Source organism: Dactylosporangium cerinum, from assembly GCF_042653625.1.
GTDB classification, from domain to species: Bacteria; Actinomycetota; Actinomycetes; order Mycobacteriales; family Micromonosporaceae; genus Dactylosporangium; species Dactylosporangium cerinum.
In genome coordinates this window covers 1-225,935 of the sequence record NZ_JBHSIU010000110.1, presented here as the reverse complement: position 1 = coordinate 225,935, position 225,935 = coordinate 1, and the positions used below count along the sequence as shown (strand labels likewise).

Genomic DNA, 225,935 nt, shown 5'->3' with positions numbered 1-225,935 from the left:
GGGCGGTTGCCGATGCCGGGGCCGAGACGGGCGGCGAGCAGGTCGAAGAACGAGCAGGCGAGGAAGCGGTGGCCGCGTTCGCTCGGGTGGAGCCGGTCGACGCTCCACATGCGGCGGTCGTAGGAGTCGGGGTGGCCGGCCGCGTCGAAGTGCACGGTGCGGTGGCGGTCGGCGACGAGGTCGGCGGCGGCGTTGAGGTCGCGCATCCGGCGGGCGAGGGGGCGGGCCAGGGGGCCGGGCAGCCCGAACATGCGGCCCGGGTCAGGCAGCCGGATGGTGAGGACCTCGGCACCGCCGGCACGCAGGGCGGCCACGGTGCGTTCCAGGTTCGCTGCGACCCGGGCCGGGTCGAACGGGCTGCGCAGCGTGTCGTTGGTGCCGACGAGCACGGCGGCGACGTCGGGGCGCAGGTCGAGGGCGCGGGGCAGCTGCGCCGCGACCACGTCGGCCGTCTGCGCGCCGCTGTCGGCGAGGTTGTGCAGGCGGGCGCCGAGTGCGGCGGCGAGGATCTGGGCCCACCCGCGCCAGGAGCCGTCGGGCATCCGGTCGCCGAAGCCGACGGTGGTGGAGTCGCCGAGCGCCGCGAAGACCGTCACGGCACACCTGCCACCACGGAAGCGGTGGCGCCGTGCCCAGCGCCCGCGGTGGCGCCGTGCACAGTGCCGGCGGTGGCACCGTGCACGGTGAGGAAACCAGCGACCGCGGCGGGCCACGAGAATCGCGTGGCACGGTCGCGGGCGGCCCGCCGGCGTTCGTCGGACGGCAGCGCGAGCACCCGCTGTACCCCATCCGCGAAATCCGAGTGCACGGCCGCTCCGGCGTCTCCGACCACCTCGGGAAGGGCCGACTCGGCGGACACCACGACCGGCGTCCCGCAGGCGAGGGCTTCCAGGGCCGCCAGGCCGAACGTCTCGATCGGGCCGGGCGCGAGGACCACGTCGGCGGTCGCCAGGAGGGCGGCGACGGCGGTGCGGTCGGCGACGAACTCGGTGAAGTGCACCGCGTGGCCGGCGGCCTGCTCCTGCAGCCGGGGCCGCAGCGGGCCGTCGCCGGCCACGACGAGGACCGCGTCGACCCCCTTGGCACGCAGCGCGACGAGCGCCTCGACGGAGCGTTCGGGGCGCTTCTCGGTCGAGAGGCGCCCGCAGTGCACCAGCAGCACCTGGTCCGGCGTCGCGTAGCGGGCCCGCAGCGCGGCGGAGGCCCGGGAAGGGTGGAACAGATCAAGATCCACACCAAGTGGTACGCGTACAAGATTGCCCGCGCCGATCCGGTCGAACTCGGCAGCGGCCCAGGCCGTGGTGCACAGGACCTGGTCGTAGGCGCGGTGGCTGCGGGCGTTGAGCAGGTCCGCGCACGCCGCACCGGCCGGCCCGGCGAAGCTCAGCAGGCCGGCGAGGCTCTCGTGGGACACCATGACGGCGGGGATGCCCCGGTCGCGGGCCCACCGGCCGGTCCAGCGCAGCGTGAACCGGTCGGAGACCTCGAGCCGGTCCGGCTGGAGCCGGTCGAGCAGCCGGGCGAGCCGGCGGCGGTGGATGAGCACCCGGTAGCCGCCGGTGCCGGGCACGACCGGGCCGGGCAGCGTGATCACCCGGCCCTGCGCGTCCGACACGTCGGAGTGCCGGTCGCCGGGCACGATCAGGATCGACTCGTGCCCGGCGGCGACGTACCCCTCGCCGAGGGCGCGCAGGGCGGTGCGGAGACCACCGGAGCGGGGCATGACGAAGTTCGCCAGGCGCACGATCCTCACGCGGACACCGCCGGCACGGCCGCCGCCCCGGACAGGGGCAGCACGTCGGTGTAGTGCCGGATCAGCTCGTCGCCGACGGCCGACCAGCTGCGGGCGGCGACGGCGACCCGGGCCGCGAGGCCCATCGCCTGCCGACGCTCGGGTTCGGCGGCCAGCCCCGCGACGGCGTCGCGCAGCGCGAGCGCGTCGCAGGGCGGCACGAGGATCCCGGTGCGGCCGTCGTCGACCAGGTCGAGGGGGCCGCCCTGGGCCGGCGCGACCACCGGCACACCCGATGCGAGGGCCTCCTGAACGGTCTGGCCGAACGTCTCGAACGGTCCGGTGTGCGCGAACACGTCCAGGCTGGCGAAGAGCCTGGCGAGCTGGTCACCCCGGCGTTCGCCCAGGAAGGCCGCGCCGGGCATGGCGCGTTCCAGGGCGGGGCGGGCCGGGCCGTCGCCGACGACCACCACCCGGACGCCGGGGATGCGGCTGACCGGGGCGAGGAGGTCGACGCGCTTCTCCACGGCGAGGCGGCCGACGTATCCGACGAGCACGGTCCGATCGGCACCGAGCAGCGCCCGGCGCAGGGCCTCGCTGCGGCGGCCGGGGTCGAAGCGGGCCGCGTCGACGCCGCGGCGCCACAGCCAGACCCGTTCGATGCCGTGGCTGTGCAGGGCGGTGGCGGCCGCCGTCGACGGTGCAAGGGTCCGGTCGGCGGCGTTGTGGATGCGGCGCAGCCAGCGCCACGCGGCCTGCTCGCCGAGGCCGGAGTGGTAGTACAGGCGGGCGTACGCGGGCACGTCGGTCTGATACACGGCGACGGTCGGCAGCCCGAGCGACGCGGCGACCGTCATGCCGCGGGCGCCGAGCACGAACGGGCTCGCCAGGTGGACCAGGTCGGTGCGGTGGGCGCGCAGGGCGGCGGCCAGGCGGCGGCTGGGCAGCCCCAGGCGGAAGGTCCCGTAGCCGGGGGTGGCGACCGAGGGGACCCGGATGATCTCGTACGGGAAGGCGCCGGTGACCGACCGCGCCCCTGAGGAGGGCTGAGGTGCGATCACGAGCGGCTCGTGGCCACGCGCGACGAGGTGTTCGGCGACCCGGACGACGGAGTGGGCGACGCCGTTCACATCGGGCGGGAACGATTCGGTGACGATCGCGATCCGCATGCCGTCACCATGGGGGCGAAGACCGTGCGGGCGGCCACCATCGACTGACGAATCGGCAAACGCTGCCTAAATGTCGTACCTCGCGCCTGGTCGCACGATGTCGATCGGCCCCTCGAACGCGGCCTGCGCGGCCTCCAGGGTGAGTGCCTCGCTCCCCCACGCCGGCACCAGGTGGGTCAGCAGCAGCCGGCCGACCTCCGCCTTGGTGGCGTGTTCCGCCGCCTCGCGCCCGGTGAGGTGCAGGTCCGGCGGGTTGTCGGCGCCGTCGAGGTAGCTCGCCTCGCACAGGAACAGGTCCGCGCCCTGGGCGAGGCGGATCAGCTGGTCGCAGGCGGCGGTGTCGGCGGAGTACGTGATGACCCGGCCCTCATGCTCGATGCGCACGCCATAGGTCTCGATCGGGTGGTTGACCCGGTCGACGGTGACGTGGAACGGCCCGATCGGGAAGCTGCCCGGCTGCAGCGCGTAGAACGTGTAGACGTCGCTGATCGCCATCGGCTCGTTCTCCCCGCCGTACGCGGCCGAGATGCGCTCGGGCGCGGCGACCGGCGCGTAGACCGGCAGTGGCGGCAGCGGGCCGGACGGCGCGTAGCGCCGGGCCACGATGTAGGAGCACGCGTCGAGCATGTGATCGCAGTGCAGGTGCGTCAGCAGGATGGCATCGACGTTGTACAGACCTGAGAACCGCTGCAGTGTCGACATCGACCCAGGGCCGAAGTCCACCAGGAGCCGGAATCCGTCCGCCTCGACGAGATACGCCGAGCAGGGCGCCTCGGGACCCGGGAAGCTGCCGGCGCAGCCGAGAACGGTGAGCCTCATGCTTCCCCCAACAACAACGCCAAGACGCCGTCTCCCATCGCTCTGGTCACGTCGCCGCGCCAGTGTGGATCACGCCGGTCAGGTGAGGATAGTTCGTGACCCCGAGGCGCCGGATGACGGCACCTGCACAACAACCGGGTGCTGACGGACGCCACCGGCGGGGGTTGCCCGGCCGGTTGCTGCCGATGGGCAAGTCCGTCACGAGGCGCAGCCTACGCCGGACTGGCAGGCAAGGCTGAACGATCGGACGGCAGATGTCGCCAACGTGACAGGGCTGCGTGACGCCTCACGCCCGGGCTCGTTGAGATTCGTAAGCCACCAAACGACCCCCGGAGGAGTGGACGTGCCCGTTGACGTGTCCAGGACGACCAGGCGGCTGCGCCGGCATCTTCCCGACGCCTTCCGGCTGCCGACCGAGCGGGACCCCTCGCCGGAGCCGCGGCACCTGGCCGCCGTGTGCGGCTGGGCGGCGGCGCTCGGCCTGGGCGGGATGGCGGTGGCACTGCGGGCGTTCGTCGGGTTGGTCAGCGCGTCCCGGGCCTGGTACGCGCCGACCGTCACCGTCACCGTCATCGGGCTGATCGGGCTGACGTGCACGATCGCTGCGTTCGCCAGCGTGCACAAGCGCCGGCTCCCCTTCGCCCTGCTGGGAACCGCCTCAGTGAGCCTGGTCCTGGGCTGGATCGTGACGGGTCTCTAGGCCCAGAGCTGGCCGTCGAGGGCACTTTCCGCGTCGGCGAGGGTGCCGCCGTAGGCGCCGGTCGACAGGTACTTCCAGCCGCCGTCGGCGACCAGGAACACCACGTCGGCCCGCTTGCCGGCCTTGAGCGCCTGGTGGGCGACGGCGAGCGCGGCGTGCAGCACCGCACCCGCGGAGAAGCCCACGAACATGCCCTCGACCTCGACCAGCTGCCGGGTGCGCAGCACCGAGTCGCGGGTGCCGACGGAGAAGCGCCGGGTGAGGACCCTCGCGTCGTACAGCTCCGGCACGTAGCCCTCGTCGAGGTTGCGCAGGCCGTAGACCAGTTCGCCATACCGCGGCTCGGCGGCGATGATCTCGATGTCCTCGACCTTCTCGCGCAGGTAGCGCCCGATGCCCATCAGCGTGCCCGTGGTGCCGAGCCCGGCCACGAAGTGCGTGATGGTCGGCAGGTCGCGGAGGATCTCCGGACCGGTCGACTCGTAGTGCGCCCTGGCGTTGGCCTCGTTGCCGTACTGGTAGAGCATCACCCAGTCCGGGTGCTCCGCGGCGATCTCCTTCGCGACCACGACGGCCCGGTTGGACCCGCCGGCGGCCTCCGAGAAGATGATCTCAGCGCCATACATCCGCAGGAGCGTGGTCCGCTCGGCCGACACGTTCTCCGGCATGACGCACACCAGGCGGTAGCCGCGCAGCTTGGCCACCATGGCGAGGGCGATGCCGGTGTTGCCGCTGGTCGGCTCGATGATCGTGTCACCGGGACGGAGGCGGCCCGCTTCCTCGGCCGCCTTCACCATCCACAGTGCGACCCGGTCCTTCACGCTGCCCGTCGGGTTGCGGTCCTCGAGCTTGGCCCACAAGCGGACCTCGGGACTCGGGGACAGTCTGGGCAACCCGACGAGCGGCGTGTTTCCGCACGCCTCGAGCACGGACTCGTAGCGCGCCACGAAGATCAGCCCCGCAGTGCGTGGGCGGCCGCGAACGCGAACGCGCCACCCGCCACGGCGGGCAGGATCGTCACCGAGTCGCCGTCGTTGAGCTTCGCGTCGAGCGCGCCCAGGAAGCGGACGTCCTCGTCGTTGACGTAGACGTTGACGAAGCGGTGCAGGCCGCCCTCCGGCGTCAGCAGGCGGGCCTTGAGGCCCGAGTGCCGGCTGTCCAGGTCGGAGAGCAGGTCGGCGATGGTGTCACCGGCGCCCTCGACGGTCTTGGCACCGCCGGTGTAGCTGCGCAGGATGGTCGGGATGCGAACCTCGATAGCCATGATCATTTCCTCTTGTGTACGAGCTGCGAACGGGACGACTGGACTCGACTGGATGCGGTGCAGCGACAGGCGGCGATCAACTGCCTGCGCGACACTCGTAGTCGACGGTCGTCGGGCTCTGCCCGAAGAGATATGACTGGACGGCGTGTGAGTCCACGACTGCATTAACTACCTGAACCGGCTCTTCGGTGACGGCTCCGTCCACGATGCGGAACGACCTGATCTCGGTCTGCTCCGGATCGCGGGTCGAAACCAGCAGATAGTGGGCATTCGGCTCACCGGCGAACGACACGTCCGTCCGGGACGGATACGCCTCGGTGGCGGTGTGCGAGTGGTAGACGATCACCGGCTCCTCGTCGGCGTCATCCATCTCGCGCCACAGCCGCAACTGCTCCACCGAGTCGAACTCGTAGAACGTCATCGAGCGGGCCGCGTTGGCCATCGGCACGTGCCGGGTCGGGCTGTCCGAACCGGCCGGACCCGCGACGATCCCGCACGCCTCGTCGGGGTGATCCCGCCGGGCGTGCGCAACGATCGCGTCGAGGATCGCGGCGTCGATGGTCAGCACGTCCGACAGCCTACCGAAACCCGAGCGCAACTCGCTCGTGACCGACCTCACCCCGTCTCCGCTGCGCTCCGACAGCGCGAGGTCGGGACCACTGCACCCCTGGTGAGCGTCCCGCTCACCCCATGAGCGCGCCGACAAGGCTCTCCTGCAGATACGTCAGATATTGGTACACCGAGAGCTGCCCGACCCGCGCCGACGTCGGATCCTTCAGGATCGCCTCGTCCAGCTCCTCCTCGACGTCGACGTCGTCGTCGTCGATGCCGAGCCGGGATCCCAGCGTCAGGCGCACGTCGGTCAGGGCGCGCAGCCACGCCTCGGCCTGCTCCTCGTCGAGGGCCACCTCGCCACCCTCGACCGGGAGCACGTCCAGCAGCAGCGCGGCCTGCTCCAGCTTCGCCGAGCGCAGGTCGTCCTCCAGGTAGCGCCGCAGTTCCTCGGATGCGGAGGCGTCGTTGCGGTACATGTCCGGGAAGAGCCGCGTGATCACCGGATCCGTGCGGTCGAACCCCTCCGACAGCAGCGTGATGACCTCGAGCATGACCTCGTTGAGCACGGCCGCCTCGGCCGGTCCGAACCGGGCGATACAGACCGTGCCATTCCGGACGAACATCGTCACGACGTCACCTCCGCTGCGCTCCGGCGCCGGCGTGACGCGTCACACTGTGCCCCCGGTCGCGCCCGGCTCCTCCGCTGCGCTCCGGACCGGTCACGACTTATCCACCGTTGCCCAGAGCCCGTAGGCCTGCAGCCTCGAGGCGTCGTACTCCATCTTCTCTCGTGGGCCGCTGGAGACGATCGCCTTGCCCTTGTGATGCACATCGAGCATGAGGCGCTCAGCCTTCTCCTTGCTGAATCCGAACAGTTTCTGCAGGACCCAGGTCACATAGCTCATGAGGTTGACCGGATCGTTCCAGACCACGGTCACCCACGGACGGTCGGTCTCGGGCACCTCGTCAGCCTCGAGACGGGTCTCTTCGATCGGTACGACCTGCGGCGCCGCCATACCAACATGGTGCCATCAAGCGAGCAGCACGCCATGGTCGACCGCGTCCCCACCGATGATGAGCAGCGCCTGACGCAGTCCGGCGTAGCGCTCGCCCAGCTCGTGACCCACCTCGACCTCGATCTCACGCAGCGCGTGCTGCAACCAGCGGCGGCAGTCCTTCTTGTCGGCGTGCTTGGGCGGGCCGCCCGGGGCGACCTTCGGCTGCCACAGCGCGTAGCAGCTGGCGTTGAGGGCGATGCCCAGCGACGGGAGCACCTGGTCGGCGGGTTCGGCACCGCCGACGGCGGAGAGGTTGTCCACGGCCGTCGCACCGGCCACTGAGGCCACCGCCGACGTGGCGGTGAGCAGCAGCGCGTGGTTGCGGTCGCGGTCGTCGTCGCGCAGGGAGTCCACCGTCCGGCGGGCGGCCGCGGCGACCCTGGCCAGGACCACGCCGTCGGGCACGGTGTCCAGCAGCTCGGTGAAGACCGCGCCGATCGCCTCGCGGGTGTCGGCGTGCAGCTGGCGGGTGGTGCGCACGGACAGCGCGTGCAGCTCCCGGTCGAGCACGTGCGGCAGCTCCGGGCAACCCTTGCCCGAGCCGAGCTCCTGCACGCACCGCACGTGGATCGTCGCCAGGTCGATCGAGACCCGCTGGACGGCAGCGACCCGCCGGTTGGCGATCTCGCGCTCGAGCAGGTCCTGCCACTCGTCGCCGGCGTCGGAGACGGTCGCGGCGGCGACCCCGACCGGCGCGGGCCGCGCCTCGGCCCAGGTCTCCAGCTCGTGACGCAACTCGGCGACGCCGAAGACCGCGTCGGGGTCCAGCGACACCGGGAACCAGGGCGCGGTGGCCAGGACCTGGCCGCGGGAGGCGAGCAGCGCCCGGTTGGCGACCAGCATCTCCGGCCAGGCGTCGTGCTGGTCGATGCGGGTCAGCACGAACGCGACCCGCTCGACCCGCTCCACGGCGGCGGCGAGCAGGTCCAGGTCGGCCCGGTGCAGCGGAGCGGCGGCATCGACGACGAACAGCAGCCCGAGGCCACGCTCGGCCGCGTCGAGGATGATCTCGGCGTTGGCGGCGTCCAGGCCCCCGCTGCCGGGCGTGTCGACCAACGCGACGCGCTTGAGCAGGCTCGCCGGGTGGGTGATCTCGATGCGCCGGGCGGGACGGGTCGGTCCGGGACGCGGGTCGCGCTGGGCGGGGACGAACGCGCCGGCGACCGTGCGCGGCTCCCGGTGCCCGGGGACGAACGCGCGGGTCTCGGGCTTGTCGCCGTGCCGGTAGACCAGCCAGGCGTCACCGGCCGGGACCGGATCGGCGCGCCGGATCAGTGCGTTGAGCAGTGCCGTCTTGCCGCTTCGGGGCGAGCCGGCGATCACCGCGTAGCTGCGGGCACCCGAAGCGGATCGGGGCTCAGCCTGCCGATGACTCCTGCTGCCGCGGACCGGCATGGCGGACACTGCACCCCCGGGCGTCGTGACTGTCAGATCGATCAGCGGCGCCTGCATGATCCCAGACCCCATGTGCGACCTCCTTGTGCACGGGCCGGTAAGCACCGGAACGCTACGTGAACAGCCACTTACGGAGGCAGTGCTCCGGCTACTCAAACGGGTCCGAACGCACTACTCAAGTTCGTGCTTCGGCGGGTACGCGCAGTAATCGAGCTATCGATATGCTGCGACGGTGCCCCCCTGGAGCTTTGTCGGTCGAAACGCTGAACTGGTCCGTCTCTCCGAGGCAGCCACCGGCTCAACCGGTCGCGGCTTGATCCTGGGCGGGCCGCCAGGCATCGGCAAGAGCCGATTGCTGCGCGAGGGCGTCAACGCCCTTGACCAGGACCGGCTCGCAGTCTGGACCGCGACGGCCAACGCCGCCACGGCGGGTCTCCCGCTCGGCGGGCTGGCTCAGGTGCTGCCGCCCGACCAGCCGGCGGGTGGCTCGCCGGCCGGTCTGCTGCGCTGGGCCGTCGACGCGCTGCACCGTCAGGCCGCCGGCCGGCCGATCGTCGTGGCGATCGACGACGCCCACCTGCTCGACCCGCTGTCCGCCGCCCTCGTCTACTACGTCGCCCGGTCCGAGAACGCGACCGTGATCGGCACCGTGCGCACCGGCGAGCCGGTGCACGACCCGATCAGCGCCCTGTGGAAGGACGACCTGGTCGAGCGGATCGAGCTCACCCCACTGACCCTGCAGGAGACCTCCGACCTGCTGCTGCAGGTGCTCGGCGGCCCGGTCGACTCGGCCTCCGTCGACCGGCTCCAGCAGCTGTCGCAGGGCAACGCCCTGCTGCTGCGCGAGCTGGTCATCGCCGCGCACGCCAGCGGCGAGATCATCGAGAGCTACGGGATGCAGCGCTGGACGGGCAAGGTCGACCTCGCCCCGACGCTGACCGAGGTCGTCGACGCCCGCATCGGCAAGCTCACCCCGCAGGAGCGCGCCGTGCTGGAGCTGGTGGCGTTCGGCGAGCCGATCGGCCTGCCGCTGCTGGTCAACGCCACCGACCTGAACACCGTGGAGACCGCCGAGGAGCGGCAACTGATCCGGGTCGTCGTGGAGGACCGGCGCACCACGGTCCGCCTCGCCCATCCCCTGTACGGCGAGGTCGTGCGCCGCCGCTGCCCGGTCACCCGGGTCCGCCGGCTCCTCGCCGACCTGGCCGGTCTCGTGGAGAGCAGCGGCGCGCGGCGCCGCGACGACCTGCTCCGCGTCGCGGTGTGGCGCCTCGACAGCGACACCGCCCGCGACCCGCAGCAGCTGCTGATGGCGTGCCGGCTCGCGTTCGCCACCTACGACATGGCCCTGGCCATGCGGCTGGGCAAGGCCGCCCTCGCCGCCGGCGGCGGATTCGACGCCGCGGAGACCCTCGCGACGATCCTCATGTTCGTCAACATGCCCGAGGAGGCCGTCGCGATCCTCGACGCCAACGAGGAGCAGACCGTCGACGAGTCCCAGCGCAGCCGGTGGCTGGCCATCCGGCACATCACCGCGCAGTGGGGGCTCGGCGACACGGGCACCGTCGAGGACATCAACCGGCAGGCGCACAAGCTCAACGACCTGCGCGAGCGTTCCCTGGTCCTGGCCGTCGAGTCGACGATGCGGCTGCACCGCGGCGACAACGCGCAGGCACTGACCCTGGCCCGCCAGGTCCTCGACAGCGCCGCCAGCGCACCCGGCCCGCGGGCCCTGGCCCGCAGCAACATGGGCCAGCTCCAGGCGATGCGCGGCACCCCGGTGCAGACCGTCAAGGCGATGGCCGCGATCGACGCCGAGGCCGCCCAGTGGCGGGCCGAGGTCCCCTACATCCAGCTCGGCATCGAGCTCGCCCGCGGCACCGCGATGATCCTCGCCGCCGACCTCGGGGCCGTCGACGCGATCGTGGCCGCCGAGTTCGCCGGCATGGCCGACGCCGGCAACTTCAACATGGGCTCGGGCTACCTGCAGATCGTCCGCGCCCAGGCGGCCCGGCTCCGCGGCCGGCTGCCCGAGGCCGCCCGCGCCGCGGCGCAGGCGTGCGCCGCCCTGGCCACCGGGAAGGTCTTCGTCGCCCTCGCGCACGCCGAGCGCGCGCACGTCGCCGCCCTCACCGGGGACGGGCCGGCCGCCGCCGAGGCCTTCGCGATCGCCGAGAGCTCCCACTACCGCTCCATGGAATGCCTGTACCCCTGGCTCGAGGAGGCCCGCGCGTGGGTCGCCGTCGCCTCCGGTGACGTGTCGACCGCCGCCGAGGTGCTCCGGCTGCTCGCGGCGCGCACGCGCAGCGACGGGTTCGCCGCACACGAGATGTTCGCGCTGTACCACCTGGGCCGGCTGGGCTTCGCCGGCGAGGTCTGCGACCGGCTCGACGCGCTGTCGCACAGCGTCGAGGGCCGCACCGCCCCCGCGATGGCCTGGCACATCCGCGCGATCGCCGGCGAGGACGGCGGCAGCCTCCTGGCCGTCGCCGAGGAACTCGCCGATCAGGAGCTCAACCTGTACGCCGCGGAGGCCGCCGCCGGGGCCGTCACCCTGCTGCGGGGCATCCGCTCGCCGCAGACGCCGCGGGCCGCGCAGCGCCTCGCCGAGCTGCGCGTGCTGTGCCCGATCGCGGTCACGCCCGCGCTGGTCGTGCCACAGCCCATGCTCACCGGCCGGGAGCGGCAGATCGCCCGGCTCGCCGCCGCGGGTGTCCCCTCGAAGGAGATCGCGGACCAGCTGTACCTGTCCTCCCGGACCGTCGACAACCACCTCATGCGGGTCTACGCCAAGCTCGGTGTGACCGGTCGCGCAGAACTGGCCGCGGCCCTGCGCTCGCTGCCCCCGGAGGAGTGAATAGTCTTGGTGGCGTGACGAGTAGCGCGCTGCTGACCGACCATTACGAGCTGACGATGCTGTCGGCGGCGCTCCGCGACGGCACCGCGTCGCGCAATTGCGTCTTCGAGGTGTTCGCCCGCCGCCTGCCGACGGGGCGGCGCTACGGCGTCGTGGCCGGCACCGGGCGGCTGCTCTCACACCTGTCCGACTTCCGGTTCAACCCGGCCGAGGTCGATTTCCTGCTCGACCGCGGGATCGTGGACGCCTCGACGGCCGAGTGGCTGGCGGCGTACCGGTTCACCGGCGACATCGACGGCTACGCCGAGGGTGAGCTGTTCTTCCCCGGCTCGCCGATCCTCACCGTCAGCGGCACGTTCGCCGAGTGCGTGGTCCTCGAGACGCTGATCCTCTCGGTCCTCAACCACGACAGCGCCATCGCCGCCGGTGCCGCCCGCATGGTCACCGCCGCCCGCGGCCGCTCCGTGATCGAGATGGGCTCCCGCCGCACCCACGAGGAGGCCGCGGTCGCAGCGGCGCGGGCCGCGTATCTGGCCGGCTTCGCGTACACCTCCAACATGGAGGCGGGCAGGCGCTACAACATCCCGACGACCGGCACCGCGGCGCACGCCTTCACGCTGCTGCACGACACCGAGCAGGCCGCGTTCGCCTCGCAGGTGGCCACGCTCGGCAAGCAGACCACGCTGCTGGTCGACACGTATGACATCGCCCAGGGCATCCGCAACGCGATCGCGGTCGCCGGCCCCGACCTGCGCGCCGTGCGCATCGACTCCGGCGACCTGTCCGTCCTCGCCGCGCATTCCCGGGCCCTGCTCGACTCCCTCGGCGCGACCGAGACCCAGATCATCGTCTCCGGCGACCTCGACGAGTACGCGATCGCCGCCCTGGCCGCCGAGCCCGTCGACGCGTACGGCGCCGGCACCGCCGTCGTGGTCGGCTCCGGCGCCCCGACCGCCGGCCTGGTCTACAAGCTGGTCGAGGTCGACGGCCGCCCGGTGGTCAAGCGCTCCGAGAACAAGGGCACCGTCGGCGGCCGCAAGACCGCCGTCCGCCGGCACAAGCCGACCGGCACCGCCACCGAGGAGGTGGTCGTGTCGATGGGCGCCCCCGCCCCGGAACCCAACGACCGCGCGCTGCAGCGGGCCTTCGTCCGCGGCGGTGCACTGGTGCCCGACCTGCCCGACCTGGCCACCTCCCGCGAGCACCTGCGCCAGTGCCTCATCTCGATCCCCTGGGAGGGGCTGAAGCTGTCCGCCGGTGACCCGGCGGTTCCCGTCCAGATGCTTGGGGGCTCCGTATGACTCGCGCCTTGGTGATCGTCGACGTCCAGAACGACTTCTGCGAGGGCGGCTCCCTGGCCGTCGGCGGCGGCGCCGGCGTCGCGGCCGCGATCTCCGCCGCCGTGGCCGCCGGTTCCTGGGACCACGTGGTGGCCACCCAGGACCACCACATCAACCCCGCCGGGCACTTCGGCGACCCGCCGGACTACGTCAACACCTGGCCCGTGCACTGCGTGGTCGGCACCGGCGGCGTCGATCTCCATCCGTCACTGGACGTGTCCCACGTCGAGGCCGTGTTCACCAAGGGTGAGTACACCGCGGCGTACTCAGGCTTCCAGGGCTCCTCGTCCGGGGTCGACCTCGAGTCCTGGCTCCGCTCCCGATCGGTCACCGCCGTCGACGTGGTGGGCATCGCCACCGACCATTGCGTGCGAGCGACCGCAATCGATGCCCAGCGAGCGGGATTTGTTACATCTGTGCTGCTGGACATGACCGCGGGGGTTGCCCGGCCAACCGTGGACGCCGCCCTTGACGAGCTGCGTGCCGCCGGGGTGACGCTCGTGGGTGAACCGGTCGTGGCACCAAGCTGACCATCCGGTGGATGGCACGTAACTGGACTTGCCGTGTAACAACCGACGTGTACCGTCATCCCGGCAAGCGGTTCCGCACCCGATGTGAGGACTTCTCACGTCACAACGTAAGGACCACCTACACGGAGCGTGGCGAAAAAGGGAAGACTTCGCTACGCTTGCGGGACCTCGAAGGGTCGTCCATGGTGGACGACTCAGCACCAGGAGGGTCACGTGAAGTTGTCGATCGAAAATCGCCCTTCAGATCAGCGGGAAGCACTGCTGAGCCTGAGCGGCGAAATCGACTATGAGACCGCTCAGGAGCTCCGCACAGCGGTGAGTTCAGTGCTCGACGGCAACATCGACACGCTCGTCATCGACCTCGCCGGCGTAACGTTCCTCGATTCCACCGGCATCGGCACCCTCGTGGTCGCCAAGCGCATCTGCCACAGCATGGGCGTCAAGCTGCACATCCGGCGCCCCAACCCGTTCATCGCGCGCCTCTTCGCGGTGGTCGGCGTCAGCGACATCCTCGGGGTCCCGATCCCGCCGGGCACCGTTTCCGGCCGGCTTCCCCAGCCCCGCGAGCGCGGCGTCACCCAGCCCGCCTGACCACGAAGGAAGACACGGTCCGGACCTTGGACCCCGCACGTCCAAGGTCCGCACTGCCACTCTCCGTTCTGGCTCCCGGGGCACCGGACGGCCCGTTGCGGCCCGCAGCGATCCACTGAACGCTTCCTAGGGCCCATCCTGTGCGCCTCCCCCTCCGCGCATCTTTGCCGCCATCTCCGATACGTCCGCACTTGCACCGATTCACCCGCAAGTGTGAATCTGGTCGGCACGGCACCCACTGTGTGACAGGCACCCGCGCCCGATACAACGCGGCAGCCCCGGTCGCGGCCGGGAACACCCATGATCCGGAAGGCCTGCTGCCGTCCGCGCGACACAACGCCTTCCGGATCAACCCAAAGTGATAGCCGCCAATGACTGGACCGGGCAGTACCAGCGCTCAACCGGCGGTCTTCTGCGCCCACCCATGATCGAAGGACGACCCCAGCGACCACGCAGCTCCATCGATCATGAGCGAGGAGCGGTCGATCTCGGCAAGGGCCGCACCCGGACCTGGGCGATGTACTCCAACTCATCTGCACCAGCGATGGTGCGGCACCACCGAGCGATGACCTCGACGGCGCTGGACCCTGCGAGTTCGAGCATCGGGAAACACCACCTCGACCCGGCACGGACCGCGCCCACGCAACCCCGTCGACCGGAGCTTGCGGCGGTCGTGTCCGCTGTCGTGGTGTACGAGCGGCCGGGTGGCGCCTTGGATCACGAACGAGCCACCGCATCCGCCGCCATGTCGGGCGGTCGGGCGTCGGGCGGCCGTGATCCAAGTCGTGCACGGGCTGTGCGAACAGCTGTGCGGACAGCCAGCCCGCGACTTGGATCACCAGGGAGATCCACCCCCGGCGCGGAACACGCGGACGAAGCGGCAGATCCCGACCCCGGCAGCGCCGGACCTGGCGCCGGACCTGGCGCCGGACCTGGCGCCGGACCTGGCGCCGGACCTGGCGCCGGACCTGGCGCCGGACCTGGCGCCGGGCACGCGGGGATCGTGGCCAGATTCCCGACAACCCGAAGGATCCCCGGGCACCTGGAGCCTGTTGCGTTTTGGCGGAAAAACCGACTCGTCGACGGCCGCCGATCGGCCGCGACCGGCCGCACAGCCGTGTTTCTCTCAGCACAGAACGTGAGCCGGCCATTTCGCAACAGGCTCGCGGACAGCCAGCCCGCGACTTGGATCACCAGGAAGATCCACCCGGCGCGGAACACGCGGACGAAGCGGCAGATCCGGACCCCGGCAGCGCCGGACCTGGCGCCGGGCACGCGGGGGGTCGTGGCCAGATTCCCCACAACCCGAAGGATCCCCGGGCACCTGACACCGGAAATCGTTCCGCTTGTCGCACCACCACCACCCACCGGACAAGACCCCCGCACAGACCGAAGTCACGGACCGGCCGCCCGGACGGGCTACGGGACAACTTCGATCCGGCCGCGAGCGAGCATCACGACCGCGTACACGGGCCACAGGACGAAACGGCGGCACGACCGAAGCGAGTCCTTCAGGAAACACAGGTCCGCCAGCACTGCACAACCACGGCTGCCCGAAATGTGCAGGCCAGCACGGCCACCACCGCAGCAGACACAACCACGGCGGCAGCGCCAACCCTCCACGGCCCGAACGGCAGCGGCACTGACCAGGGCACATGCCCGAAGACCACCGAACAGCGGTGGGAGGCACGAGACGTAGCCAACCACGGCCGAAAAGACAGCAGCCCCAGCCGACCACGACCTACACGCAACACGCCAACCCCTCCACGCCCCCGAAAAGCAGCGGCACCGACCAGGGCGCAAGCCCGAAGGAGGCCCGCGGAACGGCGGCGGGAGGCACGGCCGGGAAAGGCGGCAGCCCCGGCCTGCCACGGCCTGAAGGCGGCGGTGGAAGGTCGGGGCTGCGCTGGTCGGGACGGGTTAGCGCTGTTCCTCGTAGGTGGCGCCGCCGTCGGCCTCGTGGCTCAAGGGGCGGGCGCCGCCGGTCGGCGGGGCTTCCAGGGAGTGACCTGGGGCGTGGGCCGGGAAGCGGGCGTCGAAGGCGGGGCGCTCCGATCGGATGCGGGGCATGCTGTCGAAGTTGCGCAGCGGGGGCGGGCAGGAGGTGGCCCACTCCAGGGACATGCCGTGGCCCCAGGGGTCGTTGACCTCGACGACGCGGCCGGTCTTGTAGGACTTCCACACGTTCCAGAGGAAGGGCAGCGTGGAGAGGCCGGTGATGAACGAGCCGATGGTCGAGATCGTGTTCAGCGTGGTGAAGCCGTCGGACGCGAGGTAGTCGGCGTAGCGGCGGGGCATGCCCTGCGTGCCGAGCCAGTGCTGCACCAGGAACGTGGTGTGGAAGCCGATCGTGGTGAGCCAGAAGTGGACCTTGCCGAGCCGGTCGTCGAGCATGCGGCCGGTCATCTTCGGGAACCAGAAGTAGATGCCGGCATACACCGCGAAGACGATCGTGCCGAAGAGCACGTAGTGGAAGTGGGCGACCACGAAATACGTGTCTGAGACGTGGAAGTCGATCGGGGGGCTGGCGAGCAGGACGCCGGAGAGTCCGCCGAAGAGGAAGGTCACCAGGAAGCCGATGGCGAAGAGCATCGGGGTCTCGAAGGTGATCTGGCCGCGCCACATGGTGCCGATCCAGTTGAAGAACTTCATGCCGGTCGGGACGGCGATGACGAAGCTCAGGAACGAGAAGAACGGCATGAGCACCTGACCGGTCGCGAACATGTGGTGGGCCCACACGCTCATCGACAGGGCACCGATCGCGATGGTCGCGCCGACGAGGCCCTTGTAGCCGAAGACGGGCTTGCGGCTGAAGACCGGGATGACCTCCGTGATGATGCCGAAGAACGGCAGCGCCACGATGTAGACCTCGGGGTGGCCGAAGAACCAGAACAGGTGCTGCCAGAGCATCGCGCCGCCGGTCTCCGCGTCGTAGACGTGGGCGCCGAGGCGGCGGTCGGCCTCCAGGGCAAGCAGGGCGGCGGCCAGGATCGGGAAGACCATGATGACCAGGACGCTGGTGACCAGGATGTTCCAGGTGAACATCGGCATCCGGAACATGGTCATGCCGGGCGCCCGGAGGGTCAGCACGGTGGTGATCATGTTGACGGCGCCGAGGATGGTGCCGAGGCCGGAGAGGACCAGGCCGACGATCCACAGGTCGGCGCCGACGCCGGGCGAGTGGATGATGCTGTTGAGCGGGGCATAGGCGAACCAGCCGAAGTCCGCGGCGCCGCCCGGCGTGATGAAGCCGATCAGGGTGATCGAGCCACCGAACGCGTAGAGCCAGTAGGCGAACGCGTTGAGCCGGGGGAACGACACGTCCGGCGCGCCGATCTGCAGCGGCGTGATGTAGTTCGCGAAGGCGAACACGATCGGCGTCGCGAAGAACAGCAGCATGATCGTGCCGTGCATCGTGAACAGCTGGTTGTACTGCTCCGGGGAGAGAAACTGCAGACCCGGCCGGGCCAGCTCGGCGCGCATGAGCAGCGCCATGAAGCCGCCCACCATGAAGAACACGAACGACGTGATGAGATACATCAGGCCGATCTGCTTCGCGTCCGTGGTGCGCAACAGCCGAGCGAACGCCGAGCCCTTGACCGGCTGATGCACCGGCCAAGGCCTGGTGACGATCGGCTTTGGTGCAACGGTGGTCACGAAAGGCCTCCTGAGGCTGTTGAACCCGCTGGCGAGCCAGCTCCGCGAGGTGGCCGCACGATCACCCTCGCGATCAACACGTCACCTCGGAGGCAGAATAGTCTCCCGCTCCGACACAAAATCGCTGGGGGCACAAGACCTACCGGGTAGCAGGCACCGAGCCTCCCGCCGCCCCGAGGTTGAAGGTGATGGCACCGGCGGCGATCGCGGCCAGCACCAGAAGCACGATGCCCCAGAAGATCAACCGGTCGGCCGCGGTCGGCTCTTTCCAGACACTCGCAAGACGGGCCCCCACCGGCACCGGGGCGGGTTCAAAAGCCGGATCGTCCGCGTCCGCGACGGGCGCCGCCGCGACGGGCGCGGGCGATCGGGCCGGAAGGGCACGGAGCAGGATGGGGGTCGCGCCGGCGAGCACCAGCAGGACGCCCAGGACAGTGATGATGACGGCTATCCAGTCACGCATGCCATGCAGGCTAGGAGATCCACGCAGGTCACACCAGAGCCGTCACCGCAGCGACCTCCCCGCGTGACGGCCGGTGAAATTTACAGTCGAAACGCCGGTGGTGAAACCTGGCGGCAATCTCGTGTTGACAGTGCGGAAACCGTGTACGACGCTCCGGTATGGAAGCGCTCCCAAAATCGACGCCTTGCTATCCGAGGAGGTCGCGATGTCGATTACCGCCGCTGCCGAACACCCCACCCTTGCCCACGTCGCCGCGCTCGCCGGTGTTTCTTCCGCCACCGCATCCCGCGTCCTCAACGGCTCCGCCCGAGTCAGCCCCACTGCCCGCCAACAGGTCCGTGACGCCGTCGACCGGCTCGGCTACGTCCGGCAGCGCGCCGCCCGCGCCGTCGACCGTCGCCCCCGCTCGGTCGCCGCCGTGGTCTGCGAGCCCAACGCACGACTGTTCGCCGATCCGTTCTACTCCCGCGTCCTCGCGGGCGCCAGTGCCGCGTTCGCCGAACGCGACATGCCCATGCTGCTCGCCGCCGGGGAACGACCGGCGTCGCTGCAGCGGTACCTCAGCAGCGGCCACATCGACGGGGTGCTGCTGATCTACTGCCGCAGCAGCCACCCGCTGGTCGTGACGCTGCCCGCCCTCGGCGTGCCGGTCACGCTCATCGGCCGGCCGCTGCAGACCAGCACGATGCCGTACGTCGACGCCGACAACCGCGGCGGCGCCCGGCAGGCCGTCGAGCATCTCGCCCGTACCGGACGGAAACGGATCGTCACGATCGCCGGACCGCCGGACGTCTCCGCCGGCGTGGACCGGCTCGCCGGGTTCCGCGAGGGACTGGAGCGGGCCGGACTGGAGCCGGGTCCGATCGCCTACGGCGACTTCACCCGGCCCGCGGGCGTGCACGCCATGACCAGGCTGCTCGACCACCGGCCGACCCTCGACGCGGTGTTCGCCGCGTCGGACCTGATGGCCGTCGGGGCGCTGCACGCGCTGCGGCAGGCGGGCCGGCGGGTGCCGGAGGACGTCGCGGTCATCGGCTTCGACGACCTGCCCCTGGCCGCGTTCACCCAGCCGCCGCTGACCACGATCAAGCAGCCGGTCGAGGAGATCGGCGCCGCCGCGGCCCGCCAGCTGCTCGCGCTCATGAACGGCGACCACGCCGAGCCGTCCCCGGTGCTGCCGACCACCCTTGTAAGGAGGCAGTCGGCATAGCGCATCCAAACAGCGCCCGCCGCACGAACAGAAGGGTATGCAACGGCTACTGGAGGCGGCCCGGTCACTGGACACCGGCACGGTCGCGCGCACCGTCCGGGAGCTGATGGACGAACACGGCGTGATGCAGATCTGGACGGCGGTGTGCGTCCCGGCGCTGCACCAGGTGACCGGGGACGTCGCCGTCGAGCACGCCCTCAGCCAGGGCGTGGCGCATGGTCTCGACCTGGTCAGCGCGCCCCGCCACGACGACATCAGGACCAACCACGTCCTGCTGGCGTGCGCGCCCCGGGAGGCGCACTCGCTGCCGCTGCGCGCCCTGGCCGCGGCCCTGTTCGAGCGGCGGATCGGCACGTTCCTGCTCGGCGCCGAGGTGCCGTGGAGCGCGCTGCGGGCGGCGGTGCGGCGGACCGTGCCCGGCACCGCGATCGTGTGGTCGCAGCAGCCGGGCACCGCCGACCCGGCCGCGCTGCTCGCGCTCGCGGACCGGTTCCCAGGGACCCGGTTCGCGGCGGCCGGACCCGGCTGGGACCCGGCGCCGGCCGGGCTGCCCCACCTGACGTCGATCGAGATCGCAGTTTCCGCGTGTGTACCGGTGGCCGCCGGTCGGGTCCCCGACTCCTAAACGTCACGGGAACCCGCTAGCGTGCCGGGCATGATCGAGGTGGGCCCGCCCGCATACACCGGAAGGCGTAGGGCCGGTCAGCCACGCTACGTGTTCGTCGCGGTGCTCGTCGTCGTCGCACTGGTGGCGCTGCTGCTGCGGACCATCACCGGCGGTGGCGGCACCCCGCACCCCCAGGCGGAGGTGTCGTTCGAGGCGCCGGCGCCGGTCGTGCCACCCGTCGAGAGCGCCGCGGCCGCGACGTCCGCCGCCGCCAACTCCCCCAGCGCCAGGCCCAGCCGCAGCGTCACCAGCGCCCCGGCGTCCAGCAACCCACCACCGGCACAGTCGCCGTCGACGTCGCCGAGCGCCGGCGGTACACCTGCCAAAACGATCGAGGCAGAAGCTCCGGCGAACCGGCGCCCCGGTCAGATGACCGTCCGTGAGGTCTCCACCGCGTCGGGCGGCCGGGCCGTCACGGGAGTCGGCAACAACCGCGTCCTGGAGTTCACCGGCGTCACCGCGGCGCGCCCCGGCGAGGTCACCGTCACCGTCGCCTACCTGTCCACCGAGGAGCGCTCCTGCTGGCTGCGGGCCGGCGGCGGCACCTGGCAGCAGGTCCGGTTCCCCGCCAGCGGCGCCTGGGACCGGGTGGCGACCGTCACACTGACCGTCCGCCTCAATGCGGGGCAGAACACGATCGAGGCCGGAAACACCACCGGCAGATGGTGTCCCGACCTCGATCGCATCACCGTTGCCCCCCGCTGACCACCCCAGCCGCGGCAACATGTTGATGTGGAACGTTTGGCGTGACCGTGCGCCGGGTGGACCATCCAGGGAGGCTTCCGGTTTTGTCCGGCGCCGGTCACACCTCAAATATGCGGGCCGGACCTGAGTCGGACCCGTAATCGCGCTGGGAAGTTCCTGGTAATAGGGTCCCGGCATGGCGCTCTTCGACCTGCCCCTCGCCGACCTGCGACAGCACCGCTGCGCGACGCCCGAGCCCGCGGACTTCGACGCGTTCTGGGCCGGGACCCTCGACGAGGCCCGCCGGCTCGCCGCGCCCGCCGTCCTCAGCCCGGTCGACACCGGCCTGCGCGCCGTCGACACGACCGATGTCACGTTCACCGGCTTCGGCGGCCAGCCCGTGAAGGCGTGGCTCAACCGGCCCGCAGATGTCGAGGGGCCGCTTCCGGTTGTCGTCGAGTTCATCGGGTACGGCGGAGGCCGCGGCTACCCGCACGACTGGCTGCTGTGGTCCGCGGCGGGGTACGCCCACCTCGTCATGGACACCCGCGGCCAGGGCGGCGGCTGGCGGGCCGGCGACACCCCGGACCCGGACGGCTCCGGGCCGCAGACGCCGGGCTTCCTCACCCGAGGTGTGCTCGACCCGCAGACCTACTACTACCGCCGGCTCATCACCGACGCCGTCCGGGCCGTCGAGACCGCCCGGGCGCTGCCGTTCGCGTCGCACGTGCTGGTCAGCGGCATCAGCCAGGGCGGCGGCCTCGCCCTCGCCGCAGCCGGCCTGAGCTCCCCCGGTGACCTCGCGGGCGTCATCGCCGGCGTGCCGTTCCTGTGTGACATCCGCCGCGCGGTGACGATCACCGACCGCGCGCCCTACGCGGAATTCGCCGCCTTCTGCCGGCTGAACCCGTCCCGGGCCGCCCTCGCGCTGTCCACTGTGGATTACGTGGACGGCGCGCACTTCGCGGCCCGGATCACCGCACCGGCGCTGCTGTCCGCGGCGCTGATGGACCTGACGTGCCCGCCGTCGACGGTGTTCGCGGCGTACAACGCGCTGCGCGGGCCCAAGGAGCTGGAGCTGTACGAGTGGGACGGCCACGACGGAGGCCAGGGCCACTTCTCGTCCCGGGCGGTCGCCTTCGCCAACGGCCTGATCTAAGCCACTCTGAACGTCTGGCCGAGGGTGTGCACGACATCACCGCGGTGCAGCTGGCGGCCGCGCCGCCGGTCGACCTCGCCGTTGACGGTGACCTCGCCGTAGGCGATCAGGTCCTTGCCCTCGCCGCCGGTCTCCAGGACGTTGGCGAGTTTCAGGAACTGCCCCAGCCGGATCATGTCGTCACGGATCTGAACGTCGATCATCGGGCACGCTCCAGCAGGGTCAGCATCTCGGGCAGGTCGAAGAAGCGGGCCGTCTCCAGGGCCGACGGCCCACCGGCGGCGGGGTCCGCGCCGGCGTCCAGCAGGGTGCGCACCGAGTCCGCGGACCGGCGGAAGACGGCGGCGGCCAGGGCGGTCTGACCGCGGTCGTTGGCCCGGTCGGGGTCGGCGCCCCGGGCCAGCAGCGCGGCGACCGCCGGCGGGTGGTCGTGGTACGCGGCCAGCATCAGCAGCGTGTCGCCCTTGTCGTTGGTCAGGTTCACCGGCAGCCCGGCGTCGACGTTGGCCGCGAGCTCCTCGGTGGCACCGGCGCGGGCCAGGTCGAACATGCGGTGCGCGAACTCCAGCACGTCCGGGTCGATCGGTTCACTCACGTTCGCAGCGTAGCTGTCGGCCAGCCGACCCCCACCCGCCGAACCGGGGTGAGACACCCGCCGTGTCACTGGGCAACGCTGCGAACAAGGAGACCCGAACATGCGGAAGATCGTCCTGACCCTTGCGGTGGCCGCCGCGGCCGCCCTCTCGTTGAGTGCCTGTGACTCGATCGATCTGACCAAGGGGGACCAGGCAGGCGCTGAGGCCCCGGCCGCCGCCGCCCCCGCCGCTGCGACCACTTCGGCTGCGGCGTCCCCCTCGGCTGCCGCGAACGTCGCCGGCGTGAAGGTGCACGAAGACGCCACGCTCGGCAAGGTGGTGACCGATTGGAAGGGCTGGACCCTGTACCGCTTCGAGAAGGACACCCCGAAGCCGCCGAAGTCCAACTGCGAGGCGGACTGCCTGGCGAAGTGGCCGTACGTCCCGTATGTGGAGAACATGAAGATCGAGGGCGTCGACCAGAAGCTGATCGGCAAGGTCACCCGCAGCGACGGCTCGCTGCAGCTGACCATCAACAGCTGGCCCGCGTACCGGTTCGCCGGGGACACGAAGGTCGGCGAGACCAAGGGACAGGGCGTGGGCGGCGTGTGGTTCGCCTTCACGCCCGAGGGGAAGAAGGCCCAGGCCGTCACCGGGGACAGCGGCAGCGGCGGGTACTGATCTCCCTCACCGCGGCGCCGCGCTCCTACCCCCTTGGGAGCGCGGCGTCGTCGTGTTGTGCAGATCTCGTGACGGGGGCCTCTCCGCTGGGAGACCGCGGCCTACGCTGCGCGCATGACCACCCGGCGGAAGATCCGCATCTGGCTCGTGCTGTTCCTCATCGGCCTGGTCGCCAGCGGGGTGACGGCATTCCCCCTGGAGCACGAGGTGCACTGGCTGAGGTCCGTGCTCGACCGGATCGACCTGGCGCCCGACGCCCTGGTCGACTGGATCGCGCGGGTCGACCAGGGCATCACCGAGACCAACGACCGCTATCCGTTCATCATGTACGGCACCGACTGGCTGGCCTTCGCGCACCTGGTGATCGCGGTCGCGTTCTGGGGGCCGCTGCGCGACCCGGTGCGCAACATCTGGGTGATCGAGTTCGGGATGATCGCCTGCGTCGGGGTGGTGCCCCTCGCGCTGTTCGCCGGTCCGGTCCGCGGGATCCCTGGCTGGTGGACGGTGCTGGACATCTCCTTCGGCGTGTTCGGCATCGTGCCGCTGCTGATCGTCCGGCGCCTGATCAAGCGCCTCGAACTCGAAGACAACCAGCTTGCTCCCGAAAAAGCGTTGCAGCCGCTCGAGGCTCGTGGCTAAGTTGGGTCGTACATGGGAAAGGAGGTGGTCCAACGTTGTGTAGCAATGGGACTCATGAGGTGACTGTCCGCTAGCCGCCGTCCTCTGGACTCGCACTTCGTGCGGCCGCCCGGATGGTGGCAGGCGAATACGAGGCAGTTTCCCAGCCCCCGAGGCTTTCCGGTGTCAGTCCAGCCGGCCCACGCGCAGTCAGCGCGGGAACCTCGGGGGCTGTTCCATATCCTGGTGCACATGATCTCCGCCGACCGTCTCCGCGACCACGTCGCCGCGCTCGTCGCTCACGGGCCGCGCTGCGGCGATCTGCCCGGAGTGCCCGCCGCGCTGCGGTACATCACCGACGAGCTCAGCGGCCTCGGCCTGGTGGTGCGGGTCGAGCGGTACGGCAGCGAGCTGCACGACGTGAACCTCGTCGCCGAGATCGAGGGCGGGACGTCCGACGACGCGGTCGAGCTGGCCGCGCACTGGGACACCGTCGAGGGCACCCCCGGCGCGGACGACAACGCCAGCGGGGTCGCCGGGGTCCTGGAGGCCGCCCGCGCGCTGCGCGACCGGGACCTGCCGGCCCGCACGATCCGATTCTGCCTGTTCGGCGGCGAGGAGGACGGGTTCCAGGGCAGCACCGCCCACGTCCGGCAGATCACCCCCGACACGGAGTCGATCGTGTTCGAGATGATCGGGCGGACGTCCCCGACGCAGTCCGCGCCGTCGTTCCTGCTGGACCCGCCGACGGTCGGCGACTTCATCGCGTTGATCGCCAACCCGGCCTCCGCCGGGCTCGCCGACCTGTTCGCGTCCGCGGCGACGCCGCACCTGCCCACGTTCCCGCTGGTCATGCCGACCGAGGCGATGGAGGTCGTGCTGCGCAGCGACCATGTGCCGTACTGGTCGACGGGCCGCCGCTCGCTGCTGGTCACCGACACCGCCGAGTTCCGCAACCCGGACTACCACGCGGACACCGACACCCTCGACCGCCTCGACCTGGACTTCGCGGCGCGCGTGACGGCCGCCGCGGTCAGAACCGTCATCCGGCTGGCGGGCTGACCCCGCCGGTGATCCCGGCCGGGTGATCGACGTCACGGTCGGAGGTCCCCCAGGCCCGTGTGGCAGCATCCCCTCGTGAGTCCGATACGGCTGTTGATCGCTGACGACCAGGCGCTCGTCCGCGGCGCTCTCGCCGCGCTGCTCGACCTCGAGCCGGACCTCACGGTCGTGGCCGAGGTCGGCCGCGGCGACGAGGTCGTCGCGGCGGCCCGCGAGCACCGCCCCGACGTGGCCCTGCTCGACGTGGAGATGCCCGGGATCGACGGCATCGCCGCGGCCGCCGCGCTGCGCAAGGCCATGCCGGGCTGCAAGGTGCTCATGGTGACCACGTTCGGCCGGCCAGGTTATCTGCGGCGGGCGATGGCGGCCGGGGCGTCCGGGTTCGTGGTCAAGGACACCCCGGCCCGGCAGCTCGCCGACGCGGTGCGGCGCATCGCGTCGGGGCTGCGGGTGGTGGACCCGACCCTGGCCGCGGAGACCCTCGCCAGCGGCGACAGCCCCTTGACCCCGCGGGAGGCCGACGTCCTGCGGGCGGCCCGGGAGGGCGGCACCGCCGCCGATGTCGCCGGGCAGCTCGGCCTGACCGAGGGCACGGTGCGCAACCACCTGTCGTCGGCGATCGGCAAGACCGGCGCCCGGACCCGCGCTGAAGCGGTGAGGCTCGCCGACGAGAACGGTTGGTTGTAAGGAGCAACCGATAGGGTGGGGGGTATGACGGCACTACTGGCGAGCGGTCGCGACGCGGACGTCTACGCCCTCGACGAGCGGCGGGTGCTGCGGCGCTACCGGCTCGGTGGGGACGTGACCGCGGAGGCCGCCGTCATGCGGTATGTCGCCGACCACGGCTATCCGGTCCCCCGGGTCTACGAGGCGACCGGCGCCGACCTGATCCTGGAGCGGCTCGAAGGGCCGACCATGCTGCAGGCCCTCGCCGACGGCTCGCTCGACCTGCGCGACGGCGGGACCGTCCTGGCGGACCTCCTCGAGCGGCTGCACAAGGTGCGCGTGCGGGCGGCGAAGGACCCCGGCACCCGGATCCTGCACCTGGACCTGCACCCGGAGAACGTGGTGATGACCGAGGGCGGCCCGGTCGTCATCGACTGGCGCAACAGCACCGAGGGCCCGCCCGAGCTCGACGTGGCGATGAGCGCCCTGATCGTCGCCCAGGTCGCGATCGAGCCGGGCCACGCGTTCGCGGAGCGGGCCGAGGTGTTCCTGGACGTGTTCCTGTCCTGCACGCGGGACAACCCGTTGTCGCAGCTGGAGGCCGCGGTGCGGCGGCGGGCCGCGGACCCGGCGCTGACAGCGGCGGAGCAGGCGCACCTGCACGAGGCCGCGCTGCTGGTCACGACGATCTCCAGGGCCCATCACTGAGACTCACTCCCGCCAGGCGACGTCCGGGGCCCGCGCGGGCGGCACGCTTCTTGCCATGGAGGAACTCTTCGTCCGGCAGGTCGACATCGGCGTGGCCGAGATGGACATCGCCGTCGGCGACCAGTTGACCACGACGCGCGTCGTGGTGGAGCACGCCACTGCCACTGACGGCCGGGGCGGCCCGGACCGTCAGTTGCTGCTCGTGTACGGCGCCGAGGAGACCCCCGCGGTCGCCGAGGCCCTGCTCCGCGCCGCCGAAACGGCCACGACACCCTAGCCAGGCCGGGACGGCCACGACGCCCGAAAGCGACGCCGGCCACAGTTCCCGCATATTGTTGAGCGCTCAACTAATTGCTACATTCATTCCATGACGACGCTGCCCGAGCTGGACCGACACCTCGCCACCGCGATCCCGGCCAGCCGGGACCAGCGCACCTGGACACCCGACGACGGTGCGCTGCCCAGCATCTACCTCAGCCACGGCGCCCCGCCGCTGCTGGAGGACGGCCCGTGGATGCGGGAGCTGTTCGACTGGGCCGCCGGCCTGCCCAAGCCGAAGGCCGTCCTCATCGTCAGCGCGCACTGGGAGTCCGCGCCGCTCAGCGTCTCCGGCACCGCCGCCGGCACCCCGCTGGTCTACGACTTCGGCGGCTTCGCGCCGCACTTCTACCGGTTGCAATACGCCACGCCCGACGCGGGAGCACTCGCCCGGCGGGTCGCCGCCGCGATGCCCGACTCCGAACCCGTGCACGAGCACCGCAGCCGCGGCCTCGACCACGGCGCCTGGGTCCCGCTGATGGTGATGTACCCGCTCGGCGACGTCCCCGTGCTGCAGCTGAGCCTGCCCACCCACGACCCGGACCGGCTGCTCGAGCTCGGCCGGCGGCTGCGCCCGCTGCGCGAGGAGGGCGTGCTCATCGTCGGCTCCGGCTTCATGACGCACGGGCTGCCGTTCCTCAGCCGCGAGCACTGGCTCGGCGCCGGCGGCCCGCCCGGCTGGTCCAGGGACTTCGACGCCTGGGCGGCGGAGGCCCTGGCCAAGGGCGACGTCGACACCCTGGCTCGGTACGCGAGCCTGGCGCCCGGCATGCCGTTCGCCCACCCGACGGTCGAGCACTACACGCCGCTGTTCGTCACGCTCGGCGCCGCCGACCGGCCCGACGCCCCCACGACGTCGGTGATCGACGGCTACTTCATGGGATTGTCGAAACGGTCCATTCAGGCGGACGCTAGCGTCTAGCGGGTGGCATACCTGATCTCCGTCAACGCCGGCACCCCGGTCCCGACCGACCACTCGAGCACGCCCACCACGGGCATCGACAAGCGGCCCGTGGACGGCCCGGTCCGGGTGACCGTGCCCGGACCGGAGGGCACCGCCCCGACCGGGATCGCCGGTGACGTGGTCTGCGACCTGCGGGTGCACGGCGGCCCGGACAAGGCGGTCTACGCGTACGCGCGGGAGGACCTCGACCGGTGGACCGCCGAACTCGGCAAGGACCTGCCCGGCGGCGTCTTCGGGGAGAACCTGACCACCTCGGGGCTGGACGTCACCGGCGCCCGGATCGGCGAGCGCTGGCGCATCGGGGCCGAGGTGCTCCTGGAGGTCTGCGCGCCGCGGATCCCGTGCCGGACCTTCGCGGGCTGGCTCGACGAACAAGGCTGGATCCGGCGCTTCACCGAGCGCGCCGAGCCCGGCGCCTACCTGCGGGTCCTGCAGGAGGGCACGATCCGGGCCGGGGACCCGATCGAGGTCGTGCACACCCCGGCGCACGACGTCACGATCGGGCTCGCGTTCCGGGCGCTGACCGCCGAGCCGGAGCTGCTGCCCCTGCTCGTGGCCGCCGACGAGCTGCCCGAACGCACCAAGGAGAAGGTCAGAGCACGGGTCAGCCAGTAGGCAGGACCAGCGCGTAGGCCCGCGGGAACCCCAGCCGGGGGATCCGCTGCTGCTGGATCTCCTCGATCGTGACCTCGCGGACCTGGCCCGACCCCGGCTCGAAGCAGCGCAGCACGAACTCCTCCGGGTGCGCGGTGATGAGCACCCAGTGCCGGGGGACGCCCTTGCCGACGAGCATCGCGACCGGCCAGCCGGTGTCGACCGCGGCGGTCACGTCGGCGAGCCGGTCGCGGCGCCCGCGGAAGCGCCGCCAGCCGTACCGGACCCCGAGCTCCGCGGTGTGCCTGGAGATCGTCGCGGCGACACCCCAGGGGGTGGTGCCCAGCTTGCGGGGCCAGATCCGGTTGGCGGCGGAGTGGATGCGGTGCTGTTCGGCGCCGTAGTCCGCGACGCCGTCCGCGTACGCGGGGTCCAGCAGCGCCGACGCCACCATGGCGACGGTGGGTCCACAGGTGAACCCGTCGGTCTGCCGGACCCCGGTCCGTAACTCAGCGGTGGTGAAATCGACACCCCAGGCAAGCATGCCCGCTTTGTATCAGACGGCGCGGGCCACGGCTATCTTCGTCCCGGAGCGCTGGCCGGCCTCGTAGAACATGTACTGCACGCCGCCGTCGGTGCCGAACGACGGCGCCGCGGACCGGTTGTTGTCCGGCGCGCCGGACAGCGCGGCATGGAAGACGCCGAGGTGGATCTCCTTGTCGAAGTTGTTGCCGACCTCGGTGAGGAACATGTCGCCGGAGCTGCCGTGGTAGACGACGTAGGTGGTGTTGTTGCGGTACAGCAGGTGCGGGCCGCTCAGGTCGGTCTGCCCGTCGGCGGCGGGCGACACCAGGGGGTTGGGGTCGAACTGCCACGACTTGCCGTCGTTGGACCAGCCCCAGAAGATCCGCCGGCCGCTCTTGAGTCCCATGAAGACCATGACGTACTTGTTGCCGAGCGCGGCGATGCGGTGCTCGAACACCCGCGCGTAGGTGGCCTCGCTGGTGCCGGGCACCATCGCGGTGGTCAGCACGGTGCCGTAGTAGGTGAAGTTGATGCCGTCGCTGGAGATCGCGAGGCGCGTCGTGGTGTTCTCGCCGTGGTAGTACATGAAGAACTGCCTGGTCGAGGCGTTCCACACGACGTGCGGCGACGAGACGTGACTGACCGAGTAGTGCGGCGACCAGGTCCGGCTGATGATCGGGTTGGCCGGGTACTCGGTGAACGGGCCGGACAGTGAGTTGCCGTAGGCGAGGCAGATCCCGCCGGGCGCGTCGTGCGGGGCGTAGTAGAGGTAGTAGCGGCCGCGGGCGCCGCTGATCTTGTCGTACATCCCGCGGATGCAGGGGAAGATGAGCTCCCCGGTGGGGTTGTAGGCCAGGTTCGCGGGGAGCGGCTGGCCGAGGTACTGGTAGGTGGGGAATCCGGCCGGTGCGGCGGCGTGGGCCGCGGTCGGCGCGAGGCTGGGGATGGCGAGTGCGCCGGCGAATCCGGCGGCACCGGCCAGCACCTGGCGGCGGGTTACAGGTGGCATGTGACCGAGTCTCGGAAAGCCCGACGCTTCGCACAAGAGGGTAATACGTATTATCTTGCAGAGCCCTCAACCGCGGCAGCGCCCCTGCCGATAACCAACGCGTGGAGACTTGGGTCGCCAGGCGGCTGTGGCTCGTCTGGTTGCTGATCGGTGGCCTTGCGGCGGTCACCTATCCACTGCTGCCCAAATCCGGCTACGTCGCGAACGTCGGGTACGAGATCGTCGGCTTCGGCGCGGTCACCATGCTGCTGATCGGCGTGCGGCGCAACCGGCCGCCACGGCGCGCGCTCTGGTACTGGTTCGCCGCCGGGCTCGCCGTCTGGGTCCTCGGCGACGTCACCTACGGCATCTACGTCAACGTGCTGCACGAGACCCCGTTCCCGTCCCTCGCCGACGTGTTCTACCTCGGCGCCTATCCGTCCCTTGCCACCGGGCTGTGGATGATGCTGCGCCGGCACGGCCGCGACCTCGCCGGCCTGATCGACGCGTGCATCTCGGCCGCCGGCGCCAGCCTGCTGTTCTGGGTGTTCGTCATGCGCCCCGTCGCCGAGGCCGCCGGGGTGTCGACCGTGCAGCGGCTGTGCTCGCTGGCCTACCCGACCGCCGACGTGGTCCTGCTCGTGCTGCTCGCCCGGCTCCTCGCCGGCCGCGCCGCGAAGACCGCCAGCTACTGGCTGCTCGTGTCCAGCATGCTGCTGATGTTCAGCACCGACATCACGTTCTCCGTCATGTCCACATACGACGCGACGCCCGGTGGCTACCTCCAGGTCGGCTGGCTCATGTCGTACGTCCTGCTCGCGAGCGCCGCGCTGCACCCGTCGATGTGCGGCATGGACGAACCCGTCGGCAGCACGGACACCGCGCTGTCACTGCGCCGCCTCACCGTCCTCGCCGTCAGCTCGATGATCGCGCCCGGCCTGCTGCTCCTGCAGGGCGCGCTCGGCGCCCGGAACATCGACTGGTTCGCCATCGGCGCCGTCGCGGTCGCGGTCTTCCTGCTCGTGGTCATGCGCATCTTCGGCCTGGTCGGCAAGGTGCAGGACCAGGCCGACCAGCTCAGCGACCTGGTCATGCGCGACGACCTCACCGGCCTGCCCAACCGGCGGTTCCTGGAGGAGCTGATCCGCGACGAGCTCGACGCCGGCACCGTGCCGCAGGTCGCGTTCATCGACCTCGACGACTTCAAACGGATCAACGACGGGCTCGGCCACGCCATCGGCGACCAGCTGCTCACCGCCGTCGGCAAGCGGCTCTGCGGGGTCCTGCGCCCCGGCGACGTCGTGGCCCGCCTCGGCGGCGACGAGTTCGCCGTCCTCATGCCGGACACCGCCGCCGGCGCCGCCGACGCGATGGTCACCGAACTCGCCACCGCCCTGCAGGAGCCGGTCTTCGCCGGCGACCAGCACCTGCTCGTCCAGGCCAGCATCGGCGTCGCCGACGCCGCCGGCACCCGTGACCCGTTCGAACTGCTGCGCCGCGCCGACGTCGCGATGTACGCGGCGAAGGAGGACAAGACCCGCCAGCAGCGCTTCAGACCGGAGTTCGACCAGCGGGCCTCGGCGCACGCCCTGCTCGGCGCCCAGTTGCGCGAGGCCCTCGACCAGGGCCAGTTCCAGCTGGTGTACCAGCCGATCGTGGCGCTGCCGCACGGGCAGATCGTCGGCGTGGAGGCCCTCATCCGGTGGCACCACCCGACGCTCGGGTTCATGAGCCCGGCCGACTTCATCCCCGTCGCCGAGCAGAACGGCCAGATCGTCGAGCTCGGCGCCTGGATCCTGCTCGAGGCGTGCTCACAGGGGGCGACCTGGCTGGCCAGCCTCGGCGACGCGGCGCCCGGCAAGGTCTCCGTCAACGTCTCGGCCCGGCAGCTCGCCGAGCCCGACTTCCCGGAGGTGGTCGCCGCGGTCCTGGCAGCGACGGGCTTCCCGGCCGACCGCCTGGCGATCGAGGTCACCGAGACCGCGGTCTTCGGCGGCGGCCGGGCGATCGAGGCCCTCGACGCCGTGCACGAGCTCGGCGTGCGGATCGCCCTGGACGACTTCGGCACCGGGCACTCGTCGCTGGGCCTGCTGCAGACCTGCCCGGTCGACATCCTGAAGGTCGACAAGTCCTTCGTCGACGACATCACCATGGCCGGCCGGCACTCGGTGATCGCCACCGCGCTCATCAACGTCAGCGACGGGCTCAACCTCGACGCGATCGCCGAGGGCGTCGAGACCGCGGAGCAGGCGCAGGAGCTCTACCGGCTCGGCTACCGCTTCGCGCAGGGCTACCACTTCGGCCGGCCGGTCCCGCAGCCGTCGTTCGCGCTCGCCTCCGCCGCGGCGTGAGGCTGGCTTCCGTCACGGCTCAGACCGCCGCTTCCGGCTGGCGCGGCACCCGCACCAGCCCGGGCAGCACCACGCAGGTGCGGCAGCGGGCCTCATAGGTGTAGGTGCCGTCGTCGGGCAGCGCGGTCGACGGCGCCAGCTCGCGCAGCATCGGCTCGCCGTGCTCGAGCACCTGCGTGTAGACGGCGCTGAACCCGCGGCACACGTCGCACACCGCCCGCCGGTAGGTCACCGACGCCGGGCCCAGCTCCAGCAACGCCCGCACCGGCGCGAACAGCTCACCGCGGTGATCCAGGTCGATGCCGGCGGCGACGACCCTGGTGCCGCGCTCCAGCAGCGTCCGCACGACCGCCATGTCGGACATCGCGAACATGTGCACCTCGTCGATGCCCACCACGTCCACGTCGTCGTCCAGCGCCGAGGCGAGCGAGCTGGCCTTCACGGTCGCGAGCGCGGCACCGCTGCGCGAGACGACCCCCGCGTCGCGCACGTGCCGGGCGCTCTGGAACACCCGGTGCCGCACGTCGGTGAACTGCAGCGGCGACAGCAGGCTCACCAGCTCGAGGGACTTGCCACTCTTCATCGGCCCGAGGATGACGGTCAGATCCACGGCGGCCAGGCTACCGCGTTGACCAGCGTCACTCTCACGTGTGACAGGTCACCCGGCGCCGCCCCCGGGTTGCGACCTTCACCCGGACGGGGCATGTTTGACTCATGTACGTCGTTGCGCCCGCCAGCCGTCTGCGGCGTGGCGTGCGACGGCTCGCGCTCACCCTCTGCGCACTGATCCTCGGCGCCGGCTTCACCCCGGCCCTGCCACCGTCCACAGTGGATCGTCCGGTGCCGCCCGTCGCCGCGTCGGTCGTCACGGCGGTGAGTGCGGCACCGACGGCCGTTCGGCGGCCGTCCGCGAGCGTCCCGGCACGGCTCCGGTCCAGCCCGGTATTTCCGCAGGCCGTCGGGTTTGCTGGTCGTACCATGGCCGCTTCTGCCGTTGTTCTTGACGGTGTCACCGTCGGCGCGATCGCGGGACGCGCCCCACCCAGCACCTCGGCCTGAGACGCATTCCCCCTCTCGCCGCTCGATCCCCCCTCGAGGTGCATTCATGGACGCCGCTCTGCAAGACCTTGCGCACGGGATGCGTGAGGCCCTGGCCATCTGGGCCGCGCTGCTCGCCGCAGTCGTCATCACGTTCGCCATCCTCACGTTCCTGTCCAAACGACAGGGCGCCGCGGCCGGCCCCTCGTGGTGGGCCAGGCTGCGCAAGGCCGTCCGCGACCCGGAGGCCGCCCGGGAGCGCCAGCTCGCGATCGACCGGCGCACCGCCGAGCTTCAGGAGCTGCAGCGATACAGCGACGAGGTGGCCGTCGCCGCTTCGCGGACGTCCGTGATGGCGGGCCGCCGGCGCGAGGAGTGGGAGGCCGCGCAGCGCACGCAGGAGGCCGCGTGGCGGGCCTACGAGGAGGCCGAAGGGGCGGTCCGGCGGCTGGAGCGGGCGCAGGCGTTCCCGCTCACCGAGGACGACCCGGCCGGCCGCCGGCAGCACCTGGTGCGGATGGTCAACGCCGCCCACCAGCGTGGCGAGATCTCCGCGACGAATCTCGCCGACGCCCTCATGCACCGCAACGGCTGGGACCCCGCCGAGCACCCGTTCGCCCAGCAGCTGCGGTTGCGCCGGATCATCCGGGACCGGCTGTTCCGCGCGTACCAGCAGGCGTCCACCCTCGAGCGGGAGACCGCCGCCGCGGCGGACCTGGCCGCGTCCTCGAAGCGCAGCCTCGAGGACGAGACCTTCAGCGCGATCCTGCAGGTGCGCACGGCCACCCCGGCTTCTTCGGTGCGGTTTCAGCGTTCCAGGCCGGCCCTGCCGTAACGGATGGGACGCTTCGTAACTGAGGCGTTACAACCAGGGGGCGGTCATGGGCATCGAGCTGTCGATCATCGCGGGGCTCTGTTACGCCTCGTCCAGCGTCAACGCGACCGGCGCCGACCACCATCCCGTCACCGACGACGAGACGGACCTGTTCGGGCTGTCCGGCGACGCCCTCACCGAGGCCGTCGCGGCCTGCCTGGGCGAGGCGCCGGACCTCGCGCAGCTCGACGGGTTCCTGCACCGCTCGCACGACTGGTCCCCGGTCACCACGACCCTGGTCGTGCAGAGCGCCTCCGTCACCGGCGTCGGCTCCATGCCGGTCAGCCTCCCGCTGACCGGCACCGGCGCCCGCCTCACGTGCACGGCGACCCACCTGTGGTCGCCGGCGGCCGGCGTCAGCCCCACCGCGCCGGTCCGCTACTCGATCACGTTCCCGGCCGGCGGCGCCGCCCTGGACTACACCCACGACTGGGGCGCCGGTCTGTCCGAGTCCGCCGCCGTCGACCTGCCGCCGGGAGACACCGGCGACGAGCTGGTCGCGCTGAGCATGAACCTCGGCGTCCGGGTCGTCTACGACGCCTACCTGTCCGGCGAGATCGCGGTGCACTACCGCGACGGGCACCAGGGCCACCGGTACTGGGCGCTGGACGTCGGCACCGTCATGGCGGCGGGCGGCCTGCTCAACGGGCGCCACTTCGCGGAGAACCTCACCATCCGGTATCACGCCAGCGCCCGCGTCGTGCACGCGGACGCCAACGGGAACCTTTCGACCCTGGCGGGTCCGGGCATCCGTTCCGGCGCGGACCTGGCGCTGACCGGCGCCTGAGCCGCTACCGGCAGGCGGCTCGGAACGCCTCGACCGCCGCGTTGACCGGAGCCTTGTCAGGCTTGGAACTCGCGGCGACGTACTTGTCCGCGATGGCCCCCATGGCGTCGGCGAGGTCGCCCGCCGCGTCCGCCGCCGGTCCGGTCGCCCCGGTGATCAGCGAGTAGATCTGCGCCGCGCCCGCGGACCACTGGGCGCTGACCGCGTGGTGCCCGGCCGGCGGGCCGATCGCCTCCGCCTCGGCGACCTTGGCCAGCGTGTTCTTGATCTCGCCGTCGACGGGAGCGCAGACCGCCTTGGCGTCGGCGGTCGGGCTCGCCACGGCCTGGGCGGTCTTCCCCGCGGCGGCGTTGTCCTTGCCCGCTTCCTTCTCACAACCGGCCGCCCCGCCGAGCAGGACGGCCGCCACAACCAGTCTCAGTACCGTCGCGCGCTTGGTCACGTTCATCCCCGTTCGTGTGCCTGAGCGCCGCAACCTACCAACTTCCTTGATCCCGCGCTGCCCGTCAGTGGCTGATGTCGTACGGGTCCCAGTCCTCGGGCACCGGGTCGACCTGGGGCGCGCGGCTGGTGACGTCGACCGGGGCGCCGGACTCGATCGACGCCGTCACCGCCGCGATCGTCTCCAGCACGTGGAACGCCAGCCGCCCGTCGGCGCGGTGCGGGCGTCCGGAGCGCACGGCCCGGGCGATGTCGAGGGCGCCGAGCCCGCGTCCGGCCACCGGCCCGGTGACCGGCAGCTTGACCCAGTCCGTCGCGCCGCGCGGCAGCAGGCGCAGCGGCCCGGTGAACTCGTTGGGGTCCGGCAGTGACAGCGCCGCCTCGCTGCCGACGATCTCCACGTGGCCGACCCGGCGGTGCGGCGAGTCCCAGCTCACCGTGCTCGACGCCGTCTGCCCACCGGCGAAGCGGCTGACGAACGACACGTGCGTCGAGACCTCCACCTCGTGCTCGACCCCGGCGCCGGGACCGTTGAGCGGGGTCCGGCGCGGCCGGGCGATCCGGCCGACGCCGAAGACCGAAGCGAACGAGCCCAGCGTCTGGGTCAGCGCCGTCAGGTAGTACGGCCCCATGTCCCACAGCGGGCCGGCGCCGCGGGACAGCAGCGTCTTGAGGATCGGATGGTCGTCCTGCGGGCCGGGCACCTCGAAGAGGGTCAGACCGGACAGCGGCTCACCGATGTCGCCGCGCTCGACGGCCCGGCGGGCGCTCTGCAGGCCGGCGCCGAGGAACGTGTCGGGCGCGCAGCCGATCCGCAGGCCCCGCTCGGCGGCGGCCGCCAGCAGCTTCCGGCCGTCCTCGACCGCGAGGGCGAAGGGCTTCTCCGACCAGACGTGCTTGCCGGCCTCGAGCGCGGCGAGCGAGACCGCCGCGTGGGCGGCCGGGATCGTCAGGTTGATGACGAGCTCGATGTCGGGCCGGGCGAGCAGCTCGTCCGGCGTCCCGGACAGCGGCACCCCGTAGGCCGCGGCCTGGGCGGCGGCCCGCTCGGGCAGCAGGTCGGCGATCATGACCACGGACAGGTCGGGGAACCGGGTGAGGTTGTCCAGGTACTGCGCGCTGATCCGCCCGGCCCCGATGACCCCCACGCCCACAGCGTCAGTCATGCCGACACCCCCGCCACCCGCGGGGCGAGAAACGCGTGGCTCGCCGCGATGCCCTCGAAGATGTCGCCGGCGTACTCGTCGAACTCGACCGCCCCGGCCTCGACCTGCGGCGCCGCCGCCAGGATGGCGTCGATCGGCAGCCGGCCCTGCCCGGCGGGGCGCTGCTCGAGGTTGTCCCGGCTGACCGGCCCGTCCTTGAGGTGCAGGAACCGCACCCGGTCGCCGAAGCCGCGCACGACGGCGACGGGGTCCGCGCCGCCGACCGCGACCCAGTAGGCGTCGATCTCCAGGACGACCTCCGGCCGCACCTTCTCGACCGCCGGGGGTTGGCAGGACACCGCCGAGCGTTGGACGATCACCGACTCGTGGACCGGCGCGGACCTCGGGACCGTGTCCGTCGCGACGAAGCAGCACGCCACCGCGGCCGTCGACGCCGCCGCGGCGGCGATGCGCACCGGGCTGGCGCCGCACGCGCGGGCACGGGTGCTGGCCGAGGTCAGCCGGCTCATCGAGACCCATGCCGAGGAACTGGCCGGGCTCATCACGGCCGAGACCGGCAAGCCCATCACCGCGTCGCGCGCCGAGGTGGCGCGGGCCGTCATCACCGCGCGCCTCTCGGCCGAAGAAGCCGGGCGCCTGCCGGGCGAGACCGTGCCGCTCGACGCGGTCGAGGCCGGCGACGGGACGTTCGCCTTCACCATGCCCGGCCCGCTCGGCATCGTCGCCGCCGTCACGCCGTTCAACTTCCCGCTCAACCTGGTCCTGCACAAGGTCGGCCCGGCCCTCGCCGCCGGGTGTGCCGTGGTGCTCAAGCCGTCGGAGCACGCGCCGCTGACCGCGGGCCGGCTGACCGCGCTGTTCGAGCGCGCGGGGCTGCCGGCCGGGTGGCTCAACCTCGTCACCGGCCCGCCGGCCGACATCGTCGACGCATGGCTGGCCGACGACCGGGTCGCCGTGGTCACCTTCACCGGCTCCTCGGCGGTCGGCTGGCGGCTGAAGGCCCGGTCCCCCCGCAAGCGGCACGTGCTGGAGCTCGGCTCGAACACCGCGATGGTGGTGGCGGCCGACGCCGACCTCGACCGGGCCGTGCGCGACGCCACGACGGCGGCACTCAGCGGCTCCGGGCAGGCCTGCGTCTCGCTCCAGCGCGTCTACGTCGAGCGTCCCGTGGCGTCGGCGTTCCAGGCCGCGCTCGCCCGGTCGTTCGCCGCCACCCCGTGCGGCGACCCCCGCGACGAACGCACCGTCGTCGGCCCGCTGATCAGCCGGGACGCCGCCGAGCGCCTGGCGGCCTGGGTGGCCGCCGCCCAACGGGCGGGCGCCCGCGTCGCCGCCGGCGGCAGCGTCGAGGACCGCCTCATGGCGCCCACGGTGCTCGTCGACGTGCCGCGCGACAACCCGCTCGTGTGCGAGGAGGCGTTCGGCCCGGTCGTCAGCGTCATCGTGGTCGACTCCGTCAGCGCCGCGATCGACGAGGTGACCGCGGCCGACTACGGCCTCAACACCGCCCTCTACACCGGGAGCCTGGCGACATCACTGGACTACGCGCGGCGGGCCGAGGCCGGGACGGTCCTCGTGAACGTGGCGCCGTCGTTCCGGACCGACCACATGCCCTACGGCGGCGTCAAAGGCTCCGGCCAGGGCCGCGAGGGCGTGAAATACGCGGTCGCCGAACTGCTGCAGGAAAAGCTGGTCGTGCTCCGGCCGTAGCCTCCGCTCGTCCAGCGGTGGATCGGCCCACCCAGAATCCGAGCGCGAGGACCGCCGCGATGACGCCGATCCCTGGGCCTGGGGACGTGCACGCATGCCCTCCACGTATGAAGCGTATTACCCTTCATACGTGAGCGAGGTCGTCTGGCGCATGCCGACGGCGAGCGAGCGGCCCGAGGCTGACCTGCGGGACGGCCTGACCACTGCCGACCTGGCCGAGGCACTGGTGCGGGCCGACGGCGAGCAGCACCGGGTCGAGCTCAGCGAGTTGCGCCTGGCCGTGACCGCTCCGAGCCGCGGAATGTCGCGGCTCATCCGCGTCCTGCTGATCCGCGACGACGGCTCGTTCGTGTGGCGGATCCGCTTCGCACGGCTGGCGACGCCGGACGAGATCGAACAATGGGCCGAGCAGACGGGAGCAGCGTGATGGAACAGCCTGACCTGAACAGCATGACGGACGACCAGGTCGCCGAATGGTTCGCCGGCAACGACACGAGCGCCCTCGCCGGCACCGGCCGGCCAGCCGAAGGCCAGTTCGTGCAGGCCGACGAGACAGGCGCCCCGGCCGGCAGGATGGTGTCGCTCAAGATGCCCGCCGCCATGGTCGACGCCCTCGACGCCGCCGCCGGCCGCGACCGCGAGGGCCGCTCCGGCATCATCAGAACCGCCGTAGCCGAATGGCTGGCCCGCCACCCCAACACCACCGAAGCCGCCTGACCCACCGACCCCGGAACCGGCCCACCTGCTCAGCCGACATGCTGCTGTCCACGCTCGCCAGCTACCTGGCCGCAGCGGGCGACCGCCCCCGCGTCGTGGTCACGATCGCTGGACTCGACGTCGAGGTAGACCTGACACCATTAATCAGGCACTAAACCCGACACCCGACCGCTCGTTCTTACGACCCGTCTGACATGCGTGGCCGCAACGCTGGCCGCCAACAGAACGCACGCCCATTCCGTACCACCGCCAAAACGAGACAAGAGCACTCAACGCGCCGACTCGGCGCCGGGCACGGTGTTGAGGGGGTGTGGGTGGAGCGAAGCTCCCCCACCGGGGAGCGCGGCGAAGCCGTGCGCGGGAAATGACGGAATCACCAACGCGAATCGGCGCCCCCGCCGATGAGCAGGAAGCGCCGATTGATGGAGTGGAGACGAGGGGACTCGAACCCCTGACCCCCACACTGCCAGGACTGGACTCACGACAGTCGTTGACCTGCGAGGACCCTGACCTGCCCATCCAGCTTCGTCCGACCATCATTCCCCGCTGGTCTCCGCGAACGACCGGGCGATCTGGCACGGATCTGGCACGCCTGCAGCGGCTATCGCACGTGGCTTGACGGGTTGCACCCGGATGCCGTCCGACGCCACGACGAGTGCCCGAACCTACCAGGGACCGGCAAACACCCCAAGCTCAGCCCGGCGAGTCGCGACCCGCGACGCCATCACCGACGACCCCGCAGAAACCGCCAGCACGAAAGCCATCCTCAACGATTGGCCGACAGCCTCACAAGACGTGAATGTTTACCGCGCGGGAGCCGTCAACCTCCATTACAGGAAACCCCGTCAGTCTCGCAAGATTTCGTGAATGACAGGCATACCGCTGGCGATAAGACGACGGGTTAAGTCTCTATGCTCTTCATCGTCAATTTCGATCAGAATTCCGGATTTAGTCGACAGATGGAACAGGGTAGCGTCCTCTACTGGCTGATCATCGTAGTGCACGAGAACCCATTCTGATAGCGGGAAAGGCAATTCATCCGCTAGTCGGTCGATTTCCATCATTAAATCCTTATGGAGTGCGACACCTTCCCTCAGGACGAGGAAAGCCACCATTTCCGTACGAGTCGCCAAATCTAGTAGTACTACCGTCGGGCAGGACAATCATACTCGACCGCTGAGGCGACCCATGGTGCACTGCCATTGTAGAAATCGCAATGGCGAGATGAGATTTGCGCATGCACCCTCCGTATTGAATGCGCACGAATTTGATTGGCGGATCATATCGGCGAATATCGCTTGGTAGTATCCCGTTTTGCGATCTTTCGGAAGGTGCAAGAACGGACATATGTGCGGCCCGTGGTTGGCACCACGGCGATTGCGGCAGGGGCAAGCGGTGGCCGCACGCGAAAGCAATCCGCCAGCGCGACGGCTGGCGGCTGACCGAGGTTGAGATACCCATGTGGTGTGGCTTGGAGCGACCGGACGGCACCTATACCGGCTACTCCAAGTGCTGAGACGGTCTGCGGTCGCGATGGACCGGCAAGCTGAGCCCTCCCGAACCGCCCGCCTCATGACCCTCGGGGACACGACAGGGACAGGTGTCCCCGAGGTGTCCCCGAGATGATGTTGCGTTTCCGCTGTTCAAAGGATGTTCGGGGACACGAGGGACGCCGGGGACACCTTAGGGCTGCGCGTCGGCACGCTCGGCGAGCGCCCTCAGTTCCGGCGACGTCGCGCGTCCAGCGATCAGGATCAGCTCCCTGATGGCGCTCCGCGCCGCCACGTGCGTGTGGATCAGTTCGGGGGCGAGTTCCTCGGCCTGCAGCAGGCAGGCGAGCGCTTCGCCGGTCTGCCTGCGTTGGGCGTAGGCGCGTCCCATGTCCAGGGCCAGGCGGGCGCGCCGTTCGATGGACAGCGCTTCGGCATCTACCTGCTGCCCGATGTCGATCGCTTCGCCAGCGTCCCCGAGTTCGACGGCGATGGAGACGGCCTGGATCTCCACGTTCGTGGGACCGAACTCAAGGTTGAAGTCGTTCCGGTCGCTCCCCAGGCGGAGCGCAACCTGCCGCGCACGGTCGATCTCGCGGCGCGCCTCAGCGCGGTTCCCTGCTCGTGCGTGGACGAGCGCCAGGACGAGATGGAGCGATCCCATCACCGAAAGCGCCTCGGCCGCGGCGGCCTGGTCCGGTGTGTGTTGGTGCAGCGCGTTCACGGCGGTTGTTGCCGCGTGTTCGGCCTGGTCGACGCGCTTGAGGCGGACGAACGCCTGCGCGAGCCGAAACACACCCGCGAACACGTGCAGCGCCTCACCGGACCGCTCGGCAGCGTTGATCGCCCGGTCCGCCGCGATCCATGCCGCGTCCGGCTCGTCCTGCCGCACGAAGGCCGCCGACAGCGCCTGGTAGGTGCGGCTGAGCAGCGACCAGAGCGCCGGCCGTTCGTCGTCCGGTGCCGTACGGGCCGCCCGCTCCAAGCGCGGGACCAGCGGACCGATGGAAGCGCTCAGCTCCGCGAACTGGTTCGCGTGCGTCAGAGCCCAGATCTCGTCAACAGCGGCACGCAACTCGGACAGGCTCACCGGCGCGGCAACGGCCTCCCCTGAGAGCAAGACCTCCGGCACCGGATGTCCGGAGATGACGAGTCGAGCCTGATCTAGGTCGTTGGACGGGAGAACGGCCTCATCACGAACCGGAGTCTCCGGCGCGATGGGCGAGTCCGGTTGCAGCGCCTGGACAGACACGCCGAGGCCGTCGGCCAGGCGGCGGAGCACGTCCAGCCTTGCGACCGGCTGGACTCCCCGCTCCACCTGCGAGAGCCAACTCGACGTACGTCCAAGCTCGGCGGCCAGCTCGCCCTGGGTCATGCCGCGCTGCTTCCGCAGGTCGGCGACCAGCGCTCCGAACGCGCGTTGCTCCTCGGTGATCACAGATGCATCGGCCCCTTTCCGGATTCGGCCTGCATGAACGTGACGTCGACACCGCTCGTGTACTGCACCCGCTCGGCCAGGAAGTGCTTGATGTGTGGCTGCTCCCCGTGGAAGTCGAACGCCGCGCGGTTTGAGTACAGCTCGTAGAACACGCGCGTCAGTGGCTGGTCCGGCACGGTGTGCACCACATACGCCAGCGTGTCCGGTTCGTGCCGCTCGATCTCGGGCGTCGTGCGCGACACCAGGTCATCGAACCCCTCCGCGGCTTTTTCGTCGTGGAGGTGGAAGTGGACGACGAGTGCGAATCCCCTGCTCATTGCTGCCTCTCGTAGTAGTCGCACTCAGCTTGCCAGACTCACAGTCGCACTGCCACTCGCAGAATTTCTTGACTCGCAGAAACACTGCGACTACCTTCGCAGTAGAGCTGCTAGTGAGCGATCGCAGGCAGCTTGACCGGCTGGTACCAGGCACGGCGGGGCGGCTACGGCTGCGCCGTTCGTGGACCTGGCCACCGTGTCCGCGTGCCTTGAGAACTTCACAGCGACACGAACAGCAGCGCGTGCCAGGCCGTGCGCGAGATGCCTGCGGCGACCCCGGTAGGTCCCGGGTGAGCGGGTGAGCAAGACCGGACGGCCGCGCTGAATCGCTTACACCACAACGCTTACCGCCCGCCCGGGATCTCTCGGCCGGGCGGTCATTACCGATCTCATAGGAGAGACCGTGATCTACGAACGTGACGACCCGACCCCCGCCGACCTCGACGCGATCGAGGACGAGTGGCCGTTGATCGAGGCGGAGATGGACCTGCTCGACCTGCAGGTGTCGATCCTGGCCGGTCACGGCCGAGTGGACGACCTGGAGGCACAGCGCCTGCGCAACGCCCGCGCCACGGTCGTCCGCGAATCGCTGGCGTTCTACAAGCGCCGGTTCAACGCGCAGCGTCCGGCCGCATAAGGCCAGGCAGTGGCCCGCATCCGCGCCGCTTACCTTGACCCGCTCGGCGACCGGTACAGCCTGCCGACCTGGTGGTGGCAGGGCGCACCCGACACCTACGCCACTCGCCGCCAACTCCGCGCCCGTGGCCTGCGCCCCGGTGATCAGCCGGTGGCCGGCCAAATCCTGTGGCGTGGCGTCGGCGGCGAACGCGTCGCCTACCTGTACCGGCTCGACCTGGCAAAGCCGCACCGCCCCGCGACCCCCGCGCAGCGCCGCGCGATCGGCCGGGCGCTGCTGGCCCGCCGGACCTGCTCGACCTGCCGCGAAGTGCGGCCGTACTACATCCCGCGCTCGCTCGGCGAGTGCCTCACCTGCGCCTACCCCGAGGAGACCCCGTGACCACCGCAACCGCCCCCAGCGCCTATCCCGCCCCGATCGAGGCGCTCATGGCCGACGCCCGCGCCCTGGCCGACCGGCTCGGCGACATCCCGTCCCGCAACGCGCTCATGAAGGAGTTCAAGATCGGCGCCCCCAAGGCCAACGCGATCCGCGAGGCGCTCACCGACGAGCGCGCCGCACCCGCCGAGGTCCCCGCGCCGCGCGCTCTGCACGTCGTGCCGGACCTGGAGCCGGACACCGACACTCCCGAGCCCGCCGCGCCGGTCGGCGGCGAGCCGGTCGCCGAGGTGATCGAGGCGCCGCCGCTGGCCACGGGTGACGGACACCCGGACACCAGCATCACCGCGCCGGACGTCCCGGTCATGCCGGCCGCGCCGCCTGCCGAGGCGCCCGCCCGGCGCCGCCCGCGTTCGTGGCCGGTGTGGGTGCTGGCGCTGCCCGCGTTCGTGGCCATCTGGTCCGGGTGGGTCGGCCTCGGTGAACTCACCGGGTTCGGCGTGGTCCACCCGCTACCCGGCATCGCCGACGACGTCAGCATCAACACCGCGATCACCCTTCCCATCGGGGTCGAGACCTACGCCGCGTTCGCCCTCGCGGTCTGGCTGTCCGGCCGCGCCCCGGCGAACGCCCGCCGGTTCGCCCGCTGGTCCGCGATCGGCTCACTCATCTTCGGCGCTGCCGGACAGGTCGCCTACCACCTGATGAGCGCGGCCGGAGTCACCGCCGCCCCGTGGTGGATCACCACCGCCGTCGCCTGCCTGCCCGTCGCCGTCCTCGGTATGGGCGCTGCCCTCGCACACCTCATCCACGCCAGCCACGACTAGCGCCGCCCGGTGCGCGGCCCCATGGCCTAGGAACCTCGGCCGCGCACCGGCCCCCATCCCCCGCACTGTCCACAGAGGAGAGACACCATGCCCGGATCGTTGAAGAACAAGGCAATGAGCGTCGTGCTGGCCCTGCTGGCCGCGTACTTCGTCGTCACCAACCCGACCGGCTCGGCGCAAGCGGTCACGACCGTTGCGCGGGGCGTCCTGGCGTTCCTCGCCGCCCTGGCCGGTTAGCTCTGCCCGGTGCGCGGCCCCATGGCCTAGGAACCTCGGCCGCGCACCGGCCCCCATCCCTCCACAAGGAGTCAGGAGACCTACAGCATGACAACCCCGACCAGCGTTGGCACCCCCGCCGACGCGCCCGTCACCCCCGGTGTGCTCCCGGACGGGCCGGTGTACCCCGCGACGTCCGACGGGGTGCTGGCGGCGTTGACCGCCCTCGGCGACACCGCCGACGCCGTCGCCACCGCCCTGCTCGCCCTCGGCTACACCGGCCGTCCCGCGTCCCCGGCGTACTGCCCGATCGCCTGGTACCTCATCGACGCCGTGCCCGAGCTGGACACCGAACACGTCGAGGTCGGCTGCGACGACGCCGGACTGTGGAACGCCCCGCGCGGCCACGCGATCGACGTGGACCTCCCCGACCAGGTCGTTGCGTTCATCACCGCGTTCGACGGCGGCGCCTACCCCGAGCTGGCGTGGTGAGCGGCCAGTGCGGGCAGTGCCCCGCGCTGCACGCGGAGATCGCCCGGCAACGGCAGATCATCCACCAGCTTGAGCGGCGGATCGCGAACCTGCGCGAATGGGTCGCGTTCCTGCTCGCCGGGCTGCGCGGCGCGGTCGCCCTCATCGCCCGCGAGGACGTCGAACCCACCATGCCGCGCCGCAACCTCGTCCCCGCCATCCACCAGCACCTCACGGACCTGATCGAACGCGCCGAAGGGAACCAGCGATGACCGACCTGCACACCACCGTTACCGGCGCGCACGACGACCAGCCCCCGCCCCGGCTGCACCTCGTCAAGCCGCGCACCCTCGACCGTGACGACCTGGGCGACGAACTCGGCGAGGTGGGCGAGGTCGGCGGCGACGCCGAGACGGTCACCGTTGCCGGCACTGACGTCGGCGACCCGGTCGACGCGCTCGACGTCGCTCCCACCCTGTCGTGGAAGGACGTCACCACGACCGGCGCGGCCGGACGCGCGCCGATCGTCCCGACCTGGCTGCACGACCGCACGCAGCGCGCCGCGACCCTCGCGGCGATCGGCGACAACCTGCGGTATTGGGCGCTGTTCCACCTGGCCCGGTCCCCGAAGTACCTGGCCAAGACGACCGTGTACGCGCCGATCGGCGCGGCGCGGGTGATCGGCCGGACGCTGCGGTGGGCGAACGCTGAGGAAGGCAACTGGCAGCTCCGCCAGCACGCGGCGAGCACCAACGACGCCTACACGTTCCAGTCGCTCAAGCGGCTGCGTTCCAAGGAGGCACGCGGCCGCTGGTGGGCGGTCGGTGTCGGGTTCGCCGCGCTGCTGATCGCCCTCGTCACGCTCCGCGCGTCCGGGGTCGTGCCGCCGTACGGCTGGTACGCGGTCGCGGCCGCCGCCGTGCTGCTGCTCGCCCGCGCCGGACGCCCCGCTGACAAGCCGATCACCGACCGGGTGTCCAACGCCCCGCGGTTCACCAAACTGACCGGTGAGATGGTCCGCAACGCCATGGTGTCCCTCGGCCTGTCGGCGATGAAGGAACCCGCCTCGGTGGAGTTCGTGCACCCCGGCATCCACCGCGACGGGCCGGGCTGGCTCGCGCGGGTCAACCTGCCGCAGGGCCTGGAAGCGGTCAAGGTCCTGGAACGGCGCGGCATGCTCTCCTCCGCGCTGCGGCTGCCAGTAGACCAGGTGTGGCCGTCCCCCGGGCCGGAGCACGCCGGACAGGTCGACCTGTGGGTCGGCTACCAGCCCGCCTCGAAGATGGGGCAGCCGAAGTGGTCGATCGCGGCGCCGAACGCCCGCACGAGCGTGTTCGAGGAACACGAGTTCGGCAGCAACGAACGTCAGCAGCCGGTGAAGACCAGCCTGTTCGCCCGGTCGTTCGTCATCGCTGGGCAGCCGGGCTCCGGCAAGTCGTACGCCGCGCGGGCGCTGGTCCTGATGGCGTCGCAGGACCCCACGGTGGAGTTCAAGATCGCCGAGTTCAAGGGCACCGGCGACTTCATCGACCTCGCCCCGATCTGCTCGACCTACGTTGTAGGCGTCGATGACAAGGCCATCGCCGAGGGCGCCGCGATCATCATGTGGGGCCTCGCCGAGGCAGAGCGGCGCGGCAAGCGCGTCCTGGCCGCGAAGCAGCGCGGCGAGGCACCCGAGGGCAAGGTCACCCCGGAGTTGGCGCGGAAGAAGGGGTCCGGGCTGCACCCGGTCGTCATCGTCATCGACGAGGCGCACGAGTTGTTCGGCGCGTCCGCTGACGCCGCCGACGCCGCTGAACGGCTGATCAAGCGGGCGCGGGCGCTGAACATCATCGTCGTCCTCGCCACCCAGATCCCGGACCGCACGAGCCTGCCGCCGAACATCGTCCGGTGCGTCACCAACCGGTGGTGCCTGTCGGTGGCCGGGCAGGTCGAGAACGACATGGTCCTGGGCACCGGCGCCTACAAGCGCGGGATCACCGGCACCGTGTACCGGCCGGTTATCGACGCCGGGTGGGGCTGCATGACCGGCCTCGCCGCCCCTACGGCGGTCCGGTCGCAGTACCCGACGCCGGAGGTCGCGGCCGAGATCGTCGCCCGTGCGGTCGCGATCCGGGGCGGCGCCCCGGTCGGTGGCAACACCGACCTGCCCACCGCCCGGGACCTGCTCGCCGACCTGGCCGAGGTGTCCGCGTCCAACGGGCAGCACTGGGCACCCGCCGCCGACGCCCTCACCGAACGGTGGCCGAACGCCTACCCCGGGCTGACCGCCGACGCCCTGTCCGAACTGGCCCGCGCCGCTGGTGTACAGAGCGTCACCGTCAAGGTCGGCGGCAAGCCGCTCAAGGGGTACCGGCTCGACGGGCTGCGGGAGCTGATCGGCACCCGCGCCGCGACCCCCAGCGAGGGGTAACGGCGAAGGTAACGGCAGAGGTACCGGTAACGCCCGCGTTACCTCTGCCGTTACCCCTCAATCCACACCCCTGCCTGCGACGACTTTGCGCAGGTAGCTGGTAACGCCATGCCAAAAACAGGCCCGAAAACCCCTCAGGGAGCCTTCCGTGACCACCCTGTCCGCCGTTACCGCCGCCGCCTTGGCCGCCTACGCCCTCGCCTGCTGGATCGCCCCGTTCGGCCGCTGCCAGGGCTGCAAAGGCACCGGCACCCGCCAGACGTTCCTCACCCACCGTTACCGGCCGTGCCGGTGGTGCCGAGGCGCCGGCCTCCGCCTGCGCATCGGCCGTCGCCTCTACAACTTCGCCGCCCGCATCCACCACGACGCCACCGCACATCGGGACGCGCGATGAGGCGCCTCACCCGCACGGCGCGGCGCGGCGCCGTCGACACCCAGCGGCACCCGGACTGGTGCGCCGGAGGCCACCGCTGCGGCCTCGGCGAGCACCGCGCCGACCCGCTGACCATCGCCATCCCCGGCTACGGCCGCGCCACCCTCACCCGCGTACGCGCCGCCGACGGCCGCGAGCACGCCGAAGTCCGGCTCACCGTCGCCCTGGCCGACGCCGAACCGTGTGCGCGGGTGCAGCTCCTCGGCGTCGCCACCGACCTGCGAACCCTGCTCGGCCGCGCCGCTCGGCAAGCCACCCACCGGGCTGCGTAATGCACGCCGATACCAACCGGTGCGGGTTCTGGTTCGGCATCGAACAACGGCACTGCGGCGCCGCCGAGGGCGTCCGCCGCTACCTGCCCGGCGAGCGCTGCCCGGCACACACCCCGGCGGCGCTCGCCGGACGCCCGGAAGCACCTTCAACCACCCCGGGAGTAACCATTATGGAGCTTCGCTCTGCCTCTGAGGCGTTGCTACGCAACGCGATCGGCTACGCCGAACACGGCTGGCCGGTGTTCCTGCTCGGCCGTACCAAACGCCCCTTGGCCAACTGCGACGCCTGCAAGGACGCGGGCGCCGAGCATGACCCGGCCTCGTGTGGTTGCCTGACCTGCCACGGGTTCTACGCCGCGACGACCGACCTTGACCGGCTCGCCGCGATGTGTGCGGCGCACCCGCGCGGCATGCTCGCCATCCGCACCGGCGCGGTTGCTGACCTGGCCGTGGTCGACATCGACCCGCGCAACGGCGGCGCCCTGGATCACGCCCTGATGCCGCGCACGGCATGCGTGGCGACCGGCGGGGGCGGGTGGCACCTGTTCTACCGCCACCCCGGCGGGCGCCTCGCCCCGCAGGTCGCCGACCACCCGGGCGTGGACCTCAAGGCCGATGGCGGCTACGTCGTCGCTCCACCGTCGATCCACCCACGCACCGGACAGCCGTACCGGTGGATCGGCAGTCACCCGGTGATTGAGATGGCCCCCGCGCTGGTGGAGCTCTGCCGGCCACGGGACACGCTCACCGTCGCCGCCCCGACCGGCCCGACTCCAACGCGCCGCGCGGGGGCCATCTCAGCACCTGACGCCCTGCTCGCCTCGATCCTCGCCAGCGTCGACCGCGCCCCGAAAGGCGGACACCGCCGCGCCCTGTACGGCGCCGCCCGAGGCGTCGCCCGCATGGTCGCCGCCGGAGCCATCGACCAGGCCGACGCCGTCGCGGCGCTCACCGCGACCGGCCGCCAGGCACACCAGACCGACCGGGAGATCCGCGAAGCCATCAAAGGCGGATTCCGCGCTGAACACATTGCCACGGAAGGAATCGCAGCATGAGCGACACCACCGAGACGCCGGACGGCGCCGCGATCCTCGACCGGCTCCACGCCACGATCACCCGGTACGTGGTCCTGCCCTCACCCGAGGCCGTTGACGCGGTCGTGCTGTGGATCGCCGCCACGCACGCCATGTGCGCGTGGGCGCACGCGCCCCGACTGGTCATCCGCGCGCCGGAGAAGCGCTGCGGCAAGTCCCGGCTGCTCGACGTGGTCGAGGGCATGTGCTGCAACCCGCTCATCACCGTGAACGCCTCACCCGCCGCCGTGTACCGGGCCATCGGCACCGACACGCCGCCGACGCTGCTGGTCGACGAGGCCGACACCATCTTCGGCGGGAAGAACGCCGAGGCCAACGAGGATCTCCGGGGTCTGCTCAACGCTGGTCACCAGCGCAACCGGCCCGCGATCCGCTGGGACAACAACCTGCACCGGCTGGAGAAGATCCCCACGTTCGCGATGGCCGCGCTCGCAGGGATCGGCGCCATGCCCGACACCATCGAGGACCGGGCCGTGGTGGTGCGGATGCGCCGCCGGATGGCCGGAGAGACCGTGGCACCGTACCGGCACCGCCGTGACGGGCCGGTGCTGCGGAAGGTCGCCGTGGAGTTGTCGGCGTGGCTGCGCGGCAACCTCGCCGAGTTGGAGCGCGCCGAACCGGTCATGCCGCTGGAAGACCGGGCCGCCGACACCTGGGAGCCGCTGATCGCGGTTGCCGACCTCGCCGGGGGCATGTGGCCGGCACGCGGGCGGACCGCCGCGACCGTCCTCACTGCCGAGGCCGAGGACAGCGGGCAGGTGTCGACCCGCATCCGGCTCCTGACCGACATCCGCGCCGCGTTCATCACCCTCGGCGACCCGCCCGCGGCGACCACCGCCGACCTGCTCGCCGCCCTGAACGACGACCCCGAGGCGCCGTGGCAGGGGTTCGGTCCGACCGGCCTCACCGGCAAGCGTCTCGGCGACCTGCTGCGGGAGTTCGGCATCAGCTCCGACACCATCCGCTTCCCCGTCGGGCAGGCCAAGGGGTACGTCCGCGACGCGTTCACCGACGCGTGGCAGCGCTACTGCCCGACACCCACGCGGGGGGAATCCGTCCCATCCGTACCAACGTCGTTTTCCCAGGTCAACCCCGGTACGGATTCTTCCCTTGGTACGGATCGATCCGTACCACGACATGTCCCTGGTACGGATCAAAGCGTACCGGCCAACCAATCCGTACCAGCCCTGAGCAGCCAAAACGAGCTTGGTACGGATGGTACGGATACCCCGGGGCGACGTCGGCGCGGCGGTGCCGCATGACCACCCTCCCGCCGCTTCGGACCGGAGCGACTATCCCCTCAGAGCCCCTCAGGCGGATCAACCCTGACAAAGACATCGACGTTCATAAGATCTTGGCTCCAGAGCCCGCACAGCGGTCCGTGAGAGCCATTCCGCCAGGACCGACGACCACCCCTGCACTAGAACGGACTGACCACCGAAAGGCGCTCACCATGCCGCAGAAGTCGCAGCAGACGGCTGCCCGGGACCGGTACCTCTCGGTTGCCGAGGTCGCCGAGATCCTCGGGACGACCGAGCGTTTCCCCCGGCGGCTCATCGAGGAGCGCCGCATCGAGTACAAGCGGTTCGGCCGTCACGTCCGCATCGCGGCCTCCGTTCTCAACGCCTACATCGAGTCGTGCACGGTGGCTCCGGCCCGCCGCCGGCAGGCAGCCTGATGGGCGGCAAGGACACGAGCCGCAAGCGCCGGTTCGGTAACGTGCGGAAACTCCCGTCGGGCAAGTACCAGGCGCGATACACCGGCCCGGACGGCCTGTCACGTACCGCGCCGACGTCCTTCGGCACGGAACGGACAGCAGAGCGCTGGTTGGTGCAGACCGAGGCCGACATCCTGCGTGGCGACTGGCTCGACCCCGACGGCGGCAAGGTCGAGCTGCGCGAGTACATCGCCGACTGGCTACGCGAACGCGACCTGAAGCCGCGCACCCGAGAGGAGTACGAGCGGCACATCCGCCTCCACGCGCTGCCCCACCTCGGCGACCTGGCCATCAGCGCGATCGGCGCGCCGACAATCCGGACCTGGCGAACCAAGCTGCTCAGTGCGGGAGTTGGCAGGCCGACCGTGGCCAAGACGTACCGCATTCTGCACGCCGTCTTCAACACCGCCGTTGACGATGACCTGATCAGGCGCAACCCATGCCGCATCAAGGGTGCGGCAACCGCCAAGGCGGACGAGCGGCCGATGGCGACGCTTGATCAGGTGTTCGCCATCGCCGCAGCGATCCAGCCGCGATACCGCGTGCTCGTCTTCCTGGCCACCTTCGCGCAGCTCCGGTTCGGCGAGCTGGTCGCGCTCCGCCGTCGAAGCGTCGACCTGGTCGCGATGGAGCTGGTGGTGCGGAAGGCAACCGCCGAGATGGAGGACGGCACCCAAGTGGATGACGACCCGAAGTCTGAGGCGGGCAAACGGACGATCAGCCTGCCGCAGGGTCTGCGTGCTGCCCTTGAGCTGCACATCGCCACCTACGCGCAGTCCGGACCACATGGCCGGCTGTTCATCGGTCCGGCCGGAGGTATCCCCCGGCGCCGCAACTTCAACCGAGTGCGGAAGAAGGCGCTCAAGGACGCTGGCATCCCGGTTGATCTGGACCTGCACCTACACGACCTGCGGCATACCGGCAGCACATGGTCAGCGCGGGGCGGCGCGACGCTGAAGGAACTCATGGCCCGCATCGGTCACTCCAGCACCCGCGCCGCCATGATCTACCAGCACGCTACGAGTGACCGGGATCACGCCATCGCCGCCGCTCTCGATGCCCTGATCGAGGAGGCAGGAAGCAAGATCAACGCCTGATCTGGCACGGATCTGGCACGCGGGCCGCTTGAGGTCCTGAAACGATTGACGCCCTGGTATCGCGTGCACCGCGATTACCAGGGCGTTTGTCGTTTCCGAGGATGGGTGGAGACGAGGGGACTCGAACCCCTGACCCCCACACTGCCAGTGTGGTGCGCTACCAGCTGCGCCACGTCCCCATCTGCGTGCCCCGGTCTCGCGGGCACTCACGGAATAGTACACAACCTCGCGGGGGGTCTCACAGCGGGTATCTAGTTCTGGGTCGGGTCTGCCGGGTAATGGGCCACCGCTGCCATGAGGCCGCCCTGGCGGCGCAGGACCATCTGCCAGAGGTCGTCCGGGCGGGGGGCGAAGGCGTCGCTGGGCAGGGCGTCGAAGACGAACCAGGAGCCGCTTTCGATCTCGCGCTCGAGCTGGCCCGGGGACCAGCCCGCGTAGCCGGCGAAGACCCGGACGCCGACGACGCCGGCGACCAGGAGGTCGGGGTCGCCGGAGAGGTCGACGGTGCCGACGGCGCCTGAGACGCGGTTGAAGCCGGCGAGGTCTTCGACGCCGGGGCGGGTGCGGGCGAGGCAGATCGCGGCCTCGGGCTGGACGGGGCCGCCTTCGAAGACGACGGGAGGCTCGCCGGCCAGGGCGCCCCAGCCGCCGAGGACGTCGGCGACCTGGACCTCGGTGGCGCGGTTGAGCACCACGCCGAGGGCGCCGCCTTCCTCGTGGGCGACGACGAGGACGACGGTGCGTTCGAAGTTGGGGTCGCGGAGCGCGGGCGTCGCCACCAGCAGCCGGCCGGTCAACGACTCCATCGCCCTCCCTCGACGCTGTTTCGACGTGCCGCGGCCGGTGCTGGAGCTACCCGGCCGTGGTGATCCCCGGCCGGTCGGTGCCCCGAATATCCCACCGACCGGGTCCGGACCTCCTGATGAGCTCCCGCCAAGATCCCCGTATGAGGACATCAGCCCCACCAGCCGACGTCGAGAACCGCGAGAGTCGCGAGGCGGGGTGCGAGCGTCATGTCTCGCACATTAGCCTGACCCGCCGCTCGCGGTTAGGGTCTGTTGCGTGACCTCACTCGCCGACGTTGCCGTCATCGGTGGTTCAGGGCTGTATTCATTGCTGGAAGACGCCGAGGAACATGTGCTCGACACGCCGTTCGGCGCGCCGTCCGACCCGGTCACGGTGGCGACGGTCGGTGGGCGGCGCACGGCGTTCCTGCCGCGGCACGGCAAGGACCACCGGTTCCCGCCGCACCGGATTCCCTACCGCGCGAATCTCTGGGCGTTGCGGGAGATCGGGGTGCGGCAGATCCTGGCGCCGTGCGCGGTCGGTGGGCTGCGGCCTGAGCTGGGGCCGGGCACGTTCGTGGTGCCGGATCAGCTGATCGACCGGACGTCGGGCCGGATCCAGACGTTCTACGACACGGGCGCGGTGCACGTGAACTTCGCCGACCCGTATTGCGCGACGGGGCGGGCCGCGGTCACGAAAATCGCAGCTGAGCACGGGATCGAGACGCACGACGGCACGATGGTGGTCGTCGAGGGGCCGCGGTTCTCGTCGCGGGCCGAGTCGCGGTGGTTCACCGCGATGGGTGGTGCTGTCGTGAACATGACCGGGCACCCCGAGGCGGTCCTGGCCCGGGAGCTGGCGCTGTGTTACACCTCGATCGCGTTGGTCACGGACCTCGACGCGGGGGTCGAGGGTGATCATGGGGTGACCATGGACGAGGTGTTCGCCGTGTTCGCGGCCAACACCGAGCGGCTGCGGTCGGTGCTGCTGGACGTGGTCCCGGCGCTGCCGGAGCACCCCGACGACCCCTGCCAGCACGCCCTCGACGGGATGCCGGTCTAGAAACCGGTCTAGGCGACAGCGGGCAGGTGCACGACGAAGCGGCAGCCGCTGTTGACGTTGTCGACCGCGACCTCCCCGTGGTGCGCCTCGACGAGCCCGCGGACGATGGCGAGGCCCAGCCCGCCACCGGCGTCGCGGGCCGGGGTGCGGGCGGGCGTGCCGCGGAACGCGACGTCGAACACCCGGGGCAGGTCCGCCTCGGGGATGCCGCCGCAGGTGTCGCTGACGGCGAGCCAGCCACCGGCGGCGTCCTGCCCGCCGGTGATGACGATGGTGCCGTCCGGCGGGGTGTAGCGGATCGCGTTGCGGACGAGGTTGTTGACGACGCGGGAGAGCTCCGGGACGGAGCCCCGGACGGTCGGCCACCCGTCGGAGCCGGCCACGAGCGAGATCCCGGCGGCCTCGGCGAGGGGCGTCGCGGAGGCGATCGCGTCGGAGACCACGTCGCCGAGGGGGACGTCGGACAGGGTGAGGCGCAGCGCGCCGGCGTTGATGCGGGACAGCTCGAAGAGGTCGTCGACGAGGGATGCCATCCGCTCGGTCTCGGCGCTGATGCGGTGGTGGTAGTCGGCGACCGTCGCGGGGTCGGCGACGACGCCGTCCTCGAGGGCCTCGGTCATGGCCCGCAGCCCGGCGAGAGGCGTGCGCAGGTCGTGGGAGACCCAGGCGACGAGCTCCCGGCGCCGGGCCTCGGCCTCCCGCTCGCGCTCGCGTGCCTCGGTGGCCCACATGCTCGCCCTGGCCAGGTGCCGCCCGGCCCACAGGCCCACGGCGAGGCTGACGGTGGCGGCGGTGCCGACAACGATGAGCAACACCTGCAGGTCGTGGTCGGAGATGAACATCGCCATCGAGGCGCCGAGAATGCCGGCGAGCACGCTGACGACGGTGACGAGCAGCAGGACCACGATGTGCGCGGTCACCGAGCGGCCCCGCAGCGGCCCGCGCAGGACCAGCAGCCCGGCGACGGCGACGGCGAGCGAGCCGCCGAGGGCCATCAGGAAGGTGAAGAAGACGTCACGCATATTCGTACCGGTAGCCGACGCCCCACACGGTGAGGATGCGGCGGGGCTGGGCCGGGTCCTCCTCGACCTTCTCCCGGAGGCGTCGCATGTGGACGGTGACGGTCGACTGGTCGCCGAAGGTCCATCCCCAGACCTGCTGGAGCAACTCGGCCCGGCGCAGCACCCGGCCGGGGTTGCGCATCAGGAACGCCAGCAGGTCGAACTCGCGCACGGTGAGAGCCAGCTCGCGGCCGCGCAGGACGACGGTCCGCCGGGCGGCGTCGACCCGCAGGTCACCGTCGACGAAGACGTCCTCCGATACGAGCGGCACCGCCCGGCGCAGCACGGACTGCACGCGCAGCACCAGCTCGCGGGGTGAGAACGGCTTGGTGATGTAGTCGTCGGCGCCGAGCTCCAGGCCGAGGACCCGGTCGGACTCCTCGCCGAGCGCGGTGAGCATGATGATCGGCAGGGCGCGGTCCTGGGCGCGCAGCCGGCGGCAGACCTCCAGCCCGTCGATGCCGGGCAGCATGAGGTCGAGGACGACGAGATCCGGGCGTTCGGCGTCGTACGCATCCAGCGCCTGCTGCCCGTCGCCGGCAAGCTCGACCGTGAAGCCCTCCCGCTCCAGGTATCGCCGCACGACGTCGCTGACGGTCGGGTCGTCATCGACGACCAGTACACGCTGCCCCATCGTCCGAGCGTAGAGCGCTGCTTCTGCCGCAGCCGAATCCGCGCCGGGCCCGTAAGGAGACCGTCAGGTTTCGCCGCCGATGTCGGTGTCGTACGCCTCGTAGAGCAGATCGGCGCCGCGCTGCCGGTGCTGCCACACCTCCCGGATCAGGCGGGCGGCGTCCTGGCAGACCACCTCGTGGCGGTAGCCGAACGACCCCGCTTTCCCGTCGTAGCCATCGATCTCGTCGAGGTGCCCCTCGAGTTCGTCGAGGGCCTCCCAGACGGTCTCGTGGTCGCCGACGAGCCCGTAGAGCCCCTGCGCGAGCCGGGGCGCGTCACCGAGAACGCCTGCGTAGAGCCCGGACGGCCCTTCGGTCTCCCGGACGTGGGCGGCGAAGGCCGCCTTGAGTTGGGCGACGGCCTGTGTGACCGCCGGTCGCCAGGCCGGGTCTCCGGCCGGCGTCTGTATCGCGTGCTCCACCCGTTGAATGCCACCGAGCAGTTCCATGGGACGCACCTCCGCCGCGAGTACGTCAGTCCCTCCATGGTGTGACTCGGAACACAAAATGTCCAGATCAGAGGGTCGAAATCTCCTCATTGATACCGGATGAGGCACCTGCCATGCGGTGCAGCCAGGCGGAAACGACCGCCAGGTCCGATTCGCTGAACCCGGCGGAGAGGCGGTCCTCGACGGCCTGGACGGTCGGCAGGGCGGCCTCCAGCCGTGCCGACCCCGCCGCGGTCAGGAAGATCTGCTGGGAGCGCCGGTCGGTGGGGTGCTGGCGGCGCTCGACCAGGCCGGCCCGCTCCAGGCCACCCAGCATCTCGTTGGCCGACTGGCGGGCGGTGGAGACCTTGCGGGCGACGTCGGCCACCGACATGCCCGGCGACTCCTGCAGCAGGAGCAGGGAGGCGAACTGCGCCACCGAGAGGTCGTGCTCGACGAGCGCCTCGGCGACCACGCCGCGCAGGCTCAGCCACGCATGCCGGACGAGGAACGTGGAGCAGGCTTCTTCGGTACTCACCGGACCATTGTGCGCCGTGCGACTATTGACAGGTACCTGACGTTCTTGCCAGAGTGAAGCCATGACCGTCAGGGACCTGTCAATAAAGCTACCTCAGCAGCGACGCGTGCTGTCGGTGCTCGTCTTCGCCGCGGTGCTGATCTGGATCGACACGACCATCCTCGGCATCGCCCTGGAGCGCATCGCAGACCCGCGGACCGGTCTCGGCGCGACCCCCGGCGAACTGCAGTGGGCCGTCGGGTCGTACGCGCTGCTGTTCGCCACCGCGCTGTTCGCCGCCGGCGCGCTCGGCGACCGATACGGGCACCGCACGATCCTCGTCGCCGGCCTCACGGTCTTCGGCGCCGCCTCGATCTGGGCCGCCTGGGCCGGCGACGCCACCGGCCTGATCCTGGCCCGCGGCCTGATGGGCCTCGGCGGGGCGATGATGATGCCGACCTCGATGGCGATCATCGGCGCGACGTTCCCGGCCGAACGGCGGGCCGGCGCGATCGCGGCCTGGTCCGCGTCCAGCGGCGTCGGCGTCGCGCTCGGCCCCCTGCTCGGCGGGGTGCTGGTCGACCACTTCTGGTGGGGCTCGGTGTTCCTCGTCAACCTCCCGGTCGTCGCGATCGCCCTGGTGGGCGTCCTGCTGGTGGTGCCCAACCCGAAGCTCGTGCAGCGGCGCCGTCCCGACCCCCTCGGCCTGCTGCTGTCCACCGGCGGTCTGGCGCTGCTGGCGTACGGCCTGATCGAGGCCGGCCAGAACACCGACTGGGCCCGCTGGCAGGTATGGGCGCCGGTGCTCGGCGGCCTCGCCGTCCTCACGCTGTTCACGGTCGTGGAGTGGCGCTCGGCCGAGCCGTCGTTCGACCCGCGGCTGTTCCGCAACAGCCGCTTCAGCGCCGGCAACCTCGCCCTCGCCGCACTGTTCTTCGGCATCACCGGCCAGATGTTCTACGGCAACTTCTACCTGCAGGGCGCCCGCGGCATGTCGGCACTGGACACCGGCCTGGCGTTCCTGCCGGGCGCGATCGGGGTCGCGGTGGGCTCCGGCCTCGGCGCACGACTGGCGAAACGCTACAGGGTCGGCCCGGTCAGCGGCGGCGCGCTGCTGGTCGTCGGCGCCGGCTTCCTGGCCAACCTCACCTTCGGCCTCGACACGCCGCTGCTGTGGTTCTGCACCGTCGGGTTCGTCAGCGGGATCGCGATGGGCATGGCGATCGCCCCGACCGTCGCCGCCGTCATCGCGGTGCTGCCGCTGGACCGGATGGGCGCCGGCTCCGCGGTCAACAACACCGTCCGGCAGGTCGGCAGCGTGCTGGGTATCGCGCTGCTCGGCACGATCCTGGCCGCCACCTACCGGGACCGGATCGCGCCGGCCCTGGCCGGGCTGCCACCGTCGGCCCGCGACGCCGCCGCCCCTTCGGCCGAGCACACCCGCGCGGTCGCGGAGCAACTCCACCAGCCCGACCTGGCCACCGCGGCGAACCAGGCATTCATGACCGCCATGCACATCACGGCCACCACCGGTGCTGTCGTCGCATTTGCCGGTGGTGTACTGCTGCTGCTCGCGTTCCGCGCCCGGAAGCCCGCTGTGGAAGGCGACCGGGTCTTGTCACCGACCGGCTGACGCTGGACGATGGCGGGGCATGACGGCGCGCCGGGGGGCGCCAGGTCAGCTTCCCGGCGCGCGGTCCCGACGTCGAGTCCTGGACTGGTGACGAGCGATGACGGCCGATCAGACCATCGACCCGTGGACGCCGGCTGACCCCTGGATCCCCGCCTCCTCACCGCCCGGCCGTGTTCGGCGGCGGGCCGCGCTCACCCTGGTCGTGCTCAGCGTCGCGACGCTCGTGATCGTCACGGTGGGGCTGGCGGTCGTCAGGTACACGTCGTGGCGGTTCGTGGGGTTCATCCCGATGGAACTTCCCGGCCGGTGGGCCCCGACGGTCGCGGCGGCCTTCGCCGGGCTGGCCGCCGCCGCGCTCCTCGGCCTGCGCAACCGCACGGCCGCCAAGGCCGCCGCGGCACTCAGCACGATCGTGCTGTTCTACACCGGCTGCGTCGGTGGGGCCGCGAACATCGTCGCCAAGGTCGACCGCGACGTCGTCCACTCCGGGACGACCGTGGTGGCAACCGCACCCGGCGGCGATCTCCAGCTGGTCCTGCACTACGCCTACGCCCGGCATTACCGGCTGCGCACCACCGGCTGGCTCGGCCGCGAGGGTCAGACCGACGTCGTGTGCGCCTCCGGCAGCGCCACCGTCCGCAAGTCCACCGGTGGATCGGGGCATGAGGACGTGCCGGCGGTCCTGCTGGCGTCGGCCCGGTTCACCGACGCCACCCACCTTTCCCTCGTCGCGACCGACGGCCGCACCTGGACGGTCACCGTCAACGACGTCAACCCGGACCGCACCATCAACCTGTGCGACAGTTCGTTCTGACGACCGCGGTAACGACGGCTCACGGCGTGACGTCCAGCGCGGCCAGCCGCACCGGGTCGGCGACGATGTCGATCTCGGTGATCCGGCCGCCCCGGATCGTGAAGCCCATCACCGACAGGATCCGGCCCTCCGGGGCCGTGACGAGCCCGGCCGCGCCGTTGACCAGGGCCGGCCGGGAGAACTCCGAGAACCTGGAGAACATCAGCGCCTGACGGGCGACCACCTCGGCGCCCCGCAGGCGCCTGGCGGCCGCGGGCCCCTGATCGCCGTGGTCGGCGCGCAGGACCACATCGGGGTCGAGCACCGCGACCAGCGCGTCGAAGTCACCGGACCGCGACGCGGCCATGAACGCCTCGACGACCTCCCGCTGCCGGGGAAGGTCGGTGTCGGGCACCGCGGCGGACCCCTGGACCCGGCGGCGGGCGCGGCTGGCGAGCTGCCGCGCCGCGGCCGGGGTCCGGTTGACGATCGGGGCGATCTCGTCGAACGGCAGGGCGAACATGTCGTGCAGCACGAACGCGAGCCGCTCCGCCGGTTCGAGGGTGTCGAGCACCACCAGCAGCGCCAGGCCGACCGCGTCGGCCACGAGGGCCTCGTGCTCCGGGTCGCCACCGGCCGCCGGGCTGACCACCGGGTCGGGCACGTGCACGTCGAACGGCTCCTCCCGCCGGGTCGCCCGGGACCGCAGCAGGTTGAGCGAGATCCGCCCGACCACCGTGGTCAGCCAGGCGCCCAGGTTGTCGATCTCGCCGGCCTCGCTGTCCCGACCGGCGTGCCGGCTCAGCCGCAGCCACGCCTCCTGCACGGCGTCGTCGGCCTCACTGAGCGAGCCGAGCATCCGGTACGCCACCGCCCGCAACCGCCCGCGATGCTCCTCGAACCGCCGGGCCAGCCACTCGTCCTCGTTCATCGCTTCCTCCGGTGCGTCGTCACCAGCGTGACCCGGCCCGCCCCTCGGATGTGACCGTTCGTCAGCCGCACATCAGGCCCGCGTCAGTGGCGCTGCCCACACTCGTGGCATCAACACAGCCATGAGGAGGCAACACGATGCGTACCCCACTGCGTGCCGGACTGTTCGCGCTGGTCGTCGCCGCGGCGGCCCTGGTCACCGCGCCCGCCGCACACGCCGGCTCCACCGACCCGGCCCCGCCGGGGCTGTACGTCCTCGTCCCCGACGTCGTGGGCGAGCCCCTCGCCGACGCGAAATCGGACCTGGTGAAGTCGGGCCTGCGGGCCGGCGCCGGCAGCATCGGGGTCGAGGACTGCGTGAACCTGGGCCGGGTCATCAAGCAGAACCCCGCGGCGAAGACCCTGGTGCTGCGTGGCTCGGGGGTCGATCTGGTCGTTGGCATCGAGCCCCCCAAGGGCTGCGAGGTCATCCAGTAGAAGGTTCCGGCTCGGGGGGTTGCGACCCCGGGCCGGGTCTTCCATCTGCCGGGTCGGGTTGCGGTCCGCGTGGGTGCTTCGACCAGACCTTCAAATATTCGCCCAACGTTGCGGGGACTTGATGGCACCGCCCGGCCACCCCAAAGTCCCCGCGCCGTTTGGGCGAATATTTGAAGGTCATGATGACCAGAACCGCGGACCGCAACCAGCAGCTGGCCCTGAGCGAGATCGTCAGGCCGCCGTGTCGAAGTGCGCTGCGTCAAAGGGCCGGGGCCGACCGCGCACCTCCAAGTTCAACGGTCCTATCGACGCCGGCGGGACCACAGCAGCCACACCAGGCCGGCCGCGGTGAGGACGCCCGCGGCGGCGGCGAGGCGTAACCACACCGGCCAGGGGCCGCGTTCGGCGGCACCGGCCGGGGCGACCCGCGCGCCGGGGAGGAGGCCGGCGGCGGCCTGCAGGTCGTACGTGCTGCTCGAACCGTCGACGGCGGACAGCCGGCGCAGGTCGAAGGCCTCGACGATCGTGCGGTGACTGGTCGCGCCGCCCTGGGTGATCAGCGGGCGGTCCGGGCCCGCCCAGCCGACCAGCGCGATCTCCTGTGCGGTGGAAACCGGCGCCGGTGGCGGGGTGCGGTCCGCCGGGTCGGTCGGCAGGAAGGTCAGCCGGCCCTCCAGCTTGCCGGCGCCGGCGTTGTCGGCCAGGGCCAGCCAGCGGCCGTCCGGCGACCAGGCGTTGGGCCCGGCGACGAGGACCCCGAACCCGGGCGCGGCGAGCTCGACGGCCTCGCCGCCGGTGAGGTCGATGACGCGGACCGTCCGCTGCGGCTCCACCTCCGTCTCGGGGGTGCCCTGCACGGCGACGCGCCGGCCGTCGGGGGCGAAGGCGGCGGCCAGGGCGGCCGGCCCGAGGGTGGTCGAGGTGCCGGTGGTGAGGTCGAGGAGGGCGGTGTCCGTGTCGCCCGTGGTGTACACGAGCCGGGTCCCGTCCGGCGACCAGGCGAGAGGCCTGACGATGCCGGTCGACGCGGTCGGGTGCGTCCGGGTCCGGCCGGTGCGCAGGTCCACGACGGCGACGTCCCGGGCGGCGCCGACGCTGCCGACCGCCACCCGGGTGCCGTCGGGCGCGAGCAGCGCCGGGGCGTCCTGCCAGGTGCCGGGCTCGGCCGGGCCGCCGCGCCGCTCGGCCTCGTCGAGTCGCCGGTAGGTGTGCCCGTCGACGCCGACGACCACGGTCTGCGTGGTGTGCAGCCAGCGCGGGCCGGCGCCGCCCTGCACGTAGGTGAGCAGCGCCGGGCCGGCGGGCGCCTCGGACACCGGGGCGGTCAGCAGCGACAGGTCCGCGAGGCGGGCGGGCAGGACCGTCCCGTCGGTGGGCGCCGCCGGCTGCGCCAGCAGCCCTGGACCGAGGGCCGCTGCCACCAGTACCCCGAGAACACCGGCGGCGCTGAGCAACGGTCGCCACCGGCTGGCCCGCGCCGGACGGGCCACCCTGGCGAGGAGGATCGCGGGGTCGGGGGTGGCGACGTGGACCTCGTCGGCGATGGACCTGACCGCCGTGCCGATGCGGGCGTGCGGGTCATGCGTCATCGAGGTCCTCCTTGATCGCGGCGAGGGCCCGGTGCAGCAGCGATTTGACCGTGCCGGGCCGGCAGCCCAGCGCGGCGGCGATCTGCGCCTCCGGCAGGTCGAGGTAGAAGCGCATGAAGACCGCCGCGCGCTGCCGGGGGGACAGTTTGTGCAGCGCGGCCCGCACGGCCTCGGTGTCGCCGTCCGGCCGCCAGACCGGCTCGGGGATCTCGGCGGCGTGGCGGCGTTCCAGCCGGCGCCGCCGCACCCAGGACGTGCACCGCGACACCACCGCCCGGCGCAGGAACGGCAGCGGCTCCCGCACCTGGTCGCCACGGCGGAACCACTCGATGAAGGCCTCCTGCGCGACGTCCTCCGCCGCGGCGAGGCTGCCCGTCGTCAGGTACGCCAGCCGGACGAGCGGCGGGTAGTGGGCGGCGTACACCGACCGGAAGGCCTCATGGTCGAGGCCTCCCGGCGCGGGTTCGTCAGTCACCACGGTCACATGGTGCAGGCGCACAGGTGCCCGTGTTGGTTCCTTCTACCGGCCTACCGACCCAGAAGTTTTTCGACGTCGGCCAGCTCGGACCCGCTCAGCGGGCCGTGGGCGAGCGCGCCGGCGTTCTCCTCGACCTGCGCGACGGTGCGGCAGCCGGGGATCGGCACGGTCCGGCCGTTGTACGCCCACAGCCAGGCAAGCGCCCCCTGGGCGAGGGTGCGCCCGCCGGAGGTGAGCACGTCCCGGACCGCGTCGATCCTGTTCAGGAACTCCGCCGTCGGCCGCCCGTCGGTGAAGTACGTCATCCACTCGGGGCTGAGCCCCCGCACGTCGTCCTGCGGCAGCTTCGACTCGGCGGTGTACTTGCCGCCGAGCAGCCCCATGGCCAGGGGCCCCCGGATGATGACGCCCAGGTCGTGCTCGTCGGCGACGGGGATGACCCCGAACGAGCCCCGCAGCACCGACAGGTCCGCCTGGATGGTGGCGCAGTGCACGCCGGCCTCGGCGAACGCGGTCGCCCGCTCCGGGAAGTCGGTGCTCCAGCCGTACGCGCGGATCAGTCCCTGCTCGACCAGGTCCTCCAGCGCCGGGATCAGGTCAAGCGCCTGCGGGATGGGCAGGCCGTTGATGTGCAGCTGATACAGGTCGATGTAGTCCGTGCCGAGCCGCCGCAGCGACTCCCGGACGGCCCGCCCCATCCCCTCGGGCGAGCCGTCGTCGGGTCCGACCTGGCGGGTCTGCTCGTCGAACGTGCTGCCGAACTTCGTCGCGATGACCGTCTCGGCCCGCCGGTCCCCGAGCGCCCGGGCGAGAACCTTCTCGCTGTGCCCGGCCCCGTAGACGTTGGCGGTGTCGAAGAACGTGACGCCGAGGTCGAGCGCCCTGCGGATCGCGCGGATCGACTCGTCGTCGTCGACCTCGCCCCAGCCGAGCGGCTGGTCCCCGGCCCAGAACGGCCCGCCGATCGCCCAGCAGCCGATCCCCAGTGCACTGACCTCGATGCCGCTGCGGCCCAGTTTCCTCGTTTCCGTCATGCGCCTCACGCTGCCAGCTGGAGCGCGCTCCAGGTCAACTCCCGCATTTCCACACGACCGCGATCGGCTGGTCGTCCAGCTTTCCTTGTCGGTCGTTGATGTACCCGGCCACGGTCGTCCCGTCGTCACTGATCGCCTCGGTCGTCACCATCGCGCTCTTCGCGTCCAGTCCGCTGGGCAGCGGCAGCGGCACCGTCGTGCGATCGGGCGCGATCACGGTGAGTTGCCCGGCGATGCGCCCCTGGGCGTTGATGGTGGTGAAGAAGCCGTCGGTCGAGTCGACGGTGCCGGTGCGCAGGTTCCACCGCGGCGCGGCGATCCACCGAGGGCCACGGTTCGGCTCGTCGTACGAGGCCCAGCCGATCACCCAGCCACCCCGGACCGAGCCCGTGCGGTAGGACATGGCGGGCTTGCCCTTCACCGTCGGCTGCGCCAGCTTCGTCAGGGTGCCGTCAGGCCGCCACGCGTACGCCTGGCCCTCCTTGAATTCGCCGTTCTGCAGCGTGCCGACGATCGTGCCGTCGTCGTCGACCCCGCTCGCGCTCCCGGTCCAGCCCTTGCCGGCGGGCAACGGCAGCATCGTCGGCTGCGCGGTCGGCGAGGCCCACATCGCCGGCCGGCCCTGCACCGACCCGACGATCACCTCCCGCTCGTTGATCGCCGACGCGACGGCATCGGTACCGGCAAGCTTCAGGAACCCGCCGTCCTTGTACACCCACGCCGTCAGCTTGTCGGTGCCGGTGTAACTGGAGCCGATGAACACCCCCGTCGACGTGGCGCCGTCCAGCGACGGGTCCTCCCCCTGCATCGGCACCTTGCGCGGCCGCAGGTTCTCCCACACGACGGTCGACGGCCGCCCGCCCGGATACGTCCGGCCGACGAGGTACTTCCCGGTCGGGTCTCCCCCGCTGACGATGGCCCGCACCCCTTCGCCTTCCGGCGTGGCGAGTTGCTGCACCGTGCAGCCCGCCGCGGCGACGGTGGGACTGGTGCTGGGACTCGTGCTGCCTCTGGTGGCCGCCGGTGCCGGCTTCTGCGGGCTGTTCCCGGCGATGGTCCAACCGGCGACGACCACGAGCACGACCGTGGCACCCGCCCCGGCCGACCCGACCAGCCGCACCCGCCGGTGGTGCCGGTCACCGTCCGCCATCGCCCTCGCGATGTCCACGGTCGACCTCCCGTGTGGGTGCCCACCGGCGAGTGGCCGCAGCAGCGTCGCGCCGTCCTGCTCGTCTGATTCCACCGTCATCTTCCCTTCCACGTTTCGGCCAGATCGGTCGCTTCGACGTGCCGGCGCAGGGTCGCCAGCCCGCGGGCGGTCTGGCTCTTCACCGTCCCGGGCGAGCAGTCGAGCATCGTGGCGACCTCGTCCACCGGCAGGTCGCACAGGAACCGCAGCACGAGCACCGCCTGCTGCCGCCGTGGCACCTTGGCCAGGGCGGCCCGCAGGACGATGGCCTCCTCGACGTCGGCGGTCCGCTCCCCCGGATCCGGCGGGTCCGGCGGCGCGGCCATCAGCCCCACCCGGAACCACGACCGCCGCCGCTCGTCGATGAACCCCCGGACCACCATCGTGCGCACGTATTGGTCCAGGTGCTCGACGTCGCGGATCCGCTGCCAGCTCACGTACAACTTGGTGATCGCCTGCTGCACGAGGTCATCGGCCCGGTGCTCGTCCCCGCACAGGATGTACGCCAGTCTGCGCAGTGACGGCATGGCACCGGTCACGTACTCGACGTACTCACGCTGCGCGTCTGCTCGCATCCACGTCTCCCTCTCCCTGCATGTCGCGACTTCAACGCACGCCACGGCCGTCGGGGTTGCACGCCCCGTCGAACTCGCTTCGCCCCCGTGCCGGCGACGCGTGAGCGAACCTCGAAGTCGTGTGCGGGCCGCCCCACAGACGTCGACAGAGACCAAATAAAGGTGCAAAACGACCATCGAAGTGACGCGTGAGCCCGGCAGCGCGGCGCCGCCCGAGAGTGGATCTTCCCGGTGATCAGCGTCGCGTGCTGGTCGTCCGCACAGCCCACCGGCGACATCGATCAACGACGCGACAGCGCTCGCATCGGAACAGATCCGACGAAGAGAACCGGACGACGTCCCGACAGCGTCCGCACCGGACGCGGATCAGGCCACCCGCACGTCCAGGCCCAGCGCGATCGCGATCGTCGTCGCCTGGTCGGCGGTGATGATGGCCTGGCGCAGCTCCGTGGCCTGCGGGTCGAGGCCGGACAGGTCGCTGCCGCGTAAGTCGCACCGGGTGAGGTCGGCCTTCTGCAGCGCCGCGCCGGACAGGTCGACGTCGCGGAAGGAGCCGCCCTCGCAGCGGGCGCCGGTCAGGTCCGCTTCGCGCATCCGCACGCCGGTGAACTCGGCGCTGCCGAGCTTGGCGCCGGGCAGCGCGACGAAGGACCAGTCGCCCTGGTCGACCTTCAGCAGCTCGAACGTGCACCGGTCGAACGTGCTGCCCACGAGCTTGCAGCGGGTGAACGTCGCGTCGAAGAAGTTGCAGCCGACGAACGTGCAGTTGAGGAACGCGACGTCGGTCTGCGTGGAGCAGTTGAACCGCACGTTGGTGAACGTGCACTCGGTGAACACGGACCGCTCGTTGGTGGCCTCGCACATGTCGACCTCGACGAACGCCACCCCGGAGTGCTCCAGGCCGACCGCGTGGTGGTCGGTCCAGTCGTCGTCGTAGATCGTGTGCGTGACAGCCATGCTCACAGCCTCTCACCCGGGTACGACAAAATCTCAGGGGCAGAGGCGGTAGTGGGTGGTGAGGCGGCCGTCCTCGTACAGGTGGAAGGCCAGCGCCGGCGGTGCGTCCCGGTTCAGGCCGCCGTCGCCCTCCCACGGCAGGACCAGCGTGGAGGCGACAGCCGGCGCGGCCAGCAGCGGCACGCCCGCGAAGGTGCTGACCGTCGCGCTGTGGATGTGCCCGCACAGCAGCGCGACGACGTTCGGGTGGCGGGCGAGCACCGCCGCCAGGCGCTCCTCCCCGAACTGGCGCACCCGGTCCGCGGCCGGATGCCCGATCGTCACCGGTGGATGGTGGAAGCACACGAACGACGGGGCGCCCTCGGCCAGGACCGGGTCCAGCCAGGCAAGGGTCTCCTCCGCCAGCCACCCGTCGTCGCGGCCGGGGATCGACGAGTCGCACAGCGCGAAGACCAGGTCGCCGACGCGTGCCACCTGGTCCACCGGCCCGGGATCCGGCGGCAGGCCGAGGAGGGTCTCTCGGAACGCCGGACGCTTGTCGTGATTCCCCGGCAACTGCAGCAGTGGTACGCCCAATCCCCGCAACACCCGCGCGGCCGAGTACTCCGGTGCCAGCCCGTGGTCGGCGATGTCACCGGTGACCAGCACCGCGTCGACCGGGCGGCGCAGGCCCCGCAGGTACCGGATGATCCGCTCGACCCGCTCGGCGCTGCGGCCGCCGTCGTCCTCGTCGAGGTGCGTGTCGCTGATGTGCGCGATGAGGGTCACGGTCCGACGGTACGACCCGCGCCGGCCCCGTTTGAAGCTCCAATCCCGGCCGGGCGGCCCGCGTCGACCGCCTGCGCGGCGAGGAGCGCGACGAAGGCGACAACCGCGACCGCCGTGCGCACCGCGTGCAGGGTGAGCCACCGGTCACGGGCCGCCGTCCAGTCGGCCGGCAGCCGGTCGGCGTCCCAGGCGTCGGCGAGCCGGTTGAGCGGCTCCAGCTGCGTCACCGTCAGCACGATGGTGGCCACCACCAGGAGCAGGACGCCGACGGTGAGCCCGAAGACCAGCCGGCCGCGCCCGAACGAGAGCACGCCCGTCGCCAGCAGCAGGACCACGCAGGCCAGCAGCAACGGCGGCATCGCCCGGCCGTAGTCGGTGCTGAGCGCCTGCCAGTACCGCACGTACGCGGGTCCGGGCAGCCGCCCCAGCGACGGCGCGATGACGGCGAAGAACACGCCACCCGCGTACAGGCCGAGCAGCAGGGTCGACGCGACCCTCACGATCCCCAGCATCAGCGGCCACCTTTCACTAGACGCACATAATTTGATTAGAGAGCACTCTACTCAAACTTCTGGCACGATGGTGTCCGATGGAGGACAGGCCGAAACGGGGATACGTCAGCCGGCTGCGGCAGGACAACGCCGAGGCGACCCGGCTGCGTATCGCCGAGGCCGCACGGGCCCTCATGCTGGAGCGCGGCTACGCCGCCACCACGATGGGTGACGTGGCCGCGGCGGCGGGCGTGGCCGTGCAGACGCTGTACACCGCCTGCCCCGGTGGGAAACCCGGCCTCGCGAAGGTTGTCTATGACGTGACCCTCGCCGGCGACGCGCAGCCCCTTCCGCAGCACGCCCGCCCCGCGGTGCAGGCGATCATCGCCGAGCCGGACCCGGTCCGGAAGCTGGCCAGGTACGCCGAGATGGTCCTCACCGTCATCCAGCGGGTCGGCCCGGTGCACGGCGTCCTGCGCGCCGCGGCGGCGGCCACCCCCGCCGACGGCGCCCTGCACGACCTCCTGGCCGAGACCGAACGGCAGCGGCGCACCGGCGCCCGCGGCCCGGCCGAGCACCTCGCCGCGACCGGGCTACTGCGGGCCGGCCTCACCGTCGACCGGGCCGCCGACCAGGTCTACGCGCTGACCTCGGTCGAGATCTTCGAGCGCCTCACCGGCGTGTGCGGCTGGACCGGCGACGACTACCGGGAGTGGCTGACCCGTACCCTCACCGCCGCACTCCTCGACTGAACTGTTCGAGGCCCGTTCAGGCCGTTTCGTACACGACGCGGACCCGATCGAGCCGGCCGGCCGCCAGGTCCTCCTCGGGCACCACGAACGCGATCCGGACGCACTCCCCCCACGACGTGCCCTGCTCGCCCTCCAGCTGCAGCAACGGCCGGCACCCGGCCGCGTCCGGGTAGTAGCCGTCGCCGAGCCAGCCGAGCACCTGATGCGGGGCGTACGGCACCGCGGACCGCGCCGCTTCGAGCACATCCATCAGCGCCAGGACGTCCTTCGAACTCCATTCGTCGAGTTCGGCCGCCGCGAGCTCGGGCACCGACAGCCGCCGCCACGCGCCCAGCGGCAATGCCGGGATCACCTGCGCCCCGTCGGGCACCTCGATCGCCTGCGCTCCATCCGGTACGTGCAGCACCCGGCACGCCCCGTCCCCCTGCCGATGCCAGTCGTCGTTGAAGAAGAGCAGGCTCCCGTCCGCGGGCAGGGACCACTGGGCGCCGAGCAGTTCGGCGAGGACCTCGCAGCGCAGGCGCGCGACCAGGACGAGCGGCGCACCCTGGAACACGGGCCAGTCGGTGCCGAGCGGCAGCCCACCGTAGTCCCCGACCAGGAGCCCGTCCCCGCCGTCGTCCTCGCTGTCGTCGCCGTCGTCCTCGTCGCCGTCGTATGCGTCGCCGTCACTGGCGTCGTCCTCGTCCTCCACGCCGTAGTCGACGACCGCGAGCTCGACCGCCGGCCGTACCAGCGCCAACACCGCCTCGACCATCTCATCGGCCGACGACGGTGACGCGGCGGCGATCGCCGCCCGCAACGGTCCAAGATCCATGCCGTGAGTCTGCCAGCGACACGCCGGCCACACCGCCCCGCGCGCCCGGCTATTCTCGCCGCGTGCCGGATGAGCATGCCTGGGAACGCGTTCCGGTGGCCTTCCCGAACTGCGTCACGGCCGGCCCGTCGGGCGCGGTCGCGCACGCGGTGTCCCGCGGGGCGACGTTGTGCGGCATCCCCGTCCGCCGCGCGACCACGACCCCCGGCTGCTTCGCTCCCGACGCCGCGTCGGCGTGTCCGCGCTGCGTGCAGCGTGCCGCCGCGACGCCGGGCCGGCCGTCGCCGCAGGAGCTCCTGCACGACAAGATCCTCGCCGCCGACGCCGGGCCGTTGCGCGACGCACTCGTCGAGGCGCTCAAGCAGGGCGCACCGGTCCACCCGTGGATCCGCGGAGCGTCCGCCGGGAACGTCCGGTCATCGGTCCGGCTGTACGGGGCGATGGAGGGCGCCCGGCAGGCCGACGAGGCGCTGCGGACCGAGGGCCCGTTCGGCGCGGCGGAGGTGGTCACGGCGGCGCGGCGGTTCGTCGTGATCATGCCGCGGTACACGCGTCCGGTGATCGCCGCGCGGTCGGTTCGCCCCGTTGCGCAGACCCCCTTCCCGGCCGGCCTCACGCCGTCGCCGAACGCGTCGGCCGGCGGTACAGAACATGCGGTCGACGGCGACGCGACGCTGTGCGGCATCCCCGCGAAGCAGGTCACCGTCGTCCGTCATCTGTTCTCGGCGGAGCACAGGTCCGCGTGTTTCACCTGCGCGGAACGCGCTGCCACATAGCGATTCCGGCCCGGGTCGAGCAATGCGAATACCCGGGTGAATCATCCGCATTCCGGCCGGCCAGGAGCGGCCGCCGCGGGCGCCAATCGTCGCCCCGCCGACCATGAAAACGCTGGTCGGCGCCGAGTTCGCGGCGAAAGTTTCAGGCACTTTTCCGATTGCACACGAGGTAGACGGCATGCCGCGATCGGTTGTCTTGACGGGGTGCTGCGCCAGTGCGGACCGTGATGGCGCACCAACCGTGGTTCATCAATGTAAGGAGACTCGATGAGGCGCAAAATCGCCCTCATATCGGCGGCCGCGCTCGCGGCCACCGGCGGTGTCGTCGTGCTCGCCAACCAGGCCTTCGCGGCGGCCGGATGCTCGGCCAAGTACACGATCACCAACCAGTGGCCCGGCGGTTTCGGGGCCCAGGTCGACGTCACGAACCTCGGCGACCCGCTCACCAGCTGGAACGTCGGCTGGGACTTCGGCAACTCGTCGCAGACGATCACGCAGATCTGGAACGCCAACAAGACGCAGTCGGGCGTGCACGTCAACGCCACAAACCTGAGCTACAACGGCACCGTCGCCACCAACGGGACGATCTCGTTCGGGTTCAACGGTGCCTGGAGCGGCGCCAACCCCGCGGGCGCGAACTTCACGGTGAACGGCACGGCGTGCACCGGCGGCACCACGACGTCCCCGACCCCGTCGGCGTCGCAGTCCACGTCGACGAACCCGACCGCGCCGACCGTGTCCCTGACCAGCCCGTCGTCCGGCTCCTCGTTCACCGCACCCGCCACGGTGGGCCTGGCCGCGACCGCCACCGCCCCCGGCAGCACGGTCAGCAAGGTCGAGTTCTACAACGGCACGACGCTGCTGGGTACTGACACCAGCTCGCCGTACACCTACAGCTGGACGAACGTCGCCGCCGGTTCGTACTCGCTGTCCGCCAAGGTCTTCAACGCCGCGAACGCGACCGCCACCAGCACCTCGGTGCCGATCACGGTCACCACCGGCGGCACCGACCCGACGCACGTCGACAACCCGTACGTCGGCGCCAAGGTCTACGTGAACCCGGACTGGTCGGCCAAGGCCGCCGCCGAGGCCGGCGGCAGCCGGATCGCCAACCAGCCGACCGGCGTCTGGCTGGACACGATCGCCGCGATCACCGCGCCGTCGGGCTCGGGCTACACCACGAGCATGCGCAAGCACCTCGACAACGCCCTCGCCCAGGGCGCGACGCTCGCCCAGTTCGTGATCTACAACCTGCCCGGCCGGGACTGCGCGGCCCTCGCCTCCAACGGTGAGCTCGGGCCGACAGAGATCGACCGGTACAAGACCGAGTACATCGACCCGATCGCCGCGATCGAGGCCGACCCGAAGTACAAGTCGATCCGGATCGTCAACATCGTCGAGATCGACTCGCTGCCGAACATCGTCACCAACGCGGGCGGCGAGGCCGGCGCGACCGCGGCCTGCGCGGTCATGAAGGCCAACGGCAACTACTCGACGGGCATCCAGTACGCCCTGAGCAAGCTGCACGCCGCCGGCACGAACACCTACAACTACATCGACGCCGCGCACCACGGCTGGCTCGGCTGGGACAGCAACTTCGGCCCCGCCGCGACGCTGTTCGCCCAGGTGGCGCAGGGTGCCACCGGCGGCTTCGCCACCGTCGACGGCTTCATCACCAACACCGCGAACTACTCGGCGCTGACCGAGCCGTTCGTCACCATCGGCGCCACCGTCGGCGGCCAGTCGGTCCGCCAGTCCAAGTGGGTCGACTGGAACTTCTACACCGACGAGCTGACCTTCGCGCAGGCCTTCCGCACCAAGCTGGTCTCGCTCGGCTTCAACTCGAACATCGGCATGCTGATCGACACCTCCCGCAACGGCTGGGGCGGCACCGCCCGGCCGACCGCGGCGAGCACCTCGACCGACATGAACACCTGGGTCAACGCCTCCCGCATCGACCGGCGCATCCACGCCGGTAACTGGTGCAACCAGAGCGGCGCCGGCCTCGGCGAGCGTCCCCGGGCCACCCCGGCCACCGGCATCGACGCGTACGTCTGGATCAAGCCCCCGGGCGAGTCCGACGGTTCCAGCTCGCTGATCCCCACCGGCCCGAACAACCCGGGCGGCAAGGGCTTCGACGGGATGTGCGACCCGACGTACACGGGTAACGGCCGCAACGGCAACAGCATGAGCGGCGCCCTGCCCAACGCCCCGGTCTCCGGCGCGTGGTTCTCGGCCCAGTTCCAGCAGCTCATGACCAACGCCTACCCGGCTCTGTAACACCTGTCTCCACAGCGGGCCCCCGACGTCGTCGGGGGCCCGCTGCCGGTCTAGGCGAGCGTCTCGCAGAGGTTCTCCATCGTGCCGAGCTGGACCGGCACCTCCCGGCTGCCGTCGGGATGTCTGATCACGACGAAGTCGCCGCGGGTGATGTAGTCCCCGCCGGGGAAGCCGACGTTGGTCGCCTTGATCGGCAGGGCGTTGTGGCCCTTGAGCTGCGAGACCCTGGTGCCGTCCGGCAGGTAGTACACGCGGATCGAGCCGGTGGCGTCCCGGACGACTGACTTGTGGTTGCTGGTGTTGGTGTACCGGATCACCAGGACACCCTCGAAGTCCTGGACCTTCGGCGAACCGTCCGGGTAGCTGGCCGGGGTGCGCATCCGCTCCCGGTCCCGGACGATGTCGCCCTTGACCTCGAAGGAGCACACGTCCCCCGCCGGGATCACGAACGGCGGCGTGCTCGTGGGCTCCCACCCACCGCCACCCGATCCGGACGCGGCCGCCGGTGCCGCGCCCACCGCCACGATGGCCGCCGTCAGAACGAGCACCTTCACTATGCGCATCTGGCCTCCTCATGTCCGTTGCACTGTCCCGGACATGGTCGGCTCAGCCGATGCGGCGGCTCCACGATTCGGTTCTCACCGAATGCTCTTTTCCTGACGCGGCGCCGAGGAGGTCGGTGCCGAGGGCCGTGCGCTGGTACAGCACCTGCCGCCCCGACCGCCGGGACGTGACCAGCCCCGAGCGGCGCAGCACCGACAGGTGCTCGCTCACCGACGCCGCACTCAGCCCGAGATCCCGCGCGACCTGCGTGGTCGACAGCGGAAGGTCGAGTCGCACCAGCAGCGCCGCCCGGCTGCGGCCGAGCAGGTCGGCGACCGGCGGGGCCGACGACCGGGCCGAGCCGTCCCAGACCTGACCGACACCGCGCGGGCCGTAGATGAGCGTCGGGCCCTGCGGATCGGTGTCCACCAGCAGCGACGGCCACGCGAACACGCACGGCACCAACAGCACCCCGGCGCCGTCGAGCCGGCGCTGCGACCGCCAGGTGGGCCAGAGGATCCGCAACGCGTCGTCCGCGTATTCCAGCTCCGGATGCAGGTTTCCCAGGAGCCGCACGATCCCGCCGGACGTCAGCTGATCCGCACGGTACCCGACCTCGGCGTCGAGCAGTCCCGCCAGCCGCGACCAGACCGGCTCGATCGCGACCCGCCAGTAGGCCTGCACCTCGGCGGCCAGCCGGCCGAGCTCCCGCTCCGGATGCTCGTACAGCGGGCGAAGCGTCTCCGGCAGCGGCGCGTCACCACCGAGCAGCTCCAGCTGCGCCCGGACGGCGTCCTCCGGGGTCGTGCGGACCCGGGCCAGTTCGTCGGCGAACCTCGTGTCCATCCGATCCGGCGACGGCATCAGAAACTCCGGCACGTACCGCGGATCGGCGAGCAGCGGCCGCAGCAGCTCAAGCCGCAGCGCGGAGACAGCCCCTCGCACCGACCGGACCCACGGCTGATGCATCCGAGCCCGCCCGGCGTGATCAGCCACCCGCATGCTGCTCATGACCTCATGCATGGGCGAACGTGCGAAGCGGATCCGAGCCAGGTCCCCCGGCTCGAACAACAGCTCGATCACCCAAACCACGATACCGATGAATCCCACCGGAACGGCCCACCGTGACCAGCGAAAACCCGTCCAGTCATGGACCCGACTCGCCGAACCCCGGCTGCGTGAATCCTCACCCATACGCACCGCGCCCTGTTCTTCCCGCAGGCCGACACCTCCAGGAAGAACAGGGCGCGAGGTCTCCTAGAGCGGAGTCTCCTGATAGGTCGCCTCACGCCAGTTCCCGTTCTGGCGCAGCCAGACCTCGCCGATGAGCACATCGCGGGGCACGGGCCGGCCTGCGTAGGTGCCGTCGAGCGTGCTGCGGAAGCTGACGAGTGCCCCGTCGGGGCCGAGCGGCGTGGTGGTCAGGTCCTCCGTCGGGAGGCTCCGGAAGGCGAAGTCGTCAAAGTGGTCGAGCAGCTGTGTGCGCCCGTCGAAGCGGGCGTAGGACATGATCGAGACATGGTTGTCGGTGACGAGCCCGGCGACCTTGTCCCGGTCGTGCTCGACGAAAGCGGTCCGCAGCTCGGCCACGGCAGCGGCCAACTCGCGATGCAAACGGTCCTCCTGCACGTCCGTACCCCCTCACTGCCATCGTGCAGTCCTACGTCTCCCGACACCGTCGGGACATGACGGGTGCACTCCTACCCATCAGGGCGCCGGGTAACACCGAAGGCTCGGACTAAGGCATTAGCTAACCCTGGTCACCCGCGACGCCCACATCCACAAATACGACGTCGACTTCCTCGCGGTCTGAATCTCATTCAGACAAGGCACAGGGAGGCGATGGGTTGCAGCTTGCCCGACACCGGCCCGGTCCCAGCCGACACCATGTCGACCGATCAACCACCGTCATCTGGCCTGGGCAGCTTCCGCGGCCCGACCCCGATCGCCACCAGCGCCGCGACCATGAGCGCAAGCCACGGCGACGGCGCTGCCGACGCCGTGTAGTTCCATTCGTCATAGGTGTACGGCCCGCCGGACGTCATCAACAGCACGACGAACAGCAGCAGCGCCACCGCCAGCCCGGCGTAGACCGCCGGCCACCATGACCGCTTGAAGACCGGGCTGGAGAACGCGACAACGACCCCGATCCCGACGAGCCAGGGCAGCAGCGCGTTCGGCTGGTAGCCGCTGTCGAATCCCGGGCACGCCGACCACGCCGAACACCCGGTGGCCCTGCCGACCCCCTGACCCTCGGCGTCGAAAAGGTCCGCGAACGAGGTCGCCAGCAACACGGCCCCGCCAACCATGCTCACCACGTAGCCACGCTGCACATCAGCCTCCCAACGCCGATTGAACGCCACTTCCCGGCGAAGAACCAGACCTCTCCGCTGCACGCCGCGGCGCGCCCCAAACGGGTCCAGCGCCACCACCCCAACGCCCGCGAAACTGTCAGACCCCATCGATAGGCTGACCCCAGCATCATCGCAGACGCCGACACCTCCCCGGCCCAGCGATCTGTGGAAAAGGCTGGTCAAGGACACGGACATGAAGAGTCTGGACCAGCCGCAGAGGGTCGGTTGGGAGTGAAAAAGTGACCAGCTTCAACACTCGAGAGCATATGAAGCCTCCGTCAGCACGCGTAGCGAATCCCTGCCAGGCGGCACGCCGGCAGTGCGAGGCCCGGCCGAGCATGGGGGGTGTGGGGTGGCGCAGCCCCCCGCCTGGAGCAGCCGGAGGCCGCGCGGGGAATCCGGACCGGAACGGTGAGGGCAACGATGGCCTACTTGAACCCGCTCACGTGAGCCGGCGGGGCACCCGGCTCAACAGGTCGCTCGGGTCGAGCTCGAATGCGAACGGCTCCTCGACGGAAAGCACCTCGCCGGCTTTCGCTACCGCGTGCTCCATGTAGTGCGCGCCGTCAAGCTGGAACAACCGCAATGTCACGGAACCCGGTGGTTCCTGCTCGACGAGCAGGTACAGCCTGATACCTGCCTTGGCGTACAGGCCCATCTTCACCAGGCGGTCGGTTGCAGCGTTGCCCGGGGAAACGACCTCGACCACCAACATCACATCGGGAGCATCGATCACCACACCGTCCTCGTCGGTGTCCGCCACGACGAGGTCGGGAATCATGATTCGCCCACTTTGCAGGCGGACGTTCACCGCTTCCAACGCAAGCAGTCCAGCATCGAAGGCTGCCCGGTCGAACTCTACGAACAGCAGCGACGAAAAGCCGCTGGTGTCGCTTGCTCGGTGCCGGGCTCACCAGAAGACTCCCGTCCAGGAGCTCGATCCGGTCCGGCGTTTCGCCGAGCGCAAGGTACTCGTCCTCACTCCACGGTCCTTCGTGCTCCAGCACAGCAACGCTCATCAGCTCACACCTCCCGACGACTGCTGCCACAAGCCTGCCATGACGACCGGCCTCTGGCGATGCACGCCATCAAGACAACACCGACACGCTAGCCCAGAAGTTGCCGTATGGCCACTTGATGACCGCATCATTTCTATTGAGCCATACGACGGAAACGACGCCCCCAAGGCGGACAGGCTGGGCAAGGATGCGGACACGAAGAGTCTGGACCAGCCGCAGGGCGGACCCTTGGGAGTGAAAGTGACCAGCTCCAACACTCGAGAGCACACGAAGCCTCCGGCGCACGAGGGCGAAACCAACGCCGACCGCCCCGCGCGGCGAGCCGCACCCCAGCCTGCCCGGCAAGCGCGGCACAGATGCACGCGCAGCGAATCCCTGCCAGGCGGCACGCCGGCAGTGCGAGGCCCCGCCGAGCATGGGGGGTGTGGGGTGGCGCAGCCCCCCGCCTGGAGCAGCCGGAGGCTGCGCGAGGAATCCGAACCGGAACGGTGAACGCCCCCTGCGTGAGCAGGGGGCGTTCACCGGTTCGGTGGAGGTGCCGGGAATCGAACCCGGGTCCTTCGTTGCTTTGCTAGGGCTTCTCCGAGCGCAGCTCGCTGTGCCTCTACTCGGCCCTACCGATCATGCGAGCGAGTCGGTATGACGGGTCCAGTCGCGATTGATCTCGCCGCACGAGCCCCGCGACAGGACTCGGTTGGCCAGCCTTCTAGCTGATGCCGGCGATCGGGTCGAAGGCGAACCCGGACCGACAGATCTGCTACTCCTGCTTAGGCAGCAAGAGCGAGATCGGAGCGCTTAAGATTGGCGCTTATAACTTTCCGACGACTGATTCACGAGACAACGTCGGCTTCCTCGACTCGCTTCCCCTAGCGCGGCGCACAAAGTCGAAACCAGTCACCCCCGCGCGGGTGGTGTTGGCTGCCGCTCCGTAGCGGCTGATCTAGCGTAGCGCGTCCCCACCAGCTTTTCATCCCGATACCTGGGTGCAGGGGCGGCCGTCGATGGTGCAGTCGAGGAGGGTGCTGCGCACGCCCAGGCCCTCGACCTCGAAACGGAAGGTCACGGAGCCGCCGTTGCGGATGGTGCGGGTGCTGTCGACGGGGGTGAAGATCACTTTGAGGCCGGTGCGGGACATGACGGCGCCGTCGACGTCCCGGACGGTGAGGTCGAGCAGGGGCAGGACGATGACGACGGTCCAGTCGGTGCTCGGGGCGGTGCTGGGGTTGGCGATCGTGACGGTGACCCGGTAGGAGGTCAGGGTCAGGTCCTCGGTGCGGGTGCGGGCGGTGAGCTGCGGGCCGGTGGTGGCGGCGCTGGGCGCGGACGTGGCCACCGCCGGGGGTGGGCCGGTGGGTGCCGAGGTCGCCGGGACCACGGCGACGCGTGGGGAGCGTTCCGCGGGTGCTGCCGGGACGGTGGCCTGGGCCGGGCCCTCGACGCCGCCGCCGGTGCGGGGCGGTTTGGCCGGGTGCGGCGCGGTGGCCTTGCCGACGAGCAGCGCGATCATCGCCAGCAGCAGCAGGATCGCGGCCGCCGCGGCGACGGCCTGGCTACGACGATCGGCCGACCAGTCACGCGCGGTGACGATGCGGTGCCAGCTTCGGCGTACCCACGCGGAAAGTGCGGACACACCCCGCCGGTGCGTGGGCTGATGGCTGGGTGTCATGGTGTCGTCGGCACGGGTGGCCGGCACGGCGGCGACACCGGTGGCTCTCGCGCCCAGGACGGCGGCGGCGAAGCCCGGCATCGTGGTCGTCGGGCGGGGTCCGGCGGTGGAGCGCACCTGGGAGCAGAGGCCCGGCGCGGACCGGCTCGGCGAGTTGAGCTGGCGCGGCAGCCGGTTGAAGGGGCCGCCGTCGTTGCGCCGCACGACCGCCGGCGGGTCGGTGACCGTGGGCGCGGCCGGCGGGTCGGCGGCCTGACGGGCCAGCGTCGCCACCATCGGGCCTTCGAAGAGTTGCTGGTACGTCCGGCGCAGCACCCGGCGCCGCATCGTGCCCTGCGGACCGAGGAAGCCGCTCTGGGTGAGGGTGAGCCGGGTGCCGTCGCCGGGCAGCTCGTCGAGGGTGAGGGCGACGACGGTGTGCAGGTTCTCCCCGGACCAGCGCATCACCAGCCGGTGCGGCGCCTCGGTGGTGACGATCTCGCCCTCGATCGGGTCTTCGAGACCGGCCAGGGTGCTCGCCTGGAACGTGAACGTGCCGTCGTCGCGGACCATGAACCGGGTGGTGGGCAGCCAGTCGGTGACGAGGTGCGCCTCGGTGAGCGCACGCCACACCGCGGGGGGTGGGTGCTCGAGGTCGACATCGACCCGAATCTCGGTCACGCACGGACTATAGGGCTTGCACGCATTGCTCGCTTGCCCGTCGTAGACTACTCAGCCACCCGGGACGATTTACTCGTCTCTGCCCTTGTTCCTGCTGCCCATGACGCGAGAGATCTCCCGCTCGGCATCACGTTTCGCCAGGGACTGGCGCTTGTCGTAGGACTTCTTGCCGCGGGCGAGGCCGAGCTCCACCTTGACCCAACCGTTGGAGAAGTACACCGAAAGCGGCACCAGGGTGAGACCACTCTCCCGAACCTTTGTCCCGATGCGGTCGATCTCCTGCCGCTTCAGCAGCAGTTTCCGGACCCGGCGCGGGGGGTGGTTGGTCCAGGTGCCCATCGTGTACTCGGGGATGTGCATCGCATGGAGATACACCTCCCGGTCGGAGATCTGCCCGAAGGCGTCGACGAGCGAGCAGCGGCCGGCCCGCAGCGACTTGACCTCGGTGCCGGTCAGCGCGATGCCGGCCTCGAGCTCCTCGAGGATCTCGTAGTCGTGGCGCGCCTTACGGTTGGACGCGATGAGCTTGCGTCCCTTTTCGCGCGGCATCGACCCCTCCAGAAATCTTGACAGGAGTATCAGCGTAACGCGCGGGGCAAGGCTGTTTCAGCACAGACACCCGGGCAGCCAGCTCAGCGGCTGGATCGGGCTGCCGTTGAGCCGGACCTCGAAGTGCAGGTGGTTGCCGGTGGAAGCGCCGGTGGTGCCGACCCGGCCGATGAGCTCGCCGCGGCGGACGGTCTGGCCGACCTTGACCAGGATCTGGGACTGGTGGCCGTAGCAGGTGGCGAGTCCCTTGCCCTGGTAGATGCCGTGGGAGATGCAGGTGTAGTTGCCGTTGCCACCGGCCCAGCCGGCCCGCACCACCTTGCCGTCGGCGGCGGCGACGATCGGCTGCCCGCCCCCCGCCGCGACGTCGATGCCGGCGTGCAGTTGGTACACCTTGTAGACGGGGTCGAAGCGCATGCCGTAGTTGCTGGATTTCCAGCCGTGCACCGGCATGAGGAAGAACGCGCCGCTGCTCGGTGGGATCGCGGTGGTGAGTTGGGCACCGCTGGCAGCCGGCCGACCGGCAGCCCTGGCCGCCTTCGCCGCCGCCGCGGCCTCCGCCGCCGCCTCGGCCCGCAGCTCGCCGGCGATCCGGTCGCTGTCGACCTTGAGCTGCTGGTAGCGGGCGAGGACGGCGGTGCGTTCGGAGCTGGCGACGGCCTCCGCCTGGGCGCTCTTGTCGATCAGGGTCTTGACGTCGGCGGCGGCCTGTTCGGCGCCGGCCTGCGCGGCCATGCTGTCCTGCAACGCCTGGCGGGTCTGCTCGGCGGCCTGGCGGGCCTTGTCGCGGGCCAGCTCGGCGGCGCCGGAGCGCTGCTTGGCCGACATCCTGGCGATCGTCAGCTCGTCCAGGGCCCGCTGGCTCTCGGCGGCGACCCGGTCCAGGTAGGAGATGCGCAGCGCCAGGTCGTTCGGCGAGCCGGACTCGAGGATCGAGTTGAACATCGCGAACCCGCTGCCCTTGTACGCGGCGGCGACGAACGCGGACACGTCGTCGCGGCCCTGCTCGACCTGGGCCTTGGCGCCGTCGTACTCGGCGTCGGCGGCCTCGACGACGGCGTCGGCGGCGTCCCGGTCGCGCTGCGCCTGGCGCGCCGCCGCCTCGGCGGCGATGACCCGGCCCTTCGCGTCCTCGAGGGCGTCCTGGGCGCCGGGCAGCGCGGCGGTCGCCGCGGCGTGGTCGGCGGCGGCCTGCTGGGCCCGGTCGGTGGCGGCCTCGAGGGTGGCCTGGGTCTCCTGGAGCTGGCGGTCCACACGCGCCTTGTCGTCGCGGGCGTCGGCGTGTCCGGCCGTGCCGCTGCCGAGTAGCACGACGACGGCGCCGATGGCGCAGATGATCCCGATCCGGTTCACATAACCCTCCAGTACCACTTGAGGGTTACCGTACGCAGGAAAAGACCCATAAGTCCGGAATTTTGGCGAAATGCCCCTATCGTGGCGCACTTCGGATATACGAAAGGGGTGGGCCGGAACCGGCCCACCCCTTGACGTTCGTGCAGGTCAGACGCGCACGTAGAACCGCAGCGTGACCCAGGCGGTGATCGCGCTGACCAGGCCGCCGGCGCCGCAGAGGACCGGCAGCATCAGCCAGATGCTGCTCCAGTCGATCGGGAGCAGGACATTGGCCAGCGCCTTGAGCGAGCCGTCGATGAAGAAGAACTTCGCCGCGACCAACCCCCCGAAGGCCAGCAGCGCGCCGAGCAGACCGGCAAATACCGCCTCCAGGACGAAGGGCAACTGGATGAACCAGTTCGAGGCGCCGACGAGCTTCATGACCGCGACCTCGCGGCGCTTGCTGTAGGCGGCCACCTGGATGGTGTTGGCCACCAGGAGCAATGCCGCGGCGCCCTGGATGATGGCGACGGTGAGCGCCAGGGTCTGCAGCGCGCCCAGCAGCTCGAAGACCTTCTTCAGCAACTCCTGCTGGTCGACGATGTCGCTGATGCCCTGCTGGGTGCCGATCTCGGCGGAGAGCTCCTTGACCTTGGTCGGGTCCTTGAGCTTCACCCGGTACGACTCCGGCAGCGACTCCTTCTTCGTCGCGTTCACCAGGTCGGGCGCGTCGCGGAACTGCGTCTTGAACCGCTCCCAGGCCTGGTCGCGGCTCTCGTACGTCACCTCCTTGACCAGGGCGCTGCTCTCGAGCGCGCTCTTGATGCTGCCGCGCTGCTCGTCGGTGACGTCGGCCTTCAGGAAGATGGAGACCTCTACGCGCTGGTAGAAGAAGTCCTCCATCTTGTTGACCTGGAAGAACAGCAGCAGGCTGGCGCCCAGCATGGTCAGCGACACGGTCATCGTGATGATCATCGCGATGGTCATGGTGACGTTTCGCCACAGCCCGGTCAGGACTTCGGACAGGACGTACTTCAAGCGCATCGGGTGGGGTTCCTTCCCAGCGGACCCGGCAAAGTCAGGTGTGGATTACGACTGAGGTCGTCAGCCGTAGACACCACGCGGCTGGTCGCGCACGATCCGGCCGCTCTCGATCTCGACGACCCGCCGGCGCATCTGGTTCACGATGTTGGAGTCGTGGGTGACCATGACGACCGTGGTCCCGGTCCGGTTGATCCGGTCGAGCAGCCGCATGATCTCGATCGACGTGTCCGGGTCCAGGTTTCCGGTCGGCTCGTCGGCGAGCAGGATCAGTGGCCGGTTGACGAACGCGCGGGCCACGGCGACCCGCTGCTGCTCACCACCGGACAGTTCGTGGGGGTAGCGGTGCTCCTTGCCGCCCAGGCCGACGAGCTCCAGCACCTCGGGGACGACGCGACGAGCGACGCCCTTCGACTTGCCGATGACCTCAAGGGCGAAGGCGACGTTCTCATAGGCGGTGCGGTTGGGCAGGAGGCGGAAGTCCTGGAACACGCAGCCGATCTGCCGGCGGAACGCCGGGATGCGCCACGAGCGCATCGAGGTCACGTCGCGTTCGTTCACGACGACCTTGCCCTTGTTGGGCGTGACCTCATGCAGCAGCAGCTTGATGATCGTGGACTTGCCTGAGCCGGAAGGTCCGATGAAGAAGACGAACTCGCCCTTCTCGATGTTGACGGAAACATCGTCGAGTGAGGGGCGGGACGCCTTCGGATACGTCTTCGTCACGTGGTCAAGCCGAATCACGGGACGTGAGTCTACGCGGTGTGACATCCACGCCAAGTACACGAAGTGCGTCGCGCGTCGTTTGCCCTAAATGCGAACCCGAAGAGCTGACCTGAACCGCAGGGCAGCGCGTGATTCCAGCCGCGAGTGTGACGTACGCCTCACTCGCGGCCTTGATCAATCGATTACCCAAGGTGATCGGCGCACTCCAATGCGATGATCATGCCCCGGGCGGGCCTACGCGGGGTTGAGCTCGCGCTGCTTGCGCCACCGGATGCCGGCGTCGATGAAGCCGTCGAGGTCGCCGTCGAAGACCGCCGACGGGTTGCCCGTCTCGTGCTCGGTGCGCAGATCCTTCACCATCTGGTACGGGTGCAGCACATAGGAGCGCATCTGATCGCCCCACGAGCCCTGCACGTCGCCGCGGAGCTCGTTCATGGTCGCCTTCTCCTCGGCCCGCTTCACGGCGAGGAGCTTGGCCTTCAGCACGGTCATGGCGGTCGCCTTGTTCTGGATCTGCGAACGCTCGTTCTGGCAGGAGACCACGATGCCGGTGGGCAGGTGGGTCAGCCGCACCGCTGAGTCGGTCGTGTTGACGCCCTGACCGCCGGGGCCACTGGAGCGGTACACGTCCACGCGCAGCTCGTCGTCCGGGATCTCGACCTCGTCGGTCTGCTCGACCACCGGCACGACCTCGAGCGCGGCGAACGACGTCTGCCGGCGCCCCTGGTTGTCGAACGGGCTGATCCGCACCAGGCGGTGCGTGCCGGACTCGACCGACAGCGTCCCGTACGCATACGGCGCCTTCACCGCGAACGTGGCCGACTTGATCCCGGCCTCCTCCGCATACGAGGTGTCGTAGACGTCGGTGCTGTAGCCGTGCCGCTCCGCCCAGCGCAGGTACATCCGCAGGAGCATGTCGGCGAAGTCCGCGGCGTCGACGCCACCGGCGCCCGCGCGGATCGTGACGAGCGCCTCACGGGCGTCGTACTCGCCCGAGAGCAGGGTGCGGACCTCGAGCTCCTCGATCGACTTGGTCAGCGCGGCGATCTCGTCGGCGACCTCGTTGAGCGAGCCGGCGTCGTCCTCGTCCTGGGAGAGCTCCAGCAGCACCACGGCGTCGTCGAGCTTGGCCCGCAGCCGCTCCAGCTTGCCGATCTCGCCCTGCACGTAGGACAGCCGCGAGGTCACCTTCTGCGCGGCCACCTGGTCGTCCCACAGGTTGGGCACGGCCGCGGCCTCTTCGAGCTCGGCCTTCTCCTTCCGGAGACGGTTGAGGTCGATGACGGCCTCGATGTTGCGCAGGATGCCATCAAGGTGCTTCAGCGATTCGGCGTGGTCGAGAGCGGTCACCCTCAAAGACTACGCCGAAGCGGCGTGCGCATCCGGCGGTGGATGGTGTACGGCGAGCCGACCGGCACCGGTCCCGGCATCCGCGCGGCTATTTGCTGGGCGCGCCCTTGAGCCAGGCGAGCGCCGCCTTGTGATAGCCGACCGCGAACTCCAGCGACGCCGCATAGAACTCGTCACCGGCCTTCTTCGCCTCTTTGGCCAATTCCCGCGCCTCGGTCAGCGCCGCATTGTGGTATTCGGACGCCTGCGCATAGACCTGCTGCAGTTGTGCACCTGACTGCTGCCCGCCGAACGCGACACGCAATGCGACGGGATTGCGCAGCGCCTCACGACCGGCGGGCTCCGACAACCAGCGGGTGAATGCCCGTTTCCCGGCCGGTGTGATCGCATACGGCTGGCTCGAACGCGCACCGGGCTTGCCGAGTTTCACGTAGCCGGCGGCGGCGAGTGCGGGAAGCTCGCGGTAGACCTGGCTACGCGTCATCGACCAGTAGGCCCCGAGGCGTCGCTGCGCGGCGGCCATGAGCTGCCCGCCGGTCATCGGCCCCTCGTGCAGCAGACCGAGCAGGGCCGCCGCCGTCGCGTTGACTCCAGATTCCGCCATGGACCTACGCTGTCATCTTTCTCCGGCCCAGTCCAGGATTTCGACAAATCCACTGTCGACAGTCGCGTCGCGACAGTCGAGTTAGGACGGAAATTTCGGCGGCGGGGGAAAGGACGGCATCGTCGGGAACGGCGGCAGTGGATCACCGATACCGGGCAGCGACCGGGTCGGCGACGGCACCGTCGACGGACGCTTCGTGGGCGTTTTCCCGCCGCCTCCGGGCGCGGTGGAACCGTCCGTGGAAGGCTCCCCGGAAGGCGACGCGTCGCCGGAAGGCCCGGCGCTCGGCGCGGGCGACGCGCCGGAGTCACCCGTGGGCGTGGTCGCGTTCACCGGAGCGGGCCGGCGGCCGTCGCCGTCGAACGCGCCCGAGAGCAGGACCCCGCCGATCCCGAGCAGGATCAGCAGCAGCGCCGCCCCGGCCACGCCGGCGAGGACCCGCCGGTCGGACCGGCCGGCACCATCGGCCGGGGTGTCGGCGGACCGGCCGGTCACGCCGTCACCGGCAGGTTCGGCCGACTCGTCCGAGGCGGCCCGGAGCCAGGACAGCCCGTCCGGGGCGGCCGGCGACTCGTGCCCAGCCGGCAGCTCCTGGCCGACCGGCGGACCGTAACCGGCCTGGGGCGAGGCGGAGGACGCCAGGACCTCGGTCGGCAGCGCGTTCCACGGGTCCTCCGGCGCGTCCAGGCGCGGGCCGGTGGGGGCGTTGGCCCGGTCGGGCAGCACGGGCCAGGCCGCGGGCACGACCACGTCGGTGGACGGCTCCTCCGCCGCGGCGGGAACGGCGGCGTCGGACCGCCGGTCGCCGCCCGGCGCGGCGCCGACCGGGATGGCATCGGCCGGGACAGTGTCGGGAACGGACGGGTGCGCCGCCCGCTGGTGCGGGATGCCGGGCGTGAGCACCGCGGTGAACGCTTCCGCCGCAGGCGGCTCGTCCAGCTCGGCGACCGGCGTGGCGTTCCCATCCTGCTCCGGCGTGTCGCCTCCCCACAGCGGCACGTCCGTCACGAGCGCGGGCCCGCCGGCCTCGTCGGCCGGACCCGGCTCCGCGCCCAGAGCCTCGTCAGCAACCGGGTCCACCTCGACGACGTGACCCAGGTCGGCGGCCGGGGCAACCTCAGCGACCGGACCGGCGGCTTCCAGAACGCCACCCTCCTGGGCGGCCACAGCATCCCCGGCCGGCGGCGCGGCGAGTGCCTTGTTCAGCGCCGCGAGCGCTCCGGCGGGCTGAGCCTCCACCGGCTTGGCCAGCACGACGACGGTCGGCTCCTCAGCGACGGCAGCCGGAGGCTCCTCCGAATCCGGAACAGCAGCGACCGGGGGCTCCTCCGAGACGACGACCACCGTCGGCTCCTCCAGAACCGGGACAGCAGCGACCGGGGGCTCCTCCGAGACGACGACCACCGTCGGCTCCTCCAGAACCGGGACAGCAGCGACCGGGGGCTCCTCCGAGACGACGACCACCGTCGGCTCCTCCGGAACCGGGACAGCGGCGGTCGGCGCCTCGTGCACGACCACCGTCGGATCCTCCGAGTCCGAGTCCGAGTCCGAGTCCGAGTCCGCGGCGGCCGGCGCCTCGTCCGTCGGCTCCCCCGTCGCCGCGAAGGGCTGCTCCTCCGCGGCCGCGGCCGGGGCCACGATGATCTCCGTCGGCGGTTCCACGTCCGCCGCGTCGATCCCGTTCGGCGCGGTCGGCAGGTCGGCGACGTCCTGGCGGACCGACGCAGCGAACGCGCCCGGCCCCTGCGCCTGCGTCGGCATCTCGCCGAGCGGCAGCCCGTTGGGCTCGGTCGGCAGGTCCTTGATCGGCACCGCCATCATCAGGGCCGCCGACGCCGCGGCCGGTGAGGTGGGCGCGGTCGGCAGCGGCACCCAGTCGACCCGACGGACCGGCGCCGACACCGGGGCGGTCTGCTCGGCGGAGCGCACCCAGAACGTGACCGCCTCGGCGGGGAGGCGGGGCAGCGGCTCGAAGCCGTCCAGGGCGCCCTCCGCGACCCGGAGCCGACCCACGATCGAGGCGGCCGCCGGGCGCATGCGCGGGTCGAGCTCCATGCAGGCCTCGATGATCGGCCAGAGCGCGGCCGGCATCCCAGGCGGTGGGACGGGCACGCAGTCGGCGTGCCGGCGCAGGACGTCGTTGGGGGATCCGCCGCGGTACGGGCTCCGGCCGCAGATCAGTTCGAACAGCACGACGCCGAGCGCGTACACGTCGGAGGCGGGGCTGGGCAGCCCACCGGAGACGACCTCGGGCGCCACATACTCGGGGGTGGCGTGGGTCGGGCCGGCCGGCTGGTCGAGGCGGCGGGCGACGCCGAAGTCGGCGAGACGCACCGGGCCGCCGTCGAGCGGGACGAGCAGGTTGCCGGGCTTGACGTCGCCGTGGACGATGCCGGCCGCGTGGACGTAGGCGAGGGCGTCGGCGACCTGCGCGACGACCTCGGCGGCGACCGCGGGCGGCAGCGGCCCGTCGGAGCGCAGCCGGCGGCGCAGGTCAGGGCCGGCGACGAGCTCCATCGCGATGGCCAGCAGGCCCTTGCCGGTGATCAGGTTGTGCACTCTGATCACCGACGGGTGGTCCAGGCCGGCGAGCAGCTCGGCCTCGCCGAGGAACCCGTCGACCAGCTCGGGCACCTCGGCCGCCTCGGACCGCATGACCTTGACCGCGACCCACTGGCCGGTCTGCTCGTCGTACGACCGCCAGACCGCGCCGATGGCACCCCGGGCGACCTCGGTCTCGAGCCGGTACCGGTTGCCAAGCAAGGTCTTCGTTTTCATCGGACCCCTCCCCATCACCTAGGACGGTAGGCCCGCGTCGATGCCCCGCGACGGACCGGGTGGGGCGGTTGGCACAAAGAGAGGAGTAGCGCGGCTACATGTGCGAGCGCAGCTCCCACAGCTCGGGGTAGAAGCGCAGCTCGACCCGCGAGCGCAGGTAGGCGCCGCCGGCACTGCCGCCGGTGCCGGCCTTGGTGCCGATCTGGCGTTCGGCCATGAGGACGTGCCGGGCCCGCCACAGCGACCAGGCCTGGTCGTGGGCGACCATCGTCTCGGCGAGGTCCCAGAACGGGCCGTAGTGCTCCCGGTCGCGGGAGATCGTGAGCAGCGACGCGATGCGGTCCTCGTGGCTCGCCACGGCGAAGCCGGCCTTCTCCAGGGTGACGAGGAACGCCTCCCACACGCTCGGCTCGTCCAGCCGCCGGGTCAACCGGGAGGTTTCGAGATCGGACAGTCCGCGGAAGCGCTGCAGGTACGTCGGGTCCTTCAGGCCGGAGAGGAACTCGATCTCACGGAACTGCGCGGACTGGAACCCCGACGCCGGGGACAGCTTGTTGCGGAAGCGCAGGAAGTCCTGCGGGGTCATCGTGTCGATCACGTCGACCTGCCCGACCAGGACCCGCTGGATCGCCAGGCAGCGCTCGAGACGCACGCGGGGCAGGTAGGTCTCCCCCACCAGCAGCCGGTCCCGGGCGTCGGTCAGTTCGTGGAGGATGAGCTTGAACCACAGCTCGTACACCTGGTGGATGGTGATGAAGAGGAGCTCGTCGTGCGCGGCCGGGTCCGACTCGGGGACCTGCGCGTCCAGCAGGCCGGACAGTTGCAGGTAGTCACCGTACGTGAGGCGCCCGCCCTGCTCGCCGAAATGCGCGTCCTGCCAGTTGCCGGCGACGTTGCCGGCCGATGGGTTGGTCACCTCCTCAACCTATAAGGTCACGAGTCGTGACGAGAGGTGCACTGGTCGGCTGGCTGAGTCGTTTGGCACCGGACGAGTTGAGCGCCGTGCTGCGCCGCCGTCCCGACGCGCTCGGCGCGCCACCCCCCGATGACCTGGTGCAACTGGCCGCGCGGCTGTCCGCCAGGACCGGGATCGACGAGATCATCGCGACGCTGCCGCTGCCCGCCGTCCAGGTCCTCGAGGCACTGTCCGGGCCCGGCCCGGTGCCGCTGCCCGACCTCGCCGACCGGCTCGACGTCGCCGTCGACGACCCCGCCCTCGACGCGACCCTGCAGGTGCTGCTCCAGCGGGCGCTCGTCTGGCCGTCGGAGGACGACGGCGCCCTGTACTCGGCGGCGTATCTGCCGGCGCACGAGCAGGAGCCGTTCCAGCCGGTGCCGCCGTCGCCGCGGCTGCTGCCCGCCGACCGGACCGCGGTGCGCGACGCGGCGGTCCGCGCGGCGACGCTGCTGCTCGAACGGCTCCCGGTGCTGCTGGACGCGGCGGCGGCCCGCCCGCTGGGCCGGCAGCGCGCCGGTGGGGTCGCGGTGCGCGAGCAGCGCCGGCTCGCGCTCGCCTCGGGGCTGGACGAGCCGACGGTGACGCTGCTGGCGGACCTGGCGGTCGCGGCGCGGCTGCTGGGGCCGGACGGGGTCCGGCTGGTGCCGACCCTCGCCTACGACGACTGGGCCGAGCGGGCCCCCGCGGACCGGCTCGCCAGGCTGCTGAAGGAGTGGTGGTCGGGCGCCCCGCTGCGGCAGGTCGTCGTCCGGGCGATGCACGAGCTGCCACCGGACACCGCCGTGGCCGACGTGTCGTCGTTGGCGCCGCTCGTGCGGTGGACGGCCCCGCTCCAGACGCGGACGCAGGAGGATCTCGGGTCGGTCGTGATCGGGATCGTGGCCGAGGCGACCCTGCTGGGCGTGTGCGCCTCGGGCGCGCTCAGCCCGCTCGGCCGGGCCCTGGCCGACGGTCGCGGCGTGTCCGACGTGGCGCAGCGGCTGCTGCCCGCGGCGCCGGCGGCCGACGCGCTGCACGTGCGCGGGGTCGGCAGCGTCATCGTCAGCGACGACACGGCGCTGCTGGACGACGTCGTCGCCGCCGAGGGGCTCGCGCCGCTGAAGCTGCGCCGGATCGCGCCGACCGTCGCCGGGTCCGCGCTGTCGCCGGTGGACACCCTGGCCGCGTTGCGGGCCGCCGGATACCAGCCGGCCCGCGACGCCGGCCCGGGGCCCGTCCGGCTGCACCGTGCCAGGGTCGATCACCAACGCCGCCCGGCGGCGCGGTCCACCGTGGACCCGGGCGAACTGGCGGCGCGATTGCTCGTGCCCCAGCAACGGCGGCCGGACACGCTGGAGCTCATCCGGCAGCGAGCGCCGCAGCTGCGCCCGGAACAGGCCCAGCTGCTGGCGACCGCGGTGGAGGACGGCTCACCGGTGTGGATCCGATACGTCGACGCCGGTGGCCGTGCCTCCGAACGCGTCATCGACAACGCCCAGCTGTCGGGCGGCAACATCGACGCGTGGTGCCGGCTGCGCCGCGACGACCGGGCCTTCACCCTGGACAAGATCGTCGCGGTCGCACCCGCCTAACCCATGTGCGGGTACCGGTGATCGGTCGGCGGCACGAACGTCTCCTTGATCGTGCGCGGTGACGTCCAGCGCAGCAGGTTGTGCCAGGAGCCGGCCTTGTCGTTGGTGCCGGAGGCGCGCCCGCCACCGAACGGCTGCTGGCCGACGACCGCGCCGGTCGGCTTGTCGTTGACGTAGAAGTTGCCGGCGGCGAACCGCAGCGCGTGCGACGCCCGCTCGACCGCCTGCCGGTCGGTGGCGAAGATCGAACCGGTGAGCGCGTACGGCGCGACCGACTCGGCCTGCGTGACCACGGCGTCGTAGTCGGCGTCGGGGTACACGTGCACGCCGAGGATCGGCCCGAAGTACTCGGTGGTGAACACCTCGTGCGCCGGGTCGGTGGCCTCCACGACGGTCGGGCGGACGAAGAAGCCCTCGCTGTCGTCGGTCGTGCCGCCGGCGACGACGGTGCACGACGGCGAGTTCTTGATCCGGTCGAGGGCCTGGGCGTGCCGCTCGAACGCCCGCCGGTCGATCACCGCGCCGCCGAAGTTGCTGAAGTCGGTCACGTCGCCGTAGGTGAGCTCGTCGGCGGTGGTCGTGAGTTGATCCTTGATCTGCGTCCAGAGCGACCGGGGGACATACGCCCGGGACGCCGCGGAGCACTTCTGGCCCTGGTACTCGAACGCGCCGCGGATCAGCGCCGTGGTCAGCGCCGCCGGGTCCGCGGACGGGTGGGCGATCACGAAGTCCTTGCCGCCGGTCTCGCCGACGATCCGCGGGTAGGAGCGGTACTCCCGCTCCGCGACGATCCGGTTCAGCGTGCGGAACACCGCGGTCGAGCCGGTGAAGTGGATGCCGGCCAGGTCGCGGTCGGCCAGCGCGACCTCGGACGTCGCCAGCCCGTCGCCGGTGACCAGGTTGATCACGCCGGCGGGCAGGCCCGCGGCCTCGAACAGCCGCATGGTGAAGTGCGCGGCCAGCTGCTGCGTGGGCGACGGCTTCCACACCACGGTGTTGCCCATTAGGGCCGGCGCCGACGGCAGGTTGCCCGCGATCGCGGTGAAGTTGAACGGCGTGATCGCGTAGACGAACCCCTCCAGGGGCCGGTGGTCGAACCGGTTCCACACTCCCGCCGACGACTTCGGCTGCTCCGCCAGGATCTGCTGGGCGAAGTGCACGTTGAACCGCAGGAAGTCGATCAGCTCGCAGGCCGCGTCGATCTCGGCCTGGATCGCGGTCTTGCTCTGCCCGAGCATCGTGGCGGCGTTGAGCGTGTCTCGCCACGGCCCGGCGAGCAGGTCGGCGGCGCGCAGGAACACCGCGGCCCGCTCACTGAACGGCAGGTCCCGCCAGCCCGGCGCGGCCCGCTTCGCGGCCTCGACCGCGTCGGCGGCGTCGCCGGTCGTCGCGTTGTGGGTGACACCGAGCACGTGCCGGTGATTGTGCGGCTGCACGACGTCGATCGGCTCCCCGGCCGCCATCCGCTGCTTGCCGTCGATCGTCATCGTCAGCTCGAACCGCTCATCGGCCAGCTCCACCAGCCGGCGTTGCAGGCTCTCCCGCTCCGCAGACCCGGGCGCATAGCCGCGGACCGGCTCGTTGGTCGGGTCGGGCACGGCGAACAAGCCATCCATCACTGAACTCCAGATCTCTGCTCGGCAACGTTGACGAGGTTTCCTCTCATCCTCCCACGCTCCCCTGAACATCCCTTCAGGTCGCTCCCGCGTACGCTCCTTGCTCGTGAGTACCGCTACGTCCGAGGTGTCCACGTCGCGCCGGCCGATCACGGTGGTCGTCGTCGCGCTCGTGCTGCTCGCGCTGACGCTCTGGTCGACCTACAGCGTCATCGCCAACGCGGCGAGTGAGTTCCTCATCACCACCCTGGCCGCCCTCGTGCTGCCCAGCATCCTGCTCGCGACGATCCTGGCCGGCGGCGCCGCCGGGATCCTGGCCGTCGGCCTGCTGCCCTGGCGCCCGCTGCTCGCGGGGCCGGCCGGCGGCCTGGTCGTCGGGCTGCTCGCGATGGCCGGGACGCTGGTGGCGTACCACCACGGGCCGGCCGTGCCGTACGTGGCCGCGGTCGTCGCCGTCACCGGCGCGCTGGGCGGTGCGGCCGCCGCATTCCGCCCGCTGGCGGCCGTGACCGCCGGTATCGCCGGTGGGGTCGCCGCGACCGGGCTCGGCCTGGTCGCCGCCTACTTCCAGAACGACCTCGTCGACCTCTTCGGCAACCAGGAGACCGTCGGCACGATGGCCGAGGCCGCCTCCCGCCTGCAGCTGACCACGTCCGTCGTCAGCGGCGTCCTGGCCGGTGCCGTCGCCTTCGCCTACCTGCGCCGGACGGGTCTCGCACTGCCGTGGCCGGTGTACCCGGCAGCCGGCGCCGCCGCGGGAGCGCTGACCCTGGTGTCGACGCTGCTCGGCTGGCTGGGCCGGCTCCCGCTGACCGAGATCGTCGAGGACTACAGCGAGTTCGACGCGCAGATCATCTACAGCCGCCTGCCGGAGCAGATCAACCACGGCATGATCGTGCTCTTCGCCGGCGCCTTCGTCGCCATGATCCTCGTCGGCCGGACCATCCGCCGGCCTTAAGAAATCAGCTGGTCCAGCTCGGACGGGTCGTACCACTCAAGCTCGTGATCCTCGGCGCCGTCGACAGTGAACTGCGCGTCCGGGTCGCCGGCGGCGGCCTCCTCCACGACGTCCGCGGCGGCCGACACCTCCGGCTCGGCGTCGCGGCCGTCGACGTGGATCGCGGCGACCGCCCGCAGCGGCACCTTCCCCGACACCTCGACCTGGCTCGACCCGAGGTCCAGCCCGGCCATCTTCAGCGACTTCTCCGGCAGGTCCACGCACAGCACCACCCGGCGGCGGGGCGCCTTCGGGTCGTGCCGCAGGAGCCGCAGCGCGCTCTGCGCAGCCCGCGTGAACGCGACGTACTCGAGCTCCTCCTCGTCGCCTTCCGCATACCACTCCCGCAGCGCGGGCGTGACGGCGTGCGCCTCTCCCGGCGGGGGCAGCTCGCCGCTCTCCCGCAGGACGGCCAGCTGGGCGATGGTCGCGGGCAGGTACACACGCGTGAGGTCACTCGTCACGACACCTGTCCTACACCTTCGGCCGCGGTTTTGGTTCCGCTTTCGGCGCGTGTCACGGTCCGCGTTTCCTTCGGGGGTGCCGTCGCAACCTGTCGGGGGCGAACGATGGCAAACTGAGCGTCATGGAGCCGCGATTCCTGCTCATGGCCGACGTCGCCGAGCAGTTGAACGTGTCGACCTCGCAGGTCTACCACATGGTCCGCAGCGGCGAACTGCCGGCGATCAAGGTCGGCGGGCGGGGTCAGTGGCGCATCGAGCGCTCCAAACTCGAGGAGTACATCTCGCGCAAGTACGCCGAGACCGCCGAGTGGGTGCGCACCAACCCGCTTGTCGAGCGCGCCGACGACGCCGACGACGCCGGCTCGCTCGCGTAAAGCTCCAAGTCCACTTTTTCCACCATTTTTCACACTCTTTGGCTCTTGTTGATCTTGCGTTTGCCTACGTTTGCCTTGACTGGCTTCCGGGTGGGTCTTAGAAAGAAGGAGGTAAACGAAAGCAAACGCAAGGATCGGGGGAACAGTCATGGCGCCCACCACGACTCCGGCTCGCCCGCGCCGCCGCGCTCCGGGACGGGGCAGCACCCGGGGGCCCGCAGCCTCGACCACCGCCGTCCTGGTGCGACCCGCACCACCGCTGGACCCGCCGTGCGAGGAGACCCTGGTCCGCCGTCCATCCCAGCCGGCGGGCGGCATGGACTTCCTCCCCGGCGACTGGCTGGCGTTCCCAGGCCCCGCGCAGGTCCCGTCCTCCCGCCCCAGACGCGCGACCCCACCCCCCGACGGTCCCGCCCAGCCACCTCCGCACGCCGCCGCCCAACGCTTCGTCGGCATGTGCGTCGAGATCCTCAACGGCTACCGCCCGGCCGCCCACCTGCGCCGCGTCACCCACCCGAAGCACTGCTCCGCCGTCACCGACCAGCTGATCCGCCGCACCGTCCGGGTCCGCATGCCCCCGTCCCACGCCGCTCGCCAGGGCCACCTGGTTCGCGTCCGCCGCATGCTCGTCAACGAGCCATTGCCCGGGGTCGCCGAGCTCGTCGCCGTCCTCGAGCAGGGCCCCGCCGTCTGGGCGATGGCGGTCCGCCTGGAGCGCACCGCCCGCCCCAGCTCCAGCCCCGGTCCGCCCACCTGGCTGTGCACCTTGGTCCAGGTGGTCTGAAGCTCCGGTGCGCCCACCGAGGGAGGGCGGCGGGCGCACCGGTCTCAACCCCACTCCTGAGCCACCGTCCCGATTCGGGGCAGGACGGCGGCTCACCACCATCCAGCCCTTCGTCCGGCTGGCCACCTGACAGCGGGGACCCCCACCGGCAAACCTCGCGGGCCGGAGGGTCCCCGCTGCTCAGCGGCGGCGCCGGCAAGGGCCGACCAAAGCCCCCGGTGCGCCCTCTGGAGGGGCGGCGGGCGTACCGGGCTTCCACTCCCAAACCCGCGGGGTCAGGTGATCGACCGGAGGCCGTGGCCGCCCGTCCTCCGGTCGGCCGCCCAGCGACGCCGCCGCCGACCGGCGTCCGTCCGCCACCGACATACGGGGTGCCCCGTGGGCGACTCCGCGGAGACCTCGGATGGCGGAGCTCGCCATCCGAGGCACGGGTAGTTCCACGGCCAGCGATCAACCCCGACCGCTCGCCCTGATCACGGACCTTCACCAGGCCCGAGGCGCCCCTGACGTCCGTGATCACGAGAGTGCACGGCAGCAAGGGATCAAGGGATGCGGCCGATCATGAGCGCCGGGGCGACTGTCGCCAAGCGCCGGCAACCGTCCGAGGAGGTTGCCGCTCCCCCAGCAGCAACGCCGCCGCTCGGCGACGCGCCCACCCCGGCGTTCCACCACTCCCGCCCGCAACTCGGGGCCAGCTTCGGACCCGTGATCGAAGGCCGCGCCCGGCCACCACCGCGACCCGATCCATCCTTCTGTCCCGCCCGCAAGATCCCCGCCCCCACCACAGATCTCCGCCCCCACCCCGCCGACGCCGGCCACCGATCACGGGCGCCGGTCACCGATCTCCGGTGACGGGTCGCCGGTAACGGGTCACAGGTCGCCGATCACGGTCGCCGCGTCACACTCCCCAGCGCCGCAGCGACGACGCCGTGAACTCATGATCGAAGCCGCCAGGTGGCCGCCCCGGCAGCCAGACTCGACCTTCGATCACGGACACAAGATTCCCTCGCCACCGATCGTGTCCGCTGAGGTGGCGTACGGCCCCGTGCTTCCTGAAGGACTTGCTTCGGTCGCGCCGCCGTCCCGGGCGGCCGCTCCGTGACTTCGATCTGTGCGGGGTCTTGTCCAATGGATGGTGGTGCGTCAAGCGGAAGGATTTCCGGGGTCAGGTGGCCGGGGATCCTTCCGGTTGTGGGGAATCCGGCCACGCCCCGCTTCCCCGACGCGCGTTCCGGCGCTGCCGAGGTCCGGATCAGCCTCCCCGCCCGCGTGTTCCGCGCCGAGAGTGGATCTTCCTGGTGATCGAAGTCGCGGGCTGGCTGTTCGCACAGCCCGTGCACGACTTCGATCACGACCGCCCGCACGACCGCCCAACGCACGACCGCCCGACGCCTGACCGACCGACGCACGACCGCGCGGCAGGCGACGGACGTCGCGAGCGGTTCGTTCATGATCCGAGGCGCCACCCGGCCGCTCGTACACCACGACAGCGAACGCGACCTCGCCGCTTGCCACCCCGCTCGGTCGCCACTCCGCCAGCCGCTGGCTGCTGCGTGACACATGTCGGCGCTGCCGCGACGATGCCGTGAACCGTGATCGACGCCGTCAGGTGGCCGTCCGGGCGGCCAGACTCGGCCTTCGATTGCTCACGGGACGGTCGATAGAGCCCTTCACAGATCGAAGTCGTCCCCGGGGGTGGTCAGGCCGCGACTTCGAACACGGCGGGCGGCGGGCTTGAACGTTGGTCGACGGTCGCCTGCGGCGGGCCGGACGGCAGGGGCGGGGAAAAGCCGGACGCCCAGTCCCCCGGCGGAAAACCGAGAGGCTGGGCGTCCAGGAGTGGAACGGGTCACGCGCCGCCGGGGGCGCCGTGGCAGCGCTTGTACTTCTTGCCGGAGCCGCACGGGCACGGGGCGTTGCGGGACGGGCCGTTGCTGGCGACCGCCTGGCCCGGGGAGGGCTTGCGGGCGGCCGACGGGGCGGCCGGGCCCGAGCGGCGGACGCCGGTGCCCGGGGACGGCGGGGTGGCACGGGTGCCCGTGCCGGTGCCGCCGAGGCCGAGGGCCGGGGCCTCCTCCTGCTGCTCGATGACGACACCGGCCTCACCGTCGATCGTCGGAGCGGAGTACTGCAGGGCGCGGGGCATCCGGTTGCCGCCGAGGCCCTTGGCACGGATCTCGACGTGCGGCTCGGGCAGCGGGACGCTGGCGCCGGTCTCGGCGGCGGAGGCGACGTCCAGCTGCGGCGCGGGGGCCTCCTCGACCTGGACCTCCAGGTTGAAGAGGAAGCCGACGGCCTCTTCCTTGATGCCTTCCTGCATCTGCTGGAACATGTCGAAGCCCTCGCGCTGATACTCGACCACCGGGTCGCGTTGCGCGTAGGCCCGCAGCGTGATGCCTTCCTGCAGGTAGTCCATCTCGTAGAGGTGCTCGCGCCACTTGCGGTCGATGACGTTGAGCAGGACCTGGCGCTCCAGCTCGCGGACGGCCTCGGCGCCGAGCTCCTCCTCGCGGCGGTCGTAGGCGGCGTGGGCGTCGTCGATGAGCTGGTTCTTGAGGAACTCGGGGTCCAGGGAGCCGCCGGCCTCCTCTTCGAGGTCCTCGATGGTGACGCCGACCGGGTAGAGCTGCTTGAGGTTGGTCCACAGCTGCTCGAGGTCCCAGTCCTCGGCGGTCTCGCCGAGGGAGGTGGCGGCCGTGACGTAGTCGCCGACGGTGCCGTCGATCATGTTGCGGACCTGCTCGCTGAGGTCCTCGCCGTCCAGGACGCGCTTGCGCTCGGCGTAGATGACCTTGCGCTGCTTGTTGAGGACCTCGTCGTACTTGAGGACGTTCTTGCGGATCTCGGCGTTCTGGGCCTCGATCTGGGTCTGGGCGCTCTTGATCTGGCGGGTGACCATCTTGGACTCGATGGGCACGTCCTCCGGGATGTTGAAGCGGTCCATGACCGCCTCGACCGCGCTGGCCCGGAAGCGGCGCATCAGCTCGTCCTGCAGGGACAGGTAGAACCGGGACTCGCCCGGGTCACCCTGACGACCGGAGCGGCCGCGGAGCTGGTTGTCGATACGGCGGGACTCGTGCCGCTCGGTGCCCAGGACGTAGAGGCCGCCGGCGTCGGTGACCTCGTCGGACTCGTCCTCGACGAGTTTCTCCCAGCGGGGCAGGGCGTCGGAGAAGGCGGCCTCGTACTCGTCCGGGGTCTCCTCCTCGGACAGTCCGCGCTGGCGCAGCTCGGCGGCGGCGAGGTATTCGGCGTTGCCGCCGAGGAGGATGTCGGTGCCACGACCGGCCATGTTGGTGGCGACGGTGACGGCGCCCTTGCGGCCGGCCTGCGCGATGATCTCGGCCTCTTTGGCGTGGAACTTCGCGTTGAGGACCGCGTGGGCGACGCCGCGCTTGCGCAGCAGCTGCGACAGCAGCTCGGACTTCTCCACGGAGACGGTGCCGACGAGGATCGGCTGGCCGAGGGCGTGCCGCTCGACGATGTCGTCGACGACGGCGTTGTACTTCGCCTTCTCCGACTTGTAGATCACGTCTGGGTGGTCGACCCGGACCATGGAGCGGTGGGTCGGGATGCTGATGACGCCGACGCCGTAGACCTTGTTGAACTCGGCGGCCTCGGTCTGGGCGGTGCCCGTCATGCCCGACAGCTTTGAGTACAGGCGGAAGAAGTTCTGCAGGGTGATCGAGGCGAGGGTCTGGTTCTCCTGCTTGATCTCGACGCCCTCTTTGGCCTCGATGGCCTGGTGCATGCCCTCGTTGTAGCGGCGGCCGTGCAGGATGCGGCCGGTGAACTCGTCGACGATGAGGACCTCGCCGTCGTTGACGACGTAGTCCTTGTCGCGCTTGTAGAGCTCCTTGGCCTTGATGGCGTTGTTCAGGTAGCCGACGAGCGGGGTGTTCACCGACTCATACAGGTTGTCGATGCCCAGCTGGTCCTCGACCTTGCCGACACCACGCTCGGTGACGGAGATGGTGCGCTTGGACTCGTCGACCTCGTAGTCACCCTCGCCGTCCTTGCCGCGCTTCATGCGGCCGACCACGCGGGAGAACTCCTGATACCACCGCGCGGACTGCTCGGCGGGGCCCGCGATGATCAGCGGGGTGCGGGCCTCGTCGATGAGGATCGAGTCGACCTCGTCGACGATCGCGAAGTTGTGGCCCCGCTGCACGAGCTCGTCGCGCGACCACGCCATGTTGTCGCGCAGGTAGTCGAAGCCGAACTCGTTGTTGGTGCCATACGTGATGTCGCAGTCATACGCGGTGCGGTGCGCCGAGGACGGCTGGTTGGGCAGCACCGTGCCGACCGTGAGGCCGAGGAACCGGTGCACGCGGCCCATCCACTCGGCGTCGCGCTGGGCGAGGTAGTCGTTGGTGGTGATGACGTGCACACCCTTGCCCGAGAGCGCATTGAGATAGGCGGGGAGCACGCAGGTGAGCGTCTTGCCCTCACCGGTCTTCATCTCGGCGATGTTGCCGTAGTGCAGGGCGGCGCCGCCCATGACCTGCACGTCGTAGTGGCGCTGTCCGAGCACCCGCGACGCGGCCTCGCGGGCTACCGCGAACGCCTCGGGCAGGATGTCGTCCAGCGTCTGACCGTCGGCGAGCCGTTCCCTGAACTGGTTCGTCATGTCGGCCAGCTCTTCGTCGGACAGGTCGGCGTACTCCTCCTCCAGCGAGTTGACGGCTTCAGCGACAGCCTTCAACCGCCGCACCTGGCGACCTTCGCCGGCGCGGAGGATCTTCTCGAAAATCGACACGGGTCAGCGCTCCCTCAAACGTCTGCGACCCATCGTAGGCGGCTTCTCCGCCGAACTGCCGCCCCCGCCCGCCTACTCTACGGACACCGATAAACAAATGAGTACAAATCGCCCGACGGTACCGAAGAATATCCGCCGACAGCAGACACATTTGGGGCAGGATCGGCGGTCATGGAGCCGATCGAACTGACCACCGGCGACGGGCTCGTCCTGCGCGCCTGGCAGGAGGACGACGCCGAAGACGTCTTCCGCGCCTGCCAGGATCCCCTGATTCAGCGCTGGACCATGGTCCCGGTGCCCTACCTGCGCGAACACGCTGCCGGCTACGTGCGGGAGATGTCGCGGGCCGCGTGGGCCACCCAGACCTCCGCCCCGTTGGGGGTGTTCGACGCCCGCACGGGTGAACTGCTCGCCTCCGCCGGCCTGGTCACCCTCGACCTGCCCAACAAGCAGGCCGAGCTGGGCACCTGGGTGGCGCCGTGGGCCCGCGGCCGGCGGGTCGCCGAGCGGGCCGGGCGGGCCGTCGCGCACTGGGCGTTCGAGGTGCTCGGGCTCACCAAACTGGTCTGGCGCGCCGAGGTCGGCAACCACGCCTCGAAGCTCAGCGCCGAGCGGATCGGTTTCACGTTCGACGGCGTCGTGCGCGCGCTGCTGCAGGCCAAGGAGGGTGGCTTCGTCGACGGCTGGCACGGGGTACTGCTCCCCGGCGAGGTCTGCGACACGCCGCCGCCGTGGGTAGCGCCCGGCGGTCCCGGCTCGCTGCGCGCCCACACGTTCGGCCATCCCCCGACCCGCCTGCCCGCCGGGCCCGGCACCCTGCGGCTGGCCCGCGACGGCGACCTGGACGACCTGGTGGAGACGTTCCGCGACCCGGAGACCGTCCAGTGGACGTCGGTACCGCTGGACTACGGCCCCGAGCAGGCCCTCGATTTCATCCACAACCGGTATCCGAGCGGCTGGCTGCGCGGCACCGGCGTCGGCTTCGTGCTGGCGGACCCCGACGACCGGTTCGCCGGCACCATCGACCTGCGGTTCAACCCTCTCGACCCGGTGAGCGCCGAGCTGGGCTTCTCCTCGGCGCCATGGATCCGGGGCAAGGGGTTCATGACCGAGGCGGCCCGGGCGATCTGTGGCTTCGGGTTCGACCGGCTCGGGCTGGGCCGGATCGTCTGGCGGGCGCACGTGGGCAACATCGGATCGAGACGGGTGGCGGAGAAGGTGGGGTTCGTGGTCGAAGGAGTCCAGCGCGACAGCTGCGAGCAACGCGGCATACGGCTCGACGGCTGGATCGCCACATTGCTGCGGCAGGACCTCAAATGACCGTCGCGCTCAGGCACTGGCGGGACGACGACGCCGACGCGGTCGCCGAGGCGTGCGGCGACCCGGTCATCGCCCGCTACCTGCCGTTCCTGCCGCAGCCGTACACCAGGGACGACGCCCTGGCCTTCTTCCGGGCCAAGCCCGGGGACTTCGCGGTCGTCGACCCGCAGACCGACCGCGTCCTGGGTGCCATCGGCTCGACCCCGCGCGGCGACGGCACCGTCGAGGTCGGCTACTGGGTCGCGCCGCACGCCCGCCGCCAGGGGGTCGCCTCGGCCGCGCTGGAGCGGTTCAGCACCATGCTGTTCGAGTCCGGGCTGCGGCGGGTGTACCTGGTGACGGCGCTGACCAACGGTGCCAGCCAGCGGGTCGCGGTGGCCGGTGGGTTCCTCCGTGAGGGCATCGCGCGCGCCTCGAGCCGGACCCGGGACGGCGGCTGGCAGGACATGGTCGTGTGGGCCCGGACCGCGGGTGATCCACCCGGCCCGAGCGCCAGGGTGCTGCCGGACCTGCCAGGCGGCCGGCTGACCGACGGCGTCGTCACACTCCAGGCGATCGTCGAGGAGGACGGGCTCAACACGTACCAGATGCGCAGCCTCCCGGACGTCAGCGGCAGGTCGGTCGCCAGCGCGCCGATGGACCCCGCGGTCGTCACGCGCCAGTGCGCCGAGTCGGTGTCGAAGTGGCTCGCCGGGCAGCGCGCCGAGATGACCATCCGCGACGCGACCGGCGCCTACCTCGGCGAGATCGCGTTGTTCTACTCGGAGCCGGCCCTGCGCGAGGCGATGATCGGCTACAGCCTCACCCCACCGGCGCGCGGCAAGGGGTACGCGGCCCGCGCCGCGCGACTGGTCACCGGCTGGGGTTTCGAGATCGGCATGGCGAGGATGATCGCGGGCACCGCAACGGACAACATCGCGTCGATGCGGGTCCTCGAGGCGGCCGGCTATCACCGCGAGGGTCTGCAGCTCGCCCGGCTGCCGGGGCCGGACGGCACCCGGATCGACAACGTCCAGTTCGCCAAGCTGCGCCCGGCGGCAACCTAGCCGTCACGTGGCGTTGCCGCGCGCCCGCGACAGTCGGGGCATGCGTCGACGTGCAGTGATCTCCGGTATGGGAGTGGCCGCCGGGGCCGCGGTCCTCCCACAGACCCTCGTCAGCCCGGCAGCGGCCCACACCACCAAGCCCCCGCGCCCGGCCCGGCCGCTCGTCATCGGGCACCGCGGCGCGAGCGGGCACCGGCCCGAACACACCCTGGCCTCGTACCGCCTGGCGATCGCCCTGGGCGCGGACTTCATCGAGCCCGACCTCGTCCCGACGAAGGACGGCCAGCTGGTCGCCCGGCACGAGAACGAGATCTCGGGCACCACCGACGTGGCGTCGAAGCCGCAGTTCGCCGCGCGCCGCACCACGAAGACCATCGACGGGGTCAGCGTCACCGGCTGGTTCACCGAGGACTTCACCCTCGCCGAGCTCAAGACGCTGCGCGCGGTCGAGCGGCTGCCCGCCGTCCGGACGCACAACACGATCTACGACGGGCTGTTCGAGATCCCGACCCTGCAGGAGGTCATCGACCTGGCCCGGTCCGCCGGGGTCGGCATCTACCCGGAGACGAAGCACCCCACGTACTTCACGTCCATCGGGCTGGCGCTGGAGCCGCTGCTCGCCCGGATCCTCAAGCGCAACGGGCTGGCCGGTCGCAACGCGCACGTGTTCCTGCAGTCCTTCGAGCCGACCAGCATCAGGAAGCTGCGCGGCCTGGTGGACACCCCTTCGGTGGTGCTGCTCGACGCGGTCGGCTCGCCGTTCGACTTCCGCAGCAGCGGCGACCCGCGCACCTGGGCGGACCTGGCCAAGCCGGCCGGGCTGGACTGGCTGAAGACGTTCACGAACGGGGTGGGCGCGACGAAGAACCTGGTCATCGCCCGCGACGCGGCCGGCAACCTGCTCCAGCCGACCCCGCTGATCGGTGACGCCCACGCGCGCGGCCTGAAGGTGCACGCCTGGACGTTCCGCAACGAGAACCAGTTCCTGCCGCTGAACCTGCGCAAGGGCACCGACCCCAACGCGTGGGGCGACGTGATCGGCGAGGTCAGGACCTTCCTCGCAGCCGGGCTCGACGGCGTCTTCGCCGACTACCCGGACACCGCGGTCCTGGCCCGCGACCTGTAAACCGTCGGAGGTTGCGTATCGGCGGGCCGGTTCGCGCCGGCCCGCCGATACGGCGCTCACATGCCGAGGCTCATGACCCCGTAGTCATAGGCCTTGCGCCGGTAGACGACGCTGGGCCGGCCCGACTCCTTGTCGTTGAACAGGTAGAAGTCGTGGCCGAGCAGCTCCATGTGGAACAGCGCGTCGTCCACGGTCATCGGCTCGCCGGGGTGTTCCTTCTCCCGGACGATGTGCCACGGCTGGTCATCCTGCTCCTCGACCAGCTCGAAGGCTTCCACCTCGGTGAGCGTGGCGACGCCGACCGGGGCCGGCTGGGTGAACGCCAGCGACGCGGTCGCCTCGGCGACCGAGACCGGCGCGTGCCGTCCCCGGTGGACGCGCCGCCGATCGGCGGCCCGGCTCAACCTGCTGTCCAGCTTGGCGATCGCGGCGTCCAGCGCGCTGTAGAAGTCGGCGGCGCAGGCCTCGGCCCGGATCACCGGCCCCCGGGAGACACACGTGATCTCCACCCGCTGACAGTGATCGGATTGGCGCGGATTGCGCTCGTGAAACAACTCGACGTCGACGCGGATGAGCTTGTGGTCGTATCGCTCGACCTTCTGCAGCTTGTCTGCGACGTGCTGCCGGTAATGGTCGGGCACCTCGACGTTGCGGCCCTTGACGACGATGTCCACTCCTGGCCTCCCCCACGGGTCTATCAAAAAATCGGGTTTGGGTTCGGGATTGTTGTCCGGACTGCTCGGCCGGATCGCGCCTCCCCAGAGGCTTGAGCCCACGCGGCACGCGACCGAAACGGATGGGGCAGATTCCTCCCTTCCGAACCGGCGCCTCGCGAACGCCGCAACGGTCGTCGGTCGGCTCATCGGTCAGCTCGTCTCTCGACGTTAAACCGAGGACAGCCACTAGTCACCCCCGGTTCACAAGAACTCTCCATTCAACTTCTGAAACCCTCCTGCCGGATTACCCCGAGTGGCGCACGAAGTAACGTTCCGCACAAAGTGGCAGGAAGGGTGTGTTCTACGCAGCACGCTGCGTAGCGGCCAGAACGGCGACCCGGTCGACGCGGACGCCGGCGGCGGCGAGGCGGGCGGCGGACGCCGCGAGGGTCGATCCGGTGGTGATGATGTCGTCGACGAGGACCACGGCGCCCCGGACCACCGGCCGCCGGTCCCGCACCGCGAACGCGTGCCGGGCGGCCACGGCCCGGTCGGCGGCGGACAGCTCGGCCGAGTCCTCGCGCTTCGGCACCGCCCGGAGCAGGCCCGCGACGCGGGCGTCGACGCCCCGCCGCCGCAGCACCCCGGCCGCGTCCTGCGCGAGGCGGTCGATGTGGTCGCCGAAGCGCCGCCGGGCCGCGGCAGCCGTGGCGGGCACCGGGACGATCGTCACCGGGCGCCCGGGCGCGGCGACGGACACCACCCTGGCCAGGAGGCCGCCGAGGACCGGGGTCAGCTCGTGCCGGTTGCGCTCCTTGTACTGGATGAGCATCCGCCGCAGCGAACCGGCGTACGCGGCCAGCGCGAAGGCCGGTGGGAGCCCCGGCGGCGCGGGCACCGGCCGGGTGCGGCCCGGATGGACGGCGGCGAGGGCCGCGCGGCAGGGGTCACACAGCGGCCCGGTCGCCGGCTCGTCGCAGCCCGCACAGGTGGCGGGCAGCACCAGGTCGAGGAGGTCGGCGAGGAACACGGCACCCGCTCAGTCCGCGTAGAACGGTGACAGCGCCCGCTTCGGCTGCTGACCCGCGGAGGTTGTCGGTGACGGGCCGGCGTTCGTCAGGTTGATCTCCTGGGTCTCGCTGGCATACACGACCCGCGCCGTCTGGTTCGCCTCGAACAGGACCAGCACCTGCAACGAATCGGTCGGGTCGTTGGTCCGCGCCGAGAGCTGGGTGACGGTGTAGCCGCCGGTGACGTTCGGCTTGAGCAGCGGCAGCGGCGTCTCGCCAGTGCCGTCGATGCTGGTCGAGATCAGCGAGTAGCTCCCGGCGGTGTATGGGCCGTTGGCCGGGTTCGCCCGGCCACCGATGGCGAGCGTGGTCTCCGTGATCCACCCGATGGCCTGGTTGTCGCCGAGGGAGTTGGCCACCAGGCGCTGCTCGCCGCCGAGGCTCAGCCTGCCGTTCTCGAACCGCAGCGCCGCGACCATGGCCTTGTTGCCGACGATGAGCGCGATCCGCCGGCCGTCGGGCGCCACCGAGAACGCCGAGACGTTGGTGAGCACCGTCTCGTTGGGCCCGGGCACGACCTCGGCCTTGACCGGGTCGCCGGCCTTCGCCGGCGGCGTGACCGCCCAGAGCCGGGAGCCGTCGGCGACCAGGAACCGCGGCTCCGGACGCTTGATCCAGGCCGGCCGGCTCAGCGCGGCGGCGGCGGGGATCTCGTTCACGACGACGTACTTCGGCTCGGCCCTCGGGTCGGTGACGCTGACCCACAGCTGCTGCTTGTTGTTGGGGGCCTTGCGGACCAGCGCCGCCCTCGTGTGATCGCGGTCGATCGTGGCCGAGACGACCGCCGTGTTGAGCGGGCCGGGGGCGAACAGTTCGGGCGGGCCGCCGGCGGGCATGTCGACCGGCCGGACCACCTCGTTCTCGACGACGAACTTCTCCTGATCGATGTCGCCGACGGCGGCGTTGTCGTCCTCGAAGCCGTCGGAGACGTTCATGGTGTCCTTGGCGTTCTCGAAGGACAGCTCCACGGGTGGATGGTCCATCAGCGACCAGCGGATCTGCCTCGACAGCTTGCGCAGTTCCTCCGGGCTCTTGCCGGCCGCCTTCGAGCTGAGGTTCACCGTGACCCTCTTGTCGGGCCCCACGGTCGGGTCGGCCTTCGTCTCGATGTCGGGCGACACGGTGGTCACGGCTGTGGCCAGCCACAACGAAGGGCCCGTCGTGAGCCACCGCATGACCTCGCTGACCCGCTTCGACGCCGGCAGCACCAGCGGCATGTACCGCAGGTCGGGCACCAGTTGCGGCGCCTCGACGTCCTTCTCCCAGAAATAGATGGGCTGCGGCTGGTACCACTCCTTGAGCCCCTCCACGCTGAGCAGCATGTACGGGGGCACCTTGCTGAGCCTCAGCTGGCCGTTGACCAGCTCGCCCTCGAACACCTCCGACCAGGTCTCCTTCTCGACCTGCGCCTCCCCGAGGCGGCCGAAACGGTCGAACTGGCCGACCGCGGTGAACGTGGCCGTGAGGCTGCTCTTGTCGGAGCCCGCCACGTTCTCGACCTTGTCGAAGGCCACCTGGACCACGATCAGGGGCAGCTGCGGCCGGGGCGGCCACTGCGCGGCGGCCTGCTCGCTCATGAACGTCTTCATGCGCGTCTGGGTCTCGGAGATCGCGTTGGGATCGTCGGTGCTGGTGACGTTGCCGGCGACGGACGTCATGAGATACCGCGACACCAGGTCCGTCAGGCTGCTGGCGCCGTCCGGCCGGGGCGGGTCCTGGGCGCGGTCCTGGGCCGGCTTCGGGTCCACCGCCGGGCCGACGTACTTCGGGTTGGTGCGGTCGGGCAGCCCGCAGCCCGCCAGCAGCAGGACGGTCACGGCCAGGGCCGCGGTGAGACGGCGGAGCCGGGTCACGGCGTCTCCCCGATCAGCGCGGCCTCGTCGGCGCGGGCGTCGTCGGGCACCAGGCGCAGCGGCGAGGAGACCAGGCGGTCGCCGGAGCGCACCGGCAGCGTCAGGCGGAACTGGGCGCCCTTGCCGGGCGCGCCCCACGCCTCCAGCCAGCCGCCGTGCAGCCGGGCGTCCTCCAGGCTGATCGACAGGCCGAGGCCGGTGCCGCCGGTCTGCCGGGCCCGGGACGGGTCGGCCCGCCAGAAACGGTTGAACACGAGCTTCTCCTCGCCGGTCTTCAGCCCGACCCCGTGGTCGCGCACCGTCACCGCCACGGCGGCGTCGTCGATGGCGAGGGTCATCACCACCGGCTTGCCCTCGCCGTGCTCGATGGCGTTGCCGAGCAGGTTGCGCAGCACCCGCTCCACGCGCCGCGGGTCCACCTCGGCGATCGCCCCGTCCTGCGGGGTCTCGACGCTCAACGGTACGCCGCAGCGCTCGGCGAGCGACTCGAGCCGCTCGGCGACCCGGCGCACGACCGGCGCGAGGTCGGTGGGCTCGGCGTCCAGGGCCGCGAACCCGGCGTCGAACCGGCTGATCTCCAGCAGATCGGTCAGCAGGTCCTCGAACCGGTCCAGCTCGGCCTGCAGCAGCTCGGCGCTGCGGGCGGCGGCCGGGTCGAAGTCGTCGCGGGAGGCGAACAGCAGGTCCGCCGCCATCCGTACCGTCGTCAACGGGGTGCGCAGCTCGTGCGACACGTCGGAAGTGAAGCGGCGTTGCAGCCGTGACATCTCCTCCAGCCGGACGATCTGCCGCTGGAGGTTGGCCGCCATCTGGTTGAACGCGGCGGCGAGCCGGGCCAGGTCGTCCTCGCCCTTGACCTGCATGCGCTGGTCGAGCAGACCGGCGGAGAGGCGCTGCGCGGTGCGGGCCGCGACCCGGACCGGTTTGACCACCAGCCGGGTCATGGTCGCCGCGATCAGTGCGAGCAGCGCGACCAGCGCGACGCCGGTCGCCGTCACGACCAGGGCGACGAACTCGACCAGGTCGTTCTCGGCCTTCAAGGGCAGCAGGTAGTACAGCTCCAGCGGCTCGCCGCCGGTGGCGATCGGGGTCCCCACGACGAGGAAACGGGTCGGTCCCGCACCGACGTCGAGGGTCGCGATCTGCTGGTAGGTGCCGGGCCGGTCGCCGACGACCAGCCCGCGGAGCTCGCGCATCGACGGCTCCTGCATCACGTTCGCCGCGCTGGTGTCCGGCGAGGCGGTCGCGAGCGACGGGCTGTGCCCCAGGAGGACCACCTCGGAGTCGGGCACGTCCATCGAGCTGGACAGGTCCGTCGCGACGACCCGCATCTTGCCGGGCAGCCCCGGATCGTCGGCCTGGGTGTAGCCGTCCAGCTGGCGCGCGGCCTGCCCGGCGCCGCGCTGGATCCGCTCCTTGGACGCCTTCTCCTGGGTGTTCAGCACGCCGTCGCTGATCAGCGACGCGACCGTGAAGCCGAACGCCGACACCAGGATCGCCGAGAGCAGCAGCGTGATGCCCACGACCCGGAACTGCAGCGACCGGCGCCACTGCCGGCGGGCGGCGGCGTAGAAGCGCCGCAGCCGCCGGCTGGCCGTCTGCGGGATCAGCCGTCTCGGCCGGAAGCGGCTGAAGCGGCGGACCTGCACGATGATCGGGTCGATGCGTACCACGGGTGGGACCTGTCTGGGACTCAGCCTGTGCCGGCCTTGTAGCCGACGCCACGGACGGTGAGGATGATCTCCGGCTTCTCCGGGTCCGGCTCGATCTTGGCGCGCAGCCGCTGGACGTGCACGTTGACCAGGCGGGTGTCGGCGGCGTGCCGGTAGCCCCAGACCTGCTCGAGCAGCACCTCACGGGTGAACACCTGGCGCGGCTTGCGGGCCAGGGCCACCAGCAGGTCGAACTCGAGGGGGGTCAGCTTGACCTCCTCGCCGTCGCGCATCACGGTGTGCGCGGGCACGTCTATGGTGATCTGGTTGCCGGGCGGACCGATGGTCAGCATCTCCGGCGCGACGTCCTCACCGCGGCGCAGCCGGGCCCGCATGCGCGCGACCAGCTCCTTCGGCTTGAACGGCTTCATGACGTAGTCGTCGGCGCCGGACTCGAGCCCGAGCACGACGTCGACCGTGTCGCTCTTGGCGGTGAGCATCACGATCGGCACGCCGGACTCGGCGCGGATGGACCGGCACACGTCGATGCCGCTCATCCCCGGCAGCATCAGGTCGAGCAGGACGATGTCGGGCCGGCTGTCCCGGAACGCACCGAGGGCACGCTCGCCGTCCGCGACGAAGGAGGGGAGGAAGCCTTCGCTGCGCAGGACGATGCCGAGCATCTCGGCAAGGGCGGGGTCGTCGTCGACCACCAGGACTCGGGCTCTCATGCGGTCCAATATTTCACCTCGACGCCCGAAGATGGGAACCCGATGCCCGATCTTGGTGACTTTCCGGCTTTGCGGTAGGGCGGACAGCCCAGTTCGCGCCTTCCGACTACGGTGTCCGCGTGGAGCAGTCCAGCCCCGTCATCCCCTTGCGTCCGCTCACGTTCGGTGAGCTGCTCGACGCAGCGGTGCAGTTGCTGCGGGTCAATGCCCGATTGCTCCTGATCGTCGCGTTCGTGCTGGCACTGTGCGAGCAGGCGGTGCTGTTCCCACTGCGCTCCGCTGCCGGGGTGGACGGCACGATGGACATCTTCAGCAGCGACGACGGCGGGCTCTGGTGGCTGGTCTTCTGCTGCGGCCTGACCATCGAGGGCATCGTCCTGGCGCTGCTCGGCGGGCTGACCGGCGCCGCCGCCGGGCCGGCCCTGCTCGGCGTCCCCGTGCCGGCCCGTGACCTGCTGCACCAGTGGGGGCGCCGGGTGCCCGCGCTGCTCGTCCTGGCGGTGGCCGTCGGCCTGATCCTGCTGCCGAGCGCGATCGTGGCGCTGCCCTGGTTCTACTTCTTCGGCGCGATCGGCCTGGCCGCGCCCGCCCTCGTGGTCGACCGGGTCGGCCCCGGCGCGGCCCTGGCCCGCTCGTTCAACCTCGCCCCGGTCGGGCTGCGCGGGGTGGCGATCCGGCTGGGCAGCTACGGCGGATGGGCGGCGATCCGGGTGGCCATCGGCTGGGGCACCAGCGCACTGCTGGCGACCGTGCTGCCGAGCGAAGCGCTGCTCAGCCAGGTCACGACCGTGGCGGTGTGGATCCTGGCCAACACCGTCGGATACGCCGCGCTCGCCTGCCTCGACGCGGTCCTCTACCTGGAGTGCCGGATGCGGATCGAGGGCCTGGACGTCGCCGTCGGCCGCTCCCGCCGGCTCGGGCGCCCCGTCGACCTGGCCCAGGCCGCCGTGCTCGGCGCGGTGAAGCGATGACCCGCACCTGGGCCGAGTTCCTGGAGGTGCTGTCCTCCCGGATCGGGCTGCCGCTGCTGGTGCTCGTCCTGCTGCTGGTCTCGATCCTCGTCGGCGTGCTGCACTACACCTATCCGCGCTGGATCCTGACCCGCTTCCCCAGTCTGCGGCGGCGGCGCCGCACGCCAGCGGAGAAGCCGGCCGCGCCGGAGCCGGTCGAGCTCACCGAGGCGGACCTCGCCGGCGAGGAACTGCCCGACGTGCCGGCCACGGTGTTCCTGACCCTCGCCGACCGGCTCGCCGCGGAGGGCCGCTACGCCGAGGCGGTCCGGGAACGGCTCCGGGCGATCGTGCGCGGCCTGGTCGAGCGGCGCGCGGTCGAGGTCCTGCCGGGCATGACCGTCACCGAGGTGGCGCGGGCCGCGGCGGTGGTGGCACCGGGCGTCGAGCCGCCGTTGCGCGGCGCGACCGGGATCTTCTCCGACATCTGGTACGGGCAGCTCCCCGCCACCGCCGAGCACGACACCCTGATGCGGCAGTACGCGGCGGAGGTCGACGCATGAAGAAACCGCGCTCGTGGCGGTGGCTGCGGCTCGCCGTCCCGCCCGCCACAGTCCTGCTGGTCCTGCTGACCGGCCTGGTGCTGTTCGAGATGGAGCAGCCCGACGAGGACGACCCCGCCTACCTGTCGCCGGCGAGCACGGCCGCCATCGGCGCCAGCACCCTGGCCGACGGCGTGCGAGCGGCCGGGGTGAAGGTCACCCGGGTCGGCGGCACCGCCGACGCCTTCCTGGCCGAGAACCGCGGCGACGTCACGATCCTGCTCACCACCCCGCAGTTCGTCCACCCGGAATATCTGCGGCGGCTGGCGCTGCTGCCGTCCTCGACCCGGATCGTGCTCGTCGAGCCCAGCCGGGAGACCCTGCTGCGCGGCCAACTGCCCATCGGCGGCACCGACCGGGCCCTCGCCAGCGGGGTGAGCACGCCCGGCTGCGACTACCGGCCCGCGACCGACGCCGGCCGGGCCGGGGTGCGCCGGACCCGGTACGGACCGCTCAACCGGGCCACCGAGCAGCAGTTCGCCCGCTGCTACGACGACTCGCTCGTGGTGTTCAGCCAGGGCTGGACCACGACGACGGTCGTCGGCTCCGCGGACCCGTTCCGCAACGACCGGATCGGTGAGTTCGGCAACGCGAAACTCACCGTCGGCCTGCTGACCGAGCGGCCGCTGCTGGTCTGGGTCGACCTGCACCACCGGGAAGCGCCGCCGAAGCCGGAGGAGAACCCGTATCAGGGCGGACCGACGCTGCAGCCCACCCGCACCGCCGGACCGACCCAGACCGCCGGCCCGGACCGTCCCAGCGGCACCCCCAGCGGCACGCGGACCACGCCGCAGCGGCCGAGCGCGCCACCGCAGAGCACCTCGCCCCAGCAGTCCGAACGCCAGAACCCGCTGTGGCACGCGTTCCCGGCGTGGACCTATGTCGTCGCCGTGCTGCTCGCCGTCGTGTTCCTGCTGTACGCCCTCGCCCGGGCACGCAGAATGGGCGGGCCTGTGGTGGAGCCGCTGCCCGTCGTGGTCCGCGCCGGCGAGACGGTCACCGGCCGCGGCCGGCTCTACCAGCGGGCCAGGGCGCGCGAGGAGTCCCTGACGACGCTGCGGTCCGCCGCGCTGAGCAGGATGGCGCGGCTGCTGCGGCTGGAGCCCGGCACCGACCGGGAGACCATCGTCACCACGGTCGCCGCGTCGAGCGGCTGGCCCCAGCACATCGTCAGGAACACGCTCTTCGGCGCGCCGCCCGATGACGACGGCTCGCTGGTCATCGCGGCCGTCCAGCTGGAGGCCCTGGTCGAGGCCGTCACCACCGAACAACCCGACGCAGAAGGAGCCCGACGGTGACCGACACCGCTATCCCGCTGGCCAAGCAGGCGCCCGAGCCGGCCGGGGACCCGCAGCAGGCCCGCGCCGCCCTCGGCCGGCTGCGCGCCGAGGTCGGCAAGGTCGTCGTCGGCCAGGACGCCGTGGTGTCCGGCATGGTGATCGCGCTCCTGGCCCGCGGGCACGTGCTCCTGGAAGGCGTGCCGGGCGTGGCGAAGACGCTGCTCGTGCGCACCGTCGCCGCGGCGCTGGACCTGGACACGAAGCGGGTCCAGTTCACCCCGGACCTGATGCCCGGCGACGTCACCGGGTCGCTGATCTTCGACGCGCGCACCGCCGAGTTCCAGTTCCGTGAGGGGCCGGTCTTCACCAACCTGCTGCTCGCCGACGAGATCAACCGGACCCCGCCGAAGACCCAGGCGTCGTTGCTGGAGGTCATGGAGGAGCGCCAGGTCTCCGTCGAGGGCCGGGCCCGGCCGCTGCCGGACCCGTTCCTGGTCGCTGCGACGCAGAACCCGATCGAATACGAGGGGACCTATCCGCTGCCGGAGGCGCAGCTGGACCGGTTCCTGCTGAAGCTGACCGTGCCGCTGCCGACCCGGGACGAGGAGCTCGGCGTGCTGCGCGCCCACCACCAGGGCTTCGACCCGCGCCAGCTGCGTGACGCCGGGGTGCGCCCGGTCGCGACCGCGGCCGACCTCGCCGCCGCCCGCGCCGCGGTGCAGCAGGTCTCGGTCGCCGACGGTGTCCTCGCATACGTGGTCGACCTCTGCCGCGCGACCCGGGTGTCGCCGTCGCTGGAGCTCGGCGCCTCGCCGCGCGGCGCGACGGCGCTGCTCGCCGCGGCGAAGGCCTGGTCGTGGCTGACCGGCCGCGACTACGTCACCCCGGACGACGTGAAGGCCCTCGCCCGGCCGACGCTGCGGCACCGGGTCCGGCTGCGGGCCGAGGCCGAGCTGGAGGGCGTGACCGCCGACGCGGTCCTCGACTCCGTCCTGGCCACCGTGCCGACCCCCCGATGACCCGCCGGCCCGGCGGGGTGCGCGCGTGATCACGTGGCGGCCGGCGGCGATCGTCGCCGCCGGCACGGCCCTGCTCGCACTGACCGGCGTCGCTCTCGGCGACGCGGTGAACGGTAGCTGGCTGTGGCTCGGCGCGGCGATCCTGCTCACCGGGGTCGCGATCCTGTGCGTCGTGGACGTCCTCGGCGCCGCGCCGCCGCGGGCGATGACCCTGTCCCGCGCCGGTCACCAGTCCCTGTGGCTCGGCGACACCGGCAGCGTCGAACTGGTCGTCCGCAACGGCTCGGACCGGCCGTTCGTCGGACGGGTCCGCGACGCGTGGGTGCCGTCCGCCGGCGCGTATCCGACCGAGCAGGAGGTGCGCGTGGACCCCGGCCGGGCGGTCCGGCTGACGACCACGGTGACCCCGACCCGGCGCGGGGACCGCCCGGCGGTCCGGGTCACGCTGCGGGCCTATGGTCCGTTGCGGCTGGCGTACCGGCAGACGACCCGCCGGGCCGCAGAGGCCATGACACCGCCGTGGCGGCTGCGGGTGTACCCGGCGTTCGCGTCCCGCCGGATCCTGCCGGAGAAGGTCGCCCGGCTGCGCATCCTGGACGGTTCGGTGGTGACCCGCGGCCGCGGCCAGGGCACCGAGTTCGACACGCTGCGCGAGTACGTGATCGGCGACGACGTCCGCTCCATCGACTGGCGGGGCAGCGCCCGGCGCTCCGACGTGGTGGTGCGCACCTGGCGGCCGGAGCGCGACCGGCGGCTCGTCTGCGTCCTGGACACGGGCCGGACCTCAGCGGCCAGGATCGGCGACGAGCCCCGGCTCGACGCGGCTATGGACGCCGCGCTGCTGCTCGCCTCCGTCGCGGCCCGCGCCGACGACCGGGTCGACCTGCTCGCCGTCGACACCACGGTCCGCGCGTCGGTGACCAACGTCGACAAGAGCACCCTGCTATGGCGGCTCGTCACCGCGATGGCCCCGCTGGAGCCGGCCCTGGTCGAGACGGACTTCGGCCTGGTCGCCGGCGAGGTCCTGCGCCGCGAACGCAAACGCGCCCTCGTGGTGCTGTTCACCGCGCTGGAGCCCGGCGCGCTCGGCGACGGCCTGCTGCCGGTCCTGCCGCAGCTTGCCGCCAAACACAAGATCGTCGTCGCGGCGGTGCACGACCCGGCCCTGAGCCGGCTCGCCCAGGTCCAGCCGGACGCGGGCCCGGACGAGGTCTACGCCGCCGCCTCCGCCCAGCGCACCCTCGCCGAACGCGAGCGGGTCGCCGCCGCGCTGCGCCACCACGGCGTGGAGGTGGTCGACGCCCCGGCCGACGTGTTCGCGTCCCGGGTCACCGACCACTACCTCGCCCTGAAATCCACCGGCAGGCTCTGACCCGCGGACCAGGCCCCGAAATCCACCGGCAGGCTCTGACCTCCGGACCGGGCCTTGAACCACCTCGCGCTTCGCGCGACCCAGGCAGGCTTCTGACCCGCGGACCGATCAGCGGGGGCCTAGGCCCTTCGCGGAGGCGGCGACCGTGGTTGATCGGACCAGGAGAGCCCCACGCCCTTCGCGCGCGGCCGATCGGACCGCAGGCCTTTCGCGCGGCCGATCGGACCAGGAGAGCCCCAGGCCCTTCGCGCGGCTGATCGGACCAGGAGAGCCCCAGGCCCTTCGCGGAGGTGGCGACCGTGGTTGATCGGACCAGGCCCGGTGACGGCTGACTGCTTCCCAAGCACCGTAACCCAGCCCACCTAATCGATCTCCGAAGCGGTGACCTCCCGCCTACGGAATGTGAACCTGTCGGCTCTGATCCTTCTCCCGTTCCGCTAGGCCGTTGGCACCGGGGCTTCGGTCAGGTCCTCCGGCAGGTCCGTCGACTCGCCCTCGACTTCCGCGGCGCGGCCCAGGATCACCACGTACGCGAGGAACGCCAGCCACACCACGGCGCCGATCACGTCCTTGACCAGCATCGGCAGTGCCGACGGGGTCAGGAAGCCCTCCAGCAGACCACTGATCAGCAGCACCACGACGAGGCCGAGCGCGACCAGCATCCCCTCCCGGGCCGCCTCCACGAGCGCCCGGCCGCGGGTCCGCAGCGGGCCGGGCGCGATCCATGCCCAGCCGATGCGCAGTCCGACGCCGGCGCCGACGAAGACCGCGGTCAGCTCCAGCAGGCCGTGCGGGATGATCATGCCGAAGAAGACGTCGCCGCTGCCATAGGCGATCATCACGCCGCCGGTCATCCCGACGTTGAACGCGTTGTAGAACAGCACGAGCACGACCGGCAGGATGAGCACACCGCCGGCCAGGCACTCGGCGGTCAGCACCGCGTTGTTGGTCCAGACGCGCAGGGTCTGGTTCTGCGACGCGAACTGGCTGTAGTAGCCGACGAAGTCGCTCTGGATCATCCTGGTGATCGTCGCGTCGTCCATGAACTTGTCGGCGACCTCGGGGTTCGCCACGACGTACCCCATGATGCCGAACGCGATCAGGCTGAACGACGTCGCCACCCCCGACCACCACGGCCAGGCCCGGTAGACCGCGAGCGGGAACCCGGCCGTGAAGAAGTGCCCCACCCGGCTCCAGGAGAACGCGGGCGCGCCCGTGATCGCGTTACGGGCCGCGAGGACCAGCCGGGACAGGCGGGCGACCAGCGCCGGGTCGGGAGAGCGGCTGCGCACGACCGACAGATGCGTGGCGGCCCGCTGGTAGAGCGCGACCAACTCGTCCGCCTCGGCCGCCGTCACCCGCCGGCGCCGGGAAAGCTGATCCAGCCGCCGCCATTCCGCGGCGTGCTCGGCGACGTACGCGTCCAGGTCCACGACGGCAGCGTAGACGGCGCCGGCACCCGCCGGGTGCACCCTTGTAGGACACTGTTGCCCATGAGCATCGCCACGGCCCCGGAGAGCCCAGGAGACCGCCTGGTCAGCGGCGAGGCCGTCGAGCTCGACGTGCGCGTCGCCCGGCTCGGCTCCCGGGCGCTCGCCCTCATCATCGACGCGTTCGGGCAGACCGTCCTGTTCATCGTGCTGGTCATGCTGGCGACGATGTTCCAGATCGTGACCAGCACCGCCGGCCTCTTCGACGACGGCCTCGGCCAGGCGATCTTCACGATCATCCTGGTGATCACCGTGCTGGGCTACCCCGCCGTCTTCGAGACCATCCTGCGCGGCCGCACCCCCGGCAAGGCCGCGATGGGCCTGCGCGTGGTCCGCGACGACGGCGGCCCGGTCCGCTTCCGGCACTCCTTCACCCGCGCCCTGGTCGGCATGGCCCTGGAGTGGCCCGGCCTGCTGCTGCCGGTGGTCACGTGGGTCGCCAGCCTCGGCACGATGCTGGTCGGCCGCAGCGGCAAGCGCCTCGGCGACTGGGCCGCCGGCACGATCGTCATCCACGAGCGGACCCCGGCGAGCTGGGGCTGGGTGCCGGCGATGCCGCCGCCGCTGCGGAACTGGGCGCGGCGGCTGGACCTGACCGGACTCGACGACAGCCTGGCCCTCGCCGTCCGGCACTTCCTGGCCCGCAACCGCGAGATCACCGAGCCGTCCCGCACGGCCCTGGGCCGGGCCCTCGCCCGTGAGGTCGCCATGTGCACGACCCCACCACCGCCACCGGAGGCGCCGGGCTGGGCGTATCTCGCGGCCGTCATCGCCGAGCGGAACCGGAGGGCAACAGCCCAGCTGGTCAAGGCCCGGGCGGCGTCGGCCAGCGTGTGGCCGGGACTGCCCGCGGCGGCTGGCCCCCAGCTCGTCGGCCCGTTCGAGCAGGCACCCCCACGCCCCGCCGACCCGGCCAACCCGTTGCGCCCCGCGCTGCCGTATTAGCCCCGCGGTCCCGGTCCGAGGCGTGTCGAGGGCGGCCGTTCGATGCTGCCGGGTGTGCAGAACTTCGAACAAATCGCCCGTAGCGCAGCACGGGGTGATCTTGGCCGCTTGATCGAAGGAGCCGCGTGGTCGTGGACGGCCGCGGCGCTCCTTCGATCATCAGCGGGCCGGAAGATCGCCGGTTGAGCGCTGGTACTCCTCGGTCTAGTCGTCGACAGTCATCACTGCGTCGTGATCCGGAAGACTTCTGGTTACTCAGGCGACATGAAGTCTTCCGGATCATGCCCGGGCACGACTTCGATCTCGACGGCCAGGCAGGCAGGCCGGACAGGCCGCGGCCCCGGGCCTGTTCGCGCAGGACCGGGGCCGGGCGGAGGACGCCTAGACCAGTTTGACGGCCTCGGCGTAGTGACAGGCGCTGCGGTGGCCTTGGCCGCGGTCGGTCAGGGCCGGCACCTCGTTCGTGCACAGCTCGCGCTCCGGCGCGCTGAGCTGCTCCGCGAACTTCGGGCAGCGGGTCCGGAAGCGGCAGCCGCTCGGCGGGCTGACCGGGCTCGGGACGTCGCCGGTGAGCAGGATCCGTTGCCGGACTCGTTCCTTGCGCGGGTCGGGCAGTGGGATCGCCGAGATCAGGGCCTGCGTGTACGGGTGGGATGCCTTCGTGAACAGGTCTTCCACGGTTGCTGTCTCGACGATGCGGCCGAGGTACATGACCGCGACGCGGTGGGCGATGTGCCGGACCACGGACAGGTCGTGGGAGACGAAGAGGTAGGACAGGCCGAGTTCGTTTTGCAGGTCTTCGAGGAGGTTGATGACGCCGGCCTGGATGGAGACGTCGAGTGCGGACACCGGTTCGTCGAGGACCAGGACCTTCGGGCGCAGCGCGAGGGCGCGGGCGATGCCGATGCGCTGGCGCTGGCCGCCGGAGAACTCGTGCGGGTAGCGGTTACCGTGCTCGGAGTTGAGGCCGACCGTGGACATCAGCTCGCGTACCTTCGCCGCGCCGCCGCCGCCGGAGAACAGGCCGTGGATCCGGAGCGGCTCGGCGATGATCTCGAAGACGGTCATGCGCGGGTCGAGGGACGCGAACGGGTCCTGGAACACGATCTGCAGGTCGCGGCGCAGCGGCCGCATCTGTGACCGGGACAGCTGGGCCAGGTCCTTGCCCGCGTAGTGGACCTCGCCGCTGGTCGGGCGGATCAGGTTGAGCAGCAGCCGGGCCGTGGTCGACTTGCCGCAGCCGGATTCGCCGACCAGGCCGAGGGTCTCGGTGCCGCCGATGTCGAAGGAGACGTCGCAGACGGCGTGCACCTCGCCGATCCGCCGGCGCAGGATGCCCCGCGAACGGACCGGGAAGTGCTTGACCAGGTTACGGGCGGAGATGACCGTCCCGGTCGCGGCCGGTTTCGAGGTGTCGATGGTCATGAGGCTTCCTCGGGCGAGTCCGCGACACGGTTCGTGCCTGCGACAGGGTTCGTGCCTGCGACAAGGCCAGTGCCAGTGCCAGCGCCAGTGCCAGCGACAAGGCCAGCGCCAGTGCCTGCGACCAGGTCCGGGTCGACGACCAGGTCCGTGTCGGCGACCAGGTCCGTGTCGGCCACCGCGACCTCTTCGGTGTCCACGTCGACGGAGGTCACCGCGAAGACATCGGTGGCCTGGGTGTCGACGAGCTGGGTGCTGAAGTGGCAGGCCGCGGCGTGCTGGCCGCCGGCGTCGACCGCGATCAGGTCGGGTTCGACCTCGTCGCAGATGTCCTGGGCGAGCGGGCAGCGGGGCCGGAACGGGCAGCCGGGCGGCAGGTTGAGCAGCGACGGCGGGGTGCCGACGATCGGGGTGAGCCGGGCGTCGCGGCCCTCGTCGACGCGCGGCAGGCTGCCGAGCAGGCCGAGGGCGTAGGGCATCCGCGGGCGGTAGAAGATGTCGTCGACGGTGCCCGACTCGACGAGTTTGCCGGCGTACATGACGCAGACCCGGTCGGCGTGCCCGGCGATGACGCCGAGGTCGTGCGTGATGAGCACGAGCGCGGCGCCGATCTCGGTGCGGGCTGCCTCGAGGGCCTCCAGGACCTGGGCCTGGACGGTGACGTCGAGCGCGGTGGTCGGCTCGTCGGCGATCATGACCTCGGGGTTGTTCGCCATCGCGATGGCGATGACGACCCGCTGGCGCATCCCGCCGGACATCTCGTGCGGGTAGTTGTTGACCCGCTGCTCCGGGAACGGGATGCCGACGATCTTGAGCAGGTCGACCGCCCGGTCCCAGGCGGCCCGCTTGCTGACGTCGTGGTGCACCAGGACGGCCTCGGCGATCTGCTTGCCGATGGAGTAGACCGGGTTGAGCGAGGTCAGCGGGTCCTGGAAGATCATCGCCAGGTTCTTGCCGCGGATCTTGCTCATCTCGCGGTCGTTCTTGCCCAGCAGTTCCTCGCCGCGGAAACGGGCCGAGCCGGTGATCTTCGCGGAGCCGGGCAGCAGGCCCATGAGCGCCAGCGACGTGACCGACTTGCCGGAGCCCGACTCGCCGACGATGCCCAGCGTCTCGCCGCGCCGGAGGGTGTATGACACCCCTCGGACCGCCTTGACCAGGCCGTCCTCGGTGGGGAACGAGACGGAGAGGTTGTCGACCTCCAGGACGGTGTCGGTCGCGCTGGGACGGGTGTTCAGTTCGATGGAGGTCATCGGCGCACCAGTGTCTGTCGGGGGTCGAACGCGTCGCGCATGCCGTCACCGATGAAGTTGACGGTCAGCGCGATGAGGATGATGAACAGGCCCGGGAAGTAGAACAGCCACGGCTGGTCCTGCACGGAGAGCTTGGCGTCGTTGATGAGCAGGCCCAGGGAGGTGTCCGGGCGCTGCACGCCGAAGCCGATGAAGGACAGCGCGGTCTCGGCGAGGATCGTGGTCGCGATCGTCACCGTCGCCGCGACGATGATCGTGCCGAGCGCGTTGGGCAGCAGGTGCCGCACGATGATGCGCAAGTCGCTGGCGCCCATCGCCTTGGCCGCCTCGACGAACTCCTGCTCGCGCAGGGACAGCACGACGCCGCGGACCACCCGGGAGATGCCGGCCCAGGCCAGGAACGACAGCACGAGGGCGAGGCCCCACCAGCTGGCGCCGCCCTGGAGGTTGACCGACAGGGTCACCGCGATGGCGATGCTCGGCAGGGTGAGGACCACGTCGGCGATGCGCATGAGCAGGCCGTCGGCCCAGCCGCGGTAGAAGCCGGCGATTGCACCCCAGAGCGAGCCGAACGTGGTGGCGATCAGGGCGACCAGCAGCGAGATCTTCAGCGACTGCTGGGTGCCGCGCATGCTCTGGCCGAGCAGGTCGTGGCCGGCCTGGTCGGTGCCGAGCGGGTACTCCGCCGAGGGCGGGGAGAAGCTGGGGCCGTCGATGTAGGCGTAGTCGTACTTCCACAGCAGCGGACCGACGAACGCGAACAAAACGATGAGCAGGAACAGCACGAGGCTGCCGACGGCGAGGCGGTGCCGCAGGAAGCGGCGGAGCACGAGCTCCAGCTGGCTGCGCTGGCGGGTGGTGAGGACGGGGGTGGCCTCGGGGGCCTTGGTGGCCAGTGAGTTACTCATAACGGATCCTCGGGTCCAGCACCGCATAGAGGAGGTCGGCGATGATGTTGAAGACGATCACCACGATGCCGGAGACGAGCAGCCAGGCCAGCAGTGAGTTGACGTCCCGCCGGGTGACGGATTCCAGCAGGTAGACGCCCATGCCGGACCAGTTGAAGACGGTCTCGGTGATCACCGCGCCACCGAAGATCCCGCCGATGTCGACGGCCGTGATGGTGGCGAGGGGGATCAACGCGGTGCGCAGGGCGTGGCGGACCATGACCTGGCGGCTGCGCAGTCCCTTGGACCGGGCCAGCCGCACGTAGTCGCTGTTGAGGACCTCCAGCATCGCGCTGCGCTGGTACCGGCTCCAGGCCGCGTACGTGATCAGCGTCAGCGAGATGGTGGGCAGGACCATGTGCCCCGCGATATCGGTGATCTTGCCCCACGTGTCGAAGCTGTCGTGGTTGTAGTCCTGGTCACCGAGTGTGTAGAAGACCTGCGAGCCGGTGCTCTGGTTGTACGCGACGCCGGCTTCCTTGAGCAGCAGCGCGAGCCAGAACGACGGGATCGACAGGGCGAGGAACCCGACGAAGGTGAACCCGTAGTCGACCTTGCTGTACTGCTTGACCGCGCTCAGCACGCCGGAGATCACGGCGAGGATGACGGCCAGCAGCATGGCCACGAAGACCAGCCGCAGCGTGACCCACAGCCGGTCGCCGATCTGATCGCCGATGTTGAGCGTCTTCTCGGTCGACTGCCCGAAGTCGCCGTGCAGGACGAGGTTGCCCAGCCAGCTGACGTACCGCTGGACGAGGGGCTTGTCGAGCCCGAGCCGGTGGGCCTCGAGCTGGCGGGTCTCGAGCGGGACCGGTGGGTTCCGCGCTTCCATGTCGTCGATCGGGTTGCCCGACAGCGAGGCGATGACGAACACGAATATCGAGGCAGCGATGAGCACCGGAATTCCGATCAGGAGCCGGCGCACCGCATAGGCGATCATGAGTTTCCTCCGCTTATTGGCAGGTGCGGGAGGACCCCGGACGCACGCGGCGTCCGGGGTCCCCGTAGATCCGGTGCGTCAGGCCGCTTTCTGGCCCCACTCCTGGATGTTGTACGTCGGGCTCCACTGCGTCGCGTTGTCCCGGATGTTGACGTAGTCCGAGTAGGTGAACGTCAGCGTGGGCTTCTGCGCGATCGGGAGGACGTAGGCCTCCTTCGACATGAGCTCGTCGCCCTGGTTGATCAGGTCGGCGGCCTTCTTCGGGTCGAGGGAGCGGGCGCCCTCGTTGGTCAGCTTGTCAACCTCGGCGTTGCTGTAGCTGCCGTAGTTGCCGCCGTTGCCGGTGACCCAGTTCTGCTCGGCCGCACCCTGGTAGAGCGGGCTGCCGACCCAGGCGAAGATGATCATGTCGTAGTCGGCGGTCGAGAGCGTCTTGCCCAGCGTCTCGGTGACCTCGATCTTGATGTCCAGACCGATGTTCTTCAGCGCCGCCTGGACCAGCTCGCCGGTGGTGGCACGCAGCTGGTTGCCCTTGGTGTGGCGGAAGCGCAGCGTCGGCACGGCCTCGCCGGTCTTCGTGATGAGCTTGCCACCCTCGATCTTGTAACCGGCGTCGGTCAGGATCTTCTTGGCCTTCTCGACGTCACCGGAGCCCTGGCCCGTCGGGGACACGACGTCCTTGTAGTTCGGGTCGCCCGGGAAGAAGTTGTGGCTGCCGAGCGGCTTCGCGGCCTTGTCGAACACGCCGTAGGTCTTGTCGATGACCGACTTGACGTTGATCGCGGTGAAGATCGCCTGGCGCAGCGCGACGTCGGCCAGGTACTTGTTCTTCAGGTTCAGGTCCAGGTGCTCCCACTGGTACCCGTGACCGATGCGGTAGATCACGCCGGGGGTCTCAGCCGCGCCGTTCACCAGAGCCGCGTTCGGCTGCGGCGACATGCCGGTGATCTCCTTGTTCTTCAGGGCCGGGATGACGCTGCCCTGGTCGATGATGAACTTGAAGACGACCTTGTCCAGCGACGGCTTGACCTTGCCGTACCACTTGTCGTTCTTCTTCAGCACCAGCGACTGGTCCTTGTTGAACGTGTCGATCACCAGCGGGCCACCGGACCAGGTCGGCACGGTCTCGCTGAACCAGTTGGCGGCCTTGTTGACGCCGTCCGGCTTGTTCAGGTCGAAGCCCTGCTTGGTCGCGAGGTGGGCCGGGTACAGGCCGTCGGTGGAGTACAGGCCCTTCCAGTCGGCGTAGGTCTTGCCGTCATCGAAGGTCAGCGTCACCGTCTTGCCGTTGTCGGACCCGACGATGGTCTTGATCAGGTCGTAACCGGAGGTGCTGGCCGGGGTGCACTCGCTGCAGTGCTCCTTCTTACCGGAGTTCTGCTTCCAGGCAAGAATGAAGTCGTCGGCGCTGATGGCCGTGCCGTCGTTCCACACCGCGTCCGGCTTGATCTTGTAGACCACGGTCTGCGGGTTCTGGTTCGTCAGCTCGGCCGAGGCCAGGAGGTCGGAGTTGAGCTGCAGCGTGCCGCTCGGGTCGGACTTGAAGACCTGGGGGATGACACCCGACAGCGCCTGCGCCGCGACGAGCGTGTTGCCCTCTTCAGTGTTGATGTTCCAGCTGGTGAAGCTCTGCTCGAGGCCGAAGATGTATTCACCGCCCGGCTTGGTGTTGCCGCTGTTGCAGGTGTTCGGGCTCTTCTCGCAGTCGGCGAAGCCGGCGTTGGACGTCGGCGTCTCCTTGTTGCTCTCACTCCCGCCACCGCAGGCGGTCAACGTGAGCAGCGAAGCCGCCGCGACCGCGATGAGGCCGGTAAGCCCCTTCGATCTCGTGCGCATGTCTCCTCCAGTCAGGAACGACAGCCCTGGCCACGATGGAGTCCGCGGTCGCGGGCACGACCGTGGGCCAACCGGGCTGCGTTGTGGTGCCTAAAGGAAACGACGCGAGGGGCTACCTGCATAGAGGATGTAGAGATTCGTAACTGTCCCGTTATGCGGACTGTTGCCTGACCATTTGCCTACCGAAATGGACGTTCCGAAGTCCCTAAGTTACAGATGGTGAAATTAGATCTTGCCGACTTGCGCCCGAAATATCCGAGAAACACGCGTTCAAATGTGTCGAATCTACGCGAAGAGTGCCCGACCCCAGTAGTCGTCGGCGGCACGGATGCCCGGAGGGCAGGCGAACAAACCACTTGACACATGGCGGATGTACTCGTTCAGAGTGTCCTGACGCGCGAGCCGGGTCTGCACCGGCACGAACTGGCGGCGCGGATCACGCTGGTACGCGATGAAGAACAGCCCGGCGTCGAGGCGCCCGAGCCCGTCGGAGCCATCGACGAAGTTATAGCCGCGGCGCAGCAGCCTGGCGCCGTCGTTGGCGTCCGGGTGCGAAAGTCGCACGTGCGCGTCCGCCGCGATGAGCGGCTCCCCGTCGGCACCCTTCGCGTCGAACCTCGGCAGGTCGAACTCCGCCTTACCGCCGTGCGGCGCCCCCTCGCCCTTGGTCCGGCCGATGATCGCCTCCTGCTCGCCGAGCGAGGTGCGGTCCCACGTCTCGATGAGCATACGGATCTTGCGGGTGACGACGTAGGAGCCGCCCGTCATCCACTCCGCGCCGTCACCCGGCTGCACCCACAGCTGCTCCTTGAGCAACTGGGTGTCCTCGGCCTTCAGGTTGGCGGTGCCGTCCTTGAAACCGAACAGGTTCCGGGCGGTCACCTGGCCACGGGAGGTCGACGAGGTACGCCCGAAGCCCAGCTGCGTCCAGCGGACGCTGACCACCCCGAAGCCGATGCGGGCCAGGTTGCGCACCGCGTGCACGGCGACCTGCGGATCGTGCGCGCACGCCTGGATGCAGATGTCACCGCCGGAGATCTCCGGCTTGAGCGCGTCCTTGGCGAAGCGGGGCAGGTCCGCCAGGGCGGCCGGGCGCCGGTCCGCGATGCCGAAGCGGTCCTTGCCCTCCGCGGTGCGGAACAGCGTCGGCCCGAACCCGATCGTCAGCGTCAGCCCCGACGGCGGCAGGCCGATCGCCTCACCGGTGTCGTCGGGTGCGGCCTCCTGGGCGCCGTTGACCGCGCCGATGCTGCCGGCGTCGCGGCCGGACGTCATCCGCGCGGCCGCCATGGTCCACTTCTCCAGCAGGTCGAGCAGCTCCGCCTTCTTGTCGGTGATGACGTCGAAGGCGACGAAGTGCAGGCGGTCCTGGGCCGGGGTGACGATCCCGGCCTGGTGCTCGCCGTAGAACGGGATCGCCGCGCCCGCGTCCGCGGCCTGCGCGGGGTGGGTGGCGCCGTCGATCAGCGTGGCACCTGCGACACCCGCGGCCGCGGCGCCGATGGCACCCGCGCCGGCGAGGCCGAGCATCTTGCGGCGATCCATTTCTCGTCCCTTCCGTGGGCGGCCCCGGCCTTTCCAGCGAAAGACCGGGGCCGGGGGGTACTACTTGGACGCGACCAGCGGGGCGACCTTGCTGATCGGCTCGGCGAGTGCGTTGATCGAGTCGGCGAGGGCCTTCAGGTCGGCCTCGGACAGCTCGTTGTGGAACTTCCAGCCGTCGCCGTTGCGGTGCTTGTCGAGCTCGGCCTGGGCGGCGGCGAACTTGTCCTCGAGCGTCTTGGCCAGTGCGGCGTCCTTCTCCGCGATCACCGGGCGGAGCGCGGCGATCGCGGCGCGGGAGCCTTCGAGGTTGGCCGCGAAGTCCCACAGGTCCGTGTGCGAGAAGGTGTCCTCCTCACCGGTGATCTTGCCGGTGGCGACCTCGTCGAGCAGTTCCTTGGCGCCGTTGGCCAGGTTCAGCGGGGACAGCTGCACCGTGTTGGCCTTGTCGACGATCGTCTTGACGTCGGCGAGCAGTTTGTCGGCGGTCGGGCCGGACTTGCTGACGTCCTTGGTGACCCAGAGGTCCTTCTCGATCTTGTGGAAGCCGGTCCACTCCTGGCCCGCCTCCAGGTCCGCCTCGCGGGCGTCGATGGCCGGGTCGAGGTCGCCGAAGCTCTCCGCGACCGGCTCGATGCGCTCCCAGTACGTGCGGGCGATCGGGAAGAGCGTCTTGGCCTTCTCGATGTCGCCGCCCTTGACCGCGGTGACGAACTCGGTGGTCTTGTCGATCAGCGCGCCGGTCTGGCTCTTCACGTACCGCTGGTAGTCCTGCGCCGCCTGGGCGAGCTTCGCGTCGTCGGTGAGCGGCTTGGTGTCACCGGTGGCCTTGAATCCGCCCCGGATGCCCTTGCCGCTCATGCCGGGCTTGCACGCCGTCTCGTAGGTGCCGGCGGGCAGCTCGACGATGAGCTCGCGGCTCAGGCCGGGGGCCACGTTCTCGACCTCGCCCATGATCCGGTCGCCGCTGGCGTAGACGTAGAACTCGGTGACCTTGGCGCCCTTGTTGCTGATCGTGAACGTCACCGGGCCGGAGGTGGTCTCGGTCTTCTCGACCTTGCACTCCGTGTCGGTCGCCGTGACGGCGATCTTGCCGGTGCCGGCGGCGCCCGGCGCGGCCGCGTCGTCCTTGCTGTCGCCGCAGCCGGCGAGGGTCAGCGCGGCGACCGTGCCGGCACTCACCGCGATCAGGGCTGATTTACGCATGGTTCTCCTACGAAAGGGGGAAGGGTGCGTTACGCGGAGGTGGCGGCGCCGGCCGGCTCGGCGGCCGGCTTCGGGGCCTTCTTGAGCAGGGGCAGCAGGAACAGGACCAGGACCGGGATCCCGTAACCGAGCCACGCGACGGTCTCCAGGACCGTCGGCTGCGGCGTGATGTTGAACATGCCGCGGAGCAGCTCGGCGTACCACGCGTCCGGCGGCAGCACCCCCGTCACGTCGTATGCGTGCGTGTTGATGCCCGGCAGGACGCCGCTCTCCTGCAGGTCGTGCACCCCGTACTTGAAGATCCCGGCGGCGACGAGCACGAGCAGCGCGCCGGTCCAGGTGAAGAAGCGGGTCAGGTTGATGCGGACCGCGCTGGCGTAGAGCAGCCAGCCGAGCACCACCGCGGTGAGCAGGCCGAGGCTGATGCCGATCAGCGGCTGCGCGGAGTCCTTCGTGCCCTGCGCTGCCGCGTAGAACAGGATCGAGGTCTCCAGGCCCTCACGGACCACGGCGAGGAAGGCCATGCCGGCGATCGCCCACGCGCCGACCTGGATCGCCTCTTCGAGCCGGCCGCGCAGCTCGGCGGCCATCCGGCGGGCCATCCGGCGCATCCAGAAGATCATCCAGGTGACGAAGATGACAGCGGCGAACGAGGCGCACGCCTCGAACAACTCCTGCTGCTCGAAGCTCAGCGTTGCCGCGCCCGCCTCGAGGAGGGCGGCGAAGCCGATGGACAGCAGTGCGGCCGCGGCGACGCCGGCCCACACGAACTTCAACAGGTGCCCGCGGTCGCTCTTGACCAGGAACGCGACCAGAATCGAGACCACCAAGGTGATTTCGAGGCCTTCGCGGAGGCCGATCAGGTAGATGGCGGTCATCGGTCGCTCCGCAGGTTAGCCGAACCTTACTTAGGTCAGCTTTACCTTAGCGGCTGGTCCAGGAGTTCTACAAGTTGTAGAAGTGCACAGCAAAAGGGCCCTGTCGCGGATGCGACAGGGCCCTTTCAACCGGAGCTCAGTAGCGGTAGTGGTCCGACTTGTAGGGACCCTCCACCGGGATGCCGAGGTATTCGGCCTGCTTCTTGGTCAGCTCGGTGAGCTTGACGCCGAGGGCGTCCAGGTGCAGCCGGGCGACCTTCTCGTCGAGGTGCTTCGCCAGCGTGTAGACGCCGATCGGGTAGTCCTCGAGCTTGGTGAACAGCTCGATCTGCGCGATGACCTGGTTGCTGAAGCTGTTGGACATCACGAAGCTCGGGTGACCGGTCGCGTTGCCCAGGTTGAGCAGGCGGCCCTCCGACAGCACGATGATCGAGTGGCCGTCGTCGAACTTCCACTCGTCGACCTGCGGCTTGATGACGATCCGCTTGACGTCGGAGCGCTTGGCCAGGCCGGCCATGTCGATCTCGTTGTCGAAGTGGCCGATGTTGCCGACGATCGCCTGGTGCTTCATCTGCGCCATGTGATCGGCGGTGAGCACGTCGAGGCAGCCGGTCGCGGTGATGAAGATGTCCGCGGTGGAGACGACGTCCTCGATGGTGGCGACCTGGTAGCCGTCCATCGCGGCCTGCAGCGCGCAGATCGGGTCGACCTCGGTCACGATGACCCGGGCGCCCTGGCCGCGCAGCGACTCCGCGCAGCCCTTGCCCACGTCGCCGTAGCCGAACACGACCGCGACCTTGCCGCCGATCAGCACGTCGGTGGCCCGGTTGATGCCGTCGATGAGCGAGTGGCGGCAGCCGTACTTGTTGTCGAACTTCGACTTGGTGACCGAGTCGTTGACGTTGATCGCCGGGAAGAGCAGCTTGCCCTGCTGGTGCATCTCGTAGAGACGGTGCACGCCGGTCGTGGTCTCCTCGGTGACGCCCTTGATGCCGGCGGCGACCTTGGTCCAGCGACCCTTGTCCTCGGCGAGGGAGGTGTGCAGCAGGCCGAGGATGACCGCGTACTCCTCCGAGTCGGCGGTGTCCACCGCGGGGACCGCGCCGAGGCCCTCGAACTCGGCACCCTTGTGCACGAGCAGCGTGGCGTCACCGCCGTCGTCGAGGATCATGTTGGGCGCCTCGCCGTCCGGCCACAGCAGGATCTGCTCGGTGCACCACCAGTACTCCTCCAGGGTCTCGCCCTTCCAGGCGTAGACCGGGATGCCGGACGGGTTCTCCGGCGTGCCCTCCGGGCCGACCGCGATCGCGGCGGCCGCGTGGTCCTGGGTCGAGAAGATGTTGCAGCTGGCCCAGCGCACCTGCGCGCCGAGCGCCGCGAGGGTCTCGATCAGCACCGCGGTCTGGATCGTCATGTGCAGCGAGCCGGTGATCCGCGCGCCCCGCAGCGGCTGCGACGCGGCGAACTCACGGCGGATCGCCATCAGACCGGGCATCTCGTGCTCGGCGAGCTGGATCTCCTTGCGCCCGAAGGCCGCCAGGGAAAGATCGGCCACCTTGAAGTCGCCCTCGGCGACGGTCTTCGGGCGGTCCGCCTGGCTGGTCCGCGGCGGCAGCGTGCTGGTCATGCAGTCTCCTGGTCTGTGGGCCGGATCTGGATGTGGGCCCGACGCGGACCGCGCTGATCAACCAGACGCGGCCAGGGCCCAACAAGCGGCGCGACCTCTCACGGTACGCGGCAGCGCTCAAGGGACGCTCACCGCCCTTGGACAGCGTAGGGGGCGGTGAGATTGCTCTCACCGCCCCCTACTTCCCCCCGGTTTGGTTCCCCCGCATGGAGCCCGAACTCAATGCCGAACCCTGCGTAGCCAGAACACTACCGTGTGCAGTCGTAATGTCAAGACGAATCCGGACAAGTCACTCGCGTTTCGGTTGCGGTTTACGGGGTCGCGGCCTGGAAGACGTCGCCCTCGCCGCTCACCGCGAGCTCGCCGCGCGTCGCCGGAGCGAACGCGGCCTGACCCGCCTCGATCATCACCGGCACCACGCCGTCGTCGACCCGCACCGCGCCCCGCACGCAGAGCACGATCCGCGGCCCGCCGCCCGGCAGCCGGACCGCCGCCGCGCCCCGCGGCTCGACGACCGCCCGGTGCAGGGTGAAGTCCGGCACCGGCACCGGCCACGTAACGAGGCCGGGCGCCAGGTCCACGGGCCGGGTGACCGGGTCCTCGAGCACCTCGAAGCGCAGCACCCGCAGCAGCTCGTCGACGTCCACGGGCTTCGGGGTGAGGCCGCCGCGCAGGACGTTGTCCGACGCCGCCATGATCTCCACACCGACGCCGCGCAGGTAGGCGTGCAGGTTGCCGGCGGGCATCCAGACCGCCTCGCCCGGCCGCAGGGTGACCCGGTTGAGCAGCATCGCGACGATGACCCCGGGATCGCCCGGATAGCGCTCGGCCAGCTCGGCGGCCAGGCTCGTGCCGGGGCTCGCCGCCACCACCTCGTCGACCAGCCGCGGGTCGGGCTTGCCGAGCAGGCCGCGCACCGCGTCGTGCAGCGCGGCCGCCGGGTCGGACTGGCGGAGCGCCCCGATCGTCTCCTCCAGCCCGGGCACGCCGAGCGCGGCGAGCTCGACGGCGGTGACGGCCGGGTCGCGGAAGCCGCACAGCGCGTCGAAGTCGGTGAGCGCCACCAGCATCTCCGGCTTGTGCCACGCGTCCACGTAGGACGGGTGTCCGGCCGCGTGCGCCTCCTGGGCCTGCGCGAGGGTCGGATGCGCCTGCAGCGACAGCGGCTGGGCGGCCGCGAGGATCTTCAGCAGGAACGGCAGCCGGGGCCCGAACCGCTCGACGCCCGACTCGCCGAGCAGTCCGACCGGGTCGGCGGCGATCGCGTCGACCAGGGACGTGCCGCTGACCGCCAGCCGGGACGGGCTGGCCGGGTGCGCACCCATCCACAGCTCCGCCTCCGGCTCGGTCGTCGGTGGGCGCCCCTGCAGGGCGGCGATCGCGGTCACCGACCCCCATGCGTACCTGCGGATCGGGCTGTCGAGCAGTTCCACGCTAGTGTGCCTCCGCGGTGTCCGGCAGCGGCCCCGAGGAGGGCTTCCCGGCCTGGTAGATGTCGGGCTCCAGGTAGATGATCGTGGCGATCGGCACCGCCGCGCGGATCCGGGCCTCGGCCGCGTCGATGCCCCGGGCCACCTCGGCCGCGGTCTCGTCGTGCCGGACCGCGATCTTCGCCGCGACCAGCAGCTCGTCGGGGCCCAGGTGCACGGTGCGCATGTGGATCAGCGACTCGACCTCGGGCCCGGCGACGATGGCGGCCTTGATCTGAGCGATCTGCTCCGGGGACGCGGCCTCGCCGACCAGCAGGCCCTTCATCTCCACCGCGAGGATCGCGGCGACGACGATCAGCAGCACGCCGATCGCGGCGGTGCCGACGCCGTCCCAGATCCCGTCACCGGTGATCAGGGTGAGGCTGACGCCGAACAGGGCGAGCACCAGGCCGACCAGGGCGGCGAGGTCCTCGAGCAGGATGACCGGCAGCTCCGGCTGCTTCGCCCGGCGGATGAACTGCCACCAGGTGACGTTGCCCTTGATCTTCTGCGTCTCGATGATCGCGGTGCGGAAGGACAGGCTCTCCATCACGATCGCGGCGACGAGCACGGTGACGGGGACCCACTGCCACTGGTCGATCGGCTCGGGGTGGCCGATCTTGTGCCAGGCCTCGTAGAGCGCGAAGATCCCGCCGACGAAGAACAGCACGACCGCGACGACGAACGCGTAGACGTAGCGCTCCCGGCCGTAGCCGAACGGGTGCTCGGCGTCGGCGCGCCGCTTGGCCTGGCGACCGCCGAAGAGCAGCAGGCCCTGGTTGCCGGAGTCGGCAATGGAGTGGATCGACTCGGCCAGCATCGACGACGACCCGGTGAGCAGGAACGCCACGAACTTGGTGACAGCGATGCCGAGGTTCGCGAACAAAGCCGCGACAACGGCTTTCGTACCACCTTCGGTGCTCATGGACTGACCAGCTCCTTCATCTCCGAGACCGCGGGCACGGCCATCGGGTCGAAGCCGTGCGCGAGTCCAAGATAGATCGAAGCGAAGTCCGGCACCGCGACGAGAGACGCAAGTCGCTCCAGCGCCGAACCGCCCTCGGCGGTGATCAGGCTCACCCGCACGCCACGGCGCTCGGCGAGCTGCTGGACCGCCTCGGCCCGCCTCTCCTCCACCGCGGAGGGCTCGCCGTCGGCCTCTTCCTCGTCCTCGGCGAGGCCGCCGTCGCGGAGCAGGACCAGTCGCAGCCGGGTCACCGACTCGTCCTCGTCGGAGGGGTCGGCGAAGATGTCGCGGCCGGCCTCGGCCAGGCCGCCGTAGACGCCGTCGAGCAGGCCGACCCGGCCCCGGCCCGCCTCGCCGAGGGCGCCGGCGACGGCGGGGTAGCGGGCGTTGGCGGCCAGGACGTCGCCGAAGCGGCGGGCCGCGACGTTCGCCAGGGGCGAGGAGCCCCACACGATCGGCACCGAGCGGGCCAGGTCGAGCGCGAGGCTCTTGCCCGGGTTGACGAACGACTCCAGCGTCATGCGGCACCGGTCGGCGTCGGCGTCGAGCCGGGCCGCGGTCTCCGCGAAGTCCGCCTCGTTGACCTTGACCAGCCCGAGCTGCCGGCCGGCCAGGAGCACCGGCACGGCCAGCCCCCACAGGCTGGCGCGGGCCGGGGCGCGGCGCGGCACCGGGATGAACGGCGCGCGGAAGCGGTCGGCGAGCGCGTGCAACTGCGTGTCCGGGGCGCCGATCGCGACCAGCCGGGCGCCGCGACGGCCGGCGGCCTCGGCGGCGGCCAGGGCCTCCGGCGAGCGACCGGAGGCGGAGACGGCGATGACGACGTCGGCCGCGCCGACCCAGCCCGGGATGCCGGCGCTGCGGTGCGCGAGCACCGGCACCGGGCAGCGCGGGCCGGCCACCGTCTCCAGGATGTCGCCGGTGCGCGCGGCGGTGCCGACCCCGGCGACGACGACGGCGCGGGGCCGGCCCTCGTCGGCGAGGGCGCTCAGGTCGGTCTCGGCCGCGAGGGCCGCCGACTCGCGGACCTGGGCACCGGCGGACGCGGTGGCGCGCAGCATGCCGCCCGGGTCGTTGCGCTCCAGGGCCGCGGCGTCGTCGAGCAGCGACAGGTCGATCTCGCGGTGCCCGCGGACGCCTGCGGTGCCCTCCAGGGGGTTCATGCGGCACCACCCTCGGGGAGCCGGGCCTCGTCGAGCAGCAGCACCGGGATGCCGTCCCGGATCTCGTAGATCCGCCCGCACTGCGTGCAGGTCAGCGTCTGCGCTTCCTCGTCGAGCGTCAGCTCGGCGTGGTGCTCGTCCGGACAACGCAAGATGGAAAGCAGGGCGGGGTCGACGGACACGTCTGTTCCAACTCCTTCTAGCGGCGATCGTCAGCGGCGGATGACGTCTAGCATTTCATCGCGCAGGGCTGCCATCCGCTCAGCGGTGGGCGCCTCCACGTTAAGCCGCAGGAGCGGCTCGGTGTTGGACGGGCGCACACTGACCCAGCTGCCGTCGGGGAAGTCCAGGGTGATCCCGTCGAGCCGGTCGACCGGCACCGGGTAGGCGGCCTCGATCTCGGCCATCTTCGCGGCCGGGTCGGCGACCGTCGAGTTGATCTCCCCGGAGTCCGCGTAACGCACGTAGTCCTTGGTCAGCGCCGACAGCGGGGCGGCCTGGCCGCCGAGCATCGCCAGGGTGTGCATCGCGGCCAGCATGCCGGTGTCGGCGCCCCAGAAGTCGCTGAAGTAGTAGTGCGCGGAGTGCTCGCCGCCGAAGACGGCGCCGGTCGTGGCCATCTCGGCCTTGATGAACGAGTGCCCGACGCGGGTGCGGACCGGGACGCCGCCGTGCTCCCGCACGATCTCCGGCACCGCCCGGGAGGTGATGAGGTTGTGGATGATCGTGGCGCCGGGCGCCTTCGCCAGCTCCCGGACCGCCACCATCGAGGTGATCGTCGAGGGCGAGACGGCCTCGCCGCGCTCGTCGATGACGAAGCAGCGGTCGGCGTCACCGTCGAAGGCCAGGCCCAGGTCGGCGCCGGTCTCGCGGACCTTCGCCTGCAGGTCCAGCAGGTTCGCCGGCTCCAGGGGGTTGGCCTCGTGGTTGGGGAACGAGCCGTCCAGCTCGAAGTAGAGCGGGATGATCGTCAGCGGCAGGCCCTCGCCGAGCACCGCCGGCACCGTGTAGCCGCCCATGCCGTTGCCGGCGTCGACCACGACGGTCAGTGGCCGGATGCCGGTGAGGTCGACCAGGCCGCGCAGGTAGCTCGCGTAGTCCGCCAGCATGCCGTGCTGCTCGATGGTGCCGTGCCGGGTCGCGGCCGCCGGCTCGCCCCGGCCCTCCAGGATTGCCTGCGCGCGCTCGCGGATCTCGGCGAGACCCGAGTCCTGCCCGACCGGCTTCGCCCCCTGCTTGCACAGCTTGATGCCGTTGTACTGGGCCGGGTTGTGACTGGCCGTGAACATGGCGCCCGGCAGGTCCAGCGTGCCGGAGGCGAAGTACAGCAGGTCCGTCGAACCGAGTCCCGCCTCGACCACGTCGGCGCCCTCGGCCCGCACCCCGTTCGCGAACGCGGACGCGAGCGCCGGGCCGGACTCGCGCATGTCGTGCGCGGTCACCACCCTGTCGGCGAACTCGCCGCGGCTGCGCAGCGTCTGCACAAACGCCCTGCCGAGGGCCTCGGCGACCGGCTCGTCGAGCTGGTCGGGCACCGTCCCCCGCACATCGTAGGCCTTGACGATCCGGCTCAGGTCGATCACAGTCCGCGCTCCTGTCGTGGTCGCTGTCCTACGCCGAAGCCTAGTGCGGTGACGTTCCGCGTACGTGTCAGTCCGGAGTTGCGACTGTTAGTTCCCGTCGCCGATGTGGTATCAGCTTGAGCGTGGCCGAGGAAGGTAACTCCATCAGGGCGATCGTCGCCGCGTTCGCCGCCAACCTCGGCATCGCCGTCAGCAAGTTCGTCGCGTTCCTCTTCACGGGGTCCTCGGCGCTGCTGGCCGAGGCCGTGCACTCCGTCGCCGACACCGCCAACCAGCTGCTGCTGCTCCTCGGCGGCCGCCGGGCCAAGCGGGCGGCGTCGCCGCTGCACCCGTTCGGCTACCAGCGGTTCCGCTACTTCTACGGCTTTCTGGTGACCCTGGTCATCTTCCTCGTCGGTGGCGTCTTCGCACTCTTCGAGGGATGGCAGAAGCTGCACGCCCCGGAGCCGGTCGAGTCGCCGGTGTGGGCGTTCGCGGTGCTCGGCGTCTCGATCGTGCTGGAGTCCTTCTCCCTGCGCACGGCGGTGCACGAGGCGCAACCGGAGCGGCGGGGGCTGCCGTGGCTGCGGTTCATCAGGACCACCCGGTCGCCGGAGCTGCCGGTGGTGCTCGCCGAGGACTTCGGCGCGCTGACCGGCCTGTTCTTCGCCACGGTCGGCATCACCCTCGCCGTCGTCACCGGCGACGGGCGCTGGGACGCGGTCGGCACCATCGCGATCGGCGTGCTGCTGGTCATCATCTCGATCACCCTGTCGACGCGGATGCGCAGCCTCCTGATCGGCGAGTCGGCCGACCAGGAGACGCTGCGGCGGATCGAGGCCGCGATCGAGGCCGAACCCCTGGTCCAGCGGATGATCCACCTGCGCACCATGCACCTGGGCCCCGACCAGCTGCTCATCGCGGCGAAGGTGGCCTTCGCCGCGGACGAGACGGTGGCGCACGTCACTGACGCGATCAACCGCGTCGAGGCCCGCATCCGCGACGACCTCGACGACGAGTGCTTCGTCTTCCTGGAGCCCGACGTCTGGGACCAGCGGCTGCACGAGACGCAGGAACGGCCGCCGGGCTCGGCGAAAAAGCCCTAGAGCTGCAGCCCTGTCAGAACCATGACCCGGTCCTCGGTGTAGTCGGCCATGGCGCTGGCCAGGCCCTCCCGGCCGACGCCGCTGGCCTTGGCGCCGCCGTAGGGCATCTGGTCGGCGCGGTAGCTCGGCACGTCGCCGACGATGACGCCGCCGACGTCAAGGACGCGGTGCGCCTCGAAGGCACGGTCGAGGCGGCGGGTGAAGACACCGGCCTGCAGACCGAACTCCGATTCGTTGACGGCGGCCAGGCCGGCCGCGTCGGAGGGGACCCGCTCCAGGACGAGGACCGGGCCGAAGACCTCCTCGGCGACCACCTTCGCGTCGGCGGGGACGCCGGTCAGGACTGTCGGGGCGTAGGTGGCGCCGTCGCGGGTGCCGCCGGTGAGCAGCTTCGCGCCGGCGGCGACGGCCTCGCCGACCCAGGACTCGACCCGCTCGGCCGCGGCCGCGCTGATCAGCGGTCCGACGTCGGTGGCGTCCTCCCACGGCGAGCCGCTCACCTGAGCCTCGACGGCCGCGACCAGCTTGTCGCTGAGCGCGTCGAAGTGCCGGTCGTGCACGTACACCCGCTGCACCGCGATGCAGCTCTGCCCGGCCTGGTAGTTGGAGAAGGTGGCGATCCGGGTCGCGGCCCAGTCGAGGTCGTCCCAGTCCTCGCAGACCAGGACCGCGGCGTTGCCGCCGAGCTCGAGGGTGACGTGCTTGCGGGGCACGGCCTCGCGGATCTGCCAGCCGACCGGGCCGGAGCCGGTGAAGGACACCACGGGCAGGCGCGGGTCGGCGACCAGGGCCGGGGCGCGGTCGTTGGGGATCGGCAGGATCGACCACATGCCGGTGGGCAGATCGGTCTCGGCCAGGATCTCCCCGAGCAGCAGCGCGCTGAGCGGGGTCGCCGGCGCGGGCTTGAGCACGATCGGCGCGCCGACCGCGATCGCCGGGGCGACCTTGTGCGCGACCAGGTTGAGCGGGAAGTTGAACGGCGAGATGCCGAGCACCGGCCCCTTCGGCACCCGCTTGACCAGGGCGATCCGGCCGGTCGCGGCGGGGTCGGTGTCGAGGCGTTGCACGGCGCCGGAGAAGCGGCGGGCCTCCTCGGCGGCCCACCGGAACGTGGACACGGCGCGGCCGACCTCGCCGCGGGACCACTTCAGGGGCTTGCCGTTCTCCCCGGTGATGAGCCGGGCGATCTCCTCGGCGCGCTCCTTGAGGCGGGCACTCACGTGGTCCAGCGCCGCGGCCCGGGCGCTGGCGGGCAGGCCGGCGGCCTCCGCCCGCACCGACGCTGCCTTGGAAACCGCCTCCTCGACCTGCGCCGGGGTGGCGTTGGAGGTGCTGCCGACCACGCGGCCGTCGAACGGGTGGCGGATCTCGACGACGTCGTCGCTGCTCGCCGGCCGGCCGGCAATGAAGAACGGGGTCACAACCTCAGCCTACGCCGCTTCACAGCATGGAAACAGTTGCTCAAAGGGTTGTGCGCTGCGGAATCGGTGGAAGGATGTGGCTGCCGGCACTCAAAGGAGTGGACAATGACCAAGCAATTGCAGAACTTCATCGACGGCGCCCACGTGGAGCCCGCCGACGGCCGTTATTCGGACCTGATCGACCCCTCGACCGGTGAGGTGTTCGCCGCCGCGCCGATCTCGGGCGAGGCCGACGTCGACCGCGCGGTGAAGGCGGCCAGCAAGGCGTTCGAGACGTGGCGCGACGCCACGCCCGCGGAGCGGCAGCGGGCGCTGCTGAAGCTCGCCGACGCCATGGAGGACCGCGCGGCCGAGCTCATCGACGCCGAGTGCCAGAACACGGGCAAGCCCCGCGCCCTGACCACCAGCGACGAGCTGCCGCCGGCGGTCGACCAGGTCCGCTTCTTCGCCGGCGCCGCCCGGGTGCTGGAGGGCAAGTCCGCCGGGGAGTACATGAAGGGTCACACCAGCTACGTGCGCCGCGAGCCGATCGGCGTCTGCGCGCAGGTGACCCCGTGGAACTACCCACTGATGATGGCCATCTGGAAGATCGCGCCGGCCCTGGCCGCCGGCAACACCGTCGTGCTCAAGCCGTCGGACACCACCCCGGTGTCGTCGCTGCTGCTGGCCGAGCTGGCGGCGGAGTTCCTGCCGCCGGGCGTGCTCAACGTGGTCACCGGCGACCGGGACACCGGCCGCGCCCTGGTGTCGCACCCGACGCCGCAGTTCGTGTCGATCACCGGCTCGGTGCGCGCGGGCCGCGAGGTGGCCGGCGCCGCCGCGCCCATGCTCAAGCGCACCCACCTGGAGCTCGGCGGCAAGGCGCCGGTCGTGGTCTTCGACGACGCGGACCTGGAAGCGGCCGCCGAGGCGATCGCGGTCGCCGGCTACTTCAACGCGGGGCAGGACTGCACCGCGGCGACCCGCGTGCTCGCCGGCCCCGGCATCTATGACGACTTCGTGGCCGCGATCGCCGAGCAGGCCGCCGCGACGAAGACCGGCGCGCCCGACGACGAGGACGTGCTCTACGGCCCGCTGAACAACGCCAACCAGCTGGCCCGGGTCGCCGGGTTCCTGGACCGGCTGCCCGACCACGCGAAGCTCAACGCGGGCGGCGCGCGGGTCGGCGACAAGGGCTACTTCTACTCCCCCACCGTCGTGTCCGGCCTGCGCCAGGACGACGAGATCATCCAGGACGAGGTCTTCGGGCCCGTCATCACCGTGCAGCGCTTCACCGACGAGGACGAGGCGGTCCGCTGGGCCAACGGCGTGGAGTACGGGCTGTCCTCCTCGGTCTGGACGAAGGACCACGGCCGGGCGATGCGGATGACCCGCCGGCTCGACTTCGGCTGCGTGTGGGTCAACGCCCACATCCCGATCGTCGCCGAGATGCCGCACGGCGGCTTCAAGTCCTCCGGCTACGGCAAGGACCTGTCCATGTACGGGCTGGAGGACTACACCCGGATCAAGCACGTCATGCACAACATCGACCTGTGATGGGCGGCCGATGAATACTTCTGAGGACCTCCACAAACGGCGGACGGCGGCGGTCGCCCGCGGCATCGGCAGCATGATCACGTCCTATGTGGACCACGCGTCCGGCGGCACGCTGACCGACGTGGACGGCCGGGAGTGGATCGACCTGGCCGCCGGCATCGCCGTCACCAACGTCGGCAACGCGTCGCCGAAGGTGGTGGAGGCGGTGCGGCGGCAGGTCGAGCGCTTCACCCACACCTGCTTCATGATCGCGCCGTACGAGAGCTACGTCGCCGTGTGCGAGCAGCTCAACGCGCTCACCCCGGGCGCGTTCGAGAAGCGTTCGGCGCTGTTCAACTCCGGCGCCGAGGCCGTCGAGAACGCGGTGAAGATCGCCCGGCACGCGACCGGGCGGCAGGCGGTCGTGGTGTTCGACCACGCGTACCACGGCCGCACCAACCTCACGATGGCCCTGACCGCGAAGGCGATGCCCTACAAGCACGGCTTCGGCCCGTTCGCCGGTGAGATCTACCGGGTGCCGATGTCCTACCCGTTCCGCGACGGGCTGTCCGGTGCGGACGCGGCGGCCCTCGCCGTCGGCATGATCGAGAAGCAGGTCGGCGCCGATCAGGTCGCCGCGGTGCTGATCGAGCCGATCCAGGGCGAGGGCGGCTTCATCGTGCCCGCGCCCGGGTTCCTGCCGGCGATCGCCGCGTGGGCCCGCGCGTCCGGTGCGCTGTTCGTCGCCGACGAGATCCAGACCGGCTTCTGCCGCACCGGCGACTGGTTCGCCTCCACCCATGAGGACGTCGAACCGGACCTGGTCACCACCGCGAAGGGCATCGCCGGCGGCCTGCCGCTCGCCGCGGTGACCGGCCGGGCCGAACTGATGGACGCGGTGCACGTCGGCGGCCTCGGCGGCACGTACGGTGGCAACCCGGTCGCCTGCGCGGCCGCGCTCGCCTCGATCGAGACGATGCGGGAGCTCGACCTGGCCGCGGCGGCGCGACGGATCGAGTCGGTCCTGCGGCCCGGGCTGGAATCCCTCGCCGCCACGCACCCGTTCATCGGCGAGGTCCGTGGGCGGGGCGCCATGCTGGCCCTGGAGATCGTCGTGCCGGGCGCCTCCGGCCCCGGCGGTCCCACCCCGGACCCGGCGAGAACCGCGGCGATCCAGAAGGCGGCGCACCAGGCCGGGCTGCTGCTGCTCACCTGCGGCACCTACGGCAACGTGATCCGCTTCCTGCCCCCGCTGGTCATGGACGACGCCACCCTGGGCCGTGCCCTGGACGCGCTGGAGTCCGCGCTCTGAGGATGGAGGTGTCCCAGCCGCCGGGCTGGGACACCTCTCCCGGTCAGCGGCCCTGCAGGAGCGGCTGGCGGGGGTCCCAGGGGTCGCCCCGGCGGCGCCTGGCGATGGCGGACAGCGCTTCGAGGACGACGCGGTTGGCGAGGTACGCGGTGATCTCGGCGTGGTCGTAGGGTGGCGACACCTCGACCACGTCGATGCCGGCGATCGGCAGCTCGTAGCAGCAGCGCCGCACCGCGTCGAGCAGCTGCCGGGAGGTGAGGCCGCCGGGCTCCGGGGTGCCGGTGCCCGGGGCCATGCCGGGGTCGACGACGTCCACGTCGACGGACAGGAAGACGCCGTCGCACTCATCGGTCGCGATCGCGAACGCCTCGGTCAGGCACTCGTCGAGGCCGCGGGCGACGATCTCGGTCATCTCGTAGGACCGCATCCGCTGCTCCGCCATCCAGTCCAACGTTTCCGGGCCCGGCCAGTACCCGCGCAGACCCAGCTGCAGGAAGCGGTCGCCGCGCACCGCGCCGGACTCGATGAGCCGGCGCATCGGCTGGCCGTGCCCGACCAGGGAGCCGAACTCGGTGTCGCCGGTGTCGGCGTGCGCGTCGAAGTGGACCATCGACACCCTGCCATGACCGACGTGCCGTGCCACGCCGGTGGCGTCCGGCCAGGCGATCGTGTGATCGCCGCCGAGGATCACCGGGATCGCACCGGTGGCCGCGACCGTGTGCACCGCGTCTTCCAGCACGCGCACCGAGCCGGCCGCGTCGCCGGAGAACATCTCGACGTCGCCGGCGTCGTAGACCCGCAGGTCCCGCAGCGGGTCGACGCGCAGCGCCAGGGACGGGCGGGAGCCGTCGTGGGCGAGGTAGCAGGCCTGCCGGATGGCGCCCGGGCCGAAGCGGGTCCCGGGCCGGTGTGAGGTGCCACCGTCGAACGGCGCGCCGACGATGACCACGTCGGCGTCCGGGAGTTCGGCGAGGTCGCAGGGCGGCACACCCAGGAACGTGATGTCGGGGCCGTACATCGGCCCATATCGCGTCATTTCTCCTGCATACCCCACGGCGAGCCGTATGCGGTGAGCAACTCCAGGAACGGCTTCGGCGGCAGCGCCTCCGGCCCCAGCACACCGCGCCCCTGCCAGGCGCCGGACGCGAGGAGCTCCAGCGCCACCACCGGGTTGATCGCCGTCTGCCAGACCACCGCCTGCGAGCCGTACTCGCGCATCGACCAGGCGTTGTCGACCACGTGGTACAGGTAGACACTCTTCAACAAGCCCGACTTGTCCAGGCCGGTGACCAGCGTGCCCGCGCAGGTCTTGCCGTGCATGCGGTCACCCAGGCCGGCCGGGTCGGGCAGGCAGGCGGCGACCACGTCCCGCGGCGCGACCTCGACCCCGCCGACCCGTATCTTGCGGGTCGAGTCGAGGCCGAGCTTGTGCAGGGTCTTGAGCACGTCGATGAACTCGTCGCCGAGGCCGTACTTGAACGTGACCCGGTTGCTGCTGACCCAGCGCGGGATGAGCAGGACCTCCTCGTGCTCCACGTTGACGCACTCGACCGGGCCGATCCCCTCCGGGAAGTCGAAGACCTCCGGCTCGGAGAAGGGCTCGGTGGTGTACCAGCCGCGCTCCCGCTCCCAGATGACCGGCGGGTTCAGGCACTCCTCGATCGTCGTCCAGATGGAGAAGGACGGCGCGAAGTCGTAGCCCTCGACGACGAGGTTCGCGCCGTCGCGCACGCCGATCTCGTGCACCTCCGAGAAGAGCTCGTCGGCGGCGTAGCGGGCGAAGACGTCGGACAGGCCCGGCTCGACGCCGATCCCGACGAGGGCGAGCCGGTCCGCGGCCTCCCACTGCCCGGCGGCGGCGAACTGCTCGTCGCCGAGCTTCACCCCGGTCTCCTCGTACGGCCGTTCCCCGTGCGGTTTCGACAGGGACATCGCCATGTCGAGGTAGTGCGCGCCGGCGGCGAACGCCCCCTCGAAGATCGGCATGACGAACCGCGGGTCGACGGCGTTGAGCACGTGCGTGATGGTGTTCGCCCGGCAGAGCTCCTCGACGGCGGCGGCCGAGGAGGCATCGACCTGCGCTGCGACAAAACGGGCATCCATGACGGCCGCCTGCGCGCGCTCCGCGGAATAGTCCGCGACCACGCAGACCTCGAAGAACGAACGCCGGGCGAGGATGCGCACGGCGGCGGAGCCGACGCCACCGGCGCCGACGATGAGCAGGCGCATGTCAGGCCTTCCGGCGGCGCATGTTGGGGATCTGGCCGATCAGCACGACCAGGAACGAGATCACGAACATGGCGGTGCCGATCACGTTGATCTGCGGCGGGATGCCGCGCTGCGAGGCGCCCCAGACGAACATGGGGAACGTGACGACACTGCCGGAGTTGAAGTTGGTGACGATGAAGTCGTCGAAGGACAGCGAGAACGACAGCAGCGCCGCCGCCACGATGCCGGGCATCACCAGGGGCAGCGTGACCCGCAGGAAGGTCTGCACCTCGTTGGCGTAGAGGTCCATCGCGGCCTCCTGCAGCCGCGGGTCGAGGCCGGCCAGGCGGGCCTTGACGGTGACGACCACGAACGACAGGCAGAACATGACGTGGGCGATGACGATCGTCCAGAAGCCGAGCTGCACGCCGGAGGCGACGAACAGCGCCAGCAGCGACGAGCCCATGACGATCTCCGGGGTCGCCATCGGCAGGAAGATCAGCGTGTTGGTCGCGGCCCGGCCCCGGAACGAGTGGCGGGCCAGGGCGAACGACATCAGCGTGCCGAGGATGACGGCACCGGCCGTGGCCAGCGCCGCGATGGCGATGCTGAGCCAGAACGCGTGCCCGATGCCGGCCGCGCCGAACGGGTCGGCCCAGTGCGCCCAGGTGAACTTGTAGTTCTCCAGGGTGTAGGGCGCGTTGCGGCCGGCGTCGCGGAACGACATCGCGGCGACGACCCCGATGGGGACGAACAGGTACAGCAGCACGATCAGCCCGATCGCCATGACCCAGCGGTCGGCGACCCAGCGGCGTAGGCGATGCAGCATCAGAGCACCTCATCCGTTCCGGCGCGCCGCACGTAGACGAAGACCAGGACCAGGATCGCCGCCATCAGCGTGAACGACAGCGCGGCGGCGTTCGGGTAGTCGCCGACCCTCAGGAACTTCGACTGGATGACGTTGCCGATCATGTACTGGCGGTTGGTGCCGAGCAGCTGCGCGTTGATGTAGTCGCCGGCCGCGGGGATGAACGTGAGCAGCGTGCCGGCGACCACGCCGGGCATCGACAGCGGCAGCGCGACCCGGGTGAAGCGGGCGACCGGCCGGGCGTAGAGGTCGCCGGCGGCCTCGAGCAGCCGCGGGTCGAGCTTCTCCAGGCTGGCGTACAGCGGCAGCACCATGAACGGCAGGAAGTTGTAGACCAGGCCGGCGATGACGGCCGGGGTGGTGGCGAGGAGCCGGCCGTCGGGCAGCGGCACGTGCAACGCGTCCAGCGTCGTCACGACCCAGCCGTTGTCCGACAGGATGACCTTCCAGGCCAGGGTGCGGATCAGGAAGCTGGTGAAGAACGGCGCGATGACGCAGATGAGCAGCAGGTTCTTCCACCGGCCGCCCTTGAGCGCGATCGCGTAGGCGAGGGGGTAGCCCAGCAGCAGGCAGATCACGGTGGTGAGGGCCGCGTAGCCGAGCGAACGCATGAAGTGCGGGAGGTACTCGCTGGCGGCGTCGGCGTAGTTGCTGAACTGCCAGGTCATCGCGTAGCCCTCTTCGAGCGACCCGCTCGGGTCGTAGAGGCTGGTCGCGAAGAGCTGGATCGCCGGCACCGCGAAGAACAGGATCAGCCACAGCCCACCGGGCAAAAGCAGCAGGTAGGGCAGCCAGCGCTTCCTCGGCCTTTCCAATTTCGCCGGGGTACCGGTGGATCCTCCGACGTGTCCCAATGCGCTCACGCGAGTGCCTCGGCGTCGACCACCGGTGCCACCGTCTGCCCTTCGGGACGCGACAGCAGGAACGCGTGCTCGGGCCGCCAGTGCACGGTCACCTCGCTGGCGACGGCGAGCGGGGCGGCGACACCGGAGTTGGGCACGAACACGGTCAGTTCGTCGCCCCAGGCGGGCCGCACCAGGTACTGGGTGCTGACGCCGACGTAGGAGGAATCGGTGATGATGCCGGTGACGGACTGATGGCCGGCCGGCACCTTGTCCAGGCCGGTCGCGAGGTGCATCTTCTCGGGTCGCACGCCGAGCCACACCGAACCGTCCGTGGCGCGGGCACGGACCGCCGGCAGCGAGAAGCGGGCGTCGTGCGCCTCCACGAGGACGTCGTCGCCGGAGCGGCCGGTGACGCTGCCGGCGAAGAGGTTCGACTGGCCGAGGAAGTTGGCGACGAACGCGGTGCCCGGGTAGTCGTACATCTCCACCGGGCTGCCGAGCTGTTCGATCCGGCCGGCGTTCATGACCGCGACCGTGTCGGCCATGGTCATGGCCTCCTCCTGGTCGTGGGTCACGTGCACGAAGGTGATGCCGACCTCGGTCTGGATCCGCTTGAGCTCGACCTGCATCTGCCGGCGCAGCTTGAGATCCAGCGCCCCGAGCGGCTCGTCGAGCAGCAGCACCTGCGGGTGGTTGATGAGCGCCCGGGCGAGGGCGACCCGCTGCTGCTGGCCGCCGGAGAGCTGGGCCGGCTTGCGCTTGCCGAAGCTCTCCAGGTCGACCAGGCGGAGCATCCGCTCCACCTGGTCGGCGACGCCTTTGACGCCGCGCCGGCGCAGGCCGAACGCGACGTTGTCGGAGATGTTCAGGTGCGGAAAGAGCGCGTAGCTCTGGAACACCGTGTTGACAGGGCGCTTGTACGGCCTCAGCCGCGTCACGTCCTGGTCGCCGAGCAGGATACGGCCGGTCGTCGGCTCCTCGAGCCCGGCGATCATCCGCAGGGTCGTGGTCTTGCCGCAGCCGGAGGCGCCGAGGAGGGCGAAGAACGACCCCTGGGGCACCGTCAGGCTGAGATCGTCGACGGCCGTGAAGGCGCCGAACGACTTCGTCACGCCGACCAGGTTGAGGTCGGCACCGCTGTCACCGTGTCGCTGCTCGGACATGTATCAGGCCCCCGAGATCGCTTCGAACTTCGCCGAGAACTTCTTGTCCTCGTCCTCGGTCAGCGCCTTGAAGCTCTTCGTCTTGGCGAGGGTCGCCGAGTCCGGGAAGATCAGCGGGTTGCTGGCCAGGTCCGGGTCGAGCTTCTGCATCTCGTCCTGCGCGCCCTGGACCGGGCAGATGTAGTTGACGTAGGCCGCCAGCTCCGCCGCGACCTTCGGGTCGTAGTAGTAGTCGATGAGCTGCTCGACGTTGGCCTTGTGGGTCGCCGTCGACGGGATCAGGATGTTGTCCGACCACAGCATCAGGCCCGACTCGGGCGTGACGAACTTGACGTCCTCGTTCTCGGCGCTGAGCTGGATGACGTCGCCGGACCACGCGATGCAGGCCGCGATGTCGCCCTTGTTCAGGTCTTCCTTGTAGTCGTTGCCGGTGAACTTGCGGATCTGGCCCGAGTCCACCGCCTTCTTCAGCTTCTCCAGCGCGGCGTCGAACTCGGCGTCGGTGACGGTGCCGGGGTCCTTGCCCTGCGACTGGAGGATCAACCCGACGGTGTCGCGCATCTCCGACAGCACCGCCACCTTGCCCTTGAGGTCGGCGCGGGTGAGCAGCTCGTCGATGGTGCGGACCTCTTTGGTCGCCTTCGCGTTGTAGGCGATGCCGGTCAGGCCGGACTGCCACGGCGCGGCGAACTTCATGTCCTTGTCCCACGCCCGGTTCTTCAGGGTGGCGAGGGCGTTCTTGGTGAAGTTCGGGGTCTTGGTGTTGTCGAACGACTGGACCCAGCCGAGCCCGACGACGCGGGAGGCCATCCAGTCGGTGAGCACCATGATGTCGCGGTCGATCGACTGGCAGGCCTGCAGCTGGTTGCGCACCTTGCCGAAGAACTCGTTGTTGTCGTTGACGTCTTCGTTGTACGTGACGGCGATGCCGGTCTTGGCGGTGAACGCGTCGAGCGTCGGCCGCTTCTTCTCGTCCTTCTCGTCGACGTCGACATACAGGGGCCAGTTGGAGAAGTTGAGCTTCTTCTCGGTCGCGGAGACGTCGGTGGCGGTGCACGCCGCCTTCTCCGCCTCGGTCTTCTTCGCGGGCTTCGTGCCGCATGCGGCGAGAGCGCCACCCGTCGCGATGAACGCGCCACCCGCGAACAGGCCACGCATCAGGGTCCGGCGCGACAGGCCGGTGGCATTGAGGACGGCGGCCGCTTCGGGAGAGAGCGGCGGGCGAGAGGGGTTTCGCACGAGGGCTCCTACGGATCTCGGGCCGGAACCTTGGGGGGTGGTGTCCGACGACCGATCCTGACACGAGGTGCCATCACAGACAAGGGATTCCGTTGTCACGATCGAGCCGCACAACGAAAAGCGCCATATGGTCAAACTGAGGTTACGGCCGTCACCCCACGGAAATACGGTCCCTAACGACGACGGCTTCCTGCGGGATCACGAATCCGCAGATCTCTCGTTACCAGGCTATGGAATTAGTTGCCAACAGCGGGGTCTTGGGCAAGAATCCACACGTGACCGAGCCCGTCCTCGACGACGTCAACAAGCGGATCATCGAGCAGCTGCAGCGCGATGGTCGCATGTCCTATGCCGCCCTGGCCAAGGTCGTCGGCCTGTCGGAGGCGGCGGTCCGCCAGCGGGTGCAGCGCCTGCTGGACACCGGCGTCATGCAGATCGTGGCCGTGACCGATCCACTGACCTTGGGTTTCGCCCGCCAGGTGATGATCGGGCTCAAGGTCGAGGGTGACCTCCGCCCGGTCGCCAAGTCCCTCGCCGCGGTGCCGGAGATCGACTACGTGGTGATCTGCGCCGGCGGCTACGACCTGCTCGTCGAGCTCGTCTGCACCGACGACGAGCACCTGCTCAACCTCCTCAACGACACGATCCGGAGCATCCCGGGCGTCACCGCCACGGAGACCTTCGTCTATCTCAAACTCGCCAAGCAGACCTATGCGTGGGGGACCCGATGACCGACCAGCAGCCCGACGCCGCGCGCCTCGACCAGGCCGCGCGCGACCACCTCTGGATGCACTTCACCCGCCTGTCGGCGTACGCCGACGCGCCCGTGCCGGTGATCGTCCGCGGGGACGGCCCCTACATCTACGACAGCAACGGCAAGCGCTACCTCGACGGCCTGTCCGGGCTGTTCGTGGTCCAGACCGGCCACGGCCGGCAGGAGCTCGCCGACGCGGCCGCCAAGCAGGCCTCCGAGCTGGCGTACTTCCCGCTGTGGTCCTACGGGCACCCGAAGGCGATCGAGCTGGCCGACCGGCTCGCCGACCTCACCCCGGGCGACCTGAACCGGGTCTTCTTCACCACCGGCGGATCCGAGGCCGTCGAGAGCGCGTGGAAGCTGGCCCGCTCCTACTTCAAGCGCACCGGCAAGCCGATGAAGACCAAGGTGCTGTCCCGCTCGATCGCCTACCACGGCACGTCGATGGGCGCCCTGTCGATCACCGGCATCCCCGTCCTGAAGCAGGAGTTCGAGCCGCTCGTGCCGGGCGCGTTCCGGGTGCCCAACACCAACTTCTACCGCCGGCCCGACCAGTCGATGACGGAGGAGCAGTTCGGCGTCTGGGCCGCGGACCGCATCGCCGAGGCGATCGAGTTCGAGGGCCCGGAGACCGTCGCGGCCGTCTACCTCGAGCCCGTGCAGAACGCCGGCGGCTGCTTCCCGCCCCCGCCCGGCTACTTCCAGCGGGTCCGGGAGATCTGCGACCGGTATGACGTGCTGCTCGTCTCCGACGAGGTCATCTGCGCGTTCGGCCGGCTCGGTGAGTACTTCGGCGCCAAGCGGTTCGGCTACCAGCCGGACATCATCACCGTCGCGAAGGGCCTCACCTCCGGCTACGTGCCGCTCGGCGCGATGCTCGCCTCCGACCGGCTCGCCGAACCGTTCCTGGAGGGCGCCAACTGGTTCGCCCACGGCATCACCTACGGCGGTCACCCCGTCGGCGCCGCGGTCGCGATGGCCAACCTCGACATCTTCGAGCGCGAGGACCTCAACGGGCACGTGCGGACCAATTCGCCGCTGTTCCGGTCCTACCTGGAGCGCCTGTACGACCTGCCGATCGTCGGCGACGTCCGTGGCGACGGGTACTTCTTCGGCATCGAGCTGGTGAAGGACAAGGCGACCAAGGAGACCTTCAACGACGAGGAGTCCGAGGCACTGCTGCGCGGCTTCCTGTCGAAGGCGCTCTTCGACGCCGGCCTCTACTGCCGCGCCGACGACCGCGGCGACCCGGTGATCCAGCTGGCGCCGCCGCTGAACTGCGGCGAGAGCCACTTCATCGAGATCGAGCAGATCCTGCGTTCGGTGCTGACCGAGGCATGGGCGCGCCTGTAGACCGCACCAGGGTCCGTCGCCTTCCTGAACTGCAGGTCGACGACCCGGCCGTGCTGCACGACATCCTCGACGCGGGGACGATCGGCCACGTCTCGATCGTCCATGATGGACAGCCGTACGCGATCCCGGTCGCGTACGGCCGGTCCGGCTCCTCGGTGCTCTTCCACGGATCCACAGGCAGCCGCCTGTTCCGCCTGCTGGCGCAGGGCGCGCCGTGCTGCTTCACCGTGACGCTGCTGGACGGCCTGGTCCTGGCCCGCAGCGCGTTCGAGACCTCGATGCACTACCGGTCCGTGATGGTCCTCGGCTCATGCGCGGTGGTCGACGACAAGCTTCCGGCGCTCGCCGCCATCAGCGAGCACATCGTGCCCGGCCGGTGGGCCGTGGTACGGCCGCCGTCACGCAAGGAGCTGGCCGCCACCCTCGTCCTCGCACTTTCCCTGGCCGAAGTGTCAGTCAAGGTGAGCGCCGGACCGCCGGGCACTTCCCCCGAGGACGCGGGATTCGACGTGTGGACGGGGGTAGTGCCGTTCCGCGTTGAACGCGGCGAACCGATCGAGTGCGAGGAGGAATGATGAGTTTCTGGATGTCCGTGCTCCCTCCGGTGCCGCCGCGCGCCCCGTTGCCCGGCGACGCCGATGCCGATGTCGCCATCGTCGGCGCCGGGTACACGGGGCTGTGGACCGCGTACTACCTCGCCAAGGCCGACCCGTCGCTGCGGATCGTGGTCCTGGAGGCCGAAACCGCGGGATTCGGGGCCAGCGGCCGCAACGGCGGCTGGTGCTCGGCGCTGTTCCCCAGGTCGGTGCCCGCGCTCGCCCGCAGCCACGGCCTGCCCGCCGCGCGCGCGCTCAACGCCGCGATGGAGTCCACAGTGGACGAGGTCGGACGGGTCGCGGCGCTGGAAGGCATCGACTGCGACTACGCCAAGGGCGGGACGGTCGTGCTGGCCCGGTCGGCGGTGCAGCTGGAGCGGGCCAGACACGAGGTCGCCGAGGCGCAGGGTCTCGGGATCGACCTGCGGCTGCTGTCCGCGGCCGAGGCGTCCGAACGGGTCGGGGCGACCGACGTGCTCGGCGGCACGTACACGCCGCACTGCGCCGCGATCCAGCCGGCCAAACTCGTGCGTGGCCTGGCATCCGCGGTCGAGCGGCTCGGGGTGCGGCTGCACGAGCAGACCCCGGTCACGTCCATCACTGCCGGGCGGGCCGACACTCCACACGGGACGGTGCGGGCGCCGATCGTGGTGCGGGCCACCGAGGGGTTCACACCCCGGCTGCCGGGACTGCGCCGGGCGATCGCGCCCGTCTACTCGCTGATGATCGCGACCGAGCCGCTGCCGGCGTCGTTCTGGGCCTCGGCCGGGCTGGCGCAGCGCGAGACGTTCTCCGACCACCGGCACCTCATCATCTACGGGCAGCGCACCGCCGACGACCGGCTCGCGTTCGGAGGGCGGGGCGCGCCGTACCACTTCGGGTCGGCGGTCGCGCCGTCGTTCGACGCGTCGCCGCGGGTGTTCGCCGAGCTGCGGCGGGTCCTGGGCGAGCTGTTCCCGGCGCTCGGCTCCGTCGAGGTCGGGCACACCTGGGGCGGCCCGCTGGGCATCGCGCGGGACTGGATGGCGTCCGTCGGCCTCGACCCCGTCACGGGACTGGCCTGGGCGGGCGGCTACGTCGGCGACGGCGTCGGCACGTCCAACCTCGCCGGCCGTACCCTCGCCGATCTGATCCGCAAGCAGGACTCGGCGCTGGTCGGCCTGCCGTGGGTGGGGCACCGCTCGCCGAGATGGGAGCCGGAGCCGCTGCGCTGGCTGGGCGTGAACACCAGCCTGCGGGTGATGATCGGCGCGGACGCGTCGGAGTCACGGACCGGCCGCCCGTCGCGCCGGGCCGCGCTGATGGCGAGGGTGCTCGGTGGGTGACCTACGGTTCCAGATCTTCCGGAGCCACCCCGAGAAGATTGGCCACCTGCTCCAGGATGACGTCGTGCACGAGGTCCGCGAGGTCGTCGTGGTCGGCGGCCCGGAATTCGAGCGGGCGCCGGTAGAGCACGATGCGCGGCGGGACGCCGTGCCGGCCGGGACGGCCCGGCAGCAGCCTGGCGAGGGGCACCTCGCCGTCCTCCAGGACGTCGGAGTCGTAGACGTTCAGGTCCGGCGGGACGTCCTCGACGGCGAACTCGACCCCGGCCAGCTCGTTGGCGAAGCGCTGCTCCAGCTGCTCGACGGAGTCCAGCACCAGGTCGTCGAACATCTCCGCACGGGTCCGGGACATCGGCAGCGAGGCGGGCACCAGCCGCCCGCGCAGCCCCCGACCGTGCCGGTCGCGGCCACGCCGTCCCGGTCCGCTGCGTCGTCGATCTGGGCTCGCCACGCTGTCAGCGTAGCGCCACAACTGACCCGGCAGCGTTCCGGCGCCACGTCGCGATCGTCCATGCCACTTCGGGGGGCCGTTCGTCAACCGGAAGGGCGTGTCGGCGTGGTCACCACGGCGTGTCGTACGGCTTCGGGGTTGGGCTCGGGCCCGCGGGACGATACGGTTCGGCCGTGAGGACCCCACGTCGATGCTCGCGCAACGGATGCCCCCGACAGCCCGTTGCGACGTTGACGTACATTTATGCCGAATCGACCGCAGTTGTCGGTCCACTCGCGGCATTCGCCGAGCCTCACTCCTATGACCTGTGCGAATCCCACGCCCGCGGCCTGACCGCGCCGCGGGGCTGGGACCTGGTCCGGCACGAAGGCGAATACGGTCCCCCGCCGCCGTCCAGCGACGATCTGGTCGCGCTCGCCGAGGCGGTCCGCGAGGCCGCCCGCCCCGCGCCGCACAAGGAGGACCCCGGCAACCACCCGCACCAGCAGGGTCGCCGCGGTCATCTCCGGGTGATCCCACCGGACGCATAAGGGGTCCCAGCCTCGCGGCCGGAACCCCTCACAAACCTGCGACCTGCTAGGCAGCGCGTCGTTTGAGCTTGCGACGCTCGCGTTCCGAGAGCCCACCCCAAATCCCGAAGCGCTCATCGTGCCCCAGCGCGTACTCCAGGCAGTCCGCCCGGACCTCGCAGCGTGAGCAGATGCGCTTGGCCTCTCGGGTTGACCCACCCTTCTCCGGAAAGAATGCCTCCGGGTCGGTCTGCGAGCACAAGGCGCGTTCTTGCCACTCCGGAGCGTTACCCAGCAGGTCGGCCACGACTGGTCGGCCGTCCATCAGCGTGCCTCCTTCTTGCGCGCCGGCGGCGAAGCCGGCGCAACCCCCCACGCGGAAGGCGCATGTCCTACAAGGTTGCTGTTCCTCGGCGCGGTGTTTCTTTATGCCCGAAAGATGCCCAACTTTCGGTCATCCCCTCGAACATCCCCCGTGAAATTACACGCGTGTAATGCGTGCGTCGTCAAGCCGAACCTGATAAATAGGCCCGCTCGGGCGATCGCTTGCACCCCGTGCCGTACCCATACCGAGCAAGCCCCGCCGGAGGTAACGGGCGACACGCCGGACGCGCCGGAAGACTCTCGGCGAGTCTGCTCAAGCACTCCGATCGGCGGCCGAAATACGCCGATGTGCGGGGAAACTTCGAGTTCTGCGCTTGTCCTGGGATGCCGTCGTGATCAGGCGGTTGCTGCTCGGCGCCGCGGTGAGCGTCGTCCTGTTCACGGTCGGCATCGTCGGCCTCGGCTGGAAGCCCTATGTCGTCACGTCGGAGTCGATGTCGCCGGCACTGCACGCCGGGGATCTGATCCTCGTCGATCCGACCGCGACATCCTTGGCCGTCTATGAGATTGTCACCTACACCGACCCGCGTGGGCTGGTCACGCACCGGGTCGTCGCCCAGGCAGAGGACGGCACATTCACGGTCAAGGGCGACGCGAACCAGCGCGCGGACGCCCGCCCGGTCGAGCGAAGACAGGTGATCGGGCCGGTCCGCCTGATCCTGCCGCACGTCGGCTGGCCCGTCGTCCAGCTCCGCACGCACCCGTTCAAGGTCGCCGGCGGCGCGCTGATCCTCGCAATCGTCTGGCCCCGCCGGCGGCTGTTACGGATCTTCGTGCTCGGCGGCCTTGTCGCGGTCATGGCCATGGTGCCCACGACCGGCGCCCTGCCGGCCGACGCGATTTCACCCGGTGCGTCTACACCCGGGGTGAGGCCGACCGGCGCCCTCACCCCCGGCGCGAATCATCCGGAGTTCACCCCCGGCGTCCTACCTGCTGGGCGCCTCTACGTTCTGGCGGCGACCTCGCCGTAGGTGGTGGTGCGCTGGCGCACCGGACGGCCGGCGGCCTTCCCGATCGCCTCCAGCTCCTCCCGGGTCCGCGCGGAGCCGTGCTCCGAGCCGGCCATCCGCGAGATGGTCTCCTCCATCAGGGTGCCGCCGATGTCGTTGGCGCCGCCGTTGAGCATCGCCACCGTGCCCTCGTCGCCGAGCTTCACCCATGAGCACTGGATGTTGTCGATCCGGCCGTGCAACAGGATCCGGGCCATCGCGTGCACGGCCCGGTTGTCGCGCCAGGTCGGCCCCGGCCGGGCGATGCCGGCGAGGTAGATCGGCGCGCTGTGATGCACGAACGGCAGCGCCACGAACTCGGTGAAGCCGCCAGTGCGGTCCTGGATGCCGGCGAGCACCCGGAAGTGGCCGAGCCAGTGGCCGGGGTGGTCGACGTGGCCGTACATCATCGTGGAGCTCGACCGGATGCCCAGCTCGTGCGCGGTCGTCACCACCTCGACCCAGGCCGAGGTCGGCAGCTTGCCCTTGGTGAGCACCCAGCGGACCTCGTCGTCGAGGATCTCCGCGGCGGTGCCCGGGATCGTGTCCAGGCCCGCCTCCTTCAACTGGCTCAGCCAGTCGCGGATCGACACACCGGCCTTCGACGCGGCCGTCACGATCTCCATCGGGCTGAACGCGTGCACATGCATGCCCGGGACCCTGGCCTTGATCGCCCGGACCAGCTCCGCGTATGCGCCGACGGGCAGCTTCGGGTCGATGCCACCCTGCATACAGACCTCGCCGGCGCCGGCCTGCCAGGCCTCCTCGGCCCGGTCGGCGACCTCCTCGTAGGACAGCCGGTACGCGTCCGCGTCGCGCTCCCGCTGGGCGAACGCGCAGAACCGGCAGCCGACGTAGCAGACGTTGGAGAAGTTGATGTTCCGGTTGATCACGTAGGTGATGTCGTCGCCGACCGCTTCGCGGCGCAGGTCGTCGGCGATGCGCGCCAGCGCCTCCAGTCCCGCACCGTCCACATTGAACAACGCGAGCGCCTCGGCCTCGTACCGTGGAAGCAGCAGCTTGCCAGGATCACTCTCGGCCAACTTCAGTCCACTGTGGACCTTTTCGTCCAGGCCCTTCGCCGGGGCGGCGGTGATCCGGCTCGCGACCTCCTGCCAGTCGCCGTAGACGGCGTCGAAGTCGCCGCGGCGGTCAGCCGTGCGTCCGTCGGTGTCGATGGTCTCGTGCAGGTCGGTGCGGCCGCTGCTCTGAATGCCACCGTCGGGCTCCTGCCAGGGTCTTCCCACCGGCCTGGTGTTTTCCTTGGCGAGGCCGGTTTCCGGGTCCATGAGGGCTTCGACGTGTTCCGCGAGCCTGGCGTCGATCCACGGGACGCCTTTTCTGGCGTACTCGGGGTAGATGGTGAGACGCTCTTTGAGGGTGAAGCCGTGCTGTTCGGATTTTTCGGACAGATCCTGAATTGCCGGCCAAGGGCGCTCGGGGTTGACGTGGTCCGGGGTGACCGGCGAGACGCCACCCCAGTCGTCGATGCCCGCCCGCAGCAGCAGGCCGTGTTCGTCGTCGATGAGGTTGGGCGGGGCCTGGATCCTGGCCTTCGGGCCCAGCACCAGCCGCGCCACCGCCACCGTCGCGGCCAGCTCGTGCAGCTCCGCGTCCGGCATGCCGCGCATCGCCGTGTCCGGCTTCGCGCGGAAGTTCTGGACGATGACCTCCTGGATGTGGCCGAACTCCCGCATCGCCTTGCGGATCGCGAACAGCGACTCGGCGCGCTCCTCGATCGTCTCGCCGATGCCGATCAGGATGCCGGTCGTGAACGGCACCCCGACCCGGCCCGCGTCCTCCAGGACCCGCAACCTGACCGCGGGCTCCTTGTCCGGCGAGCCGTAGTGCGCGCCGCCCGGCTCCGACCACAGCCTGGTGGCGGTCGTCTCCAGCATCATGCCCATGCTCGGCGCGACCGGCTTCAACCGCTGCAGCTCCGCCCACGACAGCACGCCGGGGTTCAGGTGCGGCAGCAGGCCCGTCTCCTCCAGCACCGCGACCGCGCAGGCCCGCAGGTAGTCCAGGGTCGAGTCGTAGCCACGCTCGTCGAGCCAGCGCTTCGCCTGGTCCCAGCGGTCCTCCGGGCGGTCGCCGAGGGTGAACAGGGCCTCCTTGCAGCCCTGCGCCGCGCCCTCTTTCGCGATCGCGAGGACCTCGTCGATCTCCAGATATTCGCTGGGCAGCCGGTGCGGCACCGTCGCGAACGTGCAGTAATGACACCGGTCCCGGCACAGCCGGGTGAGCGGGATGAAGACCTTCCGGGAATACGTGACGACGCCCGGCCTCCCGGCGTCGGCAAGACCCGCGTCGCGGACCGCGCCCGCAACGGCGAGCAGGTCGTCGAGGGCCTGGTCCCGCGCGGTGAGCAGCACGGCGGCCTCGGTCACGTCGAGGGCACGGCCGTCCGCCGCGCGGCGCAGCGCCCGGCGCATGGCGTTGCCCTCGGTACCTCTGACTACAGACGTCACGCTTTGCAGCGTAGGCCGCCGCCGGGCCGATCGGCCCACGCACCCGATGTGACTGTTCTCCTTACGGCTGTGGGCACCCGCGGCGTTCTGCGCGGATGCCCACAGTTGATCGGTTCGCGGGTGCTCAGGACTTCGGCGGGATCACCTGGGTGCGCTGGGTGTCGTCGCCGTCGTCGTCGGTGCCGGGCTGGGCGGTGTGCCCGGCGGCCAGTGCCGTGAAGGCCGTGGTCGCGTCGGGGTCGTCCTGACCGGCGGGCGCCGGGTGACCGGCCGGGGTGAACGCCGTGGTGGCGTCCGGGTCGGCCGCCGCCGGGTGCGCCTGGGTGGCGTCCGCGTCGGTGGTCTGCGCCGGCTGGTCCCCCGCGGCCGGCTGGTCCGTCGTCGCCGGTTGGGCTTCCGGGGCCGGCACCGGCGTGTAGGCGGCGGTGGCGTCGGGATCGGCGTCGGCCTTCGCGATGCTGACCGGGGCCGCCTGGGTCGCCGGCTCCTGCTCCGCCGGGAACGCACCGGTCTTGCCGAACGGTGAGGCGGCGCCGTCGCCGGTGTCCTCGACCGGCTGCTGCGCCACCGGCTCGCCCGTCGCGGCATCCGAGGTCGGGTGGGTCGAGGACCCGCCCGGCCAGCCCGCCGCCGCGAAGCCACCCGGAGGCGTGGCGGTCTCGGAGGTGCCCGGCGCCGTGTTGTCAGCCGGGTTGGCGGCCGTGTTGTCGGCCGCGCTGTCGACAGTGCTCGTCGCGGGGGGCGCGGAGACGGGCGGGGTGACCGGCGGCGCCGACACCGGCTGGGTGGCCGCGGGCGCCGTGTACGTCGCGAACGGCGAGCTCAGCGGCGGCGTCGACGCGGGCGCCGCCGACACCGGCTCGGTCGACCCGGTCGTCTCGGGCTGCGGGGCGTACGCGGGTGCCGTGAACGCCGGGGCACCGGTCGCCGGGTTGTAGGCCGCCTGCGGGTTGTAGCCCGGCGCGGGTGCACCTGAGGCGGGCGCTCCTGACGCCTGCGCCGCGGGGTGGTTGATCGGCTGCGTGGCGTAGGCCTGCTGGGCTGCGGGCACGACCTGTCCGGTGCCCGTGGTCGCCGGGTTCGACCAGCCGCCGGTCGCCGGCTGCTGCTGGTAGGGCTGCTGGTAACCCTGCTGCGGGGCGGCGCCGGGCTGCTGCTGGTAGCCGGGGTGCTGCGCATACTGCTGCTGCGGTGGGTACTGGTAGCCCGGCTGGCCGTACGGGTACCCGGGCTGGCCGTAGACGCCCGGTGCCGGCTTCGGGGGCGCGTAGGCGCCGAGGTAGATCCGGATGACCAGGAACAGGCCCAGCCCGAGCAGTGCGAGACCCCCGAGCCGGGTCAGGAAGACGGCGAGGGCGATCCCCACCCGCACCGAATCCGGACGCAGATCGCCGATCAGGCTGGCGAGCAGCATGACCAGGCCGAACAGCGCCGCGACCGCATACTCCACGAGCGCGATCAGAACGATGGTCCTGGCCTTCGGCACCACGGGGTCGATGTGGGTGGCGAGCAGCACCGCGAGGATCGGCAGTGCCACCGTCTCGATCGAGACGAAGGCGCCGAACGCTCCGCCCGCGTTGCTCAGGAACTCGCCGGTGAGGGTGGTCAGCAGCGAGATGAACCCGGCGAGCAGGAATGCCGCGACCACGCCGAGCAGCACGAATGCCGCCAGTTCGCGATACGGCAGGGTGAGCCCACGGGCCTTCTTCACGTCGACCGGCGCCGGAGCGGGCTGCGGCTGCGGCTGCGGCTGGAACGACGAAGTGGCCGGTCCGGTGGCGTAGGCCGGGTGCGGCGCCGCCGAGGAGGTCGGATCGGGTGGCTGGGTGCTCACTGGCTCTCCCCAAGATCTAGCGGTCACGCGACAGGTCGCTCGCAGCCTAGCCCTCGAAGGGAAAGTTCGCGTGCGTGGTCGGTCCCGGCCGGCACCGGAACTGTCATACCCGTGGGGCAGGATGAGTGACATGCGGATCGTGGTTCTGGCCGGCGGGATCGGTGGCGCGCGCTTCCTTCTCGGAGTGCGCGCGGTGGGGCAGGAGTTGGGCGCGGAGGTCACCGCGGTGGTCAACGTCGGCGACGACGTGACCCTGCACGGGTTGCGGATCTGCCCCGACCTGGACAGCGTCATGTACACACTGGGTGGCGGCGCCGACCCCGAGCGCGGCTGGGGACGCGTCGGCGAGACGTGGACCGTCAAGGAGGAGCTCGCCGCCTATGGCGCGGAGCCGACCTGGTTCGGCCTCGGCGACAAGGACATCGCGACCCACCTGGTGCGCACCCGGATGCTCGACGCGGGTTATCCGCTGTCCGCCGTCACCGAGGCGCTCTGCGACCGCTGGCAGCCCGGCATCCGGATGCTTCCGGCCAGCGACGACCGGGTCGAGACGCACGCGGTCGTCGAGGTCGACGGCGCCAGCCGCGCGATCCACTTCCAGGAGTGGTGGATCCGTCACCGGGCGGAGATCCCGACCTCCCGGTTCGTGTTCGTCGGCGCCGAGGCCGCCAAGCCGGCCGCGGGCGTCCTGGACGCTCTCGCGGCCGCCGACGTGGTGCTGGTCGCCCCCAGCAACCCGGTCGTCTCCGTCGCGCCGATCCTGGCCGTCCCCGCGATCCGCGAGGCGGTCGCCACCGGCACCGCCCCGGTCGTCGGGGTGTCCCCCATCATCGGCACCGCCCCGGTGCGCGGCATGGCCGACAAGTGCCTCGCCGTGATGGACGTCGAGTGCAGCCCCGCCGGCGTCGCCGGCCTGTTCGGCGCCCGCACGTCCGGCGGCATCCTCGACGGATGGCTGGTCGACGAGACCGACACCGGCGTCGAGGTGCCCGGCCTGACCGTCCGCGCCCGCCCCCTGTGGATGACCGACGTGCCCGCGACCTCGGCGATCGTCCGGGAGGCGCTGTCCCTGGCAGGAGTGGCATGACCGGCCCGGAGCTCGGCGGCGGGGGCGGCGGTGTGACCGGCCCGGAGCGCAGCGGAGGGACCGGCATGGCCGGTCCGGAGCTGGTCGGCGGGGGCGCGGCGGCGGCCGTCGGGTTCGAGGTGCGGGCGGTCACCGGCATCGGCGAGGTCCGTCCCGGCGACGACCTGGCCGCGCTGATCACGACCGCCGCGCCGTGGCTGGCCGACGGGGACATCCTCGTCGTCACCAGCAAGATCGTCAGCAAGGCCGAGGGGCAGCTGGTCGACGTGCCCCTCGACGAGCCGGCCCGCGAGACCGCCCGCGAGGCGATCCTGCGCGCCGAGACGTCCCGGGTCGTCGCCCGCCGCGGCGGGACGCAGATCGTGCAGACCCATCACGGCTTCGTGCTCGCGTCCGCCGGGATCGACGCGTCCAATGTGGAGCCGACCCGGCTCGTGCTGCTGCCCAAGGATCCCGACGCCTCGGCCCGCTGGCTGCGCGACGAGCTGCGCGAGCGCTTCGACCTGCGGGTCGCCGTCGTCGTCACCGACACCATGGGCCGCCCCTGGCGCATGGGCCTGACCGACGTCGCCATCGGCGCCGCCGGCATCGACGCCGTGACCGACTACCGCGGCGTGCTCGACCCGTATGGCAACGAGCTCCAGCTGACCCAGATGGCCGTGATCGACGAGCTCGCCGGCGCCGCCGACCTGGTCAAGGGCAAGACCGGCCAGGTCCCGGTGGCGGTCGTGCGCGGCCTGCCCATCCGCCCCGACGGCCCCGGCACCGGCGCGGCGGCCCTGATCCGCGGCGCCGACGCCGACCTGTTCTCCCTCGGCACCGCCGAGGCCGTCGCCAAGGGCCTGCGCGCCGCAGCCGACATCCGCGACACCCCACCGCTCGTGTTTCCACCCGTCCCTTCCACCGCCCTGCCCGCCGACCGTTCGCTTTCCCCGGCCGTGCCTGCCGACCGTTCGCCCTCCAGCGGCACGCCGGCCACCGACTCGCCGGGCGGCGTCCTGCCGGTCGCAGCGGCTCCGGCTGCCACTGCGGGTCCGGCTGCCGTCGCGGAACCGGTTGCCGCCACGGAGCCAGCTGCCGTCACCGGACCGGTTGCCGCCACGAAGCCCGTTGCCGTCACCGAGCCGGTTGCCGTCGCGGGGCTGGCGGCGGTGGCCGGGTCGGCAGTGTCGGTTGAGGAGTCGCTGCTGGTGTGGGCGCCGGCCGGGGATCTGCGGCGGGCGCTGGAGGCCGGCATGGAGGTCCAGCGGATCCGGGCGCGGCTCGCCGCCGACGGGGTGCCCTCCGGCTGGCTGGAGCTGGATCAGGTCGACCTTTCCGGAGTCGATGTCCCGGAAGGTGGCGTGCCCCTCGGCGTGCTCACTGTCGGTCGCGGTAGCCTGCCGTCACTATGACGACGTTGCACGATGACGCACTCGCGGTGCTGACCCAGTGGACGGCCCCCACCGAGGAGGCCGAGGCGACCCGACGCCGGTTCATCGAGTTCGTCCTCCGGGACACCTCGACGGTGTGGCGGGAGCACCCAGGCGCCCACGTCACGGCGAGCGCCCTGGTTGTCGACTCGACCGCCGAGCGGGTCCTGTTGTGCCTGCACGGCCGGATCAAGCGCTGGGTCCAGCTCGGCGGCCACTGCGAGCCCGGCGACACGAGCATGGCCGCCGCCGCGCTGCGCGAGGCGACCGAGGAGTCGGGCATCGCCGGGCTGCGGATCAGCGAAGCCCCGATCGACCTCGACGTCCACCACGTCCAGTGCGCCGGCGTCCCGTCCCTGCACTACGACATCCGCTATGCCGCCATCGCCCCAGCCGGTGCCGTCGAAACGGTGAGCGCCGAGTCCGCGGCGCTGGGCTGGTTCGCCCCGGACGACCTGCCGACCCCTCTCGCCGGCGCCACCGAGCCGCTGGTCGCCCCGGCGCTCGCCTGGGCCAGACGCACCTGACCCAGCCTCGCCACGACCAACCCGGCCACGCCCGGCACGACCAACCCGGCCACGCCCGGCACGACCAGCACCACCACGACCAGCCCGGCTACGACCAACTCGGCCACGACCACCCCCGCCACGACCACCCCCGCCACGACCACCCCCGCCACGACCACCCCCGCCACGACCACGCCCGGCACGACCAGCACCACCACGACCAACTCGGCCACGACTACGCCCGGCACGACCAGCCCGGCCATGACCAGCCCGCGGGCGCGAGGCCGCAAGCACCGGCCCCGCACGCAGATCAAAGCTCCAGACCAACCCAGCGCCGGCCCCGCCGGCACCACACGTATCGACGCAAGGGCCACTCGCGCCCGAACCAGGACGCGGGTCAACGTTCCAACCCGCGCCCCGCCGAACCTGCTGGCACAAAGGCCACACACGCCCGAACCGGACACCAGCCCCGACGCTGGGTCGCGTCCGCTGTCGTGGCGGCCGGGTGGCGCCGTGGATCACGAACGAGCCGCCGCATCCACCGCCGTGTCTCGATGAAGCGTGAAGCGCATGAGGCGTCCACACGCCCCCACCCCGGCGCGGAACACGCGGGCGTCGTGGCCGGGCTCCCCACAACCCGAGGGATCCCCGGGCACCTGACCCCGGAAGTCGTTCCGCTGGTCGCGCCACCACCCGCTGGACAAGACCCCGCACAGATCGAAGTCACGGACCTGCCGCCCGGACGGCGGGGTGCGCGAGTACCTGGTCGATCACTGTTCTCAGGGGCAACAGTCATCAACCAGAGCGACAACAGGAAGACAATTCGGAGTCCAGGTCCGAATTGTCTCCCTGTTCGCAGAGATCGTCCCGCAGGCGGGTGGTCAGAGGAGCTCGACCGAGCCGCGTTCCTTCAGGCGGTCGACCAGCTTCTTGACGTCCTGGGCGCGGGAGCGGGGGCAGACCAGCAGCGCGTCCGGGGTGTCGACGACGATCAGGTCGTTGACGCCGACCACGGCGACCAGGCGGCCCGACTGAGGGACGACCACGACGCGTTCGGCGTCCTGCATGATGACGCCGGTGGGGGCCGATGGGTCGAGGTTGACGACCACGTTGCCCGCGGTGTCGGTCTCGAGGAGTTCGCCGAGGGTGTGGAAGTCGCCGACGTCGTTCCAGCCGAACTGGCCGGGGACGGTGCCGACGAGACCCGCGACGCCGGCGCCCTCCATGACGCCGAAGTCGACGGAGATCTTGGTGAGGTCGGGCCAGATCTGGGCGAGGATCTCTTCGCGGTCGGGGGTGTCCCACACCTCGGCGATGCGGACCAGGCCGTCGTGCAGCGAGGGCTGCTGGCGGGCGAGTTCGTCGAGGAAGACGTCGACGCGCCAGACGAACATGCCGGCGTTCCACAGGTACTCGCCGGAGTCGACGTACGCCTGTGCGAGGGGAAGGGCGGGCTTCTCCTCGAAGGAGGCGACCTTGCAGACGTCGCCCGAGCCGGTGGGCTCGCCGACGTGGAGGTAGCCGTAGCCGGTCTCCGGGTGGGTCGGGGTGATGCCGATGGTCATCAGCAGGCCGTCCTCGGCGCCGCGGATCGCCGCCCGCAACACGGAGGTGAAGGCGGGGACGTCGCGGACCAGCTGGTCGGCGGCGAAGGCGCCCATGACGGCGTGCGGGTCGCGGCGGGCGATGACCGCCGCGGCGAGGCCGATGGCGGCGCACGAGTCGCGTGGGGTGGGCTCCACCAGGATGTTGCCCTCTGGGAGGCCGGGGAGTTGCCGGGCCACGGCCGCCGCGTGCGCCACACCGGTCACCACGAACGTGGTCTCCGGTGTCGCGAGCTCGCTCAGCCGGCCGAAGGTCGCTTGGAGCAGCGACAACGGGGTGCCGGTGAGCGCGTGGAGGAACTTGGGATGACCGGCTCGCGACAGCGGCCAGAGCCGCGTGCCACTGCCTCCTGCAGGAATGACCGCGTAGAACACAGGCTCATCATGCCCAGGCGAGCATGCATTCCAGCAACTCGGCGGTGTCATATCCATTACCAAAATCGCCTGACGGGGTTTCAGAAGGTGACGCGGGGTGCCTAACCACGCGGGGCGGCGGCCCGGGTCCAGGCCGCGAGGTGCACCTCGGCGCTCGACTCCCAGGTGAACTCCTTGGCGCGGGCGGCACCGGCCTTGGCCAGGGCGTTGCGGCGCTCGTTGTCGTCGAGGAGGGCGGTGAGATCGCGGGCGATCTCGTCGGTGCCGGGGCCGGTGTACGCCACGGCGTCGCCGCCGACCTCGGGCAGTGACAGGCGGGGCGTGGTGAGCACCGGCGCGCCGCAGGCCATGGCCTCCAGGATCGGCAGGCCGAAGCCCTCGCCGAAGGAGGGGTAGGCGGCGACGACGGCGCCGCCCAGAAAGCCGGGCAGGTCCGCGTATCGCAGGTAACCGGGGCGCAGCAGGCGCAGGTGGCTGGGGACCTCGCCGAGGGCGCCGTCGATCTCGTCGTCGTGGCCCTGGCCACCGGCGATGACGAGGGCCGGCGGGTCGGGCCGGTCACGGACGGCGGAGATCCAGCCGCGGATGAGGCTGGGCACGTTCTTGCGGGGCTCCTTGGCGCCGAGGAACGCGATGTACTCGGTCGTGCCGAGCCCGAGGCGGGCCCTGACGCGGGCCTTCTCGTCGTCGCTCGGCGCGTGGAACGCGTCCGGGTCGACGCCATGGTAGGCGACGTCGATGCGGGTCGGGTCGGCGTCCAGCAGGCGGATCAGCTCGTCACGGGTGGCCTTGCTGGGCACGATGACCCGGCTGGCGCGGCGCAGCGACGTCTTGATCGCCGAACGGAAGAAGGTGCGGCGGGACTTGTCGTAGTGCTCCGGCTCGGTGAAGAAGGTGGCGTCGTGGACGGTGACGGTGACCGGGCAGCCGGCGCGCAGCGGGCACGTGTAGAACGGCGAGTGCAGCACCTGGGCGCCGACCTGCTGGGCGAGCATCGGCAGGCCGGTCTGCTCCCAGGCGAGCCGGGCCGGGCGATGCGCCGCGGCGGCCGGTGCGGCCATGATCCGAGCACCGGACAGTAACCGTCCGTAACGCTCTGCGTCGGTGCGCTGGCAGACCACGGCAAGGTCCGCGTCGAGCGCGGCCAGGGCGCCGAGGAGCCCATCGACGTAGCGTCCTACACCGCCTCTGTCGGCTGGAACACTCGTGGCGTCGACTAGCACGCGGGGCGGACGGCCGGGGGTCACTTGGCGTCTCCTTCGAACACTCACGAACTCGATCACTCACGGACGCGATCACTCACGGACGCGATACGCCGGCGAAGCCAGGCGCGACACGTCAGGCAAAGCCTACGCCCGAACCCCGGGTGATCGATGTCCACGACGCGACAAGGGCGTGTCGACGGAACCGACGTTCAACTCAACGGCATCGCGATGTCACCGGGAGCGCCGACGTCGTAGCCGCCCGCATCGCGGATGTCGAACCGACCGTCGTGGAACACCGCCGGATCGGCCCGGCCGTCGCCGTCGTACTGTGCGGAGACGGGCCGGCCGGCGGCACCGCCGAACCGGATGGCGGGCTGGCCGTCGATGGTGAACTGCTGGGTGGCCGGGGACCAGGTCGCCGCGTCGATCGTGCCGTTGCCGTCATAGTCCGCGGGGACGGCGAACTGGCCGGGCCCGCCCACCTTGAACTCGCGCAGCGCCTTGATCGCCCACAGACCGGTCGACGGGCGCCAGATGGCGACCTCGGCCCGGCCGTCGCCGGTGTAGTCGGCCGGGACGGGCACGTCGCCGGGCACGCCGAGCTGCACCTCACCGATGCCCTTGATGTACCAGATGCCGGTCGCCGGCCGGAAGACCGCCAGCTCGGCGGTGCCGTCCCCGTCGAAGTCGGCGGGGGCCGGCACGTCACCGGGGAGACCCCACTGGACGGTCCTGCGGCCCTCGCCGCTCAGCAGCATGCTCCAGTTGCCGGTCGTCGGTGACCAGGTCGCGACGTCGTCCCTGCCGTCGCCGTTGTAGTCGGCCGCGACCGGGATCTCGTTCGGGGCGCTGGTGAAGACGGGTTCGGGCACACCCTGCAGATGCACGGTGCCGTCGCTCGGGCGGTACACCGCGAGCAGCGTCCGCACGAGCTCCGGTTTGACGAGGTCGCCGAGCAGCGCGCCCGCGCGGTCGCGGATCCAGGGCAGCGCGGCGAGGCCCTTGGCGCCCGGGCACTCGGTCGGGTTGGTCTGCTGGTGCGGGAAGACCCGCGGCACCGTGACGGTGGTGCCGGCCGGATACTTCGACGTGGACCCGCCGCCGGTGAGGCTGACGCTGCCGTGCGGGTCGATGGCCTGGTGCAGTGAAAGTTTCCAGGCGGTGTACTGCGCGGCGGCCTCCTGGACGACCTGCGGGACGTTCACGGTGCGGAAGTCGCCGATCATCGCGATGCCCGCGGTGCCGGTGTTGAACCCGCCGGCCTGGGCGCCGACGACCGGCCGGGACAGCCCGCCGGAGCGGCCCTCCCAGAGCCGGCCGAAGCGGTCCACGAGCACGTTGTAGCCGATGTCGCCCCAGCCGCGGCTGACCGTCTGGTACTGGTAGATCGACCGGAGGATCTTCGGCACGTCCTCCGGGGTGTACTCGTTGCCGGTGGCGGTGTGATGCAGTGCGACGGCCTTCACGTACGGGGCGTACTGCGGCCGCCAGTCCATCTGCTGCTCGTTGGCGCCCCAGCTGGCCCGGCGCAGGATGGTCGGCATGGACGGCCGCAGCCCGACGAGCTGACTCTCGGTGACCGGCGCGGCCGGCACCGTGTCGCTGGGCGCGTCGTTGGGGTCGATGAGGTCGGCGGCGATGTCGTGCGGCGCGGGTCCACCGGTGGTGGTGACGGCCAGCTGCACGCCGTCGGCCTTGCCGGTCCAGACGAGTTCGGCGCCGCCCCGCTGGGCCCGGCCGGGCGCGATGTCACGGTCGGCCTCGCCGGCGTCCACGGTGCGCCAGGCGCTCCACGCACCGCCGGGGACATGGTGACGAACGGCGACTTTGACGGCGCCGATCCGGCCGGTCTCCTGCCACGTGACGCCGACGGCGCTGAACGGCGCGGTGGCCTCGCGGGTGACGGAGAGCGTCCGGGCCTTCGCACCCCGTGCGTACCGCTCAGCAACGGCTGGGGCAGCGGTGACGCCCGCGGCGGGGCGGTCGAAGTTGCCCAGCGGGATCCGCGTGACCTGCGTGGCCACCCCGGGACTGGCGTTGGCCTTCTCAGGGTTGGCCCACCGGATCGGCTCGGCGAGGTTCGGGGGCGGCGGCAGGAACGGGATGCGCGGGTCGGCGATGGCACCGCCGGTGCTCAGCAGGGCGACGGCGACGCCGCCGACGGCGACAAGGTTGAGCCGCCGGTATCGTCGCATTGCCCATACCCCCATCGCACACCACGAAAGAACCCGATTGGAGATGCTATGGGAGGATTTTCCGGACATATGGGAAATACAGTTCCTTCACTCTTCGCGGCAAATGTCGGTCGAGACCCGTCACTTCCGCTGCTGACGTTCTACGACGATGCCACCGGCGAACGGATCGAACTGTCCGGCGCGACGCTTGCCAACTGGGTCGCGAAGACGGCGAACCTGCTGGTCGACGGGTGCGGCCTGGGCCCCGGCGACACCGCCGGCGTCTGGCTCCCGCCGCACTGGCAGACCTCGGCCGTGCTGCTCGGCCTCTGGTCGGCCGGGGTCACCGTGGCCTACGGCGAGCCGACCGCGGCCGGCACCGACATCGAGTTCGCCTCGCTGCGGGCCGTCGAGGCTGGTGTGCCGACCGGACCCGCCGACCGGTTCGTCCTCGGCCTCGCACCGATGGGCCTGCCGCTGCGGGAGGTGCCGGCCGGCTGGGCGGACTACGTGATCTCGGCCCGCCAGCACGGCGACTACTTCCCCGGCGCGGCCGTCGCCGCGGACACCGGGGCGCTGCTCAAGACCGACGGCTCGCTCGACAGCCATGCCACCGTGCTGGAGCGCGCCCAGACCCGGGCCGCCGAACTGGGAATCACGGGCGGCCGGGTGCTCATCGACGCGGACGCCTACCCGTACCCCCTCGACTGGCTGCTGGCACCGCTGTCGGTGGGGGCGAGCGTGGTGCTCAGCGTCAACACCGACCTGTCGAAGCTGCCCGCGCGGGCCGGCTCCGAGCAGGTCGGCGTCACCGTGGGACCTACGCTCTAGCGGCTCGCACCGCCTCGAAGTAGCGCAACGACTCCGGGTTGGCCAGGGCGCCCTTCGCGGCGGCCTGGTCCACGGGTGTGCCGGTGAGGATCCGTTTCACCGGCACCTCCAGCTTCTTGCCCGACAGCGTCCGCGGCACCGCGTCGACCTGGAACACCTGGTCCGGCACGTGCCGCGGGGACAGGGCGGTGCGCAATTCCCGCCCGATGGCGGCGCGCAGCGCGTCGTCGAGCGTCAGGCCAGGGCGCAGCACCACGAACAGCAGCAGCTCGCCCGCTCCTCCCTCAGGATCTTCGAGGTGTACGACCACCGAGTCGACGACCTCTTCGAGGCTCTCCACCACGGAGTAGAACTCACTGGTGCCGAGCCGGACGCCACCGCGGTTGAGCGTGGCGTCGGAGCGGCCGGTGATCACGCAGGCACCGGTGCCGTCGATGGTGATCCAGTCGCCGTGCCGCCACACGCCGGGGTAGGTGCCGAAGTACGCGTCGGCGTACCGGGACCCGTCGTCGTCGCCCCAGAACCCGACCGGCATGCTCGGCATCGGCGCGGTGATCACGAGCTCGCCGAGCTCGCCGATGACGGGGGTGCCGTCGGCCGCGTACGCCTCGACCCGGGCGCCGAGGGCCCGGCAGGCGATCTCCCCCGCGTGGACGGGCAGCAGCGGCACGCCACCCACGAACGCCGTGCACACGTCGGTGCCCCCGGACGCGGAGGCGAGCAGCACCCGGTCCGAGACCGTCTCGTACACCCACTCGAACCCCTCGGGCGGCAACGGGGCACCGGTCGAGCCCACACCGCGCAGCGCGGACAGGTCGGCGAGCTCACGTGGTACCAGCGCCGCTTTTCGGCAGGAAAGCAGGAACGGCGCCGAGGTGCCGAAGTAGGTGGTGCGGGACTCGGCCGCGACCCGCCACAGCCAGCCCAGGTCGGGATGGGCGGGGTTGCCGTCGACGAGGACGATCGCGGCGCCGACCGCCGGGCCGGAGACCAGGTAGTTCCACATCATCCAGCCGGTAGTGGTGAACCAGAAGAACCGGTCGCCGGCGCCGAGGTCGTGGTGCAGGGCGAGCATCTTGAGGTGCTCGAGCAGGATGCCCCCGTGGCCGTGGACGATCGGCTTCGGCAGGCCCGTGGTCCCGGAGGAGTACAGCACGTAGAGCGGGTGCGCGAACGGCACCGGCGCGAAGGTCAGCTCGTCGTCGCCGTCGTCCCAGGGACTCGCGGTCCCGTGCAGGTACGGGATCTCGATGAATGCCTCGAGCGACGGCAGCGCCGCCCGGATCGCCGCGACCTCGGACCGCCGGTCGACGGCCTTGTCGCCGTAGCGGTAACCGTCGACGGCGACCAGCACCTTCGGCTCGATCTGCTGCCACCGGTCGACCACCGAGCGGGTGCCGAACTCGGGCGCGCAGCTGGAGAAGATCGCGCCGAGGGCCGCCGTGGCGAGCATGAGGACGAAGGTCTCGGGGATGTTGGGCGCGTACGCCGCGACCCGGTCACCTTCGGTGACGCCCAGCCGCCGCAGCGTCGCCTGCGCCCGGCGCACCTGCTCGCGCAGCTCGGCAGCGGTGAGCGTGACCGGCTCCCTGGTCTGCGAATACGCCAGGACGATCGGCTCGTCGTCGGCGACGCCGGGCATCCGCAGCACGTGCTCGGCGTAGTTGAGGCGCGCGCCCGGGAACCAGTCGGCGCCGGGCATCCGCGCGTCGGGCAGCGCCGCCGTCGCCGGCTGGTGCGCGATGACCTCGAAGTGGTCCCAGATCGCCTGCCAGAACACCGCCGGATGGTCGACCGACCACTGCCACAACTGCTGGTAGTCCTCGAACTCCAGCCCCCGCTCGCTGGACAGCCACCGCAGGAACACACCGATGCGGGTGCGGTCGCGGACGTCTGCCGGGGGTCGCCACAGTTCCTTCGCCATCCGACCATCTTCCTGCACGCCCGAACGATCGCTCAGTGTGGGCCGCCGACATCTGGTTCGGCGTTTCCGTGTGGCGCCGCGGGGTGATCGATGCTGGTATGACGCTGTCGTTGCCGCACCACCACCGCCCGCAGTCGGTGTGGCGGCGCTCCGGCTGGACCGCCGCCCTCACCGTTTTTGCTGTACTCATGCCCTACCGGGCGTGGGTCACGTTCGCGTCGGCGCTCAACGCTTCGGTGTGGTGGTTGCATCGCCAGGCTCCGGCGCCGGCGTCCCCCGCTCCGGCCCGACGGCCGGCCGGGGCTGCACCCCGACGTCGACGAAGTTGAACTTGCCCAGTTTGACGACCAGGTCGAGCAGGGCGTACGAGTCGCCGACGTATCGCCCGGTCGCCGGGTCGAACAGTACGCACCTCGTGCCCTCCGCCTGGCTGGGCGCGCAGATCACGTCGTACTGCCTGCCCGCGATCGTCGCCGTGGTCGCCCGCACCGACGGCAGTTCGCCGATCGCGAGGTAGAGCGTGCGGCGCTGGGCCGCGGTCAGCAACGGGTCGGCGAAGTGCAGCACCTGGTGCAGCCGTTCGAAGATCATCGCGCCGGCGTCGCGGCCCGGGTGCTGCCGCTGGGACCAGTCCAACCAGGACGCGGCGATGGCGTGGGCCTGACCGGCGTCGGTGGGGAACGCCGCGACATAGGCGGCGTTGGGGTTGGTCAGGCCGGCTGGCTCGCGCTTCGACGATGCCGTGTACTCGTCGATCTCTCGCTGCGACGAAAGGCGGTCAATCGGCCTGGGCGAGCCGTCGTTGCGGCGGATCCGCAGTGTGGCGCCGCTCCTGACGTCCATCCACACCTCGTGGATGTATCGGGTGTCGCCGTCGGTGAGCGAGTACGACTTGACGTACAGGACCTGGTCGGGCCCGATGACCAGCGGCCCGTCGGTCTGCTTCGCGGCCAACCTGGTCAGCGCCTCGACCGCCTGCGCGTGGGTGCCGCCCGCCTGGCCGGTGACGGACGGGTTCATCGGCGCCTTCGTGCCCTGGGTGACCGGCAGGTCAGCCGCGTCGGTGCGCTGCTGCGTGCTCGGCGTTGCCCGCTGCTCCGGCTGAGCGCCCGGCCGGTCATGCCGTGACACGGTGGCCGCCCCACCCACCACCACAGCGACAGCAACGGCGGCACCGGCGGTCGCGAGCACCCACGACCTCCTGCGGCGCGGCGGCTCCGGCCGGGCCAGCTGCCAGCGCCCCCTGGTCAGGGCGCCCTCGCGGGGTTCGTCCAGGTCGGCGCGGAACTCCCGAACCGCGGCGATGTCGTCATTCATCGGTCTTCACCCTCCAGTGACTTGCGCAGCCTGGTCCGGGCCCGGTGCAGCGCCGACTGGACCGTGCCGACCGGCAGGTCCAGGGCCTCGGCGATCTCCGCGTAGGACAACTCGGCGACCGCGAACAGCAGCAGCACGTCCCGCTGCCGCCGGGGCAGCTTCGCCAGCACCCGCGCAACCTTCCGCGATCGGCGCTGCGCGTCGGTGCGCTCCTCCGTGCGGGTCGCGTGGCTCTCCTGGGCCGCCGGCGCGAGCAACGGGTCCGTGCCCGTCCTGGCGAGCGCGCGGTACCCCCGCACCTCGTCCCGGCGGTGCCGGTTGAGCACGTTCGTGGCGATGCCGAACAGCCACGGCAGCGGCGGCTGGTCCTGCGCATAGGCGTGGCGGCGCTCGTAGGCGACGAGGAACGTCTGCGCGACGACGTCCTCGGCGAGGTCCGGCCCGACGCGGCGGGCACAGTAGCGGTACAGCGTCCGCGCGTGCTCGTCGTAGAGGGCGGTGAAGCCGTCCGCGATCAAGAGGTTGCCTTCCGGGTCCACACCTCTTCTTGTCCGGACGCTGTCGCCGTGTTCCCCCTATTTCTGGCGGTGCTGCTGGATCGCCTCGCGGCGGGCCAGGCGGTGCTCGCGGCGGATCTCGGCCTCCCGCCAGCGGCCCTCGTTCTCGGGCGAGTCGGGCACCACCGGCGGCACCGGCCGCGGCTTGCCCTCGGCGTCGACCGCGACGAACACCAGGTACGCCGTCGCGACGACGACCGGGTCCGCCACCTCGTCCCAGCGCTGCGCCACCAGGCGCACCCCGACCTCCATGGACGTCGAACCGGTCCAGTTGACCTGCGCGTACGCGTGCACGAGATCACCGACCCGCAGCGGCTCCAGGAACAGGATCTCGTCGATCGACGCCGTCACCGCGGTCCCGCCGGTGTGCCGCGCCGCCGCCGCACCCGCCACATCATCGATGAACTTCATAATCACGCCACCGTGGACCGTCCCGTACAGATTCACGTCGACGGCGGTCATGATCCGGGTCAGCGTGACCCGTGAATACGCGGTCGGTCGGCCGGTGTGCTCCTGCATGACACAGACGGTACGGTGCGAACCATGCGACACGTGGGAAGCCTGATCGCGGGGATGTTGATCGCCCCGATCGCGTGGCTGCTGATCGCTCTCGGCCAGCAGAAATCCACCGAAACGGTGGCGGAGTGGGTGCAGCAGGGCGCCTTCGACAGCGTCGATCTCATCGCACCCGCCGCGTACCTCCTCGGCGCCGGTCTCATCATCGGCCTCATCGCCACTCTGCGCATCTCTCCCGTCGGCCCGATCGTGGCCGGCCTGGCGCTGCTCGGCCTCTACGTGAGCCTCTTCATCGACCCGCTCGGCGCCCTCGACGGCCTGCCGGCCGACTACAAGCTCGCCGGCCTCACGATCAACCTGCAGCTGCCCATCGTGAACGGCACCACCGCCGTCCTCGGCCTGGCCCTGCTGGTCGCCGCCGCGAGCGTCAAGCGCTGGCGCGCGTGGCCCTCGCCCGCGCCGATCGCCGCCGGCGGTGGTGGTGAGCCGGTCGACCCGCACGAGTTCCCGCTCGGTCAGGGCCCGAAGGCGCCGCCGCAGTTCGCCACCCGGACCCCGTACGCGCCGCAGACCGCGGAGTTCCCATCAGCGGGCGCGACGTCCGTCCTCCCGCCGTACGGCGCTGCGACTGGCCCCGGCGCCGCCGGAGCCACGTCGGTCATGCCGACGTACGGCGCGGCCGCCGGGCCGGGCGGCCCCGCCTCGAGTGGTCCTGTCTCGGGTGGCCCAGCCAGCGGTGCCGCGTTCGGGCAGGGCCTGGGCAGCGACGCGACGCAGCCGGTCTCGATGCCGCCGGTCTCGGCACCGCCGCAGGCACGGTCGGCGTCCGGGTATCCGCCGCCGGCTTCCTTCCCGCCGCCCGTCTCGTCCGCGCCGCCGGTCTCGTCCGCGCCGCCGGTCTCGTCCGCGCCGCCGGTCTCGTCCGCGCAGCCCGGGGCGGTCGCGCAGCCTGGGTCGTTCCCGCCGCCGGGTGGCTTCGGGCAGCCGCCGGCCGGGCCGGTGTCCGGTCCCGGGGCTGGATCTGGGTCCGGCGCTCAGGCGCCCGCGGCCGGGCGGCCCGGTCAGCAGGGCGGTCCGGCGCCGGTGTCGGCACCTGGCAGCAGCGCCGCCGCACCCGGGTGGCTGACCCCTGACTCGACCGCCGCCCAGCCGCCCGCCGCGGCTGCACCGGCGACACCGCCCGGGCCGTTCCCGCCGTCGCTCGGCAAGCGGGGTGGGCCACCGGCCGCCGCCGCGACGCCGCCCGGGCCGTACCCGCCCGGTGGGGCGCCCGGTCCGGGGTCCGGCACGCAGTTCAGGCCGGCCGCTGGGAGTGGGCAGGCAGCGCAGTTCGCACCGCCCGGGTCGGCGCGTCCCGCCTCTGCGCCACCCGCACCGCAGTCCGGCCACCCCGCGTCCGCGCCACCCTTCGCAGGACCGGCGTCCGCGCCGCCCGCGCCACATCTCGCAGGCCCGGCGTCCGGACCCGCGTCAGCACCGCCCGCGCCGCAACCCGGCCAGCCCGCGTCCGCGCCGCACCTCGCAGGCCCGGCGTCGGGACCCGCGTCAGCGCCGCCCGCACCACATCTCGCAGGCCCTGCGTCGGGACCCGCGTCAGCACCGCCCGCGTCGCACCTCGCAGGCCCGGCGTCCGGACCGGCGTCAGCGCCGCCCGCGCCGCAGTTTGCGGGCCCGGCGTCCGTGCCGCCGGCACCGCAGTTCGCACCGCCCGGATCGACGCGTCCCGCCTCTGCGCCACCCGCGCCGCCGACCGGCCAGCCCGCAGCCGCACCGTACTCCGCGTTGCCGGGCCCTGCGTCTGGGTCGCCCGCACCGCAGCCCGGCCAGCCGGCCGGTGCACCGCCCGCACCGCACCTCGCGGGGCCGCCACTCGCACCGCAGTTCGCGGGCCCGGCGTCCGGACCCGCGTCCGCACCACCGGCACCGCAGTTCGCACCGCCGATTGGCCAGCCCGCATCCGCACCGCCCGCGCCGCATCTCGCGGGACCGGCGTCAGGCCCGGCGTCCGCACCACCCGCGCCGCAGGCACCGCAGTTCGCAGGACCGGCGACCGGACCCGCGTCCGCACCACCGGCACCGCAGTTCGCACCGCCGATTGGTCAGCCCGCATCCGCACCGCCCGCGCCGCATCTCGCGGGACCGGCGTCAGGCCCGGCGTCCGCACCACCCGCGCCGCAGGCACCGCAGTTCGCGGGACCGGCGACCGGACCCGCGTCCGGGCCACCGGCATCACCGTTCGCGCCCTCGGCCGCTCCGCAGGCACCGCAGTTCGCGGGGCCCGCATCCGCGCCGCCGGCACCGCCCGCACCGCAGTTCACGGGACCTGCCTCCGGCCCGGCGTCCGCACCACCGGCGCCGTCGGCGCCGCAGTTCGCAGGGCCGGCATCCGCGCCGCCAGCACCACAGTTCGCTCCTCCGGCGACCAACCAGCCCGCGTCCGCACCACCGGCGCCGCACTCTGCACCGCCCGCACAGCACGCCGCACCGCCCGCACCGCAGCCGGCGCCGGTGGGGTTCGGTGGGGTGGGCGACGCCGGCGGGCAGGGTGCTCCGCCGTTGCGGGCCGCTGGTGGAGGCGCGTCCGGCAGTGGAGAAACGGCGCCCACAGGGGGCACGCCATGGTCCGGGGTGCCCGGTGGGCTGACCGGCGGGCCGGCTGGTGAGACCGCGGGGCAGGGCGACCCGGCCGGGAGCGAGCTGCCGACGCGGCCGCTGACTGCGCCGACGTCACCGCCTGCGCCGTACGGTGGTAGCGGGCAACCGCGTCCCGCCGCCGAGCCGGCCGCGCCCGGGATCCCGCAGACCAGGTACGGGCGGCCGAGCACGAGCGAACCCGCCACCGAACCGTTCGGTGGCGCACAGCAGACGCCGCCCCCGGCCGCCGCACCGCCTGCGATGCCGATCGCCGGTGGTGGTGGGGCGTTGCCGTCCCGGGCGGCCCGCTCCGAAGTGGTGCCGGAGACGTCGATCCTCGCTGGGCCGTCGTTTGACGGGTTCAGTGCCGGGCGGCGGGGCGTGCGCGAGGAGGAGACCGAGGCGTTCCACCATCCCGCACGGCAGTCCGGGCCGCCGTCGCGACCCCGGCACGCGGCGCAGAGCGAGACGGGCGAACACCCGACGGTCGGCACCGGCGACGACGGCGCGACGAGCCGGTTCATGCCGATGCGGGCCACCGACCCCGTGCCGGGCTCCGGCCCTGGGCCCGACGTCGACGCGGAGGCAACCACCCGGATCGGTCCCGTCGACCCGGACGTGACCACCCGGCTCGACGCGCCCAGCGCGGCGGAGCAGGCCGAACGCCGGGCGGCGTTCGCGCGGGGCGAAGCGGAACGGCGCGCCAACGCGCAGGCCGAGCTCGAACGGCTCGCCGCCGAGCGAGCCGCCAGCGCCGGTGACAGCGGCAGTGGCAGCGACAGCGACAGCGGCGACGACGAGCCCCCGACGTCGCCGTGGTCCGCACCACCCCGCACCCACACCTGAACCACGGCACAACAACCGCACAGCACGTAGCGCCGCGAGGGCCGTCACCTGTGAAGGGGGCGGCCCTCGGTATATCGGTGGCAGCGCCGCGGCGGGCGGGAGATGATGCTGGGGTGTGATTCGAGGGACGCGTCGAACCGCCTGACCGGGGACCCCGGCGGGCACTGTTCCCGTCCGCTCTCACACCCGCTGCGAGGCCACCTTGCTACGCGCTGTCTCCCTGTCCAAGCACTATGACGCCGAGCTGCTGTTCGAAGGCGTCGAGCTCACCCTGAACGCCGGCGACCGGCTCGGCCTGGTCGGGCCCAACGGGGCCGGTAAGACCACGCTGCTGCGGGTCCTGACCGGCGCCGAGAAGCCGACGAGCGGCCACGTCAGCCTCGCACCCGGCCGGCGGATCGGGTACTTCGCTCAGCAGGTACCAGATCCCGGGCTTTCTGTTCTTGCCTTTCTGTGTGACGGCGAGGTCGACCGGCTGGCCCGCCGGATGCGCGAGCTCGAGACCGGGCTGGCCGACGACCTCACGCTCCTCGACGAATACGGGCGGGTCCAGGACCGCTGGCTGGCCCTTGAGGGCTGGTCGGCGCCACAGCGGCGGGCCGAGGTCCGCGAACGGCTCGACATCGCGCACCTGCCCGACGACCTGCCGCTCGGCGACGTCAGCGGCGGCGAGCAGGCCCGGCTGATGCTGGCCCGGGTGCTGCTGTCGACCCCCGACGTGCTGATCCTGGACGAGCCGACGAACCACCTCGACGCGGCCGGCACGGCGTGGCTCGGTGAGTTCCTCGCGGCGTTCCGCGGCGCGGTCATGGTCGTCACGCACGACCGTGCGTTCCTCGACCGGACGGTGACCAGGATCGTCGAGCTCGACGGCATCCACACCCAGCCGCAGTGGTACGAGGGCGGCTACACCGACTACCGGGCCGAGAAGACCCGCCGCTGGCAGAAGCTCCTGCTCGACCACGAGGCGCAGGAGAAGTACCGGCGCCGCCTGGAGGCCGACATCGCGACCACCGCCGAGCAGGCCCGCGGCGTCGAGCAGTCGGTGCGCTCGGGGCTCGGTTCGGACAAGATCCGCCGGTACGCGAAGAAGGTCGCCAAGAAGGCCAAGTCCCGCGAGCGGCGGCTGACCCGGCAGCTCACGTCGGCCCGGTGGATCGCCGAGCCGACCACCCGTCCCCCGCTCACGCTCGCCTTCCCGTCCCCCGCCCCGGACCCGGACGCCTCGGTCATGGCCGCCCGCGGCCTCACGGTGAAGCTCGGCTCGCGGCGCATCCTCGACGACGTCGACCTGGACGTCCACGGCCGCATCCTGGTCACCGGCCCCAACGGCGCCGGCAAGACCACCCTGTTGCGGGCCCTGTCCGGCGCGCTCCCACTGGACGCGGGGACCGTCACCACCGAACTGGACGTCGCCGTGCTCCCGCAGACCCACGACGACCTTCGTGGCGACGACCGGACCGTGCTGGGATACTTCCGTTCCAGGGTCCCGGTGTACGTCGACGAGGCCGAATCCCTCCTCGAAGCGCACCTGTTCGGCCCGGACGAGTGGGACCGCCGGCTGCGTGACCTCAGCGCCGGCGAACTGCGCCGCCTGCTCCTCGCCGTCATCGTCAACACCGGCGCCCAGATCCTCTTCCTCGACGAACCCACCAACTACCTCGACTTCGAGGCGATCGACGTCGTCGAGGAGGCCCTCCGCGCGTACCACGGCACGATGGTGATGATCACGCACGATGCGTACTTCGCCCGCAATGTCGGCTTCGACCAGCGCTGGGAGGTCGGCGCCGGCCACGTGGCCGCGGCGTGACTATCCCTCGAAGTAGGCGGCGCTCTCCGCGTCTGCCGGGTAGTACGACTCGATCGCGATCTCGTCGACCGTGATGTCCATCGGGGTGCCGAACGTCGTGATGGTCGAGAACAGCCGCAGCTCCCGCCCGCCGACCCGGAGCACCATCGGGATCACCACGTCCGCGTCGACCCGCCGGCCCGCCGTGCCCTCGGGCTCGTGGGCCAGCAGTTCGTCGTAGAGCGCGGCAAGCTCCGGGTCGGGTGCGGTGGCGAGCTGGCGTGCGATCCGGGCCCGGAACACCGCCCGCACGTCGGCGAGGTTGACAACCATGGACGCGAACCCGCGCGGGTCCAGACCCAGCCGCACCAGGTTCACCGGCGGCCGCAGCAGCTCGGGAGCGACCTGCCCGAGGAACGGCTCGACCGCGCGGTTGGTCATCAGGATGTTCCACCGGCGATCGAAGACCAGCGCCGGGTACGGCTCGTGCGCCCGGAGCACCCGGCGGACCGCGTCGAGGGCGGCCGACAGGGCGGTGTCGTCGAGCGGGCGCTCCGCGTACCGGGGCGCGAAACCGGCGGCGAGCAGCAGCCGGTTGCGCTCCCGCAGCGGCACCTGGAGCTGCTCGGCGAGCCGCAGGACCATGTCCGCGCTCGGTTTGGACCTGCCGGTCTCGACCAGGCTGACGTGCCGGGCCGAGACATCCGCGGCGATTGCCAGGTCGAGTTGGCTGACCCCCCGGCGCTTCCGCCACTGCCTCAGGAGCTCCCCGACCGTGTACACGATCATGAGCGTACTGATCGTCCCGCCGGACGCCATGAAATGCGAGTTCATCGACAATCGAACGGCCCGGGGAAACACTTTCGCCCATGACCATTGCGAACAAGACCATCGTTCAACGCGCGCTGGCGGGCCTGATCGCGACGGGCGATGTCGACACGCTCGCCTCGTCCCTCAGCAACGACTTCGTCCACCACCGACCAGGTGCGGCACCCTCGACCAGGGCGGAATGGCTCGCCGCCGTCCAGACCGCGCTGGGCCCGACCGCCGGCATGCAGGTTGAGATCCTGCACCTGCTCGCCGACGACGACCACGTCGTGGTGCATTCCCGCCGACGGCTCCCCGACACGGGTCCGGAGATCGTGGTCGTCGACGTCCTGCGCATCGACAACGGCCTGATCGCCGAAGGATGGGAGATCATCGAGCCGGTCGCCCAGGCAGCCGCGAACATGACCTGGTGGGAAGCCGCCCAGCACTGACCGCGGCAAGGTGCACGGCGCCGGCAAGCGTGAAGCCGGTGCTGTTCTGACGTCAGCACCGTCGCGCCGGTGATCGAAGTCGCTGATCGGCCGGGGCGGCCGCGGCACGACTTTGATCATGGGGGCGGGTCCGTGCGGCGCCTCGCGGACTCGGGCTGTTGATCGAAGTCGGGCACGGGCTGTGCGGGAGCCTGTTGCGAAATGGCCGGCTCACGTTCCGTGCTGAGAGAAACACGGCTGTGCGGGCCGGTCGCGGCCGTCGAGGGTCGCGGCGACCATCGACGAGACGGTTTTCCGCCAAACGCAACAGGCTCGCGGACAGCCAGTCGGCGACTTCGATCACCGGGAAGGCCCGCTTCCTGCGCAGCACAGGCGGGCAACGTGGTGTGTCCTCCCCCAAGAGCCTGGTGATCGCTGCCGGTTGCGACAGCAGCCACGCCGTCGGGGCGTGCACCACACCAGCGGACGCGACCTCCGTGGGCATCGCGTCAGGTCGCCCACCGGCCTGCGCCCATTCAGCCTCGGCTGTCGGCGTGGTCCGGTGCGGCGGTGTCGTCGGCGGTCGAGCGGCGGCGGATGGTGGAGCGCTGGACGGCGGGACGGCGGCGGGTGGTGGGGCGCAGGGTCGCGGCGGCGAGGGCGGCGGCGAGGCAGCAGGCGAGCAGGACGGCCAGGCGATGATGGGCGGCGTCCCAATCGGGGCTCGTGACGGACACGAACACCGACAACCAGCGCGGGGCGAACGCGAGCGCGGCGACGACGACCAGCACGACGGGCGCCGCGGCCGGGCTGACGACGCCGCGGGGGGTGAACCGCCAGGCGACGACCGCGGCGGCCACCGCGACCGCGGCCAGGGCGGCGGCCTCGAGGGTCAGGCCGGGCAACGGCAGGTGGTCGCCGGTGCCCTCCTGAGCCCCGGCGACGGTGACGGCGATCGCCCCGGCCCACCACAGGGCCATGGCAACGGTGGCGACGGTGGTCCGGATCGCGAGGCCGTGCCAGGCGGGGGCGGGAGCCGTGGCGGTGGTCGGCTTCGCGGGGTCGTCGAACAGGAACGCCAGGCCGACAGCGGCACACGCCACGCCGAGCCGGAGCAGGGTGGCCAGGTTGTCGGGGCTGAGCGTCACGGACAGCGCCGCGGGGACGGTGACGATCGCGAGGCCGGCCGCCATCGCGCCGAGGAGCGGCGCCTGACGGGTCGCCCGCAGCGTCGGCAACACCACTGCCAGCCGGCTCATGCCGACCCTGCCCGTCCACGCGTGGCGGCCCGGGTCGGACGGCACTGGACGGACCCCTCCGGCCGGTGCACCCCTGCGCCGGTGGGGCGCCGCTCCGGCGGCGTGGCCGACCACCGGCCCGCCACCAAAGGGCCCGCCGAGACGGCCGGCGGGCCGCCGACATGGCATGCAGCCGGGCCGGGCCCTGCCGAACCACGCGCCACCACGCCGGGCACTGCCGGGCCGGGCCCTGCCGAACCACGCACCACCACGCCGGGCACTGCCGGGCCGGGCCCTGCCGAACCACGCACCACCACGCCGGGCACTGCCGGGCCGGGCACCGCCGGGCCGGGCACCACCACGCCGGGCACCGCCGGGCCAGGCCCTGCCGAACCACGCGCCACCGCGCCGGGCACCGCCGGGCCAGGCCCTGCCGAACCACAAGCCACCACGCCGGGCACCGCCGGGCCGGGCAGTGGTGGGAGTCGGGTCACGTGAGGCATGCGTGGCGCTCCTCGAGCGGGGGTTCCGGGGCGATCGGGACGCCGGCGAGCGTCGCGAAGCGGTCCGCCGGGGTGGTCGGGTCGGTGAGCTCCGTCCAGTTGGTGGCGATCAGGGCGCCGACCTCGGCGGGCGGGTGGCTCAGGGCGGCGAGGGCCGGGCCGGCGTCGCGGTCGGGGACGGACAGGCCCATGGAGGTCGTGGCGTCCATGAAGACGAGGCCGCCCGTGCTGGCGGCGTCGAGGCTGCGCAGGCCCTTGGCCGTGTCAGGGGTGGCCTGGCCGACCAGCCAGACGAGGACGGCACCGCGGGCGCCGCAGACGAGGCTGGTGGGGGTGAACGGGCTGCCGGTCATGAGGCGGAGGGCGACGGCGGCGGCGAAGCTGGCCTCGGCGGTGCCGTTGCCCCAGGTGGTGCTGACCGGGATCGCGGCCGGGGTGCCCGCGGCGGCCGCGGCGCGCTCCCAGGCGGTGTCGCGGGCGTCCTGCTCGGCGGAGGAACTGCCGTCGGTGCCGGTCGGGTAGCCGTGGGCCCAGACGCGCTGCCGGACGGCGAGGGGCTGGCCGGCGACGGTGGCGGGGACCGGGCGGCGGACGCCCTGGAGCACCGCGTCCCAGCCGGGGATCCAGGGGGTGAAGTCGGCGAAGGCGCAGTAGGTGACGTCGCCGCGGTGGTGGCAGGTCTGCATGCCTGCGGGGTTGTCGGTGGCGGTGATCGCGGCGCGGCGCAGGGCGTCGTCGGTGCGGAACTGGGCGGCGCCGGCGGTCACGGTGAAGGCCACGGCGAGCACCAGGGCGACGACGACCGGGCGACGAACGCCGGAGCGGGCGACGGCGGCGACGGCGACCAGGGCGATGAGGCCGGTCAGGTACGCGAGGTGGCGCAGCGACGGGCGGTTGACGAGGTCGGCGGGCAGGGCGAAGGGCAGGTCGCTGAACATCACCGGCAGGAGCAGCCGCAGGGCGGTGCTGCCCCTGGACGCCGCGACCAGGACGACGAACGAGGCGACGACGAACGCGAACATGGCGAGCGGGGCGACGACGGCGGAGCGCAGCAGCCTGGCAAGCAGCACCCCGACGGCGGCGAACAGCAGCACGACGGCCGGGGTCGTGGCGAGTTCGGCCGGGTCGGGGTGGCCGACGGCGCCGGGGAGCAGGGCGAGGGCGCCGATGCGGGCCGTGACGAGGACGCCGACCACGGCCGCGTATGGCAGTGGGGCGAGCAGGAACGCGGCGGTGCGCCACGGGCCGGGCAGGACGAGGACCGAGTAGAGCGCGTCGGTGTGGTGGCGGTGGGCGCGCAGTGTGTTGAGGTTGGCAACGACGAGGGCACCGCCGCCGAGGCCGAAGATGCCGAGGACCTGCAGGTCGACGGCCTTGACGTGGAGCACCGGATAGCGGTCGGTGGTGCCGGTGGCCACGTCGTAGATCCACGGGGAGACGAACAGCAGCAGCGCCGCGACGGTCAGCGGGTGGCGCAGGAACCGCACGGCCTCGAACCTCGCGAGGGCGAGCATGGCCCGATGGGGCGCCTGGGTCGCGGGCATCGCGACCGGTGTCGCGAGCGCGGTCATGGCGCACCGCCGGAGGAAAGGTCGACGAGCATCAGATAGCCGTCCTCGATGGTGGGTGGCAGCAGCTCCGCGCCGTGCGGCGGGTCGCCGACGTGGCGGTGCAGCCCGGTGCCGGTGCGCCAGGAGGCGAGGGCGCCGGGCTCGCGGGTGACGCTGGTCCAGACCCGGCCGGCGGCGAGCGCGGCGAGGTCGGCCGGGGTGCCGCTGAAGCGGACGGTGCCCTGGTCGATGACGACGACCTGGCGGCACAGGGACATGACGTCCTCGGTCTGGTGGGTGGACAGCAGCACGGCCCGCTCCTCGCCGAGGTCGGCGAACAGCTCGCGGAAGCGCATCCGCTGCTGCGGGTCGAGGCCGACCGTCGGCTCGTCGAGGATGAGCAGGTCGGGGTCGCCGACGAGGGCGGCGGCGAGGGCGACCCGCTGGCGCATGCCGCCGGACAGGGCCCGGATGCGGGTGCGGCGCTGGTCGTCGAGGCCGACGGCGGACAGGACGCGGCGGACCTCGGTGTGGCGGTCGCCGCGATGGGTGAGCTCCTTGAGGATCGCGACGTAGTCGACGAACTCGAACGTGGTGAAGCCGGGATGGAAGCCGGGGTCCTGGGGCAGGTATCCGAGGCGCCGGCGCACGGCGAGCCGGCCGGGTGCGGTGAGCGGGTCGTGGCCGAGGACGCGCAGCGAGCCGGCGTCGGGGTTGAGGGCGGTGGCGAGGATCCGCAGCAGGGTGGTCTTGCCGGCGCCGTTGGGCCCGAGCAGGCCGGTGACGCCGGTGCCGAGGGTGAGCGTGACGCCGTCGAGCGCGGCCTTGCGCCCGTAGCGCAGCACCAGGCCGTCGGCGCGGACGGCGACGTCGATACCCGCGTCGATACTCATCGGATCCTCCTGAAGGTGGTGTCGAAGACCGACGCCCGCCGGACGAGGACGGCGGCGGCGAGGACGGCGGCGAGCGCGGTGCCGCCCTGGCCGGCCGCGGTGAACAGGGCACCGGCCAGGGCGGCGACCAGGCAGGCCCAGCCGGCGCCGACGGCGAGGGCCGCGGCGGTGTTACCGAACCTCGGGGCGAGCAGCAGGGTGAGCACGGTCAGCGCGAGCGACGGCAGAAACCAGCCGGCGGCGCCGAGACCGGCCTCGGGCAGGGCCAGGCTGGCCAGGGCGCAGAGCACCGTGTTGGCGGAGACGACCGTGACGCAGCGCAGCAGGAGCAGCCGGAAGGACTGCATCGGCGCGACGAGGGCCATCTCGTAGGTGGGGTCGATGCGGGGGCCGAACGACACGGCGACGCCGATGAGTGTCAGCAGCGGTGCTGCGGCGAGGAACACGATCGGGTCGGCGAGCCGGGCGATCGTGGCGGTCATCGCGAGGGTCAGCGCGACCGCAACCAGCCACGACAGGCGCAGTGCCGGGGTCGCGGCGAGCAGCCTGGCGGTGTGGTCGGGCACGCCGAGCAGCAGCAGGAGCCGCTCGACCGGACCGGGGACGGGCGCGTCGAGGGAGGCGTCGAGGCGGGCCCAGCCGTCCTCGACGAGCTGCGGGTCGGCCTGTGCCACGCAGGCATGCAGTTGGTCGCGGCACGGTGCGCACGCGCCGAGGTGGGCCTCGACCGACCAGAGCAGTGGCCCGGCGAGCCCACCGCCGGCATACGCGTGCAGGTCGGCGTCCTGGAGGTGCCAGGCAGCGGAACGTTTCATGCCAGCTCCTGCCGTAGTTGCCGGCGGGCCCGCATCGCCCGCGTCTTGACCGTGCCGGGCGGGATGCCGAGCAGCACCGCGGCCTCGGCGGTGGTGAGGCCGTCCAGGACGGTGGCCTGGAGGACGGCCCGCAGCTCCGGGGAGAGGCGGGCCAGGGCGCCGGCGAGGTCGCCGTGCTCGACGCCGTGCAACACCTGCTCCTCGGCGGACGGCTCGTCGCGGCCGCGCAGGCGGGCCAGGAGGCGGCCGAGGCGGTGGCCGGAGCTGTTGCGGCGCAGCGCGTCGATGAGCCGCCGCGACCCGATCCGCCACAGCCAGCCGGTGACGTCACCCTCGTCGCGATAGCGCGCGGCACCACCATGCCACAGGTCGAGGAACGTCTCCTGCACCACGTCGTCGACCAGGGACTCGTCGGCACACCGATACCGCAACCGCAACGTCAACCACACGGCGTGCCGTCGATAGAACGCCTCGAACGCCGCCCGGTCGCCGGCGGCGGCCAGCGCCAGCAGATCGGCGTCAGAAGGAACCCTCACACCCCATCATCGGATCGGGTCCGCCGAACGGTTCATGCCAGGAGAAGAAAACTACGGAGCGGCGTTGAGCAGATCCACCGCGCTGTGCTGGCAGCTGTGGTTCGTGGCGGTCCGCGGCCCGGCCCAGTGGCTCCCGTAGGCGTCCAGACTGTCCCGATCGTTCAGATAGGCGCTGTCCGCGTTCCGCCGGAGATACCCATCGAACGCCCCGCCGACGGCACTGTTCAGCACACCCAGACCACGCACCGCCGCGCCCTTGAACGACACCCCGTCACCGGAGCAGGTGTTGCTCTCATTGGGCTCGCGCAGGATGCCGCCCGGTGACAGATAGCTGCTGCCGACCAGCGCGTCCCCGATCCGCCGCGCCACGGTCAGCAGCGACGCGTCCCGGGTCACACCCCAGAGCTGCACCAGCGCGTTGATCAGGACGCCCTGGTTGTAGGTCCACGTCACGGCGCCGTTGTTGCGGCACGTGCTGAGGCTGATGCCGTCGTTGACGAGGTTGGACCCGTTGAGCATGCCGGTGCTCTGGAACCAGGTCCAGCCGGCGACGGCCCGCCCGCGATACACGGTGTCACCCGGGATCCGCGCGGACAGGGCGGCGTTGAGCTGGATGTAGAGGCTGTTCTCGATGGCGTTCTTGACCTGCCGGTCGGTCTTCCACCAGACGCCACCGCCGCAGCGGGTGTCCCAGTAGGCGAACATGTGGTCGGCGCCGGCCCGGGCCGTGTTCAGGTAGCGGCTGTCCCCGGTCGCGTCGTAGGCGGCCACCCAGGCCAGGGCCCACCAGCCGGTGTCGTCGAGGTACTCGTTGCGGAACTGCCCCAGTCGCGCGTTGATCTGCTTGTCGTAGGTGGTGGCGATGGCGTACCGGTAGCTGCCCATCCCGGAGCGCCGGCTGTTGTCGATGATCGCGGTGAGTGCGTTCGCCGACGTCCACCAGTCGTCGTTGCCGAACAGGCCGGTGCCGAGGTTGTACTGCATCATCAGCGCGGTCGCCGCGGCGGTGCGCCGGTCCCACGCGTTCCAGGTGCTGCGGGTCCACGCCGTGCAGGTCAGCTCGGGCCGGTCGCCGGCCTTGCCACAGGCGCGCAGCGCCCCGACCCCGTTCGCCGCCCAGTTGTCGACGTTGAACTGCGCCGTGCGCCGGCTCGTCGCGCCCGCGGCGACAACGACAGCCCCGATGCGGCTGTCGACCCAGGTGCGGCCGCCGTCGAAGGACCGGTCCAGCCACACCTCGTCGCCGGCCTTACCGTTGTCGACGCTCGCCCACGCCATGGCGTCGGTGTCGTTGACGTGCACGGTGAAGCGCCGCCCGTACAGGGTGCTGCTCACCGGCTGCCGGTCCGACGGGGCGAGCGCGGCGTCGCGGCCGTCGCAGTAACGGTTGCAGATCGTGGTGGCGGCCTCGGCGGCCGACGCGGGGACGAGCACCGCGGCAAAGAGCGCAAGCACGGCAACGGCGCGCAGGGACACAGTTCCCTCCCGGGGAATCGTGGCCCGGACCGCCATCCGGTTTTCATCGACGATCCCCCATGCAATGGGTTCTGTCAACTCTTGACACAACCGGACGGGCGCCGACACACTCGCCACAGCCGTCAATGCCTGCGCCCGCCACGGAGGAATCTCGATGCGCCTGCTCGCCGCCGCCCTAGCTGGCTGCCTGATCGGAGCCACCCTGATAGCGGGCCCAGCCGAGGCCGCCGTCACCACCCGGCCGATCAAGATCATGCCGCTCGGCGACTCGATTACCTGGGGCGAGGGCAGCCCGACCACCTCCAGCTACCGCGCCCCGCTCTACAACCGCCTGGTCGCCGGGGCCGGCTACGCCGTGGACTTCGTCGGCTCGCAGCGCTCCGGCTCGCTGCCGGACACCGACAACGAGGGGCACTCCGGCTGGCGGATCGACCAGATCGCGGCGAACATCGACGGCTGGCTCGGCACGTACCAGCCCGACGTGGTGCTCCTGCACATCGGCACCAACGACATGAACCAGAACTACCAGGTGGGCACGGCACCGCAGCGACTCGGCGGGCTCATCGACCAGATCCTCGCGGCCCGCCCCACCGCCACCGTCCTCGTCGCGAAGATCGTGCCCGCGCTCGACGCCACCATCCAGGCACGCATCAACGCCTTCAACGCGGCCGTCCCGGGAATCGTCGGATCCCGTGGTACCAGGGCCAAGCTTGTCGATCTTTCGACGCTCGCCGCGACGGACCTCAACGACACGTTGCACCCGAACGACTCCGGCTACGCGAAGATGGCCGTGCGCTGGTACACCGCGCTGGAAACGGTCCTCGGCGACGGCCGCGACCAGCCCCTGCTGCGCTCGTCGTTCGAGACCGGCGACACCGCACCGACCTGGCTGGACAGCGCCGGCGCGGCCATCGGCGTCGGCGGTTACTGCTGCGCGCTGACCGCGATGGAGTCCTCGCCCCGGGCCGAGCTGGCCCACAGCGGCACCAGCGCGCTGATGTACTCCGGCAGCGACAACTCGGCCACCCAGTCCTACTCCTACCAGCGGATCTTCGCCGCGGACCTGCCGATCGGGCCGTCCAGCGTGCTGTCGTACTGGATCTACCCGCAGCAGGCGACCGGCACGTTCGTCGCCGTCGACCTGCAGTTCAGCGACGGCTCGGCGCTGCGCGACTCCGGCGCCGTCGACCAGTTCGGGGTCCGCGCCCACCCGCAGCTGCAGGGTGAGGGCGGCCACCTGGTGCTCAACCAGTGGAACCTGGTCCGGGTCAACCTCGGCGCCCTGGCCGGGCGCACCGTCACCCGCGTCGACGTCGGCTTCGACCGGCCGACGGGCACCGGGCCGTTCCGCGGATACGTCGACGACATCGCCGTCACGGACGAGGGCGGCGCGTACCCGGGCATCAACCTGGCCCGTGGCGCTGCCGTCACCGGCAGCGCCGCCTGCGTCGCCGCCGAGTCCCCGGCGAAGGCCACCGACGGCGTGACCACCGGCAACAGCAAGTGGTGCAGCGGCGCCGCCGGCGCATCCCTGCAGGTCGACCTCGGCGCGAGCCGCACGCTGCGGCGGTTCGTGGTCCGGCACGCGTCCGCCGGCGGCGAGGCGCAGGCGTTGAACACCCGCGCCTTCACCATCCAGGTCAGCGCCGACGCCACGACGTGGACGACCGCGGTGACCGTGACCGCCAACAGCGACGGGGTGACCAGCCACCGGATCAACCCGACCGCCGCCCGCTACGTGCGCCTGGTGGTGAGCACCCCGACGCAGACGACGGACGCGGCGACCCGCATCTACGAACTCGAGATCGAGGGCGCCTGACCACAAACCGTCAGGGACCGCCGTAACCGGGACTGGTGTCGGCCTCGTCGTCGATCACGAACGACGGGCCGACCCGGTCGCACAGCACCTTCGGGTCGAGCGGCTCCCACCTGGTCCCGGCGACGGCAAGCAGGTAGGTGCAGCCGTCGCCCCACCAGCTCGGCTCGTACGCCACGACGTCGGCCCGCTCACCGACGAACTGGAGCCGGACCTGGTCGGCGACGACACCCGCCTCGTCGTCCAGGTCGGATCCGGCGACCGTCAGCAGGACCAGCAGGCCGCCGTCGTCCTCGCGCCAGGCCCGCAGCCGGCCGCCGCGGCGCAGCTCGCCGCAGCCCGCCACGTGGATCGTGTAGGTGAAGTCGGGCTCGTCGTACACCAGCTTTGCAACCACACCTATCGATATTACGCGCGGCCTCAGCGCATGCCGCGATACACCCCACGCAGGCGGTCCAGGCGCTGACGCTGCTCATACGTGGCACCGAGAGCGATGAGCAGCAGGCCGGTGCCGCCGAAGAGGAGCAGCAGCATCCACACGGGCAGGCCGATGCGCAGCAGCTCGTTGACGGTGGCGATGATCGTCACCGCGGAGCCGACCGCGACCGGCGCCTTCTGCTGGCGGACCGCGCCGATCGCGACGGTGATGACCCCGCCGAGGATCAGCAGGACGCGGCGCAGCTGCGGGGAGTCCTCGTTGGCGACCGCGAGGGCGAGGCTCGGCGCGAACCCGGCGACCAGCGCCGGGCCGTACGCGAGCCAGCTGCCCAGCTCCGGGCGCCGCCGGATCTCCAGCAGGCCGGTGATGAGCGCCAGGACCGCGAACGGCAGCGTGTACGCCTCGATCACGGCGACCTTGACGGTGATGAGCAGCAGCCAGATCGCGATCAGCTCGGCGACCGAGGCGGCGATGATGAGCACGACCCGCTGCTGGCCGCTGCGGCCCTTGCGGGCGGCGGACAGGCCGAGGACCGCGCCGAGGGCGGTGAGGGCGGCCGCGGTGTGCGCGGCGGAGCCCAGGGTGAGCAGGACGGCGACGACCGCACCGGCGTAGCCGGCCGCCTCGACCGTCATCGCCTCCCGGTTGATGCTGTTGCTGGGCCGCAGCCGCGGCAGCGCGGCGCCGAGCACGAGCAGCATGGTCGCGACGATCAGCAGCGGGAACGCGCACTGGCGCAGCGGCAGGCCGGCGGCGAGCCCGGCGGCCAGGGCGAAACCCTGCGCGGTCGACCCGGCCACGTGCCAGCCGAGCATGCGGCCGTTGGGCGTGCGCCCCCAGACGCCGGCGACCGCGCCGACGACGACCGAGCCGGCCAGCCACGTCAGGGTCTGCTGCTTCGTGGCGAGGCTGCCCGCGCCGCCGGCACCGGCGGCCAGCACGGCGATGACGAACACCAGCCGGCGGGCGTTGATGAGCATCCGGCCGTCGGAGCTGTCCGCCTCCGGCGGGACCGTCAGGGCCAGGCCGAGCCCGGCGATCGTGGCGACCAGCAGCGCCGCGGTCGGCTGCCACGGCCACGACGCGTGCAGCGCGGCCGGGGCGATGAGCAGGGTCAGCGCACCGCTCGGCACGACGATCGCGACGGCGCGGCTGGCCACGGCCTGGCCGGAGCCGCCGAGACCGACCGCCATCAGCGCGCCGGCGATGGTGAGCAGCGCGGCCGCGAGCACGTGGGTGCCGTTGCCCGCGTAGCGGCCGAGGTCGCCGAGGTCCGACGCGGTCTGCGCGGTGCCCGTCCACGGTTTCTGGATCCATTTGTACGGCCCGGCGAGCGCCGCGTACACCGCCGGCGCCACGAACACCACGACGATGAGGGCGGGTACCCCGGCCGCCGCGGCGACGCCGAGGGTGTATCCGCGGGGCGCCCGGACCTGCCGCCAGCGACCGGCCGGCGCACTGGAGTTGTCGGGCCGGAATCCGGAGGACGGGACCCACTCGACGCTGCGCTGCCAGGTGACCCGCAGCAGTTCCGCGAGGACGCCGAGGAGGGCCGCGGCGGCGGCGTAGACGACCGCGCCGTCCCGCTGGACGACCAGCGCGACGACGGCCGTGGTGGTCGCGCCGCCGGCGACGCCGACGGTCACGTAGGGCAGGTAGCCCGGCGCCTGCTGGGCGCCGGTCGCGGCAGCGGCGAGGCCGACGGCGCTGGTCGCGAGCGCGGCGACGAGGACGGTGCTGGCCTGGCCGGGGTGCAGGCCACCGGCGGCCGCGGCGGCGGCACCGGCCAGCGCGAACAGGGCGGCGGCGACACCCGACCCGCCGACGAAGGTGAGCGGGCCGTCCAGCGGGTTGCCCCGGCGGATCGCGGTGGACCTGGCGAGGCCGGCCACGCACACGCCGCTGACGGCGAGCGCGACCAGCGTGCCGGCGGTCGCGCCGGGCCGGACCAGGCTCGCGCCGGCGGCGAACATGCCGGCGATCAGGGCCGCGGCGAGCCGCGTGTAGGCTGCGCGCCAGCTTCTCGCGGTCGCGGCCCAGGCGCCGATCCCGGTGGCGGCGATCCAGCCGACGACCATCGGGGTCTGCCAGCCGAGGCCGAGGCCGACGGGCGCGCCGATGGCGGCGAGGGCAGCCGCCGCGGAGGCGGTGTCGTCGCCGTAGGGCTGCGGCAGCGCGATCGCGGCCGCCCCGGCGAGCAGCAGCAACGCGATCGGGACCTGCCAGCCGTACGTGGCCAGCTGCTGCGCGTTGACCAGCCAGCGCTCGTCGAGCACCGCGCGCCACGGCGGGTCGGCGGCGCGGATCACCCCGACGGCGCCGATGACGGACATGGTGCCCGCGTAGACACCGGTGCAGGCGCCGACGGTGGCGGCGCCGGCGACCGGACCGCGGCGCCACTCGTCGGGCAGGCTGCGGGCGGCGACCGCGACCGCGAACACCAGCAGCGCGAGGGTCACCACCTCGATGCCGTCGGAGGCGAGCGACACGGCCCTGGCCACGGCGCCGATCCCGGCGATGGTCACGGCGGCGGCCGCGGCGTCGGCGCCGGTGATGTCCGCGCCGAACGTCTGCCGGTCGTCCATCCGCGGCGCGACCCACAGCATCAGCGCGGCGATCAGCATCAGCAGGCCGATCACCAGGTCGATGGTGGTGGCGCCGCCGGACCGCAGGACGGCGATCGCGACCGCGACGGCGCCGGCGGTCGCGCCGATCAGCAGCGGCGGGCTCTGCGCACCCCGGGCGACCTGGGTGATGGCGGCGTACCCGAGGGTCACGGCGAGCGCGAGGAAGGTCATCACCAGCACGACGGTCGCGCCGCCGGGCAGGTCGCCGAAGACGATCGCCGCACCGGCCGCGGCGGCGCCGGGCAGCGCGAACAGGGCCCCGCCGGCGGCGGCGTCGGACACCCTGCGGGTGACGAAGTCGCCGTTCACGTCGGTGCGGTGCGGTCGTGGCAGCAGCGCGATGCCGGCGCCGGCCGCGGAGATGACGACCAGGGTCAGGGCGGTCGCGGACGGCCGGGCGAGGCTGGCGGCGGCCGCGTAGAGGCCGAGGACCAGGGCCGCGCCGAGGCAGACCCAGGCGGTGTGGGCCTCGACGACCCGCATCGCGAGCGCGCCGGCGATGACCGCGCCGGCGATCGCGAGGGCGGGGATCGTCAGCCAGCTCAGGCCGAACGCGGCGGGCGCGACGAGCAGCGTCAGGGCGGCGCCGATGACGGCGACGTCGGCCCGGAACCGCTCCGGGGGCGGCACGGTGACGACCGCGCCGGACCGGTTGGCGCCGTCCCGGGTGCCGGTCGCGGCGGGGGGTCCGCCGGGCCGGTTGACGGGCGGCGACTCCGGCCGGGGGTCGTCCCAGACGCCGGTGTGCGGGCCGGTCTGCGCGCCGCCCAGCGGGCCGGGCCACAGGCCGGGCGGCGGGGTGGGCCGCCGCTCGTCGGTGGCGGGCCGCCGACCGAACGCTGCGCCGAGACGGGCGCCCGGCCACGAACCGGAGCCGAGCGGCACGTCGACCGGCTCGGTGCGCCCGCTGAGCATGAGGACACCCGCGGCGGTCAGCAGCAGCACCGCGAGGACGGACTGCCAGCCGTCGGGCCCGACGGCGGTGTCGACGGCCGCGCGGTACGCCGTGAGATCCGCGTTCCACACCGGCCACGCCGCCTTCAGCGGGGCGGCGAGCGCGGGCAGGACCGTGACGACCAGCTGCAGGGTGGTGGCGGCGGTCGCGACGGAGACCGCGTAGCGGGGACCCCGGCGGGCGTCGCCGGGCAGGAGCGGCACGCCGACCGCGGCGAGCGCCACGGCGAGGGCGAGGAACACCAGGGTGGAACCGGGGAACGCGACGGCGCCCACCCTGGCGAACGCGGCGATGACGGCGACCGTGGCGATGCCGGTCGCGATGTCGGGCACGGCGCCGCGCCGCCAGTTCAGCGAGCCGGCGACACCGATCGCGGCGGCGATCAGGGTGACCGCGGCGGCGCGGACGGTCTCGCCCAGGGCCTCGGTGGTGGCGAGGGCGCCGGCGGCGCAGACCAGGGCCGCGCCGAACGTGATCGCGAACAGCACCCAGGCCGCGTCCCGCATGAGGGTGTCGGCGAACCGGTCGGTCTGCAGGGTGTGCGTCGGCTCGGCGCCGGCCGGGTGCTGCTGCCCGTCCGGCCCGGTGACCGCGTCGGGCTCACGCCGCAGCTCGTCCTGCTCGAAGCGGCGGCGGACGGACTGGCCGAGAGCGATGCCGAACGCAAGGTCGATGAGGGCGACCCCGGACAGGGCGAGGGACCAGCCGGCCGGGCCGCGGATGACGTCGTAGGCGATCAGCGGCAGGACCGGCTGCACGGCGATGAGGGTCGCGTACCGCGAGGCGATGAGGTGGCTCTGCATGCTGTACACGGCCGCGATGCCGGCCGTGGCGGCGCAGACGACGCCCATGTACAGCGTGGTCTCGAGCCGGTCGACGCCGAGCAGCCCCTCCGAGCGCAGGACGTAGCCGTCGAGCAGGACGAGCAGCAGCGCGACCGACGCCACGGTCTCCGCGGTGGCGGTGAGGCCGCGCCGGACCAGCATCAACGGCAGCGCGAGGGCACCGGAGGTGATGAGGGCGAGCAGCACGACCCGCCCGACGGTGCCGATCGAGTCGAACGCGTCGGTGGTGAGCACGATCGCCGCGCCGGCGAGGAGCAGGCCGCCGAGCGCGAGGACCGACGCCTGCATGCTGGAGGTGGTCGCCTCGGGCTCGTCGACCGGGCCGTGCGGGCCGGATCCGCCCGGCGGCCGGCGCATCTGCGGCAGCGCCCGCTGCGCCGTCCGCCGTGGCGGCGCCATCACCGGCCGGCGGTCCGGCGCCGATCCCGTCAGCGCCGGTTCCTGCTCCTGTGGCGCTCGTGGCGAGTACACCTGCTGCTCTTGCGGTGTTCCTGGCGTCTGGCCCTGCCGCGCGGCGGGCGGGGTGCTCTCGATCTTCGGCCCGCGACCGAGCCGGGGGCGCCGGGTGCGTCCGGACTGCTCCTGGTCGATGGACTGGCGGACCTTGCGGCGCAGCGAGTCGCGCTGCGCGGAGGCGTGGGCGAGCTGGCGGCGCAGCTTCTGGCTGTCGTCGGTCAGGTCGCGTTTCTTCTGCTCCAGCGACGCGACGGTGCGCTGGAACAGGGCGAGCGCGGCGGCGTCGGGGTCGTGCGGGCGGCCGCAATCACGGCAGCCGGTGGCCTCACTGGCCGGGCCACCGCACGCCGGGCACGGATACGTCTCCACGCGACTCCTCCCCCCGGGCCGCAGCCGGGGGTGGCCGCGCGTGCGGCCACCCCCGGCTGTTCACGCCCTACTGGGAAGAATGCCTTGTTTCGACGTGTCGCGAAAGCGAAGCGCCCGTTCGGGAGATTCCGTCGTTTAAGCGACTACCGGCTTTCCCATGCCGCGGTACTCCCAGCCCGCCGCGACCCAGACGTTCTGGTCGAGGCAGTTTCGCCCGTCGATGACCCGCCGGGCCGCGACGAGCTCGTTGAGCGCGTTGGGGTCCGTGTTGCGGAACTCCTCCCACTCCGTCAGCACGCAGACCAGGTCCGCGCCGGTGACGGCGTCGGTGAGCGTCTTGGCGTAGATCACGTCGTCGACGTCGTTGCGGGCGTTGTCCATGCCCTCCGGGTCGTAGACGGTGACCTCGGCGCCGGAGCGGGACAGCTTGCGCACCACCGACAGGGCCGGCGAGTCGCGCACGTCGTCGGAGTTGGGCTTGAAGGTGGCGCCGAGCACGGTGATCCGGGTGCCGGCCAGGTCCGGGCCGGCCGGGCCGTAGCCGCGGCCGAGCAGCTCGGCGGACAGCTGCACGATCTTCTGCCGGCGGCGCTGGTTGATCAGGTCGACCTCGTGCAGGAACCGCAGCGCCTCGCCGACGCCGAGCTCCTGGGCGCGGGCCTGGAACGCGCGGATGTCCTTGGGCAGGCAGCCGCCGCCGAAGCCGACGCCGGCACGGAGGAACTTGTTGCCGATCCGGGCGTCGTAGCCGATCGACCGGGCGAGCTGCGTCACATCTGCGCCGGCGGCCTCGCAGACCTCGGCCATGGCGTTGATGAAGGAGATCTTGGTGGCGAGGAAGGCGTTGGCGGCGACCTTGACCAGCTCGGCGGTGGCGAAGTCGGTGACCACGACGGGGACCTCGCGGTCCTCGGTGAGCGCCAGGTCGAACACGCCCTTGTGGGCGGCGTAGAGCATGCCGGTGGCCCACTCGCTCTTCACGCCGAAGATGATCCGGTTGGGGCGCAGCACGTCCTCGACGGCGACGCCCTCCTGCAGGAACTCGGGGCTCCACGCGACCTCGACGCCGAGCTCGGCGGGGGTGTGGCGGCGCACCAGCTGCTCGATCCACTCGGCGGTGCCGACCGGGACGGTCGACTTGCCGGCGATCAGCGCCTTGCGCTTGAGCAGCGGCGCGAGGTTGGTGACGGCGCTCTCGACGTGGGAGAGGTCGGCGGCCATGCCGTCGGGGCGCTGCGGGGTGCCCACACAGATGAAGTGGACGTCACCGAACTCGGCGACCTCCTCCCACGAGGTGGTGAAGCGCAGCCGGCCGGCCGACAGGTTCTTCCGGAGCAGCTCGTCGAGGCCGGGCTCGTGGATCGGCACGTCGCCGCCGGCCAGCTTGGCGATCTTCGCCTCGTCGACGTCGAAGCCGAGCACCTCGTAGCCAAGCTCGGCGAAGCAGATGGCGTAGGTCGCGCCAAGATAGCCGGTGCCGAGGAATGTCAGCCGCGGGCGGGGTGCGCCGGAGGGCGCGGCTGCTACGGGTGGGGTGCTCGGGTACGCGATGGTCACGCCTGTATCTCCGCTCTTCCCGTTTCCACAAAAGCCATTATTTTGGACATTTGTGGCGTATAGGGCTGGGTGTTGCCGACGTTGCTCCGGCGAGAGTAGTCCCTCGGCGCCGACCGCGCGTTCGGCTCCTTGGTTACTCGCCGGTATGCTCACCCCTGAACGGCGGTTCAGGGCATTTTTATCGAGGGGGCGTCGGTGTTCGAGGTCTATCAGCTGCCTGAGGAGCATCTCGCGATCCGTGAGGCGGTGCGTGCGGTGTGCGACGGCAAGGTCGCGCCGAACGCCGCCGCAACCGACGAGAAGAGCGAGTTCCCGCAGGCCTCCTACGACGCGCTGCGAGCCTCCGACTTCCACGCCCCGCACATCCCCGAGGAGTACGGCGGCGCCGGCGCCGACGCCCTCGCGACCGCCATCGTCATCGAGGAGGTCGCCCGGGCCTGCGCGTCCTCGTCACTGATCCCCGCCGTCAACAAGCTCGGCACCATGCCGCTGCTGCTGGCCGCCTCCGCCGGGCTGAAGCAGCGGTACCTGCCCGCGGTGGCCGCCGGCGACGCCATGTTCTCCTACTGCCTGTCCGAGCCCGACGCGGGCAGCGACGCGGCCGGCATGAAGACCCGCGCCGTCCTCGACGGCGACACCTGGGTCCTCAACGGCGTCAAGCGCTGGATCACCAACGCCGGGGTCAGCGAGTACTACACCGTGTTCGCCGTCACCGACCCGTCCGCCCGCTCCCGTGGCATCTCCGCCTTCGTGGTCGAGCGGTCCGACGAGGGCGTCAGCTTCGGCGCACCGGAGAAGAAGCTCGGCATCAAGGGCTCCCCCACCTGCGAGGTGTACCTCGACAACGTCCGCATCCCGGCCGACCGCATCATCGGCGAGCCGGGCACCGGCTTCGGCACCGCCATGCAGACCCTGGACCACACCCGGGTGACGATCGCCGCCCAGGCCCTCGGCATCGCCCAGGGCGCCCTGGACTTCGCCCTCGGCTACGTGCAGGAGCGCCGGCAGTTCGGCAAGGCGATCGCCGACTTCCAGGGCATCCAGTTCATGCTCGCCGACATGGGCATGAAGCTCGAGGCCGCCCGCCAGCTCACCTACGCCGCCGCGGGCAAGTCCGAGCGCGGCGACAAGGACCTCACCTACTTCGGCGCCGCCGCGAAGTGCTTCGCCTCCGACGCCGCGATGCAGATCACCACCGACGCCGTGCAGCTGCTGGGCGGCTACGGCTACACGAAGGACTTCCCACTCGAGCGCATGATGCGCGACGCCAAGATCACCCAGATCTACGAAGGCACCAACCAGGTGCAGCGCATCGTCATGGCCAGGCAGCTGCTCAACGGCTGACCGGCAACTCTTGGCAGGTAGCGCACCGTTACGGTCGGGCAGCCACTCGACGAGCCGGGTCGGTAGCATGGGCATATGAGCGGCAGGACCGCTCCGGAGGCGCGCAGGTTGAGCTCCCGGCCGTCGATGCACAGGGGCTTGAGGTCAGGTGCGAAGCTCGCGCCGGCGGCGGGCCGTCCGCATGCCGAGCACGACGGCCGTGACGATCCCCGCCAGCCCCAGCACCAAGGCAAACCCGATCGTGCCGGACAGCTTCCTCAGCAGCGCCGGATTGTCCGCCTGCTCCCCGACGGCGAGGAGCACGCCACTCCCGGCCCGGGGACACGTCAGCCGGGCGGTCCCGTCGCGGTCGGCCAGCAGCTCGTAGCGCGCCGCCCAACCCCGGCCACCGCTGAGGAACGTGAAGGTCTTCGACTCGGTGATCGCGACCGTGCCACCGGGCAGCTCGGCGGCGCACCGGTCGGCGTACGCGGCCTCGGTCGGGCTGACGTAGATCACCGAGGGCCGGTCGGCGGCGAGGGTCACCGGCACCGTCTCTCCCGGCTGGAACTGGGTCTCCAGGTCCGGGAAGTCGTCCACCCAGGACCCGATGCCGACGACCAGCACGACGACGGCGATCAGCACACCCGCGACCGCGGCGGCGACGGTCGGCCCGTACCCGGGACGGCGGGACGGGGCAGGATGCGCGCTGGGTTGCATGCCGACATCCTGCCCGCCGGGAACGTGATCCGGAACAAGCAGAGCGGCCGCGGCAGGCTCCAGGTCAGCCCACGGAACCCCGAGATCGCGAGTGGCGCGCCTGCCCGCTCGGTGCGCCGATTCGGGTGCTCGACTCGCGGACGACCAGCTCGGGCCGGAACACCACCTGCCGGTGCTGGTGCTGCTCGGGCTCGTTGGCCTCCTCCAGCAGCAGCTGGGTGGCCGCCCGGCCGAGCTGCTCGCGGGGCTGGCGCATCGAGGACAGCGGCACCGCCGAGGCGGCGGCGAAGTCGATGTCGTCGTAGCCGACGATTGCGACATCCTGCGGCACCCGCACCCCGCGCATGGTCATCTCCTGCAGCACACCGAGCGCCACCAGGTCGTTGGCGCAGAAGACCGCGGTCGGCCGGGTCTCGGCGGGCAGGTCGGCGAGGTGGGCGCCGGCAAGGCGGCCGGCGGCGACGGTGAGGTTGGCGGTCGCAATGACCTGCAGCTGCTGATCGCCGGTGAGAGCCTCGCGCAGGCCGGCGTGCCGGTCGGCGACCTGCGCCAACGTGAAGGGGCCGCCGGCGTAGGCGATCCGTTCGTGGCCCTGCTCGACGAGGTGGGCGCCGGCGAGGCGGCCGCCGAGCACGTCGTCGACGGCCACTGAACAGCGGTTGTGCCGGCCGGAGCCGCGGTCGACCAGCACCACCGGGATGCCGCGTTCGATCAGCTGGTCCAGCCGGGCGTCGACGCTGTCGTCCAGCGGAGTGATGAGCACGCCGAGCACCCGTTGCTCTTCCAGGACGTCGAGGTGGCGGCGCTCGCGGGCGGCGTTCTCCCCGCTGTTGAAGGTCATGATGTTGAACCCGCTCTCCTCGGCCGCGACCTCGGCACCGCGCAGCACGTCGGTGAAGAACGGGTTGGCGAGGTCGAGGGCGACGACGGCGATGGTCCGGCTGCGTCCGGCACGCAACTGCCGGGCCGAGTCGTTACGGACGTAGCCGAGCTCGGCGATCGCCTTCAGCACCCGCTGGCGAGTGGTGGCAGCGACCAGGTCGGGATGGTTGAGCACGTTGCTCACGGTGCCGATGGAGACGCCCGCGCGCCGCGCAACCTCCTTGATGCTGCTGGTCGCCATGGCTCCTCGAGTGCGTGCGGATGCGGTGGTCGGAGGTTCATGCTGCTGGGAGCGTTGAGCTTAGTTACGAGATGAAACGTGTCAACCCCGGCGACGGTTGTGCCACCAAGGCCCGACCCAGCTCGTACCCCGGTCTCCGAAACGATCCATTGACAGCCCTGCAACGGGATCGTAGCGTTCGAGCCGCAAAACCTCGAAACGATTCAGTTTGATCTTCAAGACTCCGGCACGGTGGAGGGAGGTGGGGACATGACAGCCGACAACACGTCACCGGAAGATCCGCCGTTGCTGCACGTCGACCGGTTGACCGTGGAGTTTCCCGGGGTCCGGGCCCTGGACGGGGTGCACTTCGACGTGCGCGGCGGCGAGGTGCACGCGCTCGTGGGCGAGAACGGCGCGGGCAAGTCCACGCTGCTGAAAGTGCTCGGGGGGTTGCACCAGCCCAGTGCCGGCGAGGTCAGGCTCGGCGGCCGGCCCTACCGTCCACGCCGGCCCGCCGACGCGTTGCACGCCGGCATCGCCGTGATCTACCAGGAGTTCAACCTCTATCCCGACCTCACGGTGGCGGAGAACGTCTACTCCGGCCGCGAGCCGTACGGCAGATTCTCCCGCGGCATCCGCTACGCCGAGATCAACCGCCGCTCGGCCGAGCTGTTCGGCATCCTCGGCGTGCACATCGACCCGGCGGCGACCGTGGACAGCCTCACCGTTTCCGAGCAGCAGCTCGTCGAGATCGCCAAGGCGCTGTCGGTGGACGGGCGCATCATCGTGATGGACGAGCCGACCGCGGCGCTGTCCGCCGACGAGGCCACCCGGCTGCTGGACGTCGTGCGGCGGCTGCGCTCCGAGGGACGCAGCGTCGTCTATGTCAGCCACCGCCTGGACGAGGTCTTCGCCGTCGCCGACCGGGTCACGGTGCTGCGCGACGGCCGGCACGTGCGCACCGCGGCGCTGGCCGACACCGACCCGGACGAACTGGTCCGGCTGATGGTGGGCCGCGACATCGCCGCGGCGGCGCCGCGGGCCGGGGTCGCCCGCGACGAGGTGGTGCTCGACCTGGCCGGGGTGAGCGCGGGGCGGCAGTTGCGTGACGTGTCGTTGACCGTGCGCGCCGGCGAGATCGTCGGCATCGGCGGCGTGGCGGGAGCCGGCCAGCCCGAGGTCTCGCAGGTCATCTTCGGCGCGTTGCCGATCACCGCCGGCACCATGACCTTCGACGGCGCGCCGTACCGCCCCGGGAGCCCGGCGGACGCGATGGCGGCCGGCATCGGCTTCCTGCACGAGGATCGCAAGGCCGCGGGCCTGCTGCCCGACCTGTCGGTGCGGGACAACCTCACCATCTCGGTGCTGGGCCGGCTGCGGCACGCGCTCACCCGGCTGCTGTCACCGGCGGCCCAGGCCGGCGTCTTCGCCGACTACCGCAACCGGCTGGCCATCCGCGCGACCGGCCCGGACCAGCTCATCGGCCAGCTCTCCGGCGGCAACCAGCAGAAGGTCCTGCTCGGCCGGGCGCTGGCGCCCGGTGGCCGGCTGCTGATCCTCAACGAGCCCACCCGGGGCGTCGACATCGGTGCCAAGTTCGAGATCCACCAGCTGATCAACGAGCTGACCGCCGACGGGGCCGCCGTGCTCATGATCTCCAGTGATCTGCCCGAGCTGCTGGGGATCAGTGATCGGGTCTACGTGCTGGCCGGTGGCCAGGTGGTCGGGCACCTGACCGGCGCCGACCTGACCGAGGAGAACGTCATCATGTGCGCCACCACCGAGCGTCGGATCTTCTCGCAGGCGGGCGTCTGATGTCCGCCGCGCTGCGCAAGGCCCCGCTGGCCGTCCCGCTGCTGGTGGTCGTGCTGTTCCTGGCACTGCGCACCGACAGCTTCCTGTCCGGTGGCAACATCGAGAACGTCCTGGTCAACGCGGCCATCGTGGCGGTTCCGGGGCTGGCGATGACCTTCTGCCTGGCGATGGGAGAGTTCGACCTGTCGGTCGGCTCGACGGTCTCGCTGGCCGCGGTGGTCTGCTGCTCGGCGATCATCGACGGAGTGCCGGTGCTGCTGGCGATGCTGCTGGCGTTGCTGGCCGGCGCGCTGATCGGCCTGGTCAACGGGTTGGTGGTCACCAAGCTCGGCGTGACCCCGTTCATCGCCACCCTGGCCACCCTGGTCATCGTGCGGGGGCTGTCGCTGGCGTACACCGATGGCCACGACCAGATCGTCAGCTCGCCGGCCTTGAAGTACCTGGTCGGCGGCCGGCCCCTGGGAGTGCCCATGCCGATCCTGCTGGCCGTGCTGGCCACCGCCCTGGCCTGGTGGAGCATCAACCGGACGAGGTTCGGCCGCTGGGTCTGCGCAGTGGGCTCCAACCGCGAGGCGGCCCGGGTCTCCGGCCTGCCGGTCGACCGGATCAGGATCGCGATCTACGTGCTGGTCGGCATCGCCGGCGGGTTCTGGGGCCTGCTGATCGCCAGCCAGCTGCAGAAGGGCAACGGGCAGCTGGGCCTGGGCTTCGAACTGGACGCGATCACCGTGGTGGTGCTCGGCGGCACGGCGCTGCTCGGCGGTCGCGCCTCGGTCCTGGGCACCGTGCTGGCCGCGGTGCTCATCGAGACCATCCGCAACGGGCTCAACCTGCTCAACACGCCGCCGGCCTACCAGCGCATCAGTGTCGGGCTGCTGCTCATCGCCGCGCTCGCCCTGCTCGGGCTGCGCCGGCGGGTCACCGCCGGCCCGGCCACCGTACCCGCTGCCGTGAAGGAGGCTGCCGTATGAGCACCGGCACGCAGACGCCCGATCCGGTCCGGAGCGTCCCGGCCTCCCGCGCGGACCGTGCCGGTCGGCCGGCACTGGGCAAACTGTGGGACACCTGGGGAATCACCGCGATCCTGGCGCTGCTGCTGGCAGTGAGCCCGCTCGTCGCTCCGGACTTCCTCGAGTTCTCCAACCTGCAGTCGGTGCTGCGGGAGAGCGCCTACCTGGGGATCGTGGCGGCCGGCATGACCTTCGCCATCGCCAGCGGCGCGTTCGACCTCTCGGTCGGCGGGCAGTTGGCCCTGGTCAGCGTGGTGACCCTGATCGGCTATTCGGCCGGCGGCACGGCGCTGGCGGTGGCCGCCGCGGTGGCGACGGGCCTGGCCTGCGGCCTGGTCAACGCCGGTCTGATCACCGGGCTGCGGGTGCCACCGTTCGTGGCCACCCTCGGGACGCTGTTCGTCTTCCGGGGCGTGGCGTACATCCTGACGCAGGACGGGCCCAGGACGCTGCCGTATGACCAGATCGGTTCGCCGTTCGTCAAGATCGGCGGATTGAACGTGGCGGGCCTGCCGCTGCCGTTCGTCATCATGCTCGTCGTGTACGGCGCCGCCTGGTTGCTGTTGCGCCGCACCGCGACCGGCCGGCGGATCCTGTCCTACGGTTCGTCGCCCGCCGCGGCCCGGTTCTGCGGCATCTCCGAGACCCGGATCAGGATCTTCGTCTTCGCCCTGGTGGGGGTGAGCGTCGGGATCGCCGCGCTGACCTACATCACCCGGGTGTGGACCGCCGACGGCTCCGCGCAGGACGGATTCGAGCTGAAGGTGATCGCCGCGGTCGTGCTCGGCGGCACCAGCCTCAAGGGTGGCAAGGGGACGTTGATCGGGACCTTCTCGGCGGTGCTGTTGGTCAGCGTTCTCAACGACATGCTCGTCAGCCAGGGTGTCCCGTCGGCATACCAGCGCATCGTGCTGGGCTGTGTGCTGATCGTCGCCCTGACCATCGACGGGCTGCGGACCCGCTTCGCGGCGCCGGGATCGTTCCGGCGGGCGCTGGCGGGTCTGGTTCGACGGCCGTCACACGTGGACGGCGCCTGAGGATCGGCGCCAGTGGCCGCTGCTCCATTGTTCGGTTCGAGTTGAAACGTTCAAATCACACCCCCGGTTCGACACTCGAAAGGAACTCCGAGATGCTCAAGAAGGGTCTCCTCCCGCTCGCCCTCGCCGGCGTGCTGGCCGTACCAGCCCTGGCAGGCTGTTCGGACTCCAACGCGACCGACTCGACCCCCGCCAAGGACGACAAGGTCGTCGTCGGGTTCTCGGTCTACGACATGCAGTACGAGTTCTTCCAGAAGATGGAGGCCGGCACCCGCGCCGCCGCCACGGCCAAGGGCTGGGAGTTCAAGCTCCACGACGAGAAGAGCGACGAGAACGAGATGGTCACCGGCGCCCAGGCGCTGATCGACCAGGGCGTGGACGTGCTGATCATCAGCCCGTTCAAGCCGAGCGCGCTCGGACCGATCATCGCCAAGGCGAAGGCCAAGGGCGTGCCGGTCATCGTCGACGACATCGGCGGTGGCGGCGCGCCCTACGACGCGATCGTCATCTCCGACAACGCCGGCGGTGGCAAGCTCGCCGCCGACTACATGGTCAAGCAGATCGCCGCCAACAACAAGACCAGCAAGAACGTCGCCTCGATCACCTGTGAGCCGTCCGCGGTCTACGCCGCCCGGCGCAACGCCGGCTTCAAGGAGGCCATCGAGAAGGCCGGCTTCAAGGTCGTCGCCGAGCTCTCCGGCAACTCCAAGGCCGAAGAGGGCTACAAGGTCATGAAGGACATCCTCGCCAAGAACCCTGACGTGGCCGGCGTGTTCTCGTGCAACGACCCGATGGGTGTCGCCGCGGCCAACGCGATCAAGGACGCCGGCAAGAACCCGGTCACCGACATCGTCGCCGTCGGCTTCAACGCCGACCCGGAGGCGATCACCGCCATCAAGGCCGGCGGCCTGGCCGCGACCGTGGCACAGGACCCCAAGGCGATGGGCGAGCTGACCGTCAAGCTGGCCGAGCAGGCCATCAAGAAGCAGGCGATCACCTTCAGCAACCCGGCCGAGCGTGAGGTCTTCAACCCGGTTGCCCTGATCACCAAGGAAAACGCCGACACGGTCAAGTAACCCGGCGGGCCCGGCGGGCGGGCGCCAGCCCCGCACCCGCCCGCCGGGCCCTCTCGAGCCCTTCGGCGCACTACAGGAGAGATTGATGACCGACCACGCCGCTGTTATCGCCGCCGTCGCGGCCATGCGCATCGAGACGCCCTCGTGGGCGTACGGCAACTCCGGAACGAGATTCAAGGTGTTCGCCCAGTCCGGCGTGCCCCGCGACGCCTACGAGAAGGTGGCGGACGCCGCGATGGTGCACCGGCTCACCGGGGCCGCGCCCAGCGTCGCGTTGCACATCCCGTGGGACGCCGTCGACGACTATGCCGACCTCGCCCGGTTCGCCGCCGCCGAGGGCATCGCGATCGGCGCCATCAACCCCAACGTCTTCCAGGACAACGACTACAAGCTGGGCAGCGTCTGCCATCCCGACGCCGGGGTCCGCCGCAAGGCGATCGACCACCTGCTGGAGTGCGTCGACATCATGGACGCCACCGGCTCGACGATCCTGTCGGTGTGGCTGGCCGACGGCACCAACTACGCCGGCCAGGACTCGATCGCGGCCCGGCAGGACCGGCTGGCCAACGCCCTGAGCGAGGTCTACGACCGCCTCGGCGACGGCCAGCGGATGCTGGTGGAGTACAAGCTGTTCGAGCCGCACTTCTACTCGATGGACCTGCCGGACTGGGGCACCTCCTACGCGCACTGCGTGGCGCTGGGCGACAAGGCGCAGGTCCTGGTCGACACCGGCCACCACGCGCCGGGCACCAACATCGAGTTCCTGGTCAGCGTGCTGCTGCGGTTCGGCAAGCTCGGCGGGTTCCACTTCAACAGCCGCAACTACGCCGACGACGATCTCATGGTCGGCGCCGCCGATCCCTTCCAGCTGTTCAGGATCGCCCACGAACTGGTGCGCGCCGACGCGATCCGCCCCGAGGCCGAGGTGGCCTTCATGCTCGACCAGTGCCACAACCTCGAGGCGAAGGTGCCGGCGCTGATCCGTTCGGTGCTCAACGTGCAGGAGGCGGTCGCCAAGGCGCTGCTGGTCGACGCCGACGCACTGGCCGCCGCGCAGCAGTCCGGCGACGTGCTCGGCGCGCACGCGGTGCTGATGGACGCGTTCTCCGGCGATGTGCGGCCGTTGCTCGCACAGATGCGGGTCGAGCAAGGTCTGGACCCGGATCCGATCGCGGCCTACCACCGGTCCGGCTACCAGCAGAAGATCGAATCCGACCGTGTCGGTGGCCAGCAGGCCGGATGGGGAGCCTGACCTGATGAGCAACTCCCCCGCCGAGCTCGTCGCCCGCTCCAACCGGCTGGGCGCCGACCCGCGCAACACCAACTTCGCCGGCGGCAACACCTCGGCGAAGGGCACCGACGTCGACCCCGTGACCGGCAAGGATGTCGAGCTGCTGTGGGTCAAGGGATCCGGCGGCGACCTGGGCACCCTGACCGAGGCCGGCCTCGCCGTGCTGCGCCTGGACCGGGTCCGGGCCCTGGTCGACGTGTACCCGGGGGTCGAGCGCGAGGACGAGATGGTCGCCGCCTTCGACTACTGCCTGCACGGCAGGGGTGGCGCCGCCCCGTCGATCGACACCGCGATGCACGGTCTCGTCGACGCCGCGCACGTCGACCACCTGCACCCCGACGCCGGGATCGCGTTCGCCACCGCCGCCGACGGGCCGGCCCGCACGGCCGAGTGCTTCGGCGACCGGGTGCGGTGGGTGCCCTGGCGGCGGCCCGGATTCCAGCTGGGGCTCGACATCGCCGAGATCCGCCGCGCGCATCCGGAGGCGATCGGCGTCATCCTCGGCGGGCACGGCATCACCGCCTGGGGCGAGACCAGCGCCGAGTGCGAGGCGCACGCGCTGGAGATCATCGAGACGGCCGACCGGTTCATCCGGGCCAACGGCAGGCCCGAGCCGTTCGGCCCGGTGCTGCCCGGCTACGAGCCGCTGCCCGCGGCCGAGCGCCGCGAACGGGCCGCTCAGCTGGCGCCGGTGCTGCGCGGTCTGGCCTCGACCGACCGCCCGCAGGTCGGGCACTTCACCGACAGCGACGAGGTGCTGGACTTCGTCTCCCGCCGCGAGCACCCGCGGCTGGCGGCGCTGGGCACCTCGTGCCCCGATCACTTCCTGCGCACCAAGGTCGCCCCGATGGTGCTGGACCTGCCGCCGACCGCGCCGCTGGCCGACACCGTCGCCCGCCTGCGCGAGCTGCACGCCGCGTACCGCAAGGACTATGCCGGGTACTACCACCGGCACGCCGACGCCGATTCGCCGGCGATGCGCGGTGCCGATCCGGCGGTCGTGCTGGTGCCGGGCGTCGGCATGTTCACCTTCGGCGCGACCAAGCAGACCGCCCGGGTGGCCGGCGAGTTCTACGTCAACGCCATCAACGTGATGCGCGGCGCGGAGGCGCTGTCGTCCTACGCGCCGATCGACGAGAGCGAGAAGTTCCGCATCGAGTACTGGGCGCTGGAGGAGGCGAAACTGGCCCGGCTGCCCAAACCCAAACCGCTGGCGGCGCGGATCGCGCTGGTCACCGGCGCTGGGTCGGGCATCGGCCGGGCCATCGCGCACCGCCTGGCGGCCGAAGGCGCCTGCGTGGTCGTCGCCGACCGCGACACCACCGCCGCCGACCGGGTGGCCAGCGAGCTCGGCGGGCCCGACGTCGCGGTCGCGGTGACCGCCGACGTCACCGACCCGGCTGCGGTCGGCGGGATGGTCCGGGCGGCCGCGCTGGCCTTCGGCGGCGTGGACCTGGTGGTCAACAACGCCGGCCTGTCGGTCTCCAAACCGCTGCTGGAGACCACCGAGGCCGACTGGGACCTGCAGCACGACGTGATGTCCAAGGGCTCGTTCCTGGTTGCCCAGCACGGCGCCCGGCTGATGATCGAGCAGGGGATGGGCGGCGACATCGTCTACATCGCCAGCAAGAACAGCGTCTTCGCCGGACCGAACAACGTCGCCTACAGCGCCGCGAAGGCGGCCCAGGCGCACCAGGTCCGGCTGCTCGCGGCCGAACTCGGCGAGCACGGCATCAAGGTCAACGGCATCAATCCCGACGGCGTCGTGCGCGGCTCCGGCATCTTCGCCGGTGGCTGGGGTGCCCAGCGGGCCGCCGTCTACGGAGTTCCCGAGACCGAGCTCGGTGCCTACTATGCCCAGCGCACCCTCCTCAAGCGGGAGGTGCTGCCCGAGCACGTCGCCAACGCGGTGTTCGTGCTCACCGCCGGCGAGCTGGCGCACACCACCGGCCTGCACATCCCCGTGGACGCGGGCGTCGCCGCCGCGTTCCTGCGCTGAACCGATCCGACCGCCGAGGAGCGTAGCCAATGACCGCCACCGATTCGCCATCCGTCCTGCTCGAGAGGGTGCCGGCCCGGCCGGTGCGGGTCGGCCTCGTCGCCGGCGGGCTGGGCGCCTACTGGCCCCAGTTCCCGGAGCTGCTGCCGCAGTTGCAGGACAGTGCCCGGGTGGTGAGCCGGCGCCTGTCGGGCATCGGCGCCCATGTGACCGACGTCGGGTTCATCTCCGACGCGCCCGAGGCGGCGCGGGCCGGCGAACAACTGCGGGTGGCCGGCTGCGACGTCGTCGTGATCTTCATGACCACGTACATGACGGCCAGCATGGTCCTGCCGATCGCGCAGCGGGTCGGCGCGCCGGTGCTGTTCATCAACCTGCAGCCGACCGAGGCGATGGACCACCCGGCGATGACCACCGGCACCTGGCTGGCCTACTGCGGGGCGTGCCCGCTGCCCGAGGTGGCCAACGCACTGCACCGGTCGGGGATCGAGTTCCGCTCGGTGTCGGGGTACCTCGCCGACGAGCAGGCCTGGGAGAAGATCCTGCGGTGGGTGCGCGCCGCCGGTGTCCGAGGCTCGCTGCGCGATTCCCGCCATGGCCTGATGGGGCACCTGTACCCCGGCATGCTCGACGTGTCCACCGACCTGACCATGGTCAGCGCCCAGTTCGGCGGGCACATCGAGGTGCTGGAGGTCGACGACCTGCGGGTCCGGGTGGCCGCCGTGACGCCGGCGCAGGTCGCCGACAAACTGGAGCAGGCCCGGCAGGTCTTCGAGATCACCGACAGCGTGGTGGACGAGGACCTGCAGTGGGCGGCGACCGTCGCCTGCGGACTCGACGCCCTGGTCGCCGACTTCGGGCTGGACTCGCTGGCCTATTACCACCGGGGGCTGGAAGGCGAGCTGCACGAGCGGCTCGGCGCCGGCCTGATCCTGGGCGCGTCACTGCTGACCGCCCGGGGCCTCCCCGCGGTGGGCGAGTATGAGCTGCGCACCAGCCTGGCGATGCTGATGATGGACCGGCTCGGGGGCGGGGGCAGCTTCACCGAGCTGCAGGCGCTCAACTTCCGCGACGGCGTCGTCGAGATGGGTCACGACGGGCCCGGCCACCTCGCGATCAGCGACAGCCGGCCCCTGCTGCGCGGCCTGGGGGTCTATCACGGCAAACGCGGCTGGGGTGTGTCGGTGGAGTTCGCGGTCGCGCCCGGCCCGGTCACGGTGTTCGGCGTCGGCCAGCGCCGGGACGGCCGCTACGTCTTCGTCGCCTCCGAGGGGACCGTGGTGACCGGACCGCTGATGCGGATCGGCAACACCACCTCGCGCGTCGACTTCGGCTGCCACCCCGGCGAGTGGACCGACCGGTGGAGCGCCAGCGGGGTCGGGCACCACTGGGCGCTGGGCACCGGGCACCGGGTGGCCGACCTGCGCTGCCTCGCCGAACTGCTCGACATCGACCTCGTCGTCGTCGCACCGTGAACCAGGCGAGTGTCGCCGCGGTCGATCTCGGTGCGTCCAGCGGCCGGGTGATGCTGGCCCGCGTCGGCGCCGACGTGCTGGAGCTGACCGAGGCGCACCGCTTCGCCAACCGGCCGATCCGGGTCGGCGCGACACTGCACTGGGACGTCCTGGGTCTCTACCAGGGCGTCCTGGACGGGCTCCGGGCGGCCGGGCGGACCGCGGCCCGGACCGGCACGGGGCTCGACGGCGTGGGGATCGACTCGTGGGCCGTCGACTACGGACTGCTCGATGCGACCGGCGCCCTGATCGGCAACCCGGTCTGCTACCGCGACAGCCGGACCGACGGCGTGATGGACCGCGTCCTGGACCAGCTCGGAGCGGCGCGGCTGTATGCCGGCACCGGGCTGCAGAACCTGCCGTTCAACACGCTCTTCCAGCTGGTCAGCGCGGTCGGCACACCGGCCGCGCAGGCGGCCCGGCGGATGCTGCTGCTGCCCGACCTGCTGGCGTACTGGCTCACCGGCGAGCAGACCGCCGAGATCACCAACGCGTCGACCACGCAACTGCTCGACGCCCGTTCCGGTCGATGGTCCGCCGACCTGATCGCGGACCTCGGCCTGGACCCGGGGCTGTTCGCACCGCTGTGCCGGCCAGGTGACCGGATCGGCCCGCTGACCGCGCCGGTGTGCGCCGAGCTCGGCCTGCCGGGTCCGGTGCCGGTGATCGCGGTCGGCTCGCACGACACGGCGTCGGCGGTGGTGGCGGTCCCGGCGCACGGCGACCGCTTCGCCTACATCTCCTGCGGCACCTGGTCACTGGTCGGCGTGGAGCTGGCCGCGCCGGTGCTCACCGACGCCAGCCGGCAGGCCAACTTCACCAACGAGACCGGCGTCGACGGCACCGTGCGCTACCTGCGCAACGTGATGGGGCTGTGGCTGCTGCAGGAGGCGATCCGCGGCTGGCAGGCCGACGGTTCCACGGTGGACCTCGAGGCGCTGCTGGGCCAGGCCGCGGCCGAGCCGGCGCTGCGCAGCGTGGTGGACCCGGACGACCCGGTGTTCCTGTCGCCGGGCGACATGCCGGCGCGGATCGACGAATGGTGCCGGCGGACCGGCCAGCCGGTGCCGTCGTCGCGCGCCGCGACGGTGCGCTGCATCATGGACAGCCTCGCCGTCGCCCACGCCCGCGCCGTCCGGCAGGCCCAGCACCTCGCCGGCACCGCGGTCGACGTGGTGCACATCGTCGGTGGCGGTGCCCGCAACGAGCTGCTGTGCCAGCTCACCGCGGACGCGTGCGGCCTGCCCGTGACGGCCGGCCCGGTCGAGGCCACCGCGCTGGGCAACGCGCTGGTGCAGGCCAGGGCGCTCGGCGCGGTGCACGGCGAGCTGGACGACCTCCGCCGGCTGCTCACCCGGCACCTGCCGGTGCGGCACTTCCAGCCGCGGCCGGAGACCCGTGGAGACTGGGACCGCGCCGAGGCCCGGCTGCACGCCTGACGCCGAACTGCGAAAGGCCGGGACGCTGACGCAGCGTCCCGGCCTTCTCCGCACCACCGTGCCCGCTACGGGGTCAGGTAGCAGGACTTCACGACGCCGAACGCCGGGTCACCGCCGAACGCCGCCGCGGTGCACGCCGTGCCGCCGGTGAACGAGCGGTACGCGTACTGCCCGGCCGCACCGTAGGCCACCGTGCGGAAGCCGCCGAACGAGCACGTGCCGCCCTCGCCGGAGCACGCGGTGCCGAAGCCGGCCGGCGCGCCGCTGCGCACGTAGCAGCCCTTCACCACCCCGTCGATCGGGTCGCCGAACGTCGCGTTGTCGCAGGCGATCGAGCCGGTGTTCCACCGGGTGCCGAACGCGCCGCGGGCGCCGTAGATCACCCGCTGACCGCCGCTGACCGTGCACGTGCCGCCCTCACCGGCGCATGAGGTGTAACCGGCGGGCGCGCCGGCCGGGGGCAGGTAACACGCCTTGGCCACGCCCGGGATCGGGTCCACCCCGCCGAACGCCGCCAGGCTGCAGGCCGTGCCGCCGCTGAGCTTCCGGTGCACGAACGCGCCGTTCGCGCCGTAGGCCACCACGTTCGACCCGCTGAACGCGCAGTTGCCGCCCTCGCTCCCGCACTGGGTCCAGCCGCTCGGTCCGCCCAGCGGGGCGACGTAGCACGACTTGAGCACCCCCACCGCCGGGTCGCCGCCGAACGCCGCGATGCCGCACGCGGTGCTGCCCCCCGTCCTGTACGCGTAGGCGCCCGCGCCGTAGGCGACCCGGCGCGTTGCGGTGAAGGTGCAGGTGGCCCCTTCACCGGCGCAGCTGGTCCAGCCCGCGGGCAGCTCCTCGGACACCAGCGCCGGGGTGGCGCTGACCTCGGTGGAGAACTTGAGGTCCCGGCCGTTCTCGGCGGTGAACGAGCCGCCGGCGCTGGTGCTGTACGACTCGACGCCGCCCGCGTACGGGTTCCCGTCGTTGTACTCCCAGCCGTAGCAGCCGCTGGTGGTGGCGGAGTGCGCCCGGAGCAGGTACTGGTGCCCGGCGGTGACGGTGATGCCGGGTCGCGCGGTGATGCCGGCCGGCGCCCACGGCACGGCGTTCACCGCGAACGTGGACCGGCCCAGCAGCACGCCGCCGGCCGCGTCCACCACGTCGAGGAGCAGCGGGGCGTTGGGCTTGCCGCTCTGGAAGCTCGTGACCGAGGCCGCGGTGAGCGTGCCGGTGCGCGACGGCGTGAAGCTCTGCTGCCGCCACACGTTGCCGGCGATGTCGCAGTAGTGCCGGAACCCGTCGAAGCCGCTGCGCTGGTCGAGGTCCGGCGGGTTGAGGTAGGCGCCGCCGCTGCCCGGCAGGGAGATGGCGAACGAGTTGACGCACTGGATGTCCTGCAGCGTGCCGGCACCGTCGAACGTCATCGGCCCGATGTAGAGGTTGGCCAGGGATTCGTTGGGCGCCCGGTTGTTCCAGCGGTCGGCGACGAAGTAGTACCCGGTGCTGCCGTCGGCGTGCACGATCGGCAGGCTGGCCAGCGGCTGGCCGCCGCAGTTGGTGGCGTTGACGATCCGGGACCGCCAGCGCGGCTGCGGCTGGTTCTCGTTGAAGTTCCAGCCGTTCGGGTCGTACCACCGGCCGTTCCACGGGCCCAGCATCGAGGTCGCCGTCATCTCGCCGGTCTCGCCCGAGCAGTACGCACAGGTCGGGTCGGACATCAACGCGTGGTAGACGCCGTTGCGCTTGAAGACGGTGAACCCCTCGACGTTGCCCAGCCCGAGCCGGACGTACGCACCGGTGGTGTTGAGGTAGTCCGGGGTGAGCCGCTCCACGACCATGTCGGCGGTGTCGCCGGCGGGCACGGAGACGGTGTTGTGGATGACGTAGGCGGTGCCGTCGTCGTCCAGGTACAGCGCCTCGTCGACGGCGCCGCCGACCGCGAGGCTCGGGTCCGGCTGCCGGGTGAACAGACCGGTCGGCGTGCTGCTGGTGTAGACGAGGTAGTGCCCGCCGCCGTCGGCCCACAGCACGTACCGCGCGGTCGCCGCGTTGTAGATGACGTGCGGCCGGAAGCAGTACCCGCAGGCATCCGGGGCCACGACGTACCCGCGGTCGGTCCAGTGCACCAGGTCCGGCGAGCTGTACACCTTGAACCCGCAGAAGTTCGAGTTGTGCTGGTACTCGTACCCGCAGGCGTAGCTGGTGCCGTACAGGTAGAACGTGTTGCCGACCTGGATCAGCGAGCCGTCGTGCGCGTCGAGCGAGTTGCCGGCGACGTCGAACCGGCTGAGCTGGTTGCCGGCGGCGTCGCTGTTGACGATGGTCGTGGTGACGTCGGCGTGCGCCGGCCCGGCCACCACCGCCGCGACGAGGATGAGCAGGGCGGCGACGGCCACTCGCAGGCGACAGGTCATCTCAGGCCACCTTCAGCTCGGCGAGCTGCATCCGGTACAGCGGGTCGTTCGGGTTGGTGTTGCGCAGGCCGGTGCCGACCACGCGGACGTAGCGCGCGGTCTGCGTGCCGAAGTCGAAGTGCTGGGCGGTGGCGGCCGGCTTGGGGTAGCCGGTGCGGGCGGCGAGCACCGTCCACGTGGCACCGTCCACCGAGGACTGCACGGTGAAGTCGGCCGGGAAGCCCTCGCCGGCGTTCCCGGCGTCGCTGCGCGGGAGCAGGGTGACGCGGCTGATGGCCTTGACCCCACCGAGGTCCACGGAGACCCACTCGGTGTGGTTGACGTTCAGCGAGTTGGTGCTGCTCCAGCCCATCGAGGCCGGCGTGGAGGCGTCCTGGCCGTCGGTGAGCGCGGTGAGCCGCCAGCCGCAGCAGCCCTCGAACGAACTGCTCGCGGTGGCGGTCGCGGTGAGCGCGGGGTTGGTGGTGCCGATGGAGGTCTGGAACTTGACGGTGCGGTTGCTCTCGGCGCCGAACGATGCGCCGTTGTTGCTGCTGTACGCCTCGCCACCGCCCGGGTACGGCGCACCGTCGTGGTACTGCAGGCCGTAGCAGCCGGTGGTGGTGCTGGACGACACGACGATGGCGTACCGGGTGCCGGCGCTGACCGACAGTCCAGGATGGACGGTGATGTTCCGCGGTGACCAGCCGACCGCCGGGGCGGGCACCACGGTGGAGAACAGCGCACCGCCGGTCGGCCGGAACGCGGAGTCCGCGGTGTGGACGGCGATCCGCAGCCCGGCGTTCGGGTAGCCGCGCTGGAACGTGGTGTACGAGACGGCGCTCAGCGTGCCGGTGCGCGACGCCACGAACGACTGCGAGCGCTGGACGTTGCCGCCGACGTCGCAGTAGGTGCGGTAGCCGGAGACCCCGCCGTCCTGGTCCAGGTCGGCCGGGTGCACCTGGGTGCCGGCGGCGCCGCTGGTCAGGGTGATCGAAGCCGTTGCCGGGCAACCGATCGCATTGACCGAGCCGTCACCGGCGAAGCCGAGCGGTGCCCAGAAGAAGTTGGCGAGCGCCTCGTTCGGCGCGCCGTTGCTCCACAGGTCGCTGCCGTAGACGTAGGTGCCCTCGATGTCGGCGACGAAGGAGGGCTGGCCGCCGCAGGAGCCGGTGGTGAGCTTGGTGCCGGCCGACCACGGCCCGAGCGGCGAGGACGCCCGCTTCACCGAGGTGCCGGTGGTGCAGTAGCCGCAGTTCGGGTCGGAGTACGCCAGGTAGTAGCCGCTCCCCCGGCGGAACAGGGCCGGCGCCTCGGTGGCGGACTGGCCGAGGCGGACGTATGTGCCGGTGCCGGAGGTGTATGCGCTGTTGAGCCGCTCCACGACGATGTCGCCGCCGGTCCGCCAGTCGGTGTAGGCGAGGTAGCCGGTGCCGTCGTTGTCCACGAACACGTCATGGTCGCCGTTGTTCACGCCGGGCGGGATGCCGTTGTTGACGGCCAGCGTCGGGATCGCCTGCTCGGTGAACGGCCCGGTCGGCGTGGTGCTGGTGAAGACGTGGTAGCCGACGCCGATGTCGTACGTGTTGATCCACAGCACGTAGCGGGCGGTGGCGGCGTTGTAGACGACGTGCGGCCGGTAGCAGCCGAACGTGTTGCCGTTGCACCGGCTCTGCCAGGTGCTCGTGGTCGCGTCGAACAGCGCGCCGCGGTCGGTCCAGTGCACCAGGTCGGTCGACGAGTAGACCTTGAAGCCGCAGAACGGCGTGCCGCCCTGCTGCCAGCCGAAGCCGCAGTCGTAGGAGGTGCCGTAGAGGTAGTAGCTGCCGCCGGCGGCGAGCAGGTCGCCGTCGTGGGCGTCGACCGCGTTGCCGGCGGTGTCGAAGCGGGTGACCTGGTTGCCGGCGGCGTCGAAGTTGGTCACTGTCGTGGCGTAGGACGCGGCGGCGGGTTGCGCGCCGACGAGTATCGCCGTGGCGAAGACGAGCAGGGCGAGGACTTTGCGCATCGGTTTCCTCCGTGGCGGGCGGAGCTGATGAAACGTTTCAATACGTCAGGCGTATTCGAAAGCTAGGACCGGCCGACCGGCCTGTCAAGGGTGCCCGCGGGCGGGGCCTTCCGCACCGATCGCCATCGACCGGGATTGACGAGTTGTCTGGACGTGGCGATCCCCGCCGCCCGTGCCGCTACAGGCGGACGGTGGGGACGGGCTGGTCCAGCAGCACCGCGCCGGCGAGTTCCAGCACGTCGCTGCCGACCATCGCGTGCTGGGTGGCCGCGTGGACGTCCCGGAAGTGTCGCTAGAGCGGGCTCGACAGGAGCAGCGACGAGCCGCCCGCGGCGTCGTAGACCAGGTCCACGGCTCGCGCCGCGCTGCGGGTCGCGTGCGCGACGGCCAGCCGCAGCCGGGCCCGCTCGGCGGCGCCGATCTCCTCACCGGCGGTGACCCGGCGCCAGACCGACGCGATCTCCCCGGTCAGGAATGCCCGCCCGGCGCCGACCAGCGACTCGGCCTCCGCGAGCGCCATCCGCGCGGCCGGCTTGGCGGCCAGCACCTCCCCCGTCGCGGGATTGCGCTTGCCGGCGGCAAGCCGGGTGAACTCCGCCACGGCGGCGCGGGCAATGCCCAGCGACACCGCCCCGATGCCGAACGCCAGCAGCCCCGGCACCGGGAAGGCGAAGAGCGGCCCGGGGCGGGTCGCCGGCCGTTGGAGTGAGAAGGCCCGCTCGGCCGGCACGAAGACGTCGGCGGCCTCGATGTCGTGGCTGCCGGTGCCCCGCAGGCCGACCGCGTCCCAGGTGTCGTGCACGGTGACGTCGGCGGCGGGCAGGATGACGTGCAGCGGCTCCGGCTGCTCGCCGGTCATCAGTAGGCAATCACCGACCAGCCAGGTGGCCTGGCGGCTCGCGCTGGCGAACGGCCAGCGGCCGCTCACCCGGTAACCGCCGGGAGCCGCCACGGCCCGGCCGAGGGGGGCGGCCACCCCGGCGATGAGGAAGCGGGGGTCGGCGAGCAGTTCGGTGGCGGTGCTGTCGGCGAGACGGCCGAGTGCGATCCCGGTCGCGGCGCCGATCATGGCGCACCAGCCGGCCGACCCGTCGGCGTGGCCCAGCTCCTCGAAGATCTCGAACATGGTGATCGGGTCGGCCTCCCCGCCGCCTGCCGTCCGTGGCGCGGCGAGCCGGAACACCCCGAGCCCGGCGAGGTGCTGCACGAGGTCCTCGGGCAGGGACCGGTCGCGTTCGATCTGCTCGGCGGCGGCACGGATTGCCGGGGTGAGGGCACGAACCTCGTCGAGGATGGGCATCTGCCGCCTGCTCACTGTGGGATCGGTGGATAGGGGTGTGTACGTGGTGCCGTCCGGGCGAACAGGACCACGACCAGGTCACCGCGGAAGGTGTGGACGATGTGGACCTCGACCGTGCTCGTCGCGGACGCCTTGCCGACGCAGCCGGAGAACAGCAGGGTGCTGGCGGCCGTGTTCATGTCCGGGATCGGCACGTCGGTGTTGTTGGTGTTGGTGCACAGGGCCTGGCCGGGGACGTCCAGGGTGAGCCCCCAGTTGTTGATGTAGCCCACGTCGCCGGCATCGGCGTCCCGGACGCGCAGGCGCCAGACGCCGTCGCGGTCCTCGCTGGACAGGTTGACCGTGTAGGTCTGGTCGATGTGGTCGGCAGGCCCGCCGACCTGGTTGCTCAACACGTACAACGAGCCGTCCGGGGCAACCAGGTCACGACCAGGTCCCCACGGTACGAGTGCACGATCTGCACCAGGACCTGGCTCACCGGGGAGGCCTTGCCGACGCAGCCGGTGATCGTGAGGGTGCTTTCGGCGGTGCCCAGGTCGGGGACCGTCACATCGGTGTGGTTGGAGGCGGTGCAGGTCGACGCCGGTGGCCATCCGTGTGCCACGCCGCTGCGGGAGAAGACGGGCGGCGGCCTCGATCCGGACGTCAGGTCGCCGACACTCGAAAGCCGGTCCGGGGCGGACGCCTGCCCGCCCCGGACCGGCGATCGTCAGAGCTCCCGGTAGTAGACCGTGACGGGGAACGGGGTGCAGCCGAGGCGCTCGTACAGCGCCCGGGCCGGGGCGTGGAAGGCGTCGGCACCCGTGCCGATCTCCACCACCTCCGCGCCGTGGGTGCGCATGTCGGCGAAGGCGTGCTCACACAGGACGGTGGCCGTCCCGTGGCGGCGGTGCCCGGCGGCGACCGCGAGGTGCGAGACCGTGCCGTTGCGCCGGTCCGGGTCGACGCTCCACGCGACGTACCCTGCGATCGCACCGCCGGTCTCGGCCACCGCGACGTGCCTGTGCGCCTCCGGCTGGTGCAGCGCAGCGACCTGCGTGCGGTAGTCGCCGCGCCAGTCGCCGTGCTGGTTGGCGAAGACGACCTCGCCCACCGCGGGGCGGAAGGACTCCTCGTAGAACGGCCCGAACGTCGCGATGGTGAGCTCGACGAGCGGCGTCAGGTCATGCGGCAGGAACGAACGGATCAACATGGAATGGTGCCTTTCGGGCTGAGGTTGAGTACCGACAGGGGTCGGCCCACTCGCGCCCGGCAACGGCGACGAGCGGACCCTCAGCGACGGGTGCGACCGGCAGCGAAGCATTCCATGCCCCGCACAGTACCGAGCCGCGATGCCCCTGTCTCCCGGCTTTGTGCGGGAGACTGGCCGGATGACGCCTGCCGAGCCGCTCACGGTCGACGTGCCCGACGGGCTCGGTGTGGTCGAGGTGCTCGGCAACGACGCGGCCAGCGTGCTGTACCTGGCCGGGGCGCCGATCTGGGTGCACGCCTACGACAACCACGGCAGCGTGGGCGAACTCGCCGCCCGGGCCGGTGCCGCCGGCTGGGACGCGCCGCGCCCGGCCGAGCTGAGCGCGTTGCGGGACTGGCTCGCCGAGCCCGGCCTGATGGTGGAGCGCGGCAGGCGCGGCAAGTGGCCGGTGGACCGGGTGCACGGCCTGCGGATCGAGCCGCTGCTGCCGCTGCTGCGGTTGTTCTGCCGCGGCCGCTACCTGGTGTCGGCCAGGACGATGTCGCCGACCGTGACGGTGTTCGACCGGGTCGAGGCGGACTGGTTCGGCTGGTACCCGGCCTACGACGACGAGGACGAATACATCCTCGCCACCGACCGCTGGCCACCACCCGGCCTGGGCACCGTCGAGGAGCACCGGGCCAGGATCGCCCGCGGCATCCGGCCGGCCCTGGTCACCGCCGGGCCGCCCGGCGGTGCGGGCCGCTACCTGATCGACGGGCACCACAAGCTCGCCGCCTACCGCAAGGCCCGGGTCCGGCCCCTCGTCATCGACATCGTCCCGGCCGAACCCCGCCCGCTGCCCAAGGCCCTCTTCGAGGACCTCCTGCCACCGTCGGCCCGCGGCGAGTTCCGGCATGCCCTGAACGGCTGGTTCTCGGGTGGCCCGCTGCCGGACGGACCCGGCACCTGACCGCGAGGCGCAGGGGCGGCGCCGGCGCCCGGGGTTGTCTACGATGCCGACCATGGGTGTCGCTGAACCGCCGTTCGGCTGCGCAGGCGAATGCTGCGGCGATTGCCTCTCCATTGATCTGGTGCACGCGGTCGCCAAAGGGGCACTGCTCTGCGTGGGCGACCTCGCCGCAGCGGTGGTCCACCATCCACTGTGGATGCTGCGCGCGCTCACCGCACCGGCGAGCGCGGCCGGGCTTGCGGCGACGATGATCCGGCGGTATCAGACCGGGATCTCGGCCCACCGCCCGCCGCGCTGCCCGTTCACGCCCAGCTGCAGCAACTACGGCCTGGCGGCGTTCGAGACCCACGGGTTCCGGCGCGGGCTCGCCCTGACGGCCGGTCGGCTGTGGCGCTGCCGGGGTGGTGTCGCCTGGGGCACCCCGGACCCGGTGGCGGCGGCCTGACCGGGGCCGGAAGGCGACCGCCCGGACCGCAGATCACGGTCTGCGGGAGGAGCCGCGCCGGGCGGCCGGCCCGCCGGACGATCGCGCCGGCGACGAGCAGCAGCACACCGCTGACCACGATCGGGGCCACAGGCACCCCGGTGGTCGCGAGCCCGCCGACCGCGGCCGCACTGCCGACCCGCCGGGACGGGACCGGGTTGCGCACCTGGACCGTCACGGGCGCTGCGGGCGTCACGGGCGTCGTCAGGTCCGGCAATGTCGGTGTCGGAGTCGGTGTCGTCAGGTCCGGCGGGATCACCGGGTCGGCGGGGCTCCCCGGCGCACCCGGGTCGTTCGCCCACAGCACGAGGCTGCGCACCGTGGCGTCGGGTCCGACACCACGGGCCAGGTACGCGAAGGCGTCCACCGCGTCGTGCTCCGCCGGCACCGTCGTCTGCAGCCGGACCGTCCCGTCGGGTCCGACGGTGGGCGTGCCGAGCAGGTCGATCCGCACGCCGCCGGCGGACGCGCCGGCGTCGGCCTGCCCACTGGCGGGGGTGGCGTACAGGGCGAAGCGCACCGAGGAGTTCGGCGCGAACCCCCGCCCGGTCAGCGTGATCGGATGGGACCCGTCGCGGCCCGCCGTCAAGGTGTGTCGTCGGTGCCGGGTCCGGTGGCCCGGAGGAGTTCGGCGGTGACGGCGGCGAGGCGGGCGGCCGCGGCCGGGTCCAGGGTGGGCAGGTCGAGCGGCACCGACCGGCCGCGGTCGATTGCGGTCAGCGGGGCCGCCGGGGGCGCGTCGATCCAGTCGACGACCGGCCGCACGGACGCCTCGACGGGCCGGGCCGCGACCTTCGCCGCCACCCGGATCGCCGCCCGCAGCGGGGCGGGCAGCGGGCTCAGGTCGCCGCTGCGGGTGAAGCCCGGGTGGTAGAGCACGTAACGCGCCCGGGCGCCCGAGGTCGCGGCGAAGTCCACACCCAGCAGGTCGTTCGCACGGCCGGCCTGCAGCTGGGCGGTGATCATCCGGTATCGGCGGCGCAGTTGCAGGTCGTCCCACTGGATCGCGCCCTTGGTGATGCCGACCCCGGCCACGTTGACGATCACCGGGGCGGGCGCCCGGTCCAGCGCGTCCCGCAGGCCGTGACCGAGCAGGTGGCGGCTGAGGTAGTACAGCGCGAACGTGGCCTCCAGGCCGTCCACCGTCGAGACCCGGGCCGGCGTCGTCCGGTTGGCGAACAGCGCCAGCGCGTCGACGACCGGCCAGCGTTCCCGGACGGTGGCGATGACGCGTCGCGTGTCGGCGATGGACGTGAGGTCGGCCCGCAGGAACGTGATCCCGTCCGGCAGGGTCCGGCCCTTGTCGGGGTTGCTGCCGATGGCGACGACCCGGTCGCCGCGGGCGAGGCGGGCGAGCGCGAGGGCCCGCCCCATGCCGTCGGTGCCGCCGCTGACGACCGTCACGCGGCCGTTGGTTCCTGTGCTCACTCGGGCTCCTGGTTACGATCGGTGCGTACCCCCATCGTCAGTAACCGGTCCGGAACGCGGAAGAAGGCAGTTGCATGTCGGCAGGGAACACCGCTGTGCCCTCCATGCTCAGCACCCGCCTGCCGATGCCGGTGCCGGCGGCCGAGCACGAGCAGTGCCCGGTGACCGACGTCCTGCGCCGGGTCGGCGACAAGTGGACGGTGCTCGTGGTGGTCCTGCTCGGGCAGCGGCCGTTCCGGTTCAACGAGCTGCAGCGCGGCATCGAGGGGATCAGCCAGCGGATGCTGACCCGGACCCTGCGCGGCCTGGAGACCGACGGGCTGGTCCTGCGCACGGTCCATCCGACGGTGCCGCCGAGCGTCGAGTACCGGCTGACCCCGCTCGGCGAGAGCCTGCTCCACCCGCTGTCCGCGCTCGCCGACTGGGCGGTTGCCCACCAGCCGGAGATCGCGGCGGCCCGGGCCCGTTAGCCGGACACGGCAGGGCCGCCGGACCCGGAGGTCTGGCGGCCCTGGCCCGCGTGTGCTCAGGCCTTGTCGAAGGTGCGCTTGGCCCAGAGGTACGACACCGCGGCGATACCGGCGCACCACGCGACGGCGATGCCGCCGCTGTTGCCGATCGGGGTGCCCAGCAACAGCCCGCGGACGGTTTCCATGATCGGGGTGAAGGGCTGGTACTCGGCGAACCAGCGCAGGGCGGTGGGCATGGAGTCGGTGGGGACGAAGCCGCTGCCGAGGAAGGGCAGCAGGATCAGCGGCATGGGGGCGTTGCTGGCCGCCTCGGGGGTCTGGGCCTTCAGGCCGAGGGCGACCGCGAGCCAGGTGACGGCCACCGCGAACAGGGTGAGCAGCCCCGCCGCGGCCAGCCAATCGAGGATGCCGGCGGCCGGGCGGAAGCCGATCGCCAGGGCGATGCCGATGAGGACCGTCATGCCGAGCAGTTGCTGGATGACGCTGCCGACGACGTGCCCGGTGAGGACCGAGGCCCGGGAGATGCGCATGGTGCGGAAGCGGGCGACGATGCCCTCGGTCATGTCGGAGGAGACCATGACGGCGGTGCCGGTCGCGGCCGTGGCGACCGCCATGAGCAGGATGCCGGGAACGACGTAGTTGACGTAGGCGCTGCGGTCGCCGCCGAGCCCGGCGCCGAGTGTGCCGCCGAGGACGTAGACGAACAGCAGCAGGATGATGACGGGCGTGATGATGAGTTGCACGGTCATCGACGGGTACCGCAGCAGCCGCCGGAGCTGCCGCCGGACCATGGTCGAGGAGTCGCGTGCGGCGAGGGTGATGGTGCTCATCGGGTGGCCTCCTGCCGGCCGGTAAGGGTGAGGAAGACGTCGTCGAGGTCGGGGGTGTGCACGCTCAGGTCGTCGATGTCGATCGAGCGTTCGTCGAGGCGGGCGAGCAGCTCGCGGATCGCCCGGACCCCGCCGTCACTGGGCACCTGCAGGGTGAGCGCGTCCGGGTCGGCGATCCCCGCGCCGAGCAGTTGCCGGGCGGCGTCGAGCCGGACCTGGTCGGCGAAGGTGAGCGCGATGTGCCCGCCGGGGATGCGGCGCTTGAGTTCCTCCGCGGTGCCCTCGGCGATCAGCCGGCCGTGGTCGAGCACGGCGATGCGGTCGGCGAGCTGGTCGGCCTCCTCCAGGTACTGGGTGGTGAGGAAGATCGTGACGCCGGTCGCGACGAGGTCCCGCACGATCTGCCACATGGCGCGGCGGCTGCGCGGGTCGAGCCCGGTGGTGGGCTCGTCGAGGAAGATCAGGCGCGGGTCGCCGACCAGGGTCATCGCCAGGTCGAGCCGGCGCTGCATGCCGCCGGAGTAGGTGCTGGCGGGCCGGTCCGCCGCCTCGCCCAGGTCGAAGCGGTCGAGCAGCTCGGCGGCCTTGCGGGCGCCGTCCCGGCGGGACAGGTGCCAGAGCTCGGCCATGAGGAGCAGGTTCTCCTTGCCGGTGAGCAGCTTGTCGACGGCCGAGTACTGGCCGGTGACGCCGATCGCGCCGCGCACGTCGTCCGGGTGGCGGTCCAGGTCGTGTCCGGCGACCCGGACCGAGCCCCCGTCGGCCGGGACGAGCGTGGACAGGATCTGCACGGTGGTGGTCTTGCCCGCGCCGTTCGGCCCGAGCAGGGAGAAGATCGTTCCCTCGGCGACGGCGAGGTCGACGCCGTCGAGCACGACCTTGTCGCCGTAGGACTTTCGCAGGCCGTGCGCCTCGATGGCCAGGTTCGTCATGGCTGATACCTCTGTCGGTGTGGTTGCGGTCAGTTGCTGCGGGCGGTGATGTCGCCGTAGGCGCTGCTGGCGTGGATGGTGAGCTGAGCGGCCGCGCCGTCGGTGTTCTTGAGCGCGTTGCTGATCCGGCCGAACGCGGTGCCGGCGTCCAGCGAGGCGGAGACCCCGGCGGCCGCGCCGACCGTCACCCCGCCGGCCTCGGTGCGCAGCACGACCGAGCCCCGCACCGCCTCGGCGACGTGGATGTCGCCCTGGCCGACGGTGATCTCGGCGGGGCCGTTGAGCCGGCCGACGAAGATGTCGCCGGCCGTGGCGGTGAGCCGGACGCTGCCGGCCTCGTCGAGCTTGACCGGTCCGTACGCGCCCTCGAACGCGACGTCGCCGAACCGGCCGACGCCGCGGAACTCGGCGGCGGCCGCCTTGGCCTCGACCCGGGACCCGGCCGGCAGCTGCACCGTCACCTCGACGGACCCGGCCGCGCCGAGGATCCGGTACTTGGCCGGCAGCTCGACGTGCAGGACGCCGTCGCGGTAGTCGACCTTGGCCTGCTCGGCCGCCTGCACGTCGCGGCGCTTCGCGGGGTCCGCCGGCCGGATCTCGACCGTGGTGTCGGTCCGGTCGGCGGCGATGAGCTGGATACGCCCCGCGGGGATGTCGAGGACGGCGGCGATCGGGGCGGGAGTGGCGAACTGCTGCATCGTGAGCTCCTGTGTCTCGGTGTCTTGCCCGGTGTTTCGAACAATGGAAACGCTACGTTGCCTTTCCATTTTGGGCAACATACTCGTTGCGCACTGCGCTCATATTTGCAGGTCAAGACCTAATAATCGTTGCAACAGTTGTACACTCAATGCAACGTTGCGTTGCAATGGAGTACGATGAACGCCATGTCTACGACCTGGGAGCCCAGCATGCTGGCCCGGCGCGACCACCGCCGGCATCTCCGGCGCGCTGAAGCTGGGGCTGATGGGCCCGATGGCGCTGGTGCTGAGCGACGTCCTCCGCCGGTTCCAGGACCGCCACCCCGCCGCGCAGGTCCACGTGCGCGAGGTCCAGCCCCCGGATCCCCTCGTCCCGCTGCGCTCCGGTGAGGTGGATCTGGCGCTGCTCTGGCTCCCGGTGCGCGAGCCCGACCTGACCGTCGGGCCGGTCCTGCGCAGCACCGAGGTGCTGCTCATGGCAGGCGCCACGCACCCGCTCGCGGGGCGCGACTCGGTGTGCCTGGAGGACTTCGGCGACCACGCGGTCGTGGGCGGGGGTTCGATCCCCGCATACATGGAGGAGGTCCTCAACCCGTTCCACACCCCGTCCGGCCGTCCGGTCGCCCGCGGCCCGCGCGTCACCACGCTGCACGACGCACTGGCCGCCGTCGGGCGGGGCGGGTCGTCGCGGCCGTCACCAGCGACATCCCCGCGTACTACTCCTGGCCCAACCTGGTCTTCCTGCCCGTGCGCGACGCCGCACCGGTCGAGTGGGCCTTCGTCTGGCGCACCTCCGCCGAGAACCGGCTGATCCGCGCCTTCGTCGACCTGGCCGCAGCCGTGTTCTCGCCGCCGGGCGCGGCGCAGGTGTGACGCGGAGTCCGGAACCGCGGGGCCGACCGTTCACTGAGACGTGGCCGCAGCGGTGCTTGTCGTCAGCGGACGGGTCATCGATACTCATGCCCAGACGCCGTCGACATCGGGAGTGCCCGGGCATGGCCACACCGCCGGCTGAGCAACAGGTACGCGCGATGGCCCAACTGGTGCCTTCCTCGACTGTGGACCGGGCCGGCCAGGCCGTCGCCGACGCGCTCGCCGAGACGCTGGATGATCTCGCCCGGCCCATGCGCCTCGCGGTCACCGGCCAGCTCTCGCGCGGCAAGTCCACCCTGGTCAACGCGCTCACCCGGCTGCCGGTCGCGCCGACCGGCATCGACGAGGTCACCGCCGACTACCACGAGTTCCGGTTCGACGGCGTGAGCGTCCCTGCCGCCCCACCGCCGGGCGGGCGGCGGGGTCGGCTGCCGGCACTCGTCGTCTCCTCGGTCGCGGCCGAGCTGCCGGCGCCGCTCCGGCTGATCGACACACCCGGGCTGGGCAGCCCCCTCACCGACACCAAGGGCAATGCGGGCCTGCGCACGGACGCGGCGCTGCACCTGTTCGAGAACAACGTGCACCAGGACGACCAGGAGTACCTGCGTGGCCTGCTCGGCGGGGACGGCAGGGCGATGCTGCCGGCTCGGGTGCTCGCGGTGATCAGCTCCTGCGACCTGTCCTGGCCACCGGCGCCCGATCGGGCGGTGAACGGCGACCCGCTCACCTTCGACCCGCTGCGCGACCACGCCGAGCCGATCATCCGCCAGATCGGCCGCAACCCGCGGAGCCACGAGCTGTTCTTCGCGGTCCTGCCGGTGGCCGCGCTGGTCGCCGAGGGCGGCTGGGCGCTCACCGGCGACCAGATCGACGTGCTGGCCGAGCTGGCGAAGCGGCACGACGAGCCGACCCTCGCCGGGCAGCTGGCGAGCAAGGCCCGGTTCGTGGGCGCCGACATCGTGGCCGACGCGGCGACCCGGCGGGCGTTGCTGGAGCGGCTCGGGCTGTGGGGGATCCACGTGGCCTGCCAGTACCTGCGAGCGGCCGCTGCCACGGAGGCCGGGCTGCGCGAGCACCTGGACGAGCGCAGCGGGGTGGCCCGGCTGCGGGCCACCGTGGTCGGGCACTTCGTCGGCCGGCGGGGCGCCATCAAGCTGGAGTTGCACCTGCGCCAGATCGAGCGGCGGCTGGCCGAGGCCCGGGACGCCGCCCAGTTGCACGGCACCGCGATGCCCGCGCCGCTGGCCGAGGTGGCCGCCCGGGTCGAGTCGCTGCGGGCCGGCAACCTGGGGCTGAGCGAGCTGGCACTGGTCCAGCTGATCCACCGGCACCAGCATCGCGTGAGCGCGGCGGAGCAGGCGGAGCTGGCCGCGCTCACCGGCGGCGACGGCGTCGGCTGCGCGCCCCGCCTCGGCCTGCCGGCGGACGTCGGTGTCGCCCGGATGCTGGAGCGGGCCGTCGAGCTCAACCGGCGCTGGAACCAGCGCACCACCACCGTGCCGGCCCTCGCGCCGAGCGTGGTCCGGGCGTACGAGCGGCTGATCGCCCGGGTCGGCGAGGCCCGGGCACTGCTGGACAATCTTGACTGAGACGGGGCGCATGGCTGACGCGGAGCAGGAACTGGCCGAGCTTCGGGACACCGTCCTCGGGCTCGCCGGGCAGATCGAGGTCGTGGCCACGGACCAGGTCGGGCCGGCCGCCGGCGCGGCCGTGCGGGACGTGGCCGCCACCGTGCGCCGGCAGGAGTATTTCGTGGTCGTCTGCGGCGAGTTCAAGCGCGGCAAGTCCAGCCTGCTCAACGCGATCATCGGGCGGCCACAGCTGTTCCCGACCGGCGAGACGCTGACCACGGCCACCCTCATGACGGTCCGCTGGGGGCCGCAGGCCCGGGCCGTCGCCCACATCCGCACGGCGGACGGCGACGAGATCGAGGAGGAGGTCGGGCTCGACGACCTCACGCGATACGTCTCCACGGCCGGCGGCAGCGAGGCGCACCGGGTCGGCCGGGTCGACGTGCGGCTGCCGGACCCCCGCCTCGAGTCCGGCGTCGTCTTCGTCGACACCCCGGGGATCGGCGGCATCGACGAGATGCACGCCACGATCACCGAGACGCAGCTGCCGGAGGCCGACGCGGTGGTCCTGGTGCTGTCGGCGCTGCGACCGGCCACGGTCGGCGAGCTGGACTTCGCCCAGCGGGCCCTGGCCACCGAGCCGGCCACCATCATCGCGCTGACCATGGCCGACAAGGTCATCGACGTCACCGACCGGGTGGACCGGGCCCGCGAGCGGCTGGCCACCTACCTGAACCTGCCGCCCGGCGACCTCACCGTGCTGCCGGTCTCCTCGACCGACGCCTGGGCCGCCCGCCGGGCCGGCGACGAGGCCCGGCTGGCCGCGTCCGGGCTGCCCGAGCTCGAGCACCGGATCTGGACCACGCTGCTGAGCCAGGCGGTCGCCCGCCGGCTGCGCGGCGCCGTCGACGCCCTGCTGCGGCGGCTCGCCGAGGCCAGCGCCCCGATCGCCAGCGAACTCACCGCGCTGGCCGGACCGGCCGAGCTCGAGCAGGTCCTGGCCGAACTCGACGAGGACGAGCGGCGGGCGATCGACGCCCGCCACGAACTGGCTGACGAGGGCAGGTTCCAGCGGGAGTTCACCGACCGGGTCGACGGGATCGAACAGATCTTCCGGGACCGGATCGACGAGGTGATCCAGCGGATCGAGGCGGCCACTGCCGAGGACGCCACGCCACCCACCCCGCAGCAGCTGGAGCTGCTGGCCCGCACCGCCACCGTCGCCGGACCGCAGGCGTTCGCGGCGCTCAAGGCGGGCGTCGGCGCGCTGGCCGCGGACTGGGAGGGCCGGATCAAGTCCCGGCTGCGGGTGCTCGACCTCAGCCCGCAGGACGGGCTGCGGGTGCCGCCGCCGCCCCGGCCGGTCCGCGAACGCCCGGAATTCTCCGAGACCGTCGCCAGCGGGGCGCAGGCGGCCGGCACCACCAGCGCCGCAGTCACCGCGTTCACCACCGCCGTCGGGACGCTGATCGGCGGGCCCACCGGCGCCGTGTTCGGCGCGCTGACCGGCGCGGTAACCGGCCTCGCCAGCTTCTTCGGCGGGGTCCTCGACCAGATCCGCCGGACCAACGCCCGGGCTCAGGCGCGCCAGCTACGGGACTATCGCGAGCAGGTGCTCACCTCGCTGCGCGACCACCGCAGCAACACCCTGAGCCTGCTGGAGGAGACCCGGCAGCGGCTCCTGCAGAACCTCAAACTCCAGCTGCGCACCCTCAACCGGTCGCAGCTGGAGGCCATCGACCAGGCCCGGCAACGGGTCCAGGCGTCGGCGCGGGCCACCGCCGAGCGCAAGGCCGCCCGCGCGGAGGTCCTGCGCGGGCAGCACGACCTGATCGCCGGGCACGCCGCCGGCCTGCATGCGGTGGCCCGCACCCTGGCCGAGGTCGGGGCACGGGTCCGGCCCGGGGCAGGTGCACCGTGACCGCCGGCGCACCGCCGAACGACCCGGCCCTGGTCTACGGCATCGACCTCGGGGGCTGGAACTGCACCGTCGCGATCGCACGCGTCGACGGCCCCACCGTTGAGCAGCTCGCCACCCGCGTCGTGCCGGCGGCCGTCGGGGTCACCGAGGACGGCCGGCGCCTGGCGGGCCGGCCCGCCCAGGAAGCGCTCCAGCACGACCCCGCCCGATACCGGCGCGGGCTGATGGAGGCGTTCGGGCAGCGCGAGGCGGTCTGGCTGAGTGATGCACCGGTGGCCGTGGACGAGCTGATGGCGCTCCTGCTGGGCGAGCTGCGCACGGCTGCGCTGGCGGCGCTTCCGGATGCCCCGGACCGGGTGGCCATCGCGGTGCCGTCCGGCTGGGCCGACGCCCGCCGCCAGGCCCTCCTGGCGGCCGCCGCAGCCGCCGGCTTCGACCCGTCGTCAACCGTGCTGGTCGACCGGGCGGTGGCCGCCGCCACGCCGGCGACCGCCGGACTCGCCGGTGACAAACAGCGCCACCTGCTCGTCTACGACCTGGGCGCGAGCACCTTCACGGCGAGCCTCCTGCGGCGCACCACCACCGGCCGGCTCCTCCAGCTCGGCCAGGAGGCCATCCGCACCGACCTCGGCGCCGGCGCCGGAGACCAGGAACTGCTGACCGCACTGGCGGACCGGTCACCGCAGGTCGCCGAGCTGCTGGACCGCCCGGACCCGGATGCCGACGAGCGGCACCGCATCGCCGGCTTGCACGCACTCGCCGAAACGGTGAAGCACCGGCTCAGCACCCACGACCACGCCGACACCTACGTGACGCTGGTCCGGCCGGGCTTCACCTTCGAGGCGGAGCGCGGCGCGTTCGAGGAGACCATCCGGCTCGTCGTCGCGGCGACCGTGGACACCTGCACGGACCTGCTCGACCGGCACGACCTGTCGTGGTCCGCCGTGGACGTGGTGGTCCTGTGCGGCGGCGGAGCGAACCTGCCGCTGGTGACCCGGGGACTGGCCGGTCGCGGGCGCGGCGTCGACGCACCGGCCCAGCCGGAGCTGACGGTGGCCCGCGGCGCCGCGGTCCATGCGGCACGGCAGATCCAGGCGGTCCTCGATCGGCGGCGGGCAGCGCTCGAGGTGGACGCCCGCGCGATACCGACGACCGGCCGCCTGCCGAACCCGCGGCCCGCGCCGGGGATGTTCATGGCCGCCGTGACGGCGTGGCTGGTCTGGGCGGCGTCGGGCGGCTGGTTCACCTACACCCACTGGCACGGCGGGTGGGCGTGGGCGACGTTGGGCGTCGGCGCGCTCATGCTGGTGCTGATCGCCGCCGGCTTCGTCGCCATGTCCGACACCGCGGTCGGCACATCTGTGGCCGCGTGCACCGTCGTCGGCGCCGTCCACCTGGTCACCCTGGTCGTCTGCGCCTGGCGGGCCCTGTTCACCGACGCCCCCGTCGGGTGGGTCCCGTTCGTCGGCACGGCCGTCGGCCTCGCTGCCGTCTTCTGCTTCGGCACGGCCGCCATCCTCGTCATCGACGAGATCCCCGACCACCGCTCGGTGCACACGTGGACGGCGGAGCAGCGCCGGCTGGGCCGGTCGGTGATCGAGGATCGGGCGTCCGGCGTCAAGCCGGTGCCGGACCTGGCGTCACGGCTCCTCGCCGGGCACGTGGCGGCACGCGCGTTCCGCCCGGCCGACGGGCCGTTCGACGTCGCCGTCGTCCAGGGCCGCACGCTGCTGCTCGGCTCGACCGAGCCGGAGTCCCGGCCGACCGCCGACGCCATCGAGGCCGCGATCGGCAGCTACCTCGGCATGCCCGAGTCGGTGCCGGCGCTGGAGCGCGAGATCAGGCCGCGGTTCGTCGAACGGCAGATCAACGTGCACTGCTTCCTGGTGGGCGAGCTGTCCGCGGCGGCCGAGACATACGCCCAGGAGGTCACGAAAACGCTGCAGGCCGCCACCATGGCCACCCGGAAGGACGGGTGGCCGACGATCACCGTCACGCTGGCCGTGGTGGCCGGTGGCGACCTGACGACCCGGATGGCCCGGTTGCTCGAACGCGCCGACCGGGAGTACTACCTGCCCCTCCTGGAGCGCGCCGCCGAAGCGGCCGGCCTGCGCAGCTGAGGTTGTCCGGCGGAGGCGTGCGGCGGACCGCAGGGTCAGCCGGTTCCGAGCCGGCGGCGCCACTGGTCGCGAAGCGCGTCGAGGCCGGCCGGGCAGGGCAGGCCGCGATGGATGCGGACCTCGCGGCACAGCAGCAGGCCGAGGTTGACCGTGAACGCCTCCCGCAGCGCGGCCGTCTCGGCCAGAATCGCGGTGGCGAGGGACGGGCTGCCGGTGACGCCGGTGACGAAGAGGACGGCCCAGTCGTATCCGGGCAGGCGCGGACCGGCCAGCTCCCAGTCGACGAGCGCGGCGCCGCCTTCGTGCAGCAGGACGTTGGTGGGGATGGGGTCGCCGTGCGCGAACGTGCGGGCCGGGCCGAGCCGCTCGATGAGCCGGTGCAGCTCGGCGCGCTCGGGTTCGCTCAGCAGCCCCGCGGCGAATTCCGCCTCGACCTTGAGGCGCGGGTCCGGCGCCTCCTCCACACCGCCGCCCAGCGCCGTTTCCGCGCCGCCCGGCGGGGTCCAGGTCGCGACGGCGGCCACCGCGGCACGGACTGCGGCGACGGTGGCCGGCGGGAGGTCGGCGTCGAGGTGGCGGCGGTCGTGCAGCCGTGCCCCGGGCAGCCGGGTGAACACCGTGGTCCGCTCCCCGGCGAACAGCACCTCCGGGACGGGGAACCCGGGCGGCCACGCGGCGAAGGCGGCGTGGACGGCCAGCTCCCGCGACCGGCACCGCACCCAGTACGGGTCGTCGGTGGTGATCGTCTTGATCACGACGGGCGCACCGGCCGCGGTGGTGCCGGCGCTCACGACCGACTTGTCGGTCCGGTGCAGCAGCTCCCCCACCCGCATGGGCGTCATCGTCGCAGGTCCGGCGTGCGCGCCCGCCGAACCTGCGATCGGATCAGTTCGCCGGCACGACGTCGGTGGGGCGCTCGACGTGGACCGGCAGCCCGTAGTCGGACAGTTCGAGCGTGGTGTGCACGGTGCCGGTGTCGAGGCGGCCCTTCGCCGTCGTCTGCCAGGTGCTGACGAGGGTCACCTTCGCGATGCGGCCGTCGGCGTTGAGCGTCACCTCGCCGGCGTTGGTGCTCGAGTCCAGCTCGTGCTGCGTCGAGTAGGTGAAGTGCAGGGTGCCGCCGGGGTCCTGCGTGATGGTCGCGTTCACCTGCTCCAGTGCCTTCACCAGCGCCGCCGGATCGGGCGCCGCCGCGCTGAGGAGGCTGTTCTCGCCGAACAGCGACAGGCGGTCGTACCTGCCCGGATACTGGCCGTAGCGGCCGTACTTCTCGCCGGGCCCCTTGTCCGGGGGCAGCGGGGCGAGCGGCGCCTCGGCGCCCATGTACCGGGTGCCGTCGATCAGCAGCTCGACGGCGACCGAGTCGTCCCTGGAGTTGCTGACGCGCCCGGTGGCGGTCAGCGGGTCGAAGGCTCCCTCGTAGACGTCGAACACCTCCCCCGCCGGGTTGGTCATCGTCAGCTTCATCCGGTAGCTGATGTTGTCGCTGGCCGCGGCGGCCTTCTGCAGCCGCAGCGAGGCCGGCGCCCCGGCCTGCACCGCGGGCGGATCCTGGGTGGCGCGGCCGCCGGTGCCACCGGCCGTCAGCCCGACGGCGAGGACCCCGGCGAGACCGGCGACGCCCAGTGCGTATCCGGTGCGGATCACGGCCACGCGGCGCCGGTGCCGGCGGGTCGCCCGCCCGAGCACGGCGGCGCCGTCGACGGTCAGGTCCGTGACGTGCTCGTGCATGCCGGCCGCGAGCTGCTCTTCAAGGTTGATGCTCATCGTTGCGCTCCACTGGAGATGGGAAATGGCTGGAGGTCCCAGGTCGCGGTGAGCTCGCGGAGGCGGGACAGGCCCCGCGAGGCGGTTGACTTGACGGTGCCCACCGAGCAGCCGAGGACCTCGGCGGCCTCGGCCTCGCTGAGCTGCTCCCAGTAGCGCAGCACCAGCACCGCACGCTGCCGCGGCGGCAACTGCGCGAGCGCCTGCATCAGCGTCTGCCGCAGCGCGACGGTGTCGGTCGCGTCGGGCTGCCCCTGCGGCTCCGCGTGCACGAACACCTCGGGCCGCCGCCGGCGCACCCGCCACTGATCGACGGCGAGGTGATACATGGTGCGTCGCAGATATCTCTCGCGGTCCTCACGGACCCGCCCCCACGAGCGCATCAGCCGCTCCAGCGCGCCCTGCAGCAGGTCCTCCCCCGCCGCACGGCTGCCGGTGAGCAGCACCGCCGTGGCGAGCAGCGCGCTGCCACGCTCCGCGACGAGGGCGTCGAGGCCATCGAAGCTGCGTTTCCAGAACACGGGCTCTCCTTTCGTCGCGGTCAAGACGACGGCACCACCCGGAAGGTTGAGTGCCCCACCGACAAACCATTGGCACCCATCAGGTAAGGTTGAGAAACCGACGCGGGGTGGAGCAGCTCGGTAGCTCGCTGGGCTCATAACCCAGAGGTCGCAGGTTCA

Annotated in this window: 207 protein-coding genes, 1 tRNA gene and 1 other RNA gene (1 of these 209 running past the window's edge); 90 read left to right on the top strand and 119 right to left on the bottom strand. The window is 71.6% G+C overall.

What is annotated here, in order from left to right:
- The 4 genes from ACFPIJ_RS55460 to ACFPIJ_RS55445 form a co-directional block, all read right to left on the bottom strand.
- On the bottom strand, positions 1 to 596 hold the 5' portion of the coding sequence (locus tag ACFPIJ_RS55460) for an SGNH/GDSL hydrolase family protein (protein WP_380127642.1). It extends 211 nt beyond the left edge of the window; only the first 596 of its 807 coding nucleotides appear in the window; its start codon is at positions 594 to 596; its stop codon lies off the left edge, out of view.
- The gene (locus ACFPIJ_RS55455; RefSeq protein WP_380127641.1) at positions 593 to 1,753 is read right to left on the bottom strand and encodes a glycosyltransferase; all 1,161 of its coding nucleotides are present in this window, start codon (positions 1,751 to 1,753) and stop codon (positions 593 to 595) included. Before ACFPIJ_RS55455 ends, ACFPIJ_RS55460 begins: the two co-directional genes overlap by 4 nt.
- The gene (locus ACFPIJ_RS55450) at positions 1,750 to 2,901 is read right to left on the bottom strand and encodes a glycosyltransferase family 4 protein (protein WP_380127640.1); all 1,152 of its coding nucleotides are present in this window, start codon (positions 2,899 to 2,901) and stop codon (positions 1,750 to 1,752) included. Before ACFPIJ_RS55450 ends, ACFPIJ_RS55455 begins: the two co-directional genes overlap by 4 nt.
- Before the next feature lie 66 nt (positions 2,902 to 2,967).
- Positions 2,968 to 3,720 carry an MBL fold metallo-hydrolase gene (locus tag ACFPIJ_RS55445; RefSeq protein WP_380127639.1) on the bottom strand — a complete coding sequence of 251 codons (753 nt, stop codon included), beginning with the start codon at positions 3,718 to 3,720 and terminating at the stop codon, positions 2,968 to 2,970.
- 343 nt (positions 3,721 to 4,063) lie between these two features.
- Between ACFPIJ_RS55445 and ACFPIJ_RS55440 the strand changes: the two genes are divergently transcribed.
- Positions 4,064 to 4,420 carry a hypothetical protein gene (locus ACFPIJ_RS55440; RefSeq protein ID WP_380127638.1) on the top strand — a complete coding sequence of 119 codons (357 nt, stop codon included), beginning with the start codon at positions 4,064 to 4,066 and terminating at the stop codon, positions 4,418 to 4,420.
- Here the strand turns inward: ACFPIJ_RS55440 and ACFPIJ_RS55435 are convergent.
- The 6 genes from ACFPIJ_RS55435 to ACFPIJ_RS55410 all read right to left on the bottom strand — a co-directional run bounded on the left by ACFPIJ_RS55435 (position 4,417) and on the right by ACFPIJ_RS55410 (position 8,764).
- Positions 4,417 to 5,367 carry a PLP-dependent cysteine synthase family protein gene (locus ACFPIJ_RS55435; protein WP_380127637.1) on the bottom strand — a complete coding sequence of 317 codons (951 nt, stop codon included), beginning with the start codon at positions 5,365 to 5,367 and terminating at the stop codon, positions 4,417 to 4,419. The two genes, ACFPIJ_RS55440 and ACFPIJ_RS55435, sit on opposite strands and share 4 nt — an antisense overlap.
- A gap of 5 nt (positions 5,368 to 5,372) precedes the next feature.
- Positions 5,373 to 5,684: a MoaD family protein gene (locus ACFPIJ_RS55430; protein ID WP_380127636.1), complete on the bottom strand. Its 312-nt coding sequence runs from the start codon at positions 5,682 to 5,684 to the stop codon at positions 5,373 to 5,375.
- 76 nt (positions 5,685 to 5,760) lie between these two features.
- Positions 5,761 to 6,252 carry a M67 family metallopeptidase gene (locus ACFPIJ_RS55425; RefSeq protein WP_380127635.1) on the bottom strand — a complete coding sequence of 164 codons (492 nt, stop codon included), beginning with the start codon at positions 6,250 to 6,252 and terminating at the stop codon, positions 5,761 to 5,763.
- 115 nt (positions 6,253 to 6,367) lie between these two features.
- Positions 6,368 to 6,862 (bottom strand): DUF2017 domain-containing protein, encoded by a 495-nt coding sequence (locus tag ACFPIJ_RS55420; protein ID WP_380127702.1) that lies wholly within the window; start codon positions 6,860 to 6,862, stop codon positions 6,368 to 6,370.
- 96 nt (positions 6,863 to 6,958) lie between these two features.
- Positions 6,959 to 7,255, bottom strand: a complete 297-nt coding sequence (gene clpS, locus ACFPIJ_RS55415) for an ATP-dependent Clp protease adapter ClpS (RefSeq protein WP_033366007.1) — start codon at positions 7,253 to 7,255, stop codon at positions 6,959 to 6,961.
- A 15-nt stretch (positions 7,256 to 7,270) separates the two neighbouring features.
- Positions 7,271 to 8,764 carry a dynamin family protein gene (locus ACFPIJ_RS55410; RefSeq protein ID WP_380127634.1) on the bottom strand — a complete coding sequence of 498 codons (1,494 nt, stop codon included), beginning with the start codon at positions 8,762 to 8,764 and terminating at the stop codon, positions 7,271 to 7,273.
- Positions 8,765 to 8,924: 160 nt separating this feature from the next.
- Here ACFPIJ_RS55410 and ACFPIJ_RS55405 point away from each other — a divergent pair, with 160 nt between their 5' ends.
- From ACFPIJ_RS55405 to ACFPIJ_RS55390, 4 genes are all read left to right on the top strand, one after another.
- Positions 8,925 to 11,549: a LuxR C-terminal-related transcriptional regulator gene (locus tag ACFPIJ_RS55405; protein ID WP_380127633.1), complete on the top strand. Its 2,625-nt coding sequence runs from the start codon at positions 8,925 to 8,927 to the stop codon at positions 11,547 to 11,549.
- Between the two features lie 14 nt (positions 11,550 to 11,563).
- On the top strand, positions 11,564 to 12,850 hold the full coding sequence (locus ACFPIJ_RS55400) for a nicotinate phosphoribosyltransferase (protein WP_380127632.1): 1,287 nt from the start codon (positions 11,564 to 11,566) through the stop codon (positions 12,848 to 12,850).
- A complete protein-coding gene (locus tag ACFPIJ_RS55395) occupies positions 12,847 to 13,419 on the top strand; it encodes an isochorismatase family protein (RefSeq protein ID WP_380127631.1) in 573 nt (190 codons plus the stop codon). Before ACFPIJ_RS55400 ends, ACFPIJ_RS55395 begins: the two co-directional genes overlap by 4 nt.
- A gap of 213 nt (positions 13,420 to 13,632) precedes the next feature.
- Complete coding sequence (locus tag ACFPIJ_RS55390) at positions 13,633 to 14,010, top strand: STAS domain-containing protein (protein WP_203845458.1); 378 nt, start codon at positions 13,633 to 13,635, stop codon at positions 14,008 to 14,010.
- A 1,920-nt stretch (positions 14,011 to 15,930) separates the two neighbouring features.
- Here ACFPIJ_RS55390 and ctaD read toward each other — a convergent pair.
- Positions 15,931 to 17,667 (bottom strand): aa3-type cytochrome oxidase subunit I, encoded by a 1,737-nt coding sequence (gene ctaD / locus ACFPIJ_RS55385; RefSeq protein ID WP_380127630.1) that lies wholly within the window; start codon positions 17,665 to 17,667, stop codon positions 15,931 to 15,933.
- A 139-nt stretch (positions 17,668 to 17,806) separates the two neighbouring features.
- On the bottom strand, positions 17,807 to 18,130 hold the full coding sequence (locus tag ACFPIJ_RS55380; RefSeq protein ID WP_380127629.1) for a hypothetical protein: 324 nt from the start codon (positions 18,128 to 18,130) through the stop codon (positions 17,807 to 17,809).
- 205 nt (positions 18,131 to 18,335) lie between these two features.
- On the opposite strand from ACFPIJ_RS55380, the gene ACFPIJ_RS55375 reads away from it, so the two are divergent.
- From ACFPIJ_RS55375 to ACFPIJ_RS55360, 4 genes are all read left to right on the top strand, one after another.
- A complete protein-coding gene (locus ACFPIJ_RS55375; RefSeq protein WP_380127628.1) occupies positions 18,336 to 19,340 on the top strand; it encodes a LacI family DNA-binding transcriptional regulator in 1,005 nt (334 codons plus the stop codon).
- 37 nt (positions 19,341 to 19,377) lie between these two features.
- A complete protein-coding gene (locus tag ACFPIJ_RS55370) occupies positions 19,378 to 19,965 on the top strand; it encodes a transcriptional regulator (protein ID WP_380127627.1) in 588 nt (195 codons plus the stop codon).
- Between the two features lie 30 nt (positions 19,966 to 19,995).
- Positions 19,996 to 20,712 carry a carbohydrate-binding protein gene (locus ACFPIJ_RS55365; protein ID WP_380127626.1) on the top strand — a complete coding sequence of 239 codons (717 nt, stop codon included), beginning with the start codon at positions 19,996 to 19,998 and terminating at the stop codon, positions 20,710 to 20,712.
- A gap of 175 nt (positions 20,713 to 20,887) precedes the next feature.
- Positions 20,888 to 21,850 carry an acetylxylan esterase gene (locus tag ACFPIJ_RS55360; RefSeq protein ID WP_380127625.1) on the top strand — a complete coding sequence of 321 codons (963 nt, stop codon included), beginning with the start codon at positions 20,888 to 20,890 and terminating at the stop codon, positions 21,848 to 21,850.
- Here the strand turns inward: ACFPIJ_RS55360 and ACFPIJ_RS55355 are convergent.
- Both ACFPIJ_RS55355 and ACFPIJ_RS55350 read right to left on the bottom strand, forming a co-directional pair.
- A complete protein-coding gene (locus ACFPIJ_RS55355) occupies positions 21,847 to 22,053 on the bottom strand; it encodes an RNA-binding S4 domain-containing protein (RefSeq protein ID WP_203845450.1) in 207 nt (68 codons plus the stop codon). The two genes, ACFPIJ_RS55360 and ACFPIJ_RS55355, sit on opposite strands and share 4 nt — an antisense overlap.
- A complete protein-coding gene (locus ACFPIJ_RS55350; protein WP_380127701.1) occupies positions 22,050 to 22,400 on the bottom strand; it encodes an ankyrin repeat domain-containing protein in 351 nt (116 codons plus the stop codon). The genes ACFPIJ_RS55355 and ACFPIJ_RS55350 overlap by 4 nt, the downstream gene beginning before the upstream one ends.
- Positions 22,401 to 22,545: 145 nt before the next feature.
- Between ACFPIJ_RS55350 and ACFPIJ_RS55345 the strand changes: the two genes are divergently transcribed.
- The 8 genes from ACFPIJ_RS55345 to ACFPIJ_RS55310 all read left to right on the top strand — a co-directional run bounded on the left by ACFPIJ_RS55345 (position 22,546) and on the right by ACFPIJ_RS55310 (position 28,057).
- Positions 22,546 to 23,106, top strand: coding sequence for a hypothetical protein (locus ACFPIJ_RS55345; RefSeq protein ID WP_380127624.1), 561 nt, complete (start codon positions 22,546 to 22,548; stop codon positions 23,104 to 23,106).
- Between the two features lie 114 nt (positions 23,107 to 23,220).
- On the top strand, positions 23,221 to 23,745 hold the full coding sequence (locus tag ACFPIJ_RS55340) for a hypothetical protein (protein ID WP_380127623.1): 525 nt from the start codon (positions 23,221 to 23,223) through the stop codon (positions 23,743 to 23,745).
- 231 nt (positions 23,746 to 23,976) lie between these two features.
- Positions 23,977 to 24,786, top strand: a complete 810-nt coding sequence (locus ACFPIJ_RS55335) for a M20/M25/M40 family metallo-hydrolase (RefSeq protein ID WP_380127622.1) — start codon at positions 23,977 to 23,979, stop codon at positions 24,784 to 24,786.
- Positions 24,787 to 24,861: 75 nt separating this feature from the next.
- Positions 24,862 to 25,473, top strand: a complete 612-nt coding sequence (locus ACFPIJ_RS55330; protein WP_203845445.1) for a response regulator transcription factor — start codon at positions 24,862 to 24,864, stop codon at positions 25,471 to 25,473.
- Positions 25,474 to 25,497: 24 nt separating this feature from the next.
- Complete coding sequence (locus ACFPIJ_RS55325; protein ID WP_380127621.1) at positions 25,498 to 26,160, top strand: phosphotransferase; 663 nt, start codon at positions 25,498 to 25,500, stop codon at positions 26,158 to 26,160.
- 55 nt (positions 26,161 to 26,215) lie between these two features.
- A complete protein-coding gene (locus tag ACFPIJ_RS55320; protein ID WP_380127620.1) occupies positions 26,216 to 26,437 on the top strand; it encodes a hypothetical protein in 222 nt (73 codons plus the stop codon).
- A 90-nt stretch (positions 26,438 to 26,527) separates the two neighbouring features.
- The gene (locus tag ACFPIJ_RS55315) at positions 26,528 to 27,400 is read left to right on the top strand and encodes a dioxygenase family protein (protein WP_380127619.1); all 873 of its coding nucleotides are present in this window, start codon (positions 26,528 to 26,530) and stop codon (positions 27,398 to 27,400) included.
- Positions 27,401 to 27,403: 3 nt separating this feature from the next.
- Positions 27,404 to 28,057 (top strand): MOSC domain-containing protein, encoded by a 654-nt coding sequence (locus tag ACFPIJ_RS55310; RefSeq protein WP_380127618.1) that lies wholly within the window; start codon positions 27,404 to 27,406, stop codon positions 28,055 to 28,057.
- Here the strand turns inward: ACFPIJ_RS55310 and ACFPIJ_RS55305 are convergent.
- Together ACFPIJ_RS55305 and ACFPIJ_RS55300 are read right to left on the bottom strand one after the other, a co-directional pair.
- Complete coding sequence (locus tag ACFPIJ_RS55305) at positions 28,047 to 28,580, bottom strand: hypothetical protein (RefSeq protein ID WP_380127617.1); 534 nt, start codon at positions 28,578 to 28,580, stop codon at positions 28,047 to 28,049. The two genes, ACFPIJ_RS55310 and ACFPIJ_RS55305, sit on opposite strands and share 11 nt — an antisense overlap.
- 12 nt (positions 28,581 to 28,592) lie before the next feature.
- A complete protein-coding gene (locus ACFPIJ_RS55300; protein ID WP_380127616.1) occupies positions 28,593 to 29,570 on the bottom strand; it encodes a glycoside hydrolase family protein in 978 nt (325 codons plus the stop codon).
- A 101-nt stretch (positions 29,571 to 29,671) separates the two neighbouring features.
- On the opposite strand from ACFPIJ_RS55300, the gene ACFPIJ_RS55295 reads away from it, so the two are divergent.
- The gene (locus ACFPIJ_RS55295; RefSeq protein ID WP_380127615.1) at positions 29,672 to 31,900 is read left to right on the top strand and encodes an EAL domain-containing protein; all 2,229 of its coding nucleotides are present in this window, start codon (positions 29,672 to 29,674) and stop codon (positions 31,898 to 31,900) included.
- A 19-nt stretch (positions 31,901 to 31,919) separates the two neighbouring features.
- On the opposite strand, the gene ACFPIJ_RS55290 is transcribed toward ACFPIJ_RS55295, so the two are convergent.
- Positions 31,920 to 32,510: a thymidine kinase gene (locus tag ACFPIJ_RS55290; protein ID WP_380127614.1), complete on the bottom strand. Its 591-nt coding sequence runs from the start codon at positions 32,508 to 32,510 to the stop codon at positions 31,920 to 31,922.
- A 104-nt stretch (positions 32,511 to 32,614) separates the two neighbouring features.
- Between ACFPIJ_RS55290 and ACFPIJ_RS55285 the strand changes: the two genes are divergently transcribed.
- Genes ACFPIJ_RS55285 through ACFPIJ_RS55275 form a run of 3 tightly spaced genes read left to right on the top strand, consistent with a single transcriptional unit; the run spans position 32,615 to position 34,599 of the window.
- Entirely contained in the window at positions 32,615 to 32,959 is a 345-nt protein-coding gene (locus ACFPIJ_RS55285; protein ID WP_380127613.1) for a hypothetical protein, read from the top strand.
- A gap of 46 nt (positions 32,960 to 33,005) precedes the next feature.
- A complete protein-coding gene (locus ACFPIJ_RS55280) occupies positions 33,006 to 33,773 on the top strand; it encodes a hypothetical protein (protein ID WP_380127612.1) in 768 nt (255 codons plus the stop codon).
- A gap of 46 nt (positions 33,774 to 33,819) precedes the next feature.
- Positions 33,820 to 34,599 carry a hypothetical protein gene (locus ACFPIJ_RS55275; RefSeq protein ID WP_380127611.1) on the top strand — a complete coding sequence of 260 codons (780 nt, stop codon included), beginning with the start codon at positions 33,820 to 33,822 and terminating at the stop codon, positions 34,597 to 34,599.
- 4 nt (positions 34,600 to 34,603) lie between these two features.
- Here the strand turns inward: ACFPIJ_RS55275 and ACFPIJ_RS55270 are convergent, their stop codons facing one another.
- Genes ACFPIJ_RS55270 through ACFPIJ_RS55260 form a run of 3 tightly spaced genes read right to left on the bottom strand, consistent with a single transcriptional unit; the run spans position 34,604 to position 36,544 of the window.
- Complete coding sequence (locus tag ACFPIJ_RS55270; RefSeq protein WP_380127610.1) at positions 34,604 to 35,047, bottom strand: hypothetical protein; 444 nt, start codon at positions 35,045 to 35,047, stop codon at positions 34,604 to 34,606.
- A gap of 58 nt (positions 35,048 to 35,105) precedes the next feature.
- On the bottom strand, positions 35,106 to 36,206 hold the full coding sequence (locus tag ACFPIJ_RS55265; RefSeq protein ID WP_380127609.1) for a Gfo/Idh/MocA family protein: 1,101 nt from the start codon (positions 36,204 to 36,206) through the stop codon (positions 35,106 to 35,108).
- Entirely contained in the window at positions 36,203 to 36,544 is a 342-nt protein-coding gene (locus tag ACFPIJ_RS55260; protein ID WP_380127608.1) for a sugar phosphate isomerase/epimerase family protein, read from the bottom strand. Before ACFPIJ_RS55260 ends, ACFPIJ_RS55265 begins: the two co-directional genes overlap by 4 nt.
- Between ACFPIJ_RS55260 and ACFPIJ_RS55255 the strand changes: the two genes are divergently transcribed.
- The 3 genes from ACFPIJ_RS55255 (at position 36,489) to ACFPIJ_RS55245 (ending at position 38,633) form a co-directional block, all read left to right on the top strand.
- Positions 36,489 to 37,916 carry an aldehyde dehydrogenase family protein gene (locus ACFPIJ_RS55255; protein ID WP_380127700.1) on the top strand — a complete coding sequence of 476 codons (1,428 nt, stop codon included), beginning with the start codon at positions 36,489 to 36,491 and terminating at the stop codon, positions 37,914 to 37,916. The two genes, ACFPIJ_RS55260 and ACFPIJ_RS55255, sit on opposite strands and share 56 nt — an antisense overlap.
- A gap of 130 nt (positions 37,917 to 38,046) precedes the next feature.
- Positions 38,047 to 38,343, top strand: coding sequence for a hypothetical protein (locus tag ACFPIJ_RS55250; protein WP_380127607.1), 297 nt, complete (start codon positions 38,047 to 38,049; stop codon positions 38,341 to 38,343).
- On the top strand, positions 38,343 to 38,633 hold the full coding sequence (locus ACFPIJ_RS55245) for a ribbon-helix-helix protein, CopG family (RefSeq protein ID WP_380127606.1): 291 nt from the start codon (positions 38,343 to 38,345) through the stop codon (positions 38,631 to 38,633). Before ACFPIJ_RS55250 ends, ACFPIJ_RS55245 begins: the two co-directional genes overlap by 1 nt.
- Before the next feature lie 845 nt (positions 38,634 to 39,478).
- Here the strand turns inward: ACFPIJ_RS55245 and ACFPIJ_RS55240 are convergent.
- The 3 genes from ACFPIJ_RS55240 to ACFPIJ_RS55230 form a co-directional block, all read right to left on the bottom strand.
- Complete coding sequence (locus tag ACFPIJ_RS55240) at positions 39,479 to 39,694, bottom strand: hypothetical protein (protein ID WP_380127605.1); 216 nt, start codon at positions 39,692 to 39,694, stop codon at positions 39,479 to 39,481.
- A gap of 622 nt (positions 39,695 to 40,316) precedes the next feature.
- Positions 40,317 to 41,561 carry a helix-turn-helix domain-containing protein gene (locus ACFPIJ_RS55235; RefSeq protein WP_380127604.1) on the bottom strand — a complete coding sequence of 415 codons (1,245 nt, stop codon included), beginning with the start codon at positions 41,559 to 41,561 and terminating at the stop codon, positions 40,317 to 40,319.
- Positions 41,558 to 41,878 carry a putative quinol monooxygenase gene (locus tag ACFPIJ_RS55230; RefSeq protein ID WP_380127603.1) on the bottom strand — a complete coding sequence of 107 codons (321 nt, stop codon included), beginning with the start codon at positions 41,876 to 41,878 and terminating at the stop codon, positions 41,558 to 41,560. Before ACFPIJ_RS55230 ends, ACFPIJ_RS55235 begins: the two co-directional genes overlap by 4 nt.
- A gap of 403 nt (positions 41,879 to 42,281) precedes the next feature.
- On the opposite strand from ACFPIJ_RS55230, the gene ACFPIJ_RS55225 reads away from it, so the two are divergent.
- The 13 genes from ACFPIJ_RS55225 (at position 42,282) to ACFPIJ_RS55165 (ending at position 51,433) form a co-directional block, all read left to right on the top strand.
- Positions 42,282 to 42,515, top strand: a complete 234-nt coding sequence (locus ACFPIJ_RS55225; RefSeq protein WP_380127602.1) for a DUF6284 family protein — start codon at positions 42,282 to 42,284, stop codon at positions 42,513 to 42,515.
- Positions 42,516 to 42,524: 9 nt separating this feature from the next.
- Positions 42,525 to 42,896 carry an RRQRL motif-containing zinc-binding protein gene (locus tag ACFPIJ_RS55220; RefSeq protein WP_380127601.1) on the top strand — a complete coding sequence of 124 codons (372 nt, stop codon included), beginning with the start codon at positions 42,525 to 42,527 and terminating at the stop codon, positions 42,894 to 42,896.
- A 47-nt stretch (positions 42,897 to 42,943) separates the two neighbouring features.
- Positions 42,944 to 43,720, top strand: a complete 777-nt coding sequence (locus ACFPIJ_RS55215) for an ABC transporter permease (RefSeq protein WP_380127699.1) — start codon at positions 42,944 to 42,946, stop codon at positions 43,718 to 43,720.
- Positions 43,721 to 43,807: 87 nt separating this feature from the next.
- On the top strand, positions 43,808 to 43,957 hold the full coding sequence (locus ACFPIJ_RS55210; protein WP_380127600.1) for a hypothetical protein: 150 nt from the start codon (positions 43,808 to 43,810) through the stop codon (positions 43,955 to 43,957).
- 87 nt (positions 43,958 to 44,044) lie between these two features.
- Positions 44,045 to 44,428 carry a hypothetical protein gene (locus ACFPIJ_RS55205; RefSeq protein WP_380127599.1) on the top strand — a complete coding sequence of 128 codons (384 nt, stop codon included), beginning with the start codon at positions 44,045 to 44,047 and terminating at the stop codon, positions 44,426 to 44,428.
- Complete coding sequence (locus tag ACFPIJ_RS55200) at positions 44,425 to 44,679, top strand: hypothetical protein (RefSeq protein WP_380127598.1); 255 nt, start codon at positions 44,425 to 44,427, stop codon at positions 44,677 to 44,679. The genes ACFPIJ_RS55205 and ACFPIJ_RS55200 overlap by 4 nt, the downstream gene beginning before the upstream one ends.
- The gene (locus ACFPIJ_RS55195) at positions 44,676 to 46,820 is read left to right on the top strand and encodes an AAA family ATPase (protein WP_380127597.1); all 2,145 of its coding nucleotides are present in this window, start codon (positions 44,676 to 44,678) and stop codon (positions 46,818 to 46,820) included. Before ACFPIJ_RS55200 ends, ACFPIJ_RS55195 begins: the two co-directional genes overlap by 4 nt.
- A gap of 148 nt (positions 46,821 to 46,968) precedes the next feature.
- Positions 46,969 to 47,214 carry a hypothetical protein gene (locus ACFPIJ_RS55190; protein ID WP_380127596.1) on the top strand — a complete coding sequence of 82 codons (246 nt, stop codon included), beginning with the start codon at positions 46,969 to 46,971 and terminating at the stop codon, positions 47,212 to 47,214.
- Positions 47,211 to 47,525 carry a hypothetical protein gene (locus tag ACFPIJ_RS55185; protein ID WP_380127595.1) on the top strand — a complete coding sequence of 105 codons (315 nt, stop codon included), beginning with the start codon at positions 47,211 to 47,213 and terminating at the stop codon, positions 47,523 to 47,525. Before ACFPIJ_RS55190 ends, ACFPIJ_RS55185 begins: the two co-directional genes overlap by 4 nt.
- Before the next feature lie 170 nt (positions 47,526 to 47,695).
- Positions 47,696 to 48,580, top strand: coding sequence for a bifunctional DNA primase/polymerase (locus ACFPIJ_RS55180; RefSeq protein WP_380127698.1), 885 nt, complete (start codon positions 47,696 to 47,698; stop codon positions 48,578 to 48,580).
- Positions 48,577 to 49,881, top strand: coding sequence for a DUF3631 domain-containing protein (locus ACFPIJ_RS55175; protein ID WP_380127594.1), 1,305 nt, complete (start codon positions 48,577 to 48,579; stop codon positions 49,879 to 49,881). Before ACFPIJ_RS55180 ends, ACFPIJ_RS55175 begins: the two co-directional genes overlap by 4 nt.
- Positions 49,882 to 50,072: 191 nt before the next feature.
- Positions 50,073 to 50,297, top strand: a complete 225-nt coding sequence (locus ACFPIJ_RS55170; protein WP_380127593.1) for an excisionase family DNA-binding protein — start codon at positions 50,073 to 50,075, stop codon at positions 50,295 to 50,297.
- Positions 50,297 to 51,433, top strand: coding sequence for a tyrosine-type recombinase/integrase (locus ACFPIJ_RS55165; protein ID WP_380127592.1), 1,137 nt, complete (start codon positions 50,297 to 50,299; stop codon positions 51,431 to 51,433). The genes ACFPIJ_RS55170 and ACFPIJ_RS55165 overlap by 1 nt, the downstream gene beginning before the upstream one ends.
- Positions 51,434 to 51,539: 106 nt before the next feature.
- Here the strand turns inward: ACFPIJ_RS55165 and ACFPIJ_RS55160 are convergent.
- Positions 51,540 to 51,612, bottom strand: a tRNA-Ala gene (locus ACFPIJ_RS55160).
- A 72-nt stretch (positions 51,613 to 51,684) separates the two neighbouring features.
- Positions 51,685 to 52,239, bottom strand: a complete 555-nt coding sequence (locus ACFPIJ_RS55155; protein WP_033367449.1) for a YqgE/AlgH family protein — start codon at positions 52,237 to 52,239, stop codon at positions 51,685 to 51,687.
- 256 nt (positions 52,240 to 52,495) lie between these two features.
- Here ACFPIJ_RS55155 and ACFPIJ_RS55150 point away from each other — a divergent pair, with 256 nt between their 5' ends.
- Positions 52,496 to 53,281, top strand: coding sequence for an S-methyl-5'-thioadenosine phosphorylase (locus tag ACFPIJ_RS55150; RefSeq protein ID WP_380127591.1), 786 nt, complete (start codon positions 52,496 to 52,498; stop codon positions 53,279 to 53,281).
- 8 nt (positions 53,282 to 53,289) lie between these two features.
- Here ACFPIJ_RS55150 and ACFPIJ_RS55145 read toward each other — a convergent pair whose 3' ends face one another.
- The 4 genes from ACFPIJ_RS55145 to ACFPIJ_RS55130 form a co-directional block, all read right to left on the bottom strand.
- Positions 53,290 to 54,303 carry a sensor histidine kinase gene (locus ACFPIJ_RS55145; protein ID WP_380127590.1) on the bottom strand — a complete coding sequence of 338 codons (1,014 nt, stop codon included), beginning with the start codon at positions 54,301 to 54,303 and terminating at the stop codon, positions 53,290 to 53,292.
- Positions 54,296 to 54,976 carry a response regulator transcription factor gene (locus tag ACFPIJ_RS55140; protein ID WP_380127589.1) on the bottom strand — a complete coding sequence of 227 codons (681 nt, stop codon included), beginning with the start codon at positions 54,974 to 54,976 and terminating at the stop codon, positions 54,296 to 54,298. Before ACFPIJ_RS55140 ends, ACFPIJ_RS55145 begins: the two co-directional genes overlap by 8 nt.
- A gap of 63 nt (positions 54,977 to 55,039) precedes the next feature.
- The gene (locus ACFPIJ_RS55135) at positions 55,040 to 55,465 is read right to left on the bottom strand and encodes a hypothetical protein (RefSeq protein ID WP_380127588.1); all 426 of its coding nucleotides are present in this window, start codon (positions 55,463 to 55,465) and stop codon (positions 55,040 to 55,042) included.
- Positions 55,466 to 55,532: 67 nt separating this feature from the next.
- On the bottom strand, positions 55,533 to 55,982 hold the full coding sequence (locus ACFPIJ_RS55130) for a MarR family winged helix-turn-helix transcriptional regulator (protein ID WP_380127587.1): 450 nt from the start codon (positions 55,980 to 55,982) through the stop codon (positions 55,533 to 55,535).
- A gap of 106 nt (positions 55,983 to 56,088) precedes the next feature.
- On the opposite strand from ACFPIJ_RS55130, the gene ACFPIJ_RS55125 reads away from it, so the two are divergent.
- Complete coding sequence (locus ACFPIJ_RS55125) at positions 56,089 to 57,594, top strand: MFS transporter (protein WP_380127586.1); 1,506 nt, start codon at positions 56,089 to 56,091, stop codon at positions 57,592 to 57,594.
- Between the two features lie 97 nt (positions 57,595 to 57,691).
- Positions 57,692 to 58,408, top strand: coding sequence for a hypothetical protein (locus ACFPIJ_RS55120; RefSeq protein ID WP_380127585.1), 717 nt, complete (start codon positions 57,692 to 57,694; stop codon positions 58,406 to 58,408).
- 19 nt (positions 58,409 to 58,427) lie between these two features.
- On the opposite strand, the gene ACFPIJ_RS55115 is transcribed toward ACFPIJ_RS55120, so the two are convergent.
- Positions 58,428 to 59,318 (bottom strand): sigma-70 family RNA polymerase sigma factor, encoded by an 891-nt coding sequence (locus ACFPIJ_RS55115; protein WP_380127584.1) that lies wholly within the window; start codon positions 59,316 to 59,318, stop codon positions 58,428 to 58,430.
- 137 nt (positions 59,319 to 59,455) lie between these two features.
- Here ACFPIJ_RS55115 and ACFPIJ_RS55110 point away from each other — a divergent pair, with 137 nt between their 5' ends.
- Complete coding sequence (locus ACFPIJ_RS55110) at positions 59,456 to 59,794, top strand: PASTA domain-containing protein (RefSeq protein ID WP_380127583.1); 339 nt, start codon at positions 59,456 to 59,458, stop codon at positions 59,792 to 59,794.
- Positions 59,795 to 60,096: 302 nt separating this feature from the next.
- Here the strand turns inward: ACFPIJ_RS55110 and ACFPIJ_RS55105 are convergent, their stop codons facing one another.
- From ACFPIJ_RS55105 to ACFPIJ_RS55070, 8 genes are all read right to left on the bottom strand, one after another.
- Positions 60,097 to 61,383 carry a TolB family protein gene (locus tag ACFPIJ_RS55105; protein WP_380127582.1) on the bottom strand — a complete coding sequence of 429 codons (1,287 nt, stop codon included), beginning with the start codon at positions 61,381 to 61,383 and terminating at the stop codon, positions 60,097 to 60,099.
- A complete protein-coding gene (locus ACFPIJ_RS55100) occupies positions 61,373 to 61,861 on the bottom strand; it encodes an RNA polymerase sigma factor (RefSeq protein WP_380127581.1) in 489 nt (162 codons plus the stop codon). Before ACFPIJ_RS55100 ends, ACFPIJ_RS55105 begins: the two co-directional genes overlap by 11 nt.
- A gap of 50 nt (positions 61,862 to 61,911) precedes the next feature.
- Positions 61,912 to 62,895, bottom strand: a complete 984-nt coding sequence (locus ACFPIJ_RS55095; RefSeq protein ID WP_380127580.1) for an aldo/keto reductase — start codon at positions 62,893 to 62,895, stop codon at positions 61,912 to 61,914.
- A gap of 34 nt (positions 62,896 to 62,929) precedes the next feature.
- On the bottom strand, positions 62,930 to 64,144 hold the full coding sequence (locus ACFPIJ_RS55090) for a hypothetical protein (protein ID WP_380127579.1): 1,215 nt from the start codon (positions 64,142 to 64,144) through the stop codon (positions 62,930 to 62,932).
- Positions 64,141 to 64,659, bottom strand: a complete 519-nt coding sequence (locus tag ACFPIJ_RS55085; RefSeq protein ID WP_380127578.1) for a SigE family RNA polymerase sigma factor — start codon at positions 64,657 to 64,659, stop codon at positions 64,141 to 64,143. The genes ACFPIJ_RS55090 and ACFPIJ_RS55085 overlap by 4 nt, the downstream gene beginning before the upstream one ends.
- Positions 64,660 to 65,025: 366 nt before the next feature.
- Entirely contained in the window at positions 65,026 to 65,616 is a 591-nt protein-coding gene (locus ACFPIJ_RS55080) for a pentapeptide repeat-containing protein (RefSeq protein WP_380127577.1), read from the bottom strand.
- Positions 65,617 to 65,649: 33 nt separating this feature from the next.
- Positions 65,650 to 66,384, bottom strand: coding sequence for a metallophosphoesterase (locus ACFPIJ_RS55075; protein ID WP_380127576.1), 735 nt, complete (start codon positions 66,382 to 66,384; stop codon positions 65,650 to 65,652).
- Complete coding sequence (locus ACFPIJ_RS55070; protein WP_380127575.1) at positions 66,381 to 66,896, bottom strand: anthrone oxygenase family protein; 516 nt, start codon at positions 66,894 to 66,896, stop codon at positions 66,381 to 66,383. The genes ACFPIJ_RS55075 and ACFPIJ_RS55070 overlap by 4 nt, the downstream gene beginning before the upstream one ends.
- A gap of 77 nt (positions 66,897 to 66,973) precedes the next feature.
- Here ACFPIJ_RS55070 and ACFPIJ_RS55065 point away from each other — a divergent pair, with 77 nt between their 5' ends.
- Positions 66,974 to 67,627, top strand: a complete 654-nt coding sequence (locus ACFPIJ_RS55065; RefSeq protein ID WP_380127574.1) for a TetR family transcriptional regulator — start codon at positions 66,974 to 66,976, stop codon at positions 67,625 to 67,627.
- Positions 67,628 to 67,643: 16 nt separating this feature from the next.
- On the opposite strand, the gene ACFPIJ_RS55060 is transcribed toward ACFPIJ_RS55065, so the two are convergent.
- Entirely contained in the window at positions 67,644 to 68,444 is an 801-nt protein-coding gene (locus tag ACFPIJ_RS55060) for a DUF1963 domain-containing protein (protein WP_380127573.1), read from the bottom strand.
- Positions 68,445 to 68,506: 62 nt separating this feature from the next.
- On the opposite strand from ACFPIJ_RS55060, the gene ACFPIJ_RS55055 reads away from it, so the two are divergent.
- Together ACFPIJ_RS55055 and ACFPIJ_RS55050 are read left to right on the top strand one after the other, a co-directional pair.
- Positions 68,507 to 69,220, top strand: a complete 714-nt coding sequence (locus ACFPIJ_RS55055) for a hypothetical protein (RefSeq protein ID WP_380127572.1) — start codon at positions 68,507 to 68,509, stop codon at positions 69,218 to 69,220.
- 267 nt (positions 69,221 to 69,487) lie between these two features.
- Positions 69,488 to 71,500 (top strand): glycoside hydrolase family 6 protein, encoded by a 2,013-nt coding sequence (locus ACFPIJ_RS55050; RefSeq protein WP_380127571.1) that lies wholly within the window; start codon positions 69,488 to 69,490, stop codon positions 71,498 to 71,500.
- 50 nt (positions 71,501 to 71,550) lie between these two features.
- On the opposite strand, the gene ACFPIJ_RS55045 is transcribed toward ACFPIJ_RS55050, so the two are convergent.
- The 15 genes from ACFPIJ_RS55045 to ACFPIJ_RS54975 all read right to left on the bottom strand — a co-directional run bounded on the left by ACFPIJ_RS55045 (position 71,551) and on the right by ACFPIJ_RS54975 (position 87,038).
- A complete protein-coding gene (locus ACFPIJ_RS55045; RefSeq protein ID WP_380127570.1) occupies positions 71,551 to 72,063 on the bottom strand; it encodes a hypothetical protein in 513 nt (170 codons plus the stop codon).
- Between the two features lie 43 nt (positions 72,064 to 72,106).
- Entirely contained in the window at positions 72,107 to 73,126 is a 1,020-nt protein-coding gene (locus tag ACFPIJ_RS55040; RefSeq protein ID WP_380127569.1) for a helix-turn-helix domain-containing protein, read from the bottom strand.
- A gap of 174 nt (positions 73,127 to 73,300) precedes the next feature.
- Positions 73,301 to 73,657 carry a nuclear transport factor 2 family protein gene (locus ACFPIJ_RS55035; protein WP_380127568.1) on the bottom strand — a complete coding sequence of 119 codons (357 nt, stop codon included), beginning with the start codon at positions 73,655 to 73,657 and terminating at the stop codon, positions 73,301 to 73,303.
- A gap of 284 nt (positions 73,658 to 73,941) precedes the next feature.
- Complete coding sequence (locus ACFPIJ_RS55030; protein WP_380127567.1) at positions 73,942 to 74,361, bottom strand: hypothetical protein; 420 nt, start codon at positions 74,359 to 74,361, stop codon at positions 73,942 to 73,944.
- A gap of 478 nt (positions 74,362 to 74,839) precedes the next feature.
- A complete protein-coding gene (locus tag ACFPIJ_RS55025) occupies positions 74,840 to 75,178 on the bottom strand; it encodes a Uma2 family endonuclease (RefSeq protein ID WP_380127566.1) in 339 nt (112 codons plus the stop codon).
- A 765-nt stretch (positions 75,179 to 75,943) separates the two neighbouring features.
- Positions 75,944 to 76,318: a transfer-messenger RNA gene (gene ssrA / locus ACFPIJ_RS55020) on the bottom strand.
- Between the two features lie 65 nt (positions 76,319 to 76,383).
- Positions 76,384 to 77,742, bottom strand: coding sequence for an SRPBCC domain-containing protein (locus ACFPIJ_RS55015; protein WP_380127565.1), 1,359 nt, complete (start codon positions 77,740 to 77,742; stop codon positions 76,384 to 76,386).
- A gap of 69 nt (positions 77,743 to 77,811) precedes the next feature.
- A complete protein-coding gene (gene smpB / locus ACFPIJ_RS55010; RefSeq protein ID WP_380127564.1) occupies positions 77,812 to 78,291 on the bottom strand; it encodes an SsrA-binding protein SmpB in 480 nt (159 codons plus the stop codon).
- 57 nt (positions 78,292 to 78,348) lie between these two features.
- Complete coding sequence (locus tag ACFPIJ_RS55005) at positions 78,349 to 79,644, bottom strand: M23 family metallopeptidase (protein WP_380127563.1); 1,296 nt, start codon at positions 79,642 to 79,644, stop codon at positions 78,349 to 78,351.
- A 147-nt stretch (positions 79,645 to 79,791) separates the two neighbouring features.
- Positions 79,792 to 80,667, bottom strand: coding sequence for a permease-like cell division protein FtsX (gene ftsX, locus ACFPIJ_RS55000; RefSeq protein ID WP_380127562.1), 876 nt, complete (start codon positions 80,665 to 80,667; stop codon positions 79,792 to 79,794).
- Between the two features lie 60 nt (positions 80,668 to 80,727).
- Positions 80,728 to 81,408, bottom strand: a complete 681-nt coding sequence (gene ftsE / locus ACFPIJ_RS54995; protein ID WP_033367409.1) for a cell division ATP-binding protein FtsE — start codon at positions 81,406 to 81,408, stop codon at positions 80,728 to 80,730.
- Positions 81,409 to 81,624: 216 nt separating this feature from the next.
- Positions 81,625 to 82,740: a peptide chain release factor 2 gene (prfB, locus tag ACFPIJ_RS54990; protein ID WP_380127561.1), complete on the bottom strand. Its 1,116-nt coding sequence runs from the start codon at positions 82,738 to 82,740 to the stop codon at positions 81,625 to 81,627.
- 88 nt (positions 82,741 to 82,828) lie between these two features.
- The gene (locus tag ACFPIJ_RS54985; protein WP_380127560.1) at positions 82,829 to 83,344 is read right to left on the bottom strand and encodes a PadR family transcriptional regulator; all 516 of its coding nucleotides are present in this window, start codon (positions 83,342 to 83,344) and stop codon (positions 82,829 to 82,831) included.
- Positions 83,345 to 83,425: 81 nt separating this feature from the next.
- Positions 83,426 to 86,122 carry a serine/threonine-protein kinase gene (locus tag ACFPIJ_RS54980; RefSeq protein WP_380127559.1) on the bottom strand — a complete coding sequence of 899 codons (2,697 nt, stop codon included), beginning with the start codon at positions 86,120 to 86,122 and terminating at the stop codon, positions 83,426 to 83,428.
- 94 nt (positions 86,123 to 86,216) lie between these two features.
- Positions 86,217 to 87,038 carry a tryptophan 2,3-dioxygenase gene (locus ACFPIJ_RS54975; protein ID WP_380127558.1) on the bottom strand — a complete coding sequence of 274 codons (822 nt, stop codon included), beginning with the start codon at positions 87,036 to 87,038 and terminating at the stop codon, positions 86,217 to 86,219.
- A gap of 26 nt (positions 87,039 to 87,064) precedes the next feature.
- Between ACFPIJ_RS54975 and ACFPIJ_RS54970 the strand changes: the two genes are divergently transcribed.
- Positions 87,065 to 88,651, top strand: coding sequence for a WYL domain-containing protein (locus ACFPIJ_RS54970; RefSeq protein WP_380127557.1), 1,587 nt, complete (start codon positions 87,065 to 87,067; stop codon positions 88,649 to 88,651).
- Here ACFPIJ_RS54970 and pruA read toward each other — a convergent pair.
- Complete coding sequence (gene pruA / locus ACFPIJ_RS54965; protein WP_380127556.1) at positions 88,648 to 90,267, bottom strand: L-glutamate gamma-semialdehyde dehydrogenase; 1,620 nt, start codon at positions 90,265 to 90,267, stop codon at positions 88,648 to 88,650. The two genes, ACFPIJ_RS54970 and pruA, sit on opposite strands and share 4 nt — an antisense overlap.
- Positions 90,268 to 90,373: 106 nt before the next feature.
- Between pruA and ACFPIJ_RS54960 the strand changes: the two genes are divergently transcribed.
- Positions 90,374 to 91,225 (top strand): hypothetical protein, encoded by an 852-nt coding sequence (locus ACFPIJ_RS54960; RefSeq protein ID WP_380127555.1) that lies wholly within the window; start codon positions 90,374 to 90,376, stop codon positions 91,223 to 91,225.
- On the opposite strand, the gene ACFPIJ_RS54955 is transcribed toward ACFPIJ_RS54960, so the two are convergent.
- Positions 91,222 to 91,728 (bottom strand): DUF6912 family protein, encoded by a 507-nt coding sequence (locus ACFPIJ_RS54955; RefSeq protein WP_380127554.1) that lies wholly within the window; start codon positions 91,726 to 91,728, stop codon positions 91,222 to 91,224. The two genes, ACFPIJ_RS54960 and ACFPIJ_RS54955, sit on opposite strands and share 4 nt — an antisense overlap.
- Before the next feature lie 122 nt (positions 91,729 to 91,850).
- Between ACFPIJ_RS54955 and ACFPIJ_RS54950 the strand changes: the two genes are divergently transcribed.
- Both ACFPIJ_RS54950 and ACFPIJ_RS54945 read left to right on the top strand, forming a co-directional pair.
- Positions 91,851 to 92,102 (top strand): helix-turn-helix domain-containing protein, encoded by a 252-nt coding sequence (locus tag ACFPIJ_RS54950; protein WP_380127553.1) that lies wholly within the window; start codon positions 91,851 to 91,853, stop codon positions 92,100 to 92,102.
- A 241-nt stretch (positions 92,103 to 92,343) separates the two neighbouring features.
- Positions 92,344 to 92,886, top strand: coding sequence for an Rv3235 family protein (locus ACFPIJ_RS54945; RefSeq protein ID WP_380127552.1), 543 nt, complete (start codon positions 92,344 to 92,346; stop codon positions 92,884 to 92,886).
- Positions 92,887 to 94,735: 1,849 nt separating this feature from the next.
- Here the strand turns inward: ACFPIJ_RS54945 and secA are convergent.
- A complete protein-coding gene (gene secA / locus ACFPIJ_RS54940; protein WP_380127551.1) occupies positions 94,736 to 97,645 on the bottom strand; it encodes a preprotein translocase subunit SecA in 2,910 nt (969 codons plus the stop codon).
- Between the two features lie 171 nt (positions 97,646 to 97,816).
- On the opposite strand from secA, the gene ACFPIJ_RS54935 reads away from it, so the two are divergent.
- The 3 genes from ACFPIJ_RS54935 to ACFPIJ_RS54925 are packed head-to-tail and all read left to right on the top strand — an operon-like array spanning position 97,817 to position 101,137.
- Positions 97,817 to 98,965 carry a GNAT family N-acetyltransferase gene (locus ACFPIJ_RS54935; protein WP_380127550.1) on the top strand — a complete coding sequence of 383 codons (1,149 nt, stop codon included), beginning with the start codon at positions 97,817 to 97,819 and terminating at the stop codon, positions 98,963 to 98,965.
- Positions 98,962 to 100,011 carry a GNAT family N-acetyltransferase gene (locus ACFPIJ_RS54930; protein ID WP_380127549.1) on the top strand — a complete coding sequence of 350 codons (1,050 nt, stop codon included), beginning with the start codon at positions 98,962 to 98,964 and terminating at the stop codon, positions 100,009 to 100,011. The genes ACFPIJ_RS54935 and ACFPIJ_RS54930 overlap by 4 nt, the downstream gene beginning before the upstream one ends.
- Before the next feature lie 40 nt (positions 100,012 to 100,051).
- Positions 100,052 to 101,137, top strand: coding sequence for a glycerophosphodiester phosphodiesterase (locus tag ACFPIJ_RS54925; protein WP_380127548.1), 1,086 nt, complete (start codon positions 100,052 to 100,054; stop codon positions 101,135 to 101,137).
- A 56-nt stretch (positions 101,138 to 101,193) separates the two neighbouring features.
- Here ACFPIJ_RS54925 and hpf read toward each other — a convergent pair whose 3' ends face one another.
- From hpf to mtrA, 5 genes are all read right to left on the bottom strand, one after another.
- Positions 101,194 to 101,811: a ribosome hibernation-promoting factor, HPF/YfiA family gene (gene hpf, locus ACFPIJ_RS54920; RefSeq protein ID WP_380127547.1), complete on the bottom strand. Its 618-nt coding sequence runs from the start codon at positions 101,809 to 101,811 to the stop codon at positions 101,194 to 101,196.
- 343 nt (positions 101,812 to 102,154) lie between these two features.
- The gene (locus ACFPIJ_RS54915) at positions 102,155 to 102,823 is read right to left on the bottom strand and encodes a ComF family protein (RefSeq protein WP_380127546.1); all 669 of its coding nucleotides are present in this window, start codon (positions 102,821 to 102,823) and stop codon (positions 102,155 to 102,157) included.
- Positions 102,824 to 102,832: 9 nt separating this feature from the next.
- Positions 102,833 to 104,716: an LpqB family beta-propeller domain-containing protein gene (locus tag ACFPIJ_RS54910; RefSeq protein ID WP_380127545.1), complete on the bottom strand. Its 1,884-nt coding sequence runs from the start codon at positions 104,714 to 104,716 to the stop codon at positions 102,833 to 102,835.
- The gene (gene mtrB / locus ACFPIJ_RS54905; protein ID WP_380127544.1) at positions 104,713 to 106,389 is read right to left on the bottom strand and encodes an MtrAB system histidine kinase MtrB; all 1,677 of its coding nucleotides are present in this window, start codon (positions 106,387 to 106,389) and stop codon (positions 104,713 to 104,715) included. The genes ACFPIJ_RS54910 and mtrB overlap by 4 nt, the downstream gene beginning before the upstream one ends.
- A 20-nt stretch (positions 106,390 to 106,409) precedes the next feature.
- Positions 106,410 to 107,099, bottom strand: coding sequence for an MtrAB system response regulator MtrA (mtrA, locus tag ACFPIJ_RS54900; RefSeq protein ID WP_203845362.1), 690 nt, complete (start codon positions 107,097 to 107,099; stop codon positions 106,410 to 106,412).
- A gap of 119 nt (positions 107,100 to 107,218) precedes the next feature.
- On the opposite strand from mtrA, the gene ACFPIJ_RS54895 reads away from it, so the two are divergent.
- From ACFPIJ_RS54895 to ACFPIJ_RS54875, 5 genes are read left to right on the top strand one after another with little or no spacing between them, the layout of a single operon-like run.
- The gene (locus ACFPIJ_RS54895) at positions 107,219 to 108,070 is read left to right on the top strand and encodes a hypothetical protein (protein WP_380127543.1); all 852 of its coding nucleotides are present in this window, start codon (positions 107,219 to 107,221) and stop codon (positions 108,068 to 108,070) included.
- Complete coding sequence (locus ACFPIJ_RS54890; RefSeq protein WP_380127542.1) at positions 108,067 to 108,612, top strand: DUF4129 domain-containing protein; 546 nt, start codon at positions 108,067 to 108,069, stop codon at positions 108,610 to 108,612. Before ACFPIJ_RS54895 ends, ACFPIJ_RS54890 begins: the two co-directional genes overlap by 4 nt.
- Positions 108,609 to 109,949, top strand: coding sequence for a DUF4350 domain-containing protein (locus tag ACFPIJ_RS54885; RefSeq protein WP_380127541.1), 1,341 nt, complete (start codon positions 108,609 to 108,611; stop codon positions 109,947 to 109,949). Before ACFPIJ_RS54890 ends, ACFPIJ_RS54885 begins: the two co-directional genes overlap by 4 nt.
- Before the next feature lie 17 nt (positions 109,950 to 109,966).
- Positions 109,967 to 110,950 carry an AAA family ATPase gene (locus tag ACFPIJ_RS54880; RefSeq protein ID WP_465252352.1) on the top strand — a complete coding sequence of 328 codons (984 nt, stop codon included), beginning with the start codon at positions 109,967 to 109,969 and terminating at the stop codon, positions 110,948 to 110,950.
- A 25-nt stretch (positions 110,951 to 110,975) separates the two neighbouring features.
- On the top strand, positions 110,976 to 112,322 hold the full coding sequence (locus ACFPIJ_RS54875; protein ID WP_465252351.1) for a DUF58 domain-containing protein: 1,347 nt from the start codon (positions 110,976 to 110,978) through the stop codon (positions 112,320 to 112,322).
- Between the two features lie 437 nt (positions 112,323 to 112,759).
- Here ACFPIJ_RS54875 and ACFPIJ_RS54870 read toward each other — a convergent pair whose 3' ends face one another.
- Entirely contained in the window at positions 112,760 to 113,755 is a 996-nt protein-coding gene (locus ACFPIJ_RS54870) for a stage II sporulation protein M (protein WP_380127540.1), read from the bottom strand.
- A 60-nt stretch (positions 113,756 to 113,815) separates the two neighbouring features.
- Between ACFPIJ_RS54870 and ACFPIJ_RS54865 the strand changes: the two genes are divergently transcribed.
- Positions 113,816 to 114,757: an RDD family protein gene (locus tag ACFPIJ_RS54865; RefSeq protein WP_380127539.1), complete on the top strand. Its 942-nt coding sequence runs from the start codon at positions 113,816 to 113,818 to the stop codon at positions 114,755 to 114,757.
- A gap of 381 nt (positions 114,758 to 115,138) precedes the next feature.
- Here the strand turns inward: ACFPIJ_RS54865 and ACFPIJ_RS54860 are convergent, their stop codons facing one another.
- The 14 genes from ACFPIJ_RS54860 to ACFPIJ_RS54795 form a co-directional block, all read right to left on the bottom strand.
- Positions 115,139 to 116,182: an ABC transporter ATP-binding protein gene (locus tag ACFPIJ_RS54860; RefSeq protein WP_380127538.1), complete on the bottom strand. Its 1,044-nt coding sequence runs from the start codon at positions 116,180 to 116,182 to the stop codon at positions 115,139 to 115,141.
- On the bottom strand, positions 116,179 to 117,432 hold the full coding sequence (locus ACFPIJ_RS54855) for an ABC transporter ATP-binding protein (RefSeq protein WP_380127537.1): 1,254 nt from the start codon (positions 117,430 to 117,432) through the stop codon (positions 116,179 to 116,181). Before ACFPIJ_RS54855 ends, ACFPIJ_RS54860 begins: the two co-directional genes overlap by 4 nt.
- Entirely contained in the window at positions 117,429 to 118,340 is a 912-nt protein-coding gene (locus tag ACFPIJ_RS54850; protein WP_380127536.1) for an ABC transporter permease, read from the bottom strand. The genes ACFPIJ_RS54855 and ACFPIJ_RS54850 overlap by 4 nt, the downstream gene beginning before the upstream one ends.
- Positions 118,333 to 119,319 carry an ABC transporter permease gene (locus tag ACFPIJ_RS54845; protein ID WP_380127535.1) on the bottom strand — a complete coding sequence of 329 codons (987 nt, stop codon included), beginning with the start codon at positions 119,317 to 119,319 and terminating at the stop codon, positions 118,333 to 118,335. Before ACFPIJ_RS54845 ends, ACFPIJ_RS54850 begins: the two co-directional genes overlap by 8 nt.
- A gap of 78 nt (positions 119,320 to 119,397) precedes the next feature.
- Entirely contained in the window at positions 119,398 to 121,155 is a 1,758-nt protein-coding gene (locus ACFPIJ_RS54840) for an ABC transporter family substrate-binding protein (protein WP_380127534.1), read from the bottom strand.
- A gap of 285 nt (positions 121,156 to 121,440) precedes the next feature.
- Positions 121,441 to 122,700, bottom strand: coding sequence for an iron uptake transporter deferrochelatase/peroxidase subunit (gene efeB, locus ACFPIJ_RS54835; protein ID WP_380127533.1), 1,260 nt, complete (start codon positions 122,698 to 122,700; stop codon positions 121,441 to 121,443).
- Between the two features lie 60 nt (positions 122,701 to 122,760).
- On the bottom strand, positions 122,761 to 123,903 hold the full coding sequence (gene efeO, locus ACFPIJ_RS54830) for an iron uptake system protein EfeO (protein WP_380127532.1): 1,143 nt from the start codon (positions 123,901 to 123,903) through the stop codon (positions 122,761 to 122,763).
- 29 nt (positions 123,904 to 123,932) lie between these two features.
- Entirely contained in the window at positions 123,933 to 124,781 is an 849-nt protein-coding gene (efeU, locus tag ACFPIJ_RS54825; RefSeq protein ID WP_380127531.1) for an iron uptake transporter permease EfeU, read from the bottom strand.
- 136 nt (positions 124,782 to 124,917) lie between these two features.
- A complete protein-coding gene (gene ahcY / locus ACFPIJ_RS54820; protein WP_380127530.1) occupies positions 124,918 to 126,408 on the bottom strand; it encodes an adenosylhomocysteinase in 1,491 nt (496 codons plus the stop codon).
- Between the two features lie 311 nt (positions 126,409 to 126,719).
- On the bottom strand, positions 126,720 to 127,841 hold the full coding sequence (gene manA / locus ACFPIJ_RS54815) for a mannose-6-phosphate isomerase, class I (RefSeq protein ID WP_380127529.1): 1,122 nt from the start codon (positions 127,839 to 127,841) through the stop codon (positions 126,720 to 126,722).
- Position 127,842: 1 nt separating this feature from the next.
- Entirely contained in the window at positions 127,843 to 128,802 is a 960-nt protein-coding gene (locus ACFPIJ_RS54810) for a cation diffusion facilitator family transporter (protein WP_380127528.1), read from the bottom strand.
- On the bottom strand, positions 128,799 to 130,007 hold the full coding sequence (locus ACFPIJ_RS54805; protein ID WP_380127527.1) for an SIS domain-containing protein: 1,209 nt from the start codon (positions 130,005 to 130,007) through the stop codon (positions 128,799 to 128,801). The genes ACFPIJ_RS54810 and ACFPIJ_RS54805 overlap by 4 nt, the downstream gene beginning before the upstream one ends.
- Positions 130,004 to 130,189 carry a Trm112 family protein gene (locus ACFPIJ_RS54800; RefSeq protein ID WP_203845344.1) on the bottom strand — a complete coding sequence of 62 codons (186 nt, stop codon included), beginning with the start codon at positions 130,187 to 130,189 and terminating at the stop codon, positions 130,004 to 130,006. The genes ACFPIJ_RS54805 and ACFPIJ_RS54800 overlap by 4 nt, the downstream gene beginning before the upstream one ends.
- Before the next feature lie 30 nt (positions 130,190 to 130,219).
- Entirely contained in the window at positions 130,220 to 131,590 is a 1,371-nt protein-coding gene (locus ACFPIJ_RS54795) for a phosphomannomutase/phosphoglucomutase (protein WP_380127526.1), read from the bottom strand.
- A gap of 122 nt (positions 131,591 to 131,712) precedes the next feature.
- Between ACFPIJ_RS54795 and ACFPIJ_RS54790 the strand changes: the two genes are divergently transcribed.
- The gene (locus tag ACFPIJ_RS54790) at positions 131,713 to 132,675 is read left to right on the top strand and encodes a cation diffusion facilitator family transporter (RefSeq protein WP_380127525.1); all 963 of its coding nucleotides are present in this window, start codon (positions 131,713 to 131,715) and stop codon (positions 132,673 to 132,675) included.
- On the opposite strand, the gene ACFPIJ_RS54785 is transcribed toward ACFPIJ_RS54790, so the two are convergent.
- Complete coding sequence (locus ACFPIJ_RS54785) at positions 132,672 to 134,096, bottom strand: aldehyde dehydrogenase family protein (RefSeq protein WP_380127524.1); 1,425 nt, start codon at positions 134,094 to 134,096, stop codon at positions 132,672 to 132,674. The genes ACFPIJ_RS54790 and ACFPIJ_RS54785 overlap by 4 nt on opposite strands.
- Before the next feature lie 105 nt (positions 134,097 to 134,201).
- Here ACFPIJ_RS54785 and ACFPIJ_RS54780 point away from each other — a divergent pair, with 105 nt between their 5' ends.
- Together ACFPIJ_RS54780 and gabT are read left to right on the top strand one after the other, a co-directional pair.
- Positions 134,202 to 135,632, top strand: a complete 1,431-nt coding sequence (locus ACFPIJ_RS54780) for a gamma-aminobutyraldehyde dehydrogenase (protein ID WP_380127523.1) — start codon at positions 134,202 to 134,204, stop codon at positions 135,630 to 135,632.
- 10 nt (positions 135,633 to 135,642) lie between these two features.
- Positions 135,643 to 136,923, top strand: coding sequence for a 4-aminobutyrate--2-oxoglutarate transaminase (gene gabT / locus ACFPIJ_RS54775; RefSeq protein WP_380127522.1), 1,281 nt, complete (start codon positions 135,643 to 135,645; stop codon positions 136,921 to 136,923).
- A 43-nt stretch (positions 136,924 to 136,966) separates the two neighbouring features.
- Here gabT and speB read toward each other — a convergent pair whose 3' ends face one another.
- The 6 genes from speB to ACFPIJ_RS54745 are packed head-to-tail and all read right to left on the bottom strand — an operon-like array spanning position 136,967 to position 143,246.
- Positions 136,967 to 137,959: an agmatinase gene (gene speB, locus ACFPIJ_RS54770; RefSeq protein ID WP_380127521.1), complete on the bottom strand. Its 993-nt coding sequence runs from the start codon at positions 137,957 to 137,959 to the stop codon at positions 136,967 to 136,969.
- Positions 137,956 to 139,152: a saccharopine dehydrogenase family protein gene (locus tag ACFPIJ_RS54765; protein ID WP_380127520.1), complete on the bottom strand. Its 1,197-nt coding sequence runs from the start codon at positions 139,150 to 139,152 to the stop codon at positions 137,956 to 137,958. Before ACFPIJ_RS54765 ends, speB begins: the two co-directional genes overlap by 4 nt.
- Before the next feature lies 1 nt (position 139,153).
- The gene (locus tag ACFPIJ_RS54760) at positions 139,154 to 139,957 is read right to left on the bottom strand and encodes an ABC transporter permease (RefSeq protein WP_380127695.1); all 804 of its coding nucleotides are present in this window, start codon (positions 139,955 to 139,957) and stop codon (positions 139,154 to 139,156) included.
- A gap of 2 nt (positions 139,958 to 139,959) precedes the next feature.
- Positions 139,960 to 140,862, bottom strand: coding sequence for an ABC transporter permease (locus tag ACFPIJ_RS54755; RefSeq protein ID WP_380127519.1), 903 nt, complete (start codon positions 140,860 to 140,862; stop codon positions 139,960 to 139,962).
- Entirely contained in the window at positions 140,859 to 142,007 is a 1,149-nt protein-coding gene (locus tag ACFPIJ_RS54750; protein WP_380127518.1) for an ABC transporter ATP-binding protein, read from the bottom strand. Before ACFPIJ_RS54750 ends, ACFPIJ_RS54755 begins: the two co-directional genes overlap by 4 nt.
- Positions 142,008 to 142,010: 3 nt before the next feature.
- Positions 142,011 to 143,246 carry a polyamine ABC transporter substrate-binding protein gene (locus tag ACFPIJ_RS54745; protein WP_380127517.1) on the bottom strand — a complete coding sequence of 412 codons (1,236 nt, stop codon included), beginning with the start codon at positions 143,244 to 143,246 and terminating at the stop codon, positions 142,011 to 142,013.
- 230 nt (positions 143,247 to 143,476) lie between these two features.
- Between ACFPIJ_RS54745 and ACFPIJ_RS54740 the strand changes: the two genes are divergently transcribed.
- The 4 genes from ACFPIJ_RS54740 to ACFPIJ_RS54725 are packed head-to-tail and all read left to right on the top strand — an operon-like array spanning position 143,477 to position 147,274.
- Positions 143,477 to 143,977, top strand: coding sequence for an Lrp/AsnC family transcriptional regulator (locus ACFPIJ_RS54740; protein ID WP_380127516.1), 501 nt, complete (start codon positions 143,477 to 143,479; stop codon positions 143,975 to 143,977).
- Positions 143,974 to 145,353, top strand: coding sequence for an aspartate aminotransferase family protein (locus tag ACFPIJ_RS54735; RefSeq protein WP_380127515.1), 1,380 nt, complete (start codon positions 143,974 to 143,976; stop codon positions 145,351 to 145,353). Before ACFPIJ_RS54740 ends, ACFPIJ_RS54735 begins: the two co-directional genes overlap by 4 nt.
- Positions 145,338 to 145,928: a pyridoxamine 5'-phosphate oxidase family protein gene (locus ACFPIJ_RS54730; RefSeq protein ID WP_380127514.1), complete on the top strand. Its 591-nt coding sequence runs from the start codon at positions 145,338 to 145,340 to the stop codon at positions 145,926 to 145,928. Before ACFPIJ_RS54735 ends, ACFPIJ_RS54730 begins: the two co-directional genes overlap by 16 nt.
- Complete coding sequence (locus ACFPIJ_RS54725; RefSeq protein ID WP_380127513.1) at positions 145,928 to 147,274, top strand: NAD(P)/FAD-dependent oxidoreductase; 1,347 nt, start codon at positions 145,928 to 145,930, stop codon at positions 147,272 to 147,274. The genes ACFPIJ_RS54730 and ACFPIJ_RS54725 overlap by 1 nt, the downstream gene beginning before the upstream one ends.
- 1 nt (position 147,275) lies before the next feature.
- Here the strand turns inward: ACFPIJ_RS54725 and ACFPIJ_RS54720 are convergent, their stop codons facing one another.
- A complete protein-coding gene (locus tag ACFPIJ_RS54720; RefSeq protein ID WP_033364641.1) occupies positions 147,276 to 147,725 on the bottom strand; it encodes a metallopeptidase family protein in 450 nt (149 codons plus the stop codon).
- Positions 147,726 to 147,898: 173 nt separating this feature from the next.
- Here ACFPIJ_RS54720 and ACFPIJ_RS54715 point away from each other — a divergent pair, with 173 nt between their 5' ends.
- Positions 147,899 to 148,255, top strand: a complete 357-nt coding sequence (locus ACFPIJ_RS54715; RefSeq protein ID WP_380127512.1) for a DUF3499 domain-containing protein — start codon at positions 147,899 to 147,901, stop codon at positions 148,253 to 148,255.
- Positions 148,256 to 148,301: 46 nt separating this feature from the next.
- On the opposite strand, the gene ACFPIJ_RS54710 is transcribed toward ACFPIJ_RS54715, so the two are convergent.
- Positions 148,302 to 148,559, bottom strand: coding sequence for a WhiB family transcriptional regulator (locus tag ACFPIJ_RS54710; protein WP_033364663.1), 258 nt, complete (start codon positions 148,557 to 148,559; stop codon positions 148,302 to 148,304).
- Between the two features lie 391 nt (positions 148,560 to 148,950).
- On the opposite strand from ACFPIJ_RS54710, the gene ACFPIJ_RS54705 reads away from it, so the two are divergent.
- A complete protein-coding gene (locus ACFPIJ_RS54705) occupies positions 148,951 to 149,589 on the top strand; it encodes a signal peptidase I (RefSeq protein ID WP_380127511.1) in 639 nt (212 codons plus the stop codon).
- Here ACFPIJ_RS54705 and ACFPIJ_RS54700 read toward each other — a convergent pair.
- Together ACFPIJ_RS54700 and ACFPIJ_RS54695 are read right to left on the bottom strand one after the other, a co-directional pair.
- Positions 149,562 to 152,042 (bottom strand): bifunctional FO biosynthesis protein CofGH, encoded by a 2,481-nt coding sequence (locus ACFPIJ_RS54700; RefSeq protein WP_380127694.1) that lies wholly within the window; start codon positions 152,040 to 152,042, stop codon positions 149,562 to 149,564. The genes ACFPIJ_RS54705 and ACFPIJ_RS54700 overlap by 28 nt on opposite strands.
- 160 nt (positions 152,043 to 152,202) lie before the next feature.
- On the bottom strand, positions 152,203 to 153,912 hold the full coding sequence (locus tag ACFPIJ_RS54695) for a hypothetical protein (protein WP_380127510.1): 1,710 nt from the start codon (positions 153,910 to 153,912) through the stop codon (positions 152,203 to 152,205).
- Positions 153,913 to 154,042: 130 nt separating this feature from the next.
- On the opposite strand from ACFPIJ_RS54695, the gene cofD reads away from it, so the two are divergent.
- The 3 genes from cofD to ACFPIJ_RS54680 all read left to right on the top strand — a co-directional run bounded on the left by cofD (position 154,043) and on the right by ACFPIJ_RS54680 (position 156,938).
- The gene (gene cofD / locus ACFPIJ_RS54690; protein ID WP_380127509.1) at positions 154,043 to 154,999 is read left to right on the top strand and encodes a 2-phospho-L-lactate transferase; all 957 of its coding nucleotides are present in this window, start codon (positions 154,043 to 154,045) and stop codon (positions 154,997 to 154,999) included.
- Positions 155,000 to 155,064: 65 nt separating this feature from the next.
- On the top strand, positions 155,065 to 156,393 hold the full coding sequence (locus tag ACFPIJ_RS54685; protein WP_380127693.1) for a coenzyme F420-0:L-glutamate ligase: 1,329 nt from the start codon (positions 155,065 to 155,067) through the stop codon (positions 156,391 to 156,393).
- Complete coding sequence (locus ACFPIJ_RS54680) at positions 156,390 to 156,938, top strand: NUDIX hydrolase (RefSeq protein ID WP_380127508.1); 549 nt, start codon at positions 156,390 to 156,392, stop codon at positions 156,936 to 156,938. Before ACFPIJ_RS54685 ends, ACFPIJ_RS54680 begins: the two co-directional genes overlap by 4 nt.
- Before the next feature lie 860 nt (positions 156,939 to 157,798).
- Here the strand turns inward: ACFPIJ_RS54680 and ACFPIJ_RS54675 are convergent.
- From ACFPIJ_RS54675 to ACFPIJ_RS54665, 3 genes are all read right to left on the bottom strand, one after another.
- Entirely contained in the window at positions 157,799 to 158,896 is a 1,098-nt protein-coding gene (locus ACFPIJ_RS54675; RefSeq protein ID WP_380127507.1) for a mannose-1-phosphate guanylyltransferase, read from the bottom strand.
- Positions 158,897 to 158,997: 101 nt separating this feature from the next.
- Positions 158,998 to 160,143 carry a glycosyltransferase family 4 protein gene (locus tag ACFPIJ_RS54670; protein ID WP_380127506.1) on the bottom strand — a complete coding sequence of 382 codons (1,146 nt, stop codon included), beginning with the start codon at positions 160,141 to 160,143 and terminating at the stop codon, positions 158,998 to 159,000.
- A 167-nt stretch (positions 160,144 to 160,310) separates the two neighbouring features.
- A complete protein-coding gene (locus tag ACFPIJ_RS54665; protein WP_380127505.1) occupies positions 160,311 to 162,296 on the bottom strand; it encodes an FG-GAP-like repeat-containing protein in 1,986 nt (661 codons plus the stop codon).
- A gap of 48 nt (positions 162,297 to 162,344) precedes the next feature.
- Between ACFPIJ_RS54665 and ACFPIJ_RS54660 the strand changes: the two genes are divergently transcribed.
- Complete coding sequence (locus tag ACFPIJ_RS54660) at positions 162,345 to 163,106, top strand: TIGR03089 family protein (protein WP_380127504.1); 762 nt, start codon at positions 162,345 to 162,347, stop codon at positions 163,104 to 163,106.
- Here ACFPIJ_RS54660 and ACFPIJ_RS54655 read toward each other — a convergent pair.
- From ACFPIJ_RS54655 to ACFPIJ_RS54640, 4 genes are all read right to left on the bottom strand, one after another.
- On the bottom strand, positions 163,096 to 165,030 hold the full coding sequence (locus ACFPIJ_RS54655; RefSeq protein ID WP_380127503.1) for an acetoacetate--CoA ligase: 1,935 nt from the start codon (positions 165,028 to 165,030) through the stop codon (positions 163,096 to 163,098). The two genes, ACFPIJ_RS54660 and ACFPIJ_RS54655, sit on opposite strands and share 11 nt — an antisense overlap.
- Before the next feature lie 225 nt (positions 165,031 to 165,255).
- Complete coding sequence (locus tag ACFPIJ_RS54650; protein ID WP_380127502.1) at positions 165,256 to 166,347, bottom strand: hypothetical protein; 1,092 nt, start codon at positions 166,345 to 166,347, stop codon at positions 165,256 to 165,258.
- Positions 166,344 to 166,886: an RNA polymerase sigma factor gene (locus ACFPIJ_RS54645; protein ID WP_380127501.1), complete on the bottom strand. Its 543-nt coding sequence runs from the start codon at positions 166,884 to 166,886 to the stop codon at positions 166,344 to 166,346. Before ACFPIJ_RS54645 ends, ACFPIJ_RS54650 begins: the two co-directional genes overlap by 4 nt.
- Before the next feature lie 36 nt (positions 166,887 to 166,922).
- On the bottom strand, positions 166,923 to 167,423 hold the full coding sequence (locus ACFPIJ_RS54640; RefSeq protein WP_203845316.1) for an acyl-CoA thioesterase: 501 nt from the start codon (positions 167,421 to 167,423) through the stop codon (positions 166,923 to 166,925).
- Positions 167,424 to 167,447: 24 nt separating this feature from the next.
- Here ACFPIJ_RS54640 and ACFPIJ_RS54635 point away from each other — a divergent pair, with 24 nt between their 5' ends.
- Both ACFPIJ_RS54635 and ACFPIJ_RS54630 read left to right on the top strand, forming a co-directional pair.
- Positions 167,448 to 170,900, top strand: a complete 3,453-nt coding sequence (locus ACFPIJ_RS54635) for a hypothetical protein (RefSeq protein WP_380127500.1) — start codon at positions 167,448 to 167,450, stop codon at positions 170,898 to 170,900.
- Between the two features lie 202 nt (positions 170,901 to 171,102).
- Positions 171,103 to 172,710 (top strand): ABC-F family ATP-binding cassette domain-containing protein, encoded by a 1,608-nt coding sequence (locus ACFPIJ_RS54630; RefSeq protein ID WP_380127499.1) that lies wholly within the window; start codon positions 171,103 to 171,105, stop codon positions 172,708 to 172,710.
- On the opposite strand, the gene ACFPIJ_RS54625 is transcribed toward ACFPIJ_RS54630, so the two are convergent.
- Positions 172,711 to 173,478: a helix-turn-helix domain-containing protein gene (locus ACFPIJ_RS54625; RefSeq protein WP_380127498.1), complete on the bottom strand. Its 768-nt coding sequence runs from the start codon at positions 173,476 to 173,478 to the stop codon at positions 172,711 to 172,713. It lies immediately after the preceding gene.
- 80 nt (positions 173,479 to 173,558) lie between these two features.
- Here ACFPIJ_RS54625 and ACFPIJ_RS54620 point away from each other — a divergent pair, with 80 nt between their 5' ends.
- Positions 173,559 to 173,948 (top strand): nuclear transport factor 2 family protein, encoded by a 390-nt coding sequence (locus ACFPIJ_RS54620; RefSeq protein ID WP_380127497.1) that lies wholly within the window; start codon positions 173,559 to 173,561, stop codon positions 173,946 to 173,948.
- A 515-nt stretch (positions 173,949 to 174,463) separates the two neighbouring features.
- Here ACFPIJ_RS54620 and ACFPIJ_RS54615 read toward each other — a convergent pair.
- The 6 genes from ACFPIJ_RS54615 to ACFPIJ_RS54590 form a co-directional block, all read right to left on the bottom strand.
- Complete coding sequence (locus ACFPIJ_RS54615; RefSeq protein ID WP_380127496.1) at positions 174,464 to 175,186, bottom strand: hypothetical protein; 723 nt, start codon at positions 175,184 to 175,186, stop codon at positions 174,464 to 174,466.
- 469 nt (positions 175,187 to 175,655) lie between these two features.
- Positions 175,656 to 177,239, bottom strand: a complete 1,584-nt coding sequence (locus tag ACFPIJ_RS54610) for a hypothetical protein (protein ID WP_380127495.1) — start codon at positions 177,237 to 177,239, stop codon at positions 175,656 to 175,658.
- The gene (locus ACFPIJ_RS54605) at positions 177,236 to 178,111 is read right to left on the bottom strand and encodes an ABC transporter ATP-binding protein (protein ID WP_380127494.1); all 876 of its coding nucleotides are present in this window, start codon (positions 178,109 to 178,111) and stop codon (positions 177,236 to 177,238) included. Before ACFPIJ_RS54605 ends, ACFPIJ_RS54610 begins: the two co-directional genes overlap by 4 nt.
- The gene (locus tag ACFPIJ_RS54600; protein WP_380127493.1) at positions 178,108 to 178,926 is read right to left on the bottom strand and encodes a zf-HC2 domain-containing protein; all 819 of its coding nucleotides are present in this window, start codon (positions 178,924 to 178,926) and stop codon (positions 178,108 to 178,110) included. Before ACFPIJ_RS54600 ends, ACFPIJ_RS54605 begins: the two co-directional genes overlap by 4 nt.
- Entirely contained in the window at positions 178,923 to 179,462 is a 540-nt protein-coding gene (locus tag ACFPIJ_RS54595; protein WP_380127492.1) for an RNA polymerase sigma factor, read from the bottom strand. Before ACFPIJ_RS54595 ends, ACFPIJ_RS54600 begins: the two co-directional genes overlap by 4 nt.
- 51 nt (positions 179,463 to 179,513) lie before the next feature.
- The gene (locus ACFPIJ_RS54590; RefSeq protein ID WP_380127491.1) at positions 179,514 to 180,938 is read right to left on the bottom strand and encodes a glycoside hydrolase family 76 protein; all 1,425 of its coding nucleotides are present in this window, start codon (positions 180,936 to 180,938) and stop codon (positions 179,514 to 179,516) included.
- A 154-nt stretch (positions 180,939 to 181,092) separates the two neighbouring features.
- Between ACFPIJ_RS54590 and ACFPIJ_RS54585 the strand changes: the two genes are divergently transcribed.
- A complete protein-coding gene (locus tag ACFPIJ_RS54585; RefSeq protein ID WP_380127490.1) occupies positions 181,093 to 182,757 on the top strand; it encodes a GDSL-type esterase/lipase family protein in 1,665 nt (554 codons plus the stop codon).
- A 10-nt stretch (positions 182,758 to 182,767) separates the two neighbouring features.
- Here the strand turns inward: ACFPIJ_RS54585 and ACFPIJ_RS54580 are convergent, their stop codons facing one another.
- The 3 genes from ACFPIJ_RS54580 to ACFPIJ_RS54570 all read right to left on the bottom strand — a co-directional run bounded on the left by ACFPIJ_RS54580 (position 182,768) and on the right by ACFPIJ_RS54570 (position 190,002).
- Positions 182,768 to 183,151, bottom strand: coding sequence for a hypothetical protein (locus ACFPIJ_RS54580; protein ID WP_380127489.1), 384 nt, complete (start codon positions 183,149 to 183,151; stop codon positions 182,768 to 182,770).
- 23 nt (positions 183,152 to 183,174) lie between these two features.
- Positions 183,175 to 188,445: an SCO7613 C-terminal domain-containing membrane protein gene (locus tag ACFPIJ_RS54575; RefSeq protein WP_380127488.1), complete on the bottom strand. Its 5,271-nt coding sequence runs from the start codon at positions 188,443 to 188,445 to the stop codon at positions 183,175 to 183,177.
- Positions 188,446 to 188,580: 135 nt separating this feature from the next.
- Positions 188,581 to 190,002 carry a UDP-glucose dehydrogenase family protein gene (locus ACFPIJ_RS54570; protein ID WP_380127487.1) on the bottom strand — a complete coding sequence of 474 codons (1,422 nt, stop codon included), beginning with the start codon at positions 190,000 to 190,002 and terminating at the stop codon, positions 188,581 to 188,583.
- A gap of 180 nt (positions 190,003 to 190,182) precedes the next feature.
- On the opposite strand from ACFPIJ_RS54570, the gene ACFPIJ_RS54565 reads away from it, so the two are divergent.
- A complete protein-coding gene (locus tag ACFPIJ_RS54565) occupies positions 190,183 to 191,346 on the top strand; it encodes an acyl-CoA dehydrogenase family protein (RefSeq protein ID WP_380127692.1) in 1,164 nt (387 codons plus the stop codon).
- A 144-nt stretch (positions 191,347 to 191,490) separates the two neighbouring features.
- On the opposite strand, the gene ACFPIJ_RS54560 is transcribed toward ACFPIJ_RS54565, so the two are convergent.
- Positions 191,491 to 192,045, bottom strand: a complete 555-nt coding sequence (locus ACFPIJ_RS54560; protein WP_380127486.1) for a hypothetical protein — start codon at positions 192,043 to 192,045, stop codon at positions 191,491 to 191,493.
- Between the two features lie 64 nt (positions 192,046 to 192,109).
- On the bottom strand, positions 192,110 to 193,168 hold the full coding sequence (locus tag ACFPIJ_RS54555) for a LacI family DNA-binding transcriptional regulator (protein ID WP_380127485.1): 1,059 nt from the start codon (positions 193,166 to 193,168) through the stop codon (positions 192,110 to 192,112).
- Between the two features lie 249 nt (positions 193,169 to 193,417).
- Between ACFPIJ_RS54555 and ACFPIJ_RS54550 the strand changes: the two genes are divergently transcribed.
- From ACFPIJ_RS54550 to ACFPIJ_RS54515, 8 genes are all read left to right on the top strand, one after another.
- Positions 193,418 to 194,965 carry a sugar ABC transporter ATP-binding protein gene (locus tag ACFPIJ_RS54550; protein WP_380127484.1) on the top strand — a complete coding sequence of 516 codons (1,548 nt, stop codon included), beginning with the start codon at positions 193,418 to 193,420 and terminating at the stop codon, positions 194,963 to 194,965.
- Positions 194,965 to 195,936, top strand: coding sequence for an ABC transporter permease (locus ACFPIJ_RS54545; RefSeq protein WP_380127483.1), 972 nt, complete (start codon positions 194,965 to 194,967; stop codon positions 195,934 to 195,936). The genes ACFPIJ_RS54550 and ACFPIJ_RS54545 overlap by 1 nt, the downstream gene beginning before the upstream one ends.
- Positions 195,933 to 197,012 carry an ABC transporter permease gene (locus ACFPIJ_RS54540; RefSeq protein WP_380127482.1) on the top strand — a complete coding sequence of 360 codons (1,080 nt, stop codon included), beginning with the start codon at positions 195,933 to 195,935 and terminating at the stop codon, positions 197,010 to 197,012. Before ACFPIJ_RS54545 ends, ACFPIJ_RS54540 begins: the two co-directional genes overlap by 4 nt.
- Positions 197,013 to 197,104: 92 nt before the next feature.
- Positions 197,105 to 198,088 (top strand): substrate-binding domain-containing protein, encoded by a 984-nt coding sequence (locus tag ACFPIJ_RS54535; RefSeq protein ID WP_380127481.1) that lies wholly within the window; start codon positions 197,105 to 197,107, stop codon positions 198,086 to 198,088.
- 85 nt (positions 198,089 to 198,173) lie between these two features.
- On the top strand, positions 198,174 to 199,340 hold the full coding sequence (gene rhaI / locus ACFPIJ_RS54530; protein WP_380127480.1) for an L-rhamnose isomerase: 1,167 nt from the start codon (positions 198,174 to 198,176) through the stop codon (positions 199,338 to 199,340).
- Positions 199,341 to 199,344: 4 nt separating this feature from the next.
- Positions 199,345 to 201,378 (top strand): bifunctional aldolase/short-chain dehydrogenase, encoded by a 2,034-nt coding sequence (locus tag ACFPIJ_RS54525; protein WP_380127479.1) that lies wholly within the window; start codon positions 199,345 to 199,347, stop codon positions 201,376 to 201,378.
- Positions 201,379 to 201,407: 29 nt separating this feature from the next.
- Entirely contained in the window at positions 201,408 to 202,853 is a 1,446-nt protein-coding gene (locus ACFPIJ_RS54520) for an arabinose isomerase (protein WP_380127478.1), read from the top strand.
- The gene (locus ACFPIJ_RS54515) at positions 202,850 to 204,331 is read left to right on the top strand and encodes a rhamnulokinase (RefSeq protein ID WP_380127477.1); all 1,482 of its coding nucleotides are present in this window, start codon (positions 202,850 to 202,852) and stop codon (positions 204,329 to 204,331) included. Before ACFPIJ_RS54520 ends, ACFPIJ_RS54515 begins: the two co-directional genes overlap by 4 nt.
- A gap of 65 nt (positions 204,332 to 204,396) precedes the next feature.
- Here ACFPIJ_RS54515 and ACFPIJ_RS54510 read toward each other — a convergent pair whose 3' ends face one another.
- The 5 genes from ACFPIJ_RS54510 to ACFPIJ_RS54490 all read right to left on the bottom strand — a co-directional run bounded on the left by ACFPIJ_RS54510 (position 204,397) and on the right by ACFPIJ_RS54490 (position 211,209).
- Positions 204,397 to 206,730 carry a family 43 glycosylhydrolase gene (locus ACFPIJ_RS54510; protein ID WP_380127476.1) on the bottom strand — a complete coding sequence of 778 codons (2,334 nt, stop codon included), beginning with the start codon at positions 206,728 to 206,730 and terminating at the stop codon, positions 204,397 to 204,399.
- A gap of 1 nt (position 206,731) precedes the next feature.
- Positions 206,732 to 208,717 carry a family 43 glycosylhydrolase gene (locus tag ACFPIJ_RS54505; protein ID WP_380127475.1) on the bottom strand — a complete coding sequence of 662 codons (1,986 nt, stop codon included), beginning with the start codon at positions 208,715 to 208,717 and terminating at the stop codon, positions 206,732 to 206,734.
- A gap of 292 nt (positions 208,718 to 209,009) precedes the next feature.
- Positions 209,010 to 210,017, bottom strand: a complete 1,008-nt coding sequence (locus tag ACFPIJ_RS54500; RefSeq protein ID WP_380127474.1) for an acyl-CoA dehydrogenase family protein — start codon at positions 210,015 to 210,017, stop codon at positions 209,010 to 209,012.
- Positions 210,018 to 210,028: 11 nt separating this feature from the next.
- On the bottom strand, positions 210,029 to 210,412 hold the full coding sequence (locus ACFPIJ_RS54495) for a proprotein convertase P-domain-containing protein (protein ID WP_380127691.1): 384 nt from the start codon (positions 210,410 to 210,412) through the stop codon (positions 210,029 to 210,031).
- A 314-nt stretch (positions 210,413 to 210,726) separates the two neighbouring features.
- A complete protein-coding gene (locus ACFPIJ_RS54490) occupies positions 210,727 to 211,209 on the bottom strand; it encodes a GNAT family N-acetyltransferase (RefSeq protein ID WP_380127473.1) in 483 nt (160 codons plus the stop codon).
- A 178-nt stretch (positions 211,210 to 211,387) separates the two neighbouring features.
- Between ACFPIJ_RS54490 and ACFPIJ_RS54485 the strand changes: the two genes are divergently transcribed.
- Complete coding sequence (locus ACFPIJ_RS54485) at positions 211,388 to 212,161, top strand: hypothetical protein (RefSeq protein WP_380127472.1); 774 nt, start codon at positions 211,388 to 211,390, stop codon at positions 212,159 to 212,161.
- A 43-nt stretch (positions 212,162 to 212,204) separates the two neighbouring features.
- A complete protein-coding gene (yidD, locus tag ACFPIJ_RS54480; RefSeq protein ID WP_380127471.1) occupies positions 212,205 to 212,606 on the top strand; it encodes a membrane protein insertion efficiency factor YidD in 402 nt (133 codons plus the stop codon).
- Positions 212,607 to 213,230: 624 nt separating this feature from the next.
- On the opposite strand, the gene ACFPIJ_RS54475 is transcribed toward yidD, so the two are convergent.
- A complete protein-coding gene (locus ACFPIJ_RS54475; RefSeq protein WP_380127470.1) occupies positions 213,231 to 214,073 on the bottom strand; it encodes an SDR family NAD(P)-dependent oxidoreductase in 843 nt (280 codons plus the stop codon).
- A 104-nt stretch (positions 214,074 to 214,177) separates the two neighbouring features.
- On the opposite strand from ACFPIJ_RS54475, the gene ACFPIJ_RS54470 reads away from it, so the two are divergent.
- Positions 214,178 to 214,543 (top strand): winged helix-turn-helix transcriptional regulator, encoded by a 366-nt coding sequence (locus ACFPIJ_RS54470; RefSeq protein ID WP_380127690.1) that lies wholly within the window; start codon positions 214,178 to 214,180, stop codon positions 214,541 to 214,543.
- 56 nt (positions 214,544 to 214,599) lie between these two features.
- Here ACFPIJ_RS54470 and ACFPIJ_RS54465 read toward each other — a convergent pair whose 3' ends face one another.
- From ACFPIJ_RS54465 to ACFPIJ_RS54455, 3 genes are read right to left on the bottom strand one after another with little or no spacing between them, the layout of a single operon-like run.
- A complete protein-coding gene (locus tag ACFPIJ_RS54465; RefSeq protein WP_380127469.1) occupies positions 214,600 to 215,373 on the bottom strand; it encodes an ABC transporter permease in 774 nt (257 codons plus the stop codon).
- Positions 215,370 to 216,305, bottom strand: a complete 936-nt coding sequence (locus tag ACFPIJ_RS54460; RefSeq protein ID WP_380127468.1) for an ATP-binding cassette domain-containing protein — start codon at positions 216,303 to 216,305, stop codon at positions 215,370 to 215,372. Before ACFPIJ_RS54460 ends, ACFPIJ_RS54465 begins: the two co-directional genes overlap by 4 nt.
- 29 nt (positions 216,306 to 216,334) lie before the next feature.
- Positions 216,335 to 217,003, bottom strand: a complete 669-nt coding sequence (locus tag ACFPIJ_RS54455; protein WP_380127467.1) for a DUF4097 family beta strand repeat-containing protein — start codon at positions 217,001 to 217,003, stop codon at positions 216,335 to 216,337.
- A gap of 238 nt (positions 217,004 to 217,241) precedes the next feature.
- Between ACFPIJ_RS54455 and ACFPIJ_RS54450 the strand changes: the two genes are divergently transcribed.
- The 4 genes from ACFPIJ_RS54450 to ACFPIJ_RS54435 all read left to right on the top strand — a co-directional run bounded on the left by ACFPIJ_RS54450 (position 217,242) and on the right by ACFPIJ_RS54435 (position 223,488).
- The gene (locus tag ACFPIJ_RS54450) at positions 217,242 to 217,814 is read left to right on the top strand and encodes a substrate-binding domain-containing protein (RefSeq protein ID WP_380127689.1); all 573 of its coding nucleotides are present in this window, start codon (positions 217,242 to 217,244) and stop codon (positions 217,812 to 217,814) included.
- A 220-nt stretch (positions 217,815 to 218,034) separates the two neighbouring features.
- Positions 218,035 to 219,465 carry a GTPase gene (locus ACFPIJ_RS54445; protein ID WP_380127466.1) on the top strand — a complete coding sequence of 477 codons (1,431 nt, stop codon included), beginning with the start codon at positions 218,035 to 218,037 and terminating at the stop codon, positions 219,463 to 219,465.
- A gap of 10 nt (positions 219,466 to 219,475) precedes the next feature.
- Positions 219,476 to 221,368: a dynamin family protein gene (locus ACFPIJ_RS54440; RefSeq protein ID WP_380127465.1), complete on the top strand. Its 1,893-nt coding sequence runs from the start codon at positions 219,476 to 219,478 to the stop codon at positions 221,366 to 221,368.
- The gene (locus tag ACFPIJ_RS54435; protein ID WP_380127464.1) at positions 221,365 to 223,488 is read left to right on the top strand and encodes an Hsp70 family protein; all 2,124 of its coding nucleotides are present in this window, start codon (positions 221,365 to 221,367) and stop codon (positions 223,486 to 223,488) included. Before ACFPIJ_RS54440 ends, ACFPIJ_RS54435 begins: the two co-directional genes overlap by 4 nt.
- 35 nt (positions 223,489 to 223,523) lie before the next feature.
- On the opposite strand, the gene ACFPIJ_RS54430 is transcribed toward ACFPIJ_RS54435, so the two are convergent.
- Genes ACFPIJ_RS54430 through ACFPIJ_RS54420 form a run of 3 tightly spaced genes read right to left on the bottom strand, consistent with a single transcriptional unit; the run spans position 223,524 to position 225,776 of the window.
- Positions 223,524 to 224,321 (bottom strand): phosphotransferase family protein, encoded by a 798-nt coding sequence (locus ACFPIJ_RS54430; protein WP_380127463.1) that lies wholly within the window; start codon positions 224,319 to 224,321, stop codon positions 223,524 to 223,526.
- Positions 224,322 to 224,373: 52 nt separating this feature from the next.
- Positions 224,374 to 225,255 carry a hypothetical protein gene (locus ACFPIJ_RS54425; RefSeq protein ID WP_380127462.1) on the bottom strand — a complete coding sequence of 294 codons (882 nt, stop codon included), beginning with the start codon at positions 225,253 to 225,255 and terminating at the stop codon, positions 224,374 to 224,376.
- A complete protein-coding gene (locus ACFPIJ_RS54420) occupies positions 225,252 to 225,776 on the bottom strand; it encodes a SigE family RNA polymerase sigma factor (protein WP_380127461.1) in 525 nt (174 codons plus the stop codon). The genes ACFPIJ_RS54425 and ACFPIJ_RS54420 overlap by 4 nt, the downstream gene beginning before the upstream one ends.
- Positions 225,777 to 225,935: the final 159 nt, after the last annotated feature.

What these genes read in the sequence shown, in the direction of transcription:
- efeB (WP_380127533.1), bottom strand. Translation starts at nt 122,700, where the DNA reads ATGGATCGCCGCAAGATGCTCGGCCTCGCCGGCGCGGGTGCCATCGGC.
- ACFPIJ_RS55060 (WP_380127573.1), bottom strand. Translation starts at nt 68,444, where the DNA reads ATGGATCTTGGACCGTTGCGGGCGGCGATCGCCGCCGCGTCACCGTCG.
- ACFPIJ_RS54615 (WP_380127496.1), bottom strand. Translation starts at nt 175,186, where the DNA reads ATGAGCCGGCTGGCAGTGGTGTTGCCGACGCTGCGGGCGACCCGTCAG.
- ACFPIJ_RS54950 (WP_380127553.1), top strand. Translation starts at nt 91,851, where the DNA reads ATGGAGCCGCGATTCCTGCTCATGGCCGACGTCGCCGAGCAGTTGAAC.
- ACFPIJ_RS54700 (WP_380127694.1), bottom strand. Translation starts at nt 152,042, where the DNA reads ATGCGCCGGGCGCTGCGCCGCGCGGCGGACGGCCGTGCCCTCGACGTG.
- ACFPIJ_RS54985 (WP_380127560.1), bottom strand. Translation starts at nt 83,344, where the DNA reads ATGGCGGAATCTGGAGTCAACGCGACGGCGGCGGCCCTGCTCGGTCTG.
- ACFPIJ_RS54725 (WP_380127513.1), top strand. Translation starts at nt 145,928, where the DNA reads ATGAGTTTCTGGATGTCCGTGCTCCCTCCGGTGCCGCCGCGCGCCCCG.
- ACFPIJ_RS54710 (WP_033364663.1), bottom strand. Translation starts at nt 148,559, where the DNA reads ATGGACGGCCGACCAGTCGTGGCCGACCTGCTGGGTAACGCTCCGGAG.
- ftsX (WP_380127562.1), bottom strand. Translation starts at nt 80,667, where the DNA reads ATGCGCTTGAAGTACGTCCTGTCCGAAGTCCTGACCGGGCTGTGGCGA.
- ACFPIJ_RS54505 (WP_380127475.1), bottom strand. Translation starts at nt 208,717, where the DNA reads ATGCGCAAAGTCCTCGCCCTGCTCGTCTTCGCCACGGCGATACTCGTC.
- ACFPIJ_RS55305 (WP_380127617.1), bottom strand. Translation starts at nt 28,580, where the DNA reads ATGCTTGCCTGGGGTGTCGATTTCACCACCGCTGAGTTACGGACCGGG.
- ahcY (WP_380127530.1), bottom strand. Translation starts at nt 126,408, where the DNA reads ATGACCAGCACGCTGCCGCCGCGGACCAGCCAGGCGGACCGCCCGAAG.
- ACFPIJ_RS55210 (WP_380127600.1), top strand. Translation starts at nt 43,808, where the DNA reads ATGCCCGGATCGTTGAAGAACAAGGCAATGAGCGTCGTGCTGGCCCTG.
- ACFPIJ_RS55045 (WP_380127570.1), bottom strand. Translation starts at nt 72,063, where the DNA reads ATGCGCATAGTGAAGGTGCTCGTTCTGACGGCGGCCATCGTGGCGGTG.
- ACFPIJ_RS55155 (WP_033367449.1), bottom strand. Translation starts at nt 52,239, where the DNA reads ATGGAGTCGTTGACCGGCCGGCTGCTGGTGGCGACGCCCGCGCTCCGC.
- ACFPIJ_RS54935 (WP_380127550.1), top strand. Translation starts at nt 97,817, where the DNA reads ATGGAGCCGATCGAACTGACCACCGGCGACGGGCTCGTCCTGCGCGCC.
- ACFPIJ_RS54855 (WP_380127537.1), bottom strand. Translation starts at nt 117,432, where the DNA reads ATGACCTCCATCGAACTGAACACCCGTCCCAGCGCGACCGACACCGTC.
- clpS (WP_033366007.1), bottom strand. Translation starts at nt 7,255, where the DNA reads ATGGCGGCGCCGCAGGTCGTACCGATCGAAGAGACCCGTCTCGAGGCT.
- ACFPIJ_RS55370 (WP_380127627.1), top strand. Translation starts at nt 19,378, where the DNA reads ATGCAACGGCTACTGGAGGCGGCCCGGTCACTGGACACCGGCACGGTC.
- ACFPIJ_RS54750 (WP_380127518.1), bottom strand. Translation starts at nt 142,007, where the DNA reads ATGTCCGAGCAGCGACACGGTGACAGCGGTGCCGACCTCAACCTGGTC.
- ACFPIJ_RS55355 (WP_203845450.1), bottom strand. Translation starts at nt 22,053, where the DNA reads ATGATCGACGTTCAGATCCGTGACGACATGATCCGGCTGGGGCAGTTC.
- ACFPIJ_RS55320 (WP_380127620.1), top strand. Translation starts at nt 26,216, where the DNA reads ATGGAGGAACTCTTCGTCCGGCAGGTCGACATCGGCGTGGCCGAGATG.
- ACFPIJ_RS55105 (WP_380127582.1), bottom strand. Translation starts at nt 61,383, where the DNA reads ATGACGCATGACCCGCACGCCCGCATCGGCACGGCGGTCAGGTCCATC.
- ACFPIJ_RS55230 (WP_380127603.1), bottom strand. Translation starts at nt 41,878, where the DNA reads ATGAGCAGGGGATTCGCACTCGTCGTCCACTTCCACCTCCACGACGAA.
- ACFPIJ_RS55325 (WP_380127621.1), top strand. Translation starts at nt 25,498, where the DNA reads ATGACGGCACTACTGGCGAGCGGTCGCGACGCGGACGTCTACGCCCTC.
- ACFPIJ_RS54740 (WP_380127516.1), top strand. Translation starts at nt 143,477, where the DNA reads ATGGAATTAGTTGCCAACAGCGGGGTCTTGGGCAAGAATCCACACGTG.
- ACFPIJ_RS54625 (WP_380127498.1), bottom strand. Translation starts at nt 173,478, where the DNA reads ATGATCGTGTACACGGTCGGGGAGCTCCTGAGGCAGTGGCGGAAGCGC.
- ACFPIJ_RS54850 (WP_380127536.1), bottom strand. Translation starts at nt 118,340, where the DNA reads ATGAGTAACTCACTGGCCACCAAGGCCCCCGAGGCCACCCCCGTCCTC.
- ACFPIJ_RS54650 (WP_380127502.1), bottom strand. Translation starts at nt 166,347, where the DNA reads ATGAATGACGACATCGCCGCGGTTCGGGAGTTCCGCGCCGACCTGGAC.
- ACFPIJ_RS54465 (WP_380127469.1), bottom strand. Translation starts at nt 215,373, where the DNA reads ATGAGCACCATCACCCTCGCCGCACGCGACTCCTCGACCATGGTCCGG.
- ACFPIJ_RS54525 (WP_380127479.1), top strand. Translation starts at nt 199,345, where the DNA reads ATGAGCAACTCCCCCGCCGAGCTCGTCGCCCGCTCCAACCGGCTGGGC.
- ACFPIJ_RS54555 (WP_380127485.1), bottom strand. Translation starts at nt 193,168, where the DNA reads ATGGCGACCAGCAGCATCAAGGAGGTTGCGCGGCGCGCGGGCGTCTCC.
- ACFPIJ_RS54890 (WP_380127542.1), top strand. Translation starts at nt 108,067, where the DNA reads ATGACCCGCACCTGGGCCGAGTTCCTGGAGGTGCTGTCCTCCCGGATC.
- ACFPIJ_RS54730 (WP_380127514.1), top strand. Translation starts at nt 145,338, where the DNA reads ATGGGCGCGCCTGTAGACCGCACCAGGGTCCGTCGCCTTCCTGAACTG.
- ACFPIJ_RS55095 (WP_380127580.1), bottom strand. Translation starts at nt 62,895, where the DNA reads ATGACGGAAACGAGGAAACTGGGCCGCAGCGGCATCGAGGTCAGTGCA.
- ACFPIJ_RS54685 (WP_380127693.1), top strand. Translation starts at nt 155,065, where the DNA reads ATGGCCGGTCCGGAGCTGGTCGGCGGGGGCGCGGCGGCGGCCGTCGGG.
- ACFPIJ_RS55135 (WP_380127588.1), bottom strand. Translation starts at nt 55,465, where the DNA reads ATGGAACTGCTCGGTGGCATTCAACGGGTGGAGCACGCGATACAGACG.
- ACFPIJ_RS54440 (WP_380127465.1), top strand. Translation starts at nt 219,476, where the DNA reads ATGGCTGACGCGGAGCAGGAACTGGCCGAGCTTCGGGACACCGTCCTC.
- ACFPIJ_RS55365 (WP_380127626.1), top strand. Translation starts at nt 19,996, where the DNA reads ATGATCGAGGTGGGCCCGCCCGCATACACCGGAAGGCGTAGGGCCGGT.
- smpB (WP_380127564.1), bottom strand. Translation starts at nt 78,291, where the DNA reads ATGCCGCGCGAAAAGGGACGCAAGCTCATCGCGTCCAACCGTAAGGCG.
- ACFPIJ_RS54520 (WP_380127478.1), top strand. Translation starts at nt 201,408, where the DNA reads ATGACCGCCACCGATTCGCCATCCGTCCTGCTCGAGAGGGTGCCGGCC.
- ACFPIJ_RS54865 (WP_380127539.1), top strand. Translation starts at nt 113,816, where the DNA reads ATGAGCATCGCCACGGCCCCGGAGAGCCCAGGAGACCGCCTGGTCAGC.
- ACFPIJ_RS54470 (WP_380127690.1), top strand. Translation starts at nt 214,178, where the DNA reads ATGCTCAGCACCCGCCTGCCGATGCCGGTGCCGGCGGCCGAGCACGAG.
- ACFPIJ_RS54640 (WP_203845316.1), bottom strand. Translation starts at nt 167,423, where the DNA reads ATGCAGGAGCACACCGGCCGACCGACCGCGTATTCACGGGTCACGCTG.
- ACFPIJ_RS55085 (WP_380127578.1), bottom strand. Translation starts at nt 64,659, where the DNA reads ATGCGAGCAGACGCGCAGCGTGAGTACGTCGAGTACGTGACCGGTGCC.
- ACFPIJ_RS54445 (WP_380127466.1), top strand. Translation starts at nt 218,035, where the DNA reads ATGGCCCAACTGGTGCCTTCCTCGACTGTGGACCGGGCCGGCCAGGCC.
- ACFPIJ_RS55065 (WP_380127574.1), top strand. Translation starts at nt 66,974, where the DNA reads ATGGAGGACAGGCCGAAACGGGGATACGTCAGCCGGCTGCGGCAGGAC.
- ACFPIJ_RS55410 (WP_380127634.1), bottom strand. Translation starts at nt 8,764, where the DNA reads ATGGGGTCTGGGATCATGCAGGCGCCGCTGATCGATCTGACAGTCACG.
- mtrA (WP_203845362.1), bottom strand. Translation starts at nt 107,099, where the DNA reads ATGAGAGCCCGAGTCCTGGTGGTCGACGACGACCCCGCCCTTGCCGAG.
- ACFPIJ_RS54620 (WP_380127497.1), top strand. Translation starts at nt 173,559, where the DNA reads ATGACCATTGCGAACAAGACCATCGTTCAACGCGCGCTGGCGGGCCTG.
- ACFPIJ_RS55345 (WP_380127624.1), top strand. Translation starts at nt 22,546, where the DNA reads ATGCGGAAGATCGTCCTGACCCTTGCGGTGGCCGCCGCGGCCGCCCTC.
- ACFPIJ_RS54680 (WP_380127508.1), top strand. Translation starts at nt 156,390, where the DNA reads ATGACGACGTTGCACGATGACGCACTCGCGGTGCTGACCCAGTGGACG.
- ACFPIJ_RS54455 (WP_380127467.1), bottom strand. Translation starts at nt 217,003, where the DNA reads ATGCAGCAGTTCGCCACTCCCGCCCCGATCGCCGCCGTCCTCGACATC.
- ACFPIJ_RS55395 (WP_380127631.1), top strand. Translation starts at nt 12,847, where the DNA reads ATGACTCGCGCCTTGGTGATCGTCGACGTCCAGAACGACTTCTGCGAG.
- ACFPIJ_RS54780 (WP_380127523.1), top strand. Translation starts at nt 134,202, where the DNA reads ATGACCAAGCAATTGCAGAACTTCATCGACGGCGCCCACGTGGAGCCC.
- ACFPIJ_RS54550 (WP_380127484.1), top strand. Translation starts at nt 193,418, where the DNA reads ATGACAGCCGACAACACGTCACCGGAAGATCCGCCGTTGCTGCACGTC.
- ACFPIJ_RS54430 (WP_380127463.1), bottom strand. Translation starts at nt 224,321, where the DNA reads ATGCGGGTGGGGGAGCTGCTGCACCGGACCGACAAGTCGGTCGTGAGC.
- ACFPIJ_RS55195 (WP_380127597.1), top strand. Translation starts at nt 44,676, where the DNA reads ATGACCGACCTGCACACCACCGTTACCGGCGCGCACGACGACCAGCCC.
- ACFPIJ_RS55110 (WP_380127583.1), top strand. Translation starts at nt 59,456, where the DNA reads ATGCGTACCCCACTGCGTGCCGGACTGTTCGCGCTGGTCGTCGCCGCG.
- ACFPIJ_RS55050 (WP_380127571.1), top strand. Translation starts at nt 69,488, where the DNA reads ATGAGGCGCAAAATCGCCCTCATATCGGCGGCCGCGCTCGCGGCCACC.
- rhaI (WP_380127480.1), top strand. Translation starts at nt 198,174, where the DNA reads ATGACCGACCACGCCGCTGTTATCGCCGCCGTCGCGGCCATGCGCATC.
- ACFPIJ_RS54810 (WP_380127528.1), bottom strand. Translation starts at nt 128,802, where the DNA reads ATGAGCACCGAAGGTGGTACGAAAGCCGTTGTCGCGGCTTTGTTCGCG.
- ACFPIJ_RS55120 (WP_380127585.1), top strand. Translation starts at nt 57,692, where the DNA reads ATGACGGCCGATCAGACCATCGACCCGTGGACGCCGGCTGACCCCTGG.
- ACFPIJ_RS55300 (WP_380127616.1), bottom strand. Translation starts at nt 29,570, where the DNA reads ATGCCACCTGTAACCCGCCGCCAGGTGCTGGCCGGTGCCGCCGGATTC.
- ACFPIJ_RS54425 (WP_380127462.1), bottom strand. Translation starts at nt 225,255, where the DNA reads ATGAGCATCAACCTTGAAGAGCAGCTCGCGGCCGGCATGCACGAGCAC.
- ACFPIJ_RS55215 (WP_380127699.1), top strand. Translation starts at nt 42,944, where the DNA reads ATGGCCGACGCCCGCGCCCTGGCCGACCGGCTCGGCGACATCCCGTCC.
- ACFPIJ_RS55170 (WP_380127593.1), top strand. Translation starts at nt 50,073, where the DNA reads ATGCCGCAGAAGTCGCAGCAGACGGCTGCCCGGGACCGGTACCTCTCG.
- ACFPIJ_RS54980 (WP_380127559.1), bottom strand. Translation starts at nt 86,122, where the DNA reads ATGAAAACGAAGACCTTGCTTGGCAACCGGTACCGGCTCGAGACCGAG.
- efeO (WP_380127532.1), bottom strand. Translation starts at nt 123,903, where the DNA reads ATGCGTAAATCAGCCCTGATCGCGGTGAGTGCCGGCACGGTCGCCGCG.
- ACFPIJ_RS54600 (WP_380127493.1), bottom strand. Translation starts at nt 178,926, where the DNA reads ATGAAACGTTCCGCTGCCTGGCACCTCCAGGACGCCGACCTGCACGCG.
- ACFPIJ_RS55360 (WP_380127625.1), top strand. Translation starts at nt 20,888, where the DNA reads ATGGCGCTCTTCGACCTGCCCCTCGCCGACCTGCGACAGCACCGCTGC.
- ACFPIJ_RS54655 (WP_380127503.1), bottom strand. Translation starts at nt 165,030, where the DNA reads ATGGCGAAGGAACTGTGGCGACCCCCGGCAGACGTCCGCGACCGCACC.
- ACFPIJ_RS55090 (WP_380127579.1), bottom strand. Translation starts at nt 64,144, where the DNA reads ATGACGGTGGAATCAGACGAGCAGGACGGCGCGACGCTGCTGCGGCCA.
- ACFPIJ_RS55145 (WP_380127590.1), bottom strand. Translation starts at nt 54,303, where the DNA reads ATGCGTGACGTCTTCTTCACCTTCCTGATGGCCCTCGGCGGCTCGCTC.
- ACFPIJ_RS54840 (WP_380127534.1), bottom strand. Translation starts at nt 121,155, where the DNA reads ATGCGCACGAGATCGAAGGGGCTTACCGGCCTCATCGCGGTCGCGGCG.
- ACFPIJ_RS54860 (WP_380127538.1), bottom strand. Translation starts at nt 116,182, where the DNA reads ATGACCATCGACACCTCGAAACCGGCCGCGACCGGGACGGTCATCTCC.
- ACFPIJ_RS54510 (WP_380127476.1), bottom strand. Translation starts at nt 206,730, where the DNA reads ATGACCTGTCGCCTGCGAGTGGCCGTCGCCGCCCTGCTCATCCTCGTC.
- ACFPIJ_RS55140 (WP_380127589.1), bottom strand. Translation starts at nt 54,976, where the DNA reads ATGGGGCAGCGTGTACTGGTCGTCGATGACGACCCGACCGTCAGCGAC.
- ACFPIJ_RS55240 (WP_380127605.1), bottom strand. Translation starts at nt 39,694, where the DNA reads ATGGAAATCGACCGACTAGCGGATGAATTGCCTTTCCCGCTATCAGAA.
- ACFPIJ_RS54925 (WP_380127548.1), top strand. Translation starts at nt 100,052, where the DNA reads ATGCGTCGACGTGCAGTGATCTCCGGTATGGGAGTGGCCGCCGGGGCC.
- ACFPIJ_RS55185 (WP_380127595.1), top strand. Translation starts at nt 47,211, where the DNA reads ATGAGGCGCCTCACCCGCACGGCGCGGCGCGGCGCCGTCGACACCCAG.
- ACFPIJ_RS55380 (WP_380127629.1), bottom strand. Translation starts at nt 18,130, where the DNA reads ATGCGTGACTGGATAGCCGTCATCATCACTGTCCTGGGCGTCCTGCTG.
- ACFPIJ_RS55315 (WP_380127619.1), top strand. Translation starts at nt 26,528, where the DNA reads ATGACGACGCTGCCCGAGCTGGACCGACACCTCGCCACCGCGATCCCG.
- ACFPIJ_RS55445 (WP_380127639.1), bottom strand. Translation starts at nt 3,720, where the DNA reads ATGAGGCTCACCGTTCTCGGCTGCGCCGGCAGCTTCCCGGGTCCCGAG.
- ACFPIJ_RS54930 (WP_380127549.1), top strand. Translation starts at nt 98,962, where the DNA reads ATGACCGTCGCGCTCAGGCACTGGCGGGACGACGACGCCGACGCGGTC.
- ACFPIJ_RS55175 (WP_380127594.1), top strand. Translation starts at nt 48,577, where the DNA reads ATGAGCGACACCACCGAGACGCCGGACGGCGCCGCGATCCTCGACCGG.
- ACFPIJ_RS54665 (WP_380127505.1), bottom strand. Translation starts at nt 162,296, where the DNA reads ATGCGACGATACCGGCGGCTCAACCTTGTCGCCGTCGGCGGCGTCGCC.
- ACFPIJ_RS55375 (WP_380127628.1), top strand. Translation starts at nt 18,336, where the DNA reads ATGTCGATTACCGCCGCTGCCGAACACCCCACCCTTGCCCACGTCGCC.
- ACFPIJ_RS55275 (WP_380127611.1), top strand. Translation starts at nt 33,820, where the DNA reads ATGGGCATCGAGCTGTCGATCATCGCGGGGCTCTGTTACGCCTCGTCC.
- ACFPIJ_RS55270 (WP_380127610.1), bottom strand. Translation starts at nt 35,047, where the DNA reads ATGAACGTGACCAAGCGCGCGACGGTACTGAGACTGGTTGTGGCGGCC.
- ACFPIJ_RS54585 (WP_380127490.1), top strand. Translation starts at nt 181,093, where the DNA reads ATGCGCCTGCTCGCCGCCGCCCTAGCTGGCTGCCTGATCGGAGCCACC.
- ACFPIJ_RS55205 (WP_380127599.1), top strand. Translation starts at nt 44,045, where the DNA reads ATGACAACCCCGACCAGCGTTGGCACCCCCGCCGACGCGCCCGTCACC.
- ACFPIJ_RS55070 (WP_380127575.1), bottom strand. Translation starts at nt 66,896, where the DNA reads ATGCTGGGGATCGTGAGGGTCGCGTCGACCCTGCTGCTCGGCCTGTAC.
- ACFPIJ_RS55420 (WP_380127702.1), bottom strand. Translation starts at nt 6,862, where the DNA reads ATGTTCGTCCGGAATGGCACGGTCTGTATCGCCCGGTTCGGACCGGCC.
- ACFPIJ_RS54610 (WP_380127495.1), bottom strand. Translation starts at nt 177,239, where the DNA reads ATGACCGCGCTCGCGACACCGGTCGCGATGCCCGCGACCCAGGCGCCC.
- cofD (WP_380127509.1), top strand. Translation starts at nt 154,043, where the DNA reads ATGCGGATCGTGGTTCTGGCCGGCGGGATCGGTGGCGCGCGCTTCCTT.
- ACFPIJ_RS54765 (WP_380127520.1), bottom strand. Translation starts at nt 139,152, where the DNA reads ATGCGCCTGCTCATCGTCGGCGCCGGTGGCGTCGGCTCCGCCGCCGTG.
- ACFPIJ_RS54545 (WP_380127483.1), top strand. Translation starts at nt 194,965, where the DNA reads ATGTCCGCCGCGCTGCGCAAGGCCCCGCTGGCCGTCCCGCTGCTGGTG.
- ACFPIJ_RS54805 (WP_380127527.1), bottom strand. Translation starts at nt 130,007, where the DNA reads ATGAACCCCCTGGAGGGCACCGCAGGCGTCCGCGGGCACCGCGAGATC.
- ACFPIJ_RS55245 (WP_380127606.1), top strand. Translation starts at nt 38,343, where the DNA reads ATGGAACAGCCTGACCTGAACAGCATGACGGACGACCAGGTCGCCGAA.
- pruA (WP_380127556.1), bottom strand. Translation starts at nt 90,267, where the DNA reads ATGGATGGCTTGTTCGCCGTGCCCGACCCGACCAACGAGCCGGTCCGC.
- ACFPIJ_RS55165 (WP_380127592.1), top strand. Translation starts at nt 50,297, where the DNA reads ATGGGCGGCAAGGACACGAGCCGCAAGCGCCGGTTCGGTAACGTGCGG.
- ACFPIJ_RS55450 (WP_380127640.1), bottom strand. Translation starts at nt 2,901, where the DNA reads ATGCGGATCGCGATCGTCACCGAATCGTTCCCGCCCGATGTGAACGGC.
- ACFPIJ_RS54490 (WP_380127473.1), bottom strand. Translation starts at nt 211,209, where the DNA reads ATGTTGATCCGTTCGTTCCTGCCGCATGACCTGACGCCGCTCGTCGAG.
- ACFPIJ_RS54540 (WP_380127482.1), top strand. Translation starts at nt 195,933, where the DNA reads ATGAGCACCGGCACGCAGACGCCCGATCCGGTCCGGAGCGTCCCGGCC.
- gabT (WP_380127522.1), top strand. Translation starts at nt 135,643, where the DNA reads ATGAATACTTCTGAGGACCTCCACAAACGGCGGACGGCGGCGGTCGCC.
- ACFPIJ_RS55335 (WP_380127622.1), top strand. Translation starts at nt 23,977, where the DNA reads ATGATCTCCGCCGACCGTCTCCGCGACCACGTCGCCGCGCTCGTCGCT.
- ACFPIJ_RS54660 (WP_380127504.1), top strand. Translation starts at nt 162,345, where the DNA reads ATGGGAGGATTTTCCGGACATATGGGAAATACAGTTCCTTCACTCTTC.
- ACFPIJ_RS55115 (WP_380127584.1), bottom strand. Translation starts at nt 59,318, where the DNA reads ATGAACGAGGACGAGTGGCTGGCCCGGCGGTTCGAGGAGCATCGCGGG.
- ACFPIJ_RS55280 (WP_380127612.1), top strand. Translation starts at nt 33,006, where the DNA reads ATGGACGCCGCTCTGCAAGACCTTGCGCACGGGATGCGTGAGGCCCTG.
- ACFPIJ_RS55265 (WP_380127609.1), bottom strand. Translation starts at nt 36,206, where the DNA reads ATGACTGACGCTGTGGGCGTGGGGGTCATCGGGGCCGGGCGGATCAGC.
- ACFPIJ_RS54635 (WP_380127500.1), top strand. Translation starts at nt 167,448, where the DNA reads ATGCGACACGTGGGAAGCCTGATCGCGGGGATGTTGATCGCCCCGATC.
- ACFPIJ_RS54460 (WP_380127468.1), bottom strand. Translation starts at nt 216,305, where the DNA reads ATGACGAACCTGGCCATCGAGGCGCACGGCCTGCGAAAGTCCTACGGC.
- ACFPIJ_RS54885 (WP_380127541.1), top strand. Translation starts at nt 108,609, where the DNA reads ATGAAGAAACCGCGCTCGTGGCGGTGGCTGCGGCTCGCCGTCCCGCCC.
- ACFPIJ_RS54560 (WP_380127486.1), bottom strand. Translation starts at nt 192,045, where the DNA reads ATGCAACCCAGCGCGCATCCTGCCCCGTCCCGCCGTCCCGGGTACGGG.
- ACFPIJ_RS54535 (WP_380127481.1), top strand. Translation starts at nt 197,105, where the DNA reads ATGCTCAAGAAGGGTCTCCTCCCGCTCGCCCTCGCCGGCGTGCTGGCC.
- yidD (WP_380127471.1), top strand. Translation starts at nt 212,205, where the DNA reads ATGCCGACCATGGGTGTCGCTGAACCGCCGTTCGGCTGCGCAGGCGAA.
- ACFPIJ_RS55340 (WP_380127623.1), top strand. Translation starts at nt 23,221, where the DNA reads ATGACCACCCGGCGGAAGATCCGCATCTGGCTCGTGCTGTTCCTCATC.
- ACFPIJ_RS55350 (WP_380127701.1), bottom strand. Translation starts at nt 22,400, where the DNA reads ATGTTCGACCTGGCCCGCGCCGGTGCCACCGAGGAGCTCGCGGCCAAC.
- ACFPIJ_RS54845 (WP_380127535.1), bottom strand. Translation starts at nt 119,319, where the DNA reads ATGATCGCCTATGCGGTGCGCCGGCTCCTGATCGGAATTCCGGTGCTC.
- speB (WP_380127521.1), bottom strand. Translation starts at nt 137,959, where the DNA reads ATGACGCGATATGGGCCGATGTACGGCCCCGACATCACGTTCCTGGGT.
- efeU (WP_380127531.1), bottom strand. Translation starts at nt 124,781, where the DNA reads ATGACCGCCATCTACCTGATCGGCCTCCGCGAAGGCCTCGAAATCACC.
- ACFPIJ_RS55285 (WP_380127613.1), top strand. Translation starts at nt 32,615, where the DNA reads ATGTACGTCGTTGCGCCCGCCAGCCGTCTGCGGCGTGGCGTGCGACGG.
- ACFPIJ_RS54605 (WP_380127494.1), bottom strand. Translation starts at nt 178,111, where the DNA reads ATGAGTATCGACGCGGGTATCGACGTCGCCGTCCGCGCCGACGGCCTG.
- ACFPIJ_RS54485 (WP_380127472.1), top strand. Translation starts at nt 211,388, where the DNA reads ATGACGCCTGCCGAGCCGCTCACGGTCGACGTGCCCGACGGGCTCGGT.
- ACFPIJ_RS55180 (WP_380127698.1), top strand. Translation starts at nt 47,696, where the DNA reads ATGGAGCTTCGCTCTGCCTCTGAGGCGTTGCTACGCAACGCGATCGGC.
- ACFPIJ_RS55025 (WP_380127566.1), bottom strand. Translation starts at nt 75,178, where the DNA reads ATGATTCCCGACCTCGTCGTGGCGGACACCGACGAGGACGGTGTGGTG.
- ACFPIJ_RS55430 (WP_380127636.1), bottom strand. Translation starts at nt 5,684, where the DNA reads ATGGCTATCGAGGTTCGCATCCCGACCATCCTGCGCAGCTACACCGGC.
- ACFPIJ_RS54500 (WP_380127474.1), bottom strand. Translation starts at nt 210,017, where the DNA reads ATGCCCATCCTCGACGAGGTTCGTGCCCTCACCCCGGCAATCCGTGCC.
- ACFPIJ_RS55080 (WP_380127577.1), bottom strand. Translation starts at nt 65,616, where the DNA reads ATGGCTGTCACGCACACGATCTACGACGACGACTGGACCGACCACCAC.
- ACFPIJ_RS54735 (WP_380127515.1), top strand. Translation starts at nt 143,974, where the DNA reads ATGACCGACCAGCAGCCCGACGCCGCGCGCCTCGACCAGGCCGCGCGC.